Annotated in this window: 193 protein-coding genes and 1 pseudogene; 98 read left to right on the top strand and 96 right to left on the bottom strand. The window is 72.7% G+C overall.

The genetic code is table 11. From position 1 onward, the window contains the following. The 4 genes from ABD901_RS28140 to ABD901_RS28125 all read right to left on the bottom strand — a co-directional run. Positions 1-880: discoidin domain-containing protein (locus ABD901_RS28140; protein WP_345130896.1), on the bottom strand; the 880-nt coding region annotated here is incomplete at its 3' end. A gap of 224 nt (positions 881-1104) precedes the next feature. Then, positions 1105-3000: an amylo-alpha-1,6-glucosidase gene (locus tag ABD901_RS28135; RefSeq protein WP_345130894.1), complete on the bottom strand. Its 1896-nt coding sequence runs from the start codon at positions 2998-3000 to the stop codon at positions 1105-1107. After that, positions 2997-5645: an MGH1-like glycoside hydrolase domain-containing protein gene (locus ABD901_RS28130; RefSeq protein WP_345130892.1), complete on the bottom strand. Its 2649-nt coding sequence runs from the start codon at positions 5643-5645 to the stop codon at positions 2997-2999. The genes ABD901_RS28135 and ABD901_RS28130 overlap by 4 nt, the downstream gene beginning before the upstream one ends. A 57-nt stretch (positions 5646-5702) precedes the next feature. Continuing rightward, a complete protein-coding gene (locus ABD901_RS28125; protein ID WP_345130890.1) occupies positions 5703-5882 on the bottom strand; it encodes a hypothetical protein in 180 nt (59 codons plus the stop codon). Between ABD901_RS28125 and ABD901_RS28120 the strand changes: the two genes are divergently transcribed. Next, complete coding sequence (locus ABD901_RS28120) at positions 5874-6611, top strand: alpha,alpha-trehalose-phosphate synthase (UDP-forming) (RefSeq protein ID WP_345130888.1); 738 nt, start codon at positions 5874-5876, stop codon at positions 6609-6611. The genes ABD901_RS28125 and ABD901_RS28120 overlap by 9 nt on opposite strands. 27 nt (positions 6612-6638) lie before the next feature. Here ABD901_RS28120 and ABD901_RS28115 read toward each other — a convergent pair whose 3' ends face one another. Continuing rightward, on the bottom strand, positions 6639-7247 hold the full coding sequence (locus ABD901_RS28115) for a hypothetical protein (protein WP_345130887.1): 609 nt from the start codon (positions 7245-7247) through the stop codon (positions 6639-6641). 8 nt (positions 7248-7255) lie between these two features. After that, entirely contained in the window at positions 7256-8782 is a 1527-nt protein-coding gene (locus tag ABD901_RS28110; protein ID WP_345130885.1) for a hypothetical protein, read from the bottom strand. Positions 8783-8894: 112 nt separating this feature from the next. Between ABD901_RS28110 and ABD901_RS28105 the strand changes: the two genes are divergently transcribed. The 3 genes from ABD901_RS28105 (at position 8895) to ABD901_RS28095 (ending at position 15210) form a co-directional block, all read left to right on the top strand. Beyond that, a complete protein-coding gene (locus ABD901_RS28105) occupies positions 8895-10460 on the top strand; it encodes a beta-N-acetylhexosaminidase (protein ID WP_345130884.1) in 1566 nt (521 codons plus the stop codon). Positions 10461-10552: 92 nt separating this feature from the next. After that, positions 10553-13243 (top strand): peroxidase family protein, encoded by a 2691-nt coding sequence (locus ABD901_RS28100; RefSeq protein ID WP_345130882.1) that lies wholly within the window; start codon positions 10553-10555, stop codon positions 13241-13243. Between the two features lie 158 nt (positions 13244-13401). Further along, complete coding sequence (locus tag ABD901_RS28095) at positions 13402-15210, top strand: discoidin domain-containing protein (RefSeq protein ID WP_345130880.1); 1809 nt, start codon at positions 13402-13404, stop codon at positions 15208-15210. Positions 15211-15250: 40 nt separating this feature from the next. Here the strand turns inward: ABD901_RS28095 and ABD901_RS28090 are convergent, their stop codons facing one another. Beyond that, entirely contained in the window at positions 15251-16891 is a 1641-nt protein-coding gene (locus ABD901_RS28090) for an Hsp70 family protein (protein ID WP_345130878.1), read from the bottom strand. Then, positions 16888-17628 carry an alpha/beta fold hydrolase gene (locus ABD901_RS28085; protein ID WP_345130877.1) on the bottom strand — a complete coding sequence of 247 codons (741 nt, stop codon included), beginning with the start codon at positions 17626-17628 and terminating at the stop codon, positions 16888-16890. The genes ABD901_RS28090 and ABD901_RS28085 overlap by 4 nt, the downstream gene beginning before the upstream one ends. Before the next feature lie 66 nt (positions 17629-17694). Between ABD901_RS28085 and ABD901_RS28080 the strand changes: the two genes are divergently transcribed. After that, positions 17695-18237 (top strand): CGNR zinc finger domain-containing protein, encoded by a 543-nt coding sequence (locus tag ABD901_RS28080; RefSeq protein WP_345130876.1) that lies wholly within the window; start codon positions 17695-17697, stop codon positions 18235-18237. 247 nt (positions 18238-18484) lie between these two features. Here ABD901_RS28080 and ABD901_RS28075 read toward each other — a convergent pair whose 3' ends face one another. Then, positions 18485-19180: a GNAT family N-acetyltransferase gene (locus tag ABD901_RS28075; protein WP_345130874.1), complete on the bottom strand. Its 696-nt coding sequence runs from the start codon at positions 19178-19180 to the stop codon at positions 18485-18487. A 123-nt stretch (positions 19181-19303) separates the two neighbouring features. Here ABD901_RS28075 and ABD901_RS28070 point away from each other — a divergent pair, with 123 nt between their 5' ends. Genes ABD901_RS28070 through ABD901_RS28060 form a run of 3 tightly spaced genes read left to right on the top strand, consistent with a single transcriptional unit; the run spans position 19304 to position 22028 of the window. Then, complete coding sequence (locus ABD901_RS28070) at positions 19304-20251, top strand: amino acid ABC transporter permease (RefSeq protein ID WP_345130872.1); 948 nt, start codon at positions 19304-19306, stop codon at positions 20249-20251. Further along, the gene (locus tag ABD901_RS28065) at positions 20248-21012 is read left to right on the top strand and encodes an amino acid ABC transporter ATP-binding protein (RefSeq protein WP_345130870.1); all 765 of its coding nucleotides are present in this window, start codon (positions 20248-20250) and stop codon (positions 21010-21012) included. Before ABD901_RS28070 ends, ABD901_RS28065 begins: the two co-directional genes overlap by 4 nt. Positions 21013-21026: 14 nt before the next feature. Beyond that, positions 21027-22028 carry an ABC transporter substrate-binding protein gene (locus tag ABD901_RS28060; protein ID WP_345130868.1) on the top strand — a complete coding sequence of 334 codons (1002 nt, stop codon included), beginning with the start codon at positions 21027-21029 and terminating at the stop codon, positions 22026-22028. A 210-nt stretch (positions 22029-22238) separates the two neighbouring features. On the opposite strand, the gene ABD901_RS28055 is transcribed toward ABD901_RS28060, so the two are convergent. Continuing rightward, complete coding sequence (locus ABD901_RS28055; protein WP_345130866.1) at positions 22239-22592, bottom strand: four-helix bundle copper-binding protein; 354 nt, start codon at positions 22590-22592, stop codon at positions 22239-22241. Positions 22593-22785: 193 nt separating this feature from the next. Here ABD901_RS28055 and ABD901_RS28050 point away from each other — a divergent pair, with 193 nt between their 5' ends. Together ABD901_RS28050 and ABD901_RS28045 are read left to right on the top strand one after the other, a co-directional pair. Then, positions 22786-22977, top strand: a complete 192-nt coding sequence (locus ABD901_RS28050; RefSeq protein ID WP_345130864.1) for a hypothetical protein — start codon at positions 22786-22788, stop codon at positions 22975-22977. A gap of 160 nt (positions 22978-23137) precedes the next feature. After that, positions 23138-23809, top strand: coding sequence for a hypothetical protein (locus tag ABD901_RS28045; RefSeq protein ID WP_345130862.1), 672 nt, complete (start codon positions 23138-23140; stop codon positions 23807-23809). A gap of 89 nt (positions 23810-23898) precedes the next feature. Here ABD901_RS28045 and ABD901_RS28040 read toward each other — a convergent pair whose 3' ends face one another. Genes ABD901_RS28040 through ABD901_RS28030 form a run of 3 tightly spaced genes read right to left on the bottom strand, consistent with a single transcriptional unit; the run spans position 23899 to position 26578 of the window. Then, entirely contained in the window at positions 23899-24795 is an 897-nt protein-coding gene (locus ABD901_RS28040) for a metal ABC transporter permease (RefSeq protein ID WP_345130860.1), read from the bottom strand. Next, positions 24792-25625 (bottom strand): metal ABC transporter ATP-binding protein, encoded by an 834-nt coding sequence (locus ABD901_RS28035; RefSeq protein WP_345130857.1) that lies wholly within the window; start codon positions 25623-25625, stop codon positions 24792-24794. The genes ABD901_RS28040 and ABD901_RS28035 overlap by 4 nt, the downstream gene beginning before the upstream one ends. Positions 25626-25645: 20 nt before the next feature. Then, entirely contained in the window at positions 25646-26578 is a 933-nt protein-coding gene (locus tag ABD901_RS28030; RefSeq protein ID WP_345130855.1) for a metal ABC transporter solute-binding protein, Zn/Mn family, read from the bottom strand. A gap of 311 nt (positions 26579-26889) precedes the next feature. Between ABD901_RS28030 and ABD901_RS28025 the strand changes: the two genes are divergently transcribed. From ABD901_RS28025 to ABD901_RS28000, 6 genes are all read left to right on the top strand, one after another. Continuing rightward, positions 26890-27855 carry an ATP-binding protein gene (locus ABD901_RS28025; protein WP_345130852.1) on the top strand — a complete coding sequence of 322 codons (966 nt, stop codon included), beginning with the start codon at positions 26890-26892 and terminating at the stop codon, positions 27853-27855. Positions 27856-27878: 23 nt separating this feature from the next. After that, a complete protein-coding gene (locus tag ABD901_RS28020; RefSeq protein ID WP_345130850.1) occupies positions 27879-28271 on the top strand; it encodes an SCO5389 family protein in 393 nt (130 codons plus the stop codon). Positions 28272-28442: 171 nt separating this feature from the next. Next, positions 28443-28844, top strand: coding sequence for a Fur family transcriptional regulator (locus ABD901_RS28015; RefSeq protein ID WP_345130848.1), 402 nt, complete (start codon positions 28443-28445; stop codon positions 28842-28844). A 254-nt stretch (positions 28845-29098) separates the two neighbouring features. Next, positions 29099-29398: an ArsR/SmtB family transcription factor gene (locus ABD901_RS28010; protein ID WP_345130846.1), complete on the top strand. Its 300-nt coding sequence runs from the start codon at positions 29099-29101 to the stop codon at positions 29396-29398. Continuing rightward, positions 29395-32724 carry a hypothetical protein gene (locus tag ABD901_RS28005; RefSeq protein ID WP_345130843.1) on the top strand — a complete coding sequence of 1110 codons (3330 nt, stop codon included), beginning with the start codon at positions 29395-29397 and terminating at the stop codon, positions 32722-32724. The genes ABD901_RS28010 and ABD901_RS28005 overlap by 4 nt, the downstream gene beginning before the upstream one ends. Positions 32725-32780: 56 nt before the next feature. Next, positions 32781-33182 carry a hypothetical protein gene (locus ABD901_RS28000; RefSeq protein WP_345130841.1) on the top strand — a complete coding sequence of 134 codons (402 nt, stop codon included), beginning with the start codon at positions 32781-32783 and terminating at the stop codon, positions 33180-33182. An 87-nt stretch (positions 33183-33269) separates the two neighbouring features. Here the strand turns inward: ABD901_RS28000 and ABD901_RS27995 are convergent, their stop codons facing one another. The 10 genes from ABD901_RS27995 to ABD901_RS27950 are packed head-to-tail and all read right to left on the bottom strand — an operon-like array spanning position 33270 to position 44243. Further along, a complete protein-coding gene (locus tag ABD901_RS27995; protein WP_345130839.1) occupies positions 33270-33776 on the bottom strand; it encodes a flavin reductase family protein in 507 nt (168 codons plus the stop codon). After that, positions 33776-34933: an LLM class flavin-dependent oxidoreductase gene (locus ABD901_RS27990; RefSeq protein ID WP_345130904.1), complete on the bottom strand. Its 1158-nt coding sequence runs from the start codon at positions 34931-34933 to the stop codon at positions 33776-33778. The genes ABD901_RS27995 and ABD901_RS27990 overlap by 1 nt, the downstream gene beginning before the upstream one ends. Continuing rightward, the gene (locus ABD901_RS27985) at positions 34933-36102 is read right to left on the bottom strand and encodes an SfnB family sulfur acquisition oxidoreductase (RefSeq protein WP_345130837.1); all 1170 of its coding nucleotides are present in this window, start codon (positions 36100-36102) and stop codon (positions 34933-34935) included. The genes ABD901_RS27990 and ABD901_RS27985 overlap by 1 nt, the downstream gene beginning before the upstream one ends. Then, positions 36099-37247, bottom strand: a complete 1149-nt coding sequence (locus tag ABD901_RS27980) for an acyl-CoA dehydrogenase family protein (RefSeq protein ID WP_345130835.1) — start codon at positions 37245-37247, stop codon at positions 36099-36101. Before ABD901_RS27980 ends, ABD901_RS27985 begins: the two co-directional genes overlap by 4 nt. After that, positions 37244-38896 (bottom strand): dipeptide ABC transporter ATP-binding protein, encoded by a 1653-nt coding sequence (locus tag ABD901_RS27975; protein WP_345130833.1) that lies wholly within the window; start codon positions 38894-38896, stop codon positions 37244-37246. Before ABD901_RS27975 ends, ABD901_RS27980 begins: the two co-directional genes overlap by 4 nt. Then, positions 38893-39708: an ABC transporter permease gene (locus ABD901_RS27970; RefSeq protein WP_345130831.1), complete on the bottom strand. Its 816-nt coding sequence runs from the start codon at positions 39706-39708 to the stop codon at positions 38893-38895. Before ABD901_RS27970 ends, ABD901_RS27975 begins: the two co-directional genes overlap by 4 nt. Continuing rightward, entirely contained in the window at positions 39705-40637 is a 933-nt protein-coding gene (locus tag ABD901_RS27965) for an ABC transporter permease (RefSeq protein ID WP_345130828.1), read from the bottom strand. The genes ABD901_RS27970 and ABD901_RS27965 overlap by 4 nt, the downstream gene beginning before the upstream one ends. Positions 40638-40644: 7 nt before the next feature. Beyond that, positions 40645-42270 (bottom strand): ABC transporter substrate-binding protein, encoded by a 1626-nt coding sequence (locus ABD901_RS27960; protein WP_345130825.1) that lies wholly within the window; start codon positions 42268-42270, stop codon positions 40645-40647. An 11-nt stretch (positions 42271-42281) separates the two neighbouring features. Continuing rightward, positions 42282-43676, bottom strand: coding sequence for an LLM class flavin-dependent oxidoreductase (locus ABD901_RS27955; protein ID WP_345130822.1), 1395 nt, complete (start codon positions 43674-43676; stop codon positions 42282-42284). A 9-nt stretch (positions 43677-43685) separates the two neighbouring features. Continuing rightward, entirely contained in the window at positions 43686-44243 is a 558-nt protein-coding gene (locus ABD901_RS27950) for an LLM class oxidoreductase (protein WP_345130820.1), read from the bottom strand. A 132-nt stretch (positions 44244-44375) separates the two neighbouring features. Between ABD901_RS27950 and ABD901_RS27945 the strand changes: the two genes are divergently transcribed. Continuing rightward, complete coding sequence (locus ABD901_RS27945; RefSeq protein ID WP_345130818.1) at positions 44376-45311, top strand: LysR family transcriptional regulator; 936 nt, start codon at positions 44376-44378, stop codon at positions 45309-45311. Positions 45312-45381: 70 nt separating this feature from the next. On the opposite strand, the gene ABD901_RS27940 is transcribed toward ABD901_RS27945, so the two are convergent. Further along, entirely contained in the window at positions 45382-46602 is a 1221-nt protein-coding gene (locus ABD901_RS27940) for an MFS transporter (protein WP_345130816.1), read from the bottom strand. Positions 46603-46665: 63 nt separating this feature from the next. On the opposite strand from ABD901_RS27940, the gene ABD901_RS27935 reads away from it, so the two are divergent. Then, a complete protein-coding gene (locus tag ABD901_RS27935; protein ID WP_345130813.1) occupies positions 46666-47220 on the top strand; it encodes a CGNR zinc finger domain-containing protein in 555 nt (184 codons plus the stop codon). Positions 47221-47257: 37 nt separating this feature from the next. Here ABD901_RS27935 and ABD901_RS27930 read toward each other — a convergent pair whose 3' ends face one another. Next, positions 47258-48487 (bottom strand): vanadium-dependent haloperoxidase, encoded by a 1230-nt coding sequence (locus tag ABD901_RS27930; protein WP_345130811.1) that lies wholly within the window; start codon positions 48485-48487, stop codon positions 47258-47260. A 181-nt stretch (positions 48488-48668) separates the two neighbouring features. Between ABD901_RS27930 and ABD901_RS27925 the strand changes: the two genes are divergently transcribed. Beyond that, positions 48669-49784, top strand: a complete 1116-nt coding sequence (locus ABD901_RS27925) for a MerR family transcriptional regulator (protein ID WP_345130809.1) — start codon at positions 48669-48671, stop codon at positions 49782-49784. Between the two features lie 125 nt (positions 49785-49909). On the opposite strand, the gene ABD901_RS27920 is transcribed toward ABD901_RS27925, so the two are convergent. Continuing rightward, positions 49910-50350, bottom strand: a complete 441-nt coding sequence (locus tag ABD901_RS27920; RefSeq protein ID WP_345130807.1) for a VOC family protein — start codon at positions 50348-50350, stop codon at positions 49910-49912. Between the two features lie 137 nt (positions 50351-50487). After that, positions 50488-51921 (bottom strand): MFS transporter, encoded by a 1434-nt coding sequence (locus ABD901_RS27915; protein WP_345130805.1) that lies wholly within the window; start codon positions 51919-51921, stop codon positions 50488-50490. A gap of 483 nt (positions 51922-52404) precedes the next feature. On the opposite strand from ABD901_RS27915, the gene ABD901_RS27910 reads away from it, so the two are divergent. Beyond that, on the top strand, positions 52405-54240 hold the full coding sequence (locus ABD901_RS27910) for a hypothetical protein (protein ID WP_345130803.1): 1836 nt from the start codon (positions 52405-52407) through the stop codon (positions 54238-54240). A 52-nt stretch (positions 54241-54292) separates the two neighbouring features. On the opposite strand, the gene ABD901_RS27905 is transcribed toward ABD901_RS27910, so the two are convergent. After that, positions 54293-56098, bottom strand: a complete 1806-nt coding sequence (locus ABD901_RS27905) for an amidohydrolase (protein WP_345130801.1) — start codon at positions 56096-56098, stop codon at positions 54293-54295. 314 nt (positions 56099-56412) lie between these two features. Between ABD901_RS27905 and ABD901_RS27900 the strand changes: the two genes are divergently transcribed. Continuing rightward, on the top strand, positions 56413-57612 hold the full coding sequence (locus ABD901_RS27900; RefSeq protein WP_345130799.1) for a CaiB/BaiF CoA transferase family protein: 1200 nt from the start codon (positions 56413-56415) through the stop codon (positions 57610-57612). Between the two features lie 145 nt (positions 57613-57757). On the opposite strand, the gene ABD901_RS27895 is transcribed toward ABD901_RS27900, so the two are convergent. From ABD901_RS27895 to ABD901_RS27870, 6 genes are all read right to left on the bottom strand, one after another. Continuing rightward, positions 57758-58873, bottom strand: a complete 1116-nt coding sequence (locus ABD901_RS27895) for a class I SAM-dependent methyltransferase (protein ID WP_345130797.1) — start codon at positions 58871-58873, stop codon at positions 57758-57760. 37 nt (positions 58874-58910) lie between these two features. Continuing rightward, positions 58911-59639 carry an ABC transporter ATP-binding protein gene (locus tag ABD901_RS27890; RefSeq protein WP_345130795.1) on the bottom strand — a complete coding sequence of 243 codons (729 nt, stop codon included), beginning with the start codon at positions 59637-59639 and terminating at the stop codon, positions 58911-58913. Next, positions 59632-61524, bottom strand: a complete 1893-nt coding sequence (locus tag ABD901_RS27885) for a branched-chain amino acid ABC transporter ATP-binding protein/permease (protein ID WP_345130792.1) — start codon at positions 61522-61524, stop codon at positions 59632-59634. The genes ABD901_RS27890 and ABD901_RS27885 overlap by 8 nt, the downstream gene beginning before the upstream one ends. Then, a complete protein-coding gene (locus ABD901_RS27880; RefSeq protein ID WP_345130790.1) occupies positions 61521-62390 on the bottom strand; it encodes a branched-chain amino acid ABC transporter permease in 870 nt (289 codons plus the stop codon). The genes ABD901_RS27885 and ABD901_RS27880 overlap by 4 nt, the downstream gene beginning before the upstream one ends. A gap of 68 nt (positions 62391-62458) precedes the next feature. Continuing rightward, complete coding sequence (locus ABD901_RS27875; RefSeq protein ID WP_345130788.1) at positions 62459-63718, bottom strand: amino acid ABC transporter substrate-binding protein; 1260 nt, start codon at positions 63716-63718, stop codon at positions 62459-62461. A gap of 31 nt (positions 63719-63749) precedes the next feature. Then, a complete protein-coding gene (locus tag ABD901_RS27870) occupies positions 63750-65459 on the bottom strand; it encodes an amidohydrolase (protein WP_345130786.1) in 1710 nt (569 codons plus the stop codon). Positions 65460-65882: 423 nt separating this feature from the next. On the opposite strand from ABD901_RS27870, the gene ABD901_RS27865 reads away from it, so the two are divergent. Further along, positions 65883-66716 carry an IclR family transcriptional regulator domain-containing protein gene (locus tag ABD901_RS27865; RefSeq protein ID WP_345130783.1) on the top strand — a complete coding sequence of 278 codons (834 nt, stop codon included), beginning with the start codon at positions 65883-65885 and terminating at the stop codon, positions 66714-66716. Here the strand turns inward: ABD901_RS27865 and ABD901_RS27860 are convergent. Continuing rightward, the gene (locus tag ABD901_RS27860; RefSeq protein WP_345130781.1) at positions 66657-69017 is read right to left on the bottom strand and encodes a diguanylate cyclase domain-containing protein; all 2361 of its coding nucleotides are present in this window, start codon (positions 69015-69017) and stop codon (positions 66657-66659) included. The two genes, ABD901_RS27865 and ABD901_RS27860, sit on opposite strands and share 60 nt — an antisense overlap. A gap of 397 nt (positions 69018-69414) precedes the next feature. On the opposite strand from ABD901_RS27860, the gene ABD901_RS27855 reads away from it, so the two are divergent. The 6 genes from ABD901_RS27855 (at position 69415) to ABD901_RS27830 (ending at position 78684) form a co-directional block, all read left to right on the top strand. Next, the gene (locus tag ABD901_RS27855; RefSeq protein WP_345130779.1) at positions 69415-70029 is read left to right on the top strand and encodes an RNA polymerase sigma factor; all 615 of its coding nucleotides are present in this window, start codon (positions 69415-69417) and stop codon (positions 70027-70029) included. Further along, complete coding sequence (locus ABD901_RS27850; protein WP_345130777.1) at positions 70029-71030, top strand: hypothetical protein; 1002 nt, start codon at positions 70029-70031, stop codon at positions 71028-71030. The genes ABD901_RS27855 and ABD901_RS27850 overlap by 1 nt, the downstream gene beginning before the upstream one ends. Before the next feature lie 141 nt (positions 71031-71171). After that, positions 71172-72374 carry a glycosyltransferase family 87 protein gene (locus tag ABD901_RS27845; RefSeq protein WP_345130775.1) on the top strand — a complete coding sequence of 401 codons (1203 nt, stop codon included), beginning with the start codon at positions 71172-71174 and terminating at the stop codon, positions 72372-72374. A gap of 192 nt (positions 72375-72566) precedes the next feature. Further along, entirely contained in the window at positions 72567-73682 is a 1116-nt protein-coding gene (locus ABD901_RS27840; RefSeq protein WP_345130773.1) for a NosD domain-containing protein, read from the top strand. A gap of 279 nt (positions 73683-73961) precedes the next feature. Next, the gene (locus ABD901_RS27835; RefSeq protein WP_345130771.1) at positions 73962-75416 is read left to right on the top strand and encodes a ricin-type beta-trefoil lectin domain protein; all 1455 of its coding nucleotides are present in this window, start codon (positions 73962-73964) and stop codon (positions 75414-75416) included. Between the two features lie 133 nt (positions 75417-75549). Then, positions 75550-78684 (top strand): hypothetical protein, encoded by a 3135-nt coding sequence (locus ABD901_RS27830; protein WP_345130768.1) that lies wholly within the window; start codon positions 75550-75552, stop codon positions 78682-78684. A gap of 47 nt (positions 78685-78731) precedes the next feature. Here ABD901_RS27830 and ABD901_RS27825 read toward each other — a convergent pair whose 3' ends face one another. The 4 genes from ABD901_RS27825 to ABD901_RS27810 are packed head-to-tail and all read right to left on the bottom strand — an operon-like array spanning position 78732 to position 82755. After that, entirely contained in the window at positions 78732-80003 is a 1272-nt protein-coding gene (locus ABD901_RS27825; RefSeq protein WP_345130766.1) for an LLM class flavin-dependent oxidoreductase, read from the bottom strand. A gap of 13 nt (positions 80004-80016) precedes the next feature. Further along, entirely contained in the window at positions 80017-80910 is an 894-nt protein-coding gene (locus tag ABD901_RS27820) for an LLM class flavin-dependent oxidoreductase (protein WP_345130764.1), read from the bottom strand. 37 nt (positions 80911-80947) lie between these two features. After that, a complete protein-coding gene (locus ABD901_RS27815; RefSeq protein WP_345130902.1) occupies positions 80948-82198 on the bottom strand; it encodes an NAD(P)-binding domain-containing protein in 1251 nt (416 codons plus the stop codon). Further along, entirely contained in the window at positions 82195-82755 is a 561-nt protein-coding gene (locus ABD901_RS27810; protein ID WP_345130762.1) for an OsmC family protein, read from the bottom strand. The genes ABD901_RS27815 and ABD901_RS27810 overlap by 4 nt, the downstream gene beginning before the upstream one ends. Before the next feature lie 83 nt (positions 82756-82838). On the opposite strand from ABD901_RS27810, the gene metX reads away from it, so the two are divergent. From metX to ABD901_RS27785, 5 genes are all read left to right on the top strand, one after another. Then, positions 82839-84029, top strand: a complete 1191-nt coding sequence (gene metX, locus ABD901_RS27805; RefSeq protein WP_345130760.1) for a homoserine O-acetyltransferase MetX — start codon at positions 82839-82841, stop codon at positions 84027-84029. After that, positions 84026-85321 carry an O-acetylhomoserine aminocarboxypropyltransferase/cysteine synthase family protein gene (locus ABD901_RS27800; protein WP_345130757.1) on the top strand — a complete coding sequence of 432 codons (1296 nt, stop codon included), beginning with the start codon at positions 84026-84028 and terminating at the stop codon, positions 85319-85321. Before metX ends, ABD901_RS27800 begins: the two co-directional genes overlap by 4 nt. Next, entirely contained in the window at positions 85318-85791 is a 474-nt protein-coding gene (locus ABD901_RS27795) for a CoA-binding protein (RefSeq protein ID WP_345130754.1), read from the top strand. The genes ABD901_RS27800 and ABD901_RS27795 overlap by 4 nt, the downstream gene beginning before the upstream one ends. Positions 85792-85860: 69 nt before the next feature. Beyond that, positions 85861-87030, top strand: a complete 1170-nt coding sequence (locus ABD901_RS27790) for a glutamate-cysteine ligase family protein (RefSeq protein WP_345130752.1) — start codon at positions 85861-85863, stop codon at positions 87028-87030. 59 nt (positions 87031-87089) lie between these two features. After that, positions 87090-87290, top strand: coding sequence for a hypothetical protein (locus tag ABD901_RS27785; RefSeq protein ID WP_345130751.1), 201 nt, complete (start codon positions 87090-87092; stop codon positions 87288-87290). Here ABD901_RS27785 and ABD901_RS27780 read toward each other — a convergent pair. From ABD901_RS27780 to ABD901_RS27770, 3 genes are all read right to left on the bottom strand, one after another. Next, positions 87262-92580: a P-loop NTPase gene (locus ABD901_RS27780; RefSeq protein ID WP_345130749.1), complete on the bottom strand. Its 5319-nt coding sequence runs from the start codon at positions 92578-92580 to the stop codon at positions 87262-87264. The genes ABD901_RS27785 and ABD901_RS27780 overlap by 29 nt on opposite strands. Beyond that, a complete protein-coding gene (locus ABD901_RS27775) occupies positions 92577-93920 on the bottom strand; it encodes a lipase/acyltransferase domain-containing protein (RefSeq protein ID WP_345130747.1) in 1344 nt (447 codons plus the stop codon). Before ABD901_RS27775 ends, ABD901_RS27780 begins: the two co-directional genes overlap by 4 nt. Before the next feature lie 107 nt (positions 93921-94027). Beyond that, positions 94028-95203 carry an ROK family transcriptional regulator gene (locus tag ABD901_RS27770; RefSeq protein WP_345130745.1) on the bottom strand — a complete coding sequence of 392 codons (1176 nt, stop codon included), beginning with the start codon at positions 95201-95203 and terminating at the stop codon, positions 94028-94030. A 139-nt stretch (positions 95204-95342) separates the two neighbouring features. Between ABD901_RS27770 and ABD901_RS27765 the strand changes: the two genes are divergently transcribed. After that, complete coding sequence (locus ABD901_RS27765) at positions 95343-96557, top strand: MFS transporter (protein WP_345130743.1); 1215 nt, start codon at positions 95343-95345, stop codon at positions 96555-96557. Here the strand turns inward: ABD901_RS27765 and ABD901_RS27760 are convergent, their stop codons facing one another. Genes ABD901_RS27760 through ABD901_RS27735 form a run of 6 tightly spaced genes read right to left on the bottom strand, consistent with a single transcriptional unit; the run spans position 96558 to position 102348 of the window. Beyond that, positions 96558-97052 (bottom strand): flavin reductase family protein, encoded by a 495-nt coding sequence (locus tag ABD901_RS27760; RefSeq protein WP_345130740.1) that lies wholly within the window; start codon positions 97050-97052, stop codon positions 96558-96560. Then, positions 97049-98140, bottom strand: a complete 1092-nt coding sequence (locus tag ABD901_RS27755; RefSeq protein WP_345130738.1) for an LLM class flavin-dependent oxidoreductase — start codon at positions 98138-98140, stop codon at positions 97049-97051. Before ABD901_RS27755 ends, ABD901_RS27760 begins: the two co-directional genes overlap by 4 nt. After that, entirely contained in the window at positions 98137-99180 is a 1044-nt protein-coding gene (locus tag ABD901_RS27750; protein WP_345130734.1) for an LLM class flavin-dependent oxidoreductase, read from the bottom strand. Before ABD901_RS27750 ends, ABD901_RS27755 begins: the two co-directional genes overlap by 4 nt. Then, positions 99177-100499, bottom strand: a complete 1323-nt coding sequence (locus ABD901_RS27745; RefSeq protein WP_345130732.1) for an NtaA/DmoA family FMN-dependent monooxygenase — start codon at positions 100497-100499, stop codon at positions 99177-99179. The genes ABD901_RS27750 and ABD901_RS27745 overlap by 4 nt, the downstream gene beginning before the upstream one ends. Then, on the bottom strand, positions 100496-101521 hold the full coding sequence (locus ABD901_RS27740; RefSeq protein WP_345130730.1) for an LLM class flavin-dependent oxidoreductase: 1026 nt from the start codon (positions 101519-101521) through the stop codon (positions 100496-100498). Before ABD901_RS27740 ends, ABD901_RS27745 begins: the two co-directional genes overlap by 4 nt. After that, the gene (locus ABD901_RS27735; protein WP_345130728.1) at positions 101518-102348 is read right to left on the bottom strand and encodes a glutathione S-transferase C-terminal domain-containing protein; all 831 of its coding nucleotides are present in this window, start codon (positions 102346-102348) and stop codon (positions 101518-101520) included. The genes ABD901_RS27740 and ABD901_RS27735 overlap by 4 nt, the downstream gene beginning before the upstream one ends. A gap of 197 nt (positions 102349-102545) precedes the next feature. Between ABD901_RS27735 and ABD901_RS27730 the strand changes: the two genes are divergently transcribed. From ABD901_RS27730 to ABD901_RS27705, 6 genes are read left to right on the top strand one after another with little or no spacing between them, the layout of a single operon-like run. Continuing rightward, on the top strand, positions 102546-104165 hold the full coding sequence (locus ABD901_RS27730; RefSeq protein WP_345130726.1) for an ABC transporter substrate-binding protein: 1620 nt from the start codon (positions 102546-102548) through the stop codon (positions 104163-104165). A gap of 2 nt (positions 104166-104167) precedes the next feature. Continuing rightward, positions 104168-105088 carry an ABC transporter permease gene (locus ABD901_RS27725; protein ID WP_345130724.1) on the top strand — a complete coding sequence of 307 codons (921 nt, stop codon included), beginning with the start codon at positions 104168-104170 and terminating at the stop codon, positions 105086-105088. Between the two features lie 5 nt (positions 105089-105093). After that, positions 105094-105942 carry an ABC transporter permease gene (locus ABD901_RS27720; protein WP_345130722.1) on the top strand — a complete coding sequence of 283 codons (849 nt, stop codon included), beginning with the start codon at positions 105094-105096 and terminating at the stop codon, positions 105940-105942. Beyond that, positions 105942-107552: a dipeptide ABC transporter ATP-binding protein gene (locus tag ABD901_RS27715; protein WP_345130720.1), complete on the top strand. Its 1611-nt coding sequence runs from the start codon at positions 105942-105944 to the stop codon at positions 107550-107552. The genes ABD901_RS27720 and ABD901_RS27715 overlap by 1 nt, the downstream gene beginning before the upstream one ends. 57 nt (positions 107553-107609) lie before the next feature. Next, positions 107610-107984: a hypothetical protein gene (locus ABD901_RS27710; protein WP_345130717.1), complete on the top strand. Its 375-nt coding sequence runs from the start codon at positions 107610-107612 to the stop codon at positions 107982-107984. Positions 107985-108043: 59 nt separating this feature from the next. Continuing rightward, positions 108044-108814 (top strand): SDR family NAD(P)-dependent oxidoreductase, encoded by a 771-nt coding sequence (locus tag ABD901_RS27705; protein WP_345130715.1) that lies wholly within the window; start codon positions 108044-108046, stop codon positions 108812-108814. Positions 108815-108886: 72 nt separating this feature from the next. Here ABD901_RS27705 and ABD901_RS27700 read toward each other — a convergent pair whose 3' ends face one another. Genes ABD901_RS27700 through ABD901_RS27685 form a run of 4 tightly spaced genes read right to left on the bottom strand, consistent with a single transcriptional unit; the run spans position 108887 to position 113956 of the window. Continuing rightward, a complete protein-coding gene (locus ABD901_RS27700; RefSeq protein WP_345130713.1) occupies positions 108887-110245 on the bottom strand; it encodes an NtaA/DmoA family FMN-dependent monooxygenase in 1359 nt (452 codons plus the stop codon). Positions 110246-110269: 24 nt separating this feature from the next. Next, positions 110270-111460: an LLM class flavin-dependent oxidoreductase gene (locus ABD901_RS27695; RefSeq protein ID WP_345130711.1), complete on the bottom strand. Its 1191-nt coding sequence runs from the start codon at positions 111458-111460 to the stop codon at positions 110270-110272. Next, a complete protein-coding gene (locus tag ABD901_RS27690) occupies positions 111457-112662 on the bottom strand; it encodes an LLM class flavin-dependent oxidoreductase (RefSeq protein ID WP_345130709.1) in 1206 nt (401 codons plus the stop codon). Before ABD901_RS27690 ends, ABD901_RS27695 begins: the two co-directional genes overlap by 4 nt. Positions 112663-112672: 10 nt before the next feature. Beyond that, positions 112673-113956 (bottom strand): NtaA/DmoA family FMN-dependent monooxygenase, encoded by a 1284-nt coding sequence (locus ABD901_RS27685; RefSeq protein WP_345130707.1) that lies wholly within the window; start codon positions 113954-113956, stop codon positions 112673-112675. Between the two features lie 289 nt (positions 113957-114245). On the opposite strand from ABD901_RS27685, the gene ABD901_RS27680 reads away from it, so the two are divergent. Further along, the gene (locus ABD901_RS27680) at positions 114246-115028 is read left to right on the top strand and encodes an SDR family NAD(P)-dependent oxidoreductase (RefSeq protein WP_345130706.1); all 783 of its coding nucleotides are present in this window, start codon (positions 114246-114248) and stop codon (positions 115026-115028) included. Positions 115029-115037: 9 nt separating this feature from the next. On the opposite strand, the gene ABD901_RS27675 is transcribed toward ABD901_RS27680, so the two are convergent. Next, positions 115038-116084: an NADP-dependent oxidoreductase gene (locus ABD901_RS27675; protein WP_345130705.1), complete on the bottom strand. Its 1047-nt coding sequence runs from the start codon at positions 116082-116084 to the stop codon at positions 115038-115040. Between the two features lie 118 nt (positions 116085-116202). Between ABD901_RS27675 and ABD901_RS27670 the strand changes: the two genes are divergently transcribed. Continuing rightward, positions 116203-116757: a TetR/AcrR family transcriptional regulator gene (locus ABD901_RS27670; protein ID WP_345130703.1), complete on the top strand. Its 555-nt coding sequence runs from the start codon at positions 116203-116205 to the stop codon at positions 116755-116757. A 12-nt stretch (positions 116758-116769) separates the two neighbouring features. Here ABD901_RS27670 and ABD901_RS27665 read toward each other — a convergent pair whose 3' ends face one another. Continuing rightward, positions 116770-117912, bottom strand: a complete 1143-nt coding sequence (locus ABD901_RS27665; protein ID WP_345130699.1) for an LLM class flavin-dependent oxidoreductase — start codon at positions 117910-117912, stop codon at positions 116770-116772. Between the two features lie 82 nt (positions 117913-117994). On the opposite strand from ABD901_RS27665, the gene ABD901_RS27660 reads away from it, so the two are divergent. The 3 genes from ABD901_RS27660 to ABD901_RS27650 are packed head-to-tail and all read left to right on the top strand — an operon-like array spanning position 117995 to position 120458. Beyond that, positions 117995-118957, top strand: coding sequence for an aliphatic sulfonate ABC transporter substrate-binding protein (locus ABD901_RS27660; RefSeq protein ID WP_345130697.1), 963 nt, complete (start codon positions 117995-117997; stop codon positions 118955-118957). Beyond that, positions 118954-119778, top strand: a complete 825-nt coding sequence (locus tag ABD901_RS27655) for an ABC transporter permease (protein WP_345130695.1) — start codon at positions 118954-118956, stop codon at positions 119776-119778. The genes ABD901_RS27660 and ABD901_RS27655 overlap by 4 nt, the downstream gene beginning before the upstream one ends. After that, on the top strand, positions 119751-120458 hold the full coding sequence (locus ABD901_RS27650) for an ABC transporter ATP-binding protein (RefSeq protein ID WP_345130693.1): 708 nt from the start codon (positions 119751-119753) through the stop codon (positions 120456-120458). The genes ABD901_RS27655 and ABD901_RS27650 overlap by 28 nt, the downstream gene beginning before the upstream one ends. Positions 120459-120464: 6 nt before the next feature. Here the strand turns inward: ABD901_RS27650 and ABD901_RS27645 are convergent, their stop codons facing one another. Beyond that, positions 120465-121037, bottom strand: a complete 573-nt coding sequence (locus ABD901_RS27645) for a hypothetical protein (RefSeq protein WP_345130691.1) — start codon at positions 121035-121037, stop codon at positions 120465-120467. A 280-nt stretch (positions 121038-121317) separates the two neighbouring features. On the opposite strand from ABD901_RS27645, the gene ABD901_RS27640 reads away from it, so the two are divergent. The 3 genes from ABD901_RS27640 to ABD901_RS27630 all read left to right on the top strand — a co-directional run bounded on the left by ABD901_RS27640 (position 121318) and on the right by ABD901_RS27630 (position 125281). After that, complete coding sequence (locus ABD901_RS27640) at positions 121318-122727, top strand: glycosyl hydrolase (RefSeq protein ID WP_345130689.1); 1410 nt, start codon at positions 121318-121320, stop codon at positions 122725-122727. A gap of 16 nt (positions 122728-122743) precedes the next feature. Further along, entirely contained in the window at positions 122744-124171 is a 1428-nt protein-coding gene (locus ABD901_RS27635) for a glycosyl hydrolase (RefSeq protein ID WP_345130687.1), read from the top strand. A 75-nt stretch (positions 124172-124246) separates the two neighbouring features. After that, positions 124247-125281 (top strand): LacI family DNA-binding transcriptional regulator, encoded by a 1035-nt coding sequence (locus ABD901_RS27630; protein WP_345130684.1) that lies wholly within the window; start codon positions 124247-124249, stop codon positions 125279-125281. On the opposite strand, the gene ABD901_RS27625 is transcribed toward ABD901_RS27630, so the two are convergent. Further along, entirely contained in the window at positions 125275-125568 is a 294-nt protein-coding gene (locus ABD901_RS27625) for a hypothetical protein (protein WP_345130682.1), read from the bottom strand. The genes ABD901_RS27630 and ABD901_RS27625 overlap by 7 nt on opposite strands. Positions 125569-125651: 83 nt before the next feature. Here ABD901_RS27625 and ABD901_RS27620 point away from each other — a divergent pair, with 83 nt between their 5' ends. The 3 genes from ABD901_RS27620 to ABD901_RS27610 all read left to right on the top strand — a co-directional run bounded on the left by ABD901_RS27620 (position 125652) and on the right by ABD901_RS27610 (position 130846). Further along, positions 125652-126167 (top strand): DUF3995 domain-containing protein, encoded by a 516-nt coding sequence (locus tag ABD901_RS27620; protein WP_345130680.1) that lies wholly within the window; start codon positions 125652-125654, stop codon positions 126165-126167. Between the two features lie 91 nt (positions 126168-126258). After that, entirely contained in the window at positions 126259-129276 is a 3018-nt protein-coding gene (locus tag ABD901_RS27615) for a lectin (protein ID WP_345130678.1), read from the top strand. 148 nt (positions 129277-129424) lie between these two features. Next, positions 129425-130846 (top strand): RtcB family protein, encoded by a 1422-nt coding sequence (locus ABD901_RS27610; RefSeq protein ID WP_345130676.1) that lies wholly within the window; start codon positions 129425-129427, stop codon positions 130844-130846. 26 nt (positions 130847-130872) lie between these two features. On the opposite strand, the gene ABD901_RS27605 is transcribed toward ABD901_RS27610, so the two are convergent. Genes ABD901_RS27605 through ABD901_RS27595 form a run of 3 tightly spaced genes read right to left on the bottom strand, consistent with a single transcriptional unit; the run spans position 130873 to position 133691 of the window. Further along, a complete protein-coding gene (locus tag ABD901_RS27605) occupies positions 130873-131361 on the bottom strand; it encodes an archease (protein WP_345130674.1) in 489 nt (162 codons plus the stop codon). 42 nt (positions 131362-131403) lie between these two features. Continuing rightward, positions 131404-132426: a DUF4331 family protein gene (locus ABD901_RS27600; protein ID WP_345130672.1), complete on the bottom strand. Its 1023-nt coding sequence runs from the start codon at positions 132424-132426 to the stop codon at positions 131404-131406. A 44-nt stretch (positions 132427-132470) separates the two neighbouring features. Continuing rightward, positions 132471-133691, bottom strand: a complete 1221-nt coding sequence (locus tag ABD901_RS27595) for an MFS transporter (RefSeq protein ID WP_345130669.1) — start codon at positions 133689-133691, stop codon at positions 132471-132473. A 158-nt stretch (positions 133692-133849) separates the two neighbouring features. On the opposite strand from ABD901_RS27595, the gene ABD901_RS27590 reads away from it, so the two are divergent. Then, complete coding sequence (locus ABD901_RS27590; protein ID WP_345130667.1) at positions 133850-134377, top strand: hypothetical protein; 528 nt, start codon at positions 133850-133852, stop codon at positions 134375-134377. On the opposite strand, the gene ABD901_RS27585 is transcribed toward ABD901_RS27590, so the two are convergent. After that, the gene (locus ABD901_RS27585; RefSeq protein WP_345130664.1) at positions 134364-135362 is read right to left on the bottom strand and encodes an ABC transporter permease subunit; all 999 of its coding nucleotides are present in this window, start codon (positions 135360-135362) and stop codon (positions 134364-134366) included. The two genes, ABD901_RS27590 and ABD901_RS27585, sit on opposite strands and share 14 nt — an antisense overlap. Further along, entirely contained in the window at positions 135359-136219 is an 861-nt protein-coding gene (locus ABD901_RS27580) for an ABC transporter ATP-binding protein (protein WP_345130662.1), read from the bottom strand. The genes ABD901_RS27585 and ABD901_RS27580 overlap by 4 nt, the downstream gene beginning before the upstream one ends. Positions 136220-136328: 109 nt before the next feature. Between ABD901_RS27580 and ABD901_RS27575 the strand changes: the two genes are divergently transcribed. Both ABD901_RS27575 and ABD901_RS27570 read left to right on the top strand, forming a co-directional pair. Continuing rightward, positions 136329-136982 (top strand): response regulator transcription factor, encoded by a 654-nt coding sequence (locus tag ABD901_RS27575; RefSeq protein ID WP_345130660.1) that lies wholly within the window; start codon positions 136329-136331, stop codon positions 136980-136982. Positions 136983-136986: 4 nt separating this feature from the next. Further along, entirely contained in the window at positions 136987-138078 is a 1092-nt protein-coding gene (locus ABD901_RS27570) for a sensor histidine kinase (protein WP_345130658.1), read from the top strand. Between the two features lie 4 nt (positions 138079-138082). Here ABD901_RS27570 and ABD901_RS27565 read toward each other — a convergent pair whose 3' ends face one another. Beyond that, positions 138083-138541: a MarR family winged helix-turn-helix transcriptional regulator gene (locus tag ABD901_RS27565; RefSeq protein WP_345130656.1), complete on the bottom strand. Its 459-nt coding sequence runs from the start codon at positions 138539-138541 to the stop codon at positions 138083-138085. A gap of 98 nt (positions 138542-138639) precedes the next feature. Between ABD901_RS27565 and ABD901_RS27560 the strand changes: the two genes are divergently transcribed. The 3 genes from ABD901_RS27560 (at position 138640) to ABD901_RS27550 (ending at position 140414) form a co-directional block, all read left to right on the top strand. Then, positions 138640-138885 carry an NADPH-dependent FMN reductase gene (locus tag ABD901_RS27560; protein ID WP_380134279.1) on the top strand — a complete coding sequence of 82 codons (246 nt, stop codon included), beginning with the start codon at positions 138640-138642 and terminating at the stop codon, positions 138883-138885. Between the two features lie 23 nt (positions 138886-138908). Next, positions 138909-139673, top strand: a complete 765-nt coding sequence (locus ABD901_RS27555; RefSeq protein WP_345130654.1) for an SDR family NAD(P)-dependent oxidoreductase — start codon at positions 138909-138911, stop codon at positions 139671-139673. A gap of 144 nt (positions 139674-139817) precedes the next feature. Further along, positions 139818-140414 carry a dihydrofolate reductase family protein gene (locus ABD901_RS27550; protein WP_345130652.1) on the top strand — a complete coding sequence of 199 codons (597 nt, stop codon included), beginning with the start codon at positions 139818-139820 and terminating at the stop codon, positions 140412-140414. Between the two features lie 13 nt (positions 140415-140427). Here ABD901_RS27550 and ABD901_RS27545 read toward each other — a convergent pair whose 3' ends face one another. From ABD901_RS27545 to ABD901_RS27495, 11 genes are all read right to left on the bottom strand, one after another. Continuing rightward, positions 140428-140727: a gas vesicle protein K gene (locus ABD901_RS27545; protein WP_345130650.1), complete on the bottom strand. Its 300-nt coding sequence runs from the start codon at positions 140725-140727 to the stop codon at positions 140428-140430. Beyond that, a complete protein-coding gene (locus tag ABD901_RS27540; protein ID WP_345130648.1) occupies positions 140724-140882 on the bottom strand; it encodes a gas vesicle protein in 159 nt (52 codons plus the stop codon). Before ABD901_RS27540 ends, ABD901_RS27545 begins: the two co-directional genes overlap by 4 nt. Positions 140883-140917: 35 nt before the next feature. Continuing rightward, complete coding sequence (locus ABD901_RS27535; RefSeq protein ID WP_345130646.1) at positions 140918-141700, bottom strand: GvpL/GvpF family gas vesicle protein; 783 nt, start codon at positions 141698-141700, stop codon at positions 140918-140920. After that, on the bottom strand, positions 141693-142199 hold the full coding sequence (locus tag ABD901_RS59150) for a gas vesicle protein (protein WP_425556723.1): 507 nt from the start codon (positions 142197-142199) through the stop codon (positions 141693-141695). Before ABD901_RS59150 ends, ABD901_RS27535 begins: the two co-directional genes overlap by 8 nt. A gap of 1 nt (position 142200) precedes the next feature. Then, a complete protein-coding gene (gvpO, locus tag ABD901_RS27525) occupies positions 142201-142497 on the bottom strand; it encodes a gas vesicle protein GvpO (protein WP_345130644.1) in 297 nt (98 codons plus the stop codon). Between the two features lie 12 nt (positions 142498-142509). Next, positions 142510-142746: a gas vesicle protein GvpG gene (locus ABD901_RS27520; protein WP_345130642.1), complete on the bottom strand. Its 237-nt coding sequence runs from the start codon at positions 142744-142746 to the stop codon at positions 142510-142512. A 3-nt stretch (positions 142747-142749) separates the two neighbouring features. Next, entirely contained in the window at positions 142750-143508 is a 759-nt protein-coding gene (locus ABD901_RS27515) for a GvpL/GvpF family gas vesicle protein (protein WP_345130640.1), read from the bottom strand. A 1-nt stretch (position 143509) separates the two neighbouring features. After that, positions 143510-143914, bottom strand: a complete 405-nt coding sequence (gene gvpJ / locus ABD901_RS27510; protein WP_425556722.1) for a gas vesicle protein GvpJ — start codon at positions 143912-143914, stop codon at positions 143510-143512. After that, the gene (locus ABD901_RS27505; RefSeq protein ID WP_345130638.1) at positions 143911-145047 is read right to left on the bottom strand and encodes an SRPBCC family protein; all 1137 of its coding nucleotides are present in this window, start codon (positions 145045-145047) and stop codon (positions 143911-143913) included. Before ABD901_RS27505 ends, gvpJ begins: the two co-directional genes overlap by 4 nt. A 5-nt stretch (positions 145048-145052) precedes the next feature. Beyond that, positions 145053-145814, bottom strand: coding sequence for a hypothetical protein (locus tag ABD901_RS27500; protein ID WP_345130636.1), 762 nt, complete (start codon positions 145812-145814; stop codon positions 145053-145055). 82 nt (positions 145815-145896) lie between these two features. Continuing rightward, positions 145897-147075: an MFS transporter gene (locus ABD901_RS27495; protein ID WP_345130634.1), complete on the bottom strand. Its 1179-nt coding sequence runs from the start codon at positions 147073-147075 to the stop codon at positions 145897-145899. Positions 147076-147171: 96 nt separating this feature from the next. Here ABD901_RS27495 and ABD901_RS27490 point away from each other — a divergent pair, with 96 nt between their 5' ends. Both ABD901_RS27490 and ABD901_RS27485 read left to right on the top strand, forming a co-directional pair. After that, positions 147172-148326: a hypothetical protein gene (locus ABD901_RS27490; protein WP_345130632.1), complete on the top strand. Its 1155-nt coding sequence runs from the start codon at positions 147172-147174 to the stop codon at positions 148324-148326. Next, on the top strand, positions 148313-148957 hold the full coding sequence (locus tag ABD901_RS27485) for a hypothetical protein (RefSeq protein ID WP_345130631.1): 645 nt from the start codon (positions 148313-148315) through the stop codon (positions 148955-148957). Before ABD901_RS27490 ends, ABD901_RS27485 begins: the two co-directional genes overlap by 14 nt. 16 nt (positions 148958-148973) lie before the next feature. Here the strand turns inward: ABD901_RS27485 and ABD901_RS27480 are convergent, their stop codons facing one another. Further along, positions 148974-149621 (bottom strand): response regulator transcription factor, encoded by a 648-nt coding sequence (locus ABD901_RS27480; RefSeq protein ID WP_345130629.1) that lies wholly within the window; start codon positions 149619-149621, stop codon positions 148974-148976. 23 nt (positions 149622-149644) lie between these two features. After that, a complete protein-coding gene (locus ABD901_RS27475; protein WP_345130627.1) occupies positions 149645-150802 on the bottom strand; it encodes a sensor histidine kinase in 1158 nt (385 codons plus the stop codon). A 159-nt stretch (positions 150803-150961) separates the two neighbouring features. Here ABD901_RS27475 and ABD901_RS27470 point away from each other — a divergent pair, with 159 nt between their 5' ends. The 4 genes from ABD901_RS27470 to ABD901_RS27455 all read left to right on the top strand — a co-directional run bounded on the left by ABD901_RS27470 (position 150962) and on the right by ABD901_RS27455 (position 154460). Beyond that, positions 150962-151405 carry a hypothetical protein gene (locus tag ABD901_RS27470; RefSeq protein ID WP_345130625.1) on the top strand — a complete coding sequence of 148 codons (444 nt, stop codon included), beginning with the start codon at positions 150962-150964 and terminating at the stop codon, positions 151403-151405. A gap of 107 nt (positions 151406-151512) precedes the next feature. Beyond that, positions 151513-152559: a peptidoglycan-binding protein gene (locus ABD901_RS27465; RefSeq protein WP_345130623.1), complete on the top strand. Its 1047-nt coding sequence runs from the start codon at positions 151513-151515 to the stop codon at positions 152557-152559. After that, positions 152556-153236 carry an ABC transporter ATP-binding protein gene (locus ABD901_RS27460; RefSeq protein WP_345130621.1) on the top strand — a complete coding sequence of 227 codons (681 nt, stop codon included), beginning with the start codon at positions 152556-152558 and terminating at the stop codon, positions 153234-153236. The genes ABD901_RS27465 and ABD901_RS27460 overlap by 4 nt, the downstream gene beginning before the upstream one ends. A gap of 18 nt (positions 153237-153254) precedes the next feature. After that, complete coding sequence (locus ABD901_RS27455) at positions 153255-154460, top strand: ABC transporter permease (protein ID WP_380139599.1); 1206 nt, start codon at positions 153255-153257, stop codon at positions 154458-154460. A gap of 102 nt (positions 154461-154562) precedes the next feature. Here the strand turns inward: ABD901_RS27455 and ABD901_RS27450 are convergent, their stop codons facing one another. Beyond that, positions 154563-156137: a sensor histidine kinase gene (locus ABD901_RS27450; protein ID WP_345130617.1), complete on the bottom strand. Its 1575-nt coding sequence runs from the start codon at positions 156135-156137 to the stop codon at positions 154563-154565. A 380-nt stretch (positions 156138-156517) separates the two neighbouring features. Between ABD901_RS27450 and ABD901_RS27445 the strand changes: the two genes are divergently transcribed. Next, positions 156518-158659 (top strand): outer membrane protein assembly factor BamB family protein, encoded by a 2142-nt coding sequence (locus ABD901_RS27445; RefSeq protein ID WP_345130614.1) that lies wholly within the window; start codon positions 156518-156520, stop codon positions 158657-158659. A gap of 42 nt (positions 158660-158701) precedes the next feature. Here the strand turns inward: ABD901_RS27445 and ABD901_RS27440 are convergent, their stop codons facing one another. From ABD901_RS27440 to ABD901_RS27425, 4 genes are read right to left on the bottom strand one after another with little or no spacing between them, the layout of a single operon-like run. Continuing rightward, a complete protein-coding gene (locus ABD901_RS27440; RefSeq protein ID WP_345130613.1) occupies positions 158702-159442 on the bottom strand; it encodes a hypothetical protein in 741 nt (246 codons plus the stop codon). Between the two features lie 51 nt (positions 159443-159493). Continuing rightward, positions 159494-160282 carry a citryl-CoA lyase gene (locus tag ABD901_RS27435; RefSeq protein WP_345130612.1) on the bottom strand — a complete coding sequence of 263 codons (789 nt, stop codon included), beginning with the start codon at positions 160280-160282 and terminating at the stop codon, positions 159494-159496. Beyond that, the gene (locus ABD901_RS27430) at positions 160279-161493 is read right to left on the bottom strand and encodes a CaiB/BaiF CoA transferase family protein (RefSeq protein WP_345130610.1); all 1215 of its coding nucleotides are present in this window, start codon (positions 161491-161493) and stop codon (positions 160279-160281) included. Before ABD901_RS27430 ends, ABD901_RS27435 begins: the two co-directional genes overlap by 4 nt. 25 nt (positions 161494-161518) lie before the next feature. Beyond that, the gene (locus ABD901_RS27425; RefSeq protein WP_345130608.1) at positions 161519-162325 is read right to left on the bottom strand and encodes an IclR family transcriptional regulator; all 807 of its coding nucleotides are present in this window, start codon (positions 162323-162325) and stop codon (positions 161519-161521) included. Between the two features lie 176 nt (positions 162326-162501). On the opposite strand from ABD901_RS27425, the gene ABD901_RS27420 reads away from it, so the two are divergent. From ABD901_RS27420 to ABD901_RS27380, 9 genes are all read left to right on the top strand, one after another. Beyond that, positions 162502-163980: an aldehyde dehydrogenase family protein gene (locus ABD901_RS27420; protein WP_345130606.1), complete on the top strand. Its 1479-nt coding sequence runs from the start codon at positions 162502-162504 to the stop codon at positions 163978-163980. Next, complete coding sequence (locus tag ABD901_RS27415) at positions 163977-164963, top strand: zinc-dependent alcohol dehydrogenase (RefSeq protein WP_345130604.1); 987 nt, start codon at positions 163977-163979, stop codon at positions 164961-164963. The genes ABD901_RS27420 and ABD901_RS27415 overlap by 4 nt, the downstream gene beginning before the upstream one ends. Next, entirely contained in the window at positions 164960-166708 is a 1749-nt protein-coding gene (locus tag ABD901_RS27410; protein WP_345130602.1) for a thiamine pyrophosphate-binding protein, read from the top strand. Before ABD901_RS27415 ends, ABD901_RS27410 begins: the two co-directional genes overlap by 4 nt. A gap of 31 nt (positions 166709-166739) precedes the next feature. Continuing rightward, on the top strand, positions 166740-167885 hold the full coding sequence (locus tag ABD901_RS27405; protein WP_345130600.1) for an ABC transporter substrate-binding protein: 1146 nt from the start codon (positions 166740-166742) through the stop codon (positions 167883-167885). Positions 167886-167889: 4 nt separating this feature from the next. Then, the gene (locus tag ABD901_RS27400) at positions 167890-168759 is read left to right on the top strand and encodes a branched-chain amino acid ABC transporter permease (protein WP_345130598.1); all 870 of its coding nucleotides are present in this window, start codon (positions 167890-167892) and stop codon (positions 168757-168759) included. After that, entirely contained in the window at positions 168756-170528 is a 1773-nt protein-coding gene (locus tag ABD901_RS27395; protein ID WP_345130596.1) for a branched-chain amino acid ABC transporter ATP-binding protein/permease, read from the top strand. The genes ABD901_RS27400 and ABD901_RS27395 overlap by 4 nt, the downstream gene beginning before the upstream one ends. After that, the gene (locus ABD901_RS27390) at positions 170525-171235 is read left to right on the top strand and encodes an ABC transporter ATP-binding protein (RefSeq protein WP_345130594.1); all 711 of its coding nucleotides are present in this window, start codon (positions 170525-170527) and stop codon (positions 171233-171235) included. The genes ABD901_RS27395 and ABD901_RS27390 overlap by 4 nt, the downstream gene beginning before the upstream one ends. Positions 171236-171291: 56 nt before the next feature. Further along, entirely contained in the window at positions 171292-172227 is a 936-nt protein-coding gene (locus ABD901_RS27385; RefSeq protein WP_345130592.1) for a hypothetical protein, read from the top strand. 115 nt (positions 172228-172342) lie between these two features. After that, on the top strand, positions 172343-173083 hold the full coding sequence (locus tag ABD901_RS27380; protein WP_345130589.1) for a hypothetical protein: 741 nt from the start codon (positions 172343-172345) through the stop codon (positions 173081-173083). A gap of 1693 nt (positions 173084-174776) precedes the next feature. Here ABD901_RS27380 and ABD901_RS27375 read toward each other — a convergent pair. Beyond that, positions 174777-176021, bottom strand: a complete 1245-nt coding sequence (locus ABD901_RS27375) for a YbfB/YjiJ family MFS transporter (protein WP_345130587.1) — start codon at positions 176019-176021, stop codon at positions 174777-174779. Positions 176022-176125: 104 nt separating this feature from the next. Here ABD901_RS27375 and ABD901_RS27370 point away from each other — a divergent pair, with 104 nt between their 5' ends. After that, positions 176126-177091: a GlxA family transcriptional regulator gene (locus ABD901_RS27370; protein WP_345130584.1), complete on the top strand. Its 966-nt coding sequence runs from the start codon at positions 176126-176128 to the stop codon at positions 177089-177091. A 55-nt stretch (positions 177092-177146) separates the two neighbouring features. Here the strand turns inward: ABD901_RS27370 and ABD901_RS27365 are convergent, their stop codons facing one another. Continuing rightward, positions 177147-177653 carry a DUF1269 domain-containing protein gene (locus ABD901_RS27365; RefSeq protein ID WP_345130582.1) on the bottom strand — a complete coding sequence of 169 codons (507 nt, stop codon included), beginning with the start codon at positions 177651-177653 and terminating at the stop codon, positions 177147-177149. A gap of 151 nt (positions 177654-177804) precedes the next feature. On the opposite strand from ABD901_RS27365, the gene ABD901_RS27360 reads away from it, so the two are divergent. Continuing rightward, on the top strand, positions 177805-178680 hold the full coding sequence (locus ABD901_RS27360) for an alpha/beta fold hydrolase (protein ID WP_345130580.1): 876 nt from the start codon (positions 177805-177807) through the stop codon (positions 178678-178680). Positions 178681-178701: 21 nt separating this feature from the next. Here ABD901_RS27360 and ABD901_RS27355 read toward each other — a convergent pair whose 3' ends face one another. Further along, entirely contained in the window at positions 178702-179670 is a 969-nt protein-coding gene (locus ABD901_RS27355) for a ThuA domain-containing protein (RefSeq protein WP_345130578.1), read from the bottom strand. A 245-nt stretch (positions 179671-179915) separates the two neighbouring features. On the opposite strand from ABD901_RS27355, the gene ABD901_RS27350 reads away from it, so the two are divergent. From ABD901_RS27350 to pqqB, 4 genes are read left to right on the top strand one after another with little or no spacing between them, the layout of a single operon-like run. Then, positions 179916-180059, top strand: coding sequence for a hypothetical protein (locus ABD901_RS27350; protein ID WP_345130577.1), 144 nt, complete (start codon positions 179916-179918; stop codon positions 180057-180059). Beyond that, positions 180038-180748 (top strand): pyrroloquinoline-quinone synthase PqqC, encoded by a 711-nt coding sequence (gene pqqC, locus ABD901_RS27345; protein WP_345130574.1) that lies wholly within the window; start codon positions 180038-180040, stop codon positions 180746-180748. Before ABD901_RS27350 ends, pqqC begins: the two co-directional genes overlap by 22 nt. Continuing rightward, a complete protein-coding gene (pqqE, locus tag ABD901_RS27340) occupies positions 180745-182124 on the top strand; it encodes a pyrroloquinoline quinone biosynthesis protein PqqE (protein WP_345130572.1) in 1380 nt (459 codons plus the stop codon). The genes pqqC and pqqE overlap by 4 nt, the downstream gene beginning before the upstream one ends. Further along, entirely contained in the window at positions 182121-182960 is an 840-nt protein-coding gene (gene pqqB, locus ABD901_RS27335) for a pyrroloquinoline quinone biosynthesis protein PqqB (RefSeq protein WP_345130569.1), read from the top strand. The genes pqqE and pqqB overlap by 4 nt, the downstream gene beginning before the upstream one ends. Here the strand turns inward: pqqB and ABD901_RS27330 are convergent. Beyond that, entirely contained in the window at positions 182946-183590 is a 645-nt protein-coding gene (locus ABD901_RS27330; protein WP_345130567.1) for a TetR/AcrR family transcriptional regulator, read from the bottom strand. The genes pqqB and ABD901_RS27330 overlap by 15 nt on opposite strands. Positions 183591-183691: 101 nt before the next feature. Between ABD901_RS27330 and ABD901_RS27325 the strand changes: the two genes are divergently transcribed. From ABD901_RS27325 to aroQ, 3 genes are read left to right on the top strand one after another with little or no spacing between them, the layout of a single operon-like run. Then, positions 183692-184108 (top strand): hypothetical protein, encoded by a 417-nt coding sequence (locus tag ABD901_RS27325; protein ID WP_345130564.1) that lies wholly within the window; start codon positions 183692-183694, stop codon positions 184106-184108. Between the two features lie 15 nt (positions 184109-184123). Next, positions 184124-184498: a cupin domain-containing protein gene (locus tag ABD901_RS27320; protein WP_345130562.1), complete on the top strand. Its 375-nt coding sequence runs from the start codon at positions 184124-184126 to the stop codon at positions 184496-184498. Positions 184499-184532: 34 nt separating this feature from the next. Next, positions 184533-184976, top strand: a complete 444-nt coding sequence (gene aroQ / locus ABD901_RS27315; RefSeq protein WP_345130560.1) for a type II 3-dehydroquinate dehydratase — start codon at positions 184533-184535, stop codon at positions 184974-184976. Here aroQ and ABD901_RS27310 read toward each other — a convergent pair whose 3' ends face one another. Both ABD901_RS27310 and ABD901_RS27305 read right to left on the bottom strand, forming a co-directional pair. Beyond that, positions 184977-186890 carry a sensor histidine kinase gene (locus ABD901_RS27310; protein ID WP_345130558.1) on the bottom strand — a complete coding sequence of 638 codons (1914 nt, stop codon included), beginning with the start codon at positions 186888-186890 and terminating at the stop codon, positions 184977-184979. A gap of 217 nt (positions 186891-187107) precedes the next feature. Further along, entirely contained in the window at positions 187108-188091 is a 984-nt protein-coding gene (locus ABD901_RS27305) for a hypothetical protein (RefSeq protein ID WP_345130556.1), read from the bottom strand. 151 nt (positions 188092-188242) lie between these two features. Between ABD901_RS27305 and ABD901_RS27300 the strand changes: the two genes are divergently transcribed. The 4 genes from ABD901_RS27300 to ABD901_RS27285 all read left to right on the top strand — a co-directional run bounded on the left by ABD901_RS27300 (position 188243) and on the right by ABD901_RS27285 (position 193963). Next, a complete protein-coding gene (locus ABD901_RS27300; protein ID WP_345130898.1) occupies positions 188243-189805 on the top strand; it encodes an ABC transporter transmembrane domain-containing protein in 1563 nt (520 codons plus the stop codon). After that, positions 189802-191580 carry an ABC transporter ATP-binding protein gene (locus ABD901_RS27295; protein ID WP_345130554.1) on the top strand — a complete coding sequence of 593 codons (1779 nt, stop codon included), beginning with the start codon at positions 189802-189804 and terminating at the stop codon, positions 191578-191580. The genes ABD901_RS27300 and ABD901_RS27295 overlap by 4 nt, the downstream gene beginning before the upstream one ends. 155 nt (positions 191581-191735) lie before the next feature. Next, complete coding sequence (locus ABD901_RS27290) at positions 191736-192719, top strand: ParB/RepB/Spo0J family partition protein (RefSeq protein ID WP_345130552.1); 984 nt, start codon at positions 191736-191738, stop codon at positions 192717-192719. 143 nt (positions 192720-192862) lie between these two features. Further along, positions 192863-193963, top strand: a complete 1101-nt coding sequence (locus ABD901_RS27285) for a peptidoglycan-binding protein (RefSeq protein WP_345130550.1) — start codon at positions 192863-192865, stop codon at positions 193961-193963. Positions 193964-194031: 68 nt separating this feature from the next. Here the strand turns inward: ABD901_RS27285 and ABD901_RS27280 are convergent, their stop codons facing one another. Both ABD901_RS27280 and ABD901_RS27275 read right to left on the bottom strand, forming a co-directional pair. Beyond that, complete coding sequence (locus ABD901_RS27280) at positions 194032-195231, bottom strand: ABC transporter permease (protein WP_345130548.1); 1200 nt, start codon at positions 195229-195231, stop codon at positions 194032-194034. Further along, positions 195218-196312, bottom strand: a complete 1095-nt coding sequence (locus ABD901_RS27275; RefSeq protein ID WP_345130547.1) for a peptidoglycan-binding protein — start codon at positions 196310-196312, stop codon at positions 195218-195220. Before ABD901_RS27275 ends, ABD901_RS27280 begins: the two co-directional genes overlap by 14 nt. Positions 196313-196705: 393 nt before the next feature. Between ABD901_RS27275 and hppD the strand changes: the two genes are divergently transcribed. The 3 genes and pseudogenes from hppD (at position 196706) to ABD901_RS59140 (ending at position 200136) form a co-directional block, all read left to right on the top strand. Beyond that, positions 196706-197710 carry a 4-hydroxyphenylpyruvate dioxygenase gene (hppD, locus tag ABD901_RS27270; RefSeq protein ID WP_345130545.1) on the top strand — a complete coding sequence of 335 codons (1005 nt, stop codon included), beginning with the start codon at positions 196706-196708 and terminating at the stop codon, positions 197708-197710. Next, positions 197707-198732 (top strand): annotated as a pseudogene (locus tag ABD901_RS59145) (alpha-hydroxy acid oxidase); the annotation flags it as partial. The gene hppD and the pseudogene ABD901_RS59145, both read left to right, overlap by 4 nt. A 162-nt stretch (positions 198733-198894) precedes the next feature. Next, entirely contained in the window at positions 198895-200136 is a 1242-nt protein-coding gene (locus ABD901_RS59140; RefSeq protein ID WP_380139595.1) for an aminotransferase-like domain-containing protein, read from the top strand. Positions 200137-200236: 100 nt separating this feature from the next. Here ABD901_RS59140 and ABD901_RS27260 read toward each other — a convergent pair whose 3' ends face one another. Beyond that, positions 200237-200908, bottom strand: coding sequence for an ABC transporter ATP-binding protein (locus ABD901_RS27260; RefSeq protein ID WP_345130541.1), 672 nt, complete (start codon positions 200906-200908; stop codon positions 200237-200239). Positions 200909-201147: 239 nt separating this feature from the next. On the opposite strand from ABD901_RS27260, the gene ABD901_RS27255 reads away from it, so the two are divergent. The 4 genes from ABD901_RS27255 (at position 201148) to gntD (ending at position 203931) form a co-directional block, all read left to right on the top strand. After that, a complete protein-coding gene (locus ABD901_RS27255) occupies positions 201148-201948 on the top strand; it encodes a hypothetical protein (protein WP_345130539.1) in 801 nt (266 codons plus the stop codon). Between the two features lie 49 nt (positions 201949-201997). Continuing rightward, complete coding sequence (locus ABD901_RS27250; RefSeq protein ID WP_345130537.1) at positions 201998-202219, top strand: MbtH family protein; 222 nt, start codon at positions 201998-202000, stop codon at positions 202217-202219. A gap of 109 nt (positions 202220-202328) precedes the next feature. Next, entirely contained in the window at positions 202329-202508 is a 180-nt protein-coding gene (locus ABD901_RS27245; protein ID WP_345130534.1) for a hypothetical protein, read from the top strand. Positions 202509-202929: 421 nt separating this feature from the next. Further along, positions 202930-203931 (top strand): guanitoxin biosynthesis L-enduracididine beta-hydroxylase GntD, encoded by a 1002-nt coding sequence (gene gntD / locus ABD901_RS27240; RefSeq protein WP_345130532.1) that lies wholly within the window; start codon positions 202930-202932, stop codon positions 203929-203931. 367 nt (positions 203932-204298) lie between these two features. Here gntD and ABD901_RS27235 read toward each other — a convergent pair whose 3' ends face one another. The 4 genes from ABD901_RS27235 to ABD901_RS27220 all read right to left on the bottom strand — a co-directional run bounded on the left by ABD901_RS27235 (position 204299) and on the right by ABD901_RS27220 (position 209023). After that, the gene (locus ABD901_RS27235) at positions 204299-205120 is read right to left on the bottom strand and encodes an AfsR/SARP family transcriptional regulator (protein WP_345130530.1); all 822 of its coding nucleotides are present in this window, start codon (positions 205118-205120) and stop codon (positions 204299-204301) included. 763 nt (positions 205121-205883) lie between these two features. Continuing rightward, on the bottom strand, positions 205884-206141 hold the full coding sequence (locus tag ABD901_RS27230; RefSeq protein ID WP_345130528.1) for a chorismate mutase: 258 nt from the start codon (positions 206139-206141) through the stop codon (positions 205884-205886). Positions 206142-206355: 214 nt separating this feature from the next. Further along, a complete protein-coding gene (locus ABD901_RS27225) occupies positions 206356-207147 on the bottom strand; it encodes an AfsR/SARP family transcriptional regulator (RefSeq protein WP_345130525.1) in 792 nt (263 codons plus the stop codon). A gap of 517 nt (positions 207148-207664) precedes the next feature. Next, positions 207665-209023 carry a cation:proton antiporter domain-containing protein gene (locus ABD901_RS27220; RefSeq protein WP_345130523.1) on the bottom strand — a complete coding sequence of 453 codons (1359 nt, stop codon included), beginning with the start codon at positions 209021-209023 and terminating at the stop codon, positions 207665-207667. Positions 209024-209257: 234 nt separating this feature from the next. On the opposite strand from ABD901_RS27220, the gene ABD901_RS27215 reads away from it, so the two are divergent. Beyond that, positions 209258-209695 (top strand): cold-shock protein, encoded by a 438-nt coding sequence (locus tag ABD901_RS27215; RefSeq protein ID WP_345130520.1) that lies wholly within the window; start codon positions 209258-209260, stop codon positions 209693-209695. Positions 209696-209954: 259 nt separating this feature from the next. Continuing rightward, positions 209955-211061, top strand: a complete 1107-nt coding sequence (locus tag ABD901_RS27210) for a peptidoglycan-binding protein (RefSeq protein ID WP_345130519.1) — start codon at positions 209955-209957, stop codon at positions 211059-211061. A gap of 84 nt (positions 211062-211145) precedes the next feature. On the opposite strand, the gene ABD901_RS27205 is transcribed toward ABD901_RS27210, so the two are convergent. From ABD901_RS27205 to ABD901_RS27195, 3 genes are all read right to left on the bottom strand, one after another. After that, positions 211146-212372 (bottom strand): ABC transporter permease, encoded by a 1227-nt coding sequence (locus ABD901_RS27205; protein ID WP_345130516.1) that lies wholly within the window; start codon positions 212370-212372, stop codon positions 211146-211148. Further along, the gene (locus ABD901_RS27200; RefSeq protein ID WP_345130514.1) at positions 212359-213429 is read right to left on the bottom strand and encodes a peptidoglycan-binding protein; all 1071 of its coding nucleotides are present in this window, start codon (positions 213427-213429) and stop codon (positions 212359-212361) included. The genes ABD901_RS27205 and ABD901_RS27200 overlap by 14 nt, the downstream gene beginning before the upstream one ends. 181 nt (positions 213430-213610) lie before the next feature. Then, on the bottom strand, positions 213611-215101 hold the full coding sequence (locus tag ABD901_RS27195) for a tryptophan 7-halogenase (RefSeq protein WP_345130512.1): 1491 nt from the start codon (positions 215099-215101) through the stop codon (positions 213611-213613). Between the two features lie 264 nt (positions 215102-215365). On the opposite strand from ABD901_RS27195, the gene ABD901_RS27190 reads away from it, so the two are divergent. The 3 genes from ABD901_RS27190 to ABD901_RS27180 form a co-directional block, all read left to right on the top strand. Further along, complete coding sequence (locus tag ABD901_RS27190) at positions 215366-216127, top strand: response regulator (protein WP_345130511.1); 762 nt, start codon at positions 215366-215368, stop codon at positions 216125-216127. A 31-nt stretch (positions 216128-216158) separates the two neighbouring features. Next, the gene (locus ABD901_RS27185) at positions 216159-217715 is read left to right on the top strand and encodes a sensor histidine kinase (RefSeq protein WP_345130509.1); all 1557 of its coding nucleotides are present in this window, start codon (positions 216159-216161) and stop codon (positions 217713-217715) included. A 322-nt stretch (positions 217716-218037) separates the two neighbouring features. Next, the coding region (locus tag ABD901_RS27180) for an amino acid adenylation domain-containing protein (protein WP_345130507.1) at positions 218038-225586 on the top strand (7549 nt) is incomplete at its 3' end.

The raw sequence follows: 225586 nt of genomic DNA, 5'->3' as shown, positions 1-225586 counted from the left end.
AGAAGTTCTGGGTGGCGTTGCCGGCCATCCAGCCCGCATCGACGGTGATGTCACCGTGGATCTGCACATCCTGCGGGTTCTGCCCCAGACCGTTGATCGACGTGTAGAACCCGATCTGCGCGTTCAGGCCACTGTAGGAGCCGGGCTTGAACAGGAACTGGTAGCGCTCCGTACCGAACTGGTTCTGCTCCTGCTGCGTGAAGATCTGGTCCAGCTTCGCCTGAATCGTCGCCGACGACTGCGACGGATCGAACACGATCACGTTCGCACCCAGGTCACCACCACCGGGCAGATCCGGGCCGGACGGGCTCGTGCTGGGGGAGGCCGAGGCCGACGGTGACGGCGACGGGTCGGTGCCGGGTCCACTGTAGACGGAGAACTCGAACAGCGAGTAGCCGTACTGCGTGGCGCGGGTCGTGCCGAACATCCTGATGTACCGGCCGGATCCGCTGACCGCCAAGGTCTCCGTGCCGCCGGGGCCGGTCGTGGTCGAGTAGATCGGGGTCCAGCCGGTCCCGTCGGCGGAGACCTCGATGCTGTAGGCCTTGGCGTACGAGCGCTGCCAGGTCAGGACCACCGAGCAGATCTGCGTGGTGGCGCCGAGGTCGATCTGGATCCACTGTGGATCGACGCCGTGCGCGCTGGACCAGCGCGTGGTGGCGGAGCCGTCGACGGCCTTGGCCGGCGACAGGCTCGCCGACTCGACCGACGACGAGGTCGCGGGCCGGTTCAGCGCGACGTTCGTGGTGCCGCAGCCGGTGGCGGCGTTCGCCTGCGGCGTGAGCGCGACCAGTGCGTATGCGCCCAGCGCGGCGAGGACGGCGGCCGCGGCGAGCAGCGGCCGGAGCCGCCGGCGGTTGAGCAGAAGGGGTGTTCGCATGGCATCTCCCGAGTCGTGATGGCATGCGCCAGCGCCGCCCGTGGGGGCGGTGTGCCGCGGCGTTGGATCGGCAAAGGCTGGCGGGCCTGGCGATTGACACGACGGTAGGGCGGCGCGAACGGGCGTGGCAATCGCTTGCCAAAACTTGCCAACTCGATCTCTGTCGGGCGAACACGGCGACGGCCGGCGGCGAGATCGCCGCCGGCCGTCCTGTCGTGCGGGGTTCAGCGCAGTGCGCGGCGCGCCCGGAGCATCTCGGCGACGGACCAGGCCTGGAACGGGCAGCCGGTGCCGGCGTGCGGCGCATCGCCGTCCGCCGTCTCCGACACCGAGCCCAGGCCCCACTCGGCCAGGTGCAGCTCGAGGCCGTCGAGCAGCCCCGCGGTGTCGGCGCCGACGCGCACGCAGGCGTCGGCGAACGGGCCGATCAGCCACGGCCACACGGTGCCCTGGTGGTAGGCGTGGTCGCGGGCGGCCGGGTCGCCGCGGTGCGAGCCCCGGTAGCCGGGCTCGCCGGGCGCGAGCGAGCGCAGCCCGACCGAGGTGAGCAGCGCCGCGCGGCACGCCTCGACCGGCTCGGGGTCGGCGACCGGCCCGTGCGGCAGCGAGACGGCGAGCAGCTGGTTGGGGCGCATCGCCGGGTCGTCGCCGCCGGGCCCGTCCACGACGTCGTAGAGCCCCGCGCCGCCCGGCCGCACGAAGCGGCGCCGGAACGAGGCGGTCGCGCGCTCGGCGGCGGCCGACCAGTCGTTGCGCCGCCGGATGCGCTCGAACAGCCCGGCCGTGACCGCGAGGCCATTGATCCACAGGGCGTTGATCTCCACCGCCTTGCCCTGCCGCTCGGCGACCGGCTGGCCGCCGACGCGCGCGTCCATCCAGGTGAGCGCGAAGCCGGGCTTGCCCTGCGTGAGCAGCCCGTCGGCCGGGTCGGCGGCGATGCCGTAGCGGGTGCCGTCGCGGTGGCGGGTCAGGATCTCGTCCATCGGCCCGGCGAGGGTGGCGACGGTGTCGACGTCGCCGGTCGCCTCGGCGTAGCGGCCGATCGCGTGCAGGAACCACAGCGCGGCGTCCGCGGTGTTGTACTCCAGGCTGCCGGTGTCCGCGGTGTTGGCGAGCATGCCCTCCGACACCGTCGCGCCCGCCCGCAGCAGTACCTCGCGGGCCTCGTCGGTGCGGCCGGTCGACAGCAGCAGGCCCTCGAACGACGTCATGAGGTCGCGGGACCACTCGCCGAACCACGGGTACCCGGCCACCGCCGACGGGCCGGTCGGGGTGTCGACGACGAACTGGTCGGCGGCGATCACGAGCTGCCGCCCGACGGCGTCGGAGGCGCCGGCCTGCCGTGCGAGCCGGCGGGCCCGCTTGCGCGCCTGCGTGACCAGGCCGGCGGCGGAGGGCAGCGCGCCGTCGAACGGCAACGCGGCCGCGACGACCTCGGCCTTGCCGCCGGGCGCGACCTCCGCCGTGAAGTGGCCGGCCGCCCACAGGTCCTCGGTCGGGTTGAGCCCGCGGGCCGCCTCCTCGCGGGCGTAGACGCCGCGGTACCAGTCGCCGCCGGGCCGCCAGTCCGGGCCGGCGACGCGGTAGGCGTGCTCGAACTCGAAGCCGCCGGCGACCGGGGTCACCTCCGGCTCGCCGAAGGCGGTCCGCTCGCCGTGCGCGTCCCGCCAGGTGCACAGCGGGGTCAGCTCGAGCGTGACCGGCCGCGGCGCGCGCAGCACGCGGAACACGACGCCGACAACCGGCCGCCCGTGCGCCATCGCGATCTCGCGCTGCAGCACGACGTCGCCGAGGTCCCAGCGCCAGGAGGGCACGCCGTTGTCGAGCTCGAACTGCGCCAGGTGCACGTGGCCGGCCGGGTCGACGGTGCCGCCGGCCCACTCGTCGGTGGCGAGGCGGAACACCCGCTCGCCGACGCGCACCACCGGGTTGAGCGCGGCCAGGCCGAGCCGGCGCGAGCCGCCGCCGGGCGCGGCGATCACGAGCAGGCCGTGGTAGCGGCGGGTGCGCAGGCCCGACACCGTGCCCATGGCGTAGCCGCCGAGGCCGTCGGTGACGAGCCACTCCCGAGCCGACGCGGCGCCGAGGTCGCCGCAGACCTGCCGCCCGAACGCGATCACCGGTGGGTCTCCCATCGGCCGGTGCGCCGGCCCTCTAACCGGGCGCTCGGCCGGGCCACGAGCTCGGCGAGCAGGCCGGTCCAGCCGGTCTGGTGCGTCGCGCCGAGCCCAGCGCCGTTGTCGGCGTGGAAGTACTCGAAGAACAGCAGGTTGTCCCGCCAGTGCGGGTTGTGCTGGAGCTTGTCGACCCAGCCGAAGGCCGGTCGGCGGCCGTCCTCTCCGCGGCGGTACAGCGAGAGCATGCGCTGGCGCAGGTCCTCGGCTATCTCACCGGCGCTGTGCTTCTCACCCGACCCGGTCGGGTACTCCATCTTCACGCCGTCGCCGAGGTGGGCGTCGTAGTCCTCGAGCGTGCGCAGCACGAGGTAGTTCAGCGGCACCCACATCGGCCCGCGCCAGTTGGAGTTGCCGCCGAACATCCCGGTCGTGGACTCGGCCGGCTCGTAGCCGACGGTCGCGGTCCAGCCGGGCAGCTCGACCGTGAACGGATGCTCGGCGTGCCAGCGCGACAGGGCGCGCAGCCCGTACGGCGACAGGAAGCTGTTCTCGTCGAACAGGTGCGGCAGGATCCGCCGCACGCGGCCGTTCGCGGCCACCCCGACGCCGACGTAGCGGTCGCCCTCGGTCGTGGTCACCACGTGGTGGTCGGGGATGTCGGCAAAGCTCTTGCACAGCCGGCGCACCCGATGGAAGTCGTCCTCGCGCAGCGCCTTGGTGGCGAACAGCGGGATGATGCCGACCATCGAGCGCACCCGCAGCGGCACGCCGGCGCCGTCGGGCGTGCGCAGCATGTCGTAGTAGAACCCGTCGTCCTCGTTCCACAGGTCCTTGGCCCGCATCGCCTCGGAGATCTGCGCGAAGTGCTCGAGGAACTTGATGACGAGGTCGTCCAGCGCCGGGTTGTGCTCGGAAAGTTCCCGTGCCATCTCGAGGAGGTTCAGGCAGTAGAAGGCCATCCACGCCGTCGCGTCGGACTGCTCGAGGGTGTAGCCGGGCGGCAGGTGGGAGCGGTCGATCGGCCCGATGTTGTCCAGGCCGAGGAAGCCGCCCTCGAAGAGGTTGTTGCCGTCGGCGTCCTCGCGGTTGACCCACCAGGTGAAGTTCAGCACGAGCTTGGAGAAGACGCGGGTGAGGAAGGCGATGTCGCGCCGGCCGTCGATGTCGTACACCTGCAGCGCCGCCCACGCCTGTACCGGCGGGTTGAGGTCCTCGAACGCCCACTCGTAGGCGGGTATCGCGCCGTTGGGGTGCTGGAACCACTCCCGGCACAGCAGGATCAGCTGGTACTTGGCGAAGGCCGGGTCGAGGTGCGCGAGCGCGACCGCGTGGAACGCCGAGTCCCAGGCGGCGAACCACGGGTACTCCCACGGGTCCGGCATCGACATGATGTCGGAGGCGTCCAGGTGCCGCCAGCCGGCGTTGCGCCCGGCCTGCCGCCCGGGCGGCGGTGGCGGCTGCTCCGGGTCGCCGACGAGCCAGCGGTCCACGTCGTAGTGGTAGAACTGCTTGCCCCAGATCATGCCGGCGAAGCCCTGCCGCATGATCATCGCGTCCTCGGCGCTCGTGCCGGCCGGCGCCAGGTCGGCATAGAAGGCGTCGGCCTCCGCTCGCCGCTCGTCGAGCACCTGCTCGAACCCGGGCCCGAACGCGTCCCGGCGCACCTCGGGCGCCAGGCGCAGCGACAGCTCGACCGTCTCGCCGGCCGGGACCTCCAGGGCGTACCAGAACGCCGCCTTCGTGCCCTCGCGCGCCGGGTTGACGGTCGCCGCGCCGTGCACGACGTGGTCGTTGATCCCGTCCTTCGGAAACGGCGTGGTGGACGGTGAGCCGAAGAGCCGTTCGGCGTTGGTCTCGTTCTCGCAGTACACCTGCGTCGGAAGCTCGCCGTCCGGCCCCGGCGCGGCCTGCAGCACCAGCCGCCCGATCCCGTCGTGCTCCACCCCGATGGCGTCCTCACCCGCCGGGGCGAGACGCGGCCTGGCGCTGCCCTGCTCCCAGGACCAGGTGTTGCGGAACCACATCGTGGGCAGCATGTGCAGGGTCGCCGCCTCCGGCCCGGCGTTGGTCACCCGCAGCCGCACCCGCACGTCGTTCGGGTCGGCCTTGGCGTAGTCGGCCTCGACGATCCAGAACCGGTCGTCGTCGAACACGCCGGTGTCGAGCAGCTCGAACTCGGGCTCCTCCCGCCCGCGGCGGCGGTTCTCGCTGACCAGCCGCTCGTAGGGGAACGCCCGCTGGGGGTAGTGGTAGCGCCACCGCATCCACGAGTGCGACGGCGTGGCGTCGAGGTACCACCAGTACTCCTTGGCGTCCTCGCCGTGGTTGCCCTCGTTCCCGGTGAGCCCGAAGATGCGCTCCTTGAGGATCGGGTCCTGCCCGTTCCACATCGTCAGGGCGAAGCAGAGCCGCTGCCCCGCGTCGCTGATACCGCCGAGGCCGTCCTCGCTCCACCGGTAGGCGCGGGAGCGTGCGTGGTCGTGGGGGAACGCCTCCCACGCCGTCCCGCCGCCGCTGTAGTCTTCACGGACCGTGCCCCAGGCCCGCTCGCTGAGGTAGGGCCCCCACAGGTACCAGGGGCTGGCCTCGATGAGCCCGTCCTCCGGGCGGCCGAAGGAGGCCACCCGCTCCCGCTCCGGATTGGTCATGTCGCCCATGGTGAACATTCGGGGTACGTCTCAGCGTCACCCGCGTCGCGTGACCGCCTAGCGGGGCCGCCGCCCGTGCAGGAGGAGGAACGCGCGGCGCAGGACGGCGACGGGACCCGGCCACTCCACGGCCGGCGCGCGCCAGCTCTCGGCCGACGGCCACCGGCCCGTCAACCGGCGCTCGAGCAGGCCGACGACGAGCATCAGCGCGGCCGGGACGGCTCGGTCGTGCTGCACGACGAGCGGCGCATCCGCGTCGACGCCTTCCCGATCTCGATCGACTTCGAGGCGACCCAGCGCGTCGCGGCGCAACCCCGCACGCGCCGGCGGGCCGCCGAGATCCGTGCCGGCCTCGGCGGGCCCCGCCGCATGCTGCTCGGCGTCGACCGGCTCGACTACACCAAGGGCATCGAGCAGCGCCTGGAGGCCTACGGCCGGCTGCTCGCCGACGGCGACCTGCGCGCCGACGACACCGTGTTCGTGCAGGTCGCCACGCCCAGCCGGCAGCGCCTCGCGCAGTACGCGAGCCTGCGCGACCGGGTCGAGCGGCTCACCGGCCGGCTCAACGGCGCCTACAGCGGCGTCGGGCACAACGTGGTGCACTACACCAGCCGCCAGTACTCCTTCGACGAGCTGGTCGCGCTGTTCGCCGCGGCCGACGTGATGGTGACGACGCCGCTCAGCGACGGCATGAACCTCGTCGCCAAGGAGTACGTCGGCAGCCGGGTCGACAACCGCGGCGCCCTGGTGCTCAGCGAGTTCGCCGGCGCCTCCGCCGAGCTCGACCAGGCCCTGCTCGTCAACCCCAACGACGCCGAGGAGCTGCGGGGCGCCATGCTGCTCGCCGCCGGCATGCGCCCGGACGAGCAACGACGGCGGATGGAGATCATGCGCGGACACCTGCAGCGCCACGACGTGCGCGCCTGGGTGCGGTCCTTCCTCGACGCACTGCGCATGTCGGCCTAACGTCCTACCGGCGCTGCGGCTCGCGCCTCACCCGGTCGGGTTATGGCAGTCCACGGTGAACGACCGGCGCGGCGACTGGGCGCGGCTGGGTGTCGTGGTCTGGACCCAGAAGTCCACGACCCGGTGCGGGTGGGCCGGGTCCAGCTTGACGTCCCGTACGCTCGTCATGCCCGTCTGCCCGTCCTGCAGGAACCACCTCGCCGAGGTCGACGTCCCGTCGCTGGACGCGATGGTGACCGACGCCTCCTGGTACGTCCTGGGGCTGACCTGCACCGTCCAGGTCACGTGGACGTGGACGGGGCTCTCGGAGCAGGAGCCGGTGAAGGAGCTCTCGCCCAGCGTCAGCGTCACCGCGGTCACCGTCGCCGCCGGGGGTGCGGCCGCCTTGGTCGTCGGGGGCGTCGCCGGCCTCGTCGTCGCGGGCGGCCGCGCCGGAGCGGTCGTGGTCGCGGCGGCCGGTGCCGCGCTCGTGGCGGACGGCTCCGCCTGCGACGGCTCGAGCGTCGGGGACCCGGGCGGCTCCACGCCGGCGGAAGGCGCAGGGCCCGACGCGGTCGCAGTCTTCCTGCCGTCGTCGTTGCAGGCGCCGGCGGCCAGCAGCGTTGCGACCAGGACCAATACGAGGGGCTTTCGCACGCGCCGGATCATAGCGGCCGTGCGACGCAGACGGGGCCGTCGGTGTTGCCTCGCAGGATGTGCCAGGCAGCGTCCGGGGGAAGGCTGGTATTGCGGGCGACCTCCAACACCACGTGAGGGTCGGGGTGGGTGGCCAGTTCGGCCAGGATGTCCGGTGGTGTCGCCGGGTTGGTCGCCAGCGGCACGGTGCTCGCCGGATGCCGATAACAGATCCTGAGCGCCGCCGGTGGGGCCGCCTCGTGCCAGGCGACCTCCGTCACGGCCTCCCGGGGACTCTGCGGATCCCGGGCGATGGCGAGCAGGACGTCGGGCGGACAGCATGGATGGCCGGCCAGCGACGTGAACACCCGGGGGCCGTGCCGGGCGGCGAATGCCCGGATCTGGTCGGCCGTGACATCAATGCTGAGCAGTGCAAACTTCGCGACGGCAGGATCTGGGTCGTCCAGCAGCGTCGCCCGTACGTCCAGCGGCAGTTGGTGGCTCCCGGCTGCGATCAGTCGGACCGCGGGACTTGGATCAGTGGCCAGTGCCAGCAGTTCGTCACGGTCCTTCCGAAACATGATCCGGTGTGGAGTTCCGGTGACACGGTTGTGCTCCAGCACCAGGTGTATGGGGGTCGCCGCGTTGTCCAGTACGTTCCTGCGCCAGCGGCCGGCGTCCTGTTCGTAGAGTCGGTGGAGCAGGCCGACCGGCGTCGCCGAGTTTGACGCGACCATGCCGGTGATCTGTGGCTCGTTCAACGCCACGAGCTTGGCATAGGTGGCCGCGGGCAGATCTCGCCGGTGCGCCACCGCGAGAGCCATCGCCGGGTCGAGTTCGGTGATGAACGGCAGGATCGCCTCGACAGGGGTTGCGTGGTTGCCCGCGGCGGCCAGGCGTAGGTCGCGCAGCGCGGTGGCCAGGTCGGTGCTGTGCGGGCACGGCTCCAGCGCGGACAGCCCGCCGGTGGACATCAGCTCGGCAAGGAGCTGGGCCGGCGCGTGGGGCCTGCCGGCGAGTGCTACGCGGACGCATGCTTCGGTCCGCTGGTACAGGCGCCGAGCCAATAGCTCCGGCAGGTCGTACAGTTCGGTTGCGCGGGCGGCGACCGCGCAGTCGTCATCGCCGGCCAGCAACTCCGCGATGTCGGCCCGATCCCGCTTCATGATGGACGCTCCCAAGGCCAGCCGAACCTGCGCGTCGGGCCACGACGCGAGCAGTGGCAGCCAGTCGGCGGATGCGTCGGCACGGTCGATCCCGGCGAGCAACGCCCATGGATCATCGCGGGAAACCTGACCGGCCGGGAGGTTTCCTGACTCGATCAGCGCCAGCTGGACTGCGCGGTGCCCGCGTGCGCTGAGCGCTGTGAGCTGGGCAGATGAGAGGCGCTGTTCGAGTGCGAGCTCTTGCAGTACCTCCGGGTCTGCCGTCGCGATGAGGACGTCGATGTGCTCGGCAAGGAGTGCGGGGTTGGCCGCGAGGGCGAGCAGGATCTCCTGCCGCTCCGAGCGAACGTCGCATGCATCGGTGTTGAGCCCAGCCACTGGGGTCTGCACCTCATGAGTATCGACGCACTGCGCGCATGCTGACAAAGCGACCTGAGTTGGCTACGCTGACGCCGATCGATTAGGAAAGCTGTCTAACAGTTGATCCTGAGGGAGGCCGGCGATGCGGCGGATGCGGCGGATGTTCGCGGTGGTGCTGCTCGTCGTGGGGGCGTGCGTGGCGGCCGGGGCGGAGCCGGCCGCCGCGGGCGTCGCGAACCAGGGCACCTACTCCGACGTCGTGCCGGCGCCCGTCTCGGCGCGGGCCGACCGCGGGGCCTTCACGATCGGCCGGCACACCACGATCTCGGCCGGGCCCGGCGCGAGCGGGGTCGCCGACCAGCTCGCCGGCGTGCTGCGCAAGGCCACCGGCTACCCCCTGCCGGTCGTGCGGGCCGGCGGTCACGGTGGCGACACCATCGCACTGGCGCTCGCCGGCCGCGGCGACGGCACCCTGCGTAGCCGCGAGGGGTACCGGCTGGACGTGACGCCGCACGGGGTGAGCCTCACCGCCGACCGCGCCGCGGGACTGTTCGCCGGTGTGCAGACCCTGCGCCAGCTGCTGCCGGTCGCGCCCGGACGCGGGAGGGTGTGGACCGTGCCGGCGGGGCACGTGACCGACTACCCGCGCTTCGAGCACCGCGGCGCGATGCTCGACGTCGCGCGGCACTTCTTCTCCGTGGCGCAGGTCGAGCGGTACATCGACCAGCTCGCGCAGTACAAGATCAATACCTTCCACCTGCACCTGGCCGACGACCAGGGCTGGCGCATCGAGATCCGCAGCTGGCCGCGGCTGGCGACCTACGGCGGCAGCACCGCAGTCGACGGCGACCGCGGCGGCTACTACACGCAGGCGCAGTACCGCGAGATCGTCGCCTACGCCGCACAGCGCTACATCACCGTCATACCCGAGATCGACATGCCGGGGCACGTCAACGCCGCCCTCGCCTCCTACGCCGAGCTCAACTGCGACGGCGTCGCGCCGCCGCTCTACACCGGCACCGATGTCGGCTTCAGCTCGCTGTGCGTCGGCAAGGAGATCACGTACAAGTTCCTGGATGACGTCATCGGCGAGCTCGCCGCCATCACCCCGGGGCGCTACCTGCACATCGGCGGCGACGAGGCGCAGGCCACCAGCAGCGCCGACTACGTGGCGTTCATGAACCGTGTCCAGGGCATCGTCGCCGCGCACGGCAAGAGCGTGCTCGCCTGGCACCAGGTCGTCGAGGCCGCGACCCTGCCCTCGACCGTCGCGCAGTACTGGGACACCACGAACGACAACCCGGACGTGGCCGCCGCCGCCAGCCGTGGGACCGGGCTTGTGCTGTCGCCGGCCAACCTCGCCTACCTCGACATGAAGTACACCGACGCCACCCCGCTGGGCCAGGACTGGGCCGCGCTGATCGAGGTGCGCGACGCCTACGGCTGGGATCCGGGCTCCTACCTGCTCGGCGCGCCGGCCGCCGCGGTGCGCGGCGTCGAGGCTCCACTGTGGACCGAGACGATCCGCACCTCGGCCGACATCGAGTACATGGCCTTCCCGCGGCTGCCGGCCATCGCCGAGCTCGGCTGGTCGCCCGCCGCCACCCACGACTGGGACGCGTTCAGCCGCCGCCTCGGCGCGCAGGGGCCGCGCTGGACCGCCGCCGGGATCAACTTCTACCGCTCGCCGCAGGTGCCCTGGCGCTGACCATGTATTGACAGACGGCCATACAGGGGTGACCCTGTTGAGCCAGGAGAGCGCTTTCTGCTCGGGAAACCAACCCTCGAGCAGGGAGAGCCATGCACCCCAACCCGCGCCGCCTACCGATACTCGTCCTCGTCGCCGCGCTGCTGGCCGGCGTCCTCGTGGCCGGCTGGTCCGGCCCGGCACACGCCGCCGGGACCCTGCTGTCCCGCGGTCGGCCGGCCGTCGCCTCGTCGCTGGAGAACGCGGGCACGCCCGCGTCCGCCGCCGTCGACGGCAACGGCGGCACCCGCTGGTCGAGCGCCTTCGGCGACCCGCAGTGGCTGCGCGTCGACCTCGGCGCGCCGGCCGACCTCAGCCAGGTCGTGCTGACCTGGCAGAACTCCTATGCCACCGCCTTCTCCATCCAGGTCTCCGACGACGCCGCCACGTGGGCCACCGTGTACTCCACGACGACCGGCGCCGGCGGCACCCAGACCCTGACCGTGCACGGCACCGGCCGGTTCGTGCGGATGTACGGCACCGCCCGGCACACCCAGTTCGGCTACTCCCTGTGGGAGTTCGCCGTCTACGGCACCTACGCGCGCACCGGCTGCGCCGCCGCCGACAACGCCCGCGGCCGCCCGGCGACGGCCTCCTCGACCGAGGGCGCCGCGACGCCGGCGTCGGCGGCCGTGGACGGCAACCCGGGCACTCGATGGTCGAGCGCGTTCAGCGATCCACAGTGGATCCAGGTCGACCTCGGTGTCACCCGGCGGCTGTGCCTGATCGTGCTCAACTGGCAGAACTCCTACGCCTCCGCGTTCTCGATCCAGACCTCCGCCACCGGTACCGGGGGATGGACCACGGTCTACTCGACGACCACGGGCCCGGGCGGGCTGCAGGTGCTGCCCGTCGGCGGGACCGGCCGCTACGTGCGGGTGCTCGGCACCGCCCGGCACACGCAGTACGGGTACTCGCTGTGGGACTTCGAGGTGTACGCCGCCGCCGACGCGCCGATCCTCGGCGCCTTCGAGGCGGAGAGCCTCGACGGCTACGGCAACAACCCGGGCGCCGCGAACCGCGGCCAGGCCGGCACCGTCTACCGGCGCGTCGGCGCCGCCCGCTACGCCGACGGTAAGAGCCGGCCCGTGTCGGGGCCGAACGCCCGCGCCGTGTCCAACCGGATCTTCAACGACACCAACGTCAACGTGTTCTCCGAGCGCGGGGTCACCCAGTGGGGCAACGTGTGGGGCCAGTTCATCGACCACACGATCGGCCTGCGCGACGAGGACGGCGAGGCGGCCGACATCCCGTTCGACCCGGCTGACCCCCTCGAATCGTTCACCGACGACCTCGGCGTGATTCCCTTCAGCCGTACCGCGGCCGCGCCCGGCACCGGCGTCACGAACGCCCGCCAGCAGGTCAACACCGTCAGCTCGTACATCGACGCCTGGGCCGTATACGGCGGCACCCAGCAGCGCCTCGACTGGCTGCGCGACGGCCCCGCCCTGTTCCTGCCCGGCGGCTACCTGCCCCGCGCCGACAGCCGCGGCAACGCCGGCACCGCACCGGCCATGCAGGTCGACGGGCGGCTGCTCGCCGTGCCCGGCCGCGCGGTCGTGGCCGGCGACGTGCGTGCCAACGAGAACATCGCGCTGACCGCCGTGCAGACCCTCTTCGCCCGCGAGCACAACCGGATCGTGTCCCTGCTGCCCGCGACAATGTCCGCACAGGACAAGTTCGCGATCGCCCGCGCCGTGGTCATCGCCGAGCAGCAGTACGTCACCTACAACGAGTTCCTGCCGGCGATGGGCGTCGCATTGCCGGCCTACGCCGGGTACAACGCGGGCGTCGACGCCTCCGTGTCCAACGAGTTCGCCACTGTCGGCTACCGCGCGCACAGCCAGATCCACGGCGAGATCGAGGTCGAGGCCGACGCCGGGCGGTACAGCGCGGCGACGCTCGACGCGCTGCGGGCACAGGGCGCCGAGATCGCGGCCGGCGCCGGCGAGGTCACCGTCGCGATCCCGCTGAACGTCGCCTTCTTCAACCCCGACCTCGTGCCGATGCTGCAGCTCGGGCCGCTGCTGGAGGCGATCGGGAGCGAGTCGGAGTACCGCAACGACGAGCTCATCGACAACCAGCTGCGCAGCGTGCTGTTCCAGGTGCCGGTGAGCGGCAACCCGGAGTGCCTCGACGGGCCGGGCCTGCCGGAATGCTTCGACGGCGTCGTCGACCTCGGCGCGATCGACCTGCAGCGCGGCCGCGACCACGGCATGCCCAGCTACAACCAGCTGCGGGCGGCCTACGGGCTGCCGGCGAAGACGTCGTTCACCGCGATCACCGGCGAGGCGACCGACGCGTTCCCGGCCGACCCGCTGCTGACGCCCGGACACGAGATCGACGACCCGAACAGCCTCGACATCGTGTCGCTGTTCGACATCAACGGCAACCCGACCACCGTGGCGAACGACGACGCCACGCGGGTCGTGCGCCGCACCACCCTCGCCGCCCGGCTCAAGGCGACCTACGGCAGCGTCGACAACCTCGACGCGTTCACCGGCATGCTCGCCGAGGCGCACACGTCCGGCACGGAGCTGGGCGAGCTGCAGCGGGCGATCTGGGCGGAGCAGTTCGCCGCCCTGCGCGACGGCGACCGGTTCTTCTACGACGGCGACCCGCTGCTGCCCTACCTCCTCGACCACTACGGCATCGACTACCGCCACACCCTGGGGCAGCTGATCGCCCTCAACACGGACGTGCCCGCGGCAGAGCTCCCGGCGAGCGTGTTCCGCCTGCATTGATCGCTTTGGCAACGAATGGCAAGTCATTACGGCCTTACGCAGCGCAGTGATAGCGTCGCCCCCACGGAAAGCGCTCTCCTCGCTCCGTCGAACCGTCAAACCCTTCCGCCACAAGGGTTTTCGCGACGCTAACCCGCCAGTCATCACGAGGAGTCGGCATGAAGCAACTCCGCATGTCCGCCGCCGCCCTGCTGCTCGCCCTCGCAGCGCTCGGGCTGTCGGCCGCGCCCGCCAGCGCGGCCGACATCCCCGCCGCGCCCGAGGAGCTCGAGCTGCACGCCGGTGCGGACTCGTCCATCACCATCGAGTGGCCCGCCGTGCCCGGGGCCACCAGCTACCGCATCTACCGCGGCACCGCCTCCGGCGCCGAGGGCACGACCCCGATCGCCACGACCGACGACACGGAGTACACCGACACCGGCCTGAGCCCGACGCCGATCTACTTCTACCAGGTCACCGCCGTCAACGCGGCCGGCGAGTCGGCGCGCTCCGACGAGGACGCGTCGAAGACCCCGCCGCCGATCGGCACCGGCGGCAACGTCCCCGGCGTGCAGGTCGGCAACTCGCTCGTCTTCTACTGCAAGGACGCCCTGCGCGGCGGCTTCGACTGGTTCCAGACCCTGACCGGCTGGTTCCCGAGCGTGCTGGGCTCCTCCGGCGCCGACTCGCCGGGCGACCAGGTCGTGGACATGGCCTACGCCCAGGAGGGGACGATGACGTTCAACAACGTCGTGGTGCCCACCGCCGGGCTCTACACGGTCGACTGGCGCTACGCCTTCCAGGGCGGGCTGTTCCCCGGCGTCAACAACCGGCAGATGGGCCTGCGGGTCAACGGGCAGGTCATCACCACGACGCAGAGCTTCCCGATCACCGGCAGCTTCGACGTGTACCAGCACTCGGCGCTGCAGGTCCAGCTCCGCGCCGGGGTCAACTCCATCCAGCAGTTCGCGGTCTCCGACCACGGCCTGTCCCGCGTCGACGAGCTCATCGTCACCCCGGCGACGGCCTCCTCGCCGAGCGCCCCGGTCAACCTGCGTGCCACGCCCGGCGCCGCTTCGGTGACGCTCAACTGGACGGGCAGCGCGAGCGGCGCGCCGACGTCCTACCGGGTGTACCGCGGCACGAAATCGGACGGCGAGGTCACCACGCCGGTGGGCACGGTCTCGGGCACCACGACGACGTTCACCGACACCGGCCTGCAGAACGGCAAGCTGTACTTCTACTTCGTCGACGCCGTCAACGCCGTCGGCGGCTCGCCGAACTCCAACGAGGTGAGCGCCACTCCGGCGGCGGCGCCCACGGCCCCCGCGGCGCCGACCGGCCTCGTGGCGACGGGCGCCAACAACGCGGTCGGCCTGACGTGGAACGCGAGCGCCGGCGCGACGAGCTACAGCATTCTGCGCGGCACCACGCCCGGCGGCGAGTCGGCGACCCCGATCGCCACGTCGGCGACCAACTCCTTCACCGACACGACCGTCACCAACGGCACGACCTACTACTACAAGGTCCGCGCGGCCAACTCCGCCGGCACGTCCGCGGCCTCGGCCGAGGCACACGCGACCCCGGCGGCCACGGGCGGCGGCCTGCTGCTGTCCCAGGGCCGCCCGGCGACCGCGTCGTCGGTGGAGAACGCCGGCCTGGTCGCGGCGAACGCGGTCGACGGCGACGGCACCACCCGCTGGTCGAGCGCCTTCTCCGACCCGCAGTGGATCCAGGTCGACCTCGGCGCCTCGCACGCCGTCAACCGCGTGGTGCTGAACTGGCAGAACTCCTACGCCGCGGCGTTCCAGCTCCAGACGTCCGCCGACGGCCTCACGTGGACGACGATCTACTCGACCACGGCCGGCCCCGGCGGCGTCCAGGACCTGACCGTGTCGGGCACCGGCCGCTACGTGCGCATGTACGGCACCGCGCGGCACACGCAGTACGGCTACTCGCTCTTCGAGTTCCAGGTCTACGGCACCTGATCCGGCGCGGCGGCGGGGTCCTCGGCGGGCCCCGCCGCCGTCACACGAACGACCAGACCTGGTAGCGCACCGAGACGTCGACCATGCTCTGCTCGTCGCCGAGGTCGAGCCAGGACGGCTGCCCGCAGCCGGTGAGGGACATCCAGCCCGAGCTGCCCTCCGCGATCGGGCTGTTGTCCAAAGCGGAGCCGTCGAACGGGTTGACGAACTGGGCGCGGACCGTCGCCGGGCGGGTCGTGCGCCAGACGACCAGGAAGCGCAAGACGCCGCAGTGGTTGCTCGGCGACGGGAAGTTGGAGACGAGCCCCGGTGTCTTCCCGTCGTACAGCCGGACCATGATCGTGGTGTCCTGCGCGAGCTCCCACCCGGACAACTTGGTCGGCAGCTCCGGCAGGGCCTCCGGGTCGATGCCCGGCAGCGCGTGCACCGACGCCTGGGTGTCGTCGGCCGGCCACTGCGGCCGCGTCGCCGCGGACGTCGGCGGCGGCGCGGACGACGCGCCCCGGGCGGCGGCGTGGTCGACCGGCCCCGCGCCCCGGTCCCACGGCCGCCAGGCGACGACCCCGACGGCGACCGCGATCACGGCGACCAGCCCGGCCGCGACCGCCGCACGCCTGTTGCGGCGTCGCGAGGCGGGCGCGGCGACGGCCGGCGGTTCGGCCGGCACCGGCACTGGCGCCGCGGAGACCGGCTCCCGGCGGGACAGGGCGGCGCCCTCCGCGACGGCCAGCTCGGGCTGCTCGAGCACGACCGGCGCGGAGCCGAGGGCCGTGTGCAGCATGGTGGCCACGAGCGGGATGCGGCTCGCACCGCCGACGAGAAACAGCTCGGCGCCGCGGGGCACGGTGCGCTCGGTCAGCGCGACCGCCGCGGCCAGCAACGGCGCGGCGATGCCGTCGAACTGCTCGCGGGTCAGGTGGGTGACCGGCAGGCCGGGGACGTGCACCTCGGCCAGGGCGGCGCGGCTCAGGGTCTCCTTCGCGGCCCGGGCCTGCGCGAACAGCTCCACGCGGGTCGTCGCGTCCAGGCCGTCGAGGTCGTGCCCCGCCGGTGCGAGCAGGAATCGCGCCACGGCGGCGTCGAGGTCCGCGCCGCCGAGGTCGGCCAGGCCCTCGCTGGCCAGGACCAGCGGCCCGGCGGCGCCCTCGCCGACCACGGCCACGTCGACGGTACCGCCGCCGAAGTCGAACACGGCGAGGGGTGCCGCGCTGCGGCGCCTGCGGGCGAATGCGGCCGCGGCGGCGATCGGCTCGGGGATGAGGCCGGCGACGCGCATGCCGGCCCGCTCGGCCGCCTGCTGCAGCACGGCCCGGCGGGGGCCGCCCCACGCGGCGGGGTGGGTCAGCACGACCGGCGGCAGGTCCCCGGCGACCCGCGCCGCCTCCTGCGCGACCCGGGCGAACACGGCGGCGATGAGGTCGGCGACCGGCCATTCGCGATCGTCGAGCAGCACGGCGCCGTCGTCGATGCGCTGCTTCGGTGCCGGCTCGAGGCGCTGCGGCGCGGTGCGCCCGAGCCGGGTCGCGTCGGCGCCGGTGTACACGATGCCGGAGGGGTGGGCGAAGACGTTGGACGGCAGCAGGGGAGTGCCGTCGAACAACAGCTGGCGGAGGGGCTGGTCCGGCGCGGCGAGGACGGCGACGGTGTGCGTGGTGCCGAAGTCTACGGCGAGCGTCGTCATGCGGTGTGTACGGTGAGGAAGTCGGTCAAGGCAGGCAGAACGATCGATTTCGACACGCCGCTGAGCATAGCGACGCCGTGCTCCGTTCCGGGCACCACCACCACGCGCTTCTCCTTCGCCGGCATGACCCCGGCGAGCTGTGCGGCGACGTCGGCGCAGTGCATCGGGTCGTCCTGCGCGGCGATGAACAGCACCGGCACGGCGACCTGCGCGGCCGCCTCGGCGACCGGCCGGCCCGACCTGCCGGCGATGTAGAGCGTGTCCTCGCCGGAGAGCCACGCCAGCCCGTCCACCGCCGGGCTCACGCCGGCCGCGCCGAAGGTGGCGATGTTCGCGCCGTTGGATGCGCCGACGAGCACCACATGCGTGGCGCCGGCGCCGCGCAGCACGCCCGCGAAGTGACCGATCTCTGCGACCGGGTCGAGGCCCGGATCCCAGATCAATACCTGGTACCCCTTTGCGGCGAGCTCGCGGCCGAAGGGCAGCCACTGGCAGATGTTGCCGCCGTGCTCCGGCGTCAGGACGACGCCCCGGGCGCCGGAGCCGAGCCGGATCGCGGTCACCGTGGTGATCTCGCTCTCGCGCAGCTCGGCGGGCACGCCGTCGCCCGGTTCGACGCACCCGTCGAGCCGCGACGGGGAAGGTTTCACGGAAGGTGCGGCCGAGGGGGCTGGGTGCTCGGCGCACGCCCCGAGCAGGACGATGAGCGCCACACCGGCCGATAGCGCGGTTCGCATGCCAGGGATCGTAACCGATGTATGGCGACAGTGGTTACATCGGATTCGCGGGGCGATAATGAACGGGTGCCGACCGCCCGACGCCCCGCTCACGCCCCGAACGATCTGGACGTGCTGCGCGACTTCGTCAACGCGAGCGATCCCGGCGCCGAGCGGGTGGCGGCGTTCCGGCGGACGGTGCGCGGGCTGCTCGCCGCCAACGCCGAGCTGGGCGAGCCGGGCAGGTGGCTGGCCGATTTCAATGCGACGCTGGACTGGCTGGGTGCGGCGCCGCGGCTGCATTCCGCGCGGCGAACGGGCATCGCGGTAGTTCCGGGCGGCGAGGCCCGCGCCACGATCGGGCGGCTGGCCGCGATCGTGCTCGACGCGGTCAACGCCGGCACGTTCCCGCGCTTGAAGCTGTGCGCCAACCCGGAGTGCGGGCGGGCGTTCTACGACCACGGGCGCAACGCGGCCGGGCGCTGGTGCGACATGGCGGTGTGCGGCAACCGGGCGAAGGTGGCCGGCTACCGCAGCCGCCGCCGCACCGCCGGCGGCGACGGGCCGGCCGACCGGCCGCACTCGATCGACGAGGCCATGACCCGCATGGCCATCCGAGACCCGCGGTGAAGTGGCTGCACGCCCAGAACTACGCCAACCTCGGCATCTCCTGCCACCCGACCGCCGCGGGCCAGGCCGGCGGCTTCCACCCGGTCTTCGGCGCCGCCGCAGGCTAGTCAGTCGGCTGCGCTGACGTACACCCAGGCCCGCGCCCCCGAGGCGAGCGTCACCAGAACGCGGTGGTAGTCGTCGACCTCGTAGGTGTCGGCGGCGGCCAGGAGAAGAGCACTGGCATGACCGTGATCTTCGCAGGTCCCTATTCCGCGGGGGTGCGGTAGACGGCGAAGGTCGTCTCGCGGCGGATCCGGAAGCCCAGCGCGTGGTACAGGCGGATGGCGTTGGTGTTGGTGGCGGCGGCGTGCAGCAGGACCTGGTCGCCGCGGGAGCGGATGTTGTGCGCCACCGCGCGCACCAGCCGCGCCGCCAGGCCCTGGCCGCGATGGGCCGCGTCGGTGCACACCGCGCTGATCTCCGTCCACCCGGGCGGGTGCAGGCGCTCGCCGGCCATCGCGACCAGCCTGCCGTCGCGGCGGATCCCGAGGTACGTCCCGAGCTCGAACGTCCGCGTCCGCCACGGGCCGGGGTTGGTGCGCGCGACGAGCTCGCTCATCTCGGCGGCGTCCGCGGCGCCGAGGACCACGGCGTCCGTGTCCGGCCGGGCGTCGACGCCGTCGTCGACCATCTGCACGCCCTTGCCCTGGGTCACCGGCTCCCAGCCGGGCGGCGGGGAGACGTCGGCGCCGGTGATCGGCACTTCGACGCTGGAGCCGACGAGGGAGGCGAGGTCGCGCCAGACGTCGCCGTCGCGGTCGTCGGGCAGGCCGACGAACACCGACACGTCGGGGAGGTAGCGGCGGGCCGCGCCGTGTGCCTGCGCGAAGTGGGCGTGCGGTCCGTTCAGCGAGTGCCAGGCGGGGTTGTCGAGCACGGTGTACCGGTCAATGTCGGTCATGGTGAGCAGCCTCTAATTACTATCTAACCGATCGGGATTGACAACTTATCGCGAACGTTCCTATCTTGCCAATAGGCGGTTGCCGAGCGGAGCGCCCGCGTTGTCCACAATGGAGCCACTCGCATGAGCGAGCCCGTAGCCCTGCAGGTAGTACCGAGACCCTCGCCGACGCTCGACCCGCAGGTCGCGCTGCGCCGCGTCACGCCCCGGCTTCGCCCGTGGCGGTGGCTCGTCAGCGCGGTCGTGCTGGTGGTGCTGGCCCAGTTCGTCTGGGGCATCTTCACCAACAGCCACTACGAGTGGCACAAGTTCTGGCCGTTCTTCACGCGCGAGTCGATCCTCGACGGGGTCGTGGTGACGCTCGAGGTCGTCGGCCTGAGTGCGGTGTTCGGGCTGCTGCTCGGCGTGCTCGTCGCGCTCGGCCGGCTCTCGACCAACCCGCTCATCGGCGGCCTGGCCTGGGCGTACGTGTGGTTCTTCCGCGCGCTGCCCCTGCCGCTGCTGCTGATCATCACGTTCAACTTCTCGTACTTCTACCCCCGCCTCGGTGTCGGCATCCCCTGGGGACCGGTCTTCGCCGACGTCGAGACCGCGAGCCTCACGCCGCTGGCCATCGGAGTCATCGCGCTGAGCCTCAACGAGGCGGCGTACGCGGCCGAGGTCATCCGCGGCGGCATCCTGTCGGTCGAGCACGGCCAGATCGAGGCGGCCAACGCGCTCGGGCTGTCCAAGGCCCGGCAGCTGCGCCGGGTGGTCCTGCCGCAGGCGCTGCGCTCGATCGTCCCGGCGTACGGCAACCAGCTCATCGGCCTGGTCAAGGCCAGCTCGCTCGTGTACTACGTGTCACTGCTCGACCTGTTCGGCGCCGTGTTCGTGCTCGAGTCGCGCCACCCCGAGTCGCTCGTGCCGATCCTCATCGTCGGCGCCGCGTGGTACCTGCTGCTCACCGCCGCGCTGTCGATCCTGCAGTTCTACGTCGAGCGCTACTTCGCCCGCGGTACCGCGCACGCGCAGCCACCCACGCCGGTTCAGCGGCTGCGGCGGCTGCTGACCCCGCGAGGCGTCCGATGACTGCGGCGGCGCTGGAGATACGCAACGTGCACAAGTCCTTCGGCCCGCGCGAGGTGCTCCGCGGCGTCGACCTGACCGTCCCGGCCGGCGGCGTCGTGGCGATCCTCGGCCCGTCCGGGTCGGGCAAGTCGACGCTGCTGCGCACGATCAACCACCTCGAGCGGCCCGACCTCGGCTACGTCGCCGTGCGCGGCGAGCTCGTCGGCGTCGAGGTCCGCGGCGCCCGGCTGCACGAGCTGCCCCTGCGGGCGGTGCGGCGCCAGCGCACCCGGATCGGCTTCGTCGCGCAGAGCTTCAACCTGTTCCCCAACCTCACCGCGCAGGAGAACGTCGCCGAGCCGCTGGTGGCACACCGCCGGCTGGCCCGGCCCGGCGCGCGCGAGCGGGCGGTCGAGCTGCTGTCCCGCGTCGGCCTCGGCGACCGCGGCGACGCCTACCCGCGCCAGCTCTCCGGCGGCCAGCAGCAGCGCGTCGCCATCGCCCGCGCCCTGGCCCTCGAACCCGACCTGCTGCTCTTCGACGAGCCGACCTCCGCGCTCGACCCCGAGCTGGTCGGCGAGGTGCTCTCGGTGATCCGGCAGCTCGCCGCCACGGGCACCACCCTCGTGATCGTCACCCACGAGATCGGCTTCGCGCGCGAGGTCGCCGACACCGTGGCGTTCATCGACGGCGGCGTGATCGTCGAGCAGGGGCCGCCGTCGCTGGTGCTCGACAACCCGCAACAGCCCCGCACCCGCGAGTTCCTCTCCAAGGTGCTCTGAGTTGAAGGAGAACCATGTCCACCGCTAGACCATTCGCTTCCGCGGCCCTCGCCTTCGCCCTCGTCGCCGGCCTCGCCGCCTGCGGCGACGACGACGCCGGCAAGGCCGAGGCCGCCGCACCGGCCGGCACGGTGAGCATCGGCGCGCAGGCCAAGGGCATCGGCAAGCCCACCGAGCTGAAGGTCGACAAGCAGCAGAGCATCGCCGACGAGGTACCCGCTGCGATCAAGGCCGACGGCAAGCTCAGCATCGGCCTCGGCGCCCTGCCGACCGGCTTCCCGCCGCTGGCCTTCGTCGGCGACGACGACAAGACGGTGACCGGCGCGGAGCCCGACCTCGGCCGCCTCGTCGCCGCGGTGCTCGGCCTGAAGCCGGAGTTCAACAACGACACCTGGGACAACCTGTTCGTCGGCATCGACTCGGGCAAGAACGAGGTCGGCTTCTCCAACATCACCGACACCGAGCAGCGCAAGGAGAAGTACGACTTCGCCTCGTACCGGCAGGACAACCTGGGCTTCGCCGTGAAGGCGGGCAACAGCTGGAACTTCGACAAGAACTACCAGAACCTGGCCGGCCTGAAGGTCGCCGTCGGCGCCGGCACCAACCAGGAGAAGATCCTCGTCGCCTGGCAGGACAAGCTCAAGGCCGAGGGCAAGGCCCTGGACATCAAGTACTTCGCCGACACGCCCAGCACGTTCAAGGCCCTCGTCTCCGGCCAGATCGACGCGTACTTCGGCCCGAACCCCGGCATCGCGTTCCAGATCAGCCAGACCCAGGGCACCGCCGACGCCGTGCGCAACGCGGGCGTCTACTCCGGCGCCGGCGAGTCGCTGCAGGGCCTGATCGCGGCCACCACGAAGAAGGACAACGGCCTGGTGAAGGCGCTCGCGGACGCGATCAACTACTTGATCCAGAACGGGCAGTACAAGCAGTGGCTCGCCGCGTACAACCTCGACACCGAGGCGCTGAGCACCTCCCAGGTGAACCCGCCCGGCCTGCCGAAGTCCAACCTCTGAGCAGTGCTGTTCACTAGCTCGCTGCGCTCGCCCGGGGGAGCTCCGCTCCACCCGAACCCCTCAAGAACTGCGGCGGCGCGCCCGGCGCACGAGGAGGTGCTCAGCGCCTCGCGCGGTTGGCGGACGGGCGCGCCGGGCGGGTCAGTGCGCGGCCCGGCGGACCAGCGTGCGGGGGCGGACTCGCCGCCGCAGCCGGCGGGCCGTGCAGTGTCAGCCGTGCAGGCGGTGCAGAATCTGCCGGCAGGCCTCGGCGCACCTAAGCGTTGCCTGCGAGCAGATCCGGCAGTGCTCGTGATGGTTCGCGTGCTCGGCGCACAGTTCGGCGCTGTGCTCGCAGGCGATCACGCATGCCTCCAATTGCGCGCTGAGCAGTGCCGCGTCGCTGCCGCGGCTGATCAAGCGGCGGGTCGTCGCAACCGTGTCCGAGCAGTTCAGGTCGCGAATGATCGCGTCATGCAGCTCGCGTACGTCGTCCTCGCCGACCATCGCGGCCGCGCAGGCGGTGACGGCCTCCTCGCACTCCAGCATGGCGTCGATCGCCGCGGCCAGGCGCTCGCTGCTCACCTGGGGCCGGAAGCTCACCGAGAGGGTGTCTAGGAGTTGCCGGGTCCGGGGCATGGCGAACCTCCCGAATGCCGGGTGCTAGGACAGACCGCACCTACCACGAAACGGTCACTTCAAACCTCCCGCCGGGGGCAAACGCAGGGGGCAGGACGCAGGGCATGCGGATGTTGAGCCGGATCGGCCGGGTGCTTGCGTGGCGACCTTCGGCATCCTCGCGGCGACCGAGCCGCCGAGCCAGGCGGCGTTGGGGATGCAGCCGGTTCGGCAGCGACGTGGCCCACGCGGTGATGCCCGTTCATGCCGCCGCCATCCGCCGCCGGTGCAGCCGACGCGCCGCCGGCAGGAATTCGACGACGGCGATCGGCTGCGCGGCCGCACCCGTTGAGCGGTAGCCGTGACGCGGGCGACGGGCAGCGGCTTCCCGCCGGTGCGTGGCGAGCACTAGACTCGGCGGCCTACCGCCGTCCGCCCGGAGGTCTTCGGCGAGCCCCCGGGCCGTCCTTTGGAGGACCCGTGCGTCCCGTCTCGCCGAAGCAGCGTGCGGCATGAGCAACCGCACCCGGACCCGCCCGTCCGGCCGCGACTCTGCCCGTCGTGCGGCGCCGCCCCGCTGGATCTATCCCGCCCTCGCCGTCGCGGTGGCCGCAGGGGCGCTGCTCGGTGCGGTCACGTCCGATCCGCGCAGCGAGACCCAGAAGCGCATCGATGCGATGCAGGCCGCCGACGTCCAGCGCGACGCCGACCAGGTGGTCGCGCTGACCGACCAGGCCCGGCGCGTCCGTGACCTGCTCGGCTCGACGCTCGCCGGTCTGTACACAGCCCTGCCGCCCGGCAAGAGCCCCGGCCCGCTGGCCACACCGGGCCAGGCTGATGGCTGGAAGGCGGCCACCCGCCAGGCTGTCACTGAGTTCGCCAGCCCGCCGTCGGCCGGCACTGCCGTCAACGTCGCCCGGGGCGGGCTCTCCGCTGGGGCACGCCAGCTCGACCTCGCCGTCGACACCTACGCTGCGGCACTGAAGGCCGGCGACGACCAGCGCCCGGCGTTGCTCGCCCTGGCCTCCCGGCAGCGCGACAACGCCATCGCCAGCTGGTCGATCGGCGCGACCGAGCTGGACCTGCTCAACATCGACACCGGCCACGGCCACCAGCACGTGTTCCTGCCGAGCGCGCCCGATCAGGGTGCGATGACCGCCGACGGCGAGCGCGAGGGCACGTGAGCCGGCTGCTGGCGAGCAGCCGCACGGCGAGCGTTGTGAGCCGGCTCGCCGGGCGGTGCTGAGGGCCACCGCCCGGCGGCGCTTGCCGGTCAGGCTGTGATGGGCGATTGGGCGTGAGCGGGCGGCAGGGTGGCCCACCCGCGCGCTCGGCGGCGGGCGCCGATGAGTCGGCAGACGAGGTAGATGGTGAAGGAGATGGTGGTGACGTATGGGCTGATCGGGATGCTGCTGCCGAGGGCGAGCAGGATGCCGCCGACCGTCGAGCCGACCGCGAAAACGACGCTGAGCAGGGTGCCGAGCAGCGGCGAGGCGGTGACGTGCATGGCTGCGGCGGCGGGGGTGACGAGGATGCTGAGCACGAGGAGCGCGCCGACGATCTGGACCGACATCGCCACGGCGAGCCCGAGCAGCAGCATGAACACCGGTGACAGCGCGGCGACCGGGACGCCGCGGGCGGCGGCGAGGCCGGGGTCGGTGCTGGCGAAGCTCAGCGGGCGCCAGATCAGCGCGAGGCCGAGCAGCACGATCGCCGAGGTTACGACCAGCCACGACAGCTGGGGTGTGTCGACCGCAACGATCTGCCCGGTCAGCAGGCCGAACTTGTTCGCAGCCCGGCCCTTGTAGAGCGCGAGGAACAGCACACCGAGGCCGAGCCCGAAGGGCATCAGCACGCCGATGATCGAGTTACGGTCCCGGGCCCGGTTGCCCAGCGCGCCGATGACCACCGCGGCCAGGATCGAGCCGACCAGTGAGCCCACCACCACGTTCACGCCGAGCAGGAGCGCGCCCGACGCGCCGGCGAAGGACAGCTCGCTGATGCCGTGCACGGCGAACGGCATGTCGCGTTTGATGACGAAAGTGCTGATCAATCCGCCGACGACGCCGAGGATCGCGCCGGCGATGAGCGAATTGTGCACGAGCGTCAGCAGCTGCGGGTAGTCGGTGAAGTTGAAGATGCGGTGCCAGATGTCGGAGGGATCGGTCACGCGGCACCACCGGCAGCCGCCAGGGCGTGATCCGCGTCCGGCGCGGTCTCAGGCAGACCGGCGACGACGATCCGGCCCCCGGTGTGGATCACGTCGATGGGCATACCGTACAGCTCGCTCAGCGTGGCCGAGTTGAGCACCTGCTCGACCGAGCCGACCCGGAACTGGCCGCTGGCCAGGTAAAGGACCCGGTCGACGTAGGGCAGGACGGGGTTGATCTCGTGGGTGACGAAGACGACGGCGGTGTCGCTGGTGCGCCGCCGGCGGTCGACGAGGGCGGTGACGGTGCGCTGGCTGCGCATGTCGAGCGAGAGCAGGGGTTCGTCGCACAGCAGCAGCTTCGGGTCGGCGACGAGGGCCTGCGCGATGCGGACGCGCTGCTGCTCGCCGCCCGAGAGCAGCCCGATGGGCATATCCGCGAACGGGGTTGCGCCGACCGCGTCCAGGACGGCCTCGATCTTGCGTCGGCGGCCGGGGCCAGGCCAGCCGATGCCCCACCGGTGACCGTCGAGTCCTTGGCCGACGACGTCGCGGACGCGCAGCGGGACGAGCGGGTCGACGTGGCGCTGCTGCGGCACGTATCCGATGTCGTCGCGGCCCCGCCGGGGTGGGTGCCCGGCGACCAGGACCGTTCCGGTGTCCAGGCGTTGCAGGCCGAGGATGGCGCGCAGCAGGCTGGTCTTGCCGGAACCGTTGGCGCCGAGCACGGCCAGGAACTCGCCCGGCTCGACCTGGAGGTTCAGGCCCGACCACAGGCACCGCCGGCCGTAGCGCAGCGACGCGTCGCGCAACGCCAGGGCCGGGGCACTGGCGTGCGCGACAGCGCTCACCGCCGGAGTGGTGCGGGTATTCATCGCAGCGCGGTCTCGATCGCCGACAGGTTGCCGCTCATCCACGAGATGTACTCCTTGCCGTCGGGCAGCGTCTCGGTCACCGGCACCACGGCGATGTTGTTCGTCTTGGCCGCGTTCAGCATCTTCTCGGTCTCCGGGCCGGTGGTCTGCTCGTTGTAGGCCAGCAGCTTGACCTCCTTGTGCGCGAAGAGGTCGAGTGTCTCCTGCAGCACGTTCGCCGGGACGTCGGTGCCTTCTTCGATAGCCTCGCTGAACTCGTCGGGCGTCTTGTTCTCCAGCCCGCACGCTTCCAGCATGTACAGCGGCACCGGCTCGGTGATGGCCGCTCCGGCGCCCGTGTGGGCCGCCTTGATCGAGGCCTCCCTGGCCTCCAGCTGCTGCATCTTCTGCTTGAAGGTGGCGGCGTTGGCGGTGAAGGTCGATGCGCCCGCAGGGTCGGCCTCGGCCAGCGCGGCGGCCAGCTGGTCGGCGAGCTTCTCGATGGTGGGGAAGTCGTACCAGACGTGCTCGTTGAGATTCTTGCCGCCGGTCGCCTTCTTACCCGAGATGTCGACGACGTTGAGCACCTTGGCGGAGTTGCCGGCCGACTTGAGCATGGTGTCGACGAAGTCGTCGTAGCCGCCCCCGTTCTCGATCACCACCCTGGCCTTCGACAGCGCCAGCTGGGTGCGGGTGTTCGCCTCGTACGAGTGCGGGTCGGCGTCAGGGTTGCTGATGATCGACGTGACCGAAGCCCGGTCCCCGGCAATCTGCTTGGCGATGTCGCCGTAGACGTTGGTCGACGCGACCACCGGCACCGCCGCGGCCGCGCCCGCCGAACTGGCCGACGCCCCGGCGGGCTGGTCCGACGCGGACGAGCCACAGGCCGCCAGGAACATCGTCAACGAGAGCGCACCGGCGCCCCACCAGCCCAGAGTTCGACGTGACACTACTATCGCCCACCCTCCACCGCGTATTCGTAATGAAATCCGTTTCCATCAGGACCATAAGGCAACTGGCTTTGACGGACAAGCCACCGGATGTGATCTCGTGCGGACCGGCCGACGTTCGCACCGCGGGCCGGCGTCCCGATGTCGGAAGCCGGCCCGAAGCATTGTCGTAAGCGCATAACCGCATGCGGGCGTTCCGCTTCAAGCGCTCGAGGCGGAACGCCCGATAGTCGAGATCAGTTTGTGTGTCGCGCGGTTGCTGTTCGTGGGTTCCGCTTGACTGTGGAATTGAAAACCGATACCAACAAGGGGTGAAAGCTGCCTTCGTCGGCAAGGGTGGCAGCGGCAAGACCACCCTTGCCGCACTGTTCTGCCGGTTCCTCGGGGTCCAGGACGCCCCGCGCGTGCTGGCCTTCGACGCCGACATCAACCAGCATTTGGCCGTGGCGCTCGGCGCCGATCCTGACGAGGCCGCGCTGCTGCCGGCCCTCGGCGATCATCTCGAGGAGATCAAGGAGTACTTGCGGGGGAGCAACTCGCGCATCGAATCCGCGGCGGCGATGCTGAAGACGACGCCGCCCGGGCCCGGGTCGCGGATTCTGCGCGTTGACGGGCCGAATCCGCTGTACGAGCGGCTGGTCCGGCCCTTCGGCGGAGTGCGGCTGGCCGCGACCGGCCCGTTCGCCGCCGACGACCTCGGGGTGGCCTGCTATCACTCGAAGGTCGGCGCGGTGGAGCTCATGCTCAACCACCTGGCCGACGGGCCCGGCGAATACGCGGTGGTCGACATGACCGCGGGTGCCGACTCGTTCGCCTCCGGGCTGTTCACCCGGTTCGACCTCACCTTCGTGGTGTGCGAGCCGACGGTGCGCAGCGTCGGGGTGTACAGCCAGTACGTCGGCTACGCCCGCGACCACGACGTGCGGGTCGCCGTCGTGGGCAACAAGGTCGACGACGCCGACGACGTGGCGTTCCTGCGCGACGAGGTCGGCGATGACCTGCTGTGCTGGATCGGCCGGTCCGGCTTCGTCAAGGCGACCGAACGCGGCCGGTTCCTGCCGATCGACGAGCTGGAGCCGAGCAACGCGCAAGCCCTGGCCACGATGCGGGCGGCGCTGGACCGGTGCGGCAAGGACTGGTCCCGCTACGCGCAGCAGGCCGCCGAGTTCCACACCCGCAACGCTCTCGCGTGGGGCAACGCCCGTGCCGGCGCCGACCTGACCGCGCAGATCGATCCGGGCTTCACCCTGGCGCCGGCGACCGCCGCCGCGCGCTGAGCACCGCAACCGAGGAGGAGCACATGTCGCTCAACGTCCCCACCGCCCTGCTGGAGCGCGCGGAGGCCGGCCCGGTCGACGACGCCGACTTCGTCGCCTGCGTGCGCGAGTCGCTGCCGTACGCCTGGGTCGTCATCAGTGGCGTCGTCGCCGACCTGCGGGCCGACGGCGGAGAGTTCGCCGACCACAGCGTCCCACCGCCGTCGGAGGCCGAGCGCGGCCAGCTGCTGCGGGCCCTGGCCAGCGACGCCATCCGGGGCGGCCTCGAGCGGCACTTCGGCGTGACGCTCGCCTTCCAGAACTGCCACCGCATTGCCGCGTTCACGCCGGACGCCGTGGGCGGCGAGCGGTACCGCGCGTTCGTCTCGCCGCGGGGCCAGCTGCTCAACCAGTCCCCGGAACTGCGTGACTGCTGAACCGCGGCACGACGCCGGGCCCGCCGGTGACGGCCCGGCGCTGCGGGTCAACCTGGTCGTGCGGCGAACCGCGGCGGGCCCTCGGCAACATCGAGCGTCTCGGCCGCGAGGTTCTCCCGCAGCTGCGCCGCCTACACTGAACACCTGGGCCGGACATATGGTGGGGTGGCAATGAATGACATGATCAGCGGTGCGTCCCGCAACACCCGGCAACGCTACGAAGTGCTCGCGCTGCTGGACGAGGTCGCGGACTTCCGCACGCCGCAGCAGCTGCACGCCCTGTTGCGCGAACGCGGGGCGCAGGTCGGCCTGACCACGGTGTACCGGACGTTGCAGCTGCTGCAGGAGGCCGGCGAGGTCGATGTGACCCGCCTGCCCGGCGGCGAGCAACTGTTCCGCCGCTGCGGCGCAAGCCACCACCATCACCTCGTCTGCCGCTCATGCAACGCCACCGTCGAGGTCCGCGGCCCGGCCGTGGAGCGCTGGACCGAACGCATTGCCGCCGAGCACGGCTTCACCGAGGTCGGGCACACCCTCGAGATCTTCGGCACCTGCTCGCGCTGCAGCCGCTGACCGTGACACTCCCGGCGGCGGCACGCGCACATCACGTCCAGCATCGCCCGCAGGAACGTGTCGCCGAGCCCGGCGGCGGCCCGGCCCTCATCGGGTGCCTACGAGCACCGGAAAGTGCCTCCTCAGGTCCCGCAGTAGCGCAACGGCGGCGGCACGCCACGGACACGGCATGCAGACATGGCAATGTGACATCTCGTTAAGTGAAATGAAAACGAGTATCGTCTGCGCGTCCATCTGGTTGTCGAGGAGCGCCGATGCCGACGCCGTATGCCGCGCACCACGAGCGGATCAGCGCGCTGTTCCGCGCCTTGTCCGCGCCGACCCGGCTGGCGATCGTCGAGCTGCTCGTCGCCCATCACCAGCTGCACGTGCACGAGATCGTCGAAGCGACAGGCGCGCCGCAGACCCTCACGTCACAGCATCTTCGGGTGCTGCGCCATGCGCGCCTGGTGGACCGGATCCCGGCCGGCCGTAGCGTGGTCTACCGCCTCGCCGACCCGCAGATCGCCGCGATCCTCGCCGCAGCGGTGCAGTTCTTCGGTGACCCGGGGTGACTGATCGCGGCCTGAGCGTGGGCTCGCCCGCGCGGATGGACGTGTATCCGCATCGGTCCGCGATGCAAGCGGTCCGGGCGTTCAAGGATCTGTTGCGTGAGCTGTACGTCGCGGCAGGCCGGCCTGCGTTGACGGCCGTCACCGAGCATGCCCGCATCCTTGCCGCCCAGGCCGGCGCCGGTCACGGACCGACCCGCACCGCCGTCGCGGCGATGCTACGCGGCGACTCGGGCGTACCCACCGAGTCTTATGCCGTACTCGTCGGCGCCGCGCTGGCTCTGACCGCTGGCCGCGACCCTGCCGTGGTCGGCGACCTCGTCCGTGCCGCATGGCACACCGCGCACACCACCAGCCGCACCCTGCGTGGCCGGCGGCCCGGTGTGCCGGTTGGCGACGCCGACCCGTTCGGGCTCGGTGTGCACCGCGTGGACGGCTCGTCGAACCTGCCGCCATATACCCGCCGGCCGCACGACGACGGAGCGGCCGGCATCGTCGCGCAGGCCCGATCCGGGACCACCCGAATCCTGCCGATCGTCGGACCGCCGGGCTCCGGCCGCGCCCGGACGGCGTGGGAGGCTGTCCGGTCGTTGCCCGACCTGTGGCGGATCTGGCGGCCCGACGTCGACCCTGCAGCCGCCGTGGCCGCGGCCGGACCGTACACGGTCGTATGGCTGACCGACGGTGCCGACCTGCTGCAGCCGGAGGCCGGACCCGCCCTGGCCGCGGCCATCCAGGTCCTTGCCGAGGCACCGGACCGCGGGCCTGTCCTGGTGGTGCTCATCCTCGGGCCCACACCGTGGGCTCAGCTCACCGACCCGCCGACGCCAGGCGAACCCGATCCCCACGCCGCCGCACGATCACTGCTTCGCGGCCAAGCCGTCGTCGTCCCCGCCACCTTCACCACTGCGGAGCTGGCCGCGTTGCGATCCGGCGCAGATCCGGTCCTTCGCCACGCCGCGGCCACCGACGACGGCCAGGTCACGCAGGTCCTGGCCGATGTGCAGGGTCGACTGCGTCGCTATCGGCAGGCGCCGGCGACGGTACGGGCGATGCTCGACGCCGCCGTCGACGCCCGCCGGTTCGGCCACCCACCGCGTATCCCGGCAGCGCTGCTGCGGCATGTCGTCGACGACGACGCTGCCGCACTCGCCGCGATCGCCTGGGCCACCGACGCCGGGCTTCTCATCCAGGACGCTCCCGCGGCCGATGCGGTCGGGCCGGCCTATCGGCTTGCCGACGCCGTGCACGATGCGGCCGCGTCCGAGCGGATGGCGATGTTCCCGCCGGCCGGGTTCTGGGATGCCCTCACCGCTACGGTCACCGACGCGGCCGTCCTGCGCACTGCCGGCGAACACGCTGAACGACGCGGCCGCACCGCCAGAGCAGCCCACATGTATCAACTCGCCATGCACGGTAGCGACGTCGCCGCGATCACCCGGTTGAGCATCCTTCGGGAGCGGACCGGCGATCACGGCGGCGCGGACGCGCTGGCCGTGCGCGCCGCGCGGCTCGGCCACGGGGCCGCGCTCGAGCGGCTCGCCGTCGCCGCCGACGAGCAGGGCGACGCCGGCCGGGCCGACGCCCTGGCGCACACTGCGGCCGGTACCGGCGACACGACCCTGTTGTGCCTGCTCGCCGGGCGCTGTCCCGGTACGGCGCGGGCTGAGGACCTGTACCGGGCGGCCGCCGAGCAGGGCAGTGCGCCCGCCGCTGCCGAGCTCGCCCTCATCGCCCACGCGCGCGGCGACGCCGGCGATGTCCAGCGGCGCAGCATGCAGGCCGCGGCCGGTGGCGACACCAGCGCGCTGCGGCGCATCGCCGAGTGGCACCGCGCCGGCGGGGCGCTCGACCAGGCGGAGCGGTTCGCGGTCGCAGCGGCCCGGCAAGGCAGCGCCTTCGAGCATCGTGTCGTGCGGGAGGAGCAACGCTGGTTCGGCAAGCCGGAGGCGGCGGCGTCCCTGCTGGCGCGCATCGCCGATATCGACGGAGCGGCGCTGCGCCGGTTGCAGGCGGGCCAGGCGGTCAGCGTCACCCGGACCCTCGCGGCCGGGCTGCGACTGGCGTGCCGGCGGCACACCGGCCCCCTGCGCGCCCTGGCCGTCGACCGGCACCGTCACGGCGATCCGGCCGACGCGCTGCGGCTGGCGGTCATCGCGGCGCGGTGTACGGATCCGTCGGCGCTGACCGAACTCGCGATGCAGCTCGCCGCAGCCGCCGATGACGAGGCGGCGGTGCGGATGGCCGAGCGGGCCGCGTCCTTCGGCGACAGCACCGCACTGCGCCGGTTGGCCCGGCTCTTCCGCCGGCGGGGTGACGCGGATGAGGCGCTGCGCCTGCTGGAGCACGCCGCCGCCGGCGGCGACCCGGACGCGCTGTTCGACCTGGCTCGAACCCTGCACCAGCGCGGCGACACCGAGGCCGCCGAACCGCTGTACCGCGCAGCGGCACGCGGCGGTGTCGGTGACGCCGCCAACGCCCTCGCCCAGCTGCTGCAGGACACCGACCCCGCCGCTGCGGCCGGGTATGCCCAGCGGGCCGAACGGCTGGGCCATCCCACCGCCCAACGCGACCTCGGCCAGGCCCGCGAACGTGGCGGCGACCTGACGGCCGCGGCCGCGCTATACCGCCGGGCGGCCGACCGCGGCGACGACGTCGCGGCCCGCCTGCTGGCCCGGCTGTGGGACCGTCACCAGCACCGCGACGCCGCCATGCTGGCCACCGCAGCGGCCGGGCACGGCACCCCGGCCATCCTGCGGCACCTCGCCGACCTGCGCCGATCCGAACGCCCCGACGAGGCCGCGGCCCTGTCGTGGTCGGCGTATACGCACGGCGACCAGCAGGCACTGCTGCATCTGCCACACATGCGCGCCGAGGACGACGGCGACCCGGCCCGCGCCGAGCGCCTCGCCCTGGACACAGCCGTGCAGCACCGGCGGCGGGCCGTCGCCGACCTCGGCACAGTGCGGGCCCTGACCGGGGACGTTGCCGGCGCGGAACGGCTGTACCGCAAGGCGGCAGCAGCGGGCGTCCCGGCCGACCTCCGGCCGGTCATCCGGGCCCGACTGGCCGCCGATGCGCCGGTTCCCGACGCTGTCGCCGCACTGTATGAGCAGGCCGGAGCCCATCTGGTCATCGCCCGCCGCGATCTTGCCAACGGCGACCTGCGCCAGGCCGCGGCCCGCTGCATCCTGGCGGCCAATGCCGCCGACCCGGACGCGATCCCGCAGCTGGTCCGGCTCTACCGGCAGGCCGGGGACCGGGTCGCCGCGGACAAGGTCGAGCGGTACGGTCTGAGCGATGAGGGCGAGCCGGCCCCGGCGTGGTAGGGCGCGGGCCCGGGCAGCTGCCAAGGCAAGTACGCCGCGCACAGGCGGAGGTCGGCATGGACCTGTCGGGGTTCGAGCGGGTCACCCCGCAGCGGTTGGACGAGATGCGCGTGCTGGCGGCGCGGGTCGCGGCGATCCTCGGAGAGGCGGGACTGCCGGTGTGCTTGGCGCTGGAGACATTTAGTTCGCATCCCGACGAGTGGGGTGCGTCGGTCGGCATCGACGTCCAGGCGCCGGGCGAGGTGTCGGTCACGTGGGAGAACCCGGCGCCGTTGCGGCGGCGGTCGATCGATCGGTCCGGGGAACAGGACTGGACGCACCGGGACGTGCGGCTGAACGTCGAGGCAGCGATGGCGTTCGGTGCGGCGATCGCCGATGTGCTGCACGCCGCCGGCTACGACACGGGGCAGGGCGTCGACTTCGACCCCGCGGCCGTGTGGGTGCGGCCGCGCGCGTAACGCACAGCGCGCCGCAGCGCGTAACGCACAGCACCAGCTCGGCCCGGTGAGCGTCCACGCGTACATCCGGCCGGGGGTACGCGGTGGTCAGCCGGGCTGGACGCGACCGAAGCGGCTGCGATGGAAGACCAGCGGGGACGGCTCCGCCACGGCGGTGTGTTCCACGGCGACCAGGCGCAGCAGCACGATCGTGTGGTCGCCGGCGAGGACCTCGTCGTAGATGGTCGTGTCGAACTGGGCCAGGCCGTCGTCGAGGGTGAGCGCGCCGTCCGGCGTCGCCGTGGTGGACAGTCCGTCGAAGCGGCGCTCGACGGGGCCGGCCAGCTGGCGGGCGACGGCGGAGTGGTGATCGGCCAGGATGGTGACGCCGAGGTGGGCGGCGCGGCGCAGGTCGGGCCACGTCTTGGAGGCGTTGGCGATGGAGAACGACACGAGCGGCGGGTCGAGGCTCACCGAGGTGAACGAGCTCGCGGCCAGGCCGACCGGGACGCCGTCGACGATCGCGGCGACCGCCACCACGCCGCTGGGGTAGATGCCGAAGACCTCCCGCAGGCGGGTCGCGTCGAGGTCCTGGTTGGTCCGCAGTACCGTCATCATGCCTCCCTGATGGGCGCCGCACCGAACGGGACGGCGTAGGCCGGCGACCGGCCGGGGGCGGGGTGTCGCCAGAGGCCGCGCCGGGCCAGCTCGGGCAGCACACCCTCGCCGAACCGGTAGGCCTCCTCCAGATGCGGGTAGCCGGAGAGCACCAGCTCCGAGATGCCCGCGGCCGCGTACTGCTCGATCAGGTCGGCGATCTGTGCGTGGCTGCCGACGAGCGCGGTGCCCGCGCCGCCACGGACCAGGCCGACGCCGGCCCACAGGTTGGGGTACACCTCCAGGCCGTCCTTCGTGCCCCCGTTGAGGGCGAGCATCCGCCGCTGGCCCTCGGACTCGCTGCGACGCAGCCCGGCCTGCACCTTGGCGATCTGTTCCTCGGAGATGCCGGCCAGCAGCCGGTCCGCCTCCGCCCAGGCCTCCTGCGCGGTGTCGCGGGCGATGGTGTGCACCCGCAGGCCGAAGTCGAGGTGGCGGCCCTCCCGTTCGGCCAGCTTCCGCACCCGGTTGACCTTCTCGGCGACGGCGGAAGGAGGCTCGCCCCAGGTGAGGTACACGTCGGCGTGGCGGGCGGCGACGTCGAGCGCGGCGGGGGAGGAGCCGCCGAAGTAGATCCGGGGTGCCGGGTCGGGCAGCTGGGCCAGGACGGCGTCCTCGAGCGCGTAGTACTTGCCGTCGAACGTCACCGGCCGGCCGGTCCACAGCTCGCGGACGATCTGCAGGAACTCGCCGCAGCGCTCGTAGCGGCCGTCCTTGTCCAGGAAGTCGCCGAACATGCGTTGCTCGTGGCTCTCGCCGCCGGTGACGATGTTGAGCAGCAGCCGGCCGCCGGAGAGGTTCTGGAACGTGCCGGCCATCTGCGCGGCCAGGAACGGCGCGGTGAGGCCGGGCCGGAACGCCACCAGGAACTTCAGCCGCTCCGAGACGCCGGCGATCATCGCGGTGGTGATCCAGGCGTCCTCGCACCAGGCGCCGGTCGGGGTGAGGGCGGCCTCGAAGCCGAGCTGCTCGGCCGAGCGGGCGATCTGCCCGAGGTAGGCCACGGACGCGGGCCGGCCGCCGGAGTCGGCGGGGGTGCCGTGGCCGCCGCCGACGACCTGCCGGCCGTCGCCGCCGTTGGTGGGCAGGAACCAGTGAAACGTGAGCTCGGTCATCATACCTGTCCATGGTTGGGAGGCGGGGTACCGTCGACGGCCCAGCGGCCGAGGTGCTGGATCTTCCACGCGGCCGGGTCGTGCAGGGTATGGGTACGGGCGTTGCGCCAGTGCCGGTCCAGGCCGAGCCCGGCGGCGGCGGAGCGGGTGCCGGCCACCTCGAACAGCCGGCCGCCGGCCTCCAGCGCCGCCCGGGTGGTGGCGGCCCGGGCCGCGGCGACGGCGAGCGAGGCGGCGCCCGCCGACTCGGCGTCCAGGTGGGCGTCGGCGCGGTCGACGGCCCGGGCCGCCTCGGCCAGCAGCGCCTCGGCGCCGCGGACGGCCAGCTCGATCTCGCCGAACGCCTGCACGACGAGCGGGTCGTCGGCGGCCCGCTCCACGCCGGCGTCGGGGTAGGGGCGGCTCTTGTCGACGACGAACCGCGCGGCGTCGATCAGCGCCGCCCGGGCGATGCCGGCGTCGATCGCCGCGTGCAGCAGCTGGGCGAAGGCGCCATAGGTCTGCGGGCCTTCGAAGATGGTGTCGTACGGCGTGATGAGCTCCTCCGGCACGTCCACGTCGTGCAGCAGCACGGAGCCGCTGGCGGTGGTCCGCTGGCCGAGGGCGTTCCAGTCGTCGACGACCTCGAGGCCGTCGGCGTGCCGGTCGACCCACGCGACGTGCAGCGGCCCGTCGGGCCCGAGGTGGGCCAGAACCGGGATGCGGTGGGCGAGCAGTGCGCCGGTGGCGTAGAACTTGCGGCCGTTGAGCCGCCACCGCCCGGGGCCGGCCGCCGTCAGGGTCGTGCGGATGTCGCGGATGTGCCGGGTGCCGGCCTCCGACTGGGCGTTGCCGAGCCGCCGCCCGGCGAGCACCTCGCCGAACAGGCGCCGCTGCTGGGCGTCGGTGCCCTGCCGGCGCAGCTGGTTGACGTACACGAAATGGCTCTGCGGAATCTGCCCGATGTTCGGATCGCCGGTCGACAGCCGCCGCGTCACCTCGGTCACGACGGCCGCCGGCAGCCCGGGCCCGCCGTACTCGACCGGCACGGTGATGGCCAGCAGCCCGGTGCCGCTGAGCTTGTCGAGCTCGGCCAGCGGCAGGACCCGTCGCGCGTCGCGGTCGGCGGCGTCGCACGCGAACGCCTCGGCGAACTCGGCCGCGAGCGCCAGCGCCTCCTCCGGGGTCATGTGGTCTCCTCGGTGCGCGGATGGGGGTACGCCGCGCCGGGGCTGGTGCCGTCGAGCAGGTAGTGCCCGACGATCCGGTCCCGGTAGACGACCGGGTTGTGTGAGGCGAGGGTGCGGGCGTTGCGCCAGTGCCGGTCCAGCCGCAGCCGCTCGGCGGTGGCGGAGGCCCCGCCGACCTCGAACAGCTCGGTCGTCAGCCCCAGCACGAGCCGGATCACCGCACCTTGGGCGCTGAAGACGGCGGCGTCGGCCGCGTCCTGGTCCTGCGGGGCCGCCTCGAGGGCCCGGGCGGCGGCGAGGGTGGCCGCGTCGGCGGCGAACGACGCCCCGGCGATCCGCCCGACGACGGCCTGGACCTGCGAGTCCTGGGCCGGTGGCACGTCAGGGTTGAACAGGTTGCGGGTGCGGGCGTTGACAAACGCGACCGTCTCGGCGAGCGCGGCCCGGCCGATGCCGGCCAGGGTGGCCAGGTGTACCAGCTGGAAGAACGCGGCGAGCGAGGCCCGGGTGCGGTCGGTGTCGGTCACCGGCTCGACGTCCTCGGCGGCGATCGGCACGTCCTCGAAGAGTGTGGTACCGCTGCCGGTGAGCCGCTGACCGAAGCCGTCCCAGTCGTCGATGCGGGTCACGCCGGGCGCCGTGGCGGGCACGAGCACGTTGGCGGTGCGGCCGTCACCGAGGGCCGCGACGGTGTGGATCCAGTCGGCGAACAGGCTGCCGGTCGAGTAGAACTTGCGGCCGTTGAGCCGCCAGCCGTCGCCGTGCGCTGTGAGCGTGGTCTCCGGCGCGTACCACGCCGCGCTCGCCCGCTCGCTCTGGGCGTTGCCGACGATGACGCCGGCGGCGATGCGGCGCAGCCACCGGTCGCGGACCTGCGGATCGGGGTGCGCCAGGCGGGACTCGACGAAGCCGAAATGACCGCGCAGCAGCTGCGGGAGGTTGGAGTCGGCCCGGCCGAGCTGGATGAGCAGCTCGGTGAACTCGGGGATCGTCGCGTCCCGGCCCCCGTACTCGCGGGGCACGCGGACCTTGCCGAACCCGGCCTCCCGCAGCCACTCGACCGGCTCGGCGGGCAGCACGCGGTCCTGCTCGCGCTCCACGGCGCCCTCGGCGATGCGGGCGAACACCGGGTCGAAGACGCTCATGAGGACCCCAGCCGCGGCACCGCGGTGAGCAGCCGCTGGGTGTAGTCGTGCTGCGGCCGCCGGAAGACCTCGGCGGCGGTGCCGTGCTCGACGACCCGGCCGTCCTTCATGACCAGGATCCGGTCGCTGACGTGGTGGATGACGCCGAGGTCGTGGGAGATGAACAGGTAGCTCACGCCGAGCTCGTCCTGCAGGTCGGTGAGCAGGTCGAGCACCTGGGCCTGGATCGACACGTCGAGGGCGGAGACGGGCTCGTCGCAGATCACGACGGCCGGCTCGGGGGCCAGCGCCCGGGCGATCGCCACCCGCTGCCGCTGCCCGCCGGACAGCCGCAGCGGCGCCGCACCGAGGTGCGACTCGCGCAGGCCGACCTGCTCGAGCAGGCGCACGGCCCGCTCGCGCGCCTCGGCTCGCGAGCCCGGCGGCCGGGCGCCGGTGCCGAGGGCGTCGACGATGATGCGCCCGACCGACCAGCGCGGGTCGAAGGAGCTCAGCGGGTCCTGGTACACCACCCCGACCTGCTGGCGCAGCGGCCGCCGCCGGCCCGGGGTCAGCGCCGACCACGCCTCGCCGCGCAGCAGCACCTCGCCGCTGGTGGCGGCCAGGATGGCCAGGGCGATGCGGGCGGTGGTGGTCTTGCCGGAGCCGGACTCGCCGACAATGCCCAGGGTCTCGCCGCCGAACAGCTCGAAGGAGACGTCGTCGACGACGGTCCGGTCGACCTTGTCCGGGCCGCGGAAGACCTTGGTGAGGTGCCGCGCCTCGAGGATCGGCCGGCCTCGGTCGACGGGCCGGCGGGTGCGCACCGCGCCCGGGCGGCTCAGCTTGGTGTCGCGGCTGTGCTCCGACGGGATGGCGTCGAGCAGCATCCGGGTGTACTCGTGGCTCGGCTTGTGCAGCACCTGCTCGGCCGGGCCGTGCTCGACGATCTCGCCGTCGCGCATGACGGCGACCTCGTCGGCCAGCCGGGCCACGACGGACAGGTCGTGGCTGATGAGGATGATCGACGTGCCGCGCGCCTTGGCCGCGGCGAGCAGGTCGAGCACCTGCGCCTGCACCGTGACGTCGAGCGCGGTCGTCGGCTCGTCGGCGATGAGCAGTGGCGGGTCGAGCGCGATCGCGGAGGCGATGAGGGCCCGCTGGCGCAGGCCGCCGGACAGCTCGTAGGGCCGCTGCCGGGCCCGCATCTCCGGCTCGGGGACGCCGACGGAGCGCAGCAGCTCCACGGCGCGCCCGGCCCGGCCGGCGCGGGTGCCCCAGCCGTGCAGCCGCAGCGGCTCGGCCACCTCGTCGCCGACCCGGCGCAGCTGGTCGAGGGAGACGAGGGCGTCCTGCAGGACGAAGCCGACCCGCCGGCCGCGCACGGTCCGCCAGGCCCGCTCGGAGACGGTGCGCAGGTCGGTGCCGTCCAGATCGATCCGCTCGGCGGTGACCCGCGCGCCCGGGCCGGCCAGCCCGACCAGGGTGCGGGCGGTGACGCTCTTGCCGGAGCCGGACTCGCCGACGATGGCCAGGCACTGCCCGCGGCGCGCGGCGAACGACACGCCGCGGACGACCTCGGTGTCGCCGAAGGACACCCGCAGGCCCTCCACCTGCAGCAGCGCCAGGCCGGCGGCCGGCTCGACGCGTTCGGCGAGAGTCGTGGTCATCGGGCGGCTCCTCCGAGTAGGTGCTGCAGGTTGCGGCCGAGGGTCGTCACCGCGAGCGCCACCAGGACGATGACGACGCCGGGCAGGATCTCCAGCCACCAGGACGTGGTGATGTGCAGGCGGCCGGCGTCGAGCAGCGCCCCCCACTCGGAGTCCGGCGGGGCGACGCCGAGGCCGAGGAACGACAGCCCCGAGGCCCACACGACGGACTGGCCGATGCCGAGGGTGGCGACGGCGACGAGCGGGCGCACGGCGTTGGGGAACAGGTGCCGGCGCACGACGGCCAGCCGGGAGTGCCCGAGCGCGGCCGCCGCCTCGATGTACCCGGCCTGGCGCACGGCCAGGACCTGACCGCGGACCATCCGGGCGTAGCCGGGCGCGGAGCCGATGCCGACCGCGGCGATGACGGTGGCCACCGACGGGCCCCGCACCGAGATGACCAGCAGCGCCAGCAGCAGCGCCGGGAAGGCGAAGGCGACCTCGAGAACGCGGGTGATCGCTGTGTCGACGACGCCGCCGGCCAGCCCGGCGGTGAAGCCGAGCACGAGGGCGATGGCGAACGCCACCCCCGTCGCGCCGAGCCCGATGCCCATCGACTGGCGGGCGCCGTAGATGACCCGGGTGAGCAGGTCCCGGCCGGCGTCGTCGGTCCCGAACGGGTGCGCCCACGACGGCGCCAGCAGCGTCGCGTGCAGGTCGATCTCGGTCGGGCCGCGGCCGGTGAGCAGGCCCGGGGTGAGCGCCGCGATCGCGATGAGCACGACGACCAGCAGCGCCACCAGGGTTCCGGCCGACGGCAGCCGCCGGGTCACCGGGACGCCCCCAGCCGCGGGTCGACGATCGCGTAGGCGAGGTCGACGAGCAGGTTGGCCACGACGTAGATGGCCGCCACCACCAGCACGATGCCGGACACGGTGGGCACGTCGCGGGTGTTGACCGCGGTGACGAGCACCTGGCCGATGCCGGGCCGGCCGAAGATGTTCTCGGCGATGACGGCGCCGGCGACGAGGGCGCCGAGCGCCCAGCCGGACAGCGTGATCGCCGGGAGCACCGCGTGGCGCAGGACGTGGCGCAGTCGCACGCCGAAGTCCGACATGCCTCGCGTGCGGGCGGTCGTCACGAACGGCTGCGCCATTACCTGCTCGAACTCGTCGCGGGTCACCTGGCCGAGGAAGCCGGCCAGCGGGATCGCCAGGGTCAGCACCGGCAGCACGCTGCCCCAGGCGCTGGTGCCCCCGATGATCGGGAACATCCGCAGCTGCACCGCGAAGACGACGAGCAGCACGACGCCGACCCAGTAGTGCGGCAGGCTCGCCGTGAGCGCCTCCCAGCCGGCACCGAGGCCGGACAGGATCCGCCCGCGGCGGGCCGTCAGCAGGGTCCCAGCGATCGCCAGCACCCAGGCGACGGCCAGGGCCGACACGGTCAGCGTCAGGCTCGGCAGCAGCTGGCCGCCGATCACCTCGGTCACCGGGCGCTTCTGGGTGTACGAGGTGCCGAGGTCGCCGCGGAACAGGCCGCCGACGTAGTGGAGGTACTGCACGAGGATCGGGTCCTTGAAGCCGAACTGGGCGTTGACCGGGGCCAGCTCCGCGTCGGTCCACTTGCGGTCCTGGCCGGTCTGCAGGTTCATGAGCACCGTGGCGCGGTCGCCGGGGACCGCGAGCTGAGCGAAGAAGGTGACCGAGGCCGCCGCGACGATCACCGCCACCGCGCTCACCAGCTTGAGGAGGACCTTCATCGCCGGCTCACTTCGTGAAGTACGCATCGGAGAAGACCGGCTCGCCCTGGCTCTTCTCGAGCCAGACGTTCTTGAGGTTGCGGGCCACGGCATAGGTGGAGTTCTGGGTGTACAACCCGATGCCGGCGGCGTCGTCCTGGATGATCTGCTGGGCCTGGCCGTACAGCGCGTTCGCCTTCGCCTCGTCCGGCTCGGCGTTGGCCTGCTGGATCACCGTGGACAGGTTGTCGTTGTTGTAGAAGGACCGGTTGCTGCCGTTGGGGTTGTCCGGAACCGAGGGCCGCCAGACGATCCACAGGATCGACGGGCTGGGGCTGGTCCAGTAGGACGGGGTGGCGTCGAACGTGCTCGGGTCGGAGTACTTGCCGCCCCACAGCTCCGCCTGGGTCGCCGGGATCAGCTTGACGTCGAAGCCGATCTTCTTCCACTGCTCCTGGAGCACCTGCAGGACCGTGGCGCCCTCCTGCGTGAAGATGAACCCGGCGCCGTAGACCAGCTTGACGGTGAGCGGCTGGCCGCCCTTGGCCCGCACGCCGTCGGCGCCCTTGGCCCAGCCGGCCTGGTCCAGCAGCTGCTCGGCCTTGGCCGGGTCGTAGGCGTAGGCCTTGGCCGCCTCGGCGTTGTAGCCGGGGGTGGCCTGGCTGACCGCGGGGTTGCCCTCGTAGGGGATGACGCTGTGGAAGCCGGCCTCGACCGCGGCCCTGCGGTCGGCGCCGTAGGCGAACGCCTGCCGCACCAGCTTGTCGGTGAACGGCCCGGTCTTGGTGTTGATGTAGAACGACACCGGCTTGCCGGGCGTGATGTAGCGGATCGTCTGGTACCGCGACTGGGCGTCCTTCCAGTTCACCGTCGGCACCTCGTAGACGACGTTCGACTCGCCGGTGCTCAGCGAGGCGTAGCGGGACACGCCGTCGGCGACGAACTTCCAGCGGACCTCGTCGACGATCGCCGGGCCCTGGTGCTTGGCGGTGGCCGGCCACGAGGTGTACGCCGGGTTCTTCGCCAGCACCACCTCCTGGCCGTGCTTCCACTCCTTCACGGTGAAGCCGCCGGAGCCGATCGGCTTCTCGCAGTTCTCCTGCGTGGAGCGGCTCTTGAACGCCGTCGGCGACTGGATCCCGAAGTACCCCTGCGTGATGAGCCGCAGCAGCGGCGGGAACGGCTTGTTCAGGTTGATGTCGACGTGGGTGGCGTCGACCGCGGTCGCGGACTTGTAGTAGGGGTCGATGGAGACCTTGGCCGTGCTGTTGCCGCCGTGGTTCTCCCACAGGTCGAAGTTCCAGGCCACGGCCTCGGCGTCGACCGGCGTGCCGTCGGTGAACTGCACGCCGTCCTTGAGCGTGAAGGTGTACTTCAGCCCGTCGGGCGACACCGTCCAGCTCGTCGCCAGCCAGGGCTGCACCGTGTCGTCGTCGGCCAGGGCCACCAGCCCGTCGAGGACCTGGCGGGAGATGTACGCCTGCTGGATCCAACCGCCGAAGATGCATGGCGGCTCCTGCACGTGGCCGTAGACGATCGTGCCGCCGGTCTGCGGCGCCCCGCCGGCCTCGGCGACGGCGCCACCGCACGCGGCGAGGGATCCGCTCGCGAGGACGGCGGCCGTGGCGAGGGCAACGCGGAAGCGTCTGGTCATCGTGTCTTCCTTCATGGTGTGACGGAGGGAGATTCGACAGTCAGGTGGGCGCCGCCGCGATAGCGGGCGCCGAAATGCCGTTCCGGCAGCCGGTCACCGGCGCCGAAGATGCGCTCGCGCAGGGTCTCGCGCTCGTCGTACTCCTTGCGCAGCCGGCCGCGCTCGCGCAGCACCGGCACGACGAGGTCGATGAAGTCGCGGGCGGTGTCGTAGGAGTGGTACTGCAGCAGGTTGATCCCGTCGATGCCGACCTCGTCGAGCCAGCGCTCGATCTCGTCGGCCACCTGCCGCGGGTCGCCGACGGCGAGCAGCGGCTGGCGGCTCAGGTCGCCGAAGCCGGCGAGAAACTCGCCGACGGTCTGTTCCGGGTCGATGGCCCGGAAGCGCCCGGCCCGCCCGCTGTCGATGCCGACGTCGCCGACCTTCGTCTCCGGCGGGTACGCGGCCGGGTCCCACGGCAGGCTCGCGTGCGCGAGGTACCCGTCGGGGCTGGCCAGCTCCTGGTAGCGGGCGAACTTGGCCCGCGCCTCGGCCTCCGTCGGGGCCACGACGACCCCGGCCATGGTGACGAAGCGGACGTCGTCGGCGCGCCGCCCGGCCTCGACGGCCGCGGCCCGGATGCCGGCGATCGTTCGGCCCAGGCTCGCCGCGTCGGGCCCGCCGGTGAACACGACCTCGGCGTGCTTGCCGGCGAAGCGCGTGCCGGCGCCGCTCGCGGTCGCGGTGAACAGCACCGGCGTGCGCTGCCGGCTGGGCGAGGGCAGGTGCGGCCCCTCCACCTGGAACCAGCGGCCCTTGTGGTGGATGGGCCGGATCTTCGCCGGGTCGGCGAAGACGTTGCCGGCCCGGTCGGCGAGGATCGCGTCCTCGTCCCAGGAGCCCTCCCACAGCTTGTACAGCACGTCGAGGTACTCGTCGGCGATCTCGAAGCGCAGGTCGTGCTCGACCTCGCCGTCGTGGCCGAAGTTGCGGGCGGCGTTGGGCAGGTACGACGTGACGATGTTCCAGCCCACCCGGCCCTTGGTGAGGTGGTCCAGGGTGCTCAGCCGCCGGGCCCACGCGAACGGCGGCTCGTAGGTGGTGGAGAACGTGATGCCGAACCCGAGGTGCCGGGTGACGGCCGCCATGGCCGGCACCACCGAAGCCGGGTCGTTGTTGGGGATCTGCAACCCCTGCCGGATCGCGGTGTCGGCCGAGCCGCGGAAGGTGTCGTAGGTACCGACGACGTCGGCGAGGAACACCGCGTCGAACCCGCCGGCCTCCAGCAGCCGGGCGAGCTCCGTCCAGTACTCGATGTCGTTGAACCGCTCCCGGTTGTTGTCCGGCAGCCGCCACAGCCCGTGGGTGATGTGGCTGACGCAGTTCATCTCGAACAGGTTGAGGATCAGGCGCTTCTTGTCGCTCACGGAGGCCTCTCAGGCGGACACTGCGGTGAAGGCGCCGCGATACCGGGCGGCGGGATGCGTTGCCGGCAGCCGGTCGCCGCGGCCGAACAGCTTCTGGCGCAGCGTCCCCTCGGGGTACTCGCGGCGGGCCAGGCCACGCTCGCGCAGCACGGGCACGACATGCTCGACGAACTCCTCGTAGCTGCCCGGGATCTCGGCGTTGACGACGTTGATCCCGTCGACGCCGGCCGCCCGCCACCGCGCGAGGGCGTCGGCGATCTGCTCGGGCGTGCCGGTGATCCGCCCGTTGTGCGCCGTGTAGTGAGCGACGTCGCGCAGCGTCGGCGGCCGGTCGGTCACCAGGTCGTTGATCCAGCCGAGGATCGACTGCACGCCCTCGGTCTGCAGCTGGCCGACGGGCCGGTCGAGGTCCTCGTGGCCGAAGTCGATCGTCCGCGCGAGGTCCACCCACAGGTCGAGCCGGTTGAAGTCGGCCTGGCGGGCCGTCGGCCGCCGCCACGTGCCCTGAATGATGTGGCCGGTCGTGTTCATCACGAACGCGGCGAAATGCAGAGGTCGTTGCGACACGTCGGCTCTCCCGGCGGGCACTGGATGCTTGTCGGTAAAAACTATAGGGTTAGTAGGGTATCGGATCGCAAGACCTCGGCTGGAAGGCGTTGTCGATCCCCTGCCAGCTTTTTCCTCTCATGGGGAGTGCCCGTGCGCATCGAACAGCTCGAATACCTCGCCGCCGTGACCCGCTTCGGCTCCCTGCGCCGCGCGAGCGAGCAGATGCACGTGTCACAGCCCGCACTGAGTGAGGCCATCCGCAAGCTGGAGGCCGAGCTCGGCGTGACCCTGCTGGAGCGCCACCGCTCCGGGGCCCGGATCAGCCTGGCCGGCCGTGAGCTGCTGCAGCCGATCGTCGACGTCCTGGAGTCCGTCGAGCGCCTCAAGGCCGCCGCGGGCGACCAGCTGGCCACCCGGCGCATGCTGCGCATCGGCACCGTCAACGCCGGCACCGCCGCGCTGCTCCTGCCGTCCGTGCGGGCCTTCCAGTCGACCCACCGCCGCGCCGCGGTCGAGGTGCGCAACCTGCAGCAGGACGAGATCCACGCCGCGCTACTGGACGGCACCCTCGACCTCGGCCTGGTCAACCTCCTCGACGGCGACGACGTGCCGCCCGCCCTCGAGCCCACGCCGCTGCTGGTCGGCCGCCCCGCGGTGGTCCTGCGGGCCGGTCATCCGCTCACGGCCCGGCCGGAGGTCTCGGCCGACGACCTGCGCGGCGAGCGGTTCGTGGCGATGCGGTCGGGCTATCTGATGTACCGCTTCGCGCACCGGCTCTTCGGCTCCGACCTGCCCGCGGAATGGCACTCCACGGACGGCGCGGAGATGGGCAAGATGATGGTCGCCGAGGGCATCGGCCTGACCGTGCTGCCCGACTACAGCGTCCTCGGCGACCCGCTGGAGCGCGCGGGCCTGATCGTGACGCGGCCCTTGGCCGGCGACACCACGGTCGTCACGATGGCCGCACTGCACCGCCGCCAGCCCCGGATCCCGCCCGCGCTGCGCGACATGCTGGCGCTGCTGCGCGAGCGCGCCGCGCCGCCCCGCCGGGTTATCGGTCAGGCGGCGGGGGAGCGCAACGCGTGACGGTAGGCGGCGGGCACCGTCGGCAGGGCGTTGCGGAAGCGGCGGCGTAGGTTCACCGATCGCGTGCGGCTCACCGCCCCGGGCGCAGTCCCAGGTGGGTGGTGCGGCTCGACGCCACGGCGATCAGGCCGAGCAGGAGCAGTACCGCCGCCGGACCCGCAGTGGCGTAGCGCGGGCCGATGTACAGCAGCGCGGCCACGATGAGCGCGCCGGCGGAGGCGCCGAGGCCCATCGTCGCGTACTGCACCGAGAATCCTTCGGTCTGCCGGTCGGTGGACAGGGTCTCGGCGAGGTGCTGGGTACGCAGGCCGTTGAGCGGCGCGACGAGCAGCCCGCCCAGGGCCAGGGTCGACAGCGCCATGAACAGGTTGCCGGCGAAGGCGACGGGCAACAGGAACAGCCCGAGCGCGGCGAGCGCGAGGTTGGCCCGCAGCTCCAGCGAGCCGTGCAGGCGGTGCTGCAGGGCACCGTACAGGAGGCCGCCGACCAGGCTGGCCGCGCTGAGCGTCGCGGCGAGGATACCGGCGAGCTCGGCCCGCCCGCCGAGCGCCGGCAGCAGGGCGGGCAGGCTGACCACGACGCCCGACTCGCCGAGCCCCATCGCGAACGACAGTACGTAGTTGGTCACCGCTGGCCGGCTCCACAGGCCGTGTGTGCCACCGACCGCTGTGCCGTCGGCGTCGGGCGTGTCGCGCTGCTTGGGCAGGCCGAGGGTCAGCAGCGCCGCGAGGAGCAGCACAACGCCCATCGCGGCGATGCCCGCGGCGCCGTTGAACGTGATGACGGCGGCGCTCACCAGGGCCGGCGCGGCCAGCCATTGGATCTCCAGCAGGGCGGCGTCCCAGGAGAACGCGGTGCCCAGCCAGCTGCGCGGCACGATCGCCGGCAGCAGCGCCCGATACCCGCCCGGCACGCCCGCCGGCACGGCGCCGACGAGCACGGCGAGCGGCACCAGCAGGACTACCGGGAGTTTCACCTGCACCGCGGCGGCGAGCGCGAAGGCGAGTGCCCCGCCGGCGAGCAGCGCGACGCGTAGGCCGAGCGTGCCGGCGCGGGCGATCAGCCGGCCGCCCCACGCAGCGCCGAGCGCTTCGGCGAACGCGTATGCACCGCCGAGGACGGCACCGGTCGCGTAGGAGCCGTTGACCTGCGCTCCCGCGTACACCATGCCGAGGGACGCCATGGCGACCGGCAGCCGGGCGCTGCCTGCCGCGGCCGACCACTTCCACCAGCCGGCGTGGCGCAGCAGCTGCCCAGCACCCGACGCCGGTGCGCTGTTAACCGTCGTCATGTATTTGATGGTAAACACAGCTCGTTCTGGCGGGCAACCAGCGTCTGCGCAACACTGGTAAACATGTCCGCACGCAACGCCGCCCCCGGTCGCCTGGAGGTGGTACGCGCCCTGCTCAACACATGGCTGATCCCCAACGACATCCGAGTCGGTGTGGACCGGCTGGCGGACCTGGCCGTCGACGTCGCCGCCTGGCGGGACGCGGTACCGGGCCTGCCTCGCCCGCGGACGCCCACGGACCTCGCCGACCTGGCCCGGACCCGCGACGCCCTGCGTTCGGCGCTCGGCGGGCCGCCCGGAGGGCTGCAGGAGCTGTTCGACGCGCACCCGGTGCGCGTCGTGGTGGTGCCCGGCGGCACCGAACTCGTCGCCACCGATCCGGCGGATCCGGCCGCGGTGGCGGCCGCGATCGTGGCCGGCGCAGTCGGTGACGGCACCTGGCCACGGCTCAAGGCGTGCCCCGACTGCCGGTGGGTGTTCTTCGACCACTCCCGCAACCGCACCAAGGTCTGGTGCGGGATGGTCGCCGACGACGCCAACGGCCGGTCTTGCGGCTCCATCGCAAAGGTGCAGGCGTACCGGCGGCGTCAGGCCGACTCGACCAAGCCGGTGCGGTAGCCGGGCTCATGGCTGGGGGCATGAGCCCGGCCAGGCCCTACAGCGGCCGCCCGTGCCAGCGCGCGAGCGCGGCCAGGGCCGCCCGCCGCCCGACGGCCGCTCCCAGCTCGTCCGTATTGCGGAAGTGCACGCCCTCCCAGACGCGCGCGTCGATGTTGTCGCGCGTCAGCTCCAACCACCGCCGGTACGTCAGCGTCACGTCGGTCGCCACCGCACTCGTCAGCGAGAACGCGGCCCGCGGCGGCCCGGCGAGCTTGTCCAGCACCGCCTGCGCCGCGCCCGCATACGTGGTGTGCCCCGACGGGTACTCCGGGTGCGCGGGCGTGGTGAGGAACGGCGTCCACAACGGGTCCGGTGCGACGGAACCGGTCCGGATCGCGGTGACCGGCCGCCAGAACAGGTAGCGGTACTTCGCCTTGTACGTCGTGATCTGCGCGTCGATCGTAGCCGCGTGGAACAGCGCGATGAGCGCGATCCGCTGCGCGAGCGGGCGCCTGTCCACGGCGTGCGAGCCGTGCGGCGCGACGGTCGTGCGCAGCGCGGGGGTGAATCCGTTGAGTGAGCTCTGCGACCAGAACCGGGCCACGGCGGTCTGCTGCGGCGTGCGCACGGTGCTGTCCACGGCCCCGACCGCCCGCGACTCCGCGAGGTCGCGCAGGTAGACGGCGCTGTCGAGGGCGGGCGGCGGCCCCGGCTGCAGCGGCTCGACGCTGCGCACCAGGAACGGCCGCCCGTCGCCCTGCCCGGACTGGACCGGCGTGGCGAAGGCGGGCGGCGTCGGCTGCCACACGCCGGGCGCGGCCGCCGGCGGCGTATACGGCCGGTTCACCGAGGCGAGGTCGAGCCCGTCGCCGGCCCGCTCGGCGAGCACCGCGCGGGCGGCATCGACGCCGACGGCGACGGCCCGCTCCGGGCGCCGGACGCTCAGCCGGGCCAGCGTGGCCGCGAGCGCGGCGTCGAGCGCCGGCGCGGCGGCCGGGTTGGTGGTGATGAGGGTCTCGTGGACCGCGGCGGCCAGCGCGAGCTCGGCGTCAGCGCCCGGACGGACGGCAGAAACCGCGCGCCAGGCGGCGATCCAGGCGACGGCCCACGTGCGGCTGTTGGTCACCTGCTGGGGCCCGGTGATAACCCCGATGGTGGTGGCGGTGAGGTCGTACCACTCGAGCAGCGTGTCGGCCCGCGGCACGGCGGCATCGGCCGACGATGGGATCAGCACGGTGGCGGCGCCCGCGCCGACGGCCGTCGCCAGCACGGCGCGGCGAGACATAGTTTTCGATGAGAACACATCGTGACCGTAGTAGCCTTTTCCCATCGACTCAATAGGAAATACAAAACTACCGGACCTGTAGGGCTAGCCAGCCGCACGCATGGACCAAGGTCACCGTGCAGCCCATGCCAGGAGCGGAGCGCTTGTCCCTCACGTGGCGTCATGCCACATAGTCGGTGGCGTGGAAGAGCACCTGACCGTGGGGCGCGTGGCCGAGCTGGCCGACGTGAGCGTTCGCACGCTGCACCACTATGACGAGATCGGCCTCGTGCGGCCGTCCGCGCGGACCGCAGCCGGGTACCGGACCTACTCGGCAGCTGACGTGGAGCGACTGCGGGAGGTGCTCGCCTACCGCCGGCTGGGCTTCGGATTGCGCGAGATCGCGGATCTGGTTGATGACCCGGCCACCGATGCCGTTGCGCATCTGCATCGGCTGCGCGGCATGTTGCTGGAACAGCGCGACTGCGCTGCTGCCATGGTGAGGGCCATAGACAGGGAACTGGAGGCGCGGGCAATGGGGATCAGGACGACGCCCGAGGAACAGCTGAAAGTGTTCGGCGCACAGTTGTACGAAGCCATCGGGTCTGCTTACCCAGCGACCCGGCGCACCGAGCCGCGGATCGCCGCGCGGATCTGGGATGCGCTCGGCGACGCTCGGACGGTGCTGAACGTCGGGGCCGGCACCGGCTCCTACGAGCCCTCAGACCGCGATGTCACGGCAGTGGAACCGTCGGCGGTCATGCGGGCACAGCGTCTCGCGGGCGCGGCGCCGTGCGTGGCCGCCAGTGCGGAGAACCTTCCGTTCGAGGACCAGTCCTTCGACGCCGCGATGGCCTTCAGCACTGTTCATCACTGGCACGACCCGATCGCCGGGCTGCGCGAGATGCGGCGCGTGGCCCGCCGCGTGGTGGTGTTCACGCACGACGCCAGTGACACCGGCTGGCTTCACCGGTTCTGGCTTACCCGCGACTACCTGTCTGAGGTCGCCGGCCTGGTCGCCGGTCGGCCCTCGGTGGAACAGCTGGCCCACGCGATCGGGGCCCGCATGGAGCCGGTGCTCATCCCGTGGGACTGCGCTGACGGCTTCTTCGAGGCCTACTGGCGCCGGCCCGAGAGGTACCTGGACGAACATGTGCGCCGCGCGGTATCGGTATGGACCAGAGTTGGGCCGGAGGCGGAGCAGCGGGCAGTAGACAGGCTCCGCGACGACCTTTCCTCAGGGCGGTGGGCCGAGCGCAACCGCGAGCTCGTCGCCCTCGACGCGGCAGAGCTCGGCCTTCGCCTGCTCGTAGCCTGAACCATGGGCACCGCCGTCGATTGCGACAGCTACGCCTGTCGTGGAACCGGCGCGCCGCTCACGCATCGTGACGGGCGCGGGAAGCCGGACGCGCGTTGTCTGCGGTAGATCCGGCCGTTGCGCGCTCAGCCGACGCGCTCGGCCAGCGAGACGATGATCCCTTCCGGCCCCCGGACGTAGGCCATCCGCCAAGCACCCTCGTACTCGCCGATGCCACCGACCAGTCCGTAGCCCTCGCTCGCGGCCCAGTCGACGGCGGCCTGCAAATCGTTGACCTCGAAGGACACGTTGCGCAATCCCAGCTCGTTGGACATGGCGGCCGGCGAGCCCGGCACCGAGTCGGGCCGCACGAACCTCGCGAGCTCCAGGCGGGCGCCATCGTCGGGCGACTTCAGCATGACGATCTCGGTGCGGGAGTCGGGAATGCCGCAGACCGTCTCCAAGAACTCGCCCTCGACGAACGCCCTGCCCTCGACCTCCAAGCCGAGCGCCACGAAGAAGGCGGTCACGACATCGAGATCTGCGACCGTGATGCCGACGTGGTCGAAGCGTCGTACATATGACATGGACCGTGCTCCCGTCGTCGTATCGAACATGTATCTGCCACGGCAGGCGGTGTTCACCGTACCCAGGCCAACCGAGAAGGCCGCTCGTCACCCTCCGAACGTCCACAACTGCATGGTCGCCACGTCTGGCCGGTTGCTCAGTGGCCGCCGGGTTCTTGCGGTGCACTGCGGGGCATCAGGGCGACGATCGGGAGGCTGAGGGCGGTGACGGCCAGAACGACGATAAGAGTGACTTGCATCGCGTGGGCCAGTCCGGAGGTCGCGGCTTGGAAGAAGATCGACGTGACCGCGGCCGAGCCGATCGCTGAAGCGAGTTGCTGGATCGAGCTGAGCGAGCCGCTGGCGCTGCCGGCTTCGTCAGGTTTCGCGTCGCCGAGAGCAACGGTGGGGATCGTGGCGAAGCAGAGGCCGGTGCCGATGCCGATGACGAACAACGCCGGGGCCAGCGCCCAGAGGCTGACGTTCGTCCCGGAGTGATCGACGAGGGCCAGGACCCAACCGCAACCGGCGAGGACGACGGTGAGGCCGATGAAGACGAGCGTGCGACCGAGCTTGGCAACCAGGCCACCCATGGCGGCGAACCCGGCGGCGATGAGCCCCAGGGTGAGCGGCACCAGGCCGAGCGAGGCGTCCCGCGGGCTGGCGTGCAGCCCCTCCTGCAGGAACAGCGACAGCACGAAGATCAGGCCGGTGCCGGCGGCGAAGACGGCCAGGCCCACCAGCATTGCGGAGGTGAAACCCCGGTTCTTCAAGAGCGAGGGCTTGATGAGCGGGTGGGTTGCGGTGCGCTGACGGTAGGCGAAGGCGGCGAAGAACAGGACGCCGACGGTGATCGAGACGACGGGGACGGCGCTCCAGCCGTTGGTGGAGCCCTCGATCAGGCCGTACAGCAGCCCGATCATGGCTACCGCAAGCAGGCCGGAGCCCCAACCGTCGACGACGGTGGACCGGTCGCTGTCGTCGTCACGCGGCAGGATCTTGGCGGCCATGACCAGCCCGATAGTGCCAAGGATGATGTTTGCAAGGAAGATCGGGCGCCAGGACAGCCCGAACAGGTCGGCGCTGATGATGAATCCGGCCAGGACCGGCCCGCCGACACTGGAGAGACCGAGAACCGGGCCGAACAGCCCGAACGCCTTGGCGAGCATGTCGCGGCTGAACGCTTTCGTCATGATCGCCATGCCTTGCGGGATGAGGAGAGCCCCGAACGCCCCCTGAGCAACCCGGGCGGCGATGAGCAGGGCCGGGGCAGGTGAGAACCCGGCGACTGCCGAGGCCAGGGTGAACCCGCCCATGCCGATCAGGAAAAGCCTGCGTTGGCCGAACTTGTCACCCAGCCGTCCGCCGACCAGGAGCAGGACACCCATGGCGAGCATGTACGCCGGTCCCAACCACTTGATCAGACTCACACCGCCGTTGAGCTCGCCGGCGATGGTGGGGGCGGCGATGTTCGTGACTGTCGCATCGATCACGTCGAGGGCGTCGGCAAGCAAGACCAGCCCCAGGATTGCCCACATCCGGCGACTGGAGCGGTGTGCAACGACGGTGCTCGGCTCCGTCAAGGCAGTCATGAGGAACGTCCTTCCGTACCCGGGGCGCGCCCCTCCTGGGCGGCCTCCCACCCCCACTACGAACACCCCTGACCCGATCCGACACTGCCCGCAACATTTCGCCGGGCCGCCCGCGCAGTTCGACCGTCGTGGCGGTCAGGTCGGCTGCAGGACAGTCGCTTGAAGTTTCAGCCCCTGGCCCGTAGCACTGAGATCCACAGCTATGTGGCCGGGCCGGGCTCAGGCGGTTGCAGCGGTGACGCACGGTAAGGGGGCAGTGTGTACACGGGAACGCTTTGCTCGAAGGTGCAGCGGTCGGACGTTGGCGATGGCCGCACGTTCGTTCGCACGGCTTCACGTACTCTTCGTATGCTCGGTGTCATTGGCGCAGCCACTGCGCTGGTCGTCGGACTCGCCGGATGTCGCAGTTCGGGCAACCGGCCCACCAGCGCCCCCACCTCGGCTTGGAACCGGATACTTGACCAGGTTCACCCCGATGGTTCGGTGGACACCGCCACCGCGCTCAACGCGTTTGCGTTGGCGGTCTCCCCGTTGCCCGGAGTGACCCAACCGCCCGGCGCCGCCGCTGACGTCCGCTCGGGCACGCTGGCCGTTTCGTGGGTGTACCAGCACTGGGCGCAGCTGTCCCAGGCCCAGCAGCAAGCGGTGGACGCGGCCGTGTCGGTCGACGCCTGGCTCGCACCCGGCCAGGGCGGCGGCGCGCAGGCGCCGGAGGTCGTGGTCGCGACGTGCCGTGGCGCGGTGACCGACTCAGCCGGCGCGGAGGGCTACCGGCCGGAGGTCGACCGCCTCGTCGCCGAGCTCGGCGACCGGCTCGGCCGGCACCTGAGGCTGCCGCTGTACCTCACCGTCAACACGACGGCGCCGCCGGGCGCGGCCTCCGAAGCGTGGGCGTACGCCATGACCTGCACGCCGACCGCGGGACCGGACGACGGGCATCCGGTGTGCTGGCTGCACCTGAACCCCCAGTTCAGCGGCGCGACGCCGACCGGCCGCACCGCGATCCTCGCCCACGAACTCGGACACTGCTTCGAGTACGACCTGATCGGCACCGACACCTACCGGATGCCCGCGTGGCTCAGCGAAGGCCTGGCGACGTTCTGGATGGAGCCGTTCACCTCCGACGAGCCCTCGCTGATCGCACACTGGGACCGGTACCTGACCTCCCCCGAAGCCTCGCTGTACGCGCGCACCTACGACGCGGTCGGGATGTACGCGCACATGCAGGAGGCCGGCCTGAGCCCATGGCAGCTCGGCGACCAGCTGATGCTCGGGTGGCAGCGAGCCTTCGCGCAGGGGCAGAGCGAGGCGGCCTCGGACGACGCCGCCTTCGCACCCGTCGCGAACAACGTGCAGTTCCTGCAGACCTGGGCATCCGGTTTCGCGATGGGCCGGCGACCCGGCCCCGCCTGGACCATCACCGAGTGGCCGGGGCTGGCGCGGGTCACCGACCGGTACACGCCCGAACAACTGGCCGTCGGCAACGGCTTCCAGCGCGACCTGCCGATCACCGCCGCGGCCGACCTGCTCGTCCGGCTCGACCTGCAGGCCGACGTCGTGCAGATCACCACCACGGCCGGCACCCGCGGCCTGCTCGGACCCGACGGCTCGGGCGACCGGACGCTGGCCGACATGAACGGCCAGCCGCTCTGCGCGGTCGGCACCTGCACCTGCCCGGCCGGCACCGCGTCGGCGGGGGTAACCCTGCCCGCGCTGGGCCATGGTCCGGCCTATCTGGAGGCGAGCGGCGGTACCGGCGCCGGATCGGTGCGCGTGGTGGGAGAGACCGTCGCCCAGGCGTGCGCGCAGCCGCCCTCGTCGTGCCTGGTCGGTACGTGGCGCTCGACCTCGATGACCGGCCGGGTGCCCGCGGTGGACATGAACGAGCAGGGCGGCGCCGGCGTCGGGCTGCGGATCGGGGCCGACGGCGCGGCACAGGCGACATTCACCGGGATGTCGCCGGTGACCTTCACCGCCTCGTCCGGGGGTGTGGGCTCCGCCGGACGGCTAACCTTCGCCGGCACCGGCACCGTGCAGTTCACGCTGCCGGCGGGCAGCGCGAGCGGTTACCTGCCGACCGGGCACTCGGACCTGTCACAGGTCACCATCTCGTTGGCGCTGACCAAGCCGACCGCAGTCACCGTCTACGACCACAAGGCAGTCACCGCCACGTCCGCCAACGACCCACTCGGCAACGGCGCGGCCCAGCCGCCCTTGTTCGGCGGCGGAACCTTCACCTGCTCCGCGACCACGTTCACGCTCACCAACGCCCTGCCCGACGGCTCGGCGACCACCACCTGGACGTTCGAGCGGCAGTGAGCCCGAGCAGCCGGGCGGGGCGGATCGAGGGATCCGCGCCGCCCGGCGGCGGTCAGTGGCGGCTCAGTGCGCCGGTGTCGTGCACGATCTTGCCGTCGATGATGGCCAGGATCGGGCGGATGTCGCGCATCGCCGCGTCGCTCACGGTGAAGTAGTCCTTGTCGAGGACCACGAGGTCGGCGAACTTGTCCTTCTCGATCGAGCCGAGCTCGTCCTCGCGGTTGAGGTACCACGCGTTGCCGCGGGTGTACGCGTGCAGGGCCTCTTGCCGCGTGATCTGCTGCCCCGGGTTGATCTGCTGGCCGAGCACGTTGAGCCCGGTCGTCGCGTAGTGCAGGGCGAACCACGGGTTGTGCGGGGAGATGTGGATGCCGTCCTCGTGCATGCCCATCGGGATGCCGCTGGCGAGGATCTGCTTGAAGAGCGGGCCGGCCGGCAGCCCGTCGGCGCGCGGCGTGCCGTTGAGCCAGCGGAACCCCGAGACCGAGACGCCGCAGTTGAGCGCCTTGAGCCGGGCGAGCTGGCCGGGCGTGGCGTAGTCGGCGTGCTGCAGGCCCCAGCGCAGGTCCTTGATGCCGAACTCCCGGTCCATCTGCTCGTACGTCGCGACGACCTGTTCGATGGTGTCCGTGTTGGTGGCGCTGCCGGGCTGGGCGTTCTCGTTGCGCCAGCGCGCCTTGGCCACGAGCCGCTGCGACTCGAGCCAGACGGCGTACCCGTTCGCGTTCGAGGGCCGGGCGAACGGCGCGGCCCACTCGCCGATACCGCCGGTGCGCAGCATGTCGTCGCCGAAGAACGGGAACTGGTTCTTCAGCCGCTCCTTGAGCTCGGGCAGCTGCTTGTCCAGCCCGCCGAGCTCGGTGATGAAGCCCTGGTTGTGCAGGAAGTTCATCTGCAGCCGCACGTAGGCGCGCCCCTCGGCGTGCAGGGCGAGCCACGCGTCGTACATCCGGAAATGGTTCAGCGTGGGCAGCCCGTCCGTCGGCTGCGGGTCCAACGACGCCGGGTTGAGCGTTCCGGTCGAGGCCGCGACGAGGGTCTGGTCGAGGATCGTTGTGAGCCCGACGCTCGCCGTGTACGCCATGGCGTCCAGCGCGCTGCGCTTCTTGTCATCGAAGGTCTGGCGGATACGCAGGTGGTACAGCGCGCGGTTGGCCATGTTCGGGTTGCCGCCGGCGATCGTGCCGTCCGCGCCGACGGTGACCGGGATGTCGGTGATCGACTCGAAGAACTGCTTGCCAAGCGTGTTGACCCGGGCCGGGCCGAAGCCGCTCTGGTAGAGGAACACCGGCCGGTCGGGGATCACCGCGTCGATCTCAGCCAGGGTGGGCAGCCGCTGCTCGGCGAACATGCGCGGCGTGCCGGCGCCCATCGCCGTGATGAACGCCCCTTCGGGGACGTCCTTGCGGCGCGCCTTGAGGTAGGCGAGCACCTCGTTGACGTTCTTCGCCAGCTCCCACTCGGCGACGTGGTAGCCGGGCCGGTTCGCGAGGCTGACGAAGTGGCTGTGGCTCTCGATGAGCCCCGGGACGACCGTGCGCCCGCGCAGGTCGATCTTCCTCGCCGAGCTGCCACGTTCGGCGTCGCGGCCGACCGCGGTGAAGCGGCCGCCCTTGAGCCGCACGGCCGAGACGACCGAGTTGCGGTCGTCCATGGTGTGGATCTTGCCGTTGACGAACAGCAGCTCGTCGTCGTCGGACCCGGGCTTCGTCGTGGCCGGTGGGGACGCGGCCGCTGGGGCGCCGAGGGCGGCCGCCGCGACGACGCTGCCGCCGCCGATGATCAGCCCGCGGCGCGAGACGCTCGCCGCATGCCGCTCGGGTTCGTGTTCCTTGCCGGGTCCGGTTGGGTCTGCCATGAGTGCTCCTGAGTACGCGTTGGTGCATCGGGGTGTTTGCTGCACGGGTTGCGCTCGGAAACCGCTATTCGCGGCGCACTCGTTCGGGGTGCGACGGGTGCGGCGCACGGTGTCCGGTAATCGGAACGAGCTGACGGGATGAGCGGCAGGTGCCTGCGGCGCGCCTACGGATGCGGAAGCTCTGGCGCTTGAGCGGACAATCGTCCGTCAAGCGGACGGCTGACATCACAATGTTCCGGCCACCACGTGATGTCAAGACTCAGGATCGAAACACTTGCGCGCGTTCGGCTGGCCGATGTTCGCGGTGCGGACCGATGGTTGTTGACAGCGCCCGATTGGACATTGAGACTGACCTTAGCGGACAATCGTCCGCTCAGCGGTCAGGAGGTGTTGTGGGTCCTCTCAGTGGGCTGCTGGTGGCGGACTTCTCGCGGATCCTGGCGGGGCCCTACGCGACGATGTTGCTGGCGGATCTGGGTGCGGACGTGGTGAAGGTGGAGGGTCCGGGCGGTGATGACACCCGGACGTGGATGCCGCCGACGCGGGATGGGGTGTCGACGTACTACCTGGGGACCAACCGGAACAAGCGCTCCATCGCACTGGATCTGCGCGATCCGGAGGACCTCGCCGCGGCGCAGGAGCTGGCCGCCCGTGCGGATGTGATGATCGAGAATTTCAAGCCGGGTGGGCTGGCCCGGTTCGGGTTGGACTATGCGTCGGTGTCGGCGGGCAACGCCGGGATCGTGTACGCGTCGATCAGTGGGTTCGGGTCGGGGCCGGGGGCGTCGCTGCCGGGGTATGACCTGATGGTGCAGGCCGTGTCCGGGCTGATGAGCCTGACCGGGGACGCGGACGGGCCGCCGTTTCGGGCGGGGATCTCGGTGTTCGATGTGATGGCCGGGTTGCACGCGACGATCGGGATTCTGGCCGCATTGCGGCATCGGGATGTGACCGGGGCGGGGCAGCAGGTGGAGGTGAACCTGTTGTCGTCGGCGTTGTCGGGGCTGGTCAACCATTCCAGCGGGTTCGTGGCCGGCGGGACGGTGCCGTTCCGGATGGGCAACGCGCATCCGAGCCTGTTCCCGTACGAGCCCCTGCCGGTCGCCGACGGCGAACTGATCGTGATTGCCGGCAACGACGGGCAGTTCCGCAAGCTCTGCCACGCCCTCGACCTGGAACATCTGCTCGAGGATCCGCGGTTCCGGCGCAACCAGGACCGCACCGCCAACCGCGAACAACTGCGGCCGCTGCTGGTGCAACGCCTGGCGGCCAAGACGCGGGACGAGTGGTTCCGGGAGCTGACCGCCGCCGGGGTGCCGTGCGCGCCGATCAACACGATCGACGGCGGCGTCGCCCTGGCTGAGTCGTTGGGGTTGGGGCCGGTGGTGGAGTCCGGGTCGGTGCCCGGCATCCGGAACCCGATCACGTTGTCAGCCACGCCGGCGCGGTACGAGTTGCCGCCGCCGGGTTTGGACGAGCACGGTGAGGAGATCCGGCTATGGCTGAAGAACTGAGCTTCCCGACCGGGATCGGCACGTCCGATGCCGACCACATCCGCCTGCTGGGCCGGGACCTGGCCGGGGAGTTGATGGGCCGGGTCGCACCGTGGACCGTCACGCCCGCTACACCCCACCAGTTGAGTGAAGGAGGCGCCGCGGGCTACAGGCGGTTCGGGCTGGCCTCCAGCGCGGCGCGCAGCGCTGCCGGCATCGCGTCCAGGGCGGCCGCCGGGTACTCGACCCGATGGCCGCCGGACCGCAGCGCGAGCGCCGGCGGCGCCGCCGCGTAGCAGTCGTCGCAGCGGCCGATCGCGCCGGTCGGGACGAACCGCCGGCATTCGGTGCAGCGGTCGCGCTGCCGGTGCGGGCGCCGCGACGGGTTGCGCCGCCACACGGTGAGCCGGTCCGGGATGCCCGGCCAGGATGGCAGCAGCAGATCGTCGGTCGGGGTCCAGTTGAGGTCGAGCTCGCGGTGCAGGCGCACGGTGCCCGTCGGCCCGTCGGCGCCGCCGCCGACGTAGAGCAGCCTCTCGCCCCGGTACGCGCGCAGCGCCGCATAGCCGGCATCGTCGTTCTCCGGCGGTGGCCAGCACAGCAGCAGCGTCCGGTCGCGGTGGCGGCGGACCGCGGCAACGCTGGCCAGCCGCTCGACCGGCGCCCAGGTCGCCCCGGGACGGTGGAACGCGTTGTCGCCGTCGTCCGGGGGAGCGGCGTCGGTCGCCACGACGTCGACACCGCGGGTGCGCAGCAGGGCGGCCCAGTAGCCGGTGCCGGCGCCCGCGTCGAGGATCGGGCCGTGATCGCCGATCAGCCCGAGCGCCGCCTCGGTCGGCACCGACCACGCCAGCCGCGAGGCCACCTCGCGGCGGCGGCCGGGTAGGTCGAGCACCCGGGCCAGCCCCTGCGGGATCGGCAGCGGGCCGGGCCCGGCCCGGCCGCCGGCCAGGATCGACATCAGGTCCAGCAACGGGTTGCCGTCCGGCCGGCCGGGCTTCAGGGCCGAAAGGCGGCCGTGGTACGCCTCCAGGCGCCGCCGGCCCTCCCGCCAGTCGTCGGGCGTGGCCGCGAGCTCGGGGTAGCGGGCGGCGAAGGCCTCGAACGTGTCGAGGCGCCGCAGCTCGGCGAGGGTGACCGGGGCGAGCCACTTCGACCGGTGCGGGTAGGGGCGGCCGGGCGGCAGGTGCCGCCACCGGTCCGGGCCGGTGGGTGCGACGGCCGCCCCGCACGCCGCGCAGATCGGGTGGCCGTCGACGCTGACCCGGCGACCCGCGGACATCAGTGGCCGCGCGCCGCCGGGATGCCGTCCGGCCATGTCAGAGGCCGAGGACGCTGCGCCGGACCTCGGGGCTGTCGCGCAGCTGCGCCGCCGGGCCCGAGGTCACCACCCGGCCCTCGCCGAGCAGGTACGCGCGGTCGGCGATGGCGAGCGCGCGCTCCACGTCCTGCTCCACCACGACCACGCTCACGCCGCCGGCGGCGATGCGCTCGATGGCCTCGTAAACCTCGTCCACCCGTACCGGTGCCAGGCCCAGCGACGGCTCGTCGAGCAGCAGCAGCCGGGGACGGGCCATCAGGGCCCGGCCGATGGCGACCATCTGCTGCTCGCCGCCGCTGAGGCTGCCGGCGAGCTGGCCGGCTCGCTCGGCGAGGCGGGGGAACATGTCGTACACCGTGGCGAGCGTGTCCCGGTGCTCGCGGCGCGCGCTGCGGCGGTACGCCCCCAGCACCAGGTTGTCGAACACCGTCATCCGCGGGAAGATGCGCCGCCCCTCGGGGACGACCGCGACCCCGTGGGCGCAGACCCGGTGCCCGGCAAGGGATGTCGTGTCGCTGCCGGCGACGCTGATCCGGCCGCCGGACGCCGGGTGGATGCCGGCGACGGCGTTGACGAGCGTCGACTTTCCGGCGCCGTTGGGGCCGACGACGCACACCGTCTCCCCGGCCCGCACCGACAGCTCGACGCCCCACAGCGCCTGCGCGTCGCCGTAGCGAACGTCGAGGTCGCTGACCTCCAGTACCACTTCAGCCACCGACTCAGACATGGGCCTGCTTCCCCAGGTAGGCGCGGACGACGGCGGGGTCGCTCATCACCGTCTGCGGGTCGCCGTCGGCGAGGCAGGTGCCGCGGTCGAGGACGACGATGCGGGTGGCGAGCTGGTTGAGCACGCGCAACAGGTGTTCGACGATGACGATGGTGATGCCGCTGCGGTGGATACGGCGCACCACGCGGACGGCGTTGTCGATCTCGGCCGGGTTGAGCCCGGCGAGGGCCTCGTCCAGCAGCAGCACCTTCGGGTCCGACGCGATCGCGCGGGCGATCTCCAGCAGCTGCCGCTGGTGCAGGTTGAGGCGGCCGGGCCGGACGTCGGCGAGGTGGTCGAGGGCGACCGTCGCGAGGTGCTGCTCCGCGAGCGGCCGGGCCTGGCGCAGCGACATCGGGGTCCGGCCGAACATGATCGCCGTCGCCACGTTGTCCCGCACGGTCATCGAGTCGAAGGGACGCGGGATCTGGTACGTGCGGGCGAGCCCGACGTGCGCGATCCGGTGCGGCGGCAGCTTCGTGATGTCGTGGCCGTCGATGCGGATCGTGCCCTTCGTCGGCCGCGTGGCCGCGGAGAGCAGGTTGACGAGCGTGGTCTTGCCCGACCCGTTCGGCCCGACGAGGCCGATGAGCTCGCCGGCGCGGATGTCGAGGCTGACGTCCTCGAGGGCGTGCACGCCGCCGAAGTACTTGGCCACGCCCCGGCACTCCACCAGGACCGGGCCGATCTCCGGTTGTCCGGAGTCCTCGTCCGGCATCGCAGGGGTGTCCACTGGAGACGCCGCGCTCGGGGGCGGGGGAGCGGGCTTGCGCCGCAGTCCCCGCACGATCGCGGCGAGGGCGGCCGCGAGCAGCCCGGCGACGATCCAGTCGAGGGTCTCGCCCCACACGTTGAGGGTGAACAGTACGCCGAAGACGACCACGAACGCGACGAGCGCGGTGAGCGGCCGGGCGCGGATCCGGGCGTACAGGCCGTCGGGTGCGGTGGCGACGAGCACGACCAGGATCGCGCCCAGGAAGATGGCGTTCCACTCGTCGAGGCCGTAGGACGACAGCCGGTCCTGCAGGGTCACGATGAGCACGGCGCCGATGACCGGGCCGAGCCAGTGCGACCGTCCACCGAGGACACCCATGACGATGACGAACAGCGGGATCGTCAGGCCGAACACGCTCTCGACGGTGACGAAGCCGATCTGCAGCGCGTACACGCTGCCGGCGACGCCGCCGAGGACGCCGCTGGCGACGATGGCGAGCATCTTGTACCGGAAGGTGGGCACGCCGAGCACCTCGGCGACGTCCTCGTTGTCGTGGATCGCGGCCAGGGCCGAACCGGAGCGAGTGTGCTGCACGACGAAGGCCACGCCGACCGCGATCGCCGCGACGACGAGGGCCAGCAGGTACTGGAACTGCTGGAAGGAGCCGAGCGCGTCCGGATACTCGGGCAGCGGCAGCGTGGTGCCCTGCCCGCCGTCGATGGAACGGTTGATCCGGGCGAACGCGGCGAGGATGAACGGCACGGCGAGGGTCAGCAGCGCAAAGATCTCGCCGCGCAGCGAGCCGAGCCGGAACGCGACGGCGCCGATGCCGAGGGAGAGCAGTCCACAGAGGACGGCGGCGATCGGCACGGTGTAAAAGAAGCTGACGCCGTGCCGGCCGGTGAGCACGGCCGTGGTGTAGGCGCCGACGCCGACGTAGGCGGCCTGGCCGAAGCTGAAGTACCCGCTGTAGCCGGACAACAGGTTCCAGCTGGTGGCCTGCGCGATCCAGAAGCACACCGAGCCGAGCAGCACCAGATAGAACGAGGCCATGCCGAGGTCCGGCGCGAACTGCCCGAGCGCGAGGAGGACGAGGAACGCCAGCAGCAGGCCGATTCCGCCCCGTCTCATCGGACAGCTCCGATCGTGAACAGCCCACGCGGGCGTACCAGCAGCGCAAGGATGATGGCGGAGAACAGCACGAACGGCGCGGTGGCCGGGGACCAGACCACCGACACGACGCCGGAGAGCACCCCCACGAGGATGCCGGCGACGAAGGTACCGAGGACCTCGCCGATGCCGCCGAGGATGACCACGGCGAACACGGTGCCGAACCACTCGTAGGCCGTCTCCGGGGTGAGCGCGTTGGACAGCGAGAAGACGCTGCCGGCCAGCGCGGCGGTCGCGCCGACCACGCCGCCGAGCAGGAGGCTGAGCCGGCGGTGGTCGACGCCGAAGGCGCCGGCCACGGCGCTGTCCTGGGCGATCGCGCGCATCGCCCGCCCGGCGAAGGTGCGGCGCAGGACCAGGTGGCCCCCGATCACGACGACCACCGCGAGGCCGAAGGCCACCAGGGTGGTGACCGGGAAGACGAGCCGTCCGATCGAGATGGATTCGGTGGCATACGGGTTGACGTCCGCGCTCATCCGCCGGAAGTCGGCGGTCCACACGTTGCTGGCGACCTGGATCGTGATGATGAGCAGGCCGAAGCTGACGAGCAGCGAGTTGAACTCGCTCAGTGAGAGCCGGTCGAACAGCCACTGCAGGGCGGCGCCGGCGACGAACATCAGGGGCACCGTGATGACCAGGGTCAGCAGCGGGTCGATCCCCCACGACGTGGCGAACTGCAACGTGAGGTAGGCGCCGATCAGGATGAGCCCGAAGTGGGCCAGGTTGATGACGCGCAGCACCCCCCAGGTCACCGACAGGCCGATGGCCATCAGGGCGTAGAGGCCACCGATCAGCGCGCCGCTGAGGGTGGCCTGGACAACGTTCATTCGGCATCCGCCTCGCATCGTCGGGTGCCGGTGGGTGGACTTGGGGCCACCCACCGGCTCGGATCAGGTCAGGAACGCGGTGGGGCGAGCGGCGCGGCGGCCTTGTCCGCCGGCCACACGGTGACCCAGTCACCCTTCTGGATCTGCTTGAGCGTCTGGGTCGTCGGCCAGAAGTTGAACGACTTCGGGTCGAAGGCGAGGTGACCGCTGAACGTGGTGTCGACGCCCTTGCTGTGCAGGGAGTCGCACATCTTCTTCTGGTCGGTTCCGCCGGTGGCCTTGACCGCGCCGGTGAGGATCTCCCACGCGTTCCAGGACGCCGTCGCCTGGGTCTCGAAGACGGTGTACGGCAGCTTGGCCGCCTTGGCCCGCTCCGCGAAGTCGTTCACGATCTCGGTCGCCGGCGCGCCCAGTTTGTCCAGGATCGGCTTGTTGGGCTCGAACATCGACACCGACAGCATGCCCTCGGACAGGTCGCCCAGCGCCAGCAGCGGTCCGGGCGCCGGGAACAGGCTGAACATCTGCTTCGGCTGGTAGTTCAGCTGCTTCATCGCCTGCAGGATGTTCACCGCGTCGACCCCCAGCCCGTTGTCGATGACGAGGTCGGGTTTCGCGTCGCGGACCTGGGTGGCGATCGGCGCCCAGTCGGTCGTCGTCGGCGGGTAGTGCACGTCGGCCACGACGTTGATCCCGCGCTCCTTGGCGATGCTGAGCGCGCCGGACTTGTCGTTGCCGAAGCCGTCGGAGACGAACGCCGCGGAGCCGCTCTGGCTCGTCAGCACCGCGACCGACTTCGGCGGATTGGGCAGGCTGGCCAGGGCGTCGAACAGCTGGTTGGGGATGAAGCTGTTCGGCGTGGGCCCGATCGACCAGGCCGGGAACTGGCAGTCGTACGTCAGCTGCGGCGCGAGTACCGCCGAGTGCTGCGGCAGGATGTAGCCGTGCCGCTGGGCGACCGCCATCGCCGAGAGGATGTTCGGTGTCGCGTAGGGGCCGAGGATCAGGTCGACCTTGTCCTGGCTGATCAGGCGCTCGTACAGCTGGCTGACCTTGGCCTGGTCGGACTGGTCGTCGAGCACCTTCCACTCGACCTTTCGCCCGAGCAGGCCGCCGGCCTTGTTGAGCCGGTCGACGAACTCCTCGCCGGCGATCTTGTGGATCAGCCCGGTCGCGGCGAACGCGCCGGTCAGCGACAGCGTCGAGCCGACCACGATCGGCGTGCTGCTGCCACCCGACCCGCCGTCGCTGCCGGAACCGCGGTTGCACCCGGTGACGACCATCGCCATCGCGACCGCCGCTGCGGCCGCGGCGAATGAACGCCTGCGCATCTGCAATCTCCTCCCGAAAGGCGGTGCGTGCTCAGCGCACGTCGCCGGTGTCGTGCACGACCGTGCCGCCGACGACGGTCAGCACGGAGTGCAGCTGCTTGAGCTGTTCGTTGGGGACGGTGAAGTAGTCGTCGCTGAGCACGACCACGTCACCGAGGCGGCCGACCTCCAGCGAGCCGAGCAGGTTCTCGTCCTCGCCGCCGAGGAACCACTGGTTGGCCCGGGTGTAGAGGTTCAGCAGCTCCTGCCGGGTGATCTGCTGCCCGGTGTTGATCTGGTTTCCCCGTGCGTTCAGGCCGGTCGCCGCGTAGTACGCGTGGATCCACGGGTTCATCGGGGCGATCTGCATGCCGTCGGAGCTCATGCCGGCCGGGATGCCGTTGTCCACGATCGTGCGGAACGGCGGGCCGGCGTTCGTTCCGGTTCCGGCGAGGTACTGGTAGCTGGTGAGGTTGACGCCGCCGCCGATCGCCTTGAGGCGGTTGAGGTACTCCTCGCTGATCCGCGGGACGTGGGCGATGACCCAGCGCAGGTCCGCGATGCCGATCTCGGCGTTGACGGTCTCGAACGCCTGGATCTGGGTCTGGAAGTCGCTGCCGGTGAGCGAGTGCACCTCGACCCGCCAGCCGGCCTTCGCGGTCTTGCGCGCCGCCTCCAGGAACACCGGGCCGCCGAAGTAGCTCGCGGCGATGAACTCGCCGATCGACCCGGTGCGCACCATGTCGTTGCCGAAGAACTGGAAGGCGTTCTGGATGCGCTGGGTCAGCGTCGTCACGTTGGTGTCGGTGTCCTGGTGCAGGAAGTTGATGCGGAGCCGGATGATGCCCTTGCCCTCGTCGTACACCTTGAGGAAGGGCAGGTTCATCGTGTAGTTGTCCTCGTGGGCGGCGCCGTCCGACGGGGCGTCGGTCTTCTGGAACGCACCCTGGTCGAGGTGGGTCGTGACCCCGAGGCTGACGGCGTAGGCCATCGCGTCGAGCGTGCTGCGGCGGCGGTCGTCGTCGGTGAGCGCGCGGCGCAGGGCGAGGGTCGCCTTGCCGGTCTCGGTGCCGCCGGCGATGGAGCCGTCGGCGCCGACCGTCACCGGCAGGGATGCGGCCTCGAAGAACTTCTTGCCCAGGGTGTTGGTGACGCTGGGGCCGGTGAAGCCGACGGAGATGTACGCCGCGTGGTTGGGCAGCGCCGCGTCGAGCTCGGCGAGGGTCGGCAGGCGGACCTCTTTGAACTGGTTGAAGTGGAAGCCGCCGATGGTAGTGATGAACTTGCCGGCCGGCGCCTGCTTGGCCCGGTCCCGGTAGATCTTCTGTACGTCGGCGATGGAGTACGCGTTCTCCAGCGGGGTGTGGTAGCCGGGACGGTTGCCCATCAGCACGACGTGGTTGTGGCAGTCGATGAGGCCGGGGATCACCGTGCGGCCGCGCAGGTTGATGGTGCGCGGGTTGCCCGGGAAGCCGCGCCTCCCGGCGCCCTCGTCGTCGCCGACGTAGATGATCTTCCCGTCCTGGATGGCGATCACGTTCGCGATCCGGTTGCGGGCGTCCATGGTGTGGATCCGGCCGTTGTACAGCACCAGGTCGGCGCGCAGATCTCCGCCGTTGTTGTGCCCGGGGGCCGCCGAGGCCGCGGCCCCGCCGCCGAACGCGCTGACGGCGGCCGCGGTGCCGGCTACGGCGCCGCCGCGCAGGATGCTGCGCCGGGACAGGTGCTGCCGGTCGTCGCCGCTGGTGTGGTCTTCATTCATTGCTGTGCTTCACCCTTTCCTGCCGTGAGCGCAGCCGACCGGCCGCTGCCGTGCGAAACGGGCGGCTGGGGGCGGCGCGAGTTGTGCGACCGGTGCCGCTCGCGGGGGCGATTGCGGACCGGTGGGGCGTCTAGTGGGGTGCGTGCAGCGGACACACGTCCGGCGCTCGGGCCGGGCGTGTACGCCAAGAGGGGTACCGGTGACACGGGTGTGGGGTGGGGCAACGGGGTGGGAGAGGTGAACACCGTGGCCGACGGTGACGAACACTCCTCCGACCCTTAGCGGACGATCGTCCGCCTGACGGACGACTGCCATCACAATGTTCCCGCGACTACCTGATGTCAAGACTCAGGAACGAAACAATTGCGTGAGGGCGGCGGACTAGTGTTCGCTATGCGGACTACTACGACTTCTGGGGCGGCGATGGGACAGCGTGGAGAAGGACCCGACTTCATCGAGGCCCTGGCGCGAGGGCTGGACGTCATCCGGGCGTTCCATGCCGACCGTCCCCGCTTGAGCCTGACCGAGGTCGCCGGCGCCACCGGGCTCGCCCGCCCCACCGCGCGCCGGATTCTGCTGACCCTGGAGGAGTTGGGCTACGTGCGCGCCTGCGACGGCGGCTACGAGCTCACGCCGAGGGTGCTGGAGCTCGGCATGGCCTACATCGGGGCACTGTCGCTGTGGGACATCGCCCGGCCGCACATGGAGACCCTCGTCGCCGCGACCGGCGAGTCGTCCTCGATCACCCAGCTCGACGGCTCCGACGTCGTCTACCTCGCGCGGGTGGCGGTGCCGAAGATCATCGCGCTGCGGGTCGAGATCGGCACCCGCTTCCCGGCCACCGTCACCTCGCAGGGCAAGGTACTGCTCGCCGCCCTGTCCCCGAAGCGCCTCGACGAGGTGCTCGCGCTGCCCAGCCGCTCCGGCGTGCAGCCGTGGGTGCAGCACAGCCGGGCCACCATCGACACCATGCTGCGGGAGGTCAACGCGCGCGGCTGGGCCCTCGCGAACAACGAGCTGGCGCCGGGGATCCGGTCGGTGTCCGTGCCGATCCGCGACGGCCGCGGTGAAGTGCGTGCGGCCATGAACGTCACGGTCAACTCCGCCGAGACGAGCACCAAGACCCTGCTCGAACAGCACCTGCCACACCTGCTGCGGGCGGCGAGCGCGATCAGCTCCGACTGGGCGCTGTGGCAGTCACGCCCGCAGCTGGACCTCCCCGCCCCCGAGGCGTCCCCGGCCGTCACCACCCGCTGACGGCAGCGGGTCCGTTGGAACCCGCGGTGCGGTCGCCTCAGCTGAGCGCATGCCATCGGTGAAGACTGCGGAGGTACCGCGGCCCCGGCCCTTCGCGGCGTACATCGCCACGTCCGCGTCCCGCAGGATCTCATTGCCGGACTCGTAACGGTCCAGCTGATGCGCGATGCCGATGCTGACCGAAGCTGCGACCCACCGGCTGTCCAGTTCGAACGGCCGGGCCATCATCTCGTGCAGCCGTTCGGCAAGCCGTGCCGGACCACGTGGATCGTGTCCGGCGTCGACCAGGACCGCGAACTCGTCACCGCCGAACCGCGCCGCGACGTCGCCGTCCCGGAGGCTGCTGCGTAGCCGGTCGGCGATCTGCACCAGCAGCTGATCGCCGGCATTGTGCCCGAGCGTGTCGTTGACCCATTTGAACCGGTCGACGTCGATGAACAGCACAGCGTACCGCCGCGTCGCGTCGCGCTGGGCGAGCTTGAGCGCATGCTCCAGTCCGTCAAGGAACAGCGCCCGGTTCGGCAGTCCGGTCAGCGAGTCGTGCAGGCTGGCCTGACGCAGCCGCGCCTCCTGCTCGTGCAGCGCGCGGACCATCGCGTCGTGGTTGAGCGCCACGGTCAGCAGTGCGGCGTACTGGTTGGTCATCTCTCGCCCGGTGGGCACCTCGGTGTCGGGCGGAGCGACCAGCGCGAGCAGGCCCCAGTCCTGGTCGTTCGCCCGCACCGGAATGACGGTGATCATGTCGCCGCTGCCCGGCTCCGCCATCGCCAGCAGTTCGGGTGGCGGGAAGGCGTCCGGCGGCACCGACAGGGACGGCTCCGGCTTGCGGTGCGGATCGCGCTGGTCGTACAAGCCGACGATGTCGAGGAGCGCCGAACCGTCCGGCCCGGCCCGCCACGTCCCCAGACAGCCACCGCGCCAGCTGGTGCGGCGCAGCCAGTGCAGCGCCCGGGGGTCTTCCTCGTGGCTGCGCAGGAGGTCCATGCTCACCTCGTACCGCGCGCGGGTGTCGGACTGGTGGCGTGCGCCGTCGAGGTATGCGGTGTGCGCCTGGACCCGTACGAGACTGAGTAACGCCTGCCACAGGCCGGTGTGGACCTCGGCAGCCGGGTGCTCGTCGGCGTGCTGGCGCATCCACGCAGCGATCCCCACCGCGGCCTCGGGCCGCGGATCCAGCCGGAACATCTCGGCCAGCGCCTCTTCGAGGTTCCTCCGCTCGGTCTCGTCGGACGCCGGCCGGCCGGGCGCCGACAGCGCCGCGGCGATCACCTCCGCAGCCCGGTTCACGGTGCCGGCCGCGTCGGCGCCGGACCAGGCACCCAACGCCAGGCCCGAGGACAACGCGCGCACCGTGGCCCCCGCCTCGCCCTGCTCATCGTCCGGGCGCGGCTCCGTTCGAGGGTCCAGCGGTGTGCCGCGGGCGACGAACCGACGGCGGGTCGGCCGTCCCGGCGGGCAGCCACACGATTCCCGCAACACGAACGTGGTGTCCACGAAATGGGGGCCGGCCGGCACCGGCTCGCCCCGCAGCGTCCGCACGAGCAGATCGACGGCAGTCGCGCCGAGCACGTCGAACGGCTGGTGCACCGTGGACAGCGCCGGGGACAGGCAGCCGACGCCCACCATGTCGTCGAAGCCGATGACTGCCTGATCTTCCGGCAGGCGCACGCCGGCCTCCCGGAGCCGGCGCATGAGGCCGATGGCGTTGGCGTCGGAACCGGTGACGACGGCTGTCGACGGCAGCCCGGCGGCGAGCATCTGGCGGGCTGCGTCCTCGCCGGACGGCTCCTCGTTGTTGCCGATCTCGTAGAACAGCTCCGGCTCCGGCTCGATGCCATGCGCCCGCAGTGTCGCCCGGTACGTCTCGTAGCGTTGACGCACGTCGACCGGGTGCATGCAGCCGGCGAAGGCGATCCGGCGGTGGCCGTGTTCAATCAGGTGCTCGACGGCCCGCCGGACCCCGGGCCGTCCGTCGGCCATCACGACCGGGGCCTGGAAACCGGGAATCGCGTCGCTGACCGTGACGACCGGTTTGCCGGCGGCCCGGATCGACGAGACGTACTGCCGGGTCACCGCGTTGAGGATCACCACGAAGCCCGATACGTGCCGCCAGGACAGCGGCAATGCAAGGTCTGACGGATCATTCAACGAGATGACGTCGAGGCCCGCGTCGCTGGTCTGGATCACGATCGCGCGCCCGCCGGCCGCCGAGGCGGCACGGACGACGCCAGACAAGATCGCGCCGAAGTAGTAGCCGCCGGTCAGAGCGCAGAGGACTCCGAAGGTCGGTCCTTGCTCCATCCTGACCCCGCCTCTTCTCCGCCCATCCGGTGCCGCGACCGCCGAGAGCGCAGACCGGAGTACACGTCGATCTCTTGAATGCATTCGCGCAGGCGACCGACGAAGGACTATACCGCGGAGTTCCCTGAAGGTAGACGCGCCAGTTTGACGCTTCGGCCGCAGCAGTGCGTGCAACTTGCAGGCTGCGGGCTTGACCAGCGGATAACGTCCGAATTGATGTCCCGCATTGCACAACAAGGCACATGTTTCCGGGCCCGCCGCAATTGTTCGTCATTCTTCCGGTCACGCGCTGCGCGGAGGGGGCAACTCGGTGGCGGCGGTGGCGGTCTTCCGCCCGCCCGGACGCCGTAGCGAACACTTTTCCCGCCTCCGGCGAAGTAACAGGTGTGATGCAACTGTGGCCGACGCGGGGGAGGCGGATTTGGTTGTGGTGACGCAGCCCGGCACGGAACAAGGGCAGGATGCTGACGCCGACCTCATCGAGCAGGCAAAAGAGGCGCCCGAGCGGTTCACCGCTGTGTTCGACCGGCACTACCGGCAGATCTATGCGTACGCGGCTCGTCGCCTCGGCCCCGACCTGGCCGAGGACGTCGCGTCGGAGACGTTCCTGATCGCGTTCGACCGTCGGCATGCCTATGACGGCGCACGCGCCGACGCGCGGTCCTGGCTGTACGGCATTGCGTCCAATCTCATCGCTCGCCACGCGCGGGCCGAGATGCGCCGTTACAAGGCGCTGGCCAAGGCCGTCGGTGCGACAGAAGCCGGCGATCACGCCGACGCCGTCGTCGGGCGGCTGGATGCGATGGCCGTGCGCGGCCGGCTCGCCGATGCGTTGCGGCGGCTGCCCGAGCCCGTCCGGGCGGTGTTGCTGCTCGTGGCGTGGGCGGGACTCAATCAGCAGGAGGTCGCGGCGGCACTTGACATTCCCGCCGGTACGGCCAGGTCCCGGTTGCACCGGGCGCGGCAGGAGATGCGGCAGGCGCTGGGCGCCGAGATCGGGGCGAGCGAGTGATGGACGAGACCGATGCGCTGCGTAAGGCGTTCGGGGCCGCCGAGGTCCCCAGCCAGGCAGCGGAGAACCGGGCCCGTGCGGCCCTCCAGCAGCGGATTTCTTCGAAGGAGCAGCGAGTGAGCACCAAGGGCCGGCACCGCCGTACCCGTTTCGCGATCACGGCCGGGGTCGCGGTGGCGGCCGCCGCCGCGGTTGTCGCCGCCGTCGTGGTAACACGTGACGACGACCACGCGCCGGCGCCGAAGGCCGCGCCGGCGACGAGTTCGCCGGCGACGAGCGTCCTGCCGTACGCCCGGCCGGCCAGCGCAGCCGAGTACCTGGAGAACGCCGCCTGGACGGCCGAGCGCAAGCCGTGGACCGACCCGCGGCCCGACCAGTTCATGTACATCGAGACGCTCGAGCTGCGCAACAAGCCGTCCTACGAGAACCAGCACCCGAACGACCCGATCAGGCCCGACCTGGCCGAGAAGCGCAAGGTCCAGCAGTGGGACAGCGTCGACGGGCAGAGCATGGCGAGGTTCGACAACGGCAAGCTCGTAGTAACCAAGCGCGGGGAGGGCAACCAGTTCTGGGACCGGATCGCCTGGTCGACGATCACCTCGATGACCAGCCCGGACAAGGTGCCGGACGGCGTGCCCGGGCCGGGGTCGATGGGCATCATGCTGGACGCCTTCATCGGCCAGTACGTGGTGCCGCCGAACGTGCAGGCGGCGATCTTCCGGCACCTGGCGCAGTCGCCCGGGATGACGATGAACCCCGACGCGGTGAACATCGACGGCCGCCCGGCGGTCGGTCTCGGCCGGATCATCGAGGGCTACCTGTCGCAGGAACTGCTGTTCGACAAGCAGACCTATCAGTTCATCGGCGAGCGGCTGGTCGCGATCAAGGACCACGTGACCCACGGCGACGACGGCGACGCCGTCAGCCACAAGGGCGACGTGTACCGCCAGGTCATCTACTCGAAGATGATCATCGTCGACCGCCCGGGCGACACGCAGTAGCCCAGGCCGGATTGCGGTAGAGCACGCCCAAAGCCAGCCGTCGCCCAGGCCGACCCCGGCCAGGGCGACGGCCTGGTGCGCACCCGGTCGAGGCGTGAAATCATCCGCCGCCCTCATCCGGGCAGTGCCTAAGCTCCCGCCATGCTCAAGAGCCGAGCGCCCTGGGTCGCGGTGGCCGGCGCTTATGCGCTGCTTGTCCAGGAGCTGGTGCGCATCTCGCTCACCGGCTCCATGCACAGCATGGACAACCTGCTCGTGGTCGACGCGGTGCGCCGCCTGCTCGACGGCGGTTCGCCGTACGAGTCGGACCGCTTCCTGTACCCGCCGTCGAGCGTGCCGTTCGCGCTGGCGCTCACCCCGCTGTCCGATACGCAGCTGGAGCGGCTGTTCCCGTTTGGGCTCGCGGCGCTGTTGCTGCTCGGCTGGTGGGCGGCGCTGCGGCTGTTCGGCGTCGGCCTGCGCTCCTGGCTCGGGGTGGCCGGCGTCGCCGCGTTCGCGCTGTTCAACCCGGCCGTCAGCGTCGTCGAGCTGGGCAACTGGACTGCGCCCGTGGCGGCGCTGATGTCGGTCGCGCTGCTGCTCATGGGGCGCGGGCGGTGGCTCGCCGCCGCGGTGGCGATCGGGTTGTCGATCGCGGTCAAGCCGATGCTGGTGCCGATCGGGCTGGTGTTCCTGCTCGCCCGCAAGTGGCGGGGCCTCGCCGTCGCGGCCGGCATCCCCGTGGCCGCCTGCGCCGTGGTGACGCCGCTGCTGCCCGAGCCGGGCCTGTTCTTCACCCGGACGCTGCCGTTCCTGCTCGGCGGCCAGGACGAGTTCGCCCGGCCGTACGACTCGTCCCTGCCGGCCATGCTGCCCCGCATCGGCATCGACGGCGCGCCGCTGGCGATCGTGCGGGTGGCGGTGATCGGCATCGCCGTCGCCGCCGCGGTACTTCGCTGGCGACACGGCGGCGACGAGCGCCTGCGCCTCGTCGACACGTCGGCGATCCTGATGATCGGCACGTTCCTGGTGAGCACCCCCGCGTTCGGCTACTACCCGCTGGTGGTGCTGCCGCCGCTGGTCGCGAGCGTGCTGGTCCGCGGCTCGGTGGCGCGCTCCGTGTGGTTCTGGGTCGCGTTGGTACCGCTGGTGCGTCCATTGCAGTTCATCGGCATCGACTTCCTCGACGGCGGCCACGCGGAGTACCGGCAGGCGGCCAAGCCCCTCGCGTGGATGGTGCTCGCCGGCACCCTGCTGCTGGTGCGCACCTGGCGCGGCGAGCCCGCACCGCCGCGGCCGGAGCTGCCGGCCCAACCCGGCGCGCGCGGGCCGGAGCGCATCGGCACTACGTCGTCCCCGGTCTGAGCACGGCGCGGCTGCGGTCCAGGCGGTGCAGCAGCCGCTGCTGCCGGCAGGCCGGCGACGTGGGCGAGGTCGATCTCGTTCTCAAATAGGAGTTTTGCCGCCACGCGAAACGGGACCTCGCGCAGGGAAGCGCGTCGATAGCGTCGGGATCAACAGGCCGGCCCCTCTGCCCGATCCAGAAGGACGTGACTCATGCGCAACCTGTCCCGTTTCGCGCCGCGGATCCTGGTCGCCGCCGCGGTTGGTGCCGCCTTCGCGGCCCTGCCGGCCACCGGCGCGCTGGCCAACCCGCTGTGCGGCTCGACGATCACGGCCAGCGTCACGCTGACCGCCGACCTCACCTGCGCCGGCGACGCACTCATCGTCGGGGCCGCCGGCGTCACCGTCGACCTCGGTGGGTACAACATCATCGGCACCGGCACCGGCACGGCGGTGCGCAGTTCCTCGGCCAACGACGTGACCGTGACCAACGGCGGCATCAGCGGCTTCGCCCAGGGCTTCTACGGCTTCTTGTCGCAGCGCCAGACGCTGAGCAACCTGCACATCAGCAACGGCATCGGCATCAAGTTCCTCAACGCCTCGGACTCGAAGGTCCTCGGCACCACGGTGACCAGCGCCCAGGTGCAGGTCCAGTCGAGCACCGGCGTCATGCTGAGCAAGGACACGCTCGACCACGCCCCGCTCACCGCCTTCGAGGCCAACACCCTCAAGGTGACGCAGAGCAGGGTGAGAGACGGCGCGGTCTCAATCGGCGAGTCCAACTCGGTGAAGCTGACCACCAGCACCTTCACCCGGGCGCCGATCTCCTACAGCACCGTGTCGAAGAACATCCTGATCCAGGGCAACACGATCCAGGGTGCGGCGGAGGGCGTGCGGATATTCGCCTCCAGCACCGGCGGCCAGATCCTGGGCAACACGTTCACCGGCAACACGATCGGCGTCCGCACGACGGTGCCCGACCTGGCCCCCGTCTCCGGCACGGTCATCTCCGGCAACACGTTCACCGGCAACACCGCGGCCGGCGTGCTCTTCGAGGTGTCGTCCACCACGGGCGGGACGGCGTCGGTGTCCGGCAACTCGTTCATCGGCAACGGCCTCGTGGGCGGGGTCAACGACCGGCTCGGCCGCCCGCTGGCCGACGGCGCCCACTTCGCCACGGTGGCCGGGGCCGCCGTGACGGTGGCCAACAACCTCACGCAGGACAACGGTCGGTACGGCATCTTCGCCGACCCGTCGACCGTCATCGACGGCGGCGGCAACGACTCGACCGGCGACCCGCTGGGCTGCTCGGGCGTGGTCTGCATCTAGCGCGGCCGGACTCCCGCCCGGACTGGCAGGCACGCAGGCCCCGGCCGCGTGCCTGCCGGTCCGGGCGACTTAAAACAGCAGCTCAGAACCTTAATTTAAGTCGTATATTGACTTGTCTCGGCGTGTCGGCATAGCCTCCGATGGATCTGTTAACAGTCTTGACAGATCCGACCCTCTGCCGTCACCCACGCGTTCGGCCGGGGACTGCTCCCGCCCGACACGCGGACCACCCCCAACCACACGGTCCGGTGCGGGCGCCGCCCAGAAAGGGAGCCGCACGTGACACCCTCAACCACCGCCCGACGCCGGCCGCGCCGCCGCGTCGGGTTCGCCATCGTCGCGACGGCCGCCACCGTCATCGGCGTGGCCGCCGTCGGCATGACGACTGCCTCGGCCGCCTCCAGCGGGCCGATCACCGGATTCGGCGGCAAGTGCGTCGACGTCGCCGGCGCCAGCTCGGCCAACGGCACCGCGGTGCAGCTGTGGACCTGCAACGGCACCAACGCCCAGTCATGGACGGTCGGCAACGCCGACAACAGCATCCAGGCGCTCGGCAAGTGCCTCGACGTGACGGCGGCCAGCACCGCCGACGGCGCCAAGGTGCAGCTCTACGACTGCAACGGCACCGGCGCGCAGAAGTGGACGGCCGGCAACGGCCAGCTCGTCAACACCAACTCCGGCAAGTGCCTCGACGCGACCGGGGTCAGCTCGGCCGACGGCACCCGGCTGCAGATCTGGACCTGCGGCGGCGGCGCCAACCAGAAGTGGACGCTGCCCGGCGGCCCCACCAACCCGCCCACGAGCACCCCGCCGACCACCACCCCGCCGACCACCAAGGCGTTTCCCTTCGCGCCCTACATCGCCACGTTCATCGGCGACGACGTGGCGAAGTTCGCCACCGACAGCGGGCAGAAGTTCTACACCCTCGGATTCGTCAACGGCACCGGCAACTGCCAGCCGATCTGGTCGACCGACGACACTCGGTTGCGGGGCAACGTGGCCCGGCTACGCGCGATGGGAGGCGACATCATCGTCTCCTCCGGCGGCTGGGACGCGGATGACCTGGTCAGCCACTGCACGACACCGGCGGCCATCGCCGCCGCATACCAGAGCGTGCTGACCGCGTACGCGACGACGTACCTGGACATTGACGCCGAGCACGGCGACGTGCACAACAACCTCGACCGCGCGGTGGTCGACAAGCGCAACGACGCGCTGAAGATCATGCAGGACAACCTGCGCGCAGCCGGCAAGACGTTCCACCTGTCGTTCACGCTCGGGGTCAGCCCGGCCGGCGGCCTCAGCGGCGAGAACCTCTACGTCCTGCAGTCGGCGGTCGCCCGCGGCCTCGAATTCGAGGTGGTCAACCCGATGACCATGGACTACTACGACGGCGTGTCCGGCAGCCGGATGGGCCAGGCCAGTATCGACGCCTTGAAGAAGGTGCAGGGCCAGCTGAAGGTGCTGCTGCCCGGGCGCAGCGACGCGCAGCTGTGGACCATGATCGCGGCAACCCCGATGATCGGCCAGAACGACAATCCGACCGAGAAGTTCACCCTGGCCGACGCGCAGCTGCTGCTCACCTTCGCTCAGCAGCAGCACATGGCCCGGCTGAGCTTCTGGGCGATCAACCGCGACTTCGGATGCGCCACCGGCACCCTGAGCGGTACGTGCAGCGGCATCACCCAACCGAACTACGGCTTCAGCAACATCTTCCGGCAGTTCACCGGCTGAGCAGCGCCTCGCCCGCGCCGGCGCATCCAACCTCCGCGCCGGCGCGGACGGGCACGTCGTACCAGGGGCCGGCGGGCGCAGGGCCGGCGAATATCGGCTGCCGGCGGTTGAGCCGGTCCAGCAAGATTGGCCAATGCAAACGGGACCGTTCGATCGCGAGGAAGTGCTGGCCGGGCTCGGCGGCGGCGATTCCGGGAGTCTGGGGCTGTGGGTCTGGGCGTGGGTGGGTCCGCTGCAGGGCGGTCCTGAGCCGCTGCTGGCCCTGCTCGCCGACGCGCCTGAGGACACGCGGCGCAAGCTGTACCGTGCCATCCGCCGTCGGCGGCGCACGGATCTTGCCGACGAGTTCGTCGACCAGGTGCGCGAGCGATACGGTGACCGCGAGGCCGCCTCCTTGCTGCCCGTCTGCGGCGAGGCGACGGTGACCCGGCTGCTGCCGGAGCTCGGCTACGCGCTCGACTCCCTGACCGCGATCGCCCGCCACCACCCGGACCTCGTGCTGGAGTTGGCCGCCGGAGAGCTGGCACCGTTGTCTGGCGACGAGCGCGACCAGTGGTGGAGCCGCGGCGGCGGTGCCGTGCTCGCCGCGGCGGAGCGCCGCCCCGAGCAGACCCTTGACCTGCTGGAACGCTATGCCCCGAGCGGGCACCTGCCGCACCCGCTGAGCGCATACGGTTTGCTGGCCAAGACCGACCCGGTGCGGGTGCTGGGGCTGCTGACCGCGCCGCGCCGGGCCGGCTGGGTGGCCGGAACTCACCTGCCGGCCGCGCTGCTCGACCGCCTCGCCCGCATGGCTCCGGTCGACCTGCCCGGCCTGCCCGACCTGGTCCGCCGGCTCAGCCGCAACGTCACCGCGCTCGCCCGGCTCCTCGCCGCCGCACCGCCGCGCCACCGCGCCGAGCTGTTCACGCTGGCACTGTCCGATGTGGACCGATCCCGCGAGCTGACGAACGAGGCGATTCTCGACGTGCTGCCCATGAGCCAGCGGACTGCCGAGGCGCGGCGGGTGCTCGCGCTGGAAGAGGTGCGCCAGGACGAGCGGCTGACGCTGCACTACACCGGCTACCTGCCGTGGTCCGAGGCCGAGCCGGCGCTGCTGGCCGCGACCCGGTCCGCCGACGCCGACGACCGCGCCCGCGCCTGGCGGCAGCTTGTGCGGTGTGCGGCGCGCAGCGACGACCCGGCCGCGGTGCGCGCCGTCGTCGAGCACCTGCTGCGTCTTCGCAACGAACGGGATTCGGTGCGCGGTGCCGCGTTCGCGGCCCTGGCGCGGGTGCCGGGCCGGCTGCTCGGCGACGAGCTGGCGGCGCAGCTGGACCGGCTGGTCACCGACGGCGTGGAGGCCCGTGACAGCTCGAGCGAGACGTTGAGCCAGCTGACCACGTTGGCGGCGACGGTACTGCGGGAACGCTTCGACTCCCCGCCGCTGGTCGGCTGGGCCCGGCACACCTTCGAACGGGTCCTCGGCGACGACCGGGTTCCGGACCTCGGCCACCTGGCCTCGTGGCTGCGTCGCGGCCAGGAGGCGCAGGTGTTCGAGGCGGTCCGCGGCTGGCTGGTCGACTCTGCCGACCGGGCGAAGTACGCGCCGCTGTTCGCCGTGACCAGGGCGCTCGGCCGCCGGGCTCACCAGCTGCCGGAGCTGCAGGCGCTGCTCGCGCGCGCCGTCGGCCGCGACAACCTGCCCTGGGTCGCCCGAACCGCGGTCGAATTGTGGCTGGACGATCGCCGGCACCGGGCCGAGCGGGTCGGGGCGGTGCTGCGGGAGGACCCGTCGGCGGTCGCGCTCGACACGGTGTGGCAGGCGGTCTGCGTCCGGCGCCGGGACCTGCTCGACGAGATCCTCGGCGGACCGCCGCCCACCGGCCGGTTCGTCCCCGGCGGAGTGCTCTGGACGCCGGGCCGCCCGGTGCTCGTGCGGCACTGGGAGGCACGGCATCGGCGGGCCTATGTCGACCGGATGACGGTGCTCGCCGCCGACACCGGGCACACGTGGCAGTCCCGGGCGACCGCGCTGCGCTGGGCGGCGCTGGTGCCGGACTACGGCTGGCCCCTGGTTCGGCACTGGGCCGGCGCCACCGACGTCAACATCGCCGAGTCGGCGCTGGCCGCGCTGGCGTGGACCGACCGGCCGGCCGACGCACTGGCGATCCTGCTGTCGCACGTGGACGGCGACCGGGCCCGGGTCGCGGTGTACGCGGCGACCCGGGCCGCCAGGTTCGTCGCGCCCTCGACGCTGCGGGAACGGCTCGACCCGTCGCGGGGGAAGGTGACCACCCGCAAGGAGATCGTCCGGCTGATCGCCCACCTGTCGGTCCCCGGCGCCGAGGACGCGATGTGGGCGCTGTGGCAGGACCCCGGTGAGCATCGGGACGTGCGGGCCGCCGTGGTCGCCACCGCACGGCAGTGGACGGACCGGCCGGGCATGTGGCGGATCCTCCGCTCCGCCGCCGCGGACGGCACCCGCGAGACCGCGGTGCCGATCCTTGCCGCCCATCCGGCCGGCATCCGCCCGGACCTGCGCGGCGGCTACGCCCAGCTGGTGGGGCAGCTGTGCAGGTCGGGCGACCGGCAGCTGGCGATCGAGGCGTGGCGGGCGTTCCCGCGCTGGGTGCGCTGGCTGCCCGGGGCCGCCGGTGCGTTGATCGCCCGGCTGCGCGACCTCGACGACCGCACGGTGTGGCCGGCGGTCGCCGACGCCCTGGTCGCTGTGGTGACCGCCGGGCACGGCGAAACGCTGCTCGCCGAGGCGCTCGGGGCGCTCACGGCGCTGGACGAGGCTCCCGCCGGGGGCCTCGACCGGCCGGCCCGCCGGCGGGTGGAGGCGATCGTGACACGGCTGGCTGGGCGCGGCTCGCTCACGGTGCCGGTGCGGGCCACCCTTGGTACGGCTGCCGAGGTGTTGTCCGCCGTGGACGGCTTCGCACCGCAGGCCGCCCGGCTGCTGGCCGCCGCGATCGACCCGGCGGACGCCGCCGACGTTGCCCAGCTGCGGGACCTCGTCGCCGAGCGGCCGGTCCTGGCCGCCCGGATCGCTCGGGAACTGCCGCGACGGCTCGGCGAACACGAGCCCGAGCTGCTGCGCCCGGTCGCGGCGGAACTCGCCCGCCAGCCGCGCGTCGCCGACGGGCTGCTCGCGCTGGCCTACGCGGAGCAGGGCGCGCGGCTGCACTGGCCGGAGCCGTGGCGGGCGATCGTCGTCCGGCTGCGCGCCCATCCGGCCCCGGAGGTCCGCGACGCAGCGCTGGAGCTGTCCCTGGACCGCTGAGACCTGAACCGGCGAACGTCGTGCTGCCAATCGGCACGCAGCTGGAGCTAGAGAGACAAGTGCTCGCGCAGCGTCGTGCCCTCGTACGCGGTGCGGTACAGGCCGCGCTCCTGCAGCTCGGGCACGAGCCGGTCGACGATGTCCTCGACGGTGCCGGGCAGCAGCTGCGGCAGGATGTTGAAGCCGTCGACCACACCGTCGCGGGCGAAGCGGGCCCACTCGTCGGCGATCTGGCCGGGCGTGCCGACGAAGCTCGGGTGCAGCGGGCTGATCTCGACGACCAGCTGCCGGATCGACAGGTTCCGCTCGGCGGCCAGCTCGCGCCACTGCCGGATCCGATCGAGCTTGCCGGTGCGCAGCTCGATCGGGATGGTGCCGCGCGACGGGTCGAGCTCGGCGTCGGTGGGATCGATGTCGGGCAGCGGGCCCTCCGGGTCGTAGCCGGACAGGTCCTTGCCCCAGAACTGCTCCAGGTAGGCGAGGGCCCGCGGGCCGGTGGTCTGCTCGTCGCGGATCCAGTGGGCCCGCTCCTGCGCCTCGGCGGGCGTGTCGCCGAGCACGACCGAGGCGCCGGGCAGGATGCGCACCGCGTCGGCGGGGCGGCCGTACGCGGCGAGCCGCTCGCGCAGGTCCCGCGCGTAGGCGGCGGCCTTGTCGTAGTCGGTGTTCGCGGAGAACACGACGTCGGCGTGGCGGGCGGCGAGGTCGCGTCCGCCGGGGGAGTCGCCGGCCTGGAACAGCACCGGCCGGCCCTGCGGGCTCGACCTGCCCAGCCCGCCGGCGCGCAGCCGCACCAGGTCGGTGTCGCGCTCGACGATCTCGTCCGGCGCGGCCGACCACAGCGCCTTCGCGGCCTCGACGAACTGCTCGGCGCGCTCGTAGCGCCGCTCGTGCGCCAGCCAGCCGCCGTGCCGGAAGTTCTCGCCGGTCCAGGCGTTGTCGGTGGTCACGATGTTCCAGCCGGCGCGGCCGCCGGAGACGCGGTCGAGGCCGGAGAGGCGGCGGGCCAGGTCGGCGGGGTAGTTGTAGGTGGTGTTCTGGGTTGCGACCAGGCCGATGCGCTCGGTCGCCGCGGCGAGCGCGGCGAGCTGCGTGATGGCGTCGGGCCGGCCGGCCACGTCGAGGTCGTGGATGCTGCCGCGGTTCTCGCGCACCCGCAGGCCGTCGCCGAGGAAGAACGCGTCGAACAGCCCGCGCTCGAGGGTCTGGGCGACGTGCACGAACGTGTCGATGTGGGTGTGCGACGCGAAGTCCGGCCGGGTCCACAGCAGGTTCGGGCCGACGCCGGTGAAGAACAGGCCGAGGTGCAGTCGCGGCACGGTGCGCTCCATTTCACGCGGTACGGGCGAGGGCGTAACGGTTGGCCGGCCGCGGCAGGCCGAGGGTCTCGCGCAGGGTCGCGCCCGCCGGCGCGAGCGCGAGGGCGGGCGGGATCCGGTCGACGAGCTCGAGGTCCGGCAGGTGCAGGCGGACGCCGTCGACGACGCCGGCGAGCCGTTCGAGGCGGAGCTCGAGGTCGTCGAGGCCGGTGAGCTCGGCGAAGGCGAGGGCGGCACCGTGCCGGCGGGCGCGCACGGCGCGGCGGCCGATGTCGTCGACGGTGTCGCCACCGACGAGGGCGATGTCCAGGCGGCCGGTGACGCCGAGCGCGTCGGAGCCGATGACGACCACCTGCCCCTGCGGCGGGCGGGGCGTGATGAGCGGGCCGATGACGGAGAACGTCGCGCCCTCGAAGCCGACGTGGTGCACCCGGTCGCGGTCGAGGAACCGGCCGGTGGCGACATCGCGGATGACCGCGTCGTCCTCCCACGAGTCCCACAGCCGCCGGGCGACGTCGATGACGTCGGCGGTCTCCCGCCGCACCGCCTCCGGCCCGAGCGGCGCGCGGCCGACGGTGGCGAGGGCCTCGGCGCCGCGGGCGGCGCCGACGACCCAGGCCGCTCGGCCGAGCGTGGCGTGGTCGAGGCTGGCCAGCTGGGTGGCCAGGTGGAACGGCTCGGTGGCGGCGACGTGCAGCGTCGGTGCGAGGCCGATCCGGGTGGTGCGCCGGGCCAGGTACGAGGCGCGCACCCCAGCCTCGATCGACGGCGAGCCGGGGTGGTCGTCGATGGTGACGAACGCGACGCCGGCCCGCTCGGCCGCGGCGACCGCGCGCTCCAGCGCGGCGATGTCGGTGGCGGTCGACGGTGCGTCGACCTCCAGCGCGAGGTGCAGGGGAATGCTCACGCGTGACGTCCCTTCGCCCGAGGGCTATCCATACTATTCAGGTAGGATAGCTGGGTTGCTGGGCGCTGGGAACACCCCCCAGGTGCCGCGCCAGGTGCTCCACCACGTCGCGGGCGTCGTCCTCGATGCCGTGGATGTACGTGGACTTGCGCCGGCGCAGCACGGGCAGCCCGAGCGCGTACAGGCCCGGTGCGTCGGCCGCGCCGCCGTCGTGGCGCAGCCGGCCCTTCGCGTCGAGCACGGGCACGTCGAGCCACTCGTAGGCGGGCCGGAAGCCGGTCGCCCACACGATCGTGCGGATCTCGCCGCCGCGCAGGTCCACGTTGAGGCGAGGCGCGGCCGGGGCGCGGGTCGGCTCGAAGCGCTCGGGCGGGCCGGCCTCGACGCCGGCCGCCTGTGCCCAGGCGTCGAACGTGTCGAGCAGCCGTGCGAGCTTCAGGTCCGCCAGGGAGAACAGGCTGCGCAGGCCGCCGGAGAACAACGCCCGCCCGTCGCGGACGGCCGCGAGCCGGCCCACCAGCTCGACGCCGTCCGCGGCCAGGGTGTTGAGGTCGAGGGTCGCCCGCGCCGGGGCGCCGACCAGCTGCGGCGAGGCCAGCCGCCGGGCCCGGTCCAGGTCCTCGATCTCGTCGTACCGCTGGTCCCATACGCCGGAGGAGTGCATCCACCACAGCACGTCGCGGCCGCGGTACGTGCGCGGCATCCGGACGTGCTCGCCGACGGCGAGGGTCACCGGCCGGCCCGACCGGCGCAGCTCGGCGGCCAGCTGCACGCCGGTGGCCGAGGCCCCGACGACCAGCACGCGCCCGTCGGGCAGCTCGTCGGGGCCGCGGTAGTCCAGCGGCGTGCGCTGCTCGACGGCGGCCGGCACGGCGGCGCTCAGCGGCGGCACCACCGCCCGGTTGCACGCGCCGCTGGCGAGGACCACCGCCCGGCAGTGCAGCTCGCCGCCGTCCGTTTCGATGTGGTACCCCCCGTCGATGCGTCCGACCCGCGTGACGGCGGTGTGGTCGCGCACCGGCGCGCGGCCGGCGGTGGCGTAGCGCGCGATGAACGCCGCGACCTCGGCCGCCGTCATGTAGCCGTCGGGGTCCGCGCCGTCGTAGGCACGCCCCGGCAGCCGGGTCAGCCAGTTCGGCGTGAGCAGCCGCAGCGAGTCCCAGCGCTCGCGGCGCCACGAGTTGGCGACCACGCCGCGCTCGAGCACGACGTGGTCGATCGAGCGGGCCGCGAGGAAGTGGCTCGCGGCGAGGCCGGCATGCCCGGCGCCGACGACGACCGCGGTCAGCCGTTCGATGGCGCGACCTCGACGGTGACGTCGGTCGGGTTGGTGAGCGCGTCGAACACCGCGGAGCGCTTCTGCGACTGGGCCACCAGCGCCTCGATCTCCTGCTGCGAGGCGTCGGCGTCGATGGTGAAGGTCACCTTGATGTCGTTGAAGCCGTTGCGCACGTCGGCGTCGGCGCCGAGGATGCCGCGGATGTCGTGGCTGCCCTCGACGCTGGCCTCGACGGAGCGCAGCTGGATGCCCCGGTTCTGCGCGACCGAGGCCACGCCGGCCGTCAGGCAGCCCGCGAGGCCGACAAGCAGGTACTCGATCGGGGTGATGCCGTTGTCCTCGGCCGCGAACACCGCCGGGTGGTCGGCCTCGAACACCGACTCCGCCTTGTGGCTCTGCTCCTGCCCGAGGCCGTGGAACTGCTGGATGCGCGTGGTGCTGTGCACGCCGTTACGCCACTGCGAGGTCGCCCGCCAGGTGAACTGCGCCGCCTCCGGCGCGTTCGCGAGCGCCTGGCGCGCCTCCAGCAGGGCCTGTACGTTCACCCCGTTGTCGATGGTCGTCATGATGATCGAGTCGCCTCTCCGAGTACCATATAATGCCTAGTAAGTTGACCGACAATATACCGACCGGGAGCACCACGCCAGAGATGATCATGAAGTCGGTCGGCCGTGTCGAGACGCAATACCTGGACCTACCTGCCCCGGTCCCGCTCGACTGCGGCCGCGAGCTGTCCCCCGTCCGGGTGGCCTACGAGACGTACGGCACCCTCGCGCCCGGCGGCGACAACGTCATCCTCGTGTGCCACGCCCTCAGCGGCGACGCGCACGCGGCCGGCGTCTCGGCGGAACCGGCGGCCGCCGGCACGCGCGACGGCTTCGGCGCCGAGGACCGTGACGGCGCGGCCGGCGCGGCGCTCGGCTGGTGGGACGGGATGATCGGCCCGGGCAAGGCGTTCGACACCGACCGGTACTTCGTCGTGTGCACCAACCTGCTCGGCGGCTGCCGCGGCACCACGGGCCCCTCGTCGATCGACCCGGGCACGGGCCGCTCCTACGGCTCGGACTTCCCGGTCGTCACCGTCGCCGACATGGTCCGCGTGCAGAAGGCGGCCCTCGACGCGCTCGGCGTCCGGCGGCTCGCGGCGGTCGCCGGCGGCTCGCTCGGAGGCATGCAGGCGCTGGAGTGGGCGGTGCGGTATCCCGATCTGGTCGACGCCGTCGTGGCCATCGCCAGCACGCACGGCCTGCACGCGCAGGGCGTCGCCTGGAACGCGATCGCCCGCGAGGCCATCATGCGTGACCCGGCGTGGCAGGGCGGTCACTACCACGGCACCGGTGCGGCGCCCGAGGCCGGGATGGGCGTGGCGCGCATGATCGGCCACGTCACGTATCTGTCCGCGCCGGCCCTCGACGACCGGTTCGGCCGGCGGCTGCAGGCCGGCGATGACATCAGCCACACGATCACCGGCGCCGAGTACCAGATCGAGAGCTACCTGCGCCACCAGGCCGGATCGTTCGTGCGCCGCTTCGACGCCAACACCTACCTGTACCTCTCGCGCGCGCTCACCTACTTCGACCTCGCCCGCCAGCACGGCGGCGGGTCGCTCCCGCGGGCCCTGTCCGGCCTGCGGGCGCGTACGCTGCTGATCGCGTTCAGCTCCGACTGGCTCTACCCGCCGGCCGCGTCGGCAGACATCGCCGACGCGCTGCGCGGCCTCGGCAAGGAGGTCGAGTACCACGTGATCGAGGCCCCGTACGGCCACGACAGCTTCCTGCTCGAGGAGGCCCGGCAGACCCCGCTCATCCAGCGGTTCCTCGCGGGGGAGGGTGGCGCATGAGCGCCGAGGCGGCCCGGGAGTTCGGGTTCGAGACGCGGCAACTGCACGCCGGGCAGCGGCCCGACCCCAACACGGGAGCGCGGGCGGTGCCGATCTTCCAGACCACCAGCTACGTGTTCGAGGACCCGGAGTCCGCCGCGGCGTACTTCAACCTGCAGGAGTACGGCAACACGTACTCGCGCATCATGAACCCGACCGTCGCGGTCTTCGAGGAGCGCATGGCCAACCTCGAGGGCGGCGCCGGCGGCGTGGCCTTCGCCAGCGGGATCGCCGCGCAGGCGGCCGCGCTGTTCACGCTGCTGCAGCCGGGCGACCACGTCGTGTCCTCGGCGGCGCTGTACGGCGGCACGGTGAATCAGCTCAAGCACCTGCTGCGCAAGATGAACGTCGCGCTCACCTGGGTGGACCCGGACGACCCGGACGCCTGGCGGGGCGCGGTGCGGCCGGAGACGAAGGCGTTCTTCGCCGAGACCATCGGCAACCCGGCCGGCAACGTGCTCGACATCGAGACCGTCGCGGCGATCGCGCACGAGCACGGCGTCCCGCTGGTCGTGGACAACACGTTCGCCACGCCCTACCTGTGCCGCCCGATCGAGTGGGGCGCCGACATCGTCGTGCACTCGGCGACGAAGTTCATCGGCGGGCACGGCACGAGCATCGGCGGCGTCGTGGTCGACGCGGGCACGTTCGACTGGTCCAACGGCCGGTTCCCGGTCGTGGCCGAGCCCTCGCCGGCCTACCACGGGCTGAAGTTCCACGAGACGTTCGGCACCTATGGGTACCTCATGAAGCTGCGCGCCGAGACCCTGCGCGACCTCGGCGGGGCGCTGTCGCCGTTCAACGCGTTCCTGTTCCTGCAGGGCCTGGAGACGCTGTCGCTGCGGATGGAGCGCCACGTCGGCAACGCCCGGGCGGTCGCCGAGTTCCTCGAGGGGCACGACCTGGCGTCGAACGTGACCTACCCCGGCCTGCCGTCGAGCCGCTACCGCCCGCTGGTGGACAAGTACCTGCCGCGCGGGGCCGGGGCGGTGTTCTCGTTCGACTGCGCCGGCGGCCGGGCCGGCGGCCAGGACCTCATCCGCGGCGTGACGCTCTGGTCGCACCTGGCCAACGTCGGCGACGCGAAGAGCCTCATCATCCACCCGGCCAGCACGACCCACCGCCAGCTCGGCGACGACGAGCTGGCGGCCTCCGGGGTCGGCCCCGGCACCGTGCGGCTGTCGGTCGGCACCGAGTCGGTCGAGGACCTCATCTGGGATCTTTCGCAGGGATTTGCGATGGTGAAGCCGTGAGCAGGTATCAGGATCCGCTGGACATCCAGCGCGTGCTCAACACCGCGCGCACGGTCGCGATCGTCGGGCTGTCGGGCAACGAGCTGCGTGCCAGCTACTTCGTCGGGTACTACCTCAAGCGCCACGGCTACCGGGTGATCCCGGTGAACCCGCGCGAGACGCAGGTGCTCGGCGAGACCTCGTACGCGAGCCTGCTCGACGTGCCCGAGCCGGTCGACGTCGTCGACGTGTTCCGCGCGCCCGACGCGCTGCCCGGCATCGCCGGCGACGCGGTCGCGATCGGCGCGGGGACGCTGTGGTGCCAGTACGGCGTCATCAACGACGAGGGCAACCGGATCGCCGAGGACGGCGGGCTCACCGTCATCGTGGACCGCTGCCTGAAGATCGAGCACGCGCGGTACGCCGGCCGCATGCACTGGCTGGGCTTCAACACCCAGCGCATCACCTCCGTCCGCGGCGGTCTGCAGTAGCGTTACACAGCGTGATGGCCTGCCTGCGAGTGGTGTTCCTCGGCGGTGTTCGCGGGTAGCATCCGGCCTATGCGGACCACACACCCCATCTCGCTCGAGGACGCCGAGGGCTACATCGCGTCGATCTGCTTCAAGACCGGGCCGCCGGCGGCCATCGGCGTCGAGCTCGAGCACATCGTCCACACCCCCGAGCACCCCACCCGGCCCGTCGACACCGCGGCGCTCACCGCCGCCATCGAGCCCGGCCTGCCGCACGGCGGCCGGCTCACCCTCGAACCCGGCGGCCAGATCCGGCTCGCCGCGCGGCCGCAGCCGGACCTCGCCCGGCTGCACGCCACCGTCAACGCCGAGCTCGACCGGCTCGACGAGCTCCTCGCCGGCGCCGGCCTGCGGATCAGCGGCGCCGCCATCGATCCGCATCGGGCGCCCCGGCGGGTGGTCTCCTCGCCGCGGTACCGCGCGATGGCCGCCTCCTTCGCCCGGCGCGGCGGCGACGGGCGCACCATGATGTGCAGCACCGCCGGCCTGCGGCCCGTCCTCGACGCCGGCCCGGCACGCGGGCTCGCGGCCCGCTGGGCGGCGCTGCACGAGGTCGGCCCGACCCTGCTCGCGCTGTTCGCCAACTCCCCGGTCCACGCCGGTCGCGACACCGGCTGGGCGTCGACCCGCATGCGCACCTGGTACGGCATCGACCCGGCCCGCGCCGGCACCGTGCCGACCGGCGCCGACCCGGCCTCCGCGTGGGCCCGCTACGTGCTGCGCGCGCCGCTGCTGTGCGTGCGCCGCCCGACCGGCCGCTGGGGCGTCCCGGCCGGCGTGACGTTCGCCGACTGGATCGGCGGCGCGCTGCCCGGCCGCCCGACCTACGACGACCTCGACTACCACATCGGCACCCTGTTCCCGCCCGTGCGCCCGACCGGCCGGGTGCAGGTGCGCTACCTCGACACCCAGCCCGGCCGCGACTGGTTCGCCCCCGTCGCCATGCTCACCGCGCTGCTCGCCGACGACACCGCGATCGACGCCGTCCGGGACATCGCCGAGCCGGCCGCCGGCCGGTGGGTCGAGGCGGCCCGCTACGGGCTCACCGACACCGTCATCGCGACCACCGCGCCGCCGCTGGCCGACCTCGCGCTGCGCGTCCTGGCCCGCGACGGCCTGCCCGGCGCGCTGCGCGACGAGGTGGCGGCGGCGGTGGAGGACCGCTTCCGGCACGCGTGGCCGTACCTGCACCGTCCATGATGGACCCGGGCGCCGGTCAGTGACCGGCGCCCGGCTCGCTGACCTCGGCCCTCGGCGGTGTGACGCGATTGACTGCCGAGGGCCGCCGGGCCTGGCACGATTGGTGCAACGGGCGCGGCGCCGGCGCCGTGGCCGAGGCGATCCGGCAGTTCGGCGGCGGTGACTTCGTCGCGGCGCCGGGTGACGTCGCCACCGACGAGGGGACCCGGGAGGTGCTCGAGGGCGCAAGCCTCATGCGTCGTCGGTCCAGGCTTGGATGACGATGGCGGCCAACTCGTCGGCCGGGCCGCGCAGTTCCGGGACGTGCCGGCCCAGCGACCGCAGCCGAATGGCCGCCGCGCTGCGCTGCGTCGGGTCGGCTGCGTCGGCGAACGCTCGAGCGTGTGCGCGGGCCGACTCGAGCTCGCCCACGGCGAGGTCGTCTACGGCTCGGATGAGCCGGTGCTCGCCGACGACCGGCGTGATGTCGGTGATGAGGGCGACGGTGAGCAGGTCGCCCGTTTCGATGGCCGCCGTTGCGGCGTCGAACGCCGATTGGGCGTCGGTCACCCAGGTGTAGACGTCGTCGAGGACGGCGACGCCGCGATGCCGGAGCAGCGCGAGGATGGCCGCGTGTTGTTGCTCCGGCTCCATGTCGTGGCCGGCGAGCTGGTCGATGGTCTGGTCGGTGCAGAGCTCGTCGGCGTGCTCGGCCAGGAACCGTTTGGACGCTTCCCAGGTGGGGGTGTTGATCCATGCCGAGAGCAGCGATTGTCGTTGCTCCTCATCGCCGAGCTCGGCGATCACGTGTTCCAGGCCCTGTCGACCGATGGCGTCGAGCACCGCGGCCTGGTGGTCGAGGACAGGGTGGTTGCCCTCGAGGAGACGAAGTGTCTCCGTAGTGGCGCGAAGCGCAGGGTCCTGGAGGTGCTCGGCGTTGGCGCGAAGCAGTGCTTCGAGCGCCGTCCAATTGCCGAGCCGCGCCCGCCAGGTGTACAGCAGGTCGAGGTGCTCCGGTGCAAGAGTGGCCGTGGCCCAGTCGGGCAGGCTCGCGTCGCGGATGCCGACGTGTTCTGCCGTGGATCGCACCAGGAGGCGCGTGCCCGGGGAATCGGCGAGCTCGGCCGCGCGGCGGAGCTGCGCAGCGGCCCGCTCGGTTTGGTCGTGGCGATGCAGGAACAACGCGTAGTGCGTGGTCAGTTCGGCCTGCGCGGCGTCGGTGTCGGCCGCCGTGATCGTCTGATGCCAGAGGTGGTCGGCGCCGGCGGTGTCGTCGTCGGCGAGGAGGAGATCACCATAGTTGTGCAGTGATCCGGCGAGGCCGGTCAGGAACGCGGCCGGTTCGGCGTGGGCCAGCTGGCGGCGGATTGCGACGGCTTCGGTGATGGGGGCCAGTGCTGCGGCCGGGTCTCCGGCGCGGCGCCACTGCACCGCCAGGTTGTGCAGTGCTGCGGCGAGGCCGGGCAGGAACGCGGCCGGGTTGGCGTGGGCCAGCTGTCGGTACAGGTCGACGGCTTCGGTGTTGGAGGTCAGTGCTCCGGCCCGGTCTCCGTTGTTGCCCTGCTGGACGGACAGGCCAATCAGCGATGTGGCGAGGTCGGGTGCGAATGCGGCCGGTTCGGCGTGGGCGAGCTGGCGGCGGATTGCGACGGCTTCGGTGATGGAGGTCAGTGCCGCGGCCGGGTCCTCGGTTTCGCTCTGCCGGCTGGACAGGTTGTGCAGTGACCTGGCGAGGTCGGGCAGGAACACGTCCGGGTTGGCGTGAACCAGTTGGCGGTGCAGGTCGACGGCTTCGGTGATGGTGGTCAGTGCTCCGGCTGGGTCGTCGGCTTCGCCCTGCTGTACGGACAGGCTGTTCAGTGACATGGCGAGACCGGGCAGGAACGCGTCCGGGTCGGCCTGGGCCAGGTGTCGGCGGATGGCGACGGCTTCGGTGATGGAGGTCAGTGCCGCGGCCGGGTCGCCGGTTTCGCTCTGCCGGTTGGACAGATTGTGCAGTGCATTGGCGAGGCCGGGCAGGAACGCGTCCGGGTTCGCGTGGGCCAGGTGTCGGCGGATGGCGACGGTTTCGGTGATAGTGGTCAGTGCCGCGACCCGGTCTCCGGTGTCGCCCTGGTAGACCGCCAGGTTGTTCAGTGACATGGCGAGGTCGGGCAGGAACGCGTCCGCGTCGATGCGGGCCAGGTGTCGGCGGATCGCGACGGCTTCGGTGATGGAGGCCAGTGCCGCGACCGGGTCGCCGGCGTCGCTCTGCTGCACAGCCAGGTTGTTCAGCGACGTGGCGAGGTTGGGCAGAAACGCGTCCGGGTCGGCGTGAGCCAGTTGCCGGTGCAGGTCGACGGCCTCGGTGACGGAGGTCAGTGCGCCGGCCCGGTCTCCGTTGTCGTCCTGGTGGACCGCCAGGTTGGTCAAGGACATGGCGAGGTCGGGCAGGAACGCGCCCGGGTAGGCGCGGGCCAGTTGCCGGTGCAGGTCGACGGCTTCGGTGATGGAGGTCAGTGCGCCGGCCCGGTCTCCGGTTTCGCGCTGCGGTACCGACAGGTTGTTCAGCGCGGTGGCGAGGTCGGGCAGGAATGCGTCCCGGTCCACGTGGGCCAGTTGCCGGCGGATCGCGACGGCTTCGGTCATGGAGCTCAGCGCTCCGGCCCGGTCTCCGATGCCGTTCTGCTGTACCGCCAGGTTGCTCAGCGACGTGGCGAGGTTGGGCAGGAACGCGTCCGCGTTGGCATGGGCGAGCTGCCGGTACAGCTCGATGGCTTCGGTGATCGAGGTCAGCCCCGCGGCCCGGTCGCCGACGCCGCGCTGCTGGTTGGACAGGTTGTTCAGGGAGCTGGCGAGGCCGGGCAGGAACGCGGCCGGGTTGGCGTGGGCGAGCTGCCGTTGCAGGTCGACGGCCTCGGTGATGGAGCTCAGCGCTCCGGCCCGGTCTCCGGCTTCGCCCTGCAGCAGCGACAGGTTGTTCAGCGAGGTGGCGAGGTCGGGCAGGAACGCGGCCGGGTTGGCGGCGGCGAGCTCCTGATGCAGGTCGACGGCCTCGGTGATCGAGGCCAGCGCTGCGGCCCGGTCGCCGACGCCGCGCTGCTGGTTGGACAGGTTGTTCAATGACGCGGCGAGGCCGGGCAGGAACTCGTCCGGGTCGACGTCGGCGAGCCGCCGGTCCAGGTCGACGGCCTCGGTGATCGAGGTCAGCGCTGCGGCCCGGTCGCCGACCTCGCCCTGCCGGTTGGACAGGCTGTTCAACGACGCAGCGAGGCCGGGCACCAACGCGTCCGGGTTGGCGTCGGCGAGCCGCCGGTGCAGCTCGACGGCTTCGGTGATGGAGGTCAGTGCCGCGGCCCGGTCGCCGACGTCGCTCTGCGCGTTGGACAGGTTGTGCAGTGACGTGGCGAGGTCAGGCAGGAACGCGTCCGGGTTGGCGTCGGCCAGTTGCCGGTGCAGGTCGACGGCCTCGGTGATGAGGACCAGCGCGCCGTCCCGGTCCCCGGCGGTCGTCAGCCGGAAGCCGGCGAGGCCGAGCAGGCCGGCGAGGTGTTCGGGTTCGGTGGCGGTGTGGGTGCGGGCGTTGCGCAGGCGGGTCGTGTCGACGTTCGCCCCGAGGGCGGCCAGTCCGGTGTGCCGGTGGGGTATCGCAGCGGACAGGTCGTCGAGGGGGAGTGGTGTGTCCGGGGCGTTCGTCAGCTGGGTGAGGGCGTCGAGGGCGGCCCCGCCGAGGACGGCGGCCACATTCAGGACCAGCGGCCACCGGCTCGGTTGGGCACGGAGGTGGTCGGCGAGTTGCCGGGCGGCGAGCCGTTGGTTGCGCTCGCCGGCGCGGTTGAACACGGCCAGCGCGCGGACGATGTCGTCGTCCGCGGTGAGGGTGGCCAGGCAGGCCTCGAGCAGCGACGGGTCGGAGCCGGTCTCGCGGAGCAGGAGGTGGTCGCCGACCGGGTCGGGGCGGATGGCGAGCGGTTCGCCGGCCCGAGGCCGCAGGCAGGCGGTGAGGGTTCGGCCGATGTCGTAGCGGCGGTCGGGCCCGGCCCGCTCCTCGAGTGGCCGCAGCGCGGTATGGACGGCGGCCGGCGCCGGCGTGAGCAGGGTCAGGCAGGCCGCAGCCCGGCGCAGCAGGTCGGCCGGCGGGGCGGCGGACTGGCTGATCTGCCGCCAGGCCTTGGCCCAGTAGCGTTCCTCGTGCTCGAGCACATGGTCGTACAGCTCGTCCTGGCTGGCGGGGAGCCGGCCCTGTTCCTGCGCGGCGAACCAGCCCAGCAGCACGAAGTCGAGGGTGGTCCAGCGCGCCGCCGACGGCCGGGGCAGCGTGGCCGGGTCGACGGTGTCGAGGTCGGCGCCGCCGAGGGCGGCGTAGGCGCGGCGGAACACTGCCCGGCCGTTGGGGTGGCGGTCCGGCAGCGTCAACAGCCGGGGCGCCGTGAGCTGCCCGTCGTCGCGAAGGGCGGTGGCGATCTCGGTGAGCCAGTCGCCGTCGAACGACCGGGCGGTCAGCAGCACCACCGCGGGTGCGTCCGTGCGGCGGCCGACCGCCTGCAGCACCCGCTGAGCGGCTTCGACGTTGGCGTCGGCGTAGTCGACCACGACGAGGAGGGGCGAGAGGACCGAGCCGAGCCAGTCCACGTCCGGCCCGGCCGCCTTGGGGCGCAGGACGCCGCTGTACCAGCCGTCCCGGGCCGTCGCCGCCGCCAGTTCGAGGGCCAGTCGGGTCTTGCCCGAGCCGCCGGCGCCGGTCAGCACGCACAGTGCGGTCTGCCCGGCGTCGAGGGTCTGCCGGCACAGGTTGCGCAGGATGGTGAACTCGTCGCGGCCCTGGAACGGGACCAGGCCGTACTCGGCGCGGACGAGCTGCAGCGCGCTGTCGTGTTCGCCGGTCAGCGTGGCGTAGGGCGGGCGCAGCGGCGGATGGTCCGGCGCGGTGCCGGGGTCGTACGGGTCCTGTCGGTGCACCGTGACGTCCAGGCCCAGGCGCCACGGCCGGCCGGTCGTGTGCCGGTACCCGGCCTCGACCGCCTCGGCCAGGCCGACCCCGGCACCGGGCAGTGTCGTGCCGGGCAGCGGGACGCAGAACCCGACCGGGTCCACGACCAGCAGCGAGCCGGCCGTGTCGCCGAGGTCCCGGGCGAGCAGGTCGGCCAGCCCCGCGGGTGGCTGCGTCCACCAACCGTGGACCGGCGCGTCCGGGTAGTGCTCGTCCTCGCCGATCCAGAAGCCGACCACCGCATGCGCCGCGCCGCCGGCCTCGACCGGGCCGAGCACGATCAGGATCGGGCGCAGGCCGGCGCCGAGGCCGGCCGCGGCCAGCGTGACGGCGAGGTCGAGGCAGGTGCCGCGCCGCGGTGTGCGCAGCACCTGGTCCGGCGGCCGGATCACCTGCCGGCCGCGGTCGTCGGACGGCGCCTCGTGCGCGTACTCGATGCCGATGGCGGCAAGCCGGCGGTACACCTCGCCGAGCCGGTCCCGCACCCCCGCCCCGGACGCGCCGGGCGAGCCGGCCAGCTGCTGTACCCGCTCGGGCAGCACGTAGCGGGCGAGCGCGACGTCCTCGCCGGTCAGGCTCCACCGCGGCCAGTTGCGTGTCACAGCTCCAGCACCGCCACCGACTCGACCACCCGTAGGTCTCCCGAGCCGGGTACCGACGGCGCGTCGACCTGGATGTCGTACAGGCCCGGCGGCAGCCCGCGGATCCGGCCGGCGAAGACTCCGTCGGCGGCCGGCTCCAGCCGCACCTGCTGCACCGGGCGGATGCCGCCCGGCTCCCGGACCACCACGCCGACCGCGGCGGGCGGCCCGTCGGCGCCCAGCACGCCGGCCCGCACCGCGATCGGCTCCCCGGCCGGATGCTCGGCGTCGATGTCCAGGCCGATGGCGGCCGCCGCGGTCCCGTCGTCGCGGATCGGGTCGAGGCTCGAGTACGTCTCGTACGCCTCGACCAACCGGGCCACGAACCGGGCGGATCCCAGCGGGGAATGCCGTTCCCGCACCCTTCCCGCGCCCGGGCTCTGCCGGCCGCCCTCGACCGGCACCGCGCAGAACGCGGGCACCGTCCCGTCGCCGAGCTCCGCATCCCATCCGGTGAGTCCCAGCCAGTGCGGCGGCTCCCGCCCGACCTCCAGCCTCGTGCCGTCCCAGCGGGCCGATCGCAGCGTGGGATGACTCCAGCCCCGGCGGGCGTCGACGGGCGGCAACCGCTCGGCGTCGCGCAGGCCGGCGTCGATTTCCTGGTGTACCGCATAAGCCCGCGCGGCCGGCCCGCGCACCGCCGCGAGGGGCAGCTCGTGCGCGTACGACCCGCGCTGTTGTGCCACGTCCCACACGGCGGGGTACCGCGGCAGCAGCTCCGCCAGCGAAGGCCAGGCCCGCAGGACGGCCACCGGCTCGGTCAACCGGCCGCCGAGCACGCCGTTGGCCATGATCTGCAGCGCCTTCGGTGCCCCGGCGAACGGCGTGCCCAGCGTGATCACCCCGCGGCACAGCGCCGCCCCGCCCAGCGCGCCGAGCCAGTACGCGGCGACCAGGCCGCCGAGGGAGTGCGCGACCACCACGACCCGCCGCTCGTCCCCGGCGCCGAGGCGCAGCAGGCGGTCCCGCACCTGCCGGTCCAGCTCGGCGGCCGAGTCGGCGACGCTCAGCCGGAAGTCGTACGCAAACAGCATCACGTTCGCGGCCGGCAACCCGCTCAACTGCTTGACGAGGCTCTCGTAGCCGTGGATCACCGTCCAGCCCGGCAGCAGCTGCCGCGAGCCGATCAGGCCCACCGGGTGCAGTCGCGGGGACTCCTCCAGGCTCAGCCGGCCCGGGCTTTTCAGCAGCGACCGGATCGAACCGAAACCCGCGTCCCATACGACCTCGCCGCGATCGTCGGCGAGCACACTGCCGCCGATGCCCGGCAGTACCACCACGAGGTTCTTGCGGGTAGTCACGAACGACCCACCCTTTCCGGCCAGGATGGCGCGCAGCTGTGGGTATCGTTCCATCTCCGCCCGGGCCTCGGCCAGTGCGGGAGCCCGATGCGTGCCGGCGGCTGCTGTCAGGCGGTCCGGCCCCACTCGTGGTGCAGCAGGGCCGCGGCACCCAGGGTTTCGGCGTCGGCGCCGAGCCGGCCGAGGGTGATGGTGACGGCGCCGGCCATGGCCGGGCTCGCGTAGCGCTCGACGGTTTCGGACAGGCCGCGCAGGATGTGGGCGCCGGCCGGTCCGACGGAGCCGTCGAGCACGATGGTGTCCGGGTTGAGCAGCGTGCACAGGTCGGCGAGCGGCCGTCCGACCGCCCGGCCGACGTCGACGAGCATGCGCTGCAGGCCGATGTCGCCGCCCTCGGCCAGGCGCAGGACGGTCGCGAAGTTGAGCGGCTCGTCGTATGCCGGCTGGGCGAGCTCGATGAGCTCCTGATGGATCGTGGTGAGCAGGCATCCGCGTCCGCCGCAGGAGCAGACGCGGCCGTCGGGGCGCACCTGGACGTGGGCGAGCTCGCCGGCCAGTCCCGCGGTGCCGCGCACGAGCCGGCCGTCCATGACGAGGCCGAGGCCGATCGAGTGCTGGCCGACCTTGAGGTGCATGACGTCGGACCGGTCCCGTCCGGCGCCGTGCCGCAGCTCGCCCAGCGCCGCCAGGTTGGCGTCGTTCTCCACGAAGGTCTCGACGCCGAGGTGCGCGCCGAGGGCGGCGGCGAGGTCGCCGTCGAGCCAGGCCGGGATCCACTCCCATCGGCGGGCCGTGGTGCCGGCGGGGCGGCGCTGCGGTGAGACGGGGGCGGCGACGCCGACGACGACGGCGCTCAGCTCGCCGATGCGCCGGCCGGCCGACTCGGCGGCGCGGCCGAGGGCGTCCTGGATCGCGGCGATCGCCTCGGGCCTGGCCGTCGCGCGCTCCAGGGTGCCGTCCGCCCGGCCGAGCGGCTCGCCGGTCATGGTGACGATCGCCGAGCGCAGCCGGCTCCCGGCGACCGACACGACGCCGATCGCCGTCGCCGGGCCGGTCAGCGCGACCATCCGGCCGGGGCGCCCCGGCGCGCCGAGGCGGGCCGCGGCGTGCTCGGTCACCAGGTCGCGGGCGACCAGCTCGGCGAGCAGCCCGGCGACGGTGGCCTTCGGCAGGCCGAGCTCGCGGCCCAGGTCGGCCCGGCTGATCGGGCCCGACCGGCCCAGCAGTGCCAGTATCCGCCGGTGGCTGGGCCGCAGCCGCCCGCCGTCAGGTTCGCTCGCCATGCCGCCACGATAGCGAATTCGTTCGGATCTGACTAAATTCCAGGCACTTCCATTCGCAAAGGGCGTGAATTACGGTGCATTCGTGAGCGTGAAGACGAGCAATTTGTTCGAAACCGAACAAACATCGGGGAATCGCATCGTGCGTGCGTTCCAGTCGCTGCGCGATCCGCGGTACCGCTGGTGGTTCATCTGCCAGGTGTTCTCCTCGTCGGGCTCGATGACGTCGGCGGTGGCCACGTCGTGGCTGGTGCTGCAGCTCACCGAGAGCCCGATCTCCATCGCCCTGGTGTCCGCGCTGACGTTCCTGCCGTCGCTGCTCGGCGGCGCGTGGGCCGGCAGCGTGGTCGACCGGCTCGACGCGCGGCGGTTGCTGCTGGTCACCAACTGCGTGTTCGTGGTCCTGGCCGCGGCGCAGACCGCGCTGGTCGCGACCGGAACGGTCGAGCTGTGGATGCTGTTCGTGTTCGCCGTGCTCAACGGCACCGTGCTCGCGCTGGACAACCCGGCCCGCCAGATCTACGTGTTCCGCCTCGTCGGGGCGACCCGCCTGGCCAGCGCCGTCGGCCTGTACGAGGTGATCCTCAACGCCGCCCGGGCGATCGGGCCGGCGATCGGCGGGCTGCTGCTGGCCACCGCGGGGATCGCCGCCTGCCTGGCGTTCAACGGCCTGACGTACGTGCCGACCATCGCGGTGCTGGTCATGCTGCGCCCGGCCGCCGAGGCGCCGCCGGCGAAGGCGCCGCGCCGGCCGCACGACATCCGCGCCGGCTTCGCCGCCGTGCGGCGCAGCCCCGTGATCCTGTCGTGCATCGCCATTGCCGGCGCCACCGGCATGGTGTTCAACCTCGGCACGACGACGTCGCTGTTCGCGACCCGGACGCTGCACCTGGGCGGGGGCGGGTTCGGCGCGCTCATGGCCTGCTTCGGCATCGGCGCGCTGCCGGGCGCCGTCATGGCGGCCAGCTCCCACGGCGCGCCCAGCCCGCGGCTGGTGCACGCGCTGACCGCCGCGACCGCGGGGTCGGTGCTGCTGACCGCGCTGGCCCCGAACGCGGCCAGCGCGTTCGCCGGGATGGTCCTGATCGGCTTCTGCTCGATCTGGCTGGTCGCCGCGGCGAACACGCTGGTGCAGCTGTTGGCCGCGCCCGAGGTGCGGGGACGCGTCATGGGCATCTGGTCCATGGCGCTGCCGGGCGCGAACCCGATCACCGGCCTGTTCTCCGGCGCCACCGCCCAGGTGTACCCCCGCGGGGGCATCGGCCTGGCCGGGGTCGTGCTGTTCGCCGCGGTCGCGGCCACGTGGGCGGCATTGCGGGGCAAGGCCGCGTACCCGCAACCGGCGGTCAGTCAGTGATCATGCCGCCGCCTGCAGGCGGCCGAAGGTGCTGCGGTGGAAGACCAGGGGCGCGGCCGTGTGGTCGGCGTCGAGGTCGTGCACGCGCAGCAGGATGATGGCGTGGTCCCCGGCCGGGTACTCGTTGTAGACGGTGCAGTCCAGCCAGGCGCAGGCGCCGTCGAGGAGGATCTCGCCGCCGTTGCTGGTGCGCCAGGTCGCGCCGGCGAAGCGGTCCACGCCGCGGCGGGACAGCTGGCGGCCCAGGTGCTCCTGGCCGGCGCTCAGCACGCTCACGCCCAGCCGGCGGGCGCGGCGCAGGACCGGCCACGTCGTCGAGGTCCGGGCGATGCAGACCGACACCAGGGGAGGCTCGAGCGACACCGACGTGAACGAGCTCGCGGCCAGGCCGACCGGCTCGCCGTCGACGATCGCGGCGACGGCCGTGACGCCGGTCGGGAACGTGCCGAAGACCCGGCGCAGGTCGGCTGCGGACAACAGCGTGGGTGCGGTCATGACCACTCCTTGGCCAGCAGCTCGAACGAGCGGACGCGGTCGGCGTGCTCGTGGGTGATGGTGGTGACGAGCAGCTCGTCGGCGCCGGTGACGCGCTGCAGGGTCCGCAGCCGCTCGGCGACCTCGTCCGGCGCGCCGGCGAACTGGGTGTCCAGCCGGTCCTGCACGAGGGCGCGGTCCTCGACCGTCCACCGCGCGGCGGCGGCCTCCTCGAAGGTCGGGTACGGGATCGCGCCGCGACCGGTGCGGATGCTGCGCACCCACAGGCCGTAGCCGGCGGCGAGCCGCGTCGCCTCCTCGGCGGTCGGTGCGACGACCACGTCGGCCGAGACGAGCACGTGCGGGCGGTCGAGGACCTCCGACGGGCGGAACGCGGCGCGGTACGCCTCGACGGCCTGGAGCACCGTGGCCGGGCTGACGTGGTAGTTGGCGGCGAAGGGCAGGCCCCGCTCTCCGGCGACGGTGGCGCTCTGCCCGGCGCTGCTGCCGAGGATCCACAGTTCGACATCCGCGCCCTCGCCGGGCGTGGCGTGCACGTCGAAGCCCTCGTGGGTGAAGGTGCCGCCGATCAGCCCCTGGATCGCGTCGACGATCTCGGCGAAGTCCGGCGTCACCGCCCCGGGCTGCTGCAGGAGCTTGGCGCGAGCGGCCCACCGCGGCGAGGCGGCCAGCGTGGAGAAGTCGAACGGCGCCGGAATGAGCAGGCCATCGACGAATCCGGGTGCTTGAGCAGCGCCCGACGGGGAACCGCGCTGGCCCGACCGGCCGAGGCCGAGGTCGATCCGGCCGGGGTACACGGCCGAGAGCAGCCCGAACTGCTCCACGATGGACAGCGGGGTCTGATGGCCGACCTGCACGGCGCCGGAGCCGACCCGGATGCGGTCGGTGGCCGCGGCGATGAGGCCGATGAGCACGGCCGGCGCGGCGCTGGCCACGCCGTCGGCGAAGTGGTGCTCGGCCACCCAGTAGCGGTGGTAGCCGAACGACTCGGCGTGCCGGGCCAGGTCGACGGCGTTGCGCAGCGCCTGGCCGACGTCCCCGCCCGAGGCGACGGGGGCCAGGTCGAGGATGGACAGCGGTACGGTCATGGCGTCGCCACCTCCGGTGTCGGGAACGGCCGGCTGGGGATCTCGCGGCGCAGCACCGGCGCCACCTCGGCCTGGAACAGCTCCAGCGACGCGCGGTGCTGCTTGTCGGTGAGCCCGTCGGCGTCGGCCTGCACGTGCATCACCTCGTGGCCGAGCCGCTGGCGGTAGCGGTGGACCTTGTCGATGATCTGCTGCGGGCTGCCGACGAGGATGGAGCTGCGCTCGATCGCGTCCTCGATGGTCGGGAAGACCGGCTCGATGCCGACGCGGCGGAAGGTCTCGAGGCGGGCCTCGTAGACCGGGCGGTACACCTCGACGGCCTCCTGCGACGTGCGCGCCACGTAGAGGCCCGCGCTGCCGGCGCCGACCAGCGCCCGCTGCGGCGGGTGGCCGTGGAAGGCGAGCCGCTCCCGGTAGTGTGCGACCAGCTCGGCGTAGGGCTCGACCGGGTTGGTGACGTTGGCGGAGAACAGCGGGTCGCCGTGCAGGGCGGCGAGCTCCACCGACGCCTTGCTGGTGGCGCTGCCGTGCCAGATGCGGATCCGCTGTTGCAGCGGCCGCGGCAGCGCCTCCGCGTCGACCAGGGACGGGCGGAACTGGCCGGACCAGGTGACCCGGTCCTCCCGCCAGAGTTTCGTGAAGAGTTCGTACCCCTCGCGGTTGCGATCCCACTGGTCCTCGGCGGTGACGTGGAACAGCTGGGCCTGTGCGGCGCCGTTGCCCTTGCCGACGATGAGCTCGAGCCGCCCGCCGGACAGGTTGTCCAGCGTGGAGTAGTCCTCGAAGGCGCGGACCGGGTCGAGCAGGCTCAGCGTGGTGACGGCGGTGAACAGCCGGATGTGGCTCGTGCGGGCCGCGATGTGGCTGAGCACGACCGGCGGCGAGGAGGAGATGAACGGCCGCTCGTGCCGCTCGCCGACGCCGAAGCCGTCGAAGCCGAGCTGCTCGGCGAGGATCGCGTTGTCGACGACCTCGCGCAGACGCTCGTGCGGCGGCTTGCGGCGGTCGTGGACGATGAGCGTGATCGCGAGGAACTTCATGACGCCAGGCCCAGGTGGCCGCGCAGGGTCGTCGTGGTGTACGCGGTGCGCAGCACGCCGCGCTCCTGCAGCAGCGGCACGACCGTGTCGACGAACTCGTCGAGGCCGCCGGGCACGACGTGCGGCACGAGGATGAAACCGTCGGCCGCGTCGTTCTGCACGAACTCGTTCAGGGTCGCGGCGACCGCCTGCGGCGTGCCGATGAACGTCTGGCGCCCGGTGACCTCGATGATGAGGTCGCGGATGCCGAGCTTGCGCTCCTCGGCGATCGCCCGCCACTCGTTGGCGGTGGCGATCCGGTCCGGGTACATCCCGGCCCGGCCCTTGATGATCGTGTCGTCGTCGAGCACCGGGTCGAACGGCGGCAGCGGCCCTTCGGGGTCGAGGTCGCTGAGGTCCTTGTTCCACAGCTGCTCCAGCAGCAGGATCGCCGTCTGCGGGCTGACCTGCTGCCGGCGCACGTGGTGCGCCCGCTCGTGCGCGTCGGCCTCGGTGTCGCCGAGCACGAACGTGCTGGCCGGCAGGATCTTCAGCTCCTCGGGGCGCCGGCCGTGGGCGGCCATGCGGCCCTTGACGTCGGCGTAGAACGCCTTGCCGGACTCGAGCGTGCCGTGCCGGGAGAAGATGGCGTCGGCGGACCGTGCGGCGAAGTCGCGGCCCTGGTCGGAGTCGCCGGCCTGGATGATGAGCGGGCGGCCCTGCGGGCTGCGCGGCACGGCGAAGTGACCCTCGATGTCGACGTGCCGTCCCTTGTGGACGAACGCGCCGGGGTAGTCGTGCCGGGTGAACCGGCCGGCGGCCCGGTCGGCCACGATCTCGTCGGCGTCCCAGGTGTCCCACAGCTCGCGGACCGTGTGCAGGACCTCCTCGGCGCGGCTGTACCGGTCGGCGCGGTCGAGGTAGCCGCCCCGGCGGAAGTTCTCGCCGGTGAACGCGTCCCACGACGTCACGACGTTCCAGCCGGCCCGGCCCTCGGAGAGGTGGTCGAGGGTGGCGAGGCGCCGGGCGAGGTCGTAGGGCTCGTTGAAGGTCGAGTTGACGGTGCCGGTGAGGCCGAGGTGGGTCGTCACCGCGGCGAGGCCGCCGAGCACGGTCAGGTTGTCGGGCCGGCCGACGACGTCGAGGTCGTGGATGCGCCCGCGCTGCTCGCGCAGGCGCAGGCCCTCGGCGAGGAAGAAGAAGTCGAAGAAGCCGCGCTCGGCGGTGCGGGCGAAGCGCTCGAACGAGGCGAACTCGATCTGGCTGCCGGCCTGCGGGTCGCTCCACACGGTGGTGTTGTTCACGCCGGGGAAGTGCGCCGCCAGGATGACCTGCTTCATGCCGAGACCTCCGCGCGGGCGTAGCGGCTGGCCGGCCGGGGCAGGCCGAGGTGACCGCGCAGGGTCGTCGCGGTGTACTCCCGCCGGAACGCGCCCCGTTCGCGCAGGACCGGCAGCAGTCCGTCGACGATCGCCGTGAGGTCGCCGGGCAGCACGCCGGGGCGCAGCCGGAAGCCGTCGAGGCCGGCGTCGCGCCACTCGAGCAGCAGATCGGCGAGCTGCTCCGGCGAGCCGGCGAAGACGTGCGCGTCGCTTTCGATCTCGGAGTGTGCGCCGAGGAACACCACGAGGTCGCCGAAGACCTTGACCGGCCGGTCCGTCAGCGACCGCACCGAGGCGGCGTGCGCCGGGTCCACGACGTAGACGACGTCGGCGGCGGCCGCGGCGAACTCGAACGCCGCCGGCCCGTGCGCCAGCGCGGTCACGATCGGCTGGCCCTGCGGCGGGCGCGGGGTGATCGACGGGCCGCGGACGCTGAAGTGCCGGCCGGTGAAGTCGACGTAGTGCAGCTTGTCCCGGTCGATGAACCGGCCGGTGGGCGCGTCGCGGATGACGGCGTCGTCCTCCCAGCTGTCCCACAGCCGCCGCACGACCTCGACGTGGTCGGCGGCCTCGGACAGCAGGTCGGCGGCGTCGGCCTCCGGCTGGTGGGAGACCTGGGCGCGCCAGCCGGCGCGGCCGCGGCTGAGGTAGTCGAGGGTGGCGAGCTGGGTGGAGACGTGGAACGGCTCGGTGTGGGTGACGCCGATCGTCGGCACGAGCCCGATGCCGGTCGTCACCGGCGCGATGCGGGCCGCGATCAGCAGCGCGTCGAGGCGGCCCTGGACCCGGTCGGCACGGCCGGTGATGTTGAACGAGTCCTCGATCGTGACGAAGTCGAGGCGGCCCCGCTCGGCCTCGCGGACCAGCGACAGCCAGTACGCCGGCGTGAACAGCTCGGCCGGGCGGGCGCCCGGGTCGCGCCAGGCGTCCGGATGCCAGCCGGCGCCGTCCAGGGCGACGGCGAGGTGCAGCTCGCTCATGCGAGGCTCCCTTCCGGGCGCGGTGCGGACGCGCCCCAGTCGAGGTCGCCGGCGCCGGTGTCGCCGAACGTGGTGAAGTCGGTGGTGTCGCGGAATGCCGGGACGGTGTAGAGGTCGCGGGCGTAGGCCCACAGGTTCGGCCAGTCGGTCAGGCCCTCGCCGTAGCGCACGAGCGTGACCCACAGCCGGATGTCGGCCTCGGTGATGCCACTGCCGACGAGGTACCGCCGGGAGGCGAGCCGCTCGTCGAGCGCGGCGTAGCGGGAGCGGGTCTCGTCCTCGCCGACGCCCGGCACGAGCCAGGCCGTCAGCTCCTCGATCTCGGCGCGCAGCGGCTCCGGGTAGGTCTCCACGACCGGCTCGGCGACGTCGCGGAACTTCGTGGCGAAGTCGATGCCGATGGTGCGGTAGTCGTTGCTGAGCACGGTGCCGGTCGACCGGTCCCACAACGTCGGCACCGAGATGTGCCCGTCGAAGCCCGGCTCGGTCTTCTCGTACGCCTGGCGCAGCAGGGCGAACCCGTTGACCGGATCGGGGCCGTAGCGCTCGCGGAACGCCCAGCCGCGCCCGTCCCGGGCGTTGTCCACGTACGACACGCTGACGGCATCGTGCAGGCCGGCGAGCTCGCGGGCGATGGTGACGCGGTGCGACCACGGGCAGAACCAGCCCGCGTAGACGTGGTAGCGGCCGGCGGCGCCGTATTCGATGCGGCCGGTGAATCTGTAGAGGGGGCGCTGGTCGCCGGGCGGGCGGTTGATGCGGTACTCCCCGTAGGCGGTCGTGTCGACGGGGCTCGCCAGACGGCTGGAGCGCGGCAGGTTCGGCATGGTGTGTACCTCCGTAGGTACCGGAGCAAATTGCCGACTAATCCTACGTGGAAGATATGGTTTACGGTAGGGCTTCGTGACGCGGACCTCGCTTCGTTGACTTGCGCCGATCCGCGCTGCTGGACTGGCGGGACCGGCGCGACCGCTCACGGCGAGTCCGGCGCCCTCCCTTCTTGCTGCCTGCCCAAGGATCTCCCATGCGTAGATTTGCTGCCGTCATAGTCGCCGCCGGCCTGCTCCTCGCCGGCTGCGGCGGCGCCGCTGCCGACCCGGCCGCCGACGCCGGCGCGCCGCTCCAGGGCGGCTCGCTGACCTGGGCCGTCGAGACCGAGCCGATCACCTTCAACCCGCACCTGTACGCGCAGGCCAAGGCCCGCCTGCTGGTCTGGAACAGCTTCGAGGCGCTGCTCACCCACGACGACAAGGGCGGGTACCTGCCCTGGCTGGCGCGCTCCTACGACGTATCGGCGGACGGCCTGACGTACACCTTCAAGCTCCGCGACGACGTCACTTTCCACGACGGCGAGAAGTTCGACGCCGCCGCGGTGAAGGCCAACCTCGACCAGCTGTTCGTGCCCGGCTACGCCCCGGGCGTGACCGCCACCCAGCTCAAGAACTTCAAGGACGCGCAGATCGTCGACCCGACCACGATCGCGGTACACCTGAAGCAGCCCGACGTGCTCATCCTCGACTTCTTCGCCTCGCCGCAGGGCGCGCAGATCTCGCCGAAGTCGCTCAAGAGCCCCAACCTGAAGGCCGGCGGCCCCGACGTCGTGGGCACCGGCCCGTTCATCCTGGACCGCTACACCAAGGGCCAGGAGGTGCACTACAAGAAGAACCCCGCCTACAACTGGGCCCCGGCCAACGCCGGCCACCAGGGCGCGGCCTACCTCGACGGAATCACCTACCGCTTCCTCAAGGAGTCCTCGGTGCGCGTCGGCGCGCTGACCTCCGGCCAGGTCGACGTCATCGAGGGCGTCCCGGCGACCGAGCAGGGCCTGGTCAAGGCCGATCCCAACCTGCAGTTCGCGCAGCACCTCAACAGCGGCACCGCCTACAACTACTACTTCAACCAGACCCGCGCCCCGTTCGACGACATCCGGGTCCGCAAGGCCTTCCGCGACGCGGTCGACGTCGACGCGGTGCTGCAGGGGGTGTACCGCGGCACGGCCACCCGCGCCTGGAGCATCCTCAGCCCGTCGGGCCCGTTCTACGACCCGTCGCTGGAGAAGAGCTACGGCAACAACGCCGCCGAGGCCAACAGCCTGCTCGACCAGGCCGGCTGGGCCACGAAGGACGCCGACGGCTTCCGCACCAAGGACGGCAAGCGCCTCACCGTGCGCATCGTGCTCTCCGCGCCGTTCGTGCGCGACAAGCGCGACATCCTCGCGCAGGCCGTGCAGGCCGCGGTCAAGCAGTCCGCCGGCATCGACCTGCAGGTGAAGGTCGTCGACCAGGGCACCGCCACCGACGCGCTGAACAAGAACGAGTTCGAGGTCTTCGACAACTCCCGCGCCGACACCGACGCCGGCGCCGCGCTCACCCTCATCGTGCCCAAGGGCGCGCCCATCAACCGGCACGGCTTCACCAGCGCCGACCTGGAGTCGCAGATCGCCACCGCGGCGGCCACCACCGACACCGCGAAGCGCAAGGACGCCTACGTGGCCGTGCAGCGCGCCCTTAACGACAACGCGACGCTGCTGCCGCTCTACGCGCCGGCGGACCAGATCGCCGCCCAGAAGAGGATCGGCGGGCTCGGTTTCGAGCCCACGGCGGGGGTGCCCGCCAGCGCATACAACGTCTGGATCGGCAAGTAGCGATGTGGCGAGCCGTCCTGCGACGTCTCGGCAGCGGGGCGGTGGTCCTCTGGGCCGCCGCCACCGCGGCCTACCTCGCACTGCACCTGGCACCGGGCGACACCGTCGACACCCTCGTCGGCGACGGCCCGGACACGCCGCAGATCCGCGCCCAGATCGCGGCCGACCTCGGCCTGAACCGCCCGGCCGTGGTGCAGTACGTCGCCTACCTGTGGCGCCTGCTGCACGGCGACTTCGGCCGCTCCTACATCCTGCAGCGACCCGTCGCCGACATCATCGCCAGCCAGGTCTGGCCGACGGTGAAGCTGACCCTGGTGGCGAGCGCGTTCACGGTCGTCATCGCGGTCGGGCTGGCCCTGGTGAGCACCGGGCGGGGCCGCTGGGTCCGCGGCCTGGTCTCGGCCCTGGAGCTGTCGGTCGTCTCCGCGCCCGGCTTCCTCATCGGCGTGCTGCTGCTCAGCGTCTTCTCCTTCCGCCTCGGCTGGTTCCCGGTCTCCGGCGACCGCGACGCCTCCGCGCTCGTGCTGCCCGCCCTCTCCCTCGCCCTGCCGCTCGGCGGCCTGCTCAGCCAGGTCATCCGCGAGGGCCTGGAGCGGGCGCTGGACGAGCCGTTCGCGGTCACCGCCCGGTCCCGCGGGCTGACCCGGCAGGCGCTGCTGTGGCGGCACGCGCTGCGCCACGCCCTGCTGCCCGCCGTCACCCTCGCCGGCACGCTCATCGGCTTCCTGCTCAGCGCCGCCGTCGTCGTCGAGCGCGTCTTCGGCCGGCCGGGCCTCGGCCAGGTCGCCACCGACGCGGTCGGCACCAAGGACATCCCGGTGGTGCTGGCGGTGGTGATGCTCTCGGCCGCGATCTACGTGGCGCTGAGCACCGTCGCCGACCTCGCGTACCTGCTGATCGACCCGCGACTGCGGAAGGGCTGAACCTCATGGACGTCACGCTGCCGGTACCCGCCGCGGCGCCCGCCCGCCCGGGCCGGCTGCCGGCCGGGCTGCCGATCGCCGGGCTGTTCCTGGCGCTGGTCGCCGTCGCCGCCGTCGCGCCCGGGCTGCTCACGCACACCGACCCGCTCGCCGCCGACCCGATGGCCGCGCTGCAGGCGCCGAGCGCCGCGCACTGGTTCGGCACCGACCAGCTCGGCCGGGACGTGTTCACCCGGACCGTGTACGGCGCCCGCTACTCCCTGTTCATCGGCCTCACCGCGACCCTGCTGTCCGTGCTGGCCGGCGGCGTGCTCGGGCTGCTTGCCGGCCTCGCGCCCCGCGCGGTCGACGAGGTGATCAGCCGGGCGCTGGACGTGCTCTCGTCGTTCCCCGAGGTGCTGCTGGCGCTGCTGTTCATCGCGTTCACCGAGCCCGGCACCCCGAGCCTGATCCTGGCCATCGCCCTGGCGTTCGCGCCGCGCTACGGCCGGATCGTGCGGGCGCAGACGCTGCTGGTGCGCCGCGCCGGCTACGTCGAGCAGGCGGTCACCTTCGGCCTGTCCCGCGCCCGCCTGGCCTGGCGGCACATCGTGCCCAACGTGCTCGGCCCGCTGCCGATCCTCGCCACCATCGGCCTGGGCACGGCGATCGTCAACGCCTCCGCGCTGTCCTTCCTCGGCATGGGCCCGCAGCCGCCGTCGCCGGAGTGGGGCGCGATGCTCTCGGAAAGCCGCAACTACCTGCGGGTCGCCTGGTGGTCGGCGATCCTGCCGGGCGCAACGCTCACCGTGACCGTCATCGCGCTCACCGCCGTCGGCCGCCGCCTGCAGGCCCGCTTCGAAGGGAGGCGCTGATGGCGCCGCTGCTGTCCGTGCAGGACCTGCACGTCACGTTCCCCGGCCCGGTGCAGGCTGTGCGGGGCGTCAGCTTCGACATCGAGCCGGGCGAGTGCGTCGCGCTGGTGGGGGAGAGCGGCTCGGGCAAGAGCGTCACTGCGCGCACGCTCGTCGGCCTGGCCGGCCCGGCGGCCCAGGTGCGCGCCGCCCGGCTGACCCTCGACGGCCGCGACACCCTCGGCTTCGGCGAGCGGGACTGGCGCCGGCTGCGCGGCCGGGTCGCCGGCCTGGTGCTGCAGGACGCCCTCGTCTCGCTCGACCCGCTCAACACCGTCGGCGCCGAGATCGGCGAGGTGCTGCGCGCGCACGGCATCGGCCGCCCCGCCGACCGCCCGGCCCGCGTCGCCGAGCTGCTGTCGGCGGTACACGTGCCGGATCCCGAGGAACGAGCGCGCCAGTACCCGCACCAGCTCTCCGGCGGCCTGCGCCAGCGGGCGCTCATCGCCTCCGCGATCGCCGCCGACCCGCCGCTGCTCATCGCCGACGAGCCGACGACCGCGCTCGACGTGACCGTCCAGGCCCAGCTGCTCGACCTGCTCGCCGAGCGTCGCGCCGCCGGCTCCACCGTGCTGCTGGTCAGCCACGACCTCGCGGTGGTGTCCCGGATCGCCGACCGGGTGCTCGTCATGCGCGCCGGCGAGATCGTCGAGCAGGGCCCGACGGCCCAGGTCCTCGCCGCGCCCGCGCACCCGTACACCCGGCTGCTGCTGGCCGCCGTGCCGACCGCTGAGTCGCGCGGCCGGCGCCTCAGCGTGACCGAGCCGGAGCCGCTGCCGCCGCGCAACGTCGAGCCCGACCGGATCGTGCTGTCCGCGTCCGGGCTGCACAAGTGGTACCGCACCAGGCACGCCGTCGACGACGTCTCCTTCACCCTGGCCCGCGGCGAGACCCTCGGCGTCGTCGGCGAGTCCGGCTCGGGCAAGACGACCGTGGCCCGCATCGCGCTCGGCCTCGTCGAGCCGTCGGCGGGCACGATCTGCCTCGGCAGCGGCTCCGGGCAGGTCGACTGGACCGGCGTGCCCGAGCGCCGCCGCCGCCCGCACCGCCGGCGCCTGCAGGTCATCGCGCAGGACCCGCTGAGCTCGTTCGACCCGCGGTACACCGTGGAGCGCCTCGTCGGCGAAGCGCTCCTCGAGCGCGGCCGGGCTCGCCGCGACCGCGTGGTGGAGCTCCTCGAGCGGGTCGGGCTCGGCGCCGAGCACCTGGGCCGTCACCCGCGGGCCCTGTCCGGCGGGCAGCGCCAGCGGGTCGCGATCGCCCGCGCCATCGGCCCCCGCCCGGACGTGCTGGTCTGCGACGAGCCGGTGTCGGCGCTGGACGTGTCGATCCAGGCCCAGGTCCTCGACCTGCTCGCCGACCTGCAGGCGGCCGACGGCACCGCGCTGCTGTTCATCTCCCACGACCTGGGCGTGATCCACCACGTGGCGGACCGGGTGCTGGTGATGCACGACGGACGGGTGGTCGAGCAGGGCCCGGTCACCGACGTGTTCACCGATCCGGCCCACGAGTACACCAAGTCCCTGCTGGCCGCCGTGCCGACGCTCGACAGGGTGAGTAACGGTACCTAACCCGATCTGAGCACGACGACGGATCATCGGCGCCCGGCCCGTCGATACCGTCGAACCGTGACCGACGCTCCGCGCACTCGCTCCTCCCGGCCCGCCGTCATCCTGCGCGGCCTGGGGACCGTCCTCGGCTGGCACGCGCTGCTGGTCGCCGCGTTCGTGGCCTGGGTGCTGGTGCTGCCGAGCGAGCACAGCGGCGCCGGCTGCGACGGCCTCGGCTGGGGCTGCACGCCCAACCCGCGCGACGGCGCCATCGTCGTCGGCATCGTCTTCGGCATCCCGGCGGTCGCCGCCACGCTGCTCGTCGCGGGCCTGGCGGCCGCCGCGCTCGGCGCCCGGGCCCGTTCGGGCCTGATCGCCGGGACCGCCGCCACGTTCGGCACCTGGCTGGCCGGGGTAGCGGGCGTCCTCGTCTGGGTCCAGGCCCACGCCTGAGCGGCGGGCCGTAAGTAGACTTGTCAGATAGGATTACCCGGCTACCTCGGGAGGCCGGTTTGAGTGCATCGCGCAAGGCGGTCGTGGTGACGGCCGCCGGTAGCGGCATCGGGCGCGCCGCGGCGGAACTGTTCGCGGAGCGCGGCTTCGGGGTCGTGGCGGTCGACAACGACCCGGAGCGCCTCGCCGGACTGTCCGGTGTGGACGGCGTCGCGACGCTGCTCGGCGACGTGGCCGAGGAGCGCACCAACCGGGAGATGGTGGCCCTGGCCGTCGACCGGTTCGGCCGGCTCGACGCCGCGGTGCTCAACGCCGGCGCGGGCGGGGCGCCGCCGCTGGAGGACGACGGCGCGATCGCGGCGCTCGACGCGATCCACGCCGTCAACGTCCGCGGCGCCGCGCTCGGCATCCGCGCGGCGGCGCCCGCGCTGCGCGCATCCGGCGGCGGCGCTGTGATCGTGACCGCCTCCGTCGCCGCTCTGCGCGGCGACCCGCACACGTGGGCGTACAACACCACGAAGGCCGCCGCGGTGAATCTGGTGCGCTCGGCCGCCCTCGACTACGCACACCAGGGCATCCGGATCAACGCGATCGCGCCGGGCCTGACCCGCACCGCCCGCAACGCCGCGGTGCACGACGACCCCGAGCGCGCCGCCGACCTGACCCGGCGCATCCCGCTTGGCCGCTGGGCCGCGCCGCGGGAGCAGGCCGAGGTCATCTGGTTCCTGGCGTCCCCGGCCGCCTCCTACATCACCGGCGAGGTCATCGTCAGCGACGGCGGCCTCAGCGCGAGCAACGGCCTGTTCCTCCCGCCGGCTCCCGCCCCATGAGCGAGGAGGCGGTCAGTCCGCCCGGTCGAGCTGGTGCTCGGCAACGCCGACAGCGCGGCCGTGTGCGCTCGTCTACACCGCGACGCGCTCGGCGAGGGCCGGCAGGCCCAGGTTGTCGCGCAGCGTCGTGCCCTCGTAGTCGGTGCGCAGGGAACCGCGCTCCTGCAGCAGCGGCACCACCTTGTCGACGAACTCGTCCAGGCCGGTCGGCGTCAGGTGGGAGCCGATGATGAAGCCGTCGGAGCCGTCCTGCTGCACGAAGTCGTCCAGGCGCTGGGCGACCTGGGCCGGCGTGCCCACGAACTCGGTGCGGCCGAAGACATGGATCGCGAGCTCCCGCAGCGTGTAGCGGTTCGCCTCGGCGATCGCCCGCCACTCGGCGACGGTCTCGGACGCGTTCTGGTGGATGCGCGCCCGGCCCTGGATGACGGGCGGGTCATCGGGCGCCGGCTCCACGTCGGGCAGCGGCCCGTCGGGGTCGTAGCCGGACAGGTCGCGGTTCCAGACGGTCTCGAGCAGGATCTGGGCGCCGCGGCCGCTGATCTGTGCCCGGGCGATCTCGCGGTGGCGCTCGACGGCGTCGGCCTCGGTGTCGCCGAGCACGAAGGCGGCGCCGGGCAGGATCTTCGTCGAGCCGGGCGGGCGGCCGTGCCGCGCGGAACGCTGCTGGATGTCGCGGTAGAACGCCTGCGCCTCGGTGAGGGTGTGGTACGGCGAGAAGATCGCGTCCGGGCCGCCGCCGCTGGCGAACTCCCGGCCCTCGGCCGAGACGCCGGCCTGCAGGATGACCGGCTGCCCCTGTGGGCTGCGGGGGACCGCGAACCGGCCGCCGATGTCGAACTGCCGCCCGCTGAAGGCGAACGCGCCGGCGTCGGCGCGGCGCAGGAACCGCCCCTCCTCCTGGTCGGCGACCACGTCGCCGGCATCCCAGGAGTCCCACAGCCGCCGGGCGGCGGCCAGGAACTCCGCGGCCCGCACGTAGCGGTCCTCGCGCCGCAGGTAGCCGCCCCGGCGGAAGTTCTGGCCGGTGAAGGCGTCGGAGGAGGTGACGATGTTCCAGCCCGCCCGGCCGCCGGAGAGGTGGTCGAGGCTGGCCAGCTGCCGGGCGAGCTCGTAGGGCTCGTTGAAGGTGGCGTTCACGGTGGCGACGAGCCCGAGGTGCTCGGTCACCGCGGCCAGCGCGGTGAGCACCGTGATGGCGTCCGGGCGGCCGATGACGTCCTGGTCGAAGATCTGGCCCTGCCGCTCCCGCAGGGCCAGGCCCTCGGCGAGGAAGAAGAAGTCGAACCGGCCGCGCTCGGCGGTCACGGCGGCGTGCCGGAACGAGGCGAAGTCGATCTGGCTGCCGGCGGCCGGGTCCGACCATACGGTCTGGTGGTTGACGCCACCGAGGTAGTGGCCGAGGATGATCTGCTTCTTGGGTCGGCTCATGTTCATCGATCCGTTCGGAGGCGGTTACGCGGCCTGGTAGCGGCTGGCGGGACGGGTCAGTCCCAGGTGGCCGCGCAGGGTGGAGGCGGTGTACTCGGTGCGGAACAGGCCCCGGCGCTGCAGCTGCGGCACGAGCAGGTCGGCGATCGCGGTCAGGTCGTGCGGGAGTGCGCCCGGGCGCAGCCGCACCCCGTCGTAGCCGAGCCGGTGCAGCTGTTCGATCTGGTCGGCCAGCGTCTCGGCGGTACCGGCGAGAATGCGGGCATCCGAGAACAGCGGGGCGCCGTCGAGGGCGTCCAGCCGCTCCTTGCGGGCGGCGGCCTCGCCGGCGCCGGGGTCCAGGAAGACGACGAGGTCGGCGAAGACCTGCAGCTCGCCGTCGCGCCCCGCGGCCGCGACCTCGGCGCGGACCTCGTCGAGGATCTGCCTCGCACCGGCCTCGTCGTGCGGGGTCACGAAGACGACGTCGGCCTGCCGGGCGGCCAGCCGGTAGGGCACCGTGGCGTGCGCCAGGACGCTGACCACCGGCTGGCCCTGGGGCGGCCGCGGCGTGATCGACGGCCCGCGCACCGAGAACCAGCGCCCGGCGAAGTCGATGTGGTGCAGCTTCTCGCGGTCGACGAACCGGTCCGTGGCCGCGTCGCGGATCTCGGCGTCGTCCTCCCAGCTGTCCCACAGCCGCCGTACCACGTCGATGTAGTCCGCGGCCTCGTCGAACCGCTCGGCGACGAACCGCTGGATCTCGGGCGTCTCCAGCAGCTCGAGGCTGAGCTGCGGCAGGTCGCGGCGGCCGAACAGCGCCGCCTTCCTGCCGAGGCCGCCGGTGCGGAACTGCACACCCGCCCGCCCGGAGCTGACGTAGTCGAGCGTGGCGATGTTCTTGGACGTGTGGAACGGCTCGGTGTGCGTCGTGGTCACCGTCGGCACGACGCCGATGTGCGCCGAACCGGGCGCGACGCGGGCCGCGACGAGCAGGGCGTCCAGCCGGCCCCGGACCTGGTCGGTGCGGGCGTCCGGGGCGAAGTGGTCGGCGGACTGGATGGTGAGCGCGTCGTCGATCGTCGCGAAGTCGAGCAGGCCGCGCTCGGCCTCGGCGAGCAGGCCGGTCCAGTAGCCGGCGGTGAACAGCTCGCGCGGCCGGGCGTCCGCGCTGCGCCACGCGGCCGGGTGCCAGCCGGCGCCGTCCAGGGCGACGGCGAGGTGCAGGTCGGTCACTGCGGTGTCCCTTCGAGGTGGCCCCGGCGCGCCCACTCCTCGGCCAGCAGGCGGTAGGAGCGCACCCGGTCGGCGTGGTCGTGGGTGATGGTGGTGATCGCCAGCTCGTCGGCGCCGGTCGCGTCGCGCAGCTGCTCGAGCTTGTCGGCGACGGTCTGCGGCGAGCCGACCAGCTGGGTCTCGACGCGGTCCCGGACCAGCTCGCGGTCCTCGGGGCTCCACTCGTGGCGGGCCGCCTCCACGGGTGTCGGGAACGGAATCGCGCCCTCGCCCGAGCGGATGCTGCGCACCCACAACCCGTAGCCGGACGCAAGGACGGCGGCGCGCTCGTCGGTCTCGGCGACGACGACGTCCGCGGACACCGAGACGTGCGGGCGGTCCAGCTCCGCGGACGGGCGGAACGCGGCCCGGTACGCCTCGACGGCGTCGATGACGGTGCTCGGGCTGTGGTGGTAGCTGGCCGCGAACCGCAGGCCCCGCTCGCCGGCCACGGTCGCGCTGGAGCCGCCGGACGCGCCGAGGATCCACACCTCGACCGCGGCGCCCTCGCCGGGATAGGCGCGCACCGCGACGCCGCCGGGGGAGACGTACGTGCCGGCCAGCAGCGCGAGGATGTCGCTGATCTGGGAGTCGTAGTCGGGGGTGTAGGCGCCGGGCTGCTGCAACAGGTGCAGCAGCGTGGCCACCTTCGTCGCCGACGTGGCCAGCAGACGGCCGAAGTCGTACTGCTTGGGCAGCAGCAGCCCGTTGCCGGTGCGCTGCTCGGTGTCGTGCGCGCCGCCGCCGCGGTTGGCCGCATACGCCGACACTGCAGCGGTCACCGGCTGCCCGTTGCCGCCGTCGGCCGGGGCCGGTTGCTGCCGGCCGATCGAGCGGCCCAGGCCGAGGTCCAGCCGGCCCGGGTACACCGCGTCGAGCAGCCCGAACTCCTCGACGGTGGCCAGCGGCTGGCGGTGGCCGAGCTGGACGCCGGCCGAACCGACGCGGATGGTGCTCGTGGCGCCGGCGACCAGCGCGATGGAGACGGCCGGCGAGGCGCCGATCACGCCCGGGTTCAGGTGGTGCTCGGCGAACCAGTACCGCCGGTAGCCGAAGCGCTCGGCGTGCCGGGCGAGGTCGACGGCGTTGCCGACCGCGGTCGCGTTGCTGGCACCGCTGCTGCGGGGTATCAGGTCCAGGACGGCCAGGGGCGTGGTGCTCATGCGGGTCCTCTCACAGGGGCAGGCTCAGGTTGTCGCGCAGGGTCGGGCCCAGGTAGTCGTCCTTGACGATGCCGCGCTTGCGCAGGTGGTGCAGCAGGCCGTTGACGACGTAGTCGTGCTGGACCGGGTCGTGCAGGCCGCCGACCGACAGCACGTCGAGCACGCCGGCTTCGAACCGCTCCTCGACGGCGTCGGCGAGCTGCTCGGGGGTGCCCGCGACGCTCCAGTGGCCGGTGTCCTGCGCCGCGATGATGAGCTCGCGCAGCGTGTAGCCCTGCCGGATGTACCCGCTGAAGATCTCGACGCGGCCGCGCCGCCGGTGCACGGCGGACACGTCCGGCAGGAGGCTCTCGGGCAGCGGCGCGTCCAGTGGCGCCTCGGACAGGTCGACGCCGCCGCCGAGCATGTCGGCGACCAAGGCCCGGCCGGCCTCGAAGTCGATCCCGTCGTGGCGTTCCCGGACCAGCCGTCGCGCCTCCTGCTCGGTCGCGCCGAACGTGGCGTGGAAGGAGCTGAAGACGAGCGGCAGGCCCGGCCGGCGGCCCAGCTCGGCCGCTCGGGCGCGGATCCGGTCGGTGTACTGCCGCGCACTGTCCATCGTGGACAGCGCGGTGAAGACGACCTCGGCGTAGCGGGCGCCGAGCTCGATGCCGTCCGCCGACTGACCGGCCTGGACGAGCACCGGGCGGCCCTGTGGCAGCGGCGGGATGTTGAGCGGGCCGGCGACGCTGAAGTACCGGCCGGCGTGGTTGATCGGCCGCACCCGGCTCGGGTCGAGGACGGCCCGCCCGTCCGGGCCGGTCCGCAGCGCGCCCGGGCCCCAGCTGTCCCACAGCGCGTTGACCACGTCGAGGGTCTCGGCCGCGCGCGCGTAGCGCTCCCGCGGGCCGGGCAGTTCGCCGGGGCCGAAGTTCTCCTCGCCGATCGACGACGTGACGAGGTTCCAGGCCGCCCGGCCGTTGCTGACGTGGTCGAGCGTGCCGAAGAGCCGGGCCAGGTTGTACGGGTGGTGGAACGTGGTCGACACCGTCGCGATGAGCCCGATGCGCGAGGTCACCTGACTCAGCGCGGAGACGTACACCAGCGGCTCCTGCGCCCCGATCGTGCCCTGCGCGCCGAAGGTCAGCAGGTCGGGCACGAACAGCGCGTCGATGCGGGCCGCCTCGGCGAGCTCCGCCACCCGGCGAGCGGTGTCCACTGTGGACTTCTCGGGGTCGAGGGCCAGCTCGTACGGGCCGGGGTGTCCGCCCGCGCCGGTGACGATGGCGAGGGTGCGTGGTGGACGTGCCGTCATGCCGAGACAGTATTCCGATCGACAAAGTATGAAAATATGTCGGCGGTCACAGTGCCCGCGACGGAATGCGCGGCCGGGCGGTCGGGTTCACGCCGGTATGACAACGATCGGACTCATCGGCAGTGGCAGGATCGGCGCCACGGTGGCCCGGCCGGCGATCGCCGCCGGCGCAGCGAGCCGGGCACGCCCGTCGCCCGGGCTCCGGCACCGCGGCCTCGGCCGCGGGTGAGCGTCGACTTCTCCAGCCGTAGTCGGGCCGTGCGCACGTGAAAGTGGCACGATTGGTGCAATGCAGATCGACCTGACCGGGCGGACCGCGCTCGTCACCGGATCCACCCGCGGGATCGGGGCGGCCATCGCCGCCGGGCTGGCCCGGGCCGGGGCCCGCGTTGCCGTGAACGGGCGCGGCGGCGACGCCGTGGCCGAGGCGATCCGGCGCTTCGGCGGCGGTGACTTCGTCGCGGCGCCGGGTGACGTCGCCTCCGACGAGGGGACCCGGGAGGTGCTCGAGGCGCTGCCCGAGGTGGACATCCTCGTGAACAGCCTCGGGATCTTCGGCAGCCGGCCGGCGCTGGAGATCGGCGACGACGAGTGGCGGCGCTACTTCGAGACCAATGTGCTGGCCGCCGTGCGGCTCACTCGCGCCTACCTGCCGGGGATGATGGCCCGCGGTTGGGGGCGGGTGCAGTACATCGCCAGCGACTCCGCCGTCGTCATCCCCGCCGAGATGATCCACTACGGGGTGTCGAAGACGGCGCTGCTGGGCGTCGCGCGGGGCTTCGCCAAGGCGGCGGCCGGCAGTGGTGTGACGGTCAACTCGGTGATCGCCGGGCCGACGCACACCGGGGGAGTCGAGGACTTCGTGTACGAGCTCGTCGACCGCGATCTGCCGTGGGACGAGGCGCAGCGGGAGTTCATGCGGCGGTACCGCCCGCAGTCGCTCCTGCAACGCCTCATCGAGCCCGAGGAGATCGCCAACCTGGTGGTGTACCTGAGCTCGCCGCTGGCCTCGGCGACCACCGGCGGCGCCGTCAGGGTCGACGGCGGCTACGTGGACGCGATCCTGCCCTGACAGGCCGGATCACCCGCCCGCGCCGACCGGGACCACCTCGAGAACGACCTTGCCCTGGATGTGCCCGCGCTCGGCGCGCTCGTGCGCCTTTGCCGCGTCGGCGAGCCCGAACACGCTGTCCACGGCGACCCGCAGCCGGCCCTCGTCGACGAGCTGGGCGAGCTCGGCCAGTTGGTCACCGTCGGAGCGCACCTGGCCCGACCGGAAGGTGACGCCCCGGGCCGCGGCCTCCTCGCGGTGGAACTCGCCGTGGAAGATCGGGCTGACCACGCCGCAGTCGCGGACCGCCGCGACGAGCCGGAACGCCTCCGGGCCGCCGACGGTGTCGAAGAGGTGGTCGACCCCGCGCTCCGCGTCCGCCGGGTGCTGGCGCGTGTAGTCCACGAACCGGTCGGCGCCGAGCCCGCGCAGGAACGTCTCGTGCCGGCCCGAGGCGACCGCGACGACGGTGGCGCCCTGCGCCCGGGTGAGCTGCGTGAGGAAGTGCCCGACGCCGCCGGCGGCGCCGTTGACCAGCACGGTGCGCCCGGCGAGCGCCGCGCCGGCCAGCGCACGGGCGCCGGGCACCAGCGGCGTGAAGTCGCGCGGCTCGGCGCCGGTCAGGCCGCTGCCGAGGCCGCCGAACAGCTGCTGGAAGGCCGTGAGCCCGGCCATCGGCAGGCCGGCGGCCTCGACGTGGCTGAGGCCGGCGGGCTTGCGGGCGAGATGCTCCTGCGGCGCGGTGGCGAACTCGGCGTAGGCGCGGGCGCCGTTGCCCAGCGAGGGGAAGCGCACCATGCCGAGGACGGCGTCGCCGACCCGCCACCGGGTCACCCCGGGGGTCACCGCCACGACGACGCCGGACAGGTCGGAGCCGGGGATCGAGGGCAGGGGGACCTTCGGTCGCAGCTGCGCCGGGATCGCGGCGAAGCCGCCGCGCGCGTACCAGTCGGGCGGGTTCAGCCCGGCGGCGTGGACGCGGACCAGCACCTCGCCGGGTGCGGGCTCGGGCACCGGCACCGCCTCGTACGTCAGGACCTCAGGCCCGCCCTGCTCGTGGTACCGAATCGCCATCATCGTGTCCCGTTGCAACGCGCCTCCCAGGCTCCGCGGTGAAGTGGAGCACCGCTCCGAATCGTTGGTTGTAGCATAGGTGGAGCACTGCTCCACTTGTCAACCACAGAGGCTGGTGAACGTGACTCGCTCCGATGCGCAGCGCAACTACGAGCGGATCCTCGCGGTCGCCCGCACCGTGGTGGAGCAGGACGGCACGCAGGCGTCGCTGCGCGACGTCGCCCGGCGGGCCGGCGTCGGGATGGGCACGCTGTACCGGCACTTCCCCAGCCGGGAGGCGCTGCTGGAGGCGCTGCTGCGCCAGCGCTTCGACGGGCTCGCCGCGCGGGCCGCGGCGCTCGCCGAGGCGCACCCGCCGGGCGAGGCCCTCACGCGCTGGCTCGAGGAGTTCGTGCAGGGCGCCGGCCGGTATCGCGGCCTGCCCGAGTCCATCATGGCGACGCTGCGGGACGACGAGTCGCCGCTGCACGCCTCCTGCCTGGCCATGCGCCGGTCCGCCGGCGCGCTGCTCGAGGGCGCCCAGCGCGCCGGTCACATCCGCGCGGACGTGACCGGCGTCGACCTGTTCGCGCTGGCGAGCGCCGTCGGCTGGATCGCCGAGCAGGCGCCGGGCCTCACCGAGCGCCGGGAGCACCTGCTGGCGCTCGTGCTGGACGGACTCGCCGCCCGGCCGTGACCGCGGGCCGCCTCAGCGCGCGGCGAACGGCACCGACGCGGGCTCCGCCGCGGCCGCGGCCGGGTGCTGCCACAGGCCGCGCGCGGCCAGGATCGGCAGGACGCCCTCGCCGAACCAGTAGGCCTCCTCGACGTGCGGGTGGCCGGACAGGATGAACTCGGTGATGCCCAGCCGGTGGTACTCCTCGATCCGGTCCGCGATCTCGGCGTGGCTGCCGACGAGCGCGGTGCCCGCGCCGCCGCGGACCAGGCCGACGCCCGCCCACAGGTTGGGGGCGATGTGCAGGGCGTCGCGCTGGCCGCCGTGCAGGGCGAGCATCCGGCGCTGGCCCTCGGACTCGCTGCGGGCCAGGCCCGCCTGCACCCGCTCGATCGTGGCCTGGTCGATGCCGTCGAGCAGGCGCCGCACCTGCGCCCACGCCTCGTCGGCGGTGTCGCGGGCGATGACGTGCAGCCGGATGCCCAGCCGCAGGGTGCGGCCGCGGTCAGCGGCCAGCTTCGTGATGCGCGACAGCTTCTCGGCCACGGCGTCCGGCGGCTCGCCCCACGTGAGGTACGCGTCGACGTGCTCGGCCGCCACCGCGAGCGCGGACGGCGACGAGCCGCCGAAGTAGACGTCGGGCACCGGATCGGGCAGGCGCTGCAACTGAGCGTCCTCGACGTGCAGGTGGCTGCCCCGGAAGGTCACCGCCTCGCCGCGGAACAGGGCGCGCACGATGTGCAGGAACTCGCCGGTGCGCTCGTAGCGGGCGTCCTTGTCGAGGTGGTCGCCGTAGGCGCGCTGCTCGTGGCTCTCGCCGCCGGTGACGACGTTGAGCATGAGCCGGCCGCGCGAGAGGCGCTGGAACGTGGCCGCCATCTGGGCGGCCAGGGTCGGCGAGATGAGGCCGGGGCGGAAGGCCACCAGGAACTTCAGGCGCTCGGTCACCTCCACCAGCATCGCGGTGGACAGCCACGCATCCTCGCACCACAGGCCGGCGGGGGTGAGCGCGCCGACGAACCCGAGCTGTTCGGCGGTGCGGGCGATCTGGCCGAGGTACGCGACGGTGGCCGGGCGGGCACCACCGGCCGAACCGGCGGGCAGGCCGTGCCCGCCGCCGACGATGTCGCGGCTGTCGCCGTACGTGGGCAGGAACCAGTGGAAGGTGAGCGTCACTGCCTTATCCTATTCAATCGGTAGGTGTAGTGGGTATAGTCCGGTGCCATTGGAATTCCTCCGAGCCCATGGGAGTGCACCGATGCGTCGACTCACGGCCGTCCTGGCCGGCGCGCTGCTGCTGAGCGCGTCGCTGGTCGCCGGCTGCGCCGACAAGACCCCCGAGTCCGCCGCCGCACCCGGCGCGGCCGAGGAGCCACTGCGCGTCGGTTACCAGCGCTTCGGCGGGCTGAGCCTGGTCAAGGCCCGCAAGGCCGAGGCGCCCGGCACCGCTTGGTCGCTGTTCGAGAGCGGGCCGGCGCTCACCGAGGGGCTCAAGGCCGGCGCCATCGACATCGGCCAGGTCGGCGAGGCCCCGCCGATCTTCGCCGCCGCCGGGAAGATCGACTTTCGGATCATCGGCACCTCGCAGCCGGTGCCGAAGGGCGAGGCCGTGCTGGTGAAGGCGAACAAGGGGTACACCTCCTTCAAGGACCTGCGGGGCAAGAAGGTCGCGCTCAACAAGGGCTCGAACGTCAACTGGCTGCTCGTGCGGCTGCTCGAGGCCAACGGCATGACCATCAAGGACATCGACGTGCAGTACCTCAAGCCCGCCGACGCCCGCCCCGCCTTCGACAACGACCAGGTCGACGCCTGGATCATCTGGGACCCGTACTTCGCCCTCGCCGAGTCGCCCGGCGTCAAGGTGCTCGTCGACGCCACGGGCCTGGCCAACAACCGGGAGTACCTGCTGGTGTCCCCGCAGGCGCTGAAGAGCAAGCCGGGGAAGATCCGCGAGTTCCTCAAGACCTACCGGCAGGTCACCGACTGGGGCATCGCCAACCCCGACGAGCGGGTGAAGGTCCTGGCACCGGAGCTCGGCATCCCCGAGGACGCCGCCCGCCGGGCCCTGGCGCGCAGCGCCCAGCCGCTCGCCGCGGTCACCCCGGAGATCGGCGCCGAGCTGCAGCAGATCTCCGACGGCTTCACCGACCTGCAGCTGATCCCGGTCAAGGTCGACATCAAGGCGCGCGTCGACGAGCAGTTCTCGGACCTGTTGCGATGACGGTGCTCGCCCGCGGTACCGCGGCCACCACCGCCGCACCGCCGGCCGCCGCCCGCCGGGTGCGCGCCCGGCGGTGGCGGCGCGCGGTCACGCCGCTTGCCCTGCTCGCGGCGTGGGAGGGCGGCGCACGCGCCGGGCTGCTCGACACCGACAAGCTCCCGGCGCCCAGCGCCGTGCTGCGAACCGGCGCGCGGCTGGCCGCCGACGGCACCCTCGGCGACTACCTGCTCGACTCGATCCAGCGGGCGCTGCTCGGCCTGCTCATCGGCGGCCTGCTCGGCCTCGCGCTCGGCGCCCTTGCGGGCCTCGCCCGGCTCGGCGACGACCTCGTCGACCCGACCGTGCAGATGGCCCGCATGCTGCCGCACCTCGGCCTGGTGCCGCTGCTCATCATCTGGGTCGGCATCGGCGAGTCGCTCAAGGTGACGCTGGTCGCGCTGGGGGCGTTCTTCCCGGTGTACCTCAACACCTACGCCGGCATCCGCAACATCGACGAGCGGCTGGTCGAGGCGGCGCGGGCGTGCGGCCTGAGCGCCCTGGAACGCCTCCGGCACGTCGTCATCCCCGGCGCGCTGCCCTCGCTGTTCCTCGGCGTGCGGCTCGCCTTCGCCGCCGGCTGGCTCAGCCTCGTCGTCGGCGAGCAGGTCAACGGCCAGGGCGGCCTCGGCTTCATGATGATGGAGGCCCGCGAGTTCAGCCAGACCGACATCGTCGTGCTGGGCCTGGTCGCCTACGCGCTGCTCGGCCTGCTCTCCGATCTCGCGCTGCGCTACGCCGAGAGGAGGACGCTGGCATGGCGCCGGGGACTGCGGGCGACGTAGCGGTCGCGGCCGGGGTGCGGCGCGCCTTCGGCCCGGCCGTGGTCCTCGACGCCGTCGACCTCACCGTCGCCCGCGGCGAGGTGGTGGCGCTGCTCGGCGCCAGCGGCTCGGGCAAGAGCACGCTGCTGCGCGTCCTCGCGGGCCTCGACGAGGAGGCGACCGGCTCGTACCGCACCGATGGCACGACCGCCGTGGTCTTCCAGGAGCATCGCCTGCTGCCGTGGAAGCGGGTCGGCGCGAACGTGGCCCTCGGCGTGCGCGGCGGCGACCTGCCGGCGCGCGTGGACGAGGCGCTCACCGAGGTCGGCCTCGCCGAGCGGGCCGGCGCCTGGCCGGCCGAGCTGTCCGGCGGCCAGGCACAGCGGGTGGCCTTCGCGCGCGCCCTCGTGCGCCGCCCCGACCTGCTGCTGCTCGACGAGCCGTTCGGTGCGCTGGACGCGCTCACCCGCCTGCGCATGCAGGCGCTGTTCGGCCGGCTGCGCGAGCACCACGGCTTCGCCGCGCTGCTCGTCACCCACGACGTCGACGAGGCGCTGCTGCTGGCCGACCGCGTCCTGATCCTCGAGGCGGGCCGGATCGTGGAGAACCGGCCCGTGTCGCTGCCGCGCCCCCGCGCCACCGACGCGCCCGGCTTCGCCGCCGAGCGCCGCGCCCTGCTGGCGCTGCTCAACGTCCAGTGATCCCGGTCAGGCGGTGAGCTGGTTGCGGAGCAGTTCGGTGAGGCGGTCCTGGGACGCCTCGCCCTTCTCCGCGTAGGCGGTCAGCGTGCGGTACGCCGGGTCGGCCGGGCGGTCGAGCGTGATCAGCGCGACCGCCTCGGTGTAGTTGTGGCACGAGTTGGTGCACTCGTAGTACGGCTGCGTGAAGACCGTCGCCTCGCCGAGCGCGGTGTGCACCGTGGTGGCGCCGGCGCGGCGCTCGGGCGGGATGTCCGCGGTCGTGCGGAAGACGCCGTGGCGGCCGTTGCCGGGGCGGGCGTTGTCGCCCGCGTCGCAGGCGGAGCCGTAGGCGGCGAAGCGGACGTCGACGCCGCGGCCCAGGTCGACGCGCGCGTCCAGGCCGGGGCATCCGCCCGGCGGCACCGGGCGGGTGTCGAGCGTCTGGCCGGCGCCGAGGTTCACGTGGAAGGCGACCGGGCCGGCGACCGCGGCCGTCGTGGGGGAGCTGAGCGGACCCGGTGCCGGCGGGTCGTCCGTCCCGGGCCGGCAGGCGCCGAGCGTGAGCGCAATGACGGAAACGATGAGCAGTCTGCGTACCATGCCGGCTCTGATGGCCGTCCCGGGCCCGGCGTTCCCGGCTGTCGTATTCACGACCCGTGATCGCATGCATCGATGGCCTCCTCTCCCGCCGGATTGGCAAGAGCCTTAACAGCTGGGCTTGACAAGGGCCGCACCGAACCGAGTAAGTTGCTCAGAAGTTAGGCCCGGGCTTGGTCGATGTCAATGTCTCTGTTCGCTTGAAGCCGACGCCGGTGTACCGCCACGTCCGGCGTACTTCAACGTTCCAGTCCCCGCAGACACACCCCAGGAAGGGCTCCCCGTGAGAGCACGACTGTTCACCAGGGCGCGCGCGGCCATCGCGGCCGCCGTCGTCGTCACCGTGGGCGGCCTGGCCGCCTTCCCGTCGCAGGCCTCGGCGTTCGGCGCCTCGACGCCCGCGGCGGTCGTCGACTACCTGCACCAGATCAGCGGCAACCACGTCATCAGCGGCGTGCACAACAAGGAGCCGCTGAGCTCGCCGTCGGCGTACACCGCGCAGGCGCACACCATCACCGGCAAGTGGCCGGGCCTGTGGGGCGGCGAGCTGGGCTTCCGCTCCGACGACATCGCCAACCGCCAGACGATGATCAACCAGGCCAGGACGGAGTGGGCCAACGGCTCGCTGGTCGCGCTGACCTGGCACATGTGCCGGCCCGACGTGGCCACGTGCGAGTTCGACGGGGGCGTCAACGGCAGCTCGCTGTCGGCGACGGAATGGACCCAGCTCATCACCAACGGCACGTCGCTGAACAACGCGTACAAGGCCAAGCTCGACACCGCGGTGCCCTACCTGCAGCAGCTCAAGGACGCCGGCGTGCCGGTGCTCTTCCGGCCGCTGCACGAGATGAGCGAAGGCTGGGCCTGGTGGGGCGGGCGCTCGGGCTCCGCCGGCAGCGCGCGGCTGTACCAGATCACCCACGACTACCTGCTGTCGAAGGGCCTGACGAACCTCATCTGGGTGTGGAACGTCAAGGACAACGGCAGCTCCGGCTCGGTCGCCTCGTTCTACCCCGGCGACGCCTACGTCGACGTCGTGACCCTCGACCCCTGGGCGCACGGCTGGCCGCCGCAGGACTGGTACAACGCCATCGTCAGCGTCTCGCACGGCAAGCCGATCGCCCTCGCCGAGGTCGGCAACGTCCCGTCGGCGGCGCAGCTGTCCTCGCAGCCGCTGTGGGCGTACTTCATGATCTGGTCCGAGTACCTGACCTCGTGCAACTGCAACTCCGCCATCCAGGCCACGTTCAACGACTCGCGAACCCTGAACCAGGGCCAGCTCGCGATCTCAGGCGGAGGCGGCTCCTCCCGGACGGGCGCCATCACCGGCATCGGCGGCAAATGCGTCGACGTCGCAGGTTCCGGTTCCGCCAACGGTACCGCCGTGCAGCTCTACGACTGCAACGGCACCGCCGCGCAGCAGTGGACCGTCGGCACCGACGGCACGATCCGGGCGCTCGGCAAGTGCCTCGACGTGACCGGACAGGGCACCGCCAACGGCACCAAGCTGCAGATCTGGGACTGCAACGGCTCCGGCGCGCAGCAGTGGGCCGCACTGCCCGACGGGCACCTGCGCAACCCGCAGTCCGGCCGCGTCCTCGACGACCCGGGCGGCTCGACCGCCAACGGCACCCGGCTGCAGATCTGGGACTCCAACGCCAACGCCTGGCAGCTCTGGCACCTCCCCGCCTGACCCCGAGAGGCACCCCATGTCACCACGCTTCAGGATGACCGCCGCCGCGGCCGTCGTCACCGGCATCGCGTTCGCCGTCACCCAGGGCGCGGCCTCGGCGGCACCGCCCGCGCCGGCCGGCGTCACGCGGGCCGACGTCATCGCCTACCTCAAGGGCCTCACCGGCCGTAACACGCTGTCCGGCCAGCAGGGCGGCGCGAACAACAACCCAGGCCAGTGGATCCAGACGGTGCACGACATCACCGGCCAGTACCCGGGCCTGTGGGGCGGCGACTTCGGCTTCAGCCAGAACGACATCGACAACCGCCAGACCGTCATCAACCAGGCCAGGACCGAGTGGAACAACGGCACGCTCGGCTCGCTCACCATGCACGCCTGCCGGCCCGACGTGGCCACCTGCGCCTTCGAGGGCGGCTCCAATCCCGTCAAGGGCAGCAAGCTGTCCGCGGCGGAGTGGGGCCAGATCGTGCAGGACGGCACCTCGCTCAACACCGCCTACAAGCGCAAGCTCGACCAGTTCGTGCCCTACCTCCAGCAGCTCAAGGACGCGGGCATCCCCATCATGTTCCGGCCGCTGCACGAGATGAACGAGGGCTGGGCCTGGTGGGGCGGGCAGGCGGGGCCGAACGGCAGCGCCCGGCTGTACCAGATCACGCACGACTACCTCGAGTCCAAGGGCCTCAACAACATCGTCTGGGTGTGGGCGCTCAAGGACGTGGCCGGCGCCGCGTCGCAGGCCGCGAGCTACTACCCCGGCGACGCCTACGTCGACGTCGTGGCGCTCGACGTGTGGGTCGACAAGTTCCCGTCCTCGGACTGGTACCAGGCGCTGGGCAACATCGCCGGCACGAAGAAGCCGATGGCGCTGGCCGAGGTCGGCAGCGTGCCGCAGCCGAGCCAGATGGCGGCGCAGCCGAAGTGGGTGTACTGGAGCGTCTGGCTGGACTGGCTGACCATGCGCGACTACAACCCCACGGACGACTACATCCGCGCCGGCTACAACGACCCGCGCACCCTCAGCCAGGGCGAGGTGCACATCACGACCGGTGGCGGCGGTTCCCGGACGGGCGCCATCACCGGTGCCGGCGGCAAATGCGTCGACGTCGCCGGCGCAAGTTCGGCCAACGGCACGGCGGTGCAGCTCTACGACTGCAACGGCACAGCGGCACAGCAGTGGACGGTCGGGACGGACGGCACGATCCGGGCGCTCGGCAGGTGCATGGACGTGACCGGCCAAGGTACCGCGAACGGCACGAAGATCCAGCTGTGGGACTGCAACGGTTCGGGGGCCCAGCAGTGGGCCGCACAGCCCGACGGGCACCTGCGCAACCCGCAGTCCGGGCGCGTCCTCGACGACCCGGGCGGATCGACCGCCAACGGGACGCGACTGCAGATCTGGGACTCCAACGCCAACGCCTGGCAGCTCTGGCATCTGCCCGCCTGAACCACCCCGGGGCCGGGGCCGCGCGTCGCGGCCCCGGCCCGCGCGGGGCTCCGGGAACGTGCCAGGATCGGTCGCATGGAGGCGGCGGGCGGGGCGCGGCGGGTCACGATCCGGGACGTCGCCAAGCGCGCCGGCGTCTCGACCGCGGCCGTCACGCTCGCCGTGCACGACCGGCCCGGCATCTCCACGGCCACCCGGACCCGCATCCTGCAGGCCGCGTCCGACCTCGGCTGGAGCCCGAACCAGGCGGCCCGCTCGCTGTCCAGCCAGGCCCTGCACACCGTCGGCCTGGCCATCGCCCGCCCGGCCCGGATGCTCGGCCTGGAGCCGTTCTACATGGAGTTCATCTCCGGCATCGAGAGCGTCCTGGGCCGTCACTCCTGCTCGCTGCTGCTGCGCCTGATCGAGCCGGACGAGGAGATCGCCGTGCACCGCGAGTGGTGGCAGGGCAACCGCGTCAACGGCAGCATCCTCGTCGACCTGCGCGTCGACGACCCGCGGGTGCCCGCGCTCGCCGCGATCGGCCTGCCCGCCGTCGTCGTCGGCCACCCGTCCCTCGCCGGCCCGTTCACCGCCGTCTGGACCGACGACGCGGCCGCCATCACCGAGGCCGTGCGGTACCTCGCGGCGCTCGGCCACCGCCGCATCGCCCGCGTCAGCGGCCCCGCCGACCTCGGCCACAGCGTCATCCGCACCACCGCGTTCGCGCAGGCCTGCGGCGAGCTGGGCGTCCAGGCGCAGACCGTCGTCGCCGACTTCTCCGCCGACCAGGGCGGCCGAGCCTGCCGCACGCTGCTGCTGTCGCCCGAGCGCCCGACCGCCATCGTCTTCGACAACGACATCATGGCCGTGACCGCGCTGGGCGTCGCCGCCGAGTTCGGCCTCGAGGTACCACGGGACCTGTCACTGCTGGCGTGGGACGACTCCCAGCTGTGCCAGCTGACCCGGCCCACCCTGTCGGCCATGCGCCACGACATCTACTCGTTCGGTGCCGACGTGACACAGACCCTGTTCGACGTCATGCGCCACCTCGATCCGCCGTCGCACGCCGCCGAGGCCCCGGCGCTGGTCCCGCGCGCCTCGACCGCGCCGCCGCCGCGGGCTCAGTAGGCGCGGTACCCGCTGCCGTCGCACATCTGGCAGCGCAGCTTCCCGCTGCCGCCGCAGAGCCCATGGTTGCGCGGCTGCCCGTTGACGTACTCGTAGCCGTTCCCGCACATGCACGGCGCACTGCCGTAGCTGCAGCTACAGCGCGAGCGCTGCGGCGTGGCCGGATAACTCGGGGTGGTCGGCGTCGCGGGCGGCGCGCCGGCGGCGTTCGTGGTCCCGTCCCGGCCCCTGAGCACCACGGCGAGGACGATCAGGATCGCCACCGGACACAGGCACACGACGGCCATCACGTTCTCCGGACATCGTCCGGCTGAGATGGCTATCAGTGTCGCTCAGCTTGCCCACAGTGCGGGGCGGACACCCTGAGGGCGTGACGACACGGGGGATCGGGCGAGTCGCGTTCGGCTGGGTCGTGCTGTTTGCGGCGATGCACGTCTATTGGGCGCTCGGCGGGCAGTTCGGCTTCGGGGACGCGAGCAGGACCACGCCGGCGGCCGACAGCACGGGGGCGCGGGTCTTCACCGGCGTCCTCGCCGTCATGTTCGTCGTCGGTGCGGTGGTGCCGCTCGCGCTGTACCAACGCTGGGGAGCCCGGATTCCCGCGTGGCCGCTGGTCGCCTGCTCCTGGATCGGCGGCGCGCTGCTGGCCCTTCGCGGCCTGTCCGGCCTGCTCGACACGCTACTGCGCGCCACCGGCCTCGCCGGCAAGGGGCTGACCGGCCTGACCTACGAGCAGGAGCTCGGCGACGCGCACCCGACGGCATACACCCGCTGGTCGACCAGCGCGATCGACCTCTACTTCCTCATTGGCGGCGCGCTCTTCTGCGCGGTCGCCGTCGCCTTCCGGCGGGCCCGAGCCGGCGTGGAGGTCACATCGTTTCGCTAACTGTCAACAAAAGTCAACGTCTGCGGGGGCGTATAGCGCACAGGTTCTGTCAAATATTGACATCTGATAATCGAAGGTCTTCCATGGGTGCATGTCTTCCGCCAGAGTCAGGGTTGCGGGGCTTGCGCTCGCGACCGTTGCGACGGTTTCCACGCCGGTCCTGCTGTTCGGGGCCGGGACGGCGGCCGCGGCGCCCGTCTCCGACCCGGCCGCGATCGTCAACCCCCGCCTCGGCACCAGCCACGGCGGCAACACGTTTCCGGGCGCCGATGCGCCGTTCGGCATGGTGCAGTGGAGCCCGGACACGCCCTCGCGCGCCCAAGGGGGCGGCTACGCCTACGGTGACACGGCGATCACCGGCTTCAGCCTGACGCACCTGTCGGGGCCCGGGTGCGACGCCACCGGCGACGTGCCGATCCTGCCCACCGTCGGCGCCGTGGCCAACACTGCCAGCGTCTCCTACTCGCACGCCAACGAGTCGGCCAGCGCCGGGGCGTACACCGTCACGCTCGGCAACAACGTCAAGGCCGAGCTCACGGCGACGACCCGCTCCGGCATGGCCCGCTTCACGTTCCCGGCCACGGGGCAGGCCAACCTGCTGTTCAAGCTCACGAGCGCGATGACCGGCACGACCAACCCGTCGTTCACCGCGGTCAGCAGCACCGAGGTGAGCGGGTCGGTCACCGCGGGCGGCTTCTGCGGCTCGGCGTACCACTACACGCTCTTCTACGACGTCGTCTTCGACCGCGCCTTCAGCTCCAGCGGGTTCAGCAACGGGCTCGGGTCGGTCACCTTCGACGCCGGCGGCAACCAGGTCGTGCAGGCCAAGGTGGGCATCTCGTTCGTGTCGGCGGCCAACGCGGCCGGCAACCGCGCGGCCGAGAACGCCGGCTGGGACTTCAACGGCACCCGCACGGCGGCCCACGACGCGTGGAACGCGCTGCTGAACAGGATCCAGATCAGCGGCGGGACGAGCGACCAGCAGGTGATGTTCTACACCTCGCTGTACCACGCGCTGCTGCACCCCAACGTCGTCAGCGACAGCAACGGGCAGTACCGCGGCTTCGACAACGCGGTGCACACCGTGACCGCCGGGCACCAGGCGCAGTACGGCAACTACTCCGGCTGGGACATCTACCGCTCGCAGGCGCAGCTGTCCGCGCTCGTCGCGCCGCAGCAGATGTCCGACAGCGCCCAGTCGATGGTCAACGACTACGCGCAGGGCGGCATGCTGCCGAAGTGGTCGTTCTACAACGGCGAGACCTACGTGATGGTCGGCGACCCCGCCGACGGGATCATCGCCGGCTACTACGCCTTCGGGGCGCGCAGCTTCGACACCGCGGCGGCCAAGAACGCCATGGTGCGCCAGGCAACCGTGGCCAACGGCGCGCGGCCGGGGCTGAACTACCTGGCGGGCCTCGGCTACCTGCCCTCCGACGGCGCGTACGGCTGCTGCAACTTCTACGGGCCGGTGTCGACGCTGCTGGAGTACAACACCGCCGACTTCGCCGTCGGCGCCTTCGCCGGCGCGCTGGGCGACACGACCACACGCGACCAGTTCGTCAACCGCGCGCAGGACTGGCGCAACATGCTCAACACCGCCAGCGGCTTCATGCAGCCGAAGCTCGCGAACGGCGGCTGGAAGGCCGGCTTCAACCCCGCCTCGGGCGACGACTTCGTCGAGGGCACCTCGTGGCAGTACACCGGCATGGTCCCCTTCAACGTCCGCGGCCTGGCCGACGCGAAGGGCGGCAACGCGGCCCTGGTGTCCTATCTGGACAGTGTGCTGTCGGCGTTCAACGGCAGCGGCGGCACGCACGCCGACCTCGGCAACGAGCCGTCGATCGAGCTGCCGTGGGAGTACGACTACGTCGGCCAGCCGTGGAAGACGCAGGCGGTCGTGCGCCAGGTGCAGAACCAGCTGTGGCCGAACAACCCGGCGAACTGGGGCGTCGGCAACGACGACCTGGGCACCATGAGCGCCTGGTACGTGTGGTCGGCGCTGGGCATGTTCCCCGAGACCCCGGGCACCTCCGACATGGCGCTGGGCAGCCCGCTGTTCACGCAGGCGGTCGTGCACCTCGGCGGGGGCGGGACCATCACGATCAACGCGCCGGCGGCGGCGACCAACGCGCCGTACGTGCAGAGCCTGAACCTCAACGGCGCCGCGTGGAACAACGCCTTCCTGCCGGCGTCGTTCGCGCTGGGCGGCGGGACGCTGGACTTCGTGCTCGGCACCGCCGCCAACACGTCGTGGGCGACGGCCGCCACGTCGGCGCCGCCGTCGTACAACGGCAACGGAGGCGGCCAGCCGCCCACCAACCCGGGCGGCGCGACCGGCCCGATCACTTCGGCGATCGCGGGCAAGTGTGTCGACGTCGACCACTCCGGCACCGCCGACGGGACCAAGGTGCAGCTGTGGTCGTGCAACGGCTCGCTCGCGCAGTCGTGGACGCCGGTGAACGGCACGCTGCAGGCGTTCGGCAAGTGCCTGGACGTGTCCAACGGCGGCACCGCGAACGCCACGTTGGTGCAGCTGTGGACGTGCAACGCCTCGGCGGCGCAGCAGTGGGCGTACGACTCGGGCACCGGCGCGCTGCGCAACCCGCAGTCCGGCCGCTGCCTCGACGACCCCGGCTCCAGCACCACCGACGGCACGCAGCTGCAGATCTACGACTGCAACGGCAGCAACGCGCAGCACTGGACGGTCCCGCACGCGCCGACCGGCCGGATCGCCTCGGCCATCGCCGGCAAGTGCGCCGATGTCAACGGCGCGAGCTCGGCGTCCGGCACGAAGATCCAGATTTGGACGTGCAACACGTCGTCCGCGCAGCAGTGGACGCTGCCCGGCGACGGCACGCTTCGCGCGCTCGGCAAGTGCATGGACGTGTCCAACAGCGGTACCGCGAACGGCTCCCTCGTGCAGCTGTGGGACTGCAACAGCAGCGGCGCCCAGCAGTGGACGTACGACACCGGGACGGGCGCGCTGCGCAACCCGCAGTCGGCCCGCTGCCTGGACGTGCCGAACTCCAGTACCACGGACGGCACGCAGCTGCAGATCTACGACTGCAACGGGACCAACGCCCAGCGCTGGACCCTGCCGTCCTGACCCGTCGACGGCCCCGGCGGGCGCTCGCCCGCCGGGGCCGCACGGCCGCCCTTTTCCGTTTGCCCGGTAGTTTCCGCGGACGCAACCGCCCCATGCCGACCAGAATGAAGAGAGACAACGGGACAGACCCGAGTGTCAGGAGAACGTCATGGTCAGTGTCGTGGCGGATGGGGAATGCCGGTGGCGTATCGAGCCGGCCGGGGCGATGCGGGTGCCCGGGGTGGTGTTCGCCACCGCGGGCCTGCTGCCGGACGCGCCGGGGGACCAGGCGTTGCAGCAGGTGGCGGACGTGGCGACGCTGCCCGGCATCGTCGAGGCGTCGTACGCCATGCCGGACGTCCACTGGGGGTACGGGTTCCCGATCGGCGGGGTGGCGGCCACCGACCCGGCCCAAGGCGGGGTGATCTCCCCGGGTGGAGTGGGTTTCGACATCTCATGCGGCGTGCGGCTGCACACCTCGACCGTGACCCGTGCCGACGCGGCGCCGCATGTGGGACGCCTGATGGACCTGCTCGGGGCGGCGACGCCGCGGGGCATGGGCCGCGGCGGCGTCCTGCCGGCCGTCCAGCCGGCCGAGCTGGACGAGATCCTGCTCGGTGGCTCGGCGTACACGGTCGAACGTGGATTCGGAGACCCGGGGGATCTGGCCTTCTGCGAGGACGGCGGCGCGGTGGCCGGTGCCGACCCCGGCGCCCTGAGCGCGCGTGCGCTGGCCCGGGGCAAGGGCCAGGTGGGCAGCCTCGGCTCGGGCAACCACTTCCTGGAGGTCCAGGCCGTCGACCGGATCTACGACGAGCGGGTGGCCGGCGCACTCGGCCTGCGGCCGGACCTGCTCTGCGTGATGATCCACTGCGGGTCGCGGGGACTGGGGCACCAGATCTGCTCCGACCATGTCCGCGTCATGCTGTCCGCGATGGAGCGGTACGGCATCCGGGTGCCCGATCCGCAGTTGGCCTGCGCCCCGGTGACGTCCCCGGAGGGCCGGCGCTACCTGGCCGCGATGGCCGCGGCGGCCAACTACGGCCGCGCGAACCGGCAACTGCTCACCCACGCCGTCCGGCGCTGCTTCCGCAACGCCGGCCTGGGGGAGGTGCGGCTGCTGTACGACGTGTCGCACAACCTCGCCAAGCTGGAGCGGCACATGGTCGACGGGGCGGCCCGGGAACTGTGCGTACACCGCAAGGGTGCCACGCGGGCCTTCCCGCCCGGCCACCCCGACCTGCCGGACCCGATCCGGGCGGTGGGCCAGCCGGTGCTGGTTCCCGGCTCGATGGGCACCGCCTCGTATGTGCTCGTGGGTGTGACCGACGGGCGGGCGTTCCACTCCGCGTGCCACGGTGCCGGACGCACCCTCAGCCGTCATGCCGCCGTCCGGCAGGCGCCCGTCGAGGCGGTGCGTCGCGAGCTGGCCGCGGCCGGCGTCCTGGTCCGCGGCGCGAGCGAGCGCGGGCTGACCGAGGAGGCGCCGGAGGCCTACAAGGACGTGGACGAGGTGGTCCACACCTGCCGGCGGGCTCGTCTCGCCGACCCGGTGGCCCGGCTCGTGCCGGTCGGTGTCGTGAAGGGCTGAGCCGGCCGGTGCGGGTGCTGGTCGGTTCACACGTCGATGACGGTCTGGCACCGCCACTGCCCGCTGTGTCGTGCGAACCGCAGCCCGTGCCGGGTGACCGCCTTCGGTAACGGGCCCACCAGCGGGACGTCCGAGCGCGCGATGACGCCGAAGTCACCGGCCAGGCCGCCCTGCGCGGTCCGAGCGACCGCCACCTGGACCGGCACCACGTCCTCGGTGTCGAGCAGGTAGATGGCCTCCTCCAGCACCTGCACGAGCAGCTCGTCGTCGAGTGCCGGCTCGCAGGCGAACCCGACCATGCGTGCCGGGCGGGCCGCACGGACGTCGGCGAAGCAGGCGACGAGTGCCCGTACCGCCTCCTCGATGCACGCCTCGGCGGTCGGTGCCCACGCCGTGAGCATCACGTCGGCGGTGTGCGGCAGCAGCTCGTACCCTGCCGCGGGGCGACTGATCAGCGCTGGACCCTGCCCTCCTGAAGCCCTCCTGAAGCCCCTCCTGAAGCCCTCCTGAGGCATGAGTGGCCCCGGCGGGCGGACACCCGCCGGGGCCGTACGGCGTCAGGCCGGCACGAGATACGGGAAATCGGCCGGGCGCAGGTGCGCCGACACCGAGGGCCCGAGCCCGCTCGGCACCGCCGTGTTGGTGACGAGCGAGAGCATGACCTCGGGCGCGTTGTCGGCCAGGGTGCGGCCGTTGAACCCGGAGAAGCCGTAGGACGCCGGCGTGCCCACGACGTACGGCAGCACGTCGGGGTACAGCCGCCAGGCCACCGCCGTGCCGTAGCCGTGCGGGTCCTCGGCCGTCCCGCCGGCCGCGACGACGGCGGCGACGTGGTCGGCGAGGTGCTTGCCGTCGTCCGCCAGGTCGTCGGCCGGGTGGCGGGTGTTGGCCGGGTCGTCGAAGCGGACGTCGTCGGGCCAGAAGATCGGCCACATCATCGGATGCCCGGCCCGGTTGACCTGCCGCCACCCGCCGGCGTCGGTGGCCAGCCGCGTTGCGGCCCACACCCCGATGCGTGCGCCCGGGCGCAGCACCGGATGCGCGTGCGGGATCTCCAGCACGATCGATTCCACTGTGGTACCGCTGAAGCTGTTGCGCGCCTCGCCCGGGCGCCACGACGACAGGTCGGGCGCGGTACCGTCGCGCATCGCCGCGTTGACCTTCGACAGCAGCCCCAGGTCGATGTAGAACGGGTCGTGCACGCGCCCGGCCCAGATCCGCGCGAGCGGCGCCGTGGCGGCCTCGCCGGTGCGCCCCTGCAGCATCAGCGTCCCGCCGGCCCCGTCGTCGCGCGCGTCCGCGTCCGTGAGCGCGTACAGCTGCAGTGGCTGCCGCCCGTCCGCGCCCGGCTCGCCGAACGCCACCCGGAAGGTCAGCTCCTCGATCTCGCCCCCGTCGACGTGCACCTTGAACTCGTAGCGCGCCTCCGGGTGAAACCCCGGCCGTGCGAACGCCCCGGTGACGTCGGAGTTGACGTCGAGCACGAACACCGTGCTCCCGCGCCCGCCGAAGACGTAGAGGTCGTCGATGAACAGCTGCCCGTCCTGCGCCGCGAGCGGCGTATCAAGGTGATGCGACATGGTGAGCTCCCGCGCTCTTGCTGGTTGGATGGCCGGAAGGCTCTCTACCCAGCGTACGGCGAACGTTCGGGGGAAATCGCGGCCCGGGTGGGCGTCGTGGCCAGCAGCAGGGTCGACGCGGCGGCGAAGGCTGCCGCGGCGAGGAACACCAGGCCGGGCCTCGAGTACGCCAGCGACCAGGCGAACAGCGCGCCGGCCGCGGCCGGGACCGCCGCCTCCGCGATAGCACCGATCCCGGTCAGCGCGCCCTGGACCGTGCCCTGCTCCTCCGGGCCGGTGGCGCCGGACAGCCACGACTGCGCCGCCGCGGCGCCGACCGAGCTGAGCACGCCGACGGCCTGCAGCGCGTAGAGCGCCCACGGCGCGGACGCGAACGCGGTGCCGCCGACCGCGGCCACGCCCAGCGCGCCGCCGAGGACCGCGGCGCGCTTGTCGCCGAGCCGTCGCACCGCCGGGGCGACGAGGCGGGCCTGGAACGCCGCGCCCGCCAGCGCGGCGGCGGCCATCGTGATGCCGACGTGTGCCGTGCCCCAGGCGAACTGGTACGCCACGAAGAACGTCCACACCGACTGGTTGGTCATCCGGGCGACGTCGGCGCAGAAGCGGGCGGAGGCGAGCCGGCCGAGCATCGGGCGGCGCAGCACGGCGGCGAGCGAGCCGAACGGGTTCGCGTGGCGCAGGGTCAGCGGCGTGGTGCGGTCGCCGCGGCGCGACTCGGGCAGGATGAGGTACCCGTATGCGACGTTGGCGAACGCGAGGCCCGCCGCGGCGTAGAACGGCAGGCGCACGTCCACGGCGCCGAGCAGGCCGCCGACCGTGGGTCCCGCGACGAAGCCGAGCCCGAAGGCCGAGCCGACCAGGCCGAACGCGCGGGCGCGCCGGTCCGGCTCGGTGACGTCGGCGATGTAGGCGTTGACGACGGTGTTGGTGCCCGCGCAGGCGCCGGCGAGGGCGTGGAAGAGCAGCAGCAGCCAGGCCGTCGGGGCGATCGCGTGCCCGAGGTAGTCGACGCCGAGGCAGGCCAGCGACGCCAGCAGCACGGGGCGGCGGCCGTAGCGGTCCGAGATCCGGCCCAGCAGCGGCGCGGAGAGGAACTGCAGGACGCCGTAGCTCGAGCCGATGACGCCGGACCAGCGGGCGGCGTCCGCGGCGTGGCCGGTGACGGCCGTCATCAGGGCCGGCACGATCGGCACGACCAGGCCGAGGCCGAGCATGTCGACGAAAACGGTGACGAGGAGGAAGGAGAGGGCGGGTGCCCGGCGCATCGTGACTCCTGAGGTTCGAGAGGGTCGGGCCCCCCTCGACCTCGCGCCGTGCGACCGGTCAAAGGTACGGAGGATCAGATTATCGATGCCGTCAAATGGTTTAAATCGGGCGTGACACGGGGCCACATGGCCGAACGATGACTGGCACGATGCCAGGCATGACGACCTACGGGGATGTGCTGGACCGGCTCATCGAGCTCGGGGTGGCGCCGGCCGAGCGCCGGCAGGAGCTGACCGACGCCTGGATCGACACACCGGTCGAGGAGTTCGACGGCGGGGTCTTCGCCGACCTCGGCGTGGCGGTGGCCGTGCACGGCGAGGACGTCGATGCGGTCGAGCCCGCGTACCGGGGCATTCTCGAGGAGGCGGCGGCGCTCAGCGGCGGGTCGGTCGTCGTCACCGACGTCGCGTTCCACTTCGACGAGCCCGGCGCCGACCAGCTCACCTTCAACGTCAACGGCCGGCCCACGTCCTGGTGGCTGGACGCCGAAGGCCCCGACGACGACTACCTGAACCCGATGGCGGTGTGGGAGCAGATCTCCTGCCTCAACCCGCCCGAGGGCGACCCGCGGCGGTTCTTCCACGTCGAGAAGGACCAACCCGGCGACGACCACTACCTGCTGCTCACCCCCGAGCAGGCGGGCGCGGTCGCCGCCGAGTTCGGCATCGTGCTCAGCGAAGTGTGATCCGGCGGCGCACCCACCACAGGCCGAAGGCGGTCAGCAGCGCGGCGAGGCAGGTGTACGCCGCCGTCTCGATCCACTGGAAGGGCCAGTAGCGGTGCCCGGGCTGGTACGTGTACGAGAAGTGCAGGTTCTGCTCGGCCGTGCACGCCATGTTCTCGGCCGGTTCGCCCTTCATGCACTCCCGCGCCTGCGCGGCCGTGTACGGCGTTCCGTCGGCGTTGTACACCTGGCTCACCCCCTGCATCGGCCACGTGCCCGGCATCGTGTAGCCGATGAGGTGCGCCGAGGTGGGGTTCATGCCGAAGCCGTCGGCGTGCTCCATCACGTCGGCGGCGAACGCCACGTTCGTGGTGACCGGCGGCATGAGGTGGTCGCGCGCCACGGCCGGCACGACGATCTGGACCACGGCGAACACGCCGGCGACGATCGCCATGCTCGCCACCGTGCGGCGCACCAGCAGCCCGACGACGGTGCCGAGGGCGAACGCGAACGCGGCATACCCCAGCGGAGTGACGTTGCGCGCCGCGAAGTTCATCGCCGCGAACCGGTCCCCGGCGAACTGGTCGTAGCGGCTGGCGCTCCACGTGAGCAGCAGGCTGTACGCCCCGGTGACCGCGATCGCGGCGGCGCCGAGCACGGCCAGCTTCACCGCGAGCCAGCGCACCCGCGTGACGCTCTGGTTCCACACGAGGCGGTCGGTCTTCGTCTCCAGCTCCCGGGCGGCCAGCGGCGCGCCCCAGAAGATGCCGATGAGCCCCGGCACGCCGATCAGCAGCGCCCCGGCCAGCGCCACCGGGCCCTCGTAGCGCTCCGAGAACGTCCGCCGGGTCGTGGAGCAGTCCGACGGCAGGCAGTTGACGATGCCGGCGGTGTAGTCGTGGCGGATGCGCAGGCCGAGGTACACCAGGTAGGCGCCGACCACGACCAGCCCGGCCACGGCGACGAACGCCTGCGTGCGGAACTGCCGCCAGGTGAGCCAGATCATCGGTGTGCCTCCGTCGCCATCATGTAGGCCAGCCCCACGTCCTCGAGGTCGGCGCGCTCGGCGCCGGGCACCGGGTCGGCGCACCGCACGATCGCCGTCCGCCCGGCCGCCGTGCGCTCGGTGTGCACGACCCGCGCCGCGGCCGGCAGCGCGTCCAGGGCGCCGGCGCCGGTCCCGTCGAGGCGCAACCGGTGGTGGACGGCGACGAGGTCGGCCACGGCGCCGTCGATCTGCACCCGCCCGCCGGCCAGCACGATCAGGTGGTCGCACACCTGGGCCAGGTCGCCCAGCAGGTGCGAGGAGAGCACGACGCTCACGCCGAGCTCGTCGGTGAACTCCAGCAGGTCGTGCAGGAACGCGCGCCGGGCGACCGGGTCGAGCGAGGCGACCGGCTCGTCGAGGATGAGCAGCTCGCCGCGCTTGGCCGCGGCGACGGTCAGGGCGAGCTGGGCGCGCTGGCCGCCGGAGAGCCGGCCGGCCTTCTGCGCCGGGTCGAGGCCGAGCCGCTCGACCCGGCGCTGCGCGAGGCCCGCGTCCCAGCCCGGGTTGAGCCGGGCGCCCAGCCTCAGGTGGTCGGCGACCGACAGACCGGAGTACACGGGCGCGTCCTGCGCCACGAAGCCGACGCGGGCCAGCTGGGCGGCGCTCGCCGCGGGCGGGCGGCCCAGCACCTCGATGCGCCCGCCGCTCGGCGCGATCAGGCCGCAGGCGAGGCCCAGCAGCGTCGACTTGCCGGCACCGTTGGGCCCGACGAGCCCCACGATCCGCCCGGCCGGGATGCGGATGGTGCAGTCGTCCAGCGCCGTCTTCCGGCCGTACCGTTTGCTCAGGGCCGCCGTCTCGATGACTGGCGTCATTGGTGTCTCCCGTCTACAGGTGTCGACGCAGTTCTAGGCCCCGGGCGGTCACAGCACGGTCCGCGCCGCTGTGACCGCCCTGTGACCGCGGCGCCGTTACGCTCGGCCGGTGAGGGTGCTCGTGGTGGAGGACCAGCGGCAGCTGGCCGACTCGGTCGCGCGGGTGCTGCGCCGCGAGGGCATGGCCGTCGATGTCGCCTACGACGGCGGCGCCGCGCTCGAGCGCACGGACGTGGTGGAGTACGACGTGGTCGTGCTCGACCGCGACCTGCCCGGCGTGCACGGCGACGATGTGTGCCGCGCCCTCGTCGAGCGCGAGGCGGCCACCCGCGTGCTGATGCTGACCGCGTCCGGCACCGTCGCGCAGCGGGTCGATGGCCTCGGCCTCGGCGCCGACGACTACCTGCCGAAGCCCTTCGCCTACGCCGAGCTCGTCGCCCGCATCCGGGCCGTGGCCCGGCGCACCCGCCCGGCGGCGCCGCCCGTGCTCACCCGCGGCGACCTGCGCCTCGACCCGGCCCAGCGGGTCGCCACCCGCGCCGGCGCCCGCCTGCCGCTCAGCCCCAAGGAGCTCGCGGTGCTGGAGTACCTGCTCACCGGCGCCGGGCGGGTCATCTCGGCCGAGGAGCTGCTCGAGCGGGTCTGGGACGAGGCCGCCGACCCGTTCACCACGACCGTGAAGGCCACCGTCAACCGGCTGCGGGCCAAGCTCGGCGACCCGCCGCTCATCGAGACCGTCGCCCGTGCCGGCTACCGGATCTGAGCGCATGACCCCGTCCAACCGGCTGCGGCGGCGGCTGATGCTGCTGTACTGCATCTCGGCGGTCCTGTCCGGCGCCGTGCTGCTGGCCCTCGCCGGCGGCGTCGCCGTCAGCCTGCCCGGCGACGCCCCCGCGCGTTCGCCCCTGCCCGGGCCCGGCCCGGGCGACCTGATCCAGCTCGGCGGCATCGATCACCTCCGAGAGCAGCTGCTGCTCGTGCCCGGCATCGCGCTGCTGCTCATGGTGCCGATCTCGCTCGCGTTCGGCTGGTTCATCGCCGGGCGCATGCTGCGCCCGATCCGCACGATGACCGAGTCGCTGCAGCAGATCTCCGGCCGCAACGTGCACGAGCGCCTCGCCGTCGCCGGGCCGCGCGACGAGTTCAAGGACCTCGCCGACACCATCGACGGGTTGCTCGGCCGCCTGGAGCTGGCCCTCGACGGGCACAAGCGCTTCGTCGCCAACGCCGCGCACGAGCTGCGCACCCCGCTCACCGTCGAGCACGCCCTGCTGGAGGAGCCGCTCATCGACCCCGGCGCCACCGTCGAGTCGTACCGGGCGAACTTCGAGCAGCTGCTGGCCGTCAACCGCCATCGTGGGGCGCTGCTGGAGTCCCTGCTCACCCTGGCGGCCAGCGAGTCGGCCCGCGAGGGCGGCGAGCCGGTGGACCTCGACGAGATCGTGGCCGCGGCCCTGCGCGAGCGCGAGGCGCGGCTGCATGAGCGCGGGCTGCGCCTCGCGGCCACGATCAGGCCGGCCCGGATCGTCGGCGAGCCCCGGCTGGTCGCCCGCCTGGTGGCCAACCTGCTCGACAACGCCGTGCACTACAACGAGCCGGGCGGCACGGTCGAGGTGAGCACCCGCACCGAGGGCGGCCGCGCCCGCCTGGTGCTGTCCAACACCGGCCCCGAGGTGCCGCCCGAGCGGGTCGACCGCCTCTTCGAGCCGTTCCAGCGGTTGCGCCGCGTCGCCGACGACGGCCACCACGGCCTCGGCCTGTCGATCGTGCGGGCCATCGCGATCGCGCACGGCGCCACGGCGTCCGCTCGGGCCCGCCGCGGCGGCGGCCTCACCGTCGTGGTCGACTTCCCCGCCTGACCGGTCAGTGGCCGGCCGCGACCCGCTGGATTGCGGCGGCGAGCCGGCCGACATCGACGCCTTCGAGGTGGTCGAGGAAGTGCCGGCGCACGCTGGCCAGGTTGCTCGGCCAGGCCCGCTCCAGGCGGGCGGCCCCGGCGTCGGTGAGCACCGCGCTCCACCCGCGCGCGTCGTCGTCGCTCCTGACGCGTTCGACCGTGCCCTGGCCCTCCAGTCGGCCGACGATGCGGGTCATCCCGCTGAGCGAGAGCTCGCAGGCGGCCGCCAGCTCGCCCATCCGCATCCGGCGTTGCGGCGCCTCGGACAGTCGGCTCAGCGCCGTCCATTCGCTGAGCGAGAGCTGCTGCTCGCGGACGAGGTCCGCGTCGATGGCGCGGGGCAGCGCGTACATCAGCCGGGGCAGCGCGCGGACCAGCGCGTCCTCGTCGGGGGTGAGGGGCCGCGCCGGACGTTCTGTTGTCATGGCCACAGTCTACTTGCTTCGCGAAGCAAGTTACTCGCGCTAGCGTAGTCCTTGCTTGACGAAGCAAGCACTTATCGACGAAAGGCCGGTTACCACCAATGACCAGCATCGGCATCATCCTGGGCAGCACCCGTCCGGGGCGCGTCGGCGAGGCCGTCGCCCACTGGGTGTGGGAGGTCGCCGCGCGGCGCACCGACGCGGAGTTCGAGCTCGTCGACCTGCTCGACTACCGGCTGCCGCACCTGGACGAGGCGCTGCCGCCGTCCATGGGGCAGTACGCCCAGCCGCACACCCTGCAGGTCATTGCCTGGAGCACCGCGCTCGCGCCGATGCGCACCCGCTGAGATCACCGATCGGAGGTACACCCATGGGAACGCTTGACGGCAAGGTCGTGCTGATCACCGGTACCGCGGGCGGCCAGGGACGCGTCGCGTCGCTGGTCTTCGCGCGCGAGGGTGCCAGGGTCGTGGGATGCGACATCCAGGCCGACGCCAACGCTGAGACGGTCGAGCTCGTGCGCAGCGCCGGGGGAGAGATGACCGGCATCGCCCCGGTCGACCTCACCGATCCCGAGCAGGCACGGCGACTCGTCGAGGGCGCCGCGGCCGCCTACGGAGGGCTCGACGTGGTCTACAACAACGCGGCCCTGCAACGCTTCGGCCCGATGCCGGACTTCTCCGTGGCGGACTGGCGCACCACCATCTCCGGCGAGCTCGACATACCGTTCTTCGTGTCGAAGTTCGCGTGGCCGCAATTGGTCCGGCGCGGCGGCGGCGTCATCATCAACATCGCCTCCATGGCCGGCATGATCGGCGGCCAGGTCCCCCCGATGGCGGGGCACACCGCGGCGAATGCCGGCGTCATCGCCCTGACCCGCCAGCTGGCGCTCGAGGGCGCTCCACACGGGATCCGGGCGGTGGCGATCAGCCCCGGCCCCGTCCTGACGCCGGCCAGCGACCGCGATCTCGGCGACGACCGGGCGGCCCGGGACGCGATCACCGCCAAGACGCTGCTCAAGCGCTTCGCGCAGCCCGAGGAGATCGTCGAGCTGGCCGCCTTCCTCGCCTCCGACCGGGCGTCCTACATCACCGGCGCCAACTACCCGGTCGACGGCGGCGCGACCGCCTGGTGACCGCCGCGGCCCGGCCGGTGCGGCCCCACGCACCGGCCGGCCGCACGGTCTCTTTTTTCGCGTGGATGTCGAGAACTCGCGGGCCGCTTCGATCAGTGTGTGAAGGGGGCACGAGGCCCCGCACCCGATGAGAGGACCGCCGAGATGAGCAAGGTTTTCGTGGACATCGCCGCGTCCCTGGACGGCTTCGTCGCCGGCCCGAACCAGAGCCTCGAAGCGCCGTTGGGGGAGGGCGCCGAGAGCGTCCTGCACCGGTGGATGTTCGAGGCCGCGGACGAGAACGCGGCGGAGCTCGCCGCGATCACCGACGCCGGCGCGTTCGTCATGGGGCGCAACATGTTCGGTCCGGGACGCGGCGACTGGGATCTCGCCTGGCGCGGCTGGTGGGGCGAGGACCCGCCGTACCACGCACCGGTCTTCGTGCTGACCCACCACGAGCGCGCACCGCTGCCGATGGACGGTGGCACCACGTTCCACTTCGTGACCGGCGGGGTCGCCCGGGCGCTCGAGCTGGCCCGGGAGGCGGCAGGGGAACGCAACGTCGCCGTCGCCGGCGGGGCCGCGACGGTCAACCAGTTCCTGGCCGCCGGCCTGGTCGACGAGCTGCGCCTGCACGTCGCGCCGGTGGTGCTCGGCCGGGGCGAGCGGCTCTTCGACGGCGTCGGCCCGCTCGGGCTGACGCCGGTGCAGGCGCGGCAGACCTCGCTCGTCACGCACCTGCGGTACGCGATGCGCCGCTAGTGTCGGCCTCGGCTCAGGGACGCTCGCGCGGCGGTAACGGCGGCGACGCGAGGTCGATGCCGATGCCGAGGTCCTCGGCGGACAGCCCGAAGCGCTCCCGCAGCTCGCCCATCCGCTCCTCCAGGGCCATGAGGGTCTCGCCGATCCGTTCGACCTGGTCGTCGGTGAGGTCGCCGACGTCGATGCGGCGCAGCGCCTGCCGCTCCATGAGCTGACGCACCAGCTCGATCACGGTGAGCACGAGGCTGGCGAAGCCGCGCTCGAAGTCGTCGCGGTCCAGCTCGATCCGCGGCCGCGGCCGCTCGCCGCTCATTGCCGAGCCTGTAGTTCGGGCGGCGGTGCGACCGTGGCGGCGGACGCCACCAGGGCACGCAGCGATACGTACACCAGGTCGACGCCCGCGATGGACAGCGTCACCTCACCACTGATGACCACGCCCGTGGCCAGGAGGCGGTCGAGCAGATCCACGAGGGCCACCCGTTCAGCCCGGCCCGCCGTAACCGTCATCGCGCCGGCGCCTCCCCGGCCGGGGCTTCCTCGGCCGATGCGAACGAATACGGCGGCCACGGACCGGTGAGCTCCAGACGCAGGCCGGGATGGCGCTGCGCCAGCTCGTCAACGGCGTCGGCGAACCGGCTCGAGTCGTCCGTGCTGACCAGGTAGGCGCCGTTGAGCACCATCGGCTCGGCATGGCCGGTGAGGCGGCGGTCCTGCGGCGGGTGGCGGCGGGCCGCGTCGGCGCTGTCGGCGAGCGCCTCGTGGATCTGCTCCGCATCGTGCTCCGCGCGCCGCCGCCGCTCGTCGCCGGCGGACAGCTCGGCGCGGCGCCGCCGCAGGTAGTCGGTGCCCGGGTGAGCGCTGGCGGGCTTCTCCTGCGCAGGCGCCCGAATGGGCTCTGTGCCGGCGTACACCTTTACGCCCCACTCGGTGTGGCCGCTGATGCGGTCGAGGGCGGCGTCGAGGTCGGCGCGGCGCTGCTCGAGCATCGCCCGCACGCCGGCGTCGTCGCGGTACACGGTGGCGAGGGTGGCCGGCACGACGGCGCCGCGCTCGCCCGCGGCCGCCACCACGGCGTGATGGGCCCGGGCCACACCCTCCAGCCACGGCAGATCCTCCAGGTTGCGCCGCAGCGCCTCCTCGCCGAACTCCGCCGGGTCCACGGGCGAGACCACGGCCACCAGGCCCGCCGTCGCGACCGTGCGCACCGTCGCGCCGACGATGCCCGGGAAACCGTCCAGCCCGCCGGCATCGCGGGCGACGGCGTGCAGCCAGAGCGCCTCAGCCATGGCGCCGCTCCTTCCGGGCGCCCCGGTCGATGGCCGGCGCCCGCTCGCGCTCGGGCAGCGGCTCGTGGGCACGCTCGCGCTCTGGCAGCGGCTCCCGAGCCCGCTTGCCCGCGGGCAGCGGCTCCCGAGTCCGCTTGCCCGCGGGCAGCGGCTCCCGAGTCCGCTCGCCCGCGGGCAGCTGCTCCCGAGCCCGCTCGCCTTCCGGCAGCGGCTCGCGGGTCCGCTCGCCCTCGGGCAGCGGCTCGTGGGCCCGGGAGCTGAGCCACGGGTCGTGCTCCCACCAGTCGATGCCCATCTCGCGGGCGGTGTCGACGGAGGCGACGACGAGGCGCAGCTTGACCGTGAGCAGCTCGATGTCGAGCAGGCTCACCCGGATGTCGCCGACGATGACGATGCCGCGGTCGAGGACCCGTTCCAGGATGTCGCCGAGATTCGCCGGCTCGTGCCCGCCGCGGGCCACCGCGGTGGTGGCGCCGGAGCCGTGGGGCGTCGGCTGCATCTCACGCCCCCTCGTCGCCCTTGCCGCGCGAGTACCTCCGGGTGCGGCGCAGCGCGGTCAGGTCGCCCTCCGCGGTGACCTGTGCCCGGTAGGTCGCCAGGACGTCGCTGGACGAGGGGATGCGCCGGTCCTCGACGACCTCGACCTCGACGAGCCAGCCGTCGTCGTCGCGCTCCAGCGCCGTGACGCCGGACGGCGGCTTGCCGGTCAGCTCGGCGACGTCGTGCAGCACCGTCCGCACGATCGAACCGGGGTCCTCGGCGTAGTCGTCGTCGTACCGTTCGTCGCTGCGGGCCACGGTTCAGCCCTCCTATCTCATGTCCGCCGGGCGGACCAGCCGGCCGATGAGCTCGGCCCGGATCTCGTCGGCCTCCTGCGGCTCGATCCGCCCGTCGGCCTCGGCCTCGTCGACCTCGGTGATGTGGCGCCGGATCACCGACGGGTCGTACCACTCGTGCTCGACCTGCTGCTGGATCACCCCGCCGACCCACAGCGCCAGGCGTGCGGGTGCGAGGGGTGCGGTCAGGATGGCGCCGATGATGCCCACGGCTCACTCCTCGGGCCGGGGCTCGGCGGTGAAGTCGTATGGCGCCACCGGCCCGAGCAGCCGGACCTCGACGCGCCCGGCCCAGCGGCGGGCCAGCTCCTGCACCGCGTGCACCAGTTCCTTCTCGCGGCCGGTCTCGGCGAGCACGGCGACGGCGGCGACGTCGAACTCGCCCGGCGGCGGCCGCATGACGAGGTCGGCGACGACCGGCACCAGCGCCTCGGCGATCGCGCTCGCGTCCACGTCGCGGTGCACGTCGACCGCACCGCCGATGGCCTCGCCGAGCGCGATCCGTTCGGCGTGGGTCTCCTCGTCGGGCCGGCCGCGCAGCGCCGCCCGGCGCCGCTCGAGCTCCGGGTCCTCGGCGAGGACCTCGCGCAGGATGGCGTCCTGCACGTAGCGGGCGTTGATGAGGTACTCCGCCAGGCCCTCGAGCTCGCGCAGCGCCGTGTCGAACTCGTCATGGTGCGGCGCGAGCAGCTCATCGACCGTCGCCTGCCGGTCCGTCAGGACCGCACCGAAGCGCATCGGCAGCACCGGCACGACGCCGGCGACGGCATCCAGCAGCCGCTCGTGGGCGAGGAGGTCGTCGGGCGTCCCAAGTGGACGGTCGAGCGGTATCTCGGACACGAGCGCCCCGATCCGGTCGTGGCGCACGACGCTGATGCGCGCCGCGTCCTCGCCGACGCCGCGGGCCTCGGGCTCCGTCTCCACGTCCGCCGGCACGATGCCGTAGACGTAGATGCCGGTGGCGGTGGGCATGTCAGTCCTCCTCCCTGCGCCGCCGCCGTTCGCGCTGCGGCTCCTCCGGCGCGTCGATCACGTCGCGCACCTTGTCCCCGGCGGCCTCCAGTGCCCCTCGCACGCCGCCCTTGACCTTGTGCTTGGCGCCGCCTTCCGCCATGTCACCCACGAGCTCGGGTAACCCGGCCTTCTCCTGCGAGATGTCCAGGCGGTTGACCGCCTCGGCGAAGCGCAGGTACGTGTCGACGCTCGCCACGACGATGCGCGCGTCGATGGTCAGCAGCTCGATGCCGACGAGCGAGACCCGGACGTACGCGTCGATGACGAGCCCCTTGTCGAGGATCGTGTCGATCACGTCGGCGAGCGACGCCGAGTTCGGCCGGTCGACGACGCCCCCGCCGCGTTGCTGCATTGCGGAAGTCATCGTTGCTTCTCCGATTCCTTTTCCTTTAGCCGCCGCCGCACGGGACGTTCGGACCGCTCAGGCCGCTCAGGCCGCTCGGCCCGCTCAGCCCGCTCAGGCCGTTCGGGTCGCCGCCGGAGCCGCGACTGACGGGTCTGTTCCCCGCGCTCCTGCGTGTCGTCGGGCTCCCGCTCCTCGCGGTCCTCGGGTCCCTCGCGCTCCTCTTCTTCCTCTTCCCCTTCCTCCTCTTCCTCTTCCCCTTCTTCCCCTTCTTCTTCTTCTTCTTCGTCTTCTTCCCCGCGCTCCTCGGGCTGCTGCTGCTGCTCCTCCTCCTCGCGCCTGGCCGTCTCGTCATCCTTGACGACCTCGCCGTCGCGGATCTCGCCGCGCCAGCCCTCGACGCTGTCGGGGTCGAGGATCGTCTGGGTCATGACGTGCCGGCGGTAGTGCTTGAGCTCCAGGCGGGCCCGGCGCCCCTGCGCCCGCCACAGGTTGCCGGTGTGTTCGAAGAAGCCCTGGGGGTGGTACTCCATGGCCAGGATGATCCGCGTGAGGTTCGGCCGCAGGTCGTGGAACGTGACGGAGCCGTCGACGTGGCCCTTGGGTCCCTTGGACTTCCAGACGATGTTGTAGTCCGGGATCTGCTGGCTGATCGTGGCCTCCCACGTGCGGTGGGACCAGAAGACCTGTGCCTTCCAGTTGGTCTTCTCGTCCGACGCCTGCTCGACGCTCTCGACCTTCTTCATGAAGCTCGGGAAGTCCGCGAACTGCGTCCACTGGTTGTAGGCGACCCGCACCGGCACGCCGACGTCGACCGTCTCCTCGATGTTGGTGACCTTGAGCTTCTTGCCGCGGCCGCCCTTGCCGCCGCCGAACATGCCCTTGACCTTCTCCTTGACGCCGGACAGGCCGCCGGAGAACGCCGCCCGCATCGGCGACTTGCCCTCGGCCATCTTCTGCACGCCGGTCACCGCGGCGGACAGGCCCGGGCCGCCCTCGCCGCCGGCAAGGCCGCCGAGCCGGTCGGTCACCGAGCCGACCTTGCGGCCGGCCGAGCTGAGCGCGCGCTTGCCGGCGGCCGAGGCCAGGTCCCGCAGGTCCTCCTTGACCACGTCGGCGATCTGGGCGCCGATGCCTTTCGTCTGCGTAGGCATGGCGCTCATCTCCGCCGTACCGGCGGCCGGCCGTTGTGCCGTACGCCGGCGGACACCAGCTCGTCCTCGTCCTCCTCGTCGACGTCCTCCTCGTCGATGTCCGTCGTGTCCTCCGGCTCGTAGTCCTCCGCGTCCTGACGCGCGCGACGGATGGACCGCCGCCGGCCGTCGCCGCGCTCCTCCTCGCGACCTCGCGGCTCCTCGCGGTCCCGCGGCTCTTCCCGGCCTCGCCGCTCCTCGCGGTCCCGCGGCTCTTCCCGGCCTCGCCGCTCCTCGCGGTCCCGCGGCTCCTCGCGGCCTCGCCGCTCCTCGCGGTCCCGCGGCTCCTCGCGGCCTCGCCGCTCCTCGCGGTCCCGCGGCTCCTCGCGGCCTCGCCGCTCCTCGCGGTCCCGCGGCTCCTCGCGGCCTCGCCGCTCCTCGCGGTCCCGCTCCTCCTCGCGGCCTCGCCGCTCCTCGCGACCTCCCGGCTCGCGCAGCGCATCGGTGCGCTCGCGCAGCCGGTCGCTCACCGACGCGATACGGCCGGAGACCGCCGACTGTGCGGCATCCTTCGCGGCGTTGACCAGCGGTACGCCCATCTCGCCGAGCTTGCCGAGCTCCGGCGCGGAGCCCAGCGCCCGCACGCCGTGCTCCAACAGGCCGCCGGGCCGGCTGAGCCGTCCGCTCGCGGCGGCCGCGGCGAGCAGCAGGCCCCAGCGCAGCTTGTGCTGCCGCCCGAGCAGATAGCCGATGCCCGCGGCCAGAACCACCTGCGTCTTGCAACGCATGGCTTCTCCCTTCGGCTGGATCGGGGGGAAAACTGAGCGCTACCCACACCTGTTGGGGCGAAACGCGTTGGTATTCAAGGGTTCATCGCCGTCGGGACGATGTCCGCAGCGCCAGCAGCGTCGCGGCGGCGAGCGCGGCGGCGATCGTGAGGCCGATCGGGTATCCGGTCGCGGACGCCAGCACTCCGAAGCCCGCCGCGCCGATGCCGAGCCCCGCGTCGTACGCCACGCTCCACAGGGCGGTCACCGTGCCGTATCGCTGCTGCGGTACCGAATCCAGCATCAGGGTGAGGCTCGCGGTCTGCAGTGCCCCGAAACCGCAACCGAAGACGGCGGCCGCGGCCAGGACGGCCGCCGGCCGGTCGGCGATGGCCAGCGCGGCCAGGCCGGCGGCGGTCGCGAGCATCGCGGGCGCCAGCAGCCGGCGCGGCCCGCGCCGGTCGCCGATCCGCCCGGCCCACCAGCGGGTGACGGTGCCGGCGAGCGACTGCACGAGCAGCGCGGCGGCGATGGTGCCCCCACCGGCGTGCGGCAGCACCGCGGGCAGGAACGTGGCGACGATCCCGGCGAGGGTCGCGGCGGCGGCGAACACGAGCGCCGGCCGGGTCAGCTTCGGGTCGCGCACGGCATGCGCCATCCCGTAGGCGCCGGCGCGCTCCCGGCCGCCCCGCCCGTCGCCGCCGGGCAGCATCGGCAGGGCGAGCAGCCCGGCCAGGGCGAGGACGGCGCCGGCGGTGAATGCGGCCGGATAGCCGGCGTGCACGGCGAGCCAGAGCCCGGCGGGCATCCCGACCACGGCCGGCACGCTCGCGACAATGCCGATCGCGCCGAGGCCTTCGCCGCGCCGCTCCGGGGGGATCAGCTGCGCCGACCAGGCGCCGCACGCCACGAAGATGGTCGCCACGCCCATGCCGCGCAGCGCGCACACGGCGAGCACCGCGCCGAGCCCGGTCGTGGCGGTGAGCACGAGCGAGGGCAGGCCGAGCAGCGCCAGCCCGGCGGCGATCACGCCGCGGTACCCGAACAGCCGCACCAGCCGCGGCAGCACCGCCTCGGCGGCCACCGTCGAGCCCATGAGCACCCCGGTGGCGAGCCCGCCGGCGGCCCCGCCGGCACCGGACGCGGCGACGGCGGCGGGCACGACGGGCAGCAGCAGGTAGAAGGCGGTGAGGCCCAGGAAGTCGATGGCGGACACCAGCAGCAGCGGCCGGCTCAGCAGCCGGGTCCGGGTCACGGCCGGCGAGGTGGCGAACGTCGTCATGTACCGACCGTAGGAGCAAATCGGTCCGGGTCCGTGGGCCAAAGTGCCGCTCTGATTCGGGACCAATTTTGCCCGGTGCGTTAGCCTGGCGGCACTATGAGAGTGGATCTCCCCAATTTCTGGACGCTCACGTGGAGAGACGTCGACCCCGCCGGACGGCCCGCGTTCGACCCGGCCGGCGTCGCGGATCTGGTGCGGTCCCTGCCGCCGGCCGCCGAAGTCCCGCCGGTCGGCACCGACTGGCGGCTCGTCGGCCTCTGGTTCGACCGGATGACGGCCGCCCTGGTCGAACGTCTCGGCGACTGGGTGGTGGGCTGGCCGTACACGGTCGCGATGGAGGAGTACCAGAACCGCGGGCTCATCCCGATCTGGCGGACGGAACACGCCACGGTGATGACGCCGGCCGAGACGCTGACCCGCCTCGCCGACGCGGTGGTCGCCTGGCACGAGCTGCTGGTCGAGCTCGCCACCGATGCCCGCGGCCGCTTCGCCGCGGCGGCACCGGCGGCGACGGGCGGCACCGGCGAACCACCGGCCTGGCGGGCCGTCCAGGGCCATGGCCGGATCGCCATCCACACCGGGCATCCGGCCATCCGCCGGTCCCATCCGGCGGACCTGAGCTGGGCCGACGTCGACCCCACGGGCCGGGCCTTCGACCCGGCAACGGTTCCGGCGGTGGTGTCCGGCCTGGTCGCCGCGTCCGAGCTGCCGTCACGCGACGCCGACTGGCGCCTCAGGGACCTGTGGCTGGAGCGCGTGACCGCCGGCCTCGCCGACCGGTTCGGGCCGTGGGCGGTGGGCTGGCGCTGGTCGGTGGGCGAGGGCGACCTCGACGGCGGCCCGGTGGGCTCCTGGTGCTGCTACCGGCACTCGGTCACCACGCCCGAGGCGACCGTGGCAACCATCGCCGCGGCTCTCGTGGAGTGGCACGGCTGGCTGGGCGACCTGGCGGAGCGGTTCGCCCGGTTCCTTCCCCTGCCCGCCGGTGACCTGGACGGATGGGAACGCGCGGTCGCTCATCTGGTCACCGCGGTCGGCGACCGCACCCAGTACGAGTCCGGCTGGTACGGCTGCTGCACGACCGTGCTCGGCTGGTTCCTCGACGCGGCCGGCATCGAGGCCGCCCGACGGGTGGAGCTGCTCGAGTACGCGGTCGCGGGCCGGTTCGACAGCTGGGTGGAGCCGCCGAGGGCGGTCGTGGAGTCGGTCGCCGAGGACCTGGCCCTGCGGGTGGCCGGTGACCGCGCCTGACCACCTGGCGGCGTGGCAGCGGGTGCGGGAGCTTGTGGCCTGGCGGGATGTCGTACCGCACCTTCCGGCGCCGGTGCCCGCCGTGCGCGACGGCTTTGCCGGGCGTGGTCCGCAACGGCTGCTGGCCGCGCGCGACGACGTGCGGCGCGAGGCGTCCGCCGGAGCCGACCTCGACCTGGACCTGCTGGCCCGCTGGAACCGGATCGTCCGTGGCGTCCCCGTCGCGGCGTTCCGCCGGGCGCCGGCGTACGCGAAGCACGGCCGGGAGCGGTACGGGCTGCGTGCCGACACCGAGCAGCGGTTCGCCGCATGTGTGGCACAGACCGCCGACCGTTCGACGCCGGTGACGGCGCGCGCCGCCCGGGTCTACCTCGACGTCGCCTTCTTCCACCCGTACGACGACGGCAACGCCCGCCTGGCCGGCCTGGCGCTCCAGTTCGTGCTGCTGCGCGGCGGCGTCGAGCTCGACGAGGTCGCGCCGATCCTCACGACGGTGCGCCGCGCCGACGACGCCGAGGGAGCGGCGGGTCTGGCCCGGCTGGTGCACGGCATCGCCGCGGCCACTCACCGCCGATGGCTGCGCGCGAACGGGCAATGTCAGCACGGGCCACCATTTCCGAATCACCGTTAGAGCGCCGGCGGCGAGCTCATAGCCGGTAGCCCGCCCCGATGACGGTCTCGACGAGCGGCGGCTCGCCCAGCTTGCGGCGCAGCCGGGCGACGGTGACCCGCACGGTGGCGGTGAACGGGTCGACGTGCTCGTCCCAGGCCCGCTCCAGCAGATCCTCGGCGCTGACCACGGCGCCGTCGGCGGTCATCAGGACCTCCAGCACAGCGAGCTCCTTGGTCGTCAGCGGGATGATCCGCCCGCCCCGGGTGACGAGCCGCCGGGTGGTGTCGAAAATCAGGTCGGCGTGCTGCAGGATCCGCGGGGCGTTGTTGGCCCGCCGGGCCAACGCCCGGATCCGCAGCACCAACTCGTCGAAGATGAACGGCTTGGGCAGGTAGTCGTCGGCCCCCAGGAGCAGACCGGCGACCCGGTCGGCGGCGTCGCCGGCCGCGGTGAGCATGAGGATGCGGGCGTCGCCGTCCTGGCTCAGCGCGCTGCACACCTGGTCGCCGTGCAGCGCGGGCAGGTCGCGGTCGAGCACGACCACGTCATACCGGTTGGAGCGCGCCTTGTGCAGCCCGTCGACCCCGTCGGCGGCGAGGTCGACCGCGATGCCCAGGTCCCGCAGGCCGTCGGCGACCTGACCGGCCAGCAGCAACTCGTCCTCGATCAGCAGTACCCGCACCCGTACATCGTCTCCTTCACCGGCTAATCGCCGGCGGCCGCCGGCGGCGTGTCGCGGGCCGGCAGCGTGACGACGACCTGCAGGCCGCCCCCGGCCAGCGGCTGCGCCGCCACCGTCCCCCGGTGCGCGTGCACGATGGACCGGACGATGGCCAGGCCCAGGCCGCTGGACCTGCCGTCCGCGGTGCGGTCGGGCCGGAGCCGCTGGAACGGCTGGAACAGCCGGTCCACGTCCGCGGCCGGGACGGTGTCGCCGCTGTTGCGGACCCGCACGACCGCGCCGTCGTCCCCACCGCTCGTCGCCACCTCGATCCATCCGCCGTGGTGGTTGTGCCGGATCGCGTTGTCCACGAGGTTGCGCACCAGGCGGTCGAGCAGCACCGGGTCGCCGGTGACCGGGGCCGGGGACAGGTCCGAGGTGACCGACAGCTGCGCCGCCTCCGCCTCGTCGTCCGCCGCGATCAGCGCCGCGGCCGCCGCGACCGCCAGATCGTGCGGCTCCCGGACGATCGCGCCGCTGTCGCTGCGGGCGAGCGCCAGCAGACCGTCCAGCAGCCGTTCGGCCCGACCGGTCGCGATCAGCACGCGGCCCGCCATGTCGCGCCACTGGGCGGTCGTGGTCTCCGGCTTCGACAGCAGGACCTCGGCGCTGGTCCGCACGATCGCGAGCGGGGTGCGCAGCTCGTGCGAGACGTCGCCGACGAACCGGCGCTGGCTGGCGAACGCCGCCTCCAGCCGCGCGACCATCTCGTCGAAGGTGTCGGCCATTTCCTTGAGCTCGTTGCGCGGCCCGGCCAGGGCGATGCGCAGGTGCAGCCGGTCCTGCGAGATCCGGCGGGTGGTGGCGGTCAGCGTGCGCACCGGCCGCAGCATCCGGCCCGCCAGGACCCACGACGCGGCCACCACCAGCAACGTCATGATGGCCAGCGCGATCGCCGACGTCCTCGCCGCCTCCAGCCGGACGAGGTCGCCGCCGGACGCGGGCGCGTTGCCGACTGCGACGCCCTCCTTGACGACCACCTTGTCGGCGGCCGGCGGAGTGCTGAGTTTGTTGTACATCAGGCCGTAGTTCACCGCGAGCAGCGCCGCGCCGGTCAACAGGAACACGAATGCGTACGTCAGCGTCAGGCGCAGCCGCAACGATTTGGGCTTGACGGTTTCGGTCAGCGGCGGGTCGGCCATCGACCCAGTCTCCATGAGCCGGTGCAACAACGGTGTTACGCGCGCTGTCACGGTGGTGTTGCGCTCGCTCCGCTCTACTGAAGGCGATCGGTGCCGCCTTCGAGCAAGGGGAGATCGTTGATGCGAAGGAGCCTCACAACCCTATGTCTGCTGCCGCTGATGCTCGTGCTGGCCGCCGGCTGCTCGAAGGACCACGGGACGGCGGATGCCGGTTCCACGCTCAGCGCCCAGGACAAGGCGCTCAAGTACACGCAGTGCATGCGTGACCATGGCGTGCAGATGGACGACCCGCAGTTCCACGGCCAAGAGATCGACCTGGGCCAGATCAAGGAAACGGACCAGTCGAAGATCCAGTCAGCTGAGCAGGCCTGTGCGCAGTACAAGCCCGGGCGCGAGTCCAACGGCAACGTCCCGGCCGAGAAGCTCGAACTGCTGCGGCAGATGTCGAGGTGCATGCGTGAGCACGGTGTGGAGAACTTCCCCGATCCGGACTCGAGCGGCAAGTTGCCGGTCCCCGATTCGCTGCGCAGCGATCCGCAGTTCGCGTCGGCGGAGAGCACGTGCCTGAAGCAGCAGAACACGCCGAATGCGACGAGCTCTTGACCGACATCGTGATGACGGACGAGGGAGCGCACGGGCAGCCGGACCGGTCGCCCGAGCCGCAGGTGAGGCGGCGGGCGACGCGGCGCCGGCGGCGTGGCCGGAGGGCCGTGATCGTGGGCACGGTGGTGGCCGCGGTCGGGGCGGCCGGCGTGGCCGCGTCCGGGCTGGGGTTCGGCGACGACGGGACGGACCGGCAGTCCGCGTCGAACCTGCCGCCGGCCCGCACGCAGGTTTCGCGGCAGACGTTGCAGGACACGGACGAGGCGTCCGGGGATCTGGGGTACGGCGGGCAGACGGTGCTGCCGGGGCGGGTCCCGGGCATCATCACGGGCATGCCGCTGGCCGGCGACCTCATCACCCGGGGCAGGGCGATCTACCGGGTGGACAACACCCCGGTCGTGCTGCTCTACGGCGCGCTGCCGGCGTACCGGGAGCTGACCACCGGGTCCGAGGGCGCGGATGTGCAGCAGCTCGAGGACAACCTGCGGGCCCTGGGCTACGGCAGCGGGATCACGGTCGATCAGAAGTACACGTCGGCGACCGCGCAGGCGGTGTCGCGGTGGCAGAAGGACCTGGGCCTGACGCAGACGGGCCGGGTGGAGCTCGGCCGGGTGGTGTTCGCGCCGGGCACGATCCGCGTGGACAGCGTCACCGCGGGGTTGAACCAGTCGGCCCGGGACGGTCAGGAGGTGCTCAAGTACACCGGCACCACGCGGCGGGTGACGGCCCGGCTGGACGTGTCCAAGCAGCGGCTGGCGCGTAAGGGCGCACTGGTCCAGATCGAGCTGCCGGACGGCACCCGGGTGCCCGGCGTGGTCGACCGGGTGTACACGGTGATCGAGCCGGCGGTGAGCCAGGGCTCGGATCCGACGACGAAGATCGAGGCGATCGTGTCGCTGAACAACCCGGACGCGGTGGCAACGATCGAGGCGGCGGTCGTGACCGTGGTCTTCACGGCGGACGAGCACAAGGACGTGCTGACGGTGCCGGTCGGGGCCCTGGTGGCGTTGAACGAGGGCGGCTATGGCGTCGAGGTCATCGAGGGCACGAGCACCCGGTTCGTGAAGGTGCGGACCGGGCTGTTCGCCAACGGCCGGGTGGAGGTCAGCGGCGATGGCCTGCGCGAGGGCATGACGGTGGGGATACCGCAGTGATCGACCTCGTCGATGTCACGAAGGTGTATCCGGGCGGCGTGCACGCGCTGGCAGGGGTGAGCCTGAGCGTCGCCGCCGGGGAGCTGGTGGCGGTGGTCGGCCCGTCCGGGTCGGGCAAGTCCACCATGCTGAACATGCTCGGCACGCTCGACCGGCCCACGTCGGGCCGGGTGGTCATCGACGGCTACGACGTGTCGCAGCTGTCGGACCGCAAGCTGTCGGCCCTGCGGGCGCACCGGCTCGGCTTCGTCTTCCAGCAGTTCCACCTGGCACCCGGCGTGCCGACGCTGGACAATGTGGCCGACGGGCTGCTGTATGCCGGGGTCGGGCTGGGCGAGCGGCGCCGGCGGGCCGAGGCGGCGCTGGAGCGCGTCGGGCTCGGGCACCGGCTCGACCATGAGCCGAACGAGTTGTCCGGCGGGGAGAAGCAGCGGGTGGCGATCGCCCGGGCGGTGATCGGCGATCCCGCGCTGCTGCTGGCCGACGAGCCGACCGGCAACCTGGACACGGCCGCCGGGCAGGGCGTGGTCGCGCTGTTGCGCGATCTGCATGCCGGTGGCACGACGGTCGTGGTGATCACGCACGATCGGGAACTCGCCGAGGGGCTGGACCGGCGGGTCCACATGCGCGACGGGCGGATCGTCGAGGACAGCGCGACCATGCTGCGGGTGGGGTGAGCCATGTCGACCAGACAAATGGACCGGCCTTCCCTGTCGCCGCAGCGGATGCCCGTGCGCGACGTGTTCCGCGTCGGGGCGGCCGGGCTGCGCACCCGCCCGACCCGCGCGGGACTGTCCGCGCTGGGCATCGCGATCGGTATCGCCGCGATGGTCGCCGTGGTGGGCATCTCCTCGTCCTCGCGGGCCGAGCTGGACCGCCGGCTGGCCGCGATCGGCACCAACCTGCTCACCGTCTCGCCCGGGCAGACGCTGTCGGGCAAGACGGCGGAGCTGCCCGAGGAGGCCGAGGCGATGATCGGCCGGATCGACTCGGTGACCGGCACGTCGGCGATCGGCGCGATCAACGACATCAAGGTGTACCGCACCGACCAGATCCCGAAGGCGCAGTCCAACGGCCTGGCCGTGTTCGCGGCCCGGGAGAGCCTGAAGGTCACCGTGGGCGCCACGATGCGCAGCGGGGTTTGGCTCAACGGCATCACCGGCCGCTATCCGGCGGCGGTGCTGGGCTCCACCACCGCCAAGCGGCTCGGCATTGGCCGGGCCGATCCGCAGGAGGAGATCCTGATCGGCAGGCACCGGTTCACCGTGATCGGTGTCCTCAACCCGGTCGCGCTGGCGCCCGAGCTGGACAATGCGGTGCTCATGGGCTGGGACATCGCCGCGGACAAGTGCGGCTTCGACCAGCGGGCGACCACCATCTACACCAAGGCTCCGGACAGCCGGATCGCGGCGGTGCGCAAGGTCCTGGCGGCCACCGCGAATCCGGAGGCGCCCGCCGCGGTCAACGTGTCGCGGCCGTCGGACGCGCTGGCGGCCAAGCTGGCCGCCGACGCCACCCTCAACGCGCTGCTGCTGGGCCTGGGCGCGGTGGCGCTGCTCGTCGGCGGCATCGGGGTGGCCAACACCATGGTGATCTCGGTGCTGGAACGCCGGGCCGAGATCGGGCTGCGCCGGTCCCTGGGCGCCACCCGGGGGCAGGTCCGGCTGCAGTTCCTGACCGAGTCGCTGCTGCTGTCCCTGCTCGGCGGGTTCGGCGGCGTCCTGCTCGGCATCGCGGTCACCACGGCCTACGCGGCCTATCAGGGCTGGCCCGCGGTCGTGCCGGTCTGGGCGACGGCCGGCGGCCTGGTCGCCACCGTGCTCATCGGCGGCCTGGCCGGGCTCTACCCGGCGATGCGGGCCGCCCGCCTGTCCCCGACGGAGGCCCTCGCCACGCTCTGATCGGGCCGCCCCGAACCCTGTGCCAGGTTGGGCAGGCACGGGGATGGGAAGGTTTTCGCCAGGTATTTCGACCGGCCGCACCCGTTCGCTGTTCCAACCTGGTCACCGTCGGTCGAGCGGGAAGTCAGCCTGCAGGTGGGTGCCCTGGCCGTGCGGGCTGTCGACGGTGAGGGTGCCGCCCAGTGCCTCGACGCGGTCGTTGAGTCCGATGAGGCCTGTGCCGCGCTTCGGGTTCGCGCCACCGACGCCGTCGTCGCGCACCGACAGGCGCAGGTTGTTACCCCGGGCCTGCACGCAGACGTTGACGTGCGTGGCGTCGGCGTACTTGACGGCGTTCGTCAGCGCCTCCGCCACCACGTAGTACGCCGCGACCTCGACCGGTTCCGGCTGGCGGCCGTCCACGTGCACGTCGAGCTCCACCGGGACGGCGGAGCGGCGGGCCAGCGTGCGCAGGGCGGGTCGCAGGCCGCCCTCGGTGAGGACCGCAGGGTGCACGCCGCGTGAGATCTCCCGCACGTCGTCGACCGTGCCGCTCAACCCGGCCACGACGACGGAAAGCCGCCGCCGAAGCTGCGTCAGCTCCGGCGGCACGTCCGCCTGGGCCTGGCGGATGTCCAGCGCCAGCGAGACGAGTCGCTGTTGGACGCCATCGTGCAGGTCGCGCTCGAGCCGTCGGCGCGTCTGGTCGGCAGCGAGCACGAGCCGCGCCCTCGACGCGACGAGATTGGCGCTCTGTACGAGCGTGACCGCCTGGCGGATGATCAGCATTCCGATGACCACGGTCACGACGACGATCTCGACGCCATCGATCGGGGTGCCCCGGGCGAGCTGGACGATGAACAGCACGCCCGTGCCGGCGACGGGCGCGTAGGGCAGCAACAGGTGGCCCCAGCGTGTGTCCGGGCGCACCGCCCAGTGCGGCGTCTCGCGGGTCGGTGTCAGCGCGGCGACTACGGCGAGAGCGGGCCCGGCGACGAACCCGGCATTGGCCAGCGGCGGCATGCTCTGCGCGCCCTCGGACAGCAGGTACGCGACGACGCTGTCCGAGAACGCCACGCAGAACAGTCCGGCTCCGAGAATGATCAGCTGCACCCGGTTCGCCGCCGACGCGGATACGGCGATGACCAGAATCACGATGACGGTCAGCACCAGATCGGCGACCGGGAAGGAGATCGCAACCCAGTAGCCGAACGGGGTGGCCGCACCGGCCCGCACCACCGACCCGAGCGCGGTGGCCCAGGTGAGCACAAACAACGCACCCACAACGATGAGCCCGTCGAGGAGCGTCACTATCAGCCCCGCGGGACGCCGCAGCGCGCTCTGCGCGGGCCGGTCGGCGGCCAGCACGATGATCGCCGCGAGCGCGAACACCGCAAGGATCAGGTTGACGGCATCCGCAGGCGACGGGACCGGCAGCCCGCCGTCGCCGAACAGCTGGCGCCAGCACCAGCGGGACTGCGCGATCATCCAGCCGCATGTCGCGGCGCCCATCCACAGCCGCCACCACCGCTGCGCGCCGGAACGCCGGGCGGCGGTGATCCAACAGGCGAGGGTCCCGGCGAGCGCGGCGGAGACCTGCCCGGCGGCGCTGACGAAGAGCGACCACCACGGGTTCAGCAGCCCTGAACTGCTCAGACCGACAACAGCGGCCACCGACAGAGCGACGATCGCGGGCACGGCCGACAAGCGCACAAATAGGCCAATCCGGATCGAATGTGGCCATATGCGCACGCCGACCAGGTTACCGCGCAGGCGTGGCATCCGCCGCGCCTCGACCCGATCGTTGCGTTGTGACCGGTTCACGAAACCGCCACTACCCCTCGTTTCACCCGGCCGTCCGGTACTGGGGTTCGGGCCCCGCGGCCTCACCTCGGCGCAGTACGGCCGGCACCCGCTACGTCCGCGCTGGCGCACGAACCAGCGGCACCCCAGGTCCGTCAAGCGGACCTTTCACGCACCCTTGCCTCGTGATCTGGCGGAGCTATACATTCAGGCTCGCCAGTTTCGGAACGATTGGACCGCCTGGCGGACCATCAATGCTCCAGCGAGGGGGCAATGTGAAGCATCAGCAGAGCGAGGGCGCCGGGGTCGACCGCCGGCGCGTGCTCAAGGGCGCGGCCGCCACCGCGGTCGGCACGGCGCTCGCGCCCGCCGGCGCCGCCGCGGCCGACGCGGCGCCGGGCAGGGGCGACGGGCACGTGCCGCGCTCGTGCACCCAGCCGATGGCGAAGGACTTCCCGAAGGTCGGCGGCAACTACGGCAACCAGAACTACTCGTCGCTCAACCGCGTCCACCAGGGCAACGTGCGCCGGCTCGGCGCGGCGTGGGTCAACCGGATCGAGGGCGGGCTTACGACCGGCACCAACCAGAGCACGGCGGTGGCCGTCGACGGGGTGCTGTACATCGAGTCGGCCCTGGGCAACGTCCACGCCGTCGACGGCGCGACCGGCGCGACGAAGTGGACGTACACGCAGACCCGAGGCACGCTGACCCGCCGCGGCGTGGCCGTCGGGCAGGGCCTGGTGTTCACGCACGGGCGCGGCAACTGGATCGTCGCGCTCGACCAGGCCACCGGCGCGGTGGTGTGGGAGCGGCAGATCACCGGGTACGGCAACATGGAGAAGGTCGCCGTGACCTACCACGACGGGCTGCTGCACGTCGGCACCCACGACGGCGACCGCGGCGCGGCGCTGGCCGTCGACGCCGGCACGGGCGAGCTCGTCTGGCACTTCTGGGGCGCGCCGGACCCCGGCGAGCTCGGCAACGACGCCTGGGAGGGCGACTCCTGGCAGACCGGCGGCGCCACGCCGTGGATGCACCCGGCCCTCGACCCGGAGCTGGGGCTCGTCTACTGGACGTTCGGCAACGCGCGGGGCAACCGCTCGTCGCAGGACGGCTCGCAGCGCGGCGGGATGAACCTGTTCTCCAGCTCCATCGTCGCCATGGAGATCAAGACCGGGAAGTACCGCTGGCACTTCCAGTCCATCCACCACGGCATCTGGGACATGGACAACGTCATGGCCCCGGTGCTCGCCGACGTGCGCATCCACGGCCGCCCGCGCAAGGTCGTGGTCTACGGCAGCAAGTCCGGGATGTACTTCATCCTCGACCGCACCGACGGCTCGGCGCCGCTGGGCATCGACGAGGTGCCGGTGCCGCAGGACCCGCGGCAGAAGACGTGGCCGACGCAGCCGTTCCCGCGGCAGGGTGCGTGGACCGAGACGCGGGTGGTCGACCAGCCGCTGGGCACGTCGGTGCCCGGCGACCCGAACCGGGCCGTGCCCAACTACGTGCAGGGCGCGCTCTACGACCCGCACTGGGACGTGCCGGTGCTGTCGATCCCGGGCCACGGCGGCGGCGCCGACTGGAACCACCAGTCCTTCAGCCACAGCACCGGCCTGGTGTACGCCGGGTTCGGCTACGTCGCCGCGGCGCACTCGCTGACCGAGGCGAGCAACGGGCTGCGCCCGCCGGGGGAGTACCAGACCGGCGGCATCGTCGCGGTGGACCCTGGCTCCAACCGGGTGCGGTGGAAGAAGCGGATGCCGTACTCCCTGGCGCACGGCAACGGCATCCTGACCACGGCCGCCAACCTGCTGTTCATCGGTCAGCCCGACGGCAACCTGCTGTGCCTGGACGCCGAGCACGGCCGGGAGCTGTGGCGCTTCCAGTGCGGGGCGGCGATCAGCAGCAGCCCCATCATGTACGAGGTCGACGGCGTGCAGTACGTGGCCGTGTACGCCGGCGGGACCGGTATCCCCTACGGCGACTCGGCGCCGCGCGGCGACTTCCTGTGGGCGTTCAAGGTCGGCGGCACCGTGGCCGCCGCGCCGGCACCGCCGCCGCCCGTGGTGCGCCGGCCCGTGTCCGGCGGGCCGGTCGAGGGCGCCGTCGTGGCCAACACGGTGGTGCTGGCGCGCACGTACAACGCGACGACCGGCCAGGTCGGCACCGCCGAGTCGACGGCGGTCAACGCGATGGCCCCGACGCACCTGCGGGTGCCGCTCGGCACGACGGTGACGTTCGTGAACCCGCCGGACAACGTCAACGAGCACGGCGCGACCCAGTTCTTCGAGGGCCTGTTCGACTTCCGGCTCGCACCCGGGCAGTCGGCGACCTACACGTTCACCCGCCGCGGCGAGTACTTCTTCAACGACTGCTTCAGCCCGCGGCCGACCGGCAAGATCGAGGTGTACTGACCGGCGTACGGGCCGGCGCCCGGCGGCGCCGGCCCGCGACGCTCACCAGGCGGCCGGGAGGTACGCGACCGACCAGCCGCGGTACATGCCGTGGTCGAGGTAGCCGGCGACGCCGACCGCGCCCGCCACCGAGGTGCCGATCACCTTGCCCTCGCCGAGGCTGATGGCCACGTGGCCGCTGCCGGCGGAGTTGTGGTACCACACCAGCGCGCCGCGCGGCGGGATGCCGGTGGTGTGCAGGTAGCCGTTGCTGGTCTCCCAGTCCCCGCCGATCTCGGCGGTGTTCCAGCCGGAGCCGCCCCAGCCGTAGGACTGCGCGACGAACGCCAGGCACAGGTTCTCGTAGGCGCTCGAGCCGTAGTGCTGGAACGCCCAGTTGATGGCGCCGTTGGCGGCGCGCGGGTTGGTCTTCGACGACGGCTCGTCGCCCACGTAGGTGCAGGAGTTGACGACCTGGCCGTCCGAGCCGGTGTAGATGTAGGCGTCGGACACCATGCCGCCGTTGGACAGCAGGTCCCACAGCTTTGTGGTCCCGTAGGTGCCCGTGACCGACTCGCCGTTGGTCTGGCACAGCAGCGTCACGGTCGCGCCGTCGGCGACCGTGCGCCACGAGTCGTAGGTGGTCCCAGGGCCCGAGCGCACGGTCAGCGGCGCACCCGCCGTGTTGACCGTGCCGGTCGCGGAGGCGGCGGCCGCGTACGCGCCGGTGGGCAGCGCCACGGCCGCGATGATCGCCGCGGCCGAGGCGACGGCGATCAGGCGCCTATTGAAAGATTTCCACATATCGCCGGATGTTAGCGGAGGAACCTTTCGATATCTAGAACCATGGATGAATTAGGCCGGGTGGTACGCCGGAGTGATGCTCGGCGGGATCGGGCCCTTGATCCGGCGGCCGCCCTGCGTCTCCTCCCAGGCGTGCGCCAGGATGCCGACGCTGCGCCCGAGCACGAACAGGCCGCGGGCCAGCGGTGCGGGGAAGCCGAGCTCGCCGTAGATGATCGCGGTGGCGCCGTCGACGTTCATCGGTACCGGTGCGATCGCCGCCTCAACGGCGAGCCCGGCGGCGAGGAACTCCCCGTCGACGACGCCGTCGGCGACGGCGCGCTCGACGAGGCCGACGAGCGGGTCGCGGCGGGGGTCGCGGGGGTGGAAGCGGTGGCCGAAGCCGGGCAGGTAGCGGCTGCGCTCGCGCCACCGGGCGATCGTGGACCGGGTCGCCTCCGCCACGCCGGCGCCGTCGCGGGCCAGGTCCCGGATCTCGGTGTACATCTCCAGGCACTGCTGGCCGGCGCCGCCGTGCACGTCGCCCATGACGTTGACGCCGTTGGCGATCGCGTTGTTGAGCCCGACGCCGCACGTGGCCGACATGCGGGCGATGGCGATCGACGGCGCGTGCGGGCCGTGGTCGGCCGAGGCGACCAGGGCGGCGTCCAGCAGTGCGGCCTGCCGTTCGCTCGGGCGCTCGCCGCGCAGCAGCAGCCAGATGACGTCGGTGATCGAGGCGGCGCCGAGGAGGTCCTGGATGGGCCGGCCGCGCAGCTCGATGACGCCGGGCTCGATCCGCGAGACCGAGGTGGCCCACCACTCGGCCACCTCCCGCCGCACGTCGTCGCCGGCGTTCATTCGGCGCTCGACGGCGTGCGCGTGGCCGGGATGCCGCCCGTGCCGCGCCAGGCGGCGACGAGGGCGGGCACGTCGGCGTTGTGCTCGCCGAGCAGCGGCGGCGGCTCGGGCGGGGTGAGCGGCTCGCCGTCGAACAGCACGCCGCTGCTCACCACTTGCAGCCGGCGGCCGGAGCCGTCGGGGAAGGGCAGGTCGGTGATGAAGCCGCGGTGGCGCAGTTGCTCGGACTCGACCGCCTGCGGGACGGTGAGGATGCGCGCCGCCGGCACCCCGGCGTCGCCCAGCAGCGCCTCCCAGTCGGCGGCCGGGCGGGCCCGCAGGGCGGCGTTCAGCTCGTCGTTGAGCGCCTCGCGGTGGGCCTTGCGCCCCTCGCGGTCGGCGAAGCGGGCGTCGGTCACGAGGTCGGCCCGGCCGACGATGCGGCACAGGCGCTCGAACTGCTCCTGGCGGTTGGCGGCGATGTTGAGCGGCCCGTCGGCGGCGTCGAACGTGCCGGACGGCGCGGCGGTGGCGTTCTGGTCCCCGGTCGGCTCGGGCGGCACGCCGGCCACGAGGTAGTTGGAGACGGTCCAGCCCATCGCCGAGATCGAGGCCTCGAGCATCGACACGTCGAGGTGGCAGCCGGCGCCGGTGCGCTGGCGGGCGGCGACGGCGGCGACGACGGCCAGTGCGGCGGCGAGCCCGCCGATGCTGTCGCAGACCGGGAAGCCCACCCGCAGGGGTGCCGTCTCCGCGGTACCGGTGACGCTCATCATCCCCGACAGGCCCTGGATGATCTGGTCGTAGGCCGGCGCCTGGCTCATCGGCCCGGTCTGCCCGAAGCCGGTGATGGAGCAGGCGATCAGCGCCGGGTTGAGCGAGCGCAGGCGGTCCCGGTCGAAGCCGAGGCGGGCCAGCACCCCGGCCCGGAAGTTCTCCAGCAGCACGTCGGCCCCGCCGAGCATCTCGGCGAACACGGCCCGGTCGTCCGGGTCCTTCAGGTCGAGCTCGACCGACTTCTTGCCGGCGTTCTGGGCCAGGAACGACGCGCCGATGCCGTGGCGGTTGAGCTCCGCGTCGGGCCCCAGCTGCCGGGCGAGGTCGCCGCGGCCGGGCATCTCGATCTTGACCACCTCGGCGCCCAGCAGCATGAGCTGGTAGCTGCAGTAGGGGCCGGCGAGGACATTGGTCAGGTCGAGGACCTTGATGCCGGCGAGTGGTCGTTCGTGCACGCGCATGCTCCTTCCATCGGCGGCGTCACAGCGAGCCGCCCAGGGGGTGGTCGAACCCGCGCTCCGACATGTGGTTGGCGACGTCCTTGAGGTCGGCGGCGAACTCGGCGATGCGCTCCTCGGTGAAGCGCAGCGTCGGCCCGCTCAGCGACAGGGCGGCCACGACGGCGCCCGACCGGGACAAGATCGGCGCCGCGACCGCGGAGAGCCCGTCCTCGCGCTCGCCGTGGCTGACCGCGAAGCCCTGGTGCGCCGCCTCGTCGATCCACTCCTGCAGCCGCCGGGTGTGCCCGTCGCCGTATGGGGAGCTGCGGGCGATGCGCTGCAGGCGGGCCGTGGTGGCGTTGCGCAGCAGGACCTTGGAGGAGGCGCCGGCCCACAGCGGCAGCTCGTCGCCGATGTGCACGACGTGGCGCAGCGGCTGCGGGCTCTCCTGCTGCGCGACGCAGACGCGGTAGATGTCGCGCGCCACGTACACGTTGACCGTCTCGCGGCGCCGCGCGGCCAGGTCGCGCATCATCCGCTGGGTCTCCGGCGGCAGCTCCCAGCTGCGCCGGGCCAGGTGCGCCCAGCGCCACAGGCCCGGTCCGGCCATGTAGCCGCTCGCGGTGCCCCACAGCAGGCCGATCTGTTCGAGGGTCTGCACCAGGCGGATGACGGTGGTCTTGGCCAGTCCGGTCTCCTCGACGATGTCGCGGATGGACACCAGCGGGCGGTCCTCCGTGAGCAGCGCCAGGATGTCCAGCGCCCGCTGGACGCTGCGCACCCCCTGCGCCTCCGCGGGGTTGTCCCCGTCGGTCTCGGCGGCCGGCCCTGCCATTGCTTTCGCCATGTCGTCTCTCCATCCAGCGTCGCGCGATGCCCTGGACGCCGATTGTCGCGCTTTCACGCGGTCGTAACTTTCTCGACTCGGACTCTTGCCAGCGGCTGTCGGCCGCCCGTACGTTACACCCAGTCCGCATAGCGGTCCAGATGTGCCGTCAAGCGGTTTGCAGCAGGAGACCGAACATGCTGAACGCGATCCTCGGACGGTCCGCCGACCTTCCCGTCGAGGCGCCTGCGCTGGTGGCGGGCGAGTGGTCGGCGGCGGGGGAGTTCGCCGAACGAACCGGTCCGTACATGCGGCGAGCGGTCAGCCGGGCGCCACAGGCCGACGATCGAGCGGTCCGCGACGCGGTCCGGTACTCCCGCGAAGCCGCCCGCCGCGTCGCCGACCTGTCGCCGGCCGCCCGCGCCGCCGTCCTCGAGCGCGCCTCGGCGCTGGCCGTGCGCCACCGCGACGCCCTCGCCCGGCTGCTCGCCCTCGAGCTCGGCAAGCCGGTCAAGGACGGCGGCGGCGAGATCGACCGCGTCGCCGACACGTTCGCCGTGTGCGCCGCCGAGGCCCGCCGCATCGGCGGCGAGGTGCTCCCCGTCGCCGGCTGGGCCCGCGGCGTCGGCAACACCGCGCTCACCTACCGCGCGCCGGCCGGCGTCGCCCTCGCCATCACCCCGTTCAACGCGCCGGCCAACCTGCTCGCGCACAAGCTCGGCGCCTCCTTCGCCGCCGGCAACACCACCATCGTCAAGGCGCCGCCGCAGGCACCGGCCGCCTCCGCCGCCGTCGTCGCCCTCCTGCGCGAGGCCGGCGCGCCGCCCGAGGCCGTGCAGCTGCTGCACGGCGGCGGCGAGGTCGGCGCCGCGCTGTGCGCCGCGCCCGAGGTCGCCGTCATCAGCTTCACCGGCAGCCCCGAGACCGGCGCCGCCGTCGCCCGCGCCGCCGGCGCCAAGCGGCTCGTCCTCGAGCTCGGCGGCAACGCCGCCACCATCGTCTGCGAGGACGCCGACGTGGCCACGGCCGCGGCCGTCTGCGCCCGCACCGGCTACTCCAACTCCGGGCAGAGCTGCATCTCGGTGCAGCGCGTCTACGTGCACCGCACCCGCTTCGACGAGTTCGCCGCCGCCTTCACCGAACAGGTCGCGGCGCTGAAGGTCGGCGACCCCCTCGACCCCGGCACCGACGTCGGGTCGATGGTCGACGACGACGCCGCCGAGCGGGTGGTGCGCTGGGCCGCCGAGGCCGGCGCCGGCGGCGCGAAGATCGCCCTCGGCGGCACCCGCGACGGCGCGACACTCGCCCCGACGGTCGTGCTCGACCCGCCCGCCGACGCCTCCGTGGTGACCCGCGAGGTGTTCGGCGCGCTGGTCGCCGTCCTGCCCTACGACGACTTCGACGAGGTGCTCGAGGCGTGCAACCGCAGCCGCTTCGGGCTGCAGGCCGGCCTGTTCACCCGCGACATCGCCCGGATACTCACCGCCTGGCGGCGCCTGGAGGTCGGCGGCCTCGTCGTCAACGGCTCCTCGAACTTCCGCCTCGACCACGTCCCCTTCGGCGGCGTCAAGGACTCCGGCTTCGGCCGCGAGTCGCCCGCCTGCATGATCGAGGACTACACCGTCGTCAAGACCCTGCTCGTGCGCGGGATGTCGATCTGGGGCGAAGGCTCGTGAGGGCCGCCGTGCTGACCGCGCCCGGCGCCGTCGCGGTGACCGGCGACTGGCCCGAGCCCGAGTGCGGCCCCGACGACGTCGTCCTCGCCGTGCGGGCCGTCGGCGTGTGCGGCTCCGATCTCGCCGTCGTCGACGGCCGCCGCGCGGTGCCCAGCCTGCCGTGGGCCGTCGGGCACGAGGCCATCGGCGACATCGTCCGCGTCGGCGCCAACGTCGAGCGCGGCCGCATCGGCGAGCGGGTCGCGGTCGAGCCGAACTTCCCCTGCCTGTCCTGCACCGCGTGCGCGGCCGGGCGCACCGCCGTCTGCCCGCGCCGGCGCAGCCTCGGCATCAACGAGCCGGGCGCGCTGCGCGAGCGGGTCGCGGTGCCGGCCCGGTTCGCCTGGGCCGCACCCGAGGGCCTCGCCGACGAGGATCTGGTCTGCGTTGAGCCGCTCGCGGTCGCCCTCGCCGCCACGGCCCGTGCCGGCCTGGCCGCCGGCGAGCGGTGCCTCGTCGTCGGCGCCGGCGCGCAGGGCCTGCTGGTGTGCCTGGCCGCCCACGGGATCGGAGCGCGCCCCTTCGCCGTCGACCCGCACGAGGGGCGCCTGGCCACCGCCGTCGGGCTCGGCGCCGCCGTCGCGCCGGACGGCGAGACGTTCCCGGTGGTGTTCGAGACCTCCGGTTCCCCGGCCGCCCTGGAGGCCGCGGTCGAGCGCTGCGCGCCCGACGGGCGCATCGTCCTCATCGGGCAGAGCGCCACGCCGGCCCGGCTGTCCACGTTCACCGTCGTGCAGCGCCGGCTGACGCTGCTCGGCTGCCTCATCTACGACCACCCGGCCGACTTCGCCGCGGCGCTTCAGCGGGCCGCCGACCTGCGACCGGGCCGCATCCTGCGCGGGCGTTTCCCCCTCGCCGCCGCCCCCGACGCGTTCGCGCAGGCCCGCGACCTGCCCGGCAAGACCTGGATCACGTTCGAGCACCTGGAGGATGCGCCGCGATGAGCGTCGAGACGAGCACCCGGACCGCCGCCGCGGCGCTGGTCGCCCAGCTGGAGGCGTACGGGGTCGAGTACATCTTCGGCACCTGCGGGCACACGAACATCGCGCTGCTCGACGCCGTCGGCCGCAGCCGGATCGAGTTCGTCATCGCGCGGCACGAGCAGGCCGCCGCGCACGCCGCCGACGGCTACGCCCGCATGACCGGCCGTCCCGGCGTCGTGCTCGTGCACGTCGGCCCCGGCATGATGAACGCGGTCACCGGCGTGGCGACCGCCGCGCTGGACTCCGTCCCGCTCGTGGTCATCGCCGGGGATGTGCCGTCGTACATGTACGGCCGCCACCCCCACCAGGAGGTCAACCTCCACGCCGACGCGGACCAGACCGCCATCTACCGGCCCTTCGTCAAGCGCGCCTGGCACGTGCACCGGGTCGAGGACCTGGCCCGGTTCACCGAGCGCGCCTTCTGGACCGCGACCTCCGGCCGGCCCGGCGCCGTGCTGCTCAACGTGCCCATGGACCTGTTCTCCCGGCCGCTGAGCGCCGCGGCGGCCCACCCGCTGCCGGCGGCGAGCACGGCGCCGGCCCTCGCCGACGCCGACGCCGGACGGATCGCCGAGGTGCTGGCCGGCGCCGAGCGGCCCCTGGTGTACCTCGGCGGCGGTCTCGGCCAGGGCGAGGGCCGCGCCGCCCTGCTGTCGCTCGTCGAGCACCTCGAAATCCCGGTCGCGCACTCGCTCATGGCCAAGGGCGCGCTGCCCGACCGGCACCCGCTCGTCATGGGCATGACCGGCTTCTGGGGCCTCGAGGTCACCAACACCTACGCCCTCGAGGCCGACGTCGTGCTCGCCATCGGCACCCGCTTCGCCGAGACCGACGCCAGCTCCTGGAACCCTGCCTACACCTGGCGGATCCCGCCCACCCGGCTCATCCAGATCGACATCGACCCGGCCGAGATCGGGCGCAACTACCCGGTCGAGATCGGCGTCGTCGCCGACGCCGCACACGCCGTGCGCGCCATCGACGCGGCGGTGCGCCGGGCCGTGCCCGAACCCCGCCGCCGGCCCGGGCTGCGCGAGCAGATCCACGCCGCCCGCACCGCCCTGTTCGACGGCAGCACCGAACGCGGCCGCAGCGACCAGTTCCCGCTGCGCCCCGAGCGGATCCTGCTCGACCTGCGCGAGACCCTGCCGCCGGACACGATCCTCGTCACCGACGTCGGCTGGAACAAGAACGGCGTCGCGCAGTGCTACCCCCTGCCGGACCAGGGCCGCTTCATCGCCCCGGGCGGCGCCTCCACCATGGGCTTCGGCCCCGCCGCCGCGCTCGGCGTGCAGATCGCCCGGCCCGACGCGGTCGTCGTCGCGCTCGTCGGCGACGGCGGCATGAGCGCCCAGCTGCCGGCCGTGCCGATGGCCGTCGAGCGGGGCCTGCCGGTGCTGTTCGTGGTCATGAACAACCGCGCGCACGGCACCATCGCCGACCTGCAGGCCGCCAACTTCGGCCAGCAGTACGGCTGCACCTTCACCGACCCCGACGGCCGCCCCTACAGCCCGGACTTCGCCGCCTTCGGCCGGGCCTGCGGCGCCGACGGCTACCTCATCGAGCGCGCCGAGGACCTGCGCGACGCGCTGCGCACCGCCGACCGTCGCCGCCGCCCGGCGGTGCTGGACGTGGCGATGGTCAACGAGCCGGTGCCGACACCCGGGCACTGGAACATCAAGGACATCTACCACGGTCTCTTCGACTGACACCCCCTTCTCACATCGAGGTGATGCGCCCATGTCCACGCAACGCTTCAGACTGCTCGCCGGCACCACTCTGCTCGCCCTCGCGCTGACCGCCTGCAGCGCGCCCGGCGAGAAGAAGAACGACTCGCAGCCCGCCGCCGGGCCGATCAAGCTCGCCCTCGTTGACGCGCAGAGCGGGCAGCTGTCCTCGCTCGGCGCGTGGGAGCTCAAGGGGGCGAAGCTCGCCGTCGAAGAGTGGAACAAGGCCGGCGGCGTCAACGGCCGCCAGGTCCAGCTCGACGTCTTCGACGACCAGGGCGACCCGACCGTGGGCACGAACCTGGCCCGCAAGATCGCCTCGGAGGGGTACGTGGCGATGATCGGCACCGCGGAGAGCGCCGTCACGATCGCCATGGCGCCGATCCTGCAGCAGTCGCAGATCCCGAACATCACGTCAGGGCAGTCCACCGGCCTCGTGGCGGTCAAGAGCCCGTTCCTGTTCCTCAACGGCCCGACGAGCACGACCTACGACGAGACCCTGGCCAAGTACATCGTGGACACCAAGGGCATCAAGTCGATCGCGATGATCACCAACAACGGCTCCTACGGCAAGGGCGAGCACGACGCGTTCCTCAAGGCCCTGCAGTCGCGCAGCATCACGCCGGTCGCCGACCAGGTCGTCACCACCGACCAGAAGGACTTCAGCGCGGCCCTGACCACCATCCGCAGCAAGAACCCGCAGCTGATCTTCCTCGGCGCGGAGGAGGTCGAGTCCGGCCTCATCGTCAAGCAGGCCCGCGACCTCGGCATCACCGTGCCGTTCGCTGGCGCCGCGCCGCAGGGCACGCCGGTCTTCCTCAACACCGCCGGCGCCGCCAACGTCGAGGGCACCATCGTCAGCTCGCCGTACCTGAGCAACGACATCAACGACGCCAGCAAGAAGTTCGCCGCCGCCTACAAGGCCGCCTACAACGAGGACGCCGAGCTGCACGGCGCCAAGGCCTACGACGGCACCCAGATCGTGCTGACCGCGCTGAAGAGCAGCAACGGTGCGACCGGCAAGGCCCTCGCCGACGCGATCCGGGCGACGAAGTACAAGGGCCTGCTCGGCGACTTCGCCTACGACGACACGGGGGTCGGCATCTTCGCCACGGCGATCGGCGTCATCACCGGCGGCAAGCTCCAGGCCGCAAGCTGACGCCATGCAGGTCACGCTCCAAACCCTGATCGGCGGCCTGAGCCTCGGCGCCGTCTACGCCCTCGTCGCCATGGGGTTCTCCCTGGTGTACCGCACCATGGGCCTCGTCAACTTCGCACACGGCAACGTGGTGACCCTCGGCGCCTACGTCGCCTCGACGTTCTACATGTCCACGCGGCTGCCGTTCGCGCTCGCGATGATCGTCGCCATCGTGGTGACGGGCCTCGTCGGGGCCGTCATCGAGTTCGTGCTGCGGCCGCTGGAGAACAAGGACTTCGACCTGATGCTGATCGGCACCATCGGCTTCGGCATCGTGCTCGACGCCCTCGCGATCATCATCTGGGGCGCCACCGGCAGGGCCGTGCCCTCGCCGGTGCGCGCCGCGCCGATCGACCTGTTCGGGCTGCGCATCCGCACCTACGACCTCGTCGTGCTCGCCATCGCCGCCGCCGCGATGGTGCTGCTCATGCTGTTCCTGCAGCGCACCAAGCGGGGCGCGGCGATGCAGGCGGTGGCGATGGACCACGAGGCCGCCACCGCGGTCGGCATCCACGTCGGGCGCAGCAACAGCATCGCGTTCGTCATCGGCGCCGGCCTCGCGGCGCTCGCCGGCGGGCTCGTGGGGCCGCTGCTCTACGTCAGCCCGACCATGGGCGGGGCGCTGGGCATCAAGGGCTTCGCCGGCGCGATCCTCGGCGGCTTCGGCAGCATCCCCGGCGCGATCGTCGGCGGCCTGGCCATCGGCGTGCTCGACGCGTTCGCCGCCGGGCATTTCCAGGGGTACTCCGAGCTGGTGACGTTCCTCGTCTTCACCGTCATCATCATGGTCCGGCCCACCGGCATCTTCGGCGAGAGGACGGTCAACCGCGCATGAAACGCCGCCTCGCGATCCTCGCGGTCATCGCCGCCGCACTGTGGATGCTGCCGTACGGCGTGGACTCCTACGCGATCCACGTCATCGACGTCACGCTCATCTTCGCGCTGCTGGCCGTCGGGCTCGGCCTCACGATGGGCATCGCGGGCCAGGTCAACCTCGCCCAGGTCGCGTTCTTCGGCGTCGGCGCCTACACCGTGGCGATCCTGACGACGCGCACCGGCCTGGGCTTCTGGACCGCGGCGCTGCTGGCGCTGCTGGCCACCGCCATCACCGGCCTGTTCGTCGGCACGCCGGCTCTGCGCGTGCAGTCGCACTACCTCGGCATCGTCACCCTCGGCCTGGCGCTGGCGTTCACCAACTGGGTCACCAACGCCTCGGTGTCCGGTGGCGCCGAGGGCATCAACGCCATCCCCGTGCCGGTGCTCCCCGGCGTCGACCTGTCCAGCGAGTACCTCTTCTACTACCTCGAGCTCATCGTCTTCGCGATCGCCCTCGCCTTCGGCCTGTTCGTGGTCCGCACCCCGCTGGGCCGGCGGATGCGGGCCATGCGCGACGACCCCCTCGCCGCCGGCGCGGTCGGGGTCGAGGTACCGATGCTGCGGATGACCGCGTTCGCGCTGGCCAGCGTCTACGGCGGCACCGCCGGCGTGCTGTACGCCGGCCTCGTGCGCTACGTCGCACCGGAGACGTTCAGCATCGCCAACATGTTCCTGCTGCTGGCGATGGTCATCATCGGCGGCCGCCAGAGCCTGCTCGGCTGCGTCGCCGGCGCCGTCACGCTGTCCCTGCTGCGCGAACTGCTCGTCGACTACCCCACCTACGCGCAGGTCGCCTACGGCAGCGTCGTCGTGCTGGTCGTCGTCTTCGCCCCGACGGGCCTGGCCGGCCTCCCCGCCCGTTTCCGCCGCCGCGCCGCGGCTCAACGCCAGGAGCTGCGACCGTTCACGCCGTTTGCTGAAGCTCCAGTCGACGCCGGCGCCTCGCGTCTGCTCGAGGTGGCTGGCATCGGCAAGCAGTTCAAGGGCCTGCGCGCCCTCGACGACGTGACGCTGGACGTCGGTGCCGGCGAGATCCGCGGCATCGTCGGCCCGAACGGCTCCGGCAAGACCACGCTGTTCAACGTCGTCACCGGCCTGTACAAGCCCACGACCGGCGAGGTCCGTTTCGCCGGCCGCCGCGTGACGGGAGCCAGCCCCTACCGCCTCGCGCAGGCCGGCATGGCCCGAACGTTCCAGAACCTCCGCCTCTTCCGCGCGCTCACCGTCCGCGACAACGTCCTCGTCGCGCTCGACCGCACGCGCACCCGCTCGATCTGGCGCTACCCGCTGTGGCCGGTCGGCGTCTGGCGCCACGACCGCGACCTGCGCGCCGCCGCCGACGAACTCCTGGCACGCTTCGGCCTGACCGACTTCGCCGGCGCGTTGCCCGGCGCCCTGCCGTACGGCATCCAGCGCCGCGTCGAGATCGCCCGCGCCATGGCCCAACACCCGCGCCTGCTCCTGCTCGACGAGCCCGCCGCCGGCCTGAACGGCGAGGAGGTCCGCCAGCTGGGCGAGATCGTCCGCTCCATCCGCGGAAGCGGCGTGACGGTGATCCTGATCGAGCACAACATGGGCCTGGTCATGTCCCTCTGCGAGCGCGTCACGGTCCTGGCCAGCGGCCGCATCATCGCCGACGGCACCCCCGCCGAGGTGGCGACCGCCCCGCAGGTGATCGAGGCGTACCTGGGCGACTCGATGGCCGACACCTTGGAGGTACCTCGATGACCTTTTTCGAGGTCGAAGACCTGACCGTCCACTATGGAGGCGTCTGCGCCGTCCGCTCGATGTCGCTGACGGTACCGCCCGGCGGCTGCGTCGGCCTGATCGGCGCGAACGGCGCCGGCAAGACCTCCACCCTGAGGGCCCTGCTCGGCCTGATCCCGCGCACGGTAGGCGCTCTGCGCCTGGACGGCCAGGACATCTCCCGCGTGAAGGCCCGCGACATGGTCCGCCACGGCATCGGCTATGTTCCCGAGGGCCGCCACGTCTTCGGCGGCCTGACGGTGGAGAAGAACCTGCTGCTGGGTGCGTACGCCCAGCCGTGGAACGCCGCCACCCGCGCCCGGCTGGACGAGGTCTTCACCCTGTTCCCGGTCCTGGCCGAGATGCGCACGCGCCTGGCCGGCGCGCTGTCCGGCGGCCAGCAGCAGATGCTGGCCATCGGCCGGGCCCTCATGTCCGGCCCGAAACTCCTCCTGCTGGACGAGCCGTCAATGGGCCTGTCCCCGAAACTGGTGGAGGAGATCCTGGCCGCCTTGCAACGCCTGTCGGCGAACGGCCTGAGCATGCTCCTGGTAGAACAGAACGCGAAGCTCACCTTCGAGGCGACGGACACCTGCCTGGTCATGGAGAACGGCGCCGTGGCGATGGACGGCCCGTCGTCGAAGCTCCGCCACGACGTCCGCGTCCGCCGCGTCTACCTGGGCCTCTGACCAACCCCGGCCATTCGCGTGTGTCTTTCCGGCGCCGCGATGTCTAGCCTGGCCCCATGAGCGGCATGGAGTTCACGTGGAAGATGGTCAGCGTCCTCATCTGGCCGCTCGTGGTGATCGTGCTGGGCATCGTCTTCCGTCGTGCGCTCGTGGCCGGCTTCCAGACGCTCACCGCGGGGCTCCGCAGTGTCAAGGCGGCGGGTGTCGAGTTGGCCTTCGCGATCGACAACGCCTGGCAGGACGTGACGGACGTGCTGGCCAAGATGCCGGAGCAGCCGACCAAGCCGGGCGAGGTGCCGACCAACCTCGTCGACCTCTACCCGCTGGCCTCCAGAAACCCGCGCCGCGCCGTCCAGGAAGCGTTCCGGCACGTGCGGCAGGCCCTCGCGAAGCGTTTCCCGGCAACCGCCGGGGTGTCCCAGGGCAACCTGCCCGACGTGATGGACGGCCTGGTCGCTCACGACGCGATGAACGCCGAGGTCGAGCAGGCGGTCCGGCAGGTCTCCCGGGCGCTCGCGATGATCGATCACATCGGCGACCAGGCCGAGGCCCGGCGGCAGGCCTTCGAGTGCATAGGGCTCGCCGAAGGCGCGATCCACGTGATCCTGCGGGGTACCGCCCCACGCGCCCCTGAGGAACCGGACATCACCGGCCGCTGGGTGGGCACCTACATGTCCTCCAAGGCCCCGATGGATGTGCACCTGATCATCAACGAGCTCCGGGGAGACCACATCGCCGGCGAGATGCACTACCCGTCCGAGCACACCGCTCGCACGACGACGATCGCCGGCCGCGTCGTACCCGCCGACGAGCCAGGCTTCGCCGACGCGGACGGCTGCCCGAAGCTCGAGTGGCGCGAACACAGCAGCAACGCCGGCCACCTGGATTTCAACGGCGTCTACCGCGCCGTGATACTCGGCGACCACCTGGTCGGCGACTGGCGCAAGGACACGCGCCTGGTCGGCATGATCCACCTGAAACGCACCACCTGACCGGAACCGCCCGCAGGTCCCCGGCGGTCACCCATCGCACTGGATCCCACGACTTGCTGGGACCCTCGGGTGAGCGGGGCCGCGCGCAGCGGCCGTGCCGCGTACGATCCGTCGCGTGCGCGGCCTGCCCCACCAGTACCGACCAACGCCAAAGCCGTACTTCGCGGACGCAGTCGGCAACTACATCCACCTGTTCTGCGCGGGCCTGATGACCGCCGCCGCGGCCTTGGTCACCGTGGTCGAGCCCGGATTCTGGTCGATCTTCGGACTCGTCTTCTTCGGCTTGAGCCTGCTTCTGGCCGAGGCGACGCGGCGCGGGCGTCAGGATGACAAGACCCGCGCCCGCCTCGAGCCGTTCCTGCTCCGGCTCCGGCGCGGCGACGTCGACGGCTACGGCTGGCTGCTGCGGGTGCTGGCCGACATGGACGGCCGCACGCCCAGGGCACGCCGCCGCAGCCGGATCGCCCTGGACGCCATAACCGCAGACGAGCGGCTGATGGACGGCCTGATCGTGCACTGCCGGCGGCGCCAGATCAGCGTGGGGGTCTTCGTCAAGCGTCTCGGACGGTGGGGCGCCGGAGGCCTCGCCCCGATGCTGGCGAGCCTCCACGCGGACGGCCGCGCCCGCGAGGCCGCCGTGACCGCCATGGGCCGCCGGGTGCGGCCTGCTCACCTGCCGTTTCTGGTCGAGCGGGCGGTCGACTGGGTGCCCGAGGTGCGGGCCGCCGCGCACGAGGTGCTGCGGACGCAGCTCGGGCAGCGTCCGGAGCTGCTGCCACCGACCAGGCTGGCCTACGCGCGGATCGCCCGGCGCAAGCACGCACCCGCGCTGGCGCAGCTGATCGACGGCGCCTAACGGTGGCCGGCCGCCGATCGGCTGCCACACGGCATACGCCGGCAGGGCGGGCTCCTGCGGCACCAGGAGGCTGAACACCGCTCAGAGGACACGCGCCTGGTCGGCATGATCCAACTGAAACGCACCACCTGACCGGAATTGCCCGCAGGTCCCGGCCGCGGCCGTACGTCGTGGTGCTCAACCGCCACTCGGTAACGCCACTCAGGAGGCTGAGCGTGCGCCATTTGACATTCTTCGTCGCTGGACGGGGCGGCGGGGTCGGTCGGGTTTTGGGATAATCAATGTATGCGGCAGCTGCAATTGTTTACCACGAGCGAATTGGCTGCCATGCGCGATCGAACCAGGTCGCGTTATTCTCCCGCAAATGAGCAGTTCCGCCGGGAACATGCGCGGCATCGGGCCTGGGGCCTCGCCAGACGACACGCCGAACGACTGCGCCGCGCACACGACAACGCCCCGCCAGCCAGCGCCCTCGACGGTCAGCAGGAAGTCTCAGCGACCGGACCGGTGCCGTCACCAGTTTCGTCGCCCGCGGTGCCGGTGAGCGCCCTTGACGGTCAGCAGGAAGTCTCAGCGCCCGGACCGGCGCCGTGCCCGGTCCCGTCGTCGCCTCCGGCCGCGGCGCCTGGGCAGGCCGGCCATCCCGTGAGCGATACCAGCCCGCACGAGGACGCCGCACCGCAGCAGGCGTCCGGCGCCGATCGACGCCACACCAACCATGCACCGGTTCATCAAGGCGGCAAGAGCTGTCGTTCGAACGTGTGGCGCGCGAAACTCAACGGGCCGCCGGCACCAATTCCGGAACGCCTCGACAACGACATCGGCGTGCACAGTGCACGCGGATCAGAAATGCGATGGACGCCTGCTGATTCGAACCTTCAGCAGCTGCGGCGGCGCGGGACTCGAAGACGATTACCCCTCGGTCCTGGACGGCGTCCCCGATGTCGATGCATTGCGTCTTGGAGAGGCGATGGAGACAGCGTTCGCGCTGTGCCGTGAGGCCGGCTCGCCCCGTCCGTGGCTGTCGACGCCCGGCTTCGCTCGCCCGCCCGCGAGTTCCCGCCACGCACCGAGCGCGGCGGATGCGCGCGGCCATGGGTGGGGCTCACACCGCCCACGGGCAGCGCCGCGTGTGGACGGACCAAACGATGCGCGGTCGCGGCGCTGCTGGACGAGCGCTCGAAGGTCATCCCGATCGTCGCCGCGGGCGCCCTGGCGTTCTACGGCGACGCGAGGGTGCGTAAGGCAAAGGAGCGCTGCCCTTCTCGTCGTCATCAGGTCGGTCCTATCGAGCAGGGGCAGGTTCGGGCCGTCAGGCTGGCGCGGACTGCATGTCCGCTCGCGGCCGCTGCGGGCCCGTCGTGGCACGAGCGCAGATTCACTTGGACGAGGGGCTGGACAACGACGCTCGGCCGATGGTTGCGGGCGCCTTCGGCCAGCCCAATCCACCGGGCACAGTGGTCCAGGCCCGACCCGGCCCACGGTAATTCCTCCAGGCCGCCTGCCGCCGACGGGTCCGCGCGGGTCATCATTCGGTGGTCCAGGCCGTAGGCGGCGAGGTTTGGTGTCCGTCTCATGGTCCGCGACTTCCTGACGGCCCGAAACCATAGCCGCCGCTCGTCGTCCGTGCGGCCGAGCAGACGGCGTCAGAAGGAAGAGGACGGGGCCAAGCGGTCTTGGCCCCGTCCTGGGCTCAGCGGGTCGAAGCGGCCGTGACGGGCTCGCGGTGCGGTGCCGGAGACGGGGCCGGCTCGCGTTGGGGAAGGGCGGCGACGGCGGCCAGTGCGAGCAGGGCCGCCGAAAGCCACAGGCCCCGTGCGATGCCGCCCGTGGTGTCCGACAGGAGGCCGGAGACCAGGGGGCCGAACGCCTGGCCGATGCTGAACGCCGCGGTCAGCAGGGCGATGCCCCGTGTCCAGGCGTGCGGCGGTAGCGCGCGGCGGACGAGGACCGTCGCTGCGGTCGGGCCGGCCATGAACGCGGCGCCGAAGACCACAGCCGAGGCGAGGGCCGCGGGGAGGCCGTGCCACAGCAGGACGGGCAGGACGCCGGCGAGGACGACCGTGCTGACCAAGGCGGGGGCGCGGCCGCCGCGCAGGCGGCCGGTCACGCGGGCCCAGATGGTCAGGGTGCCGGTGGCGGAGGACAGGCCGAGTACCACGAAAAATGCCGCCTCCGCGGCGGCGCCCAGGCCCTGTGTGCGCAGCAGGGCGACGACGAACGTCATGTACGCGACGTAGCCGGCGCCGAAGAGGAGGTACCAGGCGAAGGTCGGGGTCAGGGCGCGCAGGCCGGCGCGCTCGGTGGCGCCGGGCGCGGGCGCGGCCGGGTCGGGGACGCGGCGGGTGGCCCAGATGGCGGGGGCCAGGGCGAGCAGCGACAGGGCGCCCATCGCCAGCCAGCCGATGCGCCAGCCGGAGGCGCCGAACAGGGTGGTCGCGGCGGGGACGACGAGGCCGGCCGCGACGATGCCGATGCCGACGCCGGCCATGTACAACGCGACGAGGCGGGCCGAGCGGGGCTGGTCGCCGCCGGTGTGGATGCGGGCGGCGAGGGCCGAGCCGACCACGAACGTCACGGCGGTGGTGACGCCGCCGAGGAAGCGCAGTGCGGCCAGTACCGCGTAGGTGCCGGTGGCCGCGGACAGCAGCAGCGTGACGGCGCTGAGGGCGATGCCCCAGCCGAACGCGGCGCGGGCGCCGAGGCGGCGGCTCCACCAGGCGGCCGACAGCGCGCCGAGGATGTAGCCGACGGCGTTGGCAGTGTTCATGCCGCCGGCCGCGGCGAAGGTCCAGGACAGCTGTTCGCGCATCGCGGGCAGCAGCAGCGCGTACGCGAAGCGGGTGAAGCCCAGGGCGACGACCGGGCCGGCGGCCAGGCCGAGGGCGACGAGCGGCTCGGTGCGGCGGGCGGGCGGTGCGGGTACCGAAAGGATCATATGTGGTTTCAAGTCGGCGGCGATCGCGGCGATCGCCGGGCTTTGCGCCATGTCACCCACACATCCGGACATGCCGTGCGCGGCGGCGCGCAACAGTTGGCTGGGTGAGGTCGCATTCGGTGCTGATGGTGCTGTACGACGGGGTCCGGCTCCTCGACGTGACCGGGCCGCTGGAGGTGTTCGCCGTCGCCAACGAGTACGGCGGGCGCTACCGGCTGCGCACCGCGAGCCCGAGCGGGGCGGACGTGCGGGCGACGGCCGGGCTGCGGTTGGGCGCCGACGCCGCCCTCGCGGACGTCGCCGGGCCGCTCGGGACGCTCGTCGTGCCCGGCGCGCCCGACTGGGCGGCCAGCATCGCCGACCGCGCGCTGCTGGAGCAGGTGCGGCGGCTGGCGGGCGCGGCCCGGCGTACCGCATCGGTGTGCGCCGGCGCGTTCCCGCTGGCCGCCGCCGGGCTCCTGGACGGGCGGCGGGCGGCCACGCACTGGAGCCTGACCGGCGAGCTCGCGCGCGCCTTCCCCGGCGTCGACGTCGATCCGGACGCGATCTTCGTGCGGGACGGGCGGGTGTTCACCTCGGCCGGCATCACCGCCGGGATCGACCTGTCGCTGTCGCTCGTCGAGCACGACCTGGGCGCCGAGACCGCCCGGCTGGTCGCCAAGCACCTCGTCGTGTTCATGGCCCGGCCGGGCGGGCAGTCGCAGTTCTCCGTGCGCCTGGGGGCCGGGCGGCCGCGGCACGAGCCGCTGCGGCGGCTGCTCGACGCGATCGCCGAGGACCCGGCCGGCGACCACACCCTCGCGGCGATGGCGGGGCGGGCCGGGGTGAGCGCCCGCCACCTCACCCGGCTGTTCCGCGACGAGCTGGACACCACGCCGGCGGCGTACGTCGCGCGGGCCCGCGTCGAGGCGGCCCGCACGATGCTGGAGGGCGGCACCGACCCGCTCGACGTGGTGGCCCGTCGTGCCGGGCTCGGTTCGGCCGAGACGCTGCGCCGCGCGTTCGCCGCCGCGCTCGGGGTCACGCCGGCGGCCTACCGGGCGCGGTTCGCCTCCACCCGGGGCGGCTGAGGACGGCAAAGAGCCCGGGCGGCCAGGGCCGCCCGGGCTCGTTGTGCCCGCAGGGTCAGGCGGGCTGCAGGTGCGCCGCCGAGATCGCCTCGCGGAGGCGCTGCTCGGCCTCCATGCTGAGCGAGCTGCGCAGCAGGTGCCCGCCGAAGTTGTACGGCGCCATCTCGGCCATCACCTTGTCGACCGTGACCTGGTCGACGAGCAGGAACAGCGCGGCCGTGCCCGGCTCGAGCTCCGAGCCGAGATCCTTCATGAACTTGTCGTCCACGCCGACGTCGGTGGCCTTCCCGGCGAGGGCGCCCGCGCCCGCGCCGACCGCCATGCCGATGAACGGCGCAAGGAACAGCAGCCCGATCAGGCCGCCCCATAGGGCACCGCCGGCCGCGCCCATCGCGGTCGCCGAGCCCGACTGGTGCAGCTTGACCTTGCCGTCCGGCTGACACTCCACCACGGCGGCGTCGCGCACGGAGATGAGGCCCTGGCGCTGCAGGTCCAGGATCTTGTCCCGGGCCGCGTTGGCGGTGGACAGGTCGCGGTAGCCGATCGCAACGAGATCAGACATGGCACCTTCCTCTATCTCGGATCTTCAGGTGCGATACCGCCGGTTCGGTACCGCACCCTGCCAGCGTCGCGGCGCCCGAGCCGACCGGACTCACCTGACCGGGGTGCATCGGGATGGCCGTCGAAACGCCCGCAGCCCGTAAGGTCGGCGTATGACGACGACGCAGACGCATACCCTCGCCCTGCCCGGGGTCGATCTGGTCTACGACGTCCGCGGGCCGCTGCCGCCCGCGGACGGACGGCCCGTGCTGCTCATGATCGGCCAGCCGATGGCGGCCGACGGGTTCACCGAGCTCGCCGGGCACTTCGGCGACCGCACGGTCGTCACCTACGACCCGCGCGGGCTGGGGCGCAGCGCCCGCTCGGACGGGCGGCTGGACCACACGCCGCAGGAGCAGGCCGAGGACCTGCACCGGCTCATCGAGGCGCTCGGCGCGGGGCCGGTCGAGGTGTTCGGCAGCAGCGGCGGCGCGGTCACCGGGATCGAGCTCGTCGCGAGGCATCCGCAGGACGTCGTCACGCTGGTCGCGCACGAGCCGCCCATCAATGTGGTACTCCCCGACGCTGACGGCGCCGCCCGCGCCCGCGCGCGGTTCAACGAGGCGTACGAGGCGAACGGCTTCGGCGCCGGCATGGCGGCGTTCATCGCGATGACCTCGTGGCAGGGCGAGTTCACCGACGCGTACTTCGACCAGCCCGTGCCCGACCCGGCCGCGTTCGGCATGCCGGCCGTCGACGACGGCCGGCGCGACGACCCGCTGCTGTCGCGGCGCTCGTGGGCGGTCACCGACTACCGGCCCGACGCGCAGCGCCTCGCCGCCGTGGCGACCCGGATCGTCGTCGCGGTCGGCGAGGAGTCGGCCGGGACGTACACCGCGCGCACGGCCGAGGGCCTGGCCGCCCTGCTCGGGCGGAGCGCGGCGGTGTTCCCGAGCCATCACGGCGGTTTCCTCGGCGGCGAGTTCGGCTATGCCGGCAAGCCCGCCGAGTTCGCCGCCCGGCTGCGCGAGGTCCTGGCCGCCGGCTGAGCGGCGGCCAGGACCCGCACATCATCGGCAGAACGGTGCGGCGCCCATTGCGGAGCGGATGCCGCCGGTGAGCATCTGCTGGAACTGCGGCGCGCCCGGGAACGCCGAGCCGTCGCTGAAGTCCAGCGCGTCGTGGCCGAGGGTGGTCAGCCAGGCGCGGCCGCCGTCGTAGTACTGGCACCAGGCGACCGGGTGCTCGTCGCCGTGGCCGGGGTGGCCCATCGAGCCGGTCGCGCCCTGGACGAGGCTCTGCTCGTCGACCGTGGCCAGGATGCGCACCCGCGACGGGTACGGCACCAGGTTGTACCACTCGTCCTTGAACTGCCACGTCGGCGGCAGGCCCGCGGTCGACACGTCGCGGCGGTCCACGGTGCGGACCGTGCCGCTCTGGTTGGGGCCGTGGTCGTAGTAGTTGGCCCCGCCGAGCAGGCCCTCGTACCACGGCCAGTTGTACTCCGTGCCGAACGCGTTGTGCACGCCGACGAAGCCCCCGCCGCCGCGCACGTACTGCCGCAGCGAGGTCTGTGCGGCGTCGTCGAGCGTGTCGCGCGACGTGCTGTAGAAGATCACGGCGTTGTACCGGAACAGCTGGCCCGGGCTCGCCAGCTGCGCGACGTCCTCGGTCCAGTCGACCGCGAAGCCGTTCTTCTGCCCCAGCGCGATGATGCCGTTCTGCACGACGTTGGCGGCGCTCAGCGTCGGGTTGAGGCCGGTGCCGAGGGCGGGGCCGAGGTTGGCGTGCCGCGGGCCGGCGGTGCGGGTGTAGAGCAGGACCCGGTAGCCCTTGGCCGGGTCGAAGTTGCCCCAGTCGTGGTAGCAGCGCTCGTCGGTGCCGCGGCAGACGCCGTAGTCGGGGTTGCCGAGCTCGCGGGCGCCGGTGTTGCGCTCCTTCGGGTTCTGCGCCGAGCTGGGCAGCGCGGCGGTCAGGCCGATCACCGCTGTCGCCGCCGCGACGAGGCCGGCGAGCAGCGCGTTACGTCTCCATTGCATGGCGGATGCTCCTTCAGACGGGTTGGAATCCATACGGTCCGTCAGGCGGACCAGTTGTACCGGAAGAAGGCTGGCTCAATATAGGTCCGTACCACTCTCGGCACAAGGATCGGTCTTGTGCCCGGCTTCGGCGCCGGTCTATGGTGCGGAGCAGTAGGACCGCTGAGCGGACCACCGGATGAGGGCGGCATGTCCCCGGCGGCGTTGGGTATCACCGCACAACCCGATCGAGAGGAGCGACCACCGTGTCGAACACCGAACCGAGCAACGCGCCCGCGCGGCCGGCCCGCCGGGCCTGGACCGCACCGCGCGTCGAGTGCCTCGAGACGCGGCCCGAGGTCTCCGCCTACTCCGGCGCTGGTGACCCGTGGTTCCGTCAGCCTCGCTGACCCGGGAGGCGTTCGCCGAGGCCCTGCTGGGCCTCGGCGAGCACTACTGGGATCGGCACCGCTTCCATGTGCGCCTGCACGCCGGCGAGTGCCGGCCCGACGAGCTGCGCTCGTGGGTGGCCAACCGGTGGTACTACCAGCGGTGCCTGGCGCAGAAGAACGCGGCGATCATCGCCGCCTGCCCGCTGCCGGACGTGCGCCGGGCGTGGCTGCCGCGGGTGACGTTCCACGACGGCGAGCAGGACGGCGAGGGCGGCCTCGCCGACTGGCTCGCGCTCGCCGATGCCGTCGGGCTGTCCCGCGAGGAGGTCCTCGACGAGCGGCACGTGCTGCGCGGTGTCCGTTTCGCCGTCGACGGGTACCTGCACTTCTGCCAGACCCGGCCGTGGACCGACGGCGTCGCCGCCGCGCTCACCGAGCTGTTCTCGCCCGAGCTCATGACCGACCGCCTCAACGCCTGGCAGCAGCACTACGACTGGATCAAGCCTGACGGGCTGGCGTACTTCGAGCGGCGCATCCCGGTCGCCCGCGCCGAGAGCGCCGGCACCCTCGAGATGGTCCTCACCCACTGCGACACGGCCGAGCGGCAGGCGGCCGCCCTTACCGCGCTGCGCTTCAAGTGCGACGTGCTCGGCGCGATGCTCGACGCCGTCGACTACGCGGCCATGACCATGCAACCGGCGGCATGAGCGGGCCGGGGCTGGCCCGCGGAGTCCGGCTCGTCCACGACCCGGTGCGGGAGGCCGGCGCGCTGCTGTACCCGGAGGGCGTGCTGCTGCTCGACCCCGTCGCCGCCGATGTCGTGCGGGCGTGCGACGGCCGGCGCGGCACCGACGGCATCGTCGCCGTGCTCGCCCGCGACTACGACGGCGTCGACGCCGGCGACGTGGCAGAGCTCCTGGCCGACCTGCGCGGGCGGCGGCTCCTGGTCGACGGCGGCGCGCCGCCGGCCGAGGGTTCCGCCGGCGCCGTGAGCGCGGACCCGTGGCCGGACGGGCCGCCGCGCCCGACCGGCATGGTCGCCGAGCTGACCTACCGCTGCCCGCTGCGCTGCACGTACTGCTCCAACCCGGTCGACCTGGCGGCGTACCGCGACGAGCTCACCACCGAACAGTGGCGCGACGTGCTCGGCCAGGCCCGCGCCGCCGGCGTGCTGCAGGTGCACCTCTCCGGCGGCGAACCCCTGCTGCGCAACGACCTGCCCGAGCTCGTCGGGCGGGCGAGTGGGCTCGGGATGTACACCAACCTCGTCACGAGCGGCATCCAGCTCGACGCCGGCCGGCTCGCCGCCCTGCTCGACGCCGGCCTGGACCACCTGCAACTGTCCATTCAGGACGCACGCGCGGCCGAGGCGGACGCGATCGCCGGCGGGGCCTTCCACGAGCGCAAGCTCGCCGCGGCCGGGCTCGTGCGCGCCACCGGCATCCCGCTGACCGTCAACGTGGTCCTGCACGCCGCCAACGTGGCCCGGCTGACCGAGATCGCCGACCTCGCCGTGTCGCTCGGCGCCGACCGGCTCGAGCTCGCGCACACCCAGTTCTACGGCTGGGGGCTGCGCAACCGGGCCGCGCTCATGCCGGCCCGCGCTCAGGTCGAAGCCGCCGCGGAGGCCGCCGCCGGCGTGCACCGCCGCCACGGCGACCGGATCGAGATCGTGTACGTGCAGCCGGACTACCACACCGGCGAAGCCAAGCCGTGCATGCAGGGCTGGGGCGCGCGCCAGCTCGTCGTGGCGCCCAACGGCGACGTGCTGCCGTGCCTCGCCGCCGGGCAGCTGCCGGGCCTGGAGGTGCCGTCGGTGCGCCACGCCGGCCTGGCCGCCATATGGCGCGATTCGGCGATGTTCAATGCCTTCCGTGGTACCGCATGGATGCCCGAACCCTGCGCGTCCTGCGCCCTGCGCGAGGTCGACCTCGGCGGCTGCCGCTGCCAGGCGTTCCAGCTCACCGGGGACGCGTCGGCGACCGACCCGGCGTGCCGCTGGTCGCCGCACCACGACACGGTCGCGCGCGCCGCAACCGTCCACGGTGGACGCGAACCGGCCGTGCCGCGGGCGAACCGGTGAGGATCCGCGTCCTGGGCAGCGCGGCCGGCGGCGGCTGTCCACAGTGGAACTGCGCGTGCGACGGCTGCGGGGCGGCCCGCGACGCCGGCGTGGACCGCACCCAGGACGGCGTCGCGGTCAGCGGCGACGGCTCGGCCTGGTACCTGCTCAACGCCTCGCCCGACATCCGCGCGCAGGTGCTCGCCGCGGAGGAGCTGCGGCCCGGCCCGGGGCGGCGCGACACCCCGATCCGCGGCGTGCTGCTCACCACCGCCGAGATCGACCACACCGCCGGGCTGCTCGCCCTGCGCGAGGCAGAGACGCTCACCCTCTACGCGACCGGCACGGTGCTCGGCGCGCTGCCGATCGTGCCGATCCTGAGCCGGTACACCGACCTGCGGCTGCGCGTCCTGCCCGCCGGCGAGCCCGTGCCGCTCGAGGGCGGCCTGACCGTGCGCGCGGCCGTCGTCGGCGCGAAGGTGCCCCGCTACGCCGAGGGCGCAGAGGGCGAGGACTGGGTCTGCGCGCTGCGGCTGCGCGACGAGCGGACCGGGGGCGTGTTCGTGTACGCCACCTGCCTGCCACAGTGGACGGAGGAGTTCGACGAGTTCCTGCGCGGCGCCGACGTCGCGCTGCTCGACGGCACGTTCTGGACCGAGGACGAGCCCGCACTGCGGGCCGGGCTGACCCGCACGCCGCGGCAGATGGGCCACCTGCCGATCACCGACGTCCTGCCGCAGCTGCAGCGCCACGCCGGCACCCGCGTGCTGTTCGGCCACCTCAACAACACCAACCCCCTCGCCGTCGGCGAGGCGCCGGTGGAGGTCGCGCGGGACGGGCAGCTACTGCGGTGCTGAGGCCGACAGGTGCGCCACGATCATGTCGCCGAGCTGGCGGCGGTACTGCTCGCGCCGGCCCGGGTCGACCGGGTCGCGGCCGAAGATCGCCGTGAACGTGTACCGGTTGGCGATGCGGAAGAAGCAGTAGGCGCTGATCGCGAGGTGCACGTCGATGGCGTCGACGTCCTCGCGGAACACCCCGTCGGCGCGGCCCCGCTTGAGGATCTGCTCGATGAGCCGGATCGCCGGGCCGTTGAGCGCGGCCAGGCTGTCCAGCTGCGCGATGTGCTCGCCGCGGTGGATGTTCTCGATGCTCACCAGGCGGATGAAGTCCGGGTTGGCCTCGTGGTGGTCGAACGTGATCTCGGCCAGGCGGCGGATCGCCTCGGCCGGCGGCAGGTGGTCCAGGTTGACCCCGGCCTCGGCCTCGCGGATCTGCGCGTAGGCGCGCTCGAGGACGGCGATGTACAGCTGCTTCTTGCCGCCGAAGTAGTAGTAGATCATCCGCTTGGTCGTGCGGGTCCGCTCGGCGATCTCGTCGACGTGTGCCCCGTCGTAGCCGCGGTCGGCGAACTCCCGCGTCGCCATGTCGAGGATCTCGCGGCGGGTCCGCTCCGCGTCGCGCCGCCGTTCGTCTGGCTGGTTCATCGATTCCTTTCCGCGCCCAGTCTCGCACGGCTCTTGACAGCGTCGTCCCGCCGGGAGCATAACTAACGTACTAGTTCGTACATTACCTGCGGAGCGGCAGCATGCGAACCTCGATCGCCACCGTCTCACTCAGCGGCACGCTCGAGGAGAAACTGGCGGCGGCCGCGCAGGCCGGCTTCGACGGCGTCGAGCTGTTCGAGAACGACGTCGTCACCAGCGCGGCCCGCCCGGCCGGCATCCGGCGCCGGATCGAGGACCTCGGGCTGCGCGTCGAGCTGTACCAGCCGCTGCGCCACTCCGCCAGCGTCGAGGTCGCCGACCCCTACGGCCTGGTCCGCAGCCGCGCGGCCGCTTCGCCGTCGGGCGCCGTGTGCCTGCTGCTGAGCGTGCCCGCGCTCGGCGGCGGCCGGCTGCCCGAGGCCGCCGACTACCAGCACATCGCCTTCGCCTGCACCGACATCTTCGCCGCCGCCGTGGACCTGCGGGTGCCACACCGCCCTCGCCGGTCTCACCCCTGACTCTGGAGGCCCCCCGTGATCCATGTCATCGACCCCTTCAGCCAGGCCCAGCCCGCCTGGCTGGGCCTGGACGACGCCGGCTTCCGCCGCAAGGTCTACAAGGTCGTCGACGAGCGCCTGCACGGCAGCGAGTTCCTGACCAGCGGCCTGACCATCTTCGAGCCCGGCGAGGCAAGCTCGCTGCACAACCACCCCGACTCCGAGGAGATCAACTTTATCGTCCGCGGCTCCGGCGAGGTCGTCACGGCCGACGGCACCCGCACCCCGTTCGCCGCGCACACGTTCATGTACATCCCGAAGGGCGCGCACCACCAGCACGTCAACACCGGCCGCGAGCCGCTCTGGCTGGTCTTCGTCTACGGCCCGCACGGTATGCTGCCGACGAACTGACGTCTGCCCGTCCCGTGAGAGGCAGGAGCGCGAAATGCCCCGCCGGCTGCTCCTGCTCAACGGCCCGAACCTCAACCTGTTGGGGTTCCGCGAGCCGGAGCGCTACGGCACCACCACCTTGGCGGAGATCGAGGACACGGTCACCAAGGCCGCCGCCGACCACGACCTGGCCGTGCGAGCGTTGCAGAGCAACCACGAGGGCGTGTTGATCGACGCCCTGCACGAGGCCCGCACCACGTGCGCCGCGGTCATCTTCAACCCCGGCGCTTTGGCACACACGTCGATCGCGCTGCGCGACGCCGTCTCAGCGGTGTCCCTGCCGACGGTCGAGGTCCACATCACGAACATCCACCGCCGCGAGCCCTTCCGCCACCACTCCTACATCGCCGAGGTGGCCGACGCCGTCATCGCCGGCGCCGGCCCTCTGGGCTACGTTCTCGCGGTCACGTACCTGGCCCAGACCCTGGAACGCGCCTGATCACGGGGTTGTCGCAGCGAGGGGCAGGCGCACGTCGAGGCGAGTGCCGCGGCCGGGCGGACTGTCCAGGGTCAGCTCGCCGCCCAGGGCCTCCACCCGGTCGGTCAAGCCGATGAGGCCCGTGCCGTGGTCCAGCTCGGCGCCCCCGACGCCGTCATCGACGATCGACAGGTCGAGGTGGTCGTCGCGGATGGCCACGTGTACCGAGACGACGGTCGCCTGGGCGTGCTTCGCGGCGTTGGTCAGCGCCTCCGCCACCACGTAGTACGCGGCCACCTCCACAGACTCCGGCAGCCGGGCATCGAGCCGGACGTCCAGCTGCACCGCCACACCGCAACGGCGGGCCAGCGCAAAGAGCGCGGGCCGCAGGCCACTGTCGGTCAGGATCGCCGGGTGCACGCCGCGGGACAGCTCCCGCACCTCGTCGACGGTCCCGGCGAGGCCGGCAGCGACCGCCGACAGCTGCTCCCGAACCTGGGGGAGCCCGCTCGGCAGGCTGTCCTGGGCTTGGCGGACGTCGAGCCCCAGCGAGATGAGCCGCTGCTGGACCCCGTCGTGCAGGTCGCGTTCGATCCGGCGCCGCGCCTGGTCCGCGGCGAGCACGAACCGCGCCCGCGAGGCGAGCAGGTCGCCGCGGGCCTGGGCGTTGGCGATGGCGGCGACGATCAGGTCGACGCACTCGGTGAGCCGTGCCTCGGCATCGCCCGACGTGGGCTCATCGCGGGTTGTCCCGGAGGCCACCACGCCCCACAGCCGGCCCTCGACGTGGATCGGTGCGCCCACCGCCGCGCGGATGCCGCGCTGCTGCAGGTGGCCGGCAAGAGCTCCGGTGGCCTCGGCGAAGTTGTCGATGCGGGCGGTCCGGCCCGTCCGCTGCACCATCGCCGCGATGTTGCAGCCCTCCAACGGCACCTGCGCGCCAACCGGCAGGTCCAGATCGGCGCCTTCCCAGCTCGCGACGACCGTGCCGGTGCCGTCCGGCTCGAAGCGCAGGATCCGCACCGACTCGGTGGCGATCAACCGACCCAGCTCAGCGGCGACGGCGGCCATCACGTCGGCCGGCGGGGCACCCGTCGCCACGAGCGTGGCGACCCGCCGTAGAGCGGTCTGCGTCGCGGCGAGCTCGGCCAGCTCCAGGTGGCTGCGCTCGAGCGATGCGGCCATGACGTTGAAGGAGCGCTCCAGCCGGCCGATCTCGGCGGCGCCGGTTTCAGGGAGCCTCGTGCCGAGGTCACCGCCGGCGAGCTGGTCGGCCATGACGGCCGCCCGGCGGATCGGCTGGACCATGATCCGCGTCTGGTACCACCCGACGACGGCGATGACCAGCGCCGATCCCGCCAAGCCGCCGACAACCGCGAAGGCCGCCCGTTCGGCCATCCGGTCGGCATGCACGTCACGGGCGACGACGATCTGCCGCTCGGTCACCGTGAGGGCCTGGGTCTCCTGATGCAACTCGGCGATTCGGCGATCGCCTTCCTGCATCGTCGCCACATCCCGCGCAGTGGCATTGCCCTCTCGTGCCGCGTTCATGACCGGCACCGAGTAGTCGTCGACGTAGGACCGGGCCATCTGGATCACGCGCTGAGCAGGGCCCCGCTCCTGCGGCAATGTGGCGGTCTGCTCCAGGCGGTCGGTCATCCTGGGCATGTCCGCCACGGCGGCCTGCCAGCCGGCGGCATAGCTTGTGTCCCCGGTGACGAGGTACTTGAGCTGCCTCGTCTGCGCCTCGACAGCGATCCGCTGGACATCGTCGACCGCCGCGAAGACCTGTTGGGCGTGGTGAGTCACGCGGGCTGTCATGCGAAAGTCGTTGATCGAGAAGAGCAGGGCGCCGAACGCACAGCCGACCATGAGCAACAGCGCGCCGGTGGCCAGCACCATACGGCTGATCAGTCCACCCTTGGTACGGTTCATGCCCGCCCCTCCGTTCGAGATTAGCGCTCAACCACCCCGGGCTACGACCGAGATCGGCCGGCGGCCGTCATGGTTTCGGCCCGCAGGCGGCCCTGGAGGAGGACCTGGAGCCGCAGGACGAGGCGCGGCGCCCGCACGGCCTGGCCGCCGTCGCCGCCGCGGACCGATCGCCCGCGACTTCTACGCCGAGTTGGACAACGCCGGCCCCGCCGAGGCGCTACGCCGGGCCACCGCCGCCCTCGCCGCCGCCGAGCCGCGCTAACCCAGCTTCTGGGCCGGGCACGTCCACGTCGGCGCCTGACGGCCGGGCCGGCGCCGCCCGCCGGACGAACGCCGCCGCCAGGACCGCGCCGCCGGCGAGGGCGCCGAGGACGAGCGGCGCGCCGTACATGAGCCCGGGGAACATGCCGACGTCGGGCATGCCGGCGCCGAGGTAGGCGACGCAGCCGCCCAGCGCGGCGAGCGCCGCCACGGCCACCAGCGCCAGCGGGTGCCATGAGCGTCGCCGGGCCGACGCGACCGCGCCGGCGGCGAGGACGCCCAGCGCGACGAAGCCCGCGACGTAGGGCGCCGGATCGGGCGGCGGCGGGTCGGTGGCGAGGCGCGGCACCGGGTCGAGGAAGCAGCAGCCCTCGCCGGAGTCCGGGCTGCCGATGCGCCGCCACGCGCCGCCCGGGTCGCGGCGCAGCAGCCCGTCCCGCCCGTTGGCGACGTAGACGACGTGCCCGCCGGCGACGGTGTGCACGACGACGGACCTGGAGGCGAGGTGCTCGGCCGGGTCGCCGAGCTTCGGGTAGGTGCGCACCAGGTTCTCGTACGCCGGCCCGGTCACCTGCCACGCCGTCGCCCACGTCCGCCCGCCGTCGCCGCTGCCCTCCACCCGCAGCGCGTCGCCGGCGGCGCGGTAGCAGGCGTCGCCGGCGCACCCCTGCGCCTGCGGGCCGCCCGGCGCCTCGGCCCCGTCGCCCTCCATCGAGGTCACGTTCCCGTCGTCGGTCACCACCCAGGCGAGGTCACGCGCGTAGCCCCGGGTGTGGGTGTGCACGACGACCTCGCCCGGCCGCGCGCCGTCGACGACGGACGTCACCTCGCCGATCCCGTTCAGGTTCTGCTGCGCGATGCCCGCCGTGCAGGCGCGCAGCCCGAGCGTGGCCAGCGCGATGCCGGCCAGCCAGAGCAGCACGAACCCCCGTTTGCGCATGCGGCAAGGATCGCAGCGTTCAGTCACGGAATCGGATCGATATCATCGCGGGATGACGGCCGCGCCGACGACGCCGGCCGGGTACCTGTGGTGGCTCGTCACCCGGCAGCGCGCCCGGGTCGCGGCCGGCGCGCTGCTCGGCAGCGCCTGGATGGTGTGCCTGATGCTGCCCCCGTACTTCATGTCGCGCGCCATCGACGACGGCCTCACGGGCCGGGACCGGGCGGCCCTGCTCGGCTGGTCCGGCGCGCTGCTCGGCGTCGTGGTCCTCCTGGCCTGGCTGGGCATCCTGCGCCACCGCACGATGAGCCGCGTCCGGCGCGACGCGTTCATGCGCACCGCCGCCGCGGTGGTGCGGCAGGAGACCCGGCTCGGCGCGTCCCTGCCGCGCCGGATGCACACCGGCGACGTGGTGGCGGTCGGCTACGGCGACGTCGCGATGATCTCCAACATCCTGACCATCACCGGCCCCGGCGTCGGCGCCGTGCTGGCCTACGCCGTCGCCGCGGGCCTGCTGCTGTCGGTGTCCGTGCTCCTCGCCGCCGTCGTGCTGATCGGCGTGCCGGTCCTGGCGTTGCTCGTCGGACCGCTCTTCGGGCGGCTGCAGCGCGTCGAGTCGGCCTACCGGGAGTACGAGGGCGGCATCACGGTGCAGCTCGTGGACCTTGCGCACGGTGCGCGCATCCTCGGCGGCCTCGGCGGCGCCGCGGTGTTCCTCGAGCGCTACCGGGCGGCGCTGCGGCAGCTGCGCGCCGAGGGCTACCGCGTCGGCGGCGTCGCCAGCTGGATCCAGGCCCTCGCGGCCGGCCTGCCGACCGTGTTCGTCGCCGGGGTGGCGTGGCTGGCCGCCCGCGCCGCGGCCACCGGGGCGATCTCGCCGGGCGACCTGGTTGCCGTCTACGGGTACGCGTCCGTGCTCACCGTCCCGGTCGCGTTCTTCATCGAAGGCGGGCAGGACCTCAGCCTCGGCGTGGTGCGGGTCCGGCGGGTGGTGCGGTTCCTGGCTCTCGAGCCCGACCGGGCGCCCGGCGACGCCGCACCGCCGCCGGAACCCGCGCCCCTGGCGGACCCGGACTCGGGCGTGCAGGTGCTGCCCAGCACGTTGACGGCGCTGGTGAGCGCCTCGGGCGCGGCGTCGGCGGAGGTGGTCGACCGGCTGGCCGGGTTCGTTTCGTCCGGGGCGATGTGGGGAGGTGTACCCCTGGAACGGATCGACGCGACGCACCTGCGCGAGCGGCTTCTGGTCGCCGACAACGACGCGCACCTGTTCGCCGGCCCGCTGCGCGACGTCGTCTCCGGCCGCGGTGACCACGACGACGCCGCCGTGCGCGCGGCACTCGAGGCGGCCGCCGCGACGGACATCGTCGCCGGCCTGGACACGGCCGTCGAGCCGCAGGGCCGCAACCTCTCCGGCGGGCAGCGCCAGCGCGTGCGCCTGGCCCGGGCGCTGCTGGCCGACCCCGAGGTGCTCCTCGCCGTCGAGCCCACCTCCGCGCTCGACGTGCACACCGAGGCCCTCGTCGCCGACCGGCTGCGGGCCGCGCGCGAGGGGCGGACCACGGTCGTGACGAGCACCTCGCCGCCGCTGCTGGAGCGCGCCGACGTCGTGCACTACCTCGTCGACGGGCGGGTGGCGGCCTCCGGGCACCACCGCGACCTGCTGGCCGGGCATCCGGGCTACCGGGCCCTGGTGTCGCGCGGCGAGGCCGAATGAGCCTCCCGGTGGCGACGACCGCGCAGGTGCGCCGGGCCGCCGCAGCCCTCGTCCGGTCCGACGCGGCCACGTTCGCGCTCACGGTCCTCGCCGTCGGCCTCGCCACCGGCGCCGGCCTCGTCGCGCCGTGGCTGATCGGGCGCATCATCGACGACGTCGTCGCGGGCGGGCACGACGTCGCCGCCGTCGACCGCGCGGCGCTGCTCATCGTCGCCTGCGCCCTCGCCCAACTCGTCCTCGCGCGGCTGGGCCGGCGCGCCGGCTTCCGCTTCGGCGAGCGCGCCCTGCTGCGCATCCGTCAGCGGTACCTCGAACGCGTCCTCGCCCTGCCCACCGCGATCGTGGAGCGGGCCGGCGCCGGCGAGATCGCCGCCCGTGGGACCGGCGACGTCGGCGCGGTCGCCCGGACGCTGCGCGACGCCGGCCCGGACGTGCTCGTCGCCGCCGTGCACGCGGCCGGCATCTTCGCCGCCGTCCTTGTCGTCAGCCCGCTGCTCGGCGCCTGCGGCCTGCTCGGGCTGCTCGGCTGCTTCCTGGTCACGCGCTGGTACCTGCGCCGCGCCCGCCCCGCCTACCTCGCCGAGGCCGCCGCGCAGGCCACCCTCGCCGAGGTGGTCGCGGCCACCGCGGCGGGCGCCCGCACGGTCGAGGCCCTCGGCCTGCAGGAGCGCCGTAACGCCGTAGCCGCCGCCGCGATCCGGGACTGCCGCGACGCCCAGGAGCGCACGCTCGCCCTGCGCACCGTGTTCCTGCCGGCCGTCGAGATTGCCGCAGCGGTACCCGTGGTCGCGGTCCTTCTCCTCGGCGGCGCCCTGCTGATGCGCGACGCCGTCACCGTCGGCACCGTCGTGGCAGCGGCCCTGTACCTGCGCCAGCTCTCGCAGCCGCTGGACGCCCTGACGCTGTGGGCCGAGCCGCTACAGCGCGGCACCGCCGCGTACGCCCGCGTCGAGGGCGTCGGCGTCACCCCGGACACGGTTTCGCCCACCGGCGAGACCCCGGACGGCGACCGCGTCGACGTCGACGGCGTGCACTTCGCCTACGACGCCGGCCACGACGTGCTGCACGGCGTGAGCCTCGTCGTCCGCCCCGGAGAGCGCCTCGCCGTCGTCGGCCCGTCCGGCGCCGGCAAGACCACCCTCGGCCGCCTCCTCGCCGGCCTCGACACCCCGCGCACCGGCACCGTCGCCGTCGGCGGCGTCCCGGTCGCCCGCATCGCCCCAGAGGTGCGCCGGCGCCACATCCTGCTCGTCACCCAGGAGCACCACGTCTTCCACGGCACCGTGCGCGACAACCTGCGCATCGCCCGCCCCGCCGCCACCGACGCCGAGATGCTGGCCGCCCTCGACGGCGTCGGCGCCGACTGGGCACATGCCCTGCCCGACGGCCTCTCCACCGAGGTCGGCGAGGCCCGCCACCGCCTGGACGCGGCCCAGGCCCAGCACCTCGGTCTGGCCCGCGTGATCCTCGCCGACCCGCACCTGGTCATCCTCGACGAGGCAACGGCCCTGTTCGACCCGGTCGCGGCGCGCCACACCGAGCGCGCCCTGGCCGCGGTCCTGCACGGCCGCACGGTCATCGCCATCGCGCACCGCCTGCACACGGCCCGCGACGCGGACCGCATCGCCGTGCTGGAGTCCGGCCGCCTGACCGAGCTCGGCACCCACGAGGACCTCCTGGCCGCCGGCGGCCCGTACGCCCGCCTGTGGCACTCCTGGCACGGTGGTGCCGAGCGGCACGTCGTGACGAAGCCCGTGGGCTCCCCCCAAAAGTAGTGGGTGCGGTACCCGATATCGGCGGTTGTGCAGCGCGCGGAGCTCTCCCTCGAAAGAGACGGTGAATCCACTCTTTTTGGGGAGGCGCCTCCCGGATGGCCCGACCATGCTCGACGACGCACACGCCATGTTGCGTTCACGTCGGGGGAGCAACCGTGGAACAACAGCAGTGCGAAGCCTCGGCGCCCGAGGAGGGCGACGATCCGGTCGCCTGGTCGGAGCCCCAGTGGCTGCCGGTGGACTCGCTGTTACCGGCCGACTCGCCCCGTCAGGCGGGCGAGGACGTCGAGCACATGAAGATGCTCGCCGCCGTCGAAGCCGAGCTGCCCGCGATCATCGTGCACCGGCCGACCATGCGGGTGATCGACGGTATGCACCGCCTCGGCGCCGCCCGGTTGCGCGGCGAGGACATGGTGCAGGTGCGCTTCTTCGACGGCACCGAGCAGGAGGCGTTCGTCCTCGCGGTGCGGTCGAACGTCTCGCACGGGCTGCCGCTGTCGCACGAGGACCGCACCCGGGCCGCGGAGCGGGTCATCGGCTCGCACCCGGGCTGGTCAGACCGCGCGATCGCCGCCATCGTCGGGCTCGGCTCCCGGACGGTGGGCGTCATCCGGCGGCGGCTGCAGCGGGAGCGTAACGCCGTCGAGGTGACGATCCGCACCGGCCGTGACGGGCGCTCCCGGCCGCTCAACAACGCCGAGGGCAGGCTGCGGGCCTCGGAGCTGATCCGCACACGGCCGGACGCGTCGCTACGCGAGATCGCGCAGGAGGCCGGCGTTTCGCCGTCCACCGTTCGCGACGTGCGGCTGCGCATCGAGCGCGGCGAGGACCCGGTGCCGAAGGCCCGTCGGCGGCGCAAGGGCGGGCCGACGGCGGAGGCCGAGCGGCCGGTGGGTCAGGACCTCGTCGCCATGCTGCGAGGCCTGCAGACGGATCCGGCGCTGCGTTTCAGCGAGTCGGGCCGGGGGCTGCTGCGCTGGGTCCTGTCGCACGCCATCAGCGCCGAGGACTGGGTCGACGTCGCCGACAAGGTGCCGCCGCACTGCACGTACATCATCGCCGACCTCGCCCACGCCTGCGCCGCGGAATGGCGCCAGCTCGCCGGGGACCTGGAGGCCCGCGGCGCCGAGCAGGCCTGACACGCGCGGGCCCGAGCCCAAAATGGGGGGCACTGCCTGCCACTATTTGGGGAAGCGCCGATCCGTGCGCCGGACGAGGCTGTCTCCATGAGCCAGTCTCGCCGACCATCGTCGGATCGAATCGGAGCGCAGGAGCGGATGACGTGAATCGCAAACGCAGCGCGGTGCTGGCCGGGGTCGCGCTGGCCGGCCTTGCGGGCGCCGGCGCCGGCGCAGTGGTCTACCAGGGCCGGACGGGCAACCCGCAGCAGGCCTCGACCGATGCGCCGACCTCGACCACCGCGGTCGTCACCAGCGACGTGCTGCGGCGGCAGAACGTCAGCGGCACCCTCGGGCGATCCGGGTCGTTCACGGTGATCGCGCCCGGCCAGGGAACGCTGACCTGGCTGCCGGCCGTCGGCGCCGTCGTCGGGCGCGGCAAGCCGGCCTACGAGGTCGACGGCAAGCCGGTCATCCTGCTCTTCGGCGATCGCCCGCCGTGGCGGGCGCTGCAGTCCGGCATGACGGACGGCGCCGACGTGCGGCAGCTCGAGGACAACCTGCGGGCCCTCGGCTACGGCGCCGGCCTGACCGTCGACCAGCATTTCTCGTCGGCCACCTACTGGGCGATCCGGCGCTGGCAGAAGGACTCGGGCCTGGCCGTCACCGGCACCGTCCCGCTCGGCCAGGTCGTCTTCGTCGCCGGCGCCGTCCGCGTCTCGAGCGCCGAGATGCGCGCGGGCAGCGCCGTCGGGCCCGGGCAGGTCGTCGAGCGCGCCACCAGCGAGCAGCGCGCGATCACCACCAACCTGACGACCGGCGTCCTGCAGTGGGCGCACGTCGGCGACCCGGTCGTGGTGACCCTGCCGGACGACAGCAAGAAGACCGGCACCATCACGTCGATCGGCGCGGTCGCGCAGGCGAGCACCAGCAGCGGCGGCCCGGGCCAGAACGGCGGGTCGAACGCCCAGCCCACCGCGCCCGTCGTCATCACGCTGACCGGCGAGGTGAGCGGCGTGCTCGAGGACGCGCAGGTGCAGGTCGGCGTCACCGTCACGGCGCACCGCGGCGTGCTCGCCGTGCCCGTGCCGGCCCTGCGGGCGTTGCCGCACGCCGCGTACGAGGTGCTGGTCGTCGACGGCGCGCAGACCCGCCACGTGCCCGTCCAGGTGGGCATCTTCGACCAGGTCACCGGCCTCGTCGAGGTCAGCGGCGACGGGCTCGCAGCCGGCCAGCGGGTCGCGGTACCGAACGAACAGTCCTGAACCGACGACAAACAGCGCCGCCGCGAGTTCCCGGACTCGCGGCGGCGCTGTTTGTTTGGGCCGAACCCTCAGGCCGTGCGCAGGGCATCGGTCGGGGGGAGGTGCGCGGCCCGCAACGCCGGGTAGAGGCCCGCGATGGCGCCGGCCGCGATCGACACCAGCAGCCCGCCGTACAGCGCCTCGGGCGGGATGAGGGTCGTCCAGCCGCGGTACACCGACATCCCGAGCGTCACGCCGGCGCCGATGGCGATGCCGGCGATGCCGCCGAGGGTGGCGAGGATCAGCGACTCGGTGAGGAACTGCGCCGCGACGTGACCCCTGGTGGCGCCCAGCGCCCGGCGCAGGCCGATCTCGGTGCGCCGCTCCAGCACGGCGATGACCATGACGTTCGCGATGCCGATCGCGCCGACCAGCAGTGCGATCGCGCCCAGGCCGAGGATCAGGCCGGCGCCCGACTGCTTGACCTGCAGCTGGGCGGTGAGGGCGTCCGACGGCCGGCTCACCGCGACCCGCGACGGGTCCTCCGGGTTCGCCGCCGAGCCCAGCAGGCCGGCGACACCGGCGGTGTACTCGGTGTCGGAGCGCACATAGATGCGGCTCGGGTGGCCGTTGTACCCCAGCAGGTGCTCGGCCGACTGGAACGACACGATCGCGGCCTGGTCGATCTCGGGTGCGAGCGTGAACGGCTTGAGAATGCCGACCACGTTGTACCAGTGACCCCCGACCCAGACGCGGTCGTTCCCGCTGACGTCGGTGATGCCCAGCGTCGTGGCCGCCGAGTAGCCCAGCACCGTGACGGGGGAGTCGTCGTTGCTGATGAACCTGCCGGCCAGCAGCGACCCGTCGAGCGTGCCGAGCAGCGCCGCGTCGGCCGCGCGCACCGAACGGCCGCCGGTGCGCCCGGCCGCGATGTGGTCGTTGCGGTACACGTTGACGCTCGCCAGCTTGGCGGTGGGCGCCACGGACTGCACGTGCGGCAGCTCGCGGATCATCGAGGTGGCCGTCGTCGGCAGGATCTGCTCCGCGCCCTGGCCGGAGGTGCCGTTGGCGACGGTGAGCAGGTTGGTGCCGAGCTGGTCCAGCTGCGCCAGCAGCGCCGACTGGCTGGAGCGGGTGACCCCGAGCACGGACACGATCGAGGCGATGCCGATGGCGATGCCGAGCCCGGACAGCAGCGCCCGCATCTTGCGCGAGCGCAGCCCGAGCGAACCGGTCGGCACCAGGTCCGCGGTGCGCAGCGTGCTGCGCGGCACGTCATGCGTCGTCACGCGGAACCTGCACCTTCTGGCCCTCGGTCAGGCCCTCACCGCTGATCTCGGCCGTGCCCGCAAGGTCGTCGAAGAGCCCGACCTGCACCGGGACGCGGCGGGTGGTGGCCCCGTCGATCACGATCACCTCGTACTTTCCGTCGGAAACTGAGTTGAGTGCCGCGATGGGCACGGTGAGCACGTTGGGGTGCGTCGCGCGGACGACCCAGATCTGGACACTGGCCTGGTCGACGAAGCCGGTCGCCTGGCCCTCGAGGCGGACGGTGACCGCGGCCGTGGTCTGCGGCTGGCTGTTGCCGCCACCGCCGCCACCGCCGCTGCCGGCGGACGTCGTGGTGGCGCCGATCGCGGTCACCTTGCCGTTGCGGGTCTTGCCGTCGGGCAGGGTCACCACGACCGGGGTGTCCACCTTGATCCAGCCCAGCTGCTGCGTCGAGGCGTTGAGGTTGACGGCCGGTTCGTTGCTGGTGCCGTACTCCACCGGCCCGCCCGGCTGCACCTGCGCGCCGAGCTGCAGCTCGTGCCCGCTGATGCGGACCGCGCCGGGCATGAACGTGATCTGCCCGGGCTGGATCGTGCCGGTGACCGTCACGTGGATGGCCGACTGCCACCGGCGGATCGCGGTGTAGGTCGCGCTGGTGAACTTCTGGTCGACGGTCAGCCCCTGGCCGTAGCCCATGTCGCGCAGGTTGGTCTCCAGCTGCTGGATGTCGACCCCGTCGCTCATGCCGGACCCGAACGCCCGCCACACGGAACGGGCCCCGTACATCAGCGTCACGCGCTGGCCGTCGACCTCGTACAGGGCGTCGCCGCGGTTGACGACGGTGCCGACGGGCGGCAGCGAGGTCAATGTGCCCGGACCCGAGCCCGCGACCACGTACGAGCCGGAGTATCCGAGGGTGCCGGTGACGAACTGCCGCTCCGAGATGGTCTTGCGGGTCACATCGGCGGTGGACGTGCTCACGGAGGTCGGCACGGGCGGGCCCTCGTGGTGCCCCAGCGGCTGGGCGGTCACCATGCCCGCCACACCGGCAACGCCGGCGAGGGCGACGCCGGTCACGACCTTCGTCGCTCGGCTCACGGCCACCACCCCGCGGCGGTGGGAATGTCCAGTACGGTCATGCGCACACAATCGCGCCAATGGCCGCCTGAAGCTTCCCCCAAAGGTAACCCGCCCCGCGCATGATTTTAGGGGGCGGCGCACCGGCCACATACTCCGGTGGGTCGATGGTGCCCGGCTGGCTCGTCCCTGACGCCCCGCTGGCGATCCCTGTCCCCGGCCCCGCTCGGCGTGCCACGGTGGGCCATCCGCGCCGGGAGGTGGCCGCATCGATGAACTCGCCGACGATCGCTCCGGTCCCCGGCCGGCGGCTGCTCGACTCGATCGTCGAGACCAACCGGTTCTTCGAGTCGGCGCCGATCGTCAAAGGCCGCCCAGCATGTCCACCGTGACTTTCCCCGATGGGAGCAGCGCATGACGGTCCTGCGGATCGGGCACATCGAGATCTACACGAGCGACCGTGAGTCCCTCGTCGACTACTTCGCCACCGCGCTCGACTTCGCCCACGTCGCCCGGGCGCGCACCGGCAACGCCGAGTCGTCGCTGCTCGAGCGCGGCGACGTGCGGCTCGTCGTCACCGAGGGGCCGATCGCCGCCGAGTTTCTGGAGCGCCACGGCGACGGCGTCGCCGACATCGCGTACCTCTGCGACGACGTCGACGCCACCCGCGAGCGGGCGCTGGCCGCCGGCGCCCGGCCGGTCGGCGTCAACGCTGTCGCGGCGTTCGGCTCCGTGCGGCACACCCTGCTGCCGGAGTCGACGCGCTACTCGCCGGCCCTGCCGTGGACGCCGGTCGCCGGCGGGCCCGGCCCGGCGAACCGGGTCCGGCACGTCCAGGCCCTGGACCACATCGCGGTCGTGCTCGACGCCGGCGACCTGGCCGAGCGGGTCGCGTTCTACATCGACGCGTTCGGCTTCGAGCGGTACTCCAGCGAGTTCATCGAGGTCGGCCGCCAGGCGATGGACTCCATCGTCGCCCGCAACGCCGCCGGCACCGTCACCTTCACCTTCCTCGAGCCGGTCACCGGCCGCGACGCCGGCCAGCTCGACGCGTTCCTGGAGCGCAACGGGGGCGCCGGCGTGCAGCACCTGGCGTTCCTCGTCGACGAGATCGTCCCCGCCGTGCGGGACTTCCGTGTACGCGGCGTTGAATTCCTGAGCACCCCGGGCGCGTACTACGACGCGCTGGCCGAGCGGCTGCACGAGATGGCACCGGAGATCGGCGACCTGCGCGACACCAACGTGCTCGCCGACCGCGACGAGTGGGGATACCTGCTGCAGCTGTTCACCCGCTCGCCGTACCCGCGCAACACCCTCTTCTACGAGCTCATCCAGCGGCGCGGCGCGCGCGGCTTCGGCAGCGCCAACATCCGGGCGCTGTACGAGGCGGTCGAGCGCGATCGGATCATCGCCGAGTGAGCGCGCTGACCCTCGCCGACCTGGCCCGCGAGGCCGAACGCCGGCTCGACCCGGCGGTCTGGGACTTCATCGAAGGCGGCGCCGGGCAGGAACGCACGCTGGCGGGCAACCGGGCGGCGTTCGACCGGGTGTGGCTGCGCCCGGCGGTGCTCGCCGCGGCGGGCCGGCCGCGCATCGACACGACGATCCTCGGCCGCCGCTGGGCCGCGCCGTTCGCCGTGGCGCCGCTGGCGTACCACACCCTCGCCCATAGCGACGGCGAGCTCGCCACCGCGCGGGCCGCCGGCGCGGCCGGGGTGCCGCTGGTGGTCAGCACGTTCGCGGGGCGGACGTTCGAGGACATCGCCGCGGCCGCCCCCGGTCCGTTGTGGCTGCAGGTGTACTGCTTCCGCGACCGTGACACGACCCGAGCGCTCGTCGAGCGGGCCGAGCGGGCCGGCTTCGAGGCGCTCGTCGTCACCGCCGACGCGCCGCACCTCGGGCGGCGCCTGCGCGACGAGCGCAACGGCTTCACGCTTCCGCCGGGCGTCCGGCCGGCGAACCTGCCCGACGGCGACTACGCCTCGCCGGCCGGGCACGCGCGGGCCGAGTTCGACCCGGCGCTCGACTGGTCCATTGTGGACTGGATGCGGTCCGTGAGCCGGCTGCCGGTGCTCGTCAAGGGCGTGCTCACCGCCGGCGACGCCGAACGCGCGCTCGCCGCCGGCGTCGACGGCATCGTCGTGTCCAACCACGGCGGCCGCCAGCTCGACGGCGCGCCGCCGACGCTCGACGTGCTGCCCGAGGTCGCCGCCGCGGTCGCCGGCAAGGTACCGGTCCTGCTCGACGGCGGCGTGCGCCACGGCGCGGACGTCGTCGCCGCCCGGGCCCTCGGCGCCGACGCCGTTCTCGTCGGCCGGCCCGTGCTGCACGGCCTGGCCGCCGACCCGCACCGCGGCGTGGCGCTGGTCCTGGAGATCCTGCGCGACGAGCTGCTCGACGCCATGGCCCTGGCCGGCCTCGGCGCCCTCGACGGGATTGGACCGGACGCGGTGCTGACCTCCGCCCGGCCGGCGTCGGGGCCCGCCGTGCTGCGCGCGCCGGAACTGCACGCGAGCCCGGCGGTGCTGACCTCCGCCCGGCCGGCGTCTGGGCCGGCCGTGCTGCGCGCGGCGGACCTGCATGCCAGCCTGTCCGACCCGCTCATGGACACCATGAACTTCCTCAACGAGATCGCCCTGCGCCACCCCGACGCGATCTCGTTCGCGCCCGGACGGCCCTACGACGGGTTCTTCGACACCGAGGACCTCGTCGCGCACATCCGCCGCTACCTGGCGCACCTGGAGGAGCGAGGTCGCACGCCCGCGCAGGTGCGGTCGATGATGTACCAGTACGGGCCGACGGCCGGGCAGATCCGCGAGCTCATCGCGGACTCGCTGCGCAGCGACGAGCGCGTCGACGTGCCGCCGGAGTCCATCGTCGTCACCGTCGGCGCGCAGGAGGCGATGCTGCTCGTCGTCCGGGCGCTGATCGCCGGGCCCCGCGACGTGCTCATGGTGTCCAGCCCCTGCTACGTCGGCATCAGCGGCGCCGCCCGGATGCTCGACGTCGACGTGGTGCCGGTCGTGGAGCGCCCGGACGGCCTCGCGCCCGACGACGTCGCCGCCGCGATCGAGGCACAGCTCGCCCTGGGCCGCCGGCCGCGCGCCTTCTACGTGATCCCCGACCACTCCAACCCGGCCGGCACCACGGTGCCCGTGCCGGCGCGCCGGGCGCTGCTGGACCTCGCCGAGCGCTACGACCTGCTCATCATCGAGGACAGCCCGTACCGCCTGGTCAGCCCCGGTCCCCAGCTGCCGACCCTCAAGGCGCTCGACACCGGCCGGCGGGTCGTGCACCTCGGCTCGTTCTCCAAGACCGTCTTCCCCGGCGCCCGCGTCGGCTTCGTCGTCGCCGACCAGCCCGTGCACGGCGCCGACGGCACCGTCCGGCTGCTCGCCGACGAGATCGCCAAGCTCAAGAGCATGGTCACCGTCAACACGTCGCCGCTGAGCCAGGCGGCCGTGGCCGGCGCGCTGCTGTCGGCCGGCGGGAGCGTCACCGACCTCAACGCCCGCCCCGCCGAGCACTACGGCGAGTCGATGCGGCTCGTGCTGGACCAGCTGGACCGGCGGCTGCCCGCCGCGCGCCGCTCCGCCCTCGGCGTGTCCTGGAACCGGCCCACCGGCGGGTTCTTCCTGACCGCCACCGTGCCCTTCGTCGCCGACAATGCCGCGCTGGCCCGCTCCGTCGAGCGCTTCGGCGTGCTGTGGACCCCGATGTCGTACTTCTACCCGGGCGGCGGCGGCGAACGCGCCCTCCGCCTGTCCACGAGCTACCTGTCGCCGGAGGAGATCGAGGAGGGCATCGCGCGCCTGGCCCGGTTCATCGAGTCCGAGGCGGGGTGAGCGCGCCGCCGCTCGGCATCCCGGACGCGGGCGGGTGAGCCTTCGCTCGGGCTCATGCCGTACCGACGGCTGGGCTTTGTTGTGTCTTGTCTGCCGGCGTTCAGGCGACGATCTGGCCGTCGCGCATGACGACCTGGCGGCGGCAGGCGTCCGCCACGGCCTGCTCGTGGGTGATGATCACCATGGTGGTGCCGGTGTTGTTGAGCTCCGCGAGCAGCGCCATGATCTCGCCGCTGTTGTTGGAGTCCAGGTTTCCGGTCGGCTCGTCGGCGAAGACGATCGCCGGCCGCCCGACGACCGCGCGCGCGATCGCCACGCGCTGGCGCTCGCCGCCGGAGAGCTTCGTGACCCGATGGTTGATGCGGTGGCCGAGCCCGACCCGCCGCAGCGCCTCCTCGGCCGCGTTCCGCCGCTGCTTGGCCGGCACGCCCCGGTAGAGCAGCCCGTTGGCCACGTTGTCGAGCGCGTTGAGCGACTCGAGCAGGAAGAACTGCTGGAACACCACACCGACCCGGTGGGCCCGCACCCCCGCGAGCTGCCGGTCCGACAGGTTCTCCACGGCCATGCCGTCGACGATCACCGAGCCCGCCGTCGGGCGGTCCAGCGTCGCCATGAGGTTCAGCAGCGTGGACTTGCCGGAGCCGGACGCGCCGGAGATGGCGACCATGTCGCCGGCCTCCACCCGCAGGTCGACGCCGCGGACGGACTCGACGGGCGGCTCGCCGGGATAGGTCTTGCACACTTCGCGCAGTTCGAGCACGGGCACGGGCATGGGCTCCACGATGCCGTGACACGGCCCGCGGCGCATCCCCCAAAGGTCAGTCGTGACCGGCCTCCTTCGGGGGAACGTCGCGCCCGGGCGCTTCGGTGGAGGCCGGGTGGCACTGCTCTGACGGCGCGATGGCAATCCTTGTCCGGTCTCCAGACCGCGTGCCACGGTTGGCCATCGGTCGCCTGAAGGGACCTGCCTCGATGGTTTCATCGACACTCGCTCCGGTCACCGGAGTCCGCATGGATCCGCACTTCTTCCGGTTCGACGAGCGCAGCGAGTTCGACCCCGAGCCGGTCCTCGACGTGCTGCAGGGCCGGCGGCTCGGTGTGATCTTCCGCGACGTGATCCCGCCCGCCGTGCGCGAGGACATGACGGCCCGGTTCTGGAACAGCCCGGGGCTGACCCGGCGCACGGGCGAGCCGTCGTACCACGTCGGCGCTTACCACTGGAACAAGCCGATCGACACGTACCTCGCCGAGACCGGCAAGGTCGTGCAGGACGTCATGGGCGTGCTCGACGTCGCGGACTCGCCGTGGCACTGGTTCCGGGACCGCATGAACACTCGGCTGTCGCGCGACGGCGCCCGGCTGCGCCTGGCCGAGATGAACGGTGAGACGGCCTGCCCGGCGCTCGTGCGGGCCTGGCACAAGGAGGGCGAGTACGCCCTCGAGCCGCACGAGGACGAGGCACAGTGCCGCGACCCGCGCCAGGCCGGTTTCGAGGTGCAGCAGGTACTGCGGTACGAGGTGTGCGCCACGAACATGTGCATCGAGCACGGTTCCGGCGGCCGCCTGGTGCTGTGGAACCTCCGGCCTGACGACGAGAGCCGGCGCCGCTTCGGCATCGAGCACTCCGGCTTCTCGTACCCGCCGGAGACCCTCGACGGCTTCGACCGCCTGACGGTCGACATCCGCCCCGGCGACGTCTACGTGTTCAACGGCCGCCACGTCCACGCCGTGGACGCCACCATCGGCAACCGTACGGCCGTGTCGTTCCTGCTCGGCTTCATCGACGACGAAACCGTCGTCACCTGGACCTGATGATCGGGAAGGTCTTGTGCGGCTATTGTCGCCGGAATTGGAGGACGCTGTGCGTACGGTGAGCTTCGACTTCGACAATCCCGAGGCCCGCTTCAAGGTGCTCGTCAACGACGAGGAGCAGTACTCGCTGTGGCCGGGAGACCTGCCGGTGCCGGGCGGGTGGGCCGAGACCGGGGTGCACGCCTCCAAGGAGGAGTGCGACGAGTACCTGCGCAAGACCTGGACCGACATGCGGCCGAAGAGCCTGCGCATCGCGCTCGACGGGGAATGACCGGGATCATCCTGTTCGTCATGGGCTCGTCGGCCGGCGGCCGGGTCCGGGGCCTGCACCAGACCCAGGCCGTCGTCGCCGCCGGATACGGTGCGTCGCGCCGGCGCAGGTGCTCGCCGACTGCGCGCGGATCCGCCACTACAGCACCCTGCACGTCGCGCCGCTGATCGAGGTGCCGGCCGCGGCCGTGCTCGGCAACGCCGCCGCGTTCCTGCGGCCGCGGCGGGAGCAGGTGGCCCGCAATCGGGCGATCGGCCTCGCCGGCGCTTTGCAGGAATGGAACGGCTGAACTTCATCGCACTGCGCGGCGGCGTTTCCGGCATCCCCCACCGGAAAGCGCCGCCGCGTGCGTTTCTCGTCCTTCTGGCGTTGCGCTGGTGTCGTCATGGAAACCCGTTCGCGGCGCTTGCCCGACCATCTCCGACTTTGTGAACATGGTCTCGACCGGTCAATTCAACAAAAGAAGCGGCTCTTACTCTGACTGACGATGTCGCGCAGTCACTGCCGTCATCGCCCGGTTAGGAGTGCGAATTAGCGTTCGCCAGGCAGCGCAGAGCACACGTAAGGGTTTCAAGTGCGGATGTCGATGTCACGGCGTGCGGCCCGGGAATGGTTTTCTCCCAGGCCAGCAGCCTTCTCAACCGGGCCGGCGAGACGTTCTCGACGGCACACCCCTGCCCCGTCGTCAACGAGTGGGAGATGACCTCAGCATGGACACACTGCGTCTGGACCAATCCGAGCTCGACCGCGTGAACCGGCTGCTCGACGAGCACGCCGCCGACCTGTGGCCGCTGGACACGGAGGAATCGCTGCACGCGGCCGCCGTCCTGGCCCACCAGCTGCCCACGCGGATCGTCGAGCGTCTCGACGCCTTCCGCCTCGAGCAGCTGTCGGGCGTGTTGTGCATCGGTGGGTACGAGGTGGACGAGAACCGGCTCGGCCCGACCCCCGGCCACTGGCGGGACCGCCCGGAGCACTCGCCGGCGCACCGCGAGGAGCTGATGCTGATCATGCTCGGTTCGCTGATCGGCCACCCGTTCGCCTGGGCCACGCAGCAGGACGGCCGCCTCGTCCACGACGTGGTGCCGATCAAGGGCCACGAGCACGAGCAGCTGGGCTCCAGCAGCGAGGCGCTGCTGACCTGGCACACCGAGGACGCCTTCCACCCGCTGCGCGGCGACTACCTCTCCTTCGCGTGCCTGCGCAACCCGTACGCGGCGGCGACCACGGTCGGCTACGCATCGGACCTGGACCTGCCCGACGGCGCGAGGGAGGTGCTGACGCAGCAGCGCTTCGGCATCCGCCCCGACGAGTCGCACCTGGCGAAGAACAACTCCCAGCCGGGCATGGACGCGTTCGAGGACATCAACGAGATGCAGCGCAACCCGGAGCCGGTCGCGGTGCTGTTCGGCGATCCGGACCGCCCCTACATCCGGGCCGACCCCTACTTCATGATCGTCGCCGAGGACGACCAGGAGGCGCAGTGGGCGCTCGACGCGCTGGTCAAGGCCATGGACAACGCGATGTTCGACATGACCCTGGCCGCCGGCGACTTCTGTTTTCTGGACAACCTCCGCGTGGTACACGGACGTAAGCCGTTCAAGGCCCGACACGACGGCACGGACCGCTGGCTCAAGCGGGTCAACCTGACCCTGGACCTGCGCAAGTCCCGTTCGGCCCGTCCGGACCGGACGGTCCGCGCCATTCACTGACACCACGCCCACGCCCACGCCCACATCCACGCCACCCGCGTGTCCGGTTCCTGCGTGCGAGCACTGGAGGCCCGCTCGCGGGAACCGGCGTCGCGGCCGTTGCGGTCGTCCCGACCGCGGTTGGGGACGCCACGGCTACGGGTTCGGTCGTCTCGACTGTGCTTGGACGCCCTGGAGCGCGGGTTCGGTGCCGCCGGCTGCAGGGGTGGGTCGCTTGTGCCTCGCGGGCGCCCGCGAGGCGATCGTCACGCGGTGGGTTTGCTGCGCGCGGTCACCGGGTGATCCGTTCCCGCGATGTGGTCCTCAAACAGGTGGGTAGTTCGTGACGTGCGGTGCTCGACTGCGCAAGCTGCCGGTGTGCTGTTCGTCACGCGGCGGGTTCCTGGCGTGCCAGCGCCGCGAAACTGCTCATGGCCATCGGCCGCAGCGGGGTCGGTGAGGTCATCTGTGCCGCGGGCACCTGCCGCAGGATCGAACGGTGCAGCTGCTGCAGGTCGACGCCGGGTTCGATGCCGAGCCGGTCGCGCAGCCGGCGTCGGATCGACGCGAAGCTCTGCAACGCCTCGGCCTGCCGTCCCGAGGCGTACAGGGCGAGCATCAGCTGCGCGTGGAAGGCCTCGTGGAACGGGTGCGCCGAGGCAATCTTCTGCAGCTCCGGGACGATTTGACGGGTGTTGCCGAGGAAGATCTCGATGCCGAAGAGCTCCTCGTACGCGGCGATGCGCTCGCCGTCCAGGACGCGGCCCTCCTGGCGGATGGTCTCGCCCGGCACTCCGGTGAGCGCGTTGCCGCGCCACACGGCCGTGGCGTTGCGCAGCTGCGCGACCGACTCGTTCCAGCGTCCGGCGTCGGCGTCGGCGCGGGCGCGTTCGACGAGGCCCCGGAACGACCAGAGGTCGGTCTCGGCCCCGTCGACCTCGAGCATGTAGCTGTCGATGTTCGTGCGCAGCTGGACCCCGGGTAACGAACGCAGGAGGCGGCGCAGGCGGTAGATGTACGACTGCACCGTCGACTGGGCGGTGGCCGGAGGGCGGCTGTCCCAGACGTAGCGAACCAGCTGGTCGATCGGTACCTCATTGTTCGCCCCAAGTAACAGTGCGGCGAGTACCGCTCGCTGCTTGGGCGCTGTGATCTGGATGCGCTCCTCGGTTCCCCTCACTTCGAGGCTGCCCAGGATGAAGAACTGCATCTGGCCTCCAGCCATCATGTGGCTTCGTCGTTCAGCACGAGCCGACTGCGGCCGAGGTGGCCCGGATGGGCGAACGGCCGCTGCACATGCGAAACCGCCGCACATGCGAGCGGGGGCCGCAGGCGATCGCCGTCCAGGCTCGAGTTGTGCCCGGCCCGGACGGAGTCCGACCGGCCTGTGCCGGTCGTGGACCCGCCTCCGACGACAGCGCGTGATGGCGCGTCGAGCGTGAATCACCCCCGTCTGACGAGATCAGTTGATCTCGGCCCGACGCTCGCCATCGTATCGACGCCTGTTTTGGGCGTCCAGTATGGAGCGGCGCGCAGGCGCCGGGGTGGCGCGGCGGTACCTTGGTGCTGGTACTGGGAGAGATCCGCTCGCTCGACGTTCGTCGCTCGAATGCGTCACGGGAGTGTCCAACTGCACTGTCGACGCAGTTGCACACGCCCGGCCGGGGCCCGCCCGGCAGGGCTGAATCGACGGTTTCGTGCGCGCAATATCGGCAGGAAAACTGCCGAACGCCCGTCCTTTCACATCCAGAAAACGACATGCCTCGGGGGAGCTGTCTTGGAACACCCGCGAAATTGCCAGCGCTTTGTCCGACCGGCTGGAACAAATCGATCGCAAGGGCGACGGGCCGCTGGGACGTGCATTGATGCACCCGTGGTCGGCCCGGTTGTCCGAAGCCCCTGAACCTGCCGGCGTGCACCGGTCCACTACGAGCTGTCCGCGTGCGCGCCAGCGCGGCCCCACGGTCGGGCGCTCAGAGCGGCCCGCGGCCGGCCCGCAGCACGAGCAGGGCGAGCTGGGTGCCTTCCTCGCCGATGCCGTCGCGGAACCGGTCCATGATCTGCTGCTCGCGCGAGAGCACGAGGCGGGTGCCGCCCGCGGCGATGCGGGTCGCGCCGATGCGGTGCGACAGCTCGGCGCGCTCCCGCCACAGCCGGATGAAAGCGTCGTCGATCTCGTCGATGCGCTGGCGCATCGCGGCGATCGACACGGTTGCCAGATCCTCAGTCACTGCCTTCTCCCACCACGCTCCGGGTCAGGGATGCCGGGTGGATTGTGACGCAGGATGCGGCGGCGGGCGCGCTGTCCAACTGGCGCCCCCGCGCGGTTGCGCAGTCGCCGCGCCAGATGGCCTGGCTCGGCGGTGGGACGCCGTTGACGCCCGGCTGGAGCGGGTTGCGCGGCCGGTCGCCGGTAATGTGAGGATAACTCCAGCGCCGATCCGGTCAGCCGATCGGGACCTGAGCCGCACGCATCCAGGTGGGTGGTGTGATCTGCGCCGCCGGGACCTGACCCAGAATCGATCGGTGTAACTGTTGCAGCTCCTGGCCCGGCTCGATGCCCAGGACGTCGCGCAGCCGGTGCCGGATGATCGCATAGTTCTGCAGCGCCTCGGCCTGCCGGCCCGACGCATACAGCGCGAGCATCAGCTGAGCCCGGAACACCTCGTGGTAAGGGTGAATGGAGACGACCTTGTGCAACTCGGGGATGATCTGCCGGGCCCGGCCCAGCGCGATCTCGGCGTCGAACAGCTCCTCGTAGGCCGCGATGCGCTCGCCGTCGATGACCCGTGCCTCCTGCGCGACGGTCTCGCCCGGAATTCCCGACAGCGCGCCGCCGCGCCAGAGCGCCATCGCCCGCCGCAGCCCCTGCGCGGACTCCTCGAGCTTGCCGAGCCGGGCGGCCTCCCGGGCCTGTTCGACCTGCCCGCGGAAGTCCCACAGATCGGTGTCGGCGGGATTCACCTCGAGCATGTAGCTGTCGATGTTGGTGCGTAAGGCGGCGCCGGGCAGCGGCCGCAGGAGCTGGCGAAGCCGGTAGATGTACGACTGCAGCGTCGTCTGCGCGGCGGCGGGCGGGCGTCCGTCCCACGCGAAGCTGATGAGCTGCTCCAGCGGTACCTCGTGATTGGCCCCGAGCAGCAGCGCGGCCAGCACCGCCCGCTGTTTCGGTGCGGTGATCCGGACTCGCCTGTCCTCAGAACCGACCTCGAGGCTGCCCAGGATGAAGAAGTGCATTAGCCCTCCAACAGTCCGCGGTGACGGTTGATCTGTCACCGCCGAGCTCGCGAATGGCGTCGTCAGGGTGTCAGCGGAGGGGGAACGAATCCGCCCGTGTTCCGGGCGGCGTCATACCACCGGGATCGTCCGGCGTCGATGAATTTGCGTTGGCCGAAACCGGCGGGCACCAGCGCAGAGGGGCGCCACGTGTCCGCCGGGAGATGGAACCAAACCCCCGTCGAGATCCCTCGATCTCAGCCTTGTCGCCGAGATCGTAACTGCGGTGTGTGAATCGCGTCCAGCATGCCTCGCGCCGCTTCGGATGCGGCGGAGCAACCCCCGGTCACCGGCCGTGCCGGCTGTTCGACTGCGGGGGATGAGCACTCGAACAACCGTTCCGAGGGCGCGTATTGCCGCCTCGGCCGCGGCCGGTCAGACTGCGATGTGGCGCGGCGACGGGCGCGGGGCTCGCCGCGCCCTTCGGCGGCCCCAAACGCGTGGCGTCAGGGCCGCAACCTTCCGGCGGCGATGCCGGTTACGCCGGGTCCGCCGCGGCGGAGCGCGCGGTGTCCGCGACGGCCGGTTCGGCGCCCGGCGGGACGGCCGCGGCCGGCTCCCGGTCCGTCGCCGGGTCCCGGTTCGTCGCCGGCGTGCGTTCCAGCCCCTTGGGCAGCAGCGGCCCGACGAGCGCGGTGGTGAACACGGCCATGATCACCATCATCGTGAACATCGAGGTGTCCAGGACGCCCAGGCTCACGCCGGCGTTGAGGATGATGAGCTCGGTCAGGCCCCGGGCGTTCATGAGCAGGCCGACCGCGCCGACCTCGCGCAGCGGCATGCGCATCGCGAATGCCGGCACGGCCGCGCCGATGAGCTTGCCGGCGCACGCCACGGCGAGGATCGCCAGGAGCTCGAGCACGTTGCGCCAGGTGAGGCCGGCGATGTCCACACCGAGGCCGGTCACGATGAAGAACACCGGCATGAGCAGCCGGCCGACCGTGCCCAGCGGCCGGCGCAGGTGCAGTTGCAGCTCGTCGGCCGGCTCGCGCGGCGTGACCAGGCCGAACAGGAAGGCGCCGAAGATCGGGTGGATGCCGATCCAGGTCGTCGCGTAGGCGCTGAGGAACACACCGGCGGCGACGAGGACCAGCAGGTGTGGCAGGGCGCGGCCGCGGGCCAGCCGGCGGAACAGCAGCGCGAGGAGGGGGCGGACGGCGAACAGCATCACCGCCACGTACGCCAGGGACAGCGCGAGGGTCTGCGCGAACAGGCCGTTGCCGGAGGCGGTGGCGATCGCGGAGACGAGCGCGAGCACGCACCAGGCGAGCAGGTCGTCGACGGCGGCGCTGGCGAGGGTGAGCGCGCCGACGCGGGTGTTGATGAGCCGGCTGTCGGTCAGAATGCGGGCCAGCACCGGGAAGGCGGTGATGGCCATGGCGGCGCCGAGGAACAGCGCGAACGCCAGGCCCGAGACGTGCTTGCCGCCCACCGTCGAGTGGTTGGCGTACAGCACGACGGCCAGGCCGGCGCCGAGCGCGAAGGCGACCGTCACCGACGACAGCGACACCGCCGCCGCGGCCGTGCGGCGCTTTTGCAGCAGGCTCCGGTCGAACTCCCAGCCGACCATGAACATGAACAGCAGCAGCCCGATCTGGGAGATCGCGTTCAGCATCGGTCGGGCCGCGGCCGGGAAGAGCACGTCGGTGAGGTGGCCCGGGAGCAGCCCCAGCACGCTCGGGCCGAGGACGATGCCGGCGATGATCTCGCCGACCACCGCGGGCTGGCCGACGCGCCGCGCCAGCGAACCGAACAGCCACCCGGCGAGCAGGATGAACGCGACGGCGGCGACGGCGATCGCGGTGGTGAGCTCCGCGTGCGAGGCCGGGCTGTGCATCGGCACCTCCGGTGGGCATGCATTGGTGAGCGCCGATCCTTGCATCGATCCGTGCAAGGCAGCAAGGAACGGCCAACGGGCCGCCAGCGGCACCCCAGCGCCGCCGCGATCGGGGCCGGGAGCCTGGAGGGTCGCTGGAGGCCGCGTAGCGTCGCCGCCCCGGCCGGTGCCGACGGTGGTACACCTGGCGGAGGTGTGCTTTTCCAGGCCGGTTCGAGGGGCGGTGGGGTTGTCGTGGCAGTCGGCACGATTCTCAGGTTCGATGACATCCGCGGGTACGGGTTCATCGCGCCGGCAGACGGGGGCGAGGACGTGTTCGTGCACGCCAACGACTTCGGCGAGCGCCGTCACATGGTGCACGCGGGCCTGCCCGTCGAGTACGAGGCCGAGAGCGGCGGACGCGGCCTGAAGGTGGCCAGCGTGCGGCTGCTCGCCCAGCCGGCGGACCGGGCGGTCGACCCGGCCGCCGTTGCGACGCCGGCCGAGGCGCGGCCGCGGACGGCGGCCGGCGAGGACGAGGCGCTGTGCGACGTGCTGCTGCCGGAGGAGTTCAAGCGTGAGGTGACGGAGATCCTGCTGCAGCACGTGCCGACGCTCACGGCGGCGCAGATCGTCCAGGTCCGCGCGAAGCTCGCGGAGCACGCCCGGGCCCACGGCTGGGTGGAGTCCTGACCGGGCCCGTCGGGGCAAGCAGAACACGGTCACGCGATCTTCTCCGCGGTCGTGAGCCGGGCCGGCAGCTCGCAGACACGGTTGGTCACGGGTCCTCGTTTCCGTCGGTCCGCTCGCTTTCGGGCGAGCGGTGCGGGACCAAAATGGGGGGCCGGGCCTGCCACTATTTGGGGAAGCGCCGGGGCGCCGTCGCGGGTGAAGCTGTAGGCATGAGCCAGACTCGAACCTTCCGTCCCAGCGGCGCGCGGGAGCGGATGACGTGAATCGCAAACGCGCCGCTGTGGTGGCCGGGGTCGCTCTGGCCGGACTGGCGGGCGCCGGCACCGTCGCGCTGGTCAGCGAGCGCTCGTCCGGCGGTCAGCCGGCCGCCGAAGAGGCGCCGGCCGCGACCGCGCCGGTGGTCAGCACCGACGTGGCGCGCCGCCAGACCCTCTCCGGCACGCTCGGGCGCTCCGGCACCTACACCGTGATCGCCCCCGGGCACGGGACGCTGACCTGGCTGCCGGCCAACGGTGCCGTGATCGGACGGGGCAAGCCGGCCTACGAGGTCGACGGCAAGCCGGTCATCCTGCTGTTCGGCGAGCGCCCGCCGTGGCGCGCGCTGCAGTCCGGCATGACCGACGGCGCCGACGTCCAGCAGCTCGAGGACAACCTGCGGGCCCTGGGCTACGGCGCCGGGGTGACCGTCGACCAGCACTTCTCCTCGGCCACCTACTGGGCCATCCGCCGCTGGCAGAAGGACTCGGGGCTGCCGGTCACCGGCACGGTCCCGCTCGGCCAGGTCGTGTTCGTGGCCGGCGCCGTGCGCGTCTCGGCCGCCGATGCCCGCGCCGGCTCCGCCGTCGGGCCCGGCGACACGGTGGAGCACGGCACCGGCGAGCAGCGGGCCATCACCGTGCAGGTGACGACCTACGTGCTGGCCAGCGTCCACGTCGGCGACTCGGTCGTGGTGAGCCTGCCCGACGGGACCATCAAGCCGGGCACCGTCACGACCGTCGGCGCGGTGGCTCAGCAGCAGAACGGCAGCGCCGGGGCCGGCCAGGGCAGCCAGGGTGGTGGTTCCAACACGCAGCCGACGGCCCCCGTCGTCATCACGCTGACCGGCGAGGTCAGCAACGTCATCGAGGACGCGCAGGTCCAGGTGGGCTTCACCGTCGATGCGCACCCTGGCGTGCTCGCGGTGCCTATCCCGGCGCTGCGGGCGCTGCCGGGCGCGCAGTACGAGGTGCTCGTCGCCGACGGCGCGCAGACTCGCCACGTGACCGTCCGGGTCGGCATCTTCGACCAGATCGCCAACCTGGTCGAGGTCAGCGGCGACGGCCTGGCCGCCGGCCAGCGGGTCGCCGTGCCGCCCGATACCGCCTGACCGCACGAATACGAGAGCCGCCGGATGGAGATCCATCCGGCGGCTCTTTCCTGTGCGGCTCGTTCGTCCAGCGTGCGCGGGTGCTCAGGTCGTGCGCAGCGCGTCGGTCGGCGGCAGGTGCGCGGCCCGCACGGCGGGGTAGAGGCCGGCGACCGCGCCTGCGGCGACCGACACCAGCAGTCCGCCCCACAGCGCCTCGGCCGGGATCAGCGTCGACCAGCCCTTGTTCACGGCCATGCCGACGGTGACGCCCACGCCGATGAAGACGCCCGCGATGCCGCCGAGCGCGGCCAGGATCAGCGACTCGGTGAGGAACTGCGCCGCCACGTGCACGCGGGTCGCCCCGAGCGCCCGGCGCAGGCCGATCTCGGTGCGCCGCTCGAGCACGGCGATGACCATCACGTTGGCGATGCCGATGGCGCCGACGAGCAGCGCGATCGCGCCCAGCCCGAGGATGAGTCCAGCGCCGGACTGCTTCACCTGCAGCTGCGCCGTGAGCGCGTCCGACGGGCGGCTCACCGCGACGTGCGAGGGGTCCTCGGGGTTGGCCGCCGGGGCGAGCACCCCGGCGACGTCGGTGACGTACTCCGTCGCGGCGCGCACGTAGATGCGGCTGGGATGCCCGTCGTAGCCGAGCAGGTGCCCGGCCGACTCGAACGACACGACGGCGGCCTGGTCGATCTCCGGGGCGAGCACGAACGGCTTGAGGATGCCCACGACGTTGTACCAGTGCCCGCCGAGCCACACGCGGTCGGTGCCGGAGACGTTGGTTATGCCCAGCGTCTCCGCGGCCGAGTAGCCCAGCACTGTGACGGGCGAGTCGTCGTTGCTGATGAACCGTCCCGAAAGCAGCGCCCCGTCGAGGGTGGTGAGCAGCGACGCGTCCGCGGCCCGCACCGAGCGCCCGCCGGTGCGCCCCTGGGCGACGTGGTCGTTGCGGTACACGTTGACGCCGGCGAGCTTCGCGGTGGGGGCCACCGCCTGCACGTGCGGCAGCTGGCGGATCATCGGCGTCGCGGTTGTCGGCAGGATCTGCTCGGCGCCCTGGGCGCCGGTGCCGTTGGCCACGGTGAGCAGGTTGGTGCCGAGCTGGTCGATCTGGGCCAGCAGCGCCGACTGGCTGGAGTTGGTGACGCCGAGCACCGAGACGATCGAGGCGATGCCGATCGCGATGCCGAGCCCCGACAGCAGCGCCCGCATCTTGCGCGAGCGCAGGCCGAGCGAGCCGGTGGGGAGCAGGTCGGCGGCGCGCAACGTGCTGCGCGGCACCCCGTGCGGGGCGGTCTCGCGCGTCATCTCATGCGTCGTCACGTGGAACCTGCACCTTCTGACCCTCGGCGAGGCCGTCGCCGCTCACCTCGGCGATGCCGGTGAGGTCGTCGAACAGACCGGCCTGCACCGCGACGCGGTGCGTGCCCGTGCCGTCGACGACCACCACCTCGTACTTGCCGTCGGACACGGAGTTGAGCGCCGCGATCGGCACGGTGAGCACGCCGGGGTGCGTCGCGCGGATGACCCACACCTGCACCGCGGCCTGGTCGACGAAGCCGGTGGCCTCGCCCTCGAGGCTCACGGTCACCGCCGCCGCGCTCTGCGGGCCGCTGCCGGAGGTGGTCGTCGTGGTGGCGCCGATGGCGGTCACCTTGCCGTTGCGGGACTTGCCGTCGGGGAGCGTCACCGTGACCGCGGTGTCCACCTTGATCCAGCCGAGCTGCTGCGTCGACGCGGAGAGGTTGACCGCGGGCGTGTTGCTGGTGGCGTACTCCACCGGGCCGCCCGGCTGCACCTGCGCGCCGGGCTTGAGTTCCTGGCCGCTGACCCGCACCGGGCTCGGCAGGAACGCGATCGTGCTCATCGGCACCGTCCCGGTGACGGTCGCGTGGGTGGCCTGCTGCCAGCGGCGTATCGCGCTGGAGGTCGCGCTGGTGAACTTCTGGTCCACGGTGAGGCTCTGGCCGAAGCCGAGGTCGCGCAGGTTGCTCTCCAGCTGCTCCACGTCGACGCCGTCGGACATGCCGGAGGCGAAGTCCCGCCAGGCCGGCCGGGCGCCGAGCATCAGCGTCACCCGCTTGCCGTCGACCTCGTAGAGGCCGTCGCCGCGGTTGACGACCGTGCCGATCGGCGGCAGCCAGGTGAGCGTCCCCGGCCCGGACCCCAGCACGACGTACGAGCCGGAGTAGCCGAGCGTGCCGTTGACGAACTGGCGCTCCGAGATGGTCTTGCGCACCACGTCGGCGGTGGACGTGCTCACCGACGTCGGCACCGGGGGGCCGTCATGATGCGACAGCTGCTCGGCCGTCACCAGGCCCGTCACGCCGGCGATGCCGACCAGCGCGACGCCCGTCACGACCTTCGCCGTCCGGCTCATGGCAACCGCCCCATGCCGCGGCACGATACGCTCCCGGGCACGCCGAGGAGGCCCGGCGGGCCGCCGATGGGATTGTCCAGTACGGTCATGCTCCCAGGATCGCCCGCGCCGGTCGATCTTCGCTTCCCCCAAAGGTAAGCCGTGCCGCGGGCAATTTGAGGGGGTGCCGGGTCCCGCGGGGTCACGGCTGCGCGGAGGGCTCCCAGTGCAGGCCGTCCAGCGACGGCACCAGGCCGCCGGGGAACAGCGGCGCCTCCTGTGCGGCGTCCTTGCCCAGCAGCGCCCGCATCTGCACCTGCGAGCCCTCCTGCATGGCCTGCTTCACGATCGTGGACCTCAGCATCGACGACGAGCCGCTGGGCGTGCCGTCGGCGATCTTGTCGATCGCCCCCTCGAGCTCCGCGGAGCGGGCCCGCAGCTGCTCGACGAGCGCCCCGGCCTCGGTCAGCGCCGACTCCCCCGATGAGACGCCGGCGACGAGTTCGACGAACGCCTCGAACTCGGTCGCGTGCTCGCTGTTGGTGACCTGCTTGGCCGCCCAGAAGTACGAGTCCTCGTCGCGGTTCATCTGGTAGAACGACATCAGGAACTCGTAGAACACGCCGTATTCGCGGCGGTAGCGGGCCTCGAACTCGCTCAGCGCGGCCTGCTCCGACACGGTTCCGGCCATGATGCTGTTGATGGAGCGGGCGGCCAGCAGCGCGCTGTACGTGGCCAGGTGCACGCCCGAGGAGAACACCGGGTCGACGAAGCACGCGGCGTCGCCGATCAGGATCATGCCGGGCTTCCAGAACCGCGTGTTGTGGTACGAGTAATCCTTGCGCACGCGCAGCTGGCCGTACTTGCCCTCGGTCACGCGGGTGGCGTTCTCGAGATACTCCGAGATCAGCGGGCACTCCTTGATCAGCGCCATCAGCGCCTGCTCCGGGTCGCCCTGCACCTTCTCCGCCATGTTGCGGTGCACGACCGCGCCGACGCTGGTCAGCGTGCGGCTCAGCGGGATGTACCAGAACCAGCCGCTGTCGAACGCGACCGACAGGATGTTGCCCGAGACCGGCTCGGGCAGGCGCTTGCCGTTCTCGAAGTAGCCGAACAGGGCCAGGCTGCGGAAGTACTCCGAGTACTCGCGCCGGCCGCCGGCCTTGGTGTGCAGCCGGCTGGTGTTGCCCGACGCGTCGACCACGAACCGGGCGCTCGCGAGGTGCTCACGGCCGTCGCTGTCGACGTACTTGACGCCGTGCACCCGCTCGCCGTCGTCCAGCACGTCCTGCACAGTGCAGCCCTGTCGCACGTCGACCCCGAGCCGGATGGCGTTGTCCAGCAGGATCTTGTCGAACTTCGCCCGCTCCACCTGGTAGGCGAACGACGTCGGCGACGCGACCCGGGGCGACACCGCGAAGGAGAACGTCCACGGCTCGGGCCGGGCGCCCCACCGGAAGGTGCCGCCGCGCTTGACCGGGAAGCCGGCCTTCGCCAGCTCGTCGCTCACGCCGATCATCCGGCACACGCCGTGGACGGTGGAGGGCAGCAGCGACTCGCCGATCTGGTAGCGCGGAAACACCTCCTTCTCCAGCAGCAGCACGCGCGCGCCCCGCATCGTCACCAGTGCGGACAGCGTCGATCCGGCCGGCCCGCCGCCGACCACGATGACGTCGAACTCTTCGGCATCCACTGGAAATACCTCCACAAGGTCGGCGGAGCAGCCTGCACGCGGGCCGATCGTGGCACGGGCCGGGCGCCCCCGGACAGGCAACGCCAGTTGGGCGCCATCGACGGCCCAGGCGGCCGCCAGCCCCCCGCTCCCTCGAAAGACACCGCCCGATCCCCTCCTTTCGGGGAGGTGCTCGACGCGCCGCACGGCGATGCTCGAGGGGAGGCGCGCGGCGGTGAGCAGCCGTGAGACGGAGCGGACGGCGCCCGATTGCGGGGGTGGCGCGTGGTCAACGTTCTGATCGTCGACGACCACGAGGTCGTGCGGCGGGGACTGCGGTTCATGCTGGCCCAGGAGCCCGGCTTCGAGGTCGTGGGCGAGGCGGCCGACGGTGAGGCGGCGCTCGTCGCGATCCGCCGGTGCCGGCCCGACGTGGTCCTGCTCGACCTGATGATGCCCGGCCTGGACGGCCTCGGCGTGCTGCACCGGCTGCGCGGCGAGGCGTGGCGCCCGGCGGTCATCGTGCTCACGTCGTACGCCGACGAGCACAAGGCGATCGAGGCGATGCTGGCCGGCGCCCTGTCCTACCTGCCGAAGACGATCACGGGCGAGCGGGTGTTCGAGGCGGTGCGGGCCGCGGGCGCCGGCGGCAGCGTGATCGAGCCCGCCGGGTCACTCGTGCACCGCCGGCGCGAACACGACCGCGGCGGGCCCCTCGAACGGCTCTCCGCCCGCGAGCGCGACGTGCTCGCCGAGCTGTCCCGGGGCCGCTCCAACCGGGAGATCGCCCGGTCGCTGTCGCTGGGGGAGCAGACGGTGAAGTCGCACGTGTCGAGCATCCTCACGAAGCTGGACCTGCAGGACCGTACCCAGGCCGCCATCTTCGGCCTGCAGCACGGATTGGTGCCCCTCGGCGAGGCACTGCGGGGCGGCCGCGATCGGCCCGACCGCCAGCCGGCCGCTACCGAGACACGAGCGCCCGTCGATCGGTGGCCCGCGCCGGACGACGGCGGCGGTCGCGGGCGCGATGGGTACGCTGTTGCCTGACTGCTCCAGCCGAGCGCCCCGGAGGCGGCCCGTGCTCTCCCACCTCGGCCTGCGCGCGCGCATGGCCGGCTCCTACGTGCTCGTGTCGGCCGCGGCGGTGCTCCTGGTCGAGGCGGCGCTGCTGGCGGTGATGGTGCCGCGCGTGCGCGGCGCCGACCGGGCGGCGCATCAGGCACAGGACCGGGCCGTGCAGGCCGAGCAGGGCCTGGCGGTGCTCAAGGTGCAGTCGCTCGCGCGCAACCTGGGCGCGGCGATCGGCCGGGTGGCGAGCAACCGCGACGACCGCGCGCCGCAGCACCCCGACCCGGTGCTCATCGCCGACGCGGCCCGCATCGGGCTCACCAACGCCGCCCAGGACGGGACCGGCATCGCCAACTCGGACGGCGCCGTGCAGGTCGTGGCCGACGCCTCCGGGCGGGTCGTGGCCGCCGACCCCGCGACGGCGTACCCGGTCGGCGCCGAACTGCCGCCGGCCGCCCGCGCCGAGGCCCCCAAGAACGGCCAGCGCGCCGACCAGGGCGGCACCACGTACTGGGCCACCGCACCGATCCTGAGCGTCGCCCGGGACGGCTCGGGGCAGCGCACCATCGGCATCGCCTACGTCGAGATCGGCCCGGCGGCGGCCTCCTCGACCGGCGCCGCGCAGCCGGCCGGCGCGGCGGGGACCGGGCCGGCGGCCCAGCCGATCGCGGACACGACCATCGCCTCGCTCATCCTGCCCGGGGCCGTGCTGCTGATCCTGCTGCTGCCGATCGGGGCGCTGTTCGGGCTGTTCAGCACCGGGCGGCTCATCCGGCGCATCCGCCGGCTCTCCGACGGCACCTCCGAGATGGCCGACGGCGACCTGAGCGTGCGCATCCCGGTCTCCGCCGGCGACGAGGTCGGCCGGCTGGAGCAGGCGTTCAACTCGATGGCCGAGCGGCTCGACGCCGCCGTCGCCGAGCAGCGCACCGCGGCCGGCGCCGACGCCCGCCGCGCCGAGCGCAGCCGGATCGCCCGGGAGCTGCACGACTCGATCTCCCAGGACATGTTCTCGGTCAGCGTCGTCGCGGCCGGCCTGCGCAAGGCCCTGCCGTCCGGCTCGGAAGTGCAGGAGCAGGCCGCGTCGATGGAGCGCTCGCTGGCCCGCACCCAGCGCGAGATGCGCGCGCTGCTCATGGAGCTGCGCCCGGTCGTGCTCGAGGACGCCGGCCTCGCCGCGGCGCTGGAGGAGCTGTGCCGCGCCTACGAGGCCCGGCTCGGCATCCCCGTCACGGCCCGCCTCGACCCGGTGCCGCTCGACCCGCCCGCCGAGCACGCGGTGCTGCGGGTGGTGCAGGAGGCCGTCGGCAACGCGGTCCGCCACGGCGACCCGGCCTCGGTCGAGGTGACGCTCGCCGCCGCCGGCGAGCGGGTCGAGGCGAGTGTGCGCGACGACGGCCGCGGCTTCGACCCGCGGACCGCCGCCGCGCGCCACGGCATGGGCCTGGACCTCATGCGCGAGCGGATGCGGGAGCTCGGCGGCGTCGTGGAGATCGTCAGCGCGCCGGGACAGGGCACGACCGTCACCGTGTCGCTGCCCGTCAAGGCCGGCGAGCCGCGGGGCTGACGCCGGCGCCGCGCCGTCCGCCGCACCGTGCCGACGGGGCCGGTGGGGCCCGGCGGCGGCCAGGTGGAAGCCCGATGGAGCGGACCTGACGCCGTCGTGGCGGCGCCTGTTCCCCGTTCCGGCCGCATGGAATGGTTGCGTTCTGGCCTCACCCGGCGGTCACCCCGGCGGGCGAGGCCGCAATGGCGTCTCGGTGCAGCGTCGACGGCTCCTCACCCGCTCGTCACCCCCGTCCGTGCCGGGCGCCCCGTCCGTAGGTCCCGCTGCGGCGGGTGGCAGCAGAGGTCCGGGTCCTCGGGTTCGATCCAGCATTGGAGTCGCCATGCCGACCGTCCTGCGCCTCACCGGCGCGCTCGCGGATGATGCCCTGCACGCGGCGCTGGCGACCTCGGCGGACCGCCGCGGGGGCGTCTGTGTCTGGTCGGTGCACGAGCCCGGCGACGCGGCCGCCGGCGACGAAACGGCCGGCCTGCTCACCGGGGAGCCACCGGCGCCGGGCGCGGCCGGGTCCGCGCCGGTGCTGCACGCCCGCCTGGTGCGCCTGGACCCGCGCCGGCACCTGCTGCGCCTGGACCTGACCGGCCCCGACGGGGACCTGGACGCCGGGCCGCTGCTCGCCGAGCTGCCGGCGACCTACGCCGAGGCCGGACCGGGCGCGGCCCCGCCGGCGGCCCCGGCCGGCCCGTTGGAGCTGCCGACCGACCGCCCGCGTGCCGCCGGGCGCACCGCGAGCACCGCCGACGCCCCGCTCGACCTCGCCGGCGCCGACCCGGTGGCGGTGCTCGCCGCGTGGCTGATCCTGCTCTGGCGGTACACCGGCCAGACCGACGTCGCCGTGGCGGTCCCGGCCGCCGGGCGCGACGGCCTTCCGGCAACGCCCCGGGTCCTGCGGGCCGACCTGTCCGGCGATCCGCTCCTCGGCGAACTGACCGCCCGGACCCGCGTCGCGCTGGCGGAGGCCGCCGGCCTGCCAGAGGCCGACCCGCGGTACCGCATCCAGGCGCTTTTCGATCCTCTCCCCGGCGCGGGTCGCCGCCCCCGCTCCGCCCGCTGGAGCGGCGACCTCGTCGCCGAGATGCTCGCCGCGCCCGCCGCGGACCCGCCGCCGGACCTCGCCCTGCTGCTGGGCGACGGCCCGGCGATGCTGCGTTACCGCGCCGACCTGCTCGACGAGTCCACCGTCGGGCGCCTGTGCGGCCACCTCACGACCCTGCTCGGCGCCGACCCGGACCGGCACCTGTCCGAGCTGCCGATGCTCACCGCGGTCGAACGGCATCAGGTCCTCGTCGAGTGGAACGACACCGACGCGCCGCCGGCCACCGTCGCCGGCGTCCACGAGCTGGTCGAGGCCCAGGTCCGCCGCACGCCCGACGCCATCGCGGTGTCGTGCGCGGACAGGTCGCTGACGTATGCCGAGCTGGAGGCGCGGGCCAACCGGCTCGCCCGGCACCTGCGCCGGCTCGGCGTCGGCCCGGAGGTCGTGGTCGGGATGGCGCTCGAGCGCGGCCTGGACATGGTCGTCGGGCTCCTCGCCATCTGGAAGGCCGGCGGGGCGTACCTGCCGCTGGACCCCGACTACCCCGCCGACCGCCTCGCCTACATGGTGGAGGACAGCGGCGCCTCGGTGGTCCTCGGCACCGCCGAGGCGGTGGCGCGCCTGACCGGCCGGGCCGGCACGGTCGCGCTGCTCGACGACCCGGTGACGATGGCCGCGATCGACGCCGAGCCGGCCGAGCCCCTGCCCGACCGGCCCCGGCCGGAGCAGCTCGCCTACGTCATCTACACCTCGGGCTCGACCGGCCGGCCCAAGGGCGTCCTGGTCGGGCACTCGGGCGTGGTGAACCGGCTGCTACGGATGCAGGAGGTGTGGCGCCTCGACCCGTCCGAGCGGGTCCTGCACAAGGCGCCGCTGACCTTTGACGCCTCCGTCTGGGAACTGTTCTGGCCGCTGGCCATCGGCGCGGAGCTGGTCGTCGTGGAGGCCGGCCGGCACCGCGACCTCGACCACATGATCTCGTTGCTCGAGACCCGCCGCATCAGCGTCGTGCACTTCGTCCCGTCGCTGTTCCGGCTGTTCACCAAGCACCCGCGGCTGTCGGCGATGCCGGCGCTGCGCATCGTCTTCTGCAGCGGCGAGGCGCTGCCCGCCGAGGACGTCGTGCGCTTCCACTCCCGCAACGACACCGCCCTCGTCGCGAACCTCTACGGCCCGACCGAGGCGTCGATCGAAACGACGTCGGCCGTCTGCGAGCGCGGCGACACCGGCGCGCCGCCCATCGGCCGGCCGATCGGCAACGCGCGGGCCCTCGTGCTCGACCCGAACCTGCGGCCGCTGCCGATCGGCGTGCCCGGCGAGCTCTACATCGCCGGCGCCGGCGTGGGCCGCGGCTACGCGAACCGGGCCGCCCTGAGCGCCGAACGCTTTGTCGCCGACCCCTTCACCGGCGGGGGCGCGCGGATGTACCGCAGCGGCGACCTGGTCCGCTGGCGCGCCGACGGCCAGGTGGAGTACCTCGGCCGCATCGACCAGCAGGTGAAGGTCCGCGGCGTGCGGATCGAGCCCGGCGAGGTGGAGGCCGCACTGCGCGCCCATCCGGGCGTCGCCGACGCCGTCGTCGTGGCCCGGGGCGAGGCCAGCGACCGCCGGCTGCTCGCCTACGTCGTGGCCCGCGGCGCCGCCGCGCCCAGCACCAGCGATCTGCGGGCGTTCCTGCGCACCCGGCTGCCCGACTACCTCGTCCCCTCCGCGTACGTGCCGATCGACGAGATCCCGCTCAACCCCAACGGCAAGGTGAACCGGGCCGCGCTGCCCGAGCCCGACGCCGCCCGCCCGGAGCTGGCCAGCGCCTACGCCCCGCCCCGCGACCGCACCGAGGAGGTCCTCGCCGAGCTGTGGGCCGGCCTGCTGGGCCTGGAGCGGGTCGGCGTCACCGACGACTTCTTCGACCTCGGCGGCCACTCGCTGCTGGCCACCCAGGTGATGTCCCGCGTGCGCCGGGAGTTCGGCGTCGAGGTCGACCTCGCGGCGCTGTTCGAGGCCCCGACCGTGGCCGCGCTCGCCGAGCGGGTGCGCACCGCGACGCCTGGCGACGTCGCGCCGCCGATCGTGCCTGTCGCTCGGGACGGCGCCATCCCGCTCTCCTTCGCGCAGCAGCGGCTGTGGTTCCTCAACCAGCTCGAGCCCGACTCCCCGGAGTACAACGAGCCGCTGGCGCTGCGGCTCAGCGGCCCGCTGGACCTCGACGCGCTGCGCCGCGCGCTGGACACGATCGTCGAACGGCACGAGGTCCTGCGCACCCGCCTCATCGCCGACGACCACGGCCGCCCGTACCAGATCATCGACCCGTTCGTCGGCGCCGGGCTGGTGGTCGCCGATCTCAGCGGCGAGCCGGACCCGCTGGCCACCGCCCGCGCCTGGGTCGCCGCCGACGCCGTCGAACCCTTCGACCTGGCCTCCGGCCCGCTGCTGCGGGCCCGGCTGCTGCGCCTGAGCCCGCACGATCACGTGCTCAGCCTGTGTTCGCACCACGTCGTCTCCGACGAGTGGTCGGTGGGCCTGCTGCGCAGCGAGATCACGGAGTTGTACCGCGCCTTCCACGACGGCCGCCCGGCCGCCCTCGCCCCGCTGGCCGTGCAGTACGCCGACTTCGCCGTCTGGCAGCGCAACTGGCTGAGCGGCGACGTGCTGCGCCGGCACCTGGACCACTGGCGCGAGCGGCTGACCGGGGCGCCGGTGCTGGACATCCCGACCGACCGGCCCCGCCCGCCGGTGCGCTCCTCCGCCGGCGCGCGGGTCGAGTTCGCGGTCCCGGCCGAGGTCACCGCGCGCCTGCGCGGCGTCTCCCGCGACGCCGGCGCCACGACCTTCATGACCCTCTTCGCCGTGTACGCCACGTTGCTCGGCCAATACGCGGGCCAGGACGACATCGTCGCCGGCACGCCGATCGCCAACCGCAACCGCGCCGAGGTCGAGGACCTCATCGGCTTCTTCGTCAACGCCGTGGTGCTGCGCACCGACCTGTCGGGCGACCCCACCTTCACCGAGCTGGTCCGGCGCGTGCGCGGGGAGGCGCTGGCCGCCTACGCCCACCAGGACCTGCCCTTCGAGCAGCTCGTCGACGCGCTCGTCGGCGAGCGCGACCGGTCCCGCACCCCGATCTTCCAGGTGCTGTTCAACTACAACCAGGACGACGTCAGCGGCGCCGCGGCCGGCGTGGAGTCGGCGGTCGGCATCACGCTCGCGAAGATGCCCGCCCCCATCTCGATCAAGTTCGACCTCCGCCTCATCTTCGACGACGTCGCGGGCGGGCTGTCCGGCGCCATCGAGTACAGCACCGCCCTCTTCGACGCCGCCACCATCGAGCGGCTGGTCGCCCGGCTGCTCATGCTGCTGGAGACGGTGGCCGCCGACCCCGGCGCCCGGCTGTCCCGGCTGCCCCGGACCACTCCCGCGGAGCGGCGCGAGCTGGCGCAGTGGAACGGCCCGGCGCGGCCGGCGCCCGCCGCCGGCGGCCTGCACGAGCTCGTCGCCGCCGCCGACCCCGCCGCCCTCGCGGTCGTCGCCGATGGCGCCCGGCTGACCTACGGCGAGCTGGAGGAGCGCGCCAACCGCCTCGCCCATCACCTGCGCCGGCTCGGCGTGGGCGCGGAGACCGTGGTGGGGTTGTGCCTCGGCCGCGGCGCCGACGTGATCGTGGCCCTGCTCGCGGTCTGGAAGGCGGGCGCCGCCTACCTGCCGCTGGATCCCTCGTATCCGCCGAACCGGCTCGCGTACATGCTGGCGGACAGCCGCGTCGCGCTGCTCGTCGGCACCGCCGACCTCCTCGACGACCTGCCGGCCGGGCGGATCCGGACCCTGGCCCTCGACGACCCGATCGTCGCCGCCGCCGTCGCGGCCGAACCGGGCGCCGCTCCGGCCGTCGCCGTCCACGCCGACCAGGCCGCGTACGTCATCTACACCTCCGGCTCGACCGGCCGGCCCAAGGGCGTCTGGGTCACCCACCGCGGCCTGCTCAACTACGTCGACGCCGTCGCCGGCCGGGCCCGGCTCGGCGGCGCCGGCCGCCGGTACCTGCTGCTGCAGCCGATCGCCACCGACTTCGGCAACACCGTCATGTTCGTCTGCCTCAGCACCGGCGGCGTCCTGCACGTGCCCGGCCCGGCCCTGGCGACCGACGCCGACGCCGTCGCGCGGTACCTCCGCGAGCACGCCATCGACTACCTGAAGATCGTCCCGTCGCACCTGGCCGCCCTGACCGCCCAGCGCGACACGAGCTCGCTGCTGCCGGCCCGCACGCTCGTCCTCGGCGGGGAGGCCGCCGCACCCACCCTGGTGCGGGACCTGGTCGCGGCGGCCGGCGACCGCGCGGTCGTCAACCACTACGGCCCGACCGAGACCACCGTCGGCGTCGCCGCCACCGTCCTGGACGCCGGCCCGATCGCGATCGGCCACGCGCTGCCCAACGTGCGGCTCCACGTCCTCGACCCGCGGCTGGCGCCGGTCCCGATCGGCGCCGTCGGCGAGCTGTACGTCGGCGGCCCGGCCGTCGCCCGCGGCTACGGCAACCGCCCCGACCTCACCGCCGAACGGTTCGTCGCCGACCCGTTCGCCGGCGACGGCGGCCGCCTGTACCGCACCGGCGACCGCGTACGGCGCCTCAACGACGGCCGCATCGTGTTCCTCGGCCGCGCCGACGCCCAGGTCAAGATCCGCGGCTACCGCATCGAGCCGGCCGAGATCGAGGCCGCCCTGCTCACGCACCCGAGCGTCGGCGCCGCCACCGTCGCCGCCCGCACCGACGGCCCCGACGCCCGCCTCGTCGCCTACCTCGTCCCCGCCGACGCGGCCGCCGGCCTCGCCCCGGTCGGCGACCTGCGCGACCACCTGGCCCGTACCCTGCCCGAGCACATGATCCCGGCGGCGTACGTCCGGCTCGACGAGCTGCCGCTGACCCGCAACGGCAAGATCGACCGCAACGCCCTGCCCGCGCCCGAGGCTGTCCGCCCGGACGTCGCAACCGGCTACCGCCGCTCCCGCACCCCCACCGAGGACCTCCTCGCCGGCATCTGGTGCGAGGTCCTCGGCCTGGAGCAGGTCGGCGTCGACGACAACTTCTTCGAGCTCGGCGGCCACTCGCTGCTCGCCACCCAGGTGGTGTCGCGGATCCGGTCCATCTTCGCGATGGAGTTGCTGCTCGTCACCATCTTCGCGCACCCGACCGTGGCCGGCCTCGCCGCCGTGATCGACGGCGGCGGGCACGCCGCCGCGGCGCCGCCCGTCACCCCCGTACCGCGCTCGGGGCCGCTGCCGCTGTCGTTCGCACAGCAGCGGCTGTGGTTCCTGACGCAGCTCGAACCGGGCTCCATCGAGTACAACACGCCGCGGCCGCTGCCGATGACGGGCAAGGTCGACGTCCGGGCCCTCGCCGCGGCCATTGCGGCGCTGATCGGCCGGCACGAGGCGCTGCGGACCCGGCTGGTCGCCGACGCCGACGGCGTACCGCACCAGGTGATCGATCCGGCGCCGGAGCGGTTCGACCTGCCGGTCCTCGACCTCGGCGGCGAGCCCGACCCGGCCGCCGCCGCCCGGGCCTGGGTCCTCGCCGACGGCCAGGTCCCGTTCGACCTCGGCACCGGCCCGCTGCTGCGCGCCACGCTGGTGCGCATCGCGCCGGACGAGCACATCCTCAGCCTGACGACGCACCACGTGACCGGCGACGAATGGTCGGCCGCGATCCTGCGCCGTGAGCTGGAAGTCCTGTACGCCGCGCACCGCGACGGGGTGGCGCCGGACCTGCCGTCGCTGCCCGTGCAGTACGCCGACTTCGCGGTCTGGCAGCGGAACTGGCTGTCCGGCGACGTCTTGGACGAGCAACTCGGGTTCTGGCGCGCCACACTGGCCGGCGCCCCCGCGCTGGAGCTGCCCGCCGACCGGCCCCGCCCGCCGATCCGCTCGACCGACGGCGCGGTCATCGACTTCACCGTGCCTGCCGGCGTGGTGGATGGCCTGCGGGGCGTCGCCCGCGCCGCCGGGGCGTCGATGTTCATGACGGTGTTCGGCGCGCTCAACGTGCTCCTGGCCCGCTACACCGGCCAGGAGGACGTCGTGGTCGGCACGCCGATCGCGAACCGGAACCGGGCCGAGATCGAGGGCCTGATCGGCTTCTTCGTCAACACGCTGGTGCTGCGCACGGACCTGTCCGGGGATCCGACGTTCGCGGAGCTGCTCGGCCGGATCCGGGAGCGGACCCTGGCCGCGTACGCGCACCAGGACCTGCCGTTCGAGCAGCTGGTCGACGCCCTCGACGTGGACCGCGACCGGTCGCGCACGCCGCTGTTCCAGGTGATGTTCCGCTACGTCACCGGCGACGGGCCGGCCCCGCAGGTCGACGTCGCGGAGCCGATGCCGGCGCCGATGCCGGTGAAGTACGACCTCTCGGTGTCGCTGGGCGAGGTCGACGGCATGCTGGTCGGCTCGGTCGAGTACTCGACAGCGCTGTTCGACGACGCGCGGATGGTCCGGCTGGTCGGGCACCTGCGGCGGGTGCTGGCCGGCGTGGCGGTGGGCGGGAGCGTGCGGCTCTCCGAGGTGCCGGTGTTGACGTCGGTGGAGTCGGCGGATCTGGCGGTGTGGTGCGCGGGCGATCCGGTGGTGCCGTGGTCGGGTGGTGTCGGTGCGCAGATCGCTGGTTGGGCGGCGATGGATCCGGATCGGGTTGCGGTGCGGTGCGGTGATGTGGTGCTGACGTATGGGGTGTTGCGGCGGCGGGTGTTGGGTTTGGCTGGGCGGTTGCGTGGGTTGGGTGTGGGTGCGGAGTCGTTGGTTGGTCTGTGTGTGGAGCGTGGGGTTGATGTTGTGGTGGCGGCGTTGG

This window comes from Dactylosporangium darangshiense (assembly GCF_039537565.1).
Classification (GTDB): Bacteria; Actinomycetota; Actinomycetes; order Mycobacteriales; family Micromonosporaceae; genus Dactylosporangium; species Dactylosporangium darangshiense.
Note: the sequence above shows the minus strand (reverse complement) of the source record. Positions and strands in the feature narration are given on the sequence as shown.

What these genes read in the sequence shown, in the direction of transcription:
- ABD901_RS28130 (WP_345130892.1), bottom strand. Translation starts at nt 5,645, where the DNA reads ATGACCAATCCGGAGCGGGAGCGGGTGGCCTCCTTCGGCCGCCCGGAG.
- ABD901_RS28105 (WP_345130884.1), top strand. Translation starts at nt 8,895, where the DNA reads ATGCGGCGGATGCGGCGGATGTTCGCGGTGGTGCTGCTCGTCGTGGGG.
- ABD901_RS28100 (WP_345130882.1), top strand. Translation starts at nt 10,553, where the DNA reads ATGCACCCCAACCCGCGCCGCCTACCGATACTCGTCCTCGTCGCCGCG.
- ABD901_RS28095 (WP_345130880.1), top strand. Translation starts at nt 13,402, where the DNA reads ATGAAGCAACTCCGCATGTCCGCCGCCGCCCTGCTGCTCGCCCTCGCA.
- ABD901_RS28090 (WP_345130878.1), bottom strand. Translation starts at nt 16,891, where the DNA reads ATGACGACGCTCGCCGTAGACTTCGGCACCACGCACACCGTCGCCGTC.
- ABD901_RS28085 (WP_345130877.1), bottom strand. Translation starts at nt 17,628, where the DNA reads ATGCGAACCGCGCTATCGGCCGGTGTGGCGCTCATCGTCCTGCTCGGG.
- ABD901_RS28075 (WP_345130874.1), bottom strand. Translation starts at nt 19,180, where the DNA reads ATGACCGACATTGACCGGTACACCGTGCTCGACAACCCCGCCTGGCAC.
- ABD901_RS28070 (WP_345130872.1), top strand. Translation starts at nt 19,304, where the DNA reads ATGAGCGAGCCCGTAGCCCTGCAGGTAGTACCGAGACCCTCGCCGACG.
- ABD901_RS28065 (WP_345130870.1), top strand. Translation starts at nt 20,248, where the DNA reads ATGACTGCGGCGGCGCTGGAGATACGCAACGTGCACAAGTCCTTCGGC.
- ABD901_RS28060 (WP_345130868.1), top strand. Translation starts at nt 21,027, where the DNA reads ATGTCCACCGCTAGACCATTCGCTTCCGCGGCCCTCGCCTTCGCCCTC.
- ABD901_RS28045 (WP_345130862.1), top strand. Translation starts at nt 23,138, where the DNA reads ATGAGCAACCGCACCCGGACCCGCCCGTCCGGCCGCGACTCTGCCCGT.
- ABD901_RS28020 (WP_345130850.1), top strand. Translation starts at nt 27,879, where the DNA reads ATGTCGCTCAACGTCCCCACCGCCCTGCTGGAGCGCGCGGAGGCCGGC.
- ABD901_RS28015 (WP_345130848.1), top strand. Translation starts at nt 28,443, where the DNA reads ATGAATGACATGATCAGCGGTGCGTCCCGCAACACCCGGCAACGCTAC.
- ABD901_RS28010 (WP_345130846.1), top strand. Translation starts at nt 29,099, where the DNA reads ATGCCGACGCCGTATGCCGCGCACCACGAGCGGATCAGCGCGCTGTTC.
- ABD901_RS28000 (WP_345130841.1), top strand. Translation starts at nt 32,781, where the DNA reads ATGGACCTGTCGGGGTTCGAGCGGGTCACCCCGCAGCGGTTGGACGAG.
- ABD901_RS27995 (WP_345130839.1), bottom strand. Translation starts at nt 33,776, where the DNA reads ATGACGGTACTGCGGACCAACCAGGACCTCGACGCGACCCGCCTGCGG.
- ABD901_RS27990 (WP_345130904.1), bottom strand. Translation starts at nt 34,933, where the DNA reads ATGACCGAGCTCACGTTTCACTGGTTCCTGCCCACCAACGGCGGCGAC.
- ABD901_RS27985 (WP_345130837.1), bottom strand. Translation starts at nt 36,102, where the DNA reads ATGACCCCGGAGGAGGCGCTGGCGCTCGCGGCCGAGTTCGCCGAGGCG.
- ABD901_RS27980 (WP_345130835.1), bottom strand. Translation starts at nt 37,247, where the DNA reads ATGAGCGTCTTCGACCCGGTGTTCGCCCGCATCGCCGAGGGCGCCGTG.
- ABD901_RS27975 (WP_345130833.1), bottom strand. Translation starts at nt 38,896, where the DNA reads ATGACCACGACTCTCGCCGAACGCGTCGAGCCGGCCGCCGGCCTGGCG.
- ABD901_RS27965 (WP_345130828.1), bottom strand. Translation starts at nt 40,637, where the DNA reads ATGAAGGTCCTCCTCAAGCTGGTGAGCGCGGTGGCGGTGATCGTCGCG.
- ABD901_RS27960 (WP_345130825.1), bottom strand. Translation starts at nt 42,270, where the DNA reads ATGACCAGACGCTTCCGCGTTGCCCTCGCCACGGCCGCCGTCCTCGCG.
- ABD901_RS27940 (WP_345130816.1), bottom strand. Translation starts at nt 46,602, where the DNA reads ATGACGACGGTTAACAGCGCACCGGCGTCGGGTGCTGGGCAGCTGCTG.
- ABD901_RS27935 (WP_345130813.1), top strand. Translation starts at nt 46,666, where the DNA reads ATGTCCGCACGCAACGCCGCCCCCGGTCGCCTGGAGGTGGTACGCGCC.
- ABD901_RS27930 (WP_345130811.1), bottom strand. Translation starts at nt 48,487, where the DNA reads ATGTCTCGCCGCGCCGTGCTGGCGACGGCCGTCGGCGCGGGCGCCGCC.
- ABD901_RS27920 (WP_345130807.1), bottom strand. Translation starts at nt 50,350, where the DNA reads ATGTCATATGTACGACGCTTCGACCACGTCGGCATCACGGTCGCAGAT.
- ABD901_RS27915 (WP_345130805.1), bottom strand. Translation starts at nt 51,921, where the DNA reads ATGACTGCCTTGACGGAGCCGAGCACCGTCGTTGCACACCGCTCCAGT.
- ABD901_RS27905 (WP_345130801.1), bottom strand. Translation starts at nt 56,098, where the DNA reads ATGGCAGACCCAACCGGACCCGGCAAGGAACACGAACCCGAGCGGCAT.
- ABD901_RS27900 (WP_345130799.1), top strand. Translation starts at nt 56,413, where the DNA reads ATGGTTGTTGACAGCGCCCGATTGGACATTGAGACTGACCTTAGCGGA.
- ABD901_RS27895 (WP_345130797.1), bottom strand. Translation starts at nt 58,873, where the DNA reads ATGTCCGCGGGTCGCCGGGTCAGCGTCGACGGCCACCCGATCTGCGCG.
- ABD901_RS27890 (WP_345130795.1), bottom strand. Translation starts at nt 59,639, where the DNA reads ATGTCTGAGTCGGTGGCTGAAGTGGTACTGGAGGTCAGCGACCTCGAC.
- ABD901_RS27885 (WP_345130792.1), bottom strand. Translation starts at nt 61,524, where the DNA reads ATGAGACGGGGCGGAATCGGCCTGCTGCTGGCGTTCCTCGTCCTCCTC.
- ABD901_RS27880 (WP_345130790.1), bottom strand. Translation starts at nt 62,390, where the DNA reads ATGAACGTTGTCCAGGCCACCCTCAGCGGCGCGCTGATCGGTGGCCTC.
- ABD901_RS27875 (WP_345130788.1), bottom strand. Translation starts at nt 63,718, where the DNA reads ATGCGCAGGCGTTCATTCGCCGCGGCCGCAGCGGCGGTCGCGATGGCG.
- ABD901_RS27870 (WP_345130786.1), bottom strand. Translation starts at nt 65,459, where the DNA reads ATGAATGAAGACCACACCAGCGGCGACGACCGGCAGCACCTGTCCCGG.
- ABD901_RS27865 (WP_345130783.1), top strand. Translation starts at nt 65,883, where the DNA reads ATGGGACAGCGTGGAGAAGGACCCGACTTCATCGAGGCCCTGGCGCGA.
- ABD901_RS27860 (WP_345130781.1), bottom strand. Translation starts at nt 69,017, where the DNA reads ATGGAGCAAGGACCGACCTTCGGAGTCCTCTGCGCTCTGACCGGCGGC.
- ABD901_RS27850 (WP_345130777.1), top strand. Translation starts at nt 70,029, where the DNA reads ATGGACGAGACCGATGCGCTGCGTAAGGCGTTCGGGGCCGCCGAGGTC.
- ABD901_RS27845 (WP_345130775.1), top strand. Translation starts at nt 71,172, where the DNA reads ATGCTCAAGAGCCGAGCGCCCTGGGTCGCGGTGGCCGGCGCTTATGCG.
- ABD901_RS27840 (WP_345130773.1), top strand. Translation starts at nt 72,567, where the DNA reads ATGCGCAACCTGTCCCGTTTCGCGCCGCGGATCCTGGTCGCCGCCGCG.
- ABD901_RS27830 (WP_345130768.1), top strand. Translation starts at nt 75,550, where the DNA reads ATGCAAACGGGACCGTTCGATCGCGAGGAAGTGCTGGCCGGGCTCGGC.
- ABD901_RS27810 (WP_345130762.1), bottom strand. Translation starts at nt 82,755, where the DNA reads ATGACGACCATCGACAACGGGGTGAACGTACAGGCCCTGCTGGAGGCG.
- metX (WP_345130760.1), top strand. Translation starts at nt 82,839, where the DNA reads ATGATCATGAAGTCGGTCGGCCGTGTCGAGACGCAATACCTGGACCTA.
- ABD901_RS27800 (WP_345130757.1), top strand. Translation starts at nt 84,026, where the DNA reads ATGAGCGCCGAGGCGGCCCGGGAGTTCGGGTTCGAGACGCGGCAACTG.
- ABD901_RS27790 (WP_345130752.1), top strand. Translation starts at nt 85,861, where the DNA reads ATGCGGACCACACACCCCATCTCGCTCGAGGACGCCGAGGGCTACATC.
- ABD901_RS27770 (WP_345130745.1), bottom strand. Translation starts at nt 95,203, where the DNA reads ATGGCGAGCGAACCTGACGGCGGGCGGCTGCGGCCCAGCCACCGGCGG.
- ABD901_RS27760 (WP_345130740.1), bottom strand. Translation starts at nt 97,052, where the DNA reads ATGACCGCACCCACGCTGTTGTCCGCAGCCGACCTGCGCCGGGTCTTC.
- ABD901_RS27755 (WP_345130738.1), bottom strand. Translation starts at nt 98,140, where the DNA reads ATGACCGTACCGCTGTCCATCCTCGACCTGGCCCCCGTCGCCTCGGGC.
- ABD901_RS27750 (WP_345130734.1), bottom strand. Translation starts at nt 99,180, where the DNA reads ATGAAGTTCCTCGCGATCACGCTCATCGTCCACGACCGCCGCAAGCCG.
- ABD901_RS27745 (WP_345130732.1), bottom strand. Translation starts at nt 100,499, where the DNA reads ATGAAGCAGGTCATCCTGGCGGCGCACTTCCCCGGCGTGAACAACACC.
- ABD901_RS27740 (WP_345130730.1), bottom strand. Translation starts at nt 101,521, where the DNA reads ATGAGCGAGCTGCACCTCGCCGTCGCCCTGGACGGCGCCGGCTGGCAT.
- ABD901_RS27735 (WP_345130728.1), bottom strand. Translation starts at nt 102,348, where the DNA reads ATGCCGAACCTGCCGCGCTCCAGCCGTCTGGCGAGCCCCGTCGACACG.
- ABD901_RS27730 (WP_345130726.1), top strand. Translation starts at nt 102,546, where the DNA reads ATGCGTAGATTTGCTGCCGTCATAGTCGCCGCCGGCCTGCTCCTCGCC.
- ABD901_RS27725 (WP_345130724.1), top strand. Translation starts at nt 104,168, where the DNA reads ATGTGGCGAGCCGTCCTGCGACGTCTCGGCAGCGGGGCGGTGGTCCTC.
- ABD901_RS27720 (WP_345130722.1), top strand. Translation starts at nt 105,094, where the DNA reads ATGGACGTCACGCTGCCGGTACCCGCCGCGGCGCCCGCCCGCCCGGGC.
- ABD901_RS27715 (WP_345130720.1), top strand. Translation starts at nt 105,942, where the DNA reads ATGGCGCCGCTGCTGTCCGTGCAGGACCTGCACGTCACGTTCCCCGGC.
- ABD901_RS27700 (WP_345130713.1), bottom strand. Translation starts at nt 110,245, where the DNA reads ATGAGCCGACCCAAGAAGCAGATCATCCTCGGCCACTACCTCGGTGGC.
- ABD901_RS27690 (WP_345130709.1), bottom strand. Translation starts at nt 112,662, where the DNA reads ATGAGCACCACGCCCCTGGCCGTCCTGGACCTGATACCCCGCAGCAGC.
- ABD901_RS27685 (WP_345130707.1), bottom strand. Translation starts at nt 113,956, where the DNA reads ATGACGGCACGTCCACCACGCACCCTCGCCATCGTCACCGGCGCGGGC.
- ABD901_RS27680 (WP_345130706.1), top strand. Translation starts at nt 114,246, where the DNA reads ATGCAGATCGACCTGACCGGGCGGACCGCGCTCGTCACCGGATCCACC.
- ABD901_RS27675 (WP_345130705.1), bottom strand. Translation starts at nt 116,084, where the DNA reads ATGATGGCGATTCGGTACCACGAGCAGGGCGGGCCTGAGGTCCTGACG.
- ABD901_RS27660 (WP_345130697.1), top strand. Translation starts at nt 117,995, where the DNA reads ATGCGTCGACTCACGGCCGTCCTGGCCGGCGCGCTGCTGCTGAGCGCG.
- ABD901_RS27655 (WP_345130695.1), top strand. Translation starts at nt 118,954, where the DNA reads ATGACGGTGCTCGCCCGCGGTACCGCGGCCACCACCGCCGCACCGCCG.
- ABD901_RS27650 (WP_345130693.1), top strand. Translation starts at nt 119,751, where the DNA reads ATGGCGCCGGGGACTGCGGGCGACGTAGCGGTCGCGGCCGGGGTGCGG.
- ABD901_RS27645 (WP_345130691.1), bottom strand. Translation starts at nt 121,037, where the DNA reads ATGGTACGCAGACTGCTCATCGTTTCCGTCATTGCGCTCACGCTCGGC.
- ABD901_RS27635 (WP_345130687.1), top strand. Translation starts at nt 122,744, where the DNA reads ATGTCACCACGCTTCAGGATGACCGCCGCCGCGGCCGTCGTCACCGGC.
- ABD901_RS27630 (WP_345130684.1), top strand. Translation starts at nt 124,247, where the DNA reads ATGGAGGCGGCGGGCGGGGCGCGGCGGGTCACGATCCGGGACGTCGCC.
- ABD901_RS27625 (WP_345130682.1), bottom strand. Translation starts at nt 125,568, where the DNA reads ATGGCCGTCGTGTGCCTGTGTCCGGTGGCGATCCTGATCGTCCTCGCC.
- ABD901_RS27615 (WP_345130678.1), top strand. Translation starts at nt 126,259, where the DNA reads ATGTCTTCCGCCAGAGTCAGGGTTGCGGGGCTTGCGCTCGCGACCGTT.
- ABD901_RS27610 (WP_345130676.1), top strand. Translation starts at nt 129,425, where the DNA reads ATGGTCAGTGTCGTGGCGGATGGGGAATGCCGGTGGCGTATCGAGCCG.
- ABD901_RS27605 (WP_345130674.1), bottom strand. Translation starts at nt 131,361, where the DNA reads ATGCCTCAGGAGGGCTTCAGGAGGGGCTTCAGGAGGGCTTCAGGAGGG.
- ABD901_RS27600 (WP_345130672.1), bottom strand. Translation starts at nt 132,426, where the DNA reads ATGTCGCATCACCTTGATACGCCGCTCGCGGCGCAGGACGGGCAGCTG.
- ABD901_RS27595 (WP_345130669.1), bottom strand. Translation starts at nt 133,691, where the DNA reads ATGCGCCGGGCACCCGCCCTCTCCTTCCTCCTCGTCACCGTTTTCGTC.
- ABD901_RS27590 (WP_345130667.1), top strand. Translation starts at nt 133,850, where the DNA reads ATGACGACCTACGGGGATGTGCTGGACCGGCTCATCGAGCTCGGGGTG.
- ABD901_RS27585 (WP_345130664.1), bottom strand. Translation starts at nt 135,362, where the DNA reads ATGATCTGGCTCACCTGGCGGCAGTTCCGCACGCAGGCGTTCGTCGCC.
- ABD901_RS27580 (WP_345130662.1), bottom strand. Translation starts at nt 136,219, where the DNA reads ATGACGCCAGTCATCGAGACGGCGGCCCTGAGCAAACGGTACGGCCGG.
- ABD901_RS27570 (WP_345130658.1), top strand. Translation starts at nt 136,987, where the DNA reads ATGACCCCGTCCAACCGGCTGCGGCGGCGGCTGATGCTGCTGTACTGC.
- ABD901_RS27565 (WP_345130656.1), bottom strand. Translation starts at nt 138,541, where the DNA reads ATGACAACAGAACGTCCGGCGCGGCCCCTCACCCCCGACGAGGACGCG.
- ABD901_RS27560 (WP_380134279.1), top strand. Translation starts at nt 138,640, where the DNA reads ATGACCAGCATCGGCATCATCCTGGGCAGCACCCGTCCGGGGCGCGTC.
- ABD901_RS27555 (WP_345130654.1), top strand. Translation starts at nt 138,909, where the DNA reads ATGGGAACGCTTGACGGCAAGGTCGTGCTGATCACCGGTACCGCGGGC.
- ABD901_RS27550 (WP_345130652.1), top strand. Translation starts at nt 139,818, where the DNA reads ATGAGCAAGGTTTTCGTGGACATCGCCGCGTCCCTGGACGGCTTCGTC.
- ABD901_RS27545 (WP_345130650.1), bottom strand. Translation starts at nt 140,727, where the DNA reads ATGAGCGGCGAGCGGCCGCGGCCGCGGATCGAGCTGGACCGCGACGAC.
- ABD901_RS27535 (WP_345130646.1), bottom strand. Translation starts at nt 141,700, where the DNA reads ATGGCTGAGGCGCTCTGGCTGCACGCCGTCGCCCGCGATGCCGGCGGG.
- ABD901_RS59150 (WP_425556723.1), bottom strand. Translation starts at nt 142,199, where the DNA reads ATGCAGCCGACGCCCCACGGCTCCGGCGCCACCACCGCGGTGGCCCGC.
- ABD901_RS27515 (WP_345130640.1), bottom strand. Translation starts at nt 143,508, where the DNA reads ATGCCCACCGCCACCGGCATCTACGTCTACGGCATCGTGCCGGCGGAC.
- gvpJ (WP_425556722.1), bottom strand. Translation starts at nt 143,914, where the DNA reads ATGACTTCCGCAATGCAGCAACGCGGCGGGGGCGTCGTCGACCGGCCG.
- ABD901_RS27505 (WP_345130638.1), bottom strand. Translation starts at nt 145,047, where the DNA reads ATGCCTACGCAGACGAAAGGCATCGGCGCCCAGATCGCCGACGTGGTC.
- ABD901_RS27500 (WP_345130636.1), bottom strand. Translation starts at nt 145,814, where the DNA reads ATGCGTTGCAAGACGCAGGTGGTTCTGGCCGCGGGCATCGGCTATCTG.
- ABD901_RS27495 (WP_345130634.1), bottom strand. Translation starts at nt 147,075, where the DNA reads ATGACGACGTTCGCCACCTCGCCGGCCGTGACCCGGACCCGGCTGCTG.
- ABD901_RS27490 (WP_345130632.1), top strand. Translation starts at nt 147,172, where the DNA reads ATGAGAGTGGATCTCCCCAATTTCTGGACGCTCACGTGGAGAGACGTC.
- ABD901_RS27475 (WP_345130627.1), bottom strand. Translation starts at nt 150,802, where the DNA reads ATGGCCGACCCGCCGCTGACCGAAACCGTCAAGCCCAAATCGTTGCGG.
- ABD901_RS27470 (WP_345130625.1), top strand. Translation starts at nt 150,962, where the DNA reads ATGCTCGTGCTGGCCGCCGGCTGCTCGAAGGACCACGGGACGGCGGAT.
- ABD901_RS27455 (WP_380139599.1), top strand. Translation starts at nt 153,255, where the DNA reads ATGGACCGGCCTTCCCTGTCGCCGCAGCGGATGCCCGTGCGCGACGTG.
- ABD901_RS27440 (WP_345130613.1), bottom strand. Translation starts at nt 159,442, where the DNA reads ATGTGGAAATCTTTCAATAGGCGCCTGATCGCCGTCGCCTCGGCCGCG.
- ABD901_RS27435 (WP_345130612.1), bottom strand. Translation starts at nt 160,282, where the DNA reads ATGAACGCCGGCGACGACGTGCGGCGGGAGGTGGCCGAGTGGTGGGCC.
- ABD901_RS27425 (WP_345130608.1), bottom strand. Translation starts at nt 162,325, where the DNA reads ATGGCGAAAGCAATGGCAGGGCCGGCCGCCGAGACCGACGGGGACAAC.
- ABD901_RS27420 (WP_345130606.1), top strand. Translation starts at nt 162,502, where the DNA reads ATGCTGAACGCGATCCTCGGACGGTCCGCCGACCTTCCCGTCGAGGCG.
- ABD901_RS27410 (WP_345130602.1), top strand. Translation starts at nt 164,960, where the DNA reads ATGAGCGTCGAGACGAGCACCCGGACCGCCGCCGCGGCGCTGGTCGCC.
- ABD901_RS27405 (WP_345130600.1), top strand. Translation starts at nt 166,740, where the DNA reads ATGTCCACGCAACGCTTCAGACTGCTCGCCGGCACCACTCTGCTCGCC.
- ABD901_RS27400 (WP_345130598.1), top strand. Translation starts at nt 167,890, where the DNA reads ATGCAGGTCACGCTCCAAACCCTGATCGGCGGCCTGAGCCTCGGCGCC.
- ABD901_RS27395 (WP_345130596.1), top strand. Translation starts at nt 168,756, where the DNA reads ATGAAACGCCGCCTCGCGATCCTCGCGGTCATCGCCGCCGCACTGTGG.
- ABD901_RS27390 (WP_345130594.1), top strand. Translation starts at nt 170,525, where the DNA reads ATGACCTTTTTCGAGGTCGAAGACCTGACCGTCCACTATGGAGGCGTC.
- ABD901_RS27385 (WP_345130592.1), top strand. Translation starts at nt 171,292, where the DNA reads ATGAGCGGCATGGAGTTCACGTGGAAGATGGTCAGCGTCCTCATCTGG.
- ABD901_RS27375 (WP_345130587.1), bottom strand. Translation starts at nt 176,021, where the DNA reads ATGATCCTTTCGGTACCCGCACCGCCCGCCCGCCGCACCGAGCCGCTC.
- ABD901_RS27365 (WP_345130582.1), bottom strand. Translation starts at nt 177,653, where the DNA reads ATGTCTGATCTCGTTGCGATCGGCTACCGCGACCTGTCCACCGCCAAC.
- ABD901_RS27360 (WP_345130580.1), top strand. Translation starts at nt 177,805, where the DNA reads ATGACGACGACGCAGACGCATACCCTCGCCCTGCCCGGGGTCGATCTG.
- ABD901_RS27355 (WP_345130578.1), bottom strand. Translation starts at nt 179,670, where the DNA reads ATGCAATGGAGACGTAACGCGCTGCTCGCCGGCCTCGTCGCGGCGGCG.
- pqqE (WP_345130572.1), top strand. Translation starts at nt 180,745, where the DNA reads ATGAGCGGGCCGGGGCTGGCCCGCGGAGTCCGGCTCGTCCACGACCCG.
- ABD901_RS27330 (WP_345130567.1), bottom strand. Translation starts at nt 183,590, where the DNA reads ATGAACCAGCCAGACGAACGGCGGCGCGACGCGGAGCGGACCCGCCGC.
- ABD901_RS27325 (WP_345130564.1), top strand. Translation starts at nt 183,692, where the DNA reads ATGCGAACCTCGATCGCCACCGTCTCACTCAGCGGCACGCTCGAGGAG.
- aroQ (WP_345130560.1), top strand. Translation starts at nt 184,533, where the DNA reads ATGCCCCGCCGGCTGCTCCTGCTCAACGGCCCGAACCTCAACCTGTTG.
- ABD901_RS27310 (WP_345130558.1), bottom strand. Translation starts at nt 186,890, where the DNA reads ATGAACCGTACCAAGGGTGGACTGATCAGCCGTATGGTGCTGGCCACC.
- ABD901_RS27305 (WP_345130556.1), bottom strand. Translation starts at nt 188,091, where the DNA reads ATGCGCAAACGGGGGTTCGTGCTGCTCTGGCTGGCCGGCATCGCGCTG.
- ABD901_RS27300 (WP_345130898.1), top strand. Translation starts at nt 188,243, where the DNA reads ATGGTGTGCCTGATGCTGCCCCCGTACTTCATGTCGCGCGCCATCGAC.
- ABD901_RS27295 (WP_345130554.1), top strand. Translation starts at nt 189,802, where the DNA reads ATGAGCCTCCCGGTGGCGACGACCGCGCAGGTGCGCCGGGCCGCCGCA.
- hppD (WP_345130545.1), top strand. Translation starts at nt 196,706, where the DNA reads ATGACGGTCCTGCGGATCGGGCACATCGAGATCTACACGAGCGACCGT.
- ABD901_RS59140 (WP_380139595.1), top strand. Translation starts at nt 198,895, where the DNA reads ATGGACACCATGAACTTCCTCAACGAGATCGCCCTGCGCCACCCCGAC.
- ABD901_RS27260 (WP_345130541.1), bottom strand. Translation starts at nt 200,908, where the DNA reads ATGCCCGTGCCCGTGCTCGAACTGCGCGAAGTGTGCAAGACCTATCCC.
- ABD901_RS27255 (WP_345130539.1), top strand. Translation starts at nt 201,148, where the DNA reads ATGGATCCGCACTTCTTCCGGTTCGACGAGCGCAGCGAGTTCGACCCC.
- gntD (WP_345130532.1), top strand. Translation starts at nt 202,930, where the DNA reads ATGGACACACTGCGTCTGGACCAATCCGAGCTCGACCGCGTGAACCGG.
- ABD901_RS27235 (WP_345130530.1), bottom strand. Translation starts at nt 205,120, where the DNA reads ATGCAGTTCTTCATCCTGGGCAGCCTCGAAGTGAGGGGAACCGAGGAG.
- ABD901_RS27225 (WP_345130525.1), bottom strand. Translation starts at nt 207,147, where the DNA reads ATGCACTTCTTCATCCTGGGCAGCCTCGAGGTCGGTTCTGAGGACAGG.
- ABD901_RS27220 (WP_345130523.1), bottom strand. Translation starts at nt 209,023, where the DNA reads ATGCACAGCCCGGCCTCGCACGCGGAGCTCACCACCGCGATCGCCGTC.
- ABD901_RS27200 (WP_345130514.1), bottom strand. Translation starts at nt 213,429, where the DNA reads ATGAGCCGGACGGCGAAGGTCGTGACGGGCGTCGCGCTGGTCGGCATC.